Source organism: Persicobacter psychrovividus, assembly GCF_036492425.1.
Taxonomy (GTDB): Bacteria; Bacteroidota; Bacteroidia; order Cytophagales; family Cyclobacteriaceae; genus Persicobacter; species Persicobacter psychrovividus.
The window spans coordinates 57672-288357 of the sequence record NZ_AP025293.1 but is presented as its reverse complement, the minus strand read 5'-3'; the positions used below and the strand labels follow the sequence as shown (position 1 = coordinate 288357).

The window sequence follows — 230686 nt, the reverse complement described above, 5'->3', positions numbered from 1 at the left end:
AGCAAAGGTATATTCTTGATGCAGATACGGGCAATGAAATGGATGATCTTTATGCGATTATCCGTGTTTTAGTCGAACCCGATTTTGAGCTGGTCGGGCTTACCTCGGCACAATTCAATAATGTGCAGATCTTTCAGGATAAGGTATGGAATGAAAACCCCGTAACGGAATTCAACAGTGTGAAAATCTCGCAGCAGTTGAATGAACAGCTGCTGAAATCGATGGGCATGCTGAACCTTCCGCACCCTGAGGGGACTAATCGGGCACTCGACGGCTATGGTTATGCCTGGGGGTTTAAGGAGCAATCGCCGCTGCCGACCAGTGCGGCATCAGATTTTATTATTGCTGAAGCGCTGAAACATAGTCCAGAAAATCGACTGAATATTATGGTGATCGGTGCTTCGACCAATATTTCCACGGCCATTGCACAACGGCCCGAGATTGCCAAAAACCTGCGTATTTATTTGCTCGGCACACATTACAATCCGAAAACCAAAGTCTGGAATAAGGCTGAGTTCAATATTCGCAACGACCTCAATGCTTTTGATTTGCTGATGAACAACCAGGACATCGACCTGTATGTCATGGGGACGGGGGTAATCCGTTCTTTTGTCTACAACAAGCAGCAGACACAGCAGCGCCTGAAAAAATATGACAATGAAATGGCCGAGATCCTGATAAATATCTGGGATGATATCAATGCCGCTGACCATCGGGTGATGTGGGATCTGGGTTTGGTGGCCGCAGTGATCCGCCCTGAACTGGTAGAGGTGGAAACCGTGGCCGCTCCGCCAGAAAATAAGCGCACTTCGGTCAAGGTGTACGCCGCATATAAGCAGGAAGAAATGCAGAAAGATTTCTGGCAGGCACTGGACCTTTACTACGGCAAAAAATAAGGGCTTTTTAAAGAAACTTACGATGAAAAGATTGCTATTTTTATTATTCCCATTTTTTGTAACCAGCCTGTATGGCCAAAGTTCACGGTACATTCTTGATGCAGATACGGGCAACGAAATGGATGATTATTATGCTATTGTACGCGCACTTGTTGAGCCTGATTTTGATGTGATCGGCCTGAATTCCGCACAATACGATGCGGTGAAAATTTTTCAGGACAGTGTATGGAATGGTGAACCCGTGAAGGAGTTCAGTAGTGTGAAGGTCTCCCAGCAACTGAACGAAACAATTTTGGCGACATTGGACCGTTCCGAGCTGCCGCACCCTCTGGGTTCGTCAACGATTTTTGGTTATGCCTGGGGATACTACAAAGGGGCGCGTATTCCGCAGAGTGCGGCATCAGATTTTATTATTGCTGAAGCAAGGAAACACAGTCCGGAAAATCGGCTGAACGTAATTACCATCGGCGCTTCCACGAATGTGGCCGCAGCCATTGCCAAAGCACCGGAAATCGCCGACCGGCTTTGTGTTTATTTACTTGGTACCCAGTATAATCCCGAAACGAAAATATGGAATAAGTCGGAATTCAACATTCGCAACGATCTCAATGCCTTTGATTTTATTATGAACAATCAGGAGCTTGAAGTGTATGTGATGAGCATTAAGGTGATTCGTCAACTTGTATTGCAGCGCAAAGAAAGTCAGCAGCGATTACGGGCGTATCATCACCCAACCACCGATTTGCTGGCTGATGTATGGGATCATATTCATGCCGGCAAGGACCGCATCATGTGGGATTTGGGGCTGGTGGAAGCTATCATCCACCCCGAATTTGCCAAAATAGAAACGCATCCGGCGCCTCCGGAAAATAAGCGAAAAACGGTAAAAGTTTACACTCACTGCAATGTGCAGGCGATGGAGGATGATTTCTGGAACAGTCTTGATGCTTATTTCAAAAATCATTAAAATAGCGAAAACCTGAATGGAATAATGATGAAGAAAGATTTACTGATTATCGGATCTACCAATATCGATTTGGTTGTTTATAGTGATACTTTTCCCAAAAAAGGGGAAACATTAACCGGGACTCATTTCCAGCAATTTTTTGGAGGGAAAGGGGCCAATCAGGCGGTTGCGGCAGCTAAAATGGGCAGTCAGGTAACTTTTGTTTCGTGTGTGGGCAACGATATCCACGGGGAAAGCGCGTTACAGCATTTGCAGGAAAATCATATCGACACACGGTTTGTTGCGGTGGACAAACAGGTACCCACAGGGGTTGCAATGATCAATATTGGCGATGGAGGAGACAACAAAATTATTGTTGTACCTGGCGCCAATGGCGTACTGAAGCCTGCGCATCTTGGGGCTGTTGTAGAAAAAATGGCTGATTATGAATATATCGTCATGCAGCTGGAGGTGCCGATGGAAACCATTGCTTTTATGGCGGATGTCGCGGGGCGGTATCAGAAGAAACTGATCTTGAACCCTGCGCCAGCACAACCATTATCGGATCAGGTTTTGGCCAATTGCTATATGCTGACACCAAATGAAACGGAGGCGGAAGCCATTTGTGGACTGCCGGTTACCGATGCGCAATCAGCTGGAAAGGCCGCTCAGCAAATTCGTGCAAAGGGTGTTGAGGTGGTGATCATCACGCTTGGCGAAAATGGCGTTTTCGTTTCTTGCGAAAGCTTTGAGGGAATGGTGCCGTGTCCGAAGGTAACTGCCGTGGATACGACGGCGGCAGGAGATACTTTCACCGGGGCGCTCACCGCTTTTCTGAATGAGGGAATCGCCCTGGAAAATGCAGTAGTATTGGCCAATAAAGCGGCGTCAATTGCGGTAACCCGAGCGGGCGCACAGGCTTCAATACCCCTTCGTTCAGAGGTGGTCTGATAGGGAAAGGACGTGAAAATGGTGGGTGATCGACAGGGGGATCTGTGGATCAGCCACCACTTTTTATAGTATTTGGAACAACTCTTTATTTTTTAGCTTTTCGGGCTTTTTTCTTTTCTTTGGCAATCTCATACATGATTTCTGCCGGCGCACGCTGCTGATCCAGCAGTTTTTTCATCCGTGCGAGATAAGGGGTAATGTGTTCATAGAAATCAAAATACCCATTACACAGATAGGCGATGGATTCTCCGGCATCAGTTTTTGCAAAGCGATTTTTTGGGCATTCCCCATAACACATCTTCAGGTGCTGACAATTCAGGCAGTCTTCTGCAAGGCTGTCAAATTTATCAGTACCAAACTTTATCTGTGCAGGGCTGCTCACCATTTTATCAATCTTTTCCTCCTTGATGTTCCCCAGTTTAAATTCCGGGTAAACATAATGGTCGCAGGCAAAAAGGTCGCCATTGTGCTCCATGGCCAGTGCTGTTCCGCAATATTTACTGAAAATACACAAAGCCGGCGCATAGCCCATATAGGAACTCAGCGAAACATCAAACTGCTGAACAAAATAGCGGCCAATGTCTTGTTGTACCCACTCATCGAAAATAGCGATCAGGAATTTTCCATAATCTTCAGGCTTAATGGACTCTGGCGTTACAGCCGTTTCTCCTTTATACAAAGGACTGACCAGGGTGTCGTTGTTGGTGGCCTCTACTTCCTGAATCGGGATAAACTGCATATACCTGCTCCCAATGGCTTTCAAAAAGCGATACACCTGCAAGGGGTGTTGCCCATTCAGGCTGTTTACAACCGTTAGGGTGTTGAACTCGACCTTGTACCGATTGAAAAGCTGGATCGCACGCATAGCGCCGTCAAAAGAACTTTTGCCTCCTTTGGTAGGGCGCAAAGGATCGTGCAATTCTTTTGGGCCATCGATAGACAGTCCGACAAGCCAATCGTGATCATGAAGAAATTTCGCCCAGGCCTCATCAATGTACATCCCGTTGGTTTGGATGTTGTTTTTTATCGCTTGATGCTTGGCGTGCTTTTTCTGCAAAGCAATAATTCTTTCAAAATAGGGCAGGCCTGCCAGGGTAGGCTCACCACCATGCCAGGTGAAGACGATTTCCGGTAATTCGTCGGGCTGTGCCTCAATATAGGACTTAATGAATTGCTCCAATAAATCTTCAGGCATCATGAAAGCTTTCAGCTTCCCTTCTTTATCTTGGTATATGTTTTCCTTTTCTAAATAATAACAATATTTGCAATCTAAATTACAAATTGGCCCAACGGGTTTGGGCATAATCGAGAAAGCAAATTTACGTTTACTTTGTGCCTCGGCGGAAAAAAAATCTATGGTGGACATCTCGCGTGCTACTTTATTTGATATAGGCACAAAAATCACGCCTTTTTCAAACATTACCGATCTATGCTGTCATTAATATTTATGATTTTAAGCAACTGTAAAAGGGCTTTTTTTGGTGCGGGGTATTTATGGTGGGAATAGGGAACTTTTACAAAGGGTTATTGCACATTTGAAGACTGACGATAAGAATGGGCTGTTCATGGGCTTACAGGAAATGTTACCGCCACTTTCAAAGAAGGGAAGTGGCGAATTTTAGGCTGATGAATTATAATTTCGAAGGTTTTGAAATCCGGCAAAGTAGGCTGTATATTAGAGGGAGTGCATTCGGCAGGAAGAATTTTCGATATTTTCTGTGAATGTATAATGCCAAAGCCCTTACGGTTGCCGTAGGCTTATTTTTCATGGGCATAAGCGCGTTAATTTTTTACGGGTCGTCTTTTGACCCCATAATTTCATCATCATGAATTTCAACCAATATCTACCTTTACTTTTGGTCTTGTTGGGGGCGTGCAATAAAGCCCCTTCAAATCAAGAAGCCCCAAAGGCACCCAACATCTTATTCATCATGTCGGATGATCATGCCTATCAGGCGATCAGTGCGTATGAAGATCACCTTATTGCCACGCCTAATATCGACAGAATAGCAAAGGAGGGGATGCGTTTTGATAATGCCTGTGTTACCAATTCCATTTGTGCACCTTCAAGGGCTGTGATCTTAACGGGAAAACACTCACATATCAATGGGAAAACCGATAACCATTTCCCTTTCGACAAAAGCAATGTCACCTTTCCGCAGATTTTTCAGCAAAATGGCTATCAGACGGCCATGTTTGGGAAATTGCACTTTGGCAATAATCCGGAAGGCTTTGACGAGTTTAAAATTTTACCCGGGCAAGGGGTATATTACAACCCGACTTTCATTACCAAGCATGAAGGTACCAAAGATTACCCGGGTTATGTTACTGACATTACCACAGACATGACCCTCGACTGGCTCGAAAAAGAACGTGATCCGGAGCGGCCATTCCTATTGATGTACCTCCACAAGGCCCCTCATCGGGAGTGGTTGCCTGCTGAAAGGCACCTGAAAGCTTATGCCAATAAAACGTTTCCGGAGCCAGCGACACTCTTTGATGATTATGAAGGGCGAGGGACGGCAGCCCATACAGCAGAAATGAATATTCTCAAGCACATGAACTGGGCTGGAGATTCAAAACTGTATCCGGAAACGATGGATAAACTTGGGATTCCCGATGCTTCTGGCTGGGATAAGGACGGGTTTACTTATCAGTATGAGCGCATGACCAAGGAACAGCAGGCGAATTGGGATGCCGTATATCAGCCGATGAATGAAGACTTTATTCAGCGCTTCCCGAACATGACGGAGAAAGAAAAAATGCAGTGGCGTTATCAGCGATATATGCAGGATTATCTGGGGACGATCGCTTCGGTGGATGAAAATGTTGGACGAGTGCTGGATTACCTCGATGCAAATGGCCTGACGGAAAACACATTGGTGGTTTATACCTCCGACCAAGGGTTTTACCTCGGGGAGCATGGCTGGTTCGATAAGCGTTTTGTCTACAATGAATCATTCCGCACGCCCTTGCTGATGCGTTGGCCAAAAGTGATTAAAGAGGGATCGGTGAATCAGGAGATGGTTCAAAATCTTGATTTTGCGCAAACCTTCCTTGATGCTGCCCACATTCAGGCCCCTTCAGATATGCAGGGAGAAAGCCTGATGCCTTTGTTGGCGGGCAAGAATGATCAGTGGGATCGCGAAGCGGTATATTATCACTATTATGAATACCCGTCGATTCACATGGTGAAGCGCCATTATGCCGTGATCACCAAAGCCTATAAGTTGATCCACTTCTATTATGATGTCGATGAATGGGAACTGTATGATCGCGAAAAAGATCCGCAGGAACTAAAAAATGTAATTGATGACCCTGCATACGCCACGATCGTTGCCGATTTGAAAGTACAACTTGAGGAATTGCGGGTAAAATACAAAGATAATGATGAACTCAATCAACAAAATATTGATCGATATTTAAAGGTCGTTCAGCAGGAAGCAAAGTAAATTTATTTTTGCGAGAGATTTTACTCGGTGGTTGCGTTAGGTGTTCTGTGAATGCTTATTTGTAGCGTATTTTAAGGGTGACTGTTGGTTTTTGGCAGTCACCTTTTTTATGGTGAATGTTTTAGGAGGATCTTCTGAATGTTAGATTATATTGGATCATATTAAATTTTATTTAAATGCCCTTAGTTGATTTTAATTTATATCAGATTAAGGTTAACTTTGGCGATGAACTAAATATGGAATTTTTTATTTTTTTGAATGATTTGGATCCGACACCTCCTCTTGCTCTTTTCGTTTTTTATCAGTTGTTATGGCCATGCACAGGTGCTACAAAATGATACCGAAATAACGATTCGTTCCAATGGCGAAAAGAAGGTCGAAAGGACCATTAAAATTTATATTGGTAACCCTAAAATGGCTAATATGACTAATGTGCGTATTCAGCATTCCGTGGATCACCCCGTAATATTGGATTATGCTTTTGTGTATAATGCCAATGGGGAGTTGGTCAAGAAAGTCAGTAAGAAGAACCTCATCACCAAGTCGGTAAACTCTTCATCAAGCTTTTATCAGGATGATCTCGAAACGTCATTTTCCTTGTTTTGGAATGCGTATCCTTATACCATAAAATACAAATATAAACAGAAGTTTAATCAATATATTAACATCGCCTATTGGGACCCCGCACTATACTATGGCGTAAAAACGATGAAGGGTTCCTTGACGGTTCATATGCCTGAAGATTTTGGGTATCAATGCGAGGTGACGGATTCTGTAAAATCGACCAACGAGGTGGTTGAAGGCCTTCGAACACTGAGGTGGGAAGTAACCGATCGGCTATTGCCCATGCCTGAACTTTTTGGTGTTGATCCAGGTGCACAGCAGGCGACTGTCCACCTTACCCCCGACCAATTTATTTACGGTGGCGAGGCAGGAAGCCATCAAAGTTGGGGCGATTTTGGGGATTGGATTACTCGTCTAAATCATTATCCAGCGCCCTTCGATCGCAGGGAAGCGCATAAGGTGCGTTCGATGATCGACAGTTGTAGTTCTGCCCGAGATAAAATTCGCGTTTTGTACCACTATCTGCAGCAATCTACTGTTTATGTCAATGTTTCGATTAAGGAAGGAGGGCTGAAAAGTTATCCCGCAAATTATGTGGTGAAAAATAAATATGGGGACTGCAAGGCATTAACCACTTATATGAAAGCAATGCTGGCTCAGGTGGGTATTCCTTCTTATTACGCCCTGGTTGCCGCTGGAGCGCAGCAGCCTGAAATTTCTACGGAATTCCCCAGTCAGCAATTTAATCATGTGATTTTGTGCGTACCGATGCAGAAGGACACCCTCTGGCTTGAAAATACCTCCACGACCTCACCATTTAATTATCTCGGAACTTTCACACAAGGCCGTTACAGTTTATTGGTTGATGGGCAGAACAGTAAACTCGTCAAGACTCCCGCGATTAAGGGGGAGGATGCCCGAAATGAGGTGCAGGAAACCTTTTCTCTTGATGAACAGGGGGAGTGGCAGGTTGCTGCGGAAATCATCCTGCGGGGAGGTGCATTTGAGACGGTCAATCATTACTTTAAGAGAGGTAAAGTACCACAGTTGGAGACTTATGTAAAAAAGAGGCTCAATCTCAAAATCAAAAAATTTGCACGTTGTGAAGTGGCCGACAGCCCACAGGATGCCCACTTTATGAAAGTGCTTTGTACTGCGAAAGTACCGATGCCTATAACTTCAATTGGGGAATCGAAATATCTGCGTCCGCCAAAGCTATTATTGCCTGCCTTTGAAGTGCCCTCGAAAAGAGATCGCCCCGTGCTGTTAAATATGCCTATCGAGGAACAGAGGACATCCGTTTATCAACTTCCTGAAGGGGAAGAATTAACCGCAGCATTACCAGAAGATTTTATCAAAGAATCAAAATATGGGCATTTCCACAGGAAGTATCATGTTACAGCTCGTCAGTTGGTGGTCGAATCTTCTTTAGCAATTTATCGAGGGAAGATCAGCTTAACAGATTACCCTGATTTTTATGCTTTTATCAAGTCAATTAACAAATACCAACAATCCACTTATCTTAATCTGTTATGAGGAATTATCTGTTATTAATATTTTACTTTTTTGTACAGACTTGTTACGGACAGTCTGAGCCTGAACTGACCGTTCGCCCTTTTGGGGAGATTAAGATGGCTGAATTGGAAATGACGCAATATGATGCTGATCCTGAAGCCAAAGGGTTAATTTTATTTGATGAAGGAACGGCTCGATTTGTTGATGGAAAGCTTGGCTATGAAATTGAATTCACACGCCATAAGGTGGTGAAAGTGTTTGATAAACATGATCTTAAATGTACAGAAGTGGAGATTCCCCTTTATCTTTCTGAAAAGGGGTATAAGGAAAAGGTGGTTGAGCTGCAAGCGGTAACCTATAATCTGATAGAAGGGAAAATAGTGCCTCAAAATTTGGTTGGAAAGCAGGTTTATATGGAAAAAGTCAACGACCGATGGATCAATCAAAAGTTTGTTTTTCCTAATGTTCAAAATGGGGCGATCATTGAGTATGAATATACCGTTCGGTCGCCATTTATGTTCAACCTTCCAAATTGGAATTTTCAATCGGAATTGCCGACCCTTTACTCGAGTTATTGCGTGCGGTTAATTCCTGCCTACGAGTATGTTTACTGGGGGCAAGGGATGAAAAAATTTGATATTGTAAAAACGGAAACAGGCAAGAAGACAAGGGTTCATGGTAGCTACTCCAAACACTATGGCATGGCGATGGGCTCTGGTTATGAATTCACGGATAACATTCAAACCTTCGTGAAGGTGAATGTGCCTGCCATGGCGGAAGATATTCCTTATTTAACTTCGAGGAATGATCAGATCATGCGGGTCAATTTTCAGCTAAGCAGAGTAAACTATGCCAGTGGCCAGCATCAAGAGATCATTACCACCTGGCCAAACATGAAAAAGGAGTTGCTTCAGGAGGACAGGTTCGGTAAAATATTGAATAAATGGAAGCGTCCATGTAAGCAAATCCTGGAAAATGAGCTGCCCCTTAGCGCGGAAAACCCTGAAAAAAAGGCGCAGAAAATTATTGAGTATGTTAAAAATAATTACCGATGGAATCATCAGTTCGGTAAATTTGCTACCCAAAGCCCGAAAGAGTTACTGCAAAGCAAGACAGGAAATTCAGCGGATTTAAACCTGTTTCTGATCTCCTTGCTGAGGTCTGCCAAGGTCGAGGCGACCCCTGTTTTGATCAGTACACGACAGCATGGGGCGATCAATCGGGATTACCCTTTTCTGCATATGTTCAATAATGTGGTGGTGTTGGTCAAGACGGACCGACTGATCATTACCGATGCTACCGACAGGTCTGTTGCTTATCATCATTTACCCGTGGAATGCATTAATGCGCAGGGTTTGCTGGTGGACGATCAGGCGGAAGACCAATGGCTTCAGTTGAACCTCGCTGCGGATTATCAGGAGCGAACAATTGTGGACATTAAACATGATGCCGAGGCCGATTCCTGGAAAGGTGTTATGACCAAGTTATATTTTGAATATGCCGGGGCAATGGCAAGAAAAGAAATAGGGGCTGATGAGGCAGCAGGTAGCGCGTATTTCGAGGATGATTTTGAGCAGATTGAGCTGGTGAAAACTCGAGGCATAAAAAAGACAAATAAGCCGTTTACAGTCTATATTAAAGGGGAGGTAGAAGCGCAGCAGATCAATGAAATGGTGCTTTTTGATCCCTTCCTGAATCAGCCGATACGCGAGCAGCTGCTCAAGCAAGAAAAAAGGGACTTCCCCGTGGATTTTATCTATCAGATGAAAGCTTCTTTTACGTCAACAATTCACCTTCCTGAAGGGTATCGATTTGTTGTCGATACAAAAGATTTAAACATCGATACGCCTTTGTTGGTGGCTAATTTAAGTTTTGATTACACCACCAATAAGGTGGTGGTGCAGGGAGATTATGCATTCAAAAAAGATCAGTACAGCGTGGAGGAGTACGCAACGCTTAAAGCCCTGATTGATGATGTGTTGAAGGGTTTCAGTCAGAAAGTAGTTTTGGAACGCATCAAAATTTAAGGGGTTCATGCTGCTACAATCCTCCAAATTGTCGTTGCGAAATTTGAGATTAAATACGTCCTTATTCCTGAGCGCATAAAATAGCCCCCTTACCATGATCGGCAAGGGGGCTACTTATTTATAGGCGATGGATTAAAAGCTGTTCCTGTTAAGGATGAACTTAATGCTGTTGTTCAAAAACGGGATAATCCGTATAGCCTTCTTCACCACCACCATAGAAAGTCGCATGGGCATTGGCTGCCCCTTCATTCAGTGGGTAGTCATGCTTGAATCGATTGACCAAATCAGGATTGAAAATAAACGGCTGACCAAATGCGACCATATCGGCATAACCTTTTTCCAGTAAATCAGCAGCCTTTGCTTTGGTGAGTTTTCCTGCCACCATAATAGGGTTCGGGTACAGCGCCCGAACCGACAGACGATAATTTTCATCCACTTCTTCATGTACAGAAATGTTCTCCGACAGGTGGACATAAGCCAGGTTCAGCGGTGCAAGGGCTTTCAGCAATTCCAAGCTTAGGGTGCGCATTTCAGGGTCGAACACACCTGATCCTTCGGCAACAAAGGGCGACAGGCGAATGGCCGTTTTGTTCCCACCGATGGCATTTGCGACCGCCTGTGTGGTTTCTGCCACAAAGCGCATTCGGTTTTCGATCGATCCACCATACTGGTCGGTTCTTTCATTGGAAGAAATTCTCATGAACTGATCCATCAGGTAGCCGTGGGCGCCATGAAGCTCCACCCCGTCGAAGCCTGCGGCTATGGCATTTTTCGCTGCCTGAACGAAATCTGCTGTCGTTTGCTGTACCTCTGCGGTTGTTAATGCGCGTGGATTTTCCGTTTCGATCATCCCAAAACCACCTTCAGCTAACGGTCCGTAAACCTTGTCTTCAATTTTCAGGGCTGAAGCCGACACGGGTTGCAGGCCTGTTATTGCGCTATGCGAACGTCTGCCAACATGCCATAACTGCACAAAAATTTTCCCTCCTTTTTCATGGACGCGTTGCGTAACTTTCTTCCATCCCTCGATTTGCGCAGGGGTGTAGATACCAGGCGTCATGGAATAGCCGCGCGCCACTTCCGAGATGGGCGCACCTTCCGTAATAATTAATCCTGCTTCCGCCCGTTGCCCATAATATTTGGCCATGATATCATTCGGCACATCGCCTTCGTCAGTTCTTGAGCGGGTCATTGGCGCCATGGCCATTCGGTTGCTCACTTTGAAATCGCCAAAAGTGAAAGCATCAAAAAGCGTGGCTTTTTTTCCTGCCACCGCTTCATAGGTGGGGTAGTCGGTCAGGCCTTCGGCTGTTCCTCCAAAGAAAAGTTGTGGGCGTTGTGCATTCAACGGCAGGTTGTTTTCAAGGCGGTAAGGCAGGTCGGGATTGGCGATAAATGGGCGACCGAAGCCAACCATATCAGCATAGCCTGCCTCAAGTACCGCATTGGCTTTTTCAGTGGTGTATTTTCCTGAATAGATAATGAGGTTGTTGAAATTTTCGCGTAAGGCGGCTTTAAAGTCCGTAGGCATGAGGGGCGCATCTTCCCAGTCTGCTTCAGCAATATGGACATAGGTTACATCCATGGCATTCAATAATTTCACGGCCTCAAGGTAGGTGGTTTCAGGATGGTCATCCACGGTCCCGTTCAGGGTGGTGAGCGGAGCCAGACGCACGCCGACTTTCGTGGCACCAATGGCCTGAATTACCTCAGCAACCACCTCGCGCAAGAAACGAAGTCTGTTTTCAAGGCATCCACCATATTCATCGGTTCTGTTATTGGCCTGCGAATCAATAAACTGATTAATCAAATATCCGTTGGCAGCATGCAATTCTATACCATCGAAGCCCGCAGCCATTGCGTTTTTTGCTGCCTGTCCAAACTCCTTGACAATCGCCTTGATTTCAGGAATGCTCAATGCACGAGGCATGGAGTGTTGAATCATTTCTCCCGCTCCTTTTTCGGGTCCTGAATGGTCGGGGTCCACAAAAACTTTTACGCCTTCGGCCAGCAAGGCACTCGAGGATACTGGCGCCTGTCCGTTGGGCTGAAGATCGACATGTGAAATTCTGCCTACATGCCATAACTGTGCGAACATCAGGCCGCCATTTTGGTGTACCCGATCCGTGACTTTTTTCCATCCCTCGATTTGCGCTTCATTATATATGCCAGGTGTCCATGCATAGCCCTGACCTTGGGGGCTGATTTGTGTTCCTTCAGAAATGATCAAACCTGCAGAGGCGCGCTGACCATAATACTCGGCCATTAATTCGTTGGCCACATCTCCTTTCGATGCCCTTGAGCGAGTCATCGGTGGCATGACCATATGGTTTTTGAAGTTAAAACCTCTTTTGTTCAGTGCTTGAAACAATTTTCCTGTATTTGATTTTTGATCTTTCATGTCTTTCATTTTTAAGGTCAGTAGCGGTGCTATGGATTACAGTGTAAAAATAATGCCACAACCGCTATTATGAAAATAATATAAATCATACCTTAGTATCATAATTATAATAGTAAGTAGCGGTATGGTAAATTTTGAGTGGTATCGGACCTTTAAATCGATTTATGAAAAGGGCAGTCTGACTGCCGCAGCGGAACATTTGTTCATTTCTCAGCCAGGAGTGAGCCTGCATTTAAGTTCCCTTGAAGGGCATGTGGGGCACCCTTTGTTCAGTCGTGGAGGCCGAAAACTCAAGCCTACCGAGCATGGGGTACAGCTTTATCAGGCGATTGTTGAACCTTTGGGGTTGCTTGAGGCGGTGGAACGCAAATATCAGAAAAGTAATCAGCAGGACACTCCCTCCCTGACGTTGGGCATGTGTTTCGAGACTTTTCAACTGATGCTTGAGCGAAATTTACACCGCCTATCTTTTAATGTGATTCTGGAGTTTGGCGCATATCCTGCCTTGCTTCAGAAGTTGGATCAGGGAGTGGTGGATGTGGTGGTGAGCCCTCAGCCCTCGGAGTCTAAGGAGGTGGTTCAGGAAATTTTCGGCGAGGAAAAATTGGTGCTTATTGGCAGCAAGGGGGTTGATACGGAGGTGTTTTTTCAGCAATTTGAGCACTTGCCACGGGAAGATTTTGCCGATTACCTGAAAACGTTCAAATGGTATGCGCCCACGGGGACGAATGAACATTTTAAGCGGTTTTGGAAAACTAATTTCCGAAAGTCACCAGACTTCCGAGCGAATTATATTGTGCCTAATTTTAATTCCATTATTCGTTGCCTAAAAGAGGGGGACGGCCTGGCAGTGGCCCCAGATTTTTTGTGTCAGCAGGCATTTCAAAATCAGGATTTGAAATTATTATGGGCAGGGGACGAGCCGATCGTGAATCGGCTGCGATTTATTCATCGCAAGAAAACCAACTATCAAAAGCAGATTGATCAGATTAAAAAAGTGATTCAGCAGGAGTGGCAATTGAACGGCCAATCATGATGAGGCCGCACCGCTTGGGGAGCCCAGGCGGATAGTCAGGGCTTGTGTTCGAGAAACTGCCGCAATGCCGCTGCTTTAAATTTTCTGCCAATGGGTAAATGCTGGTCAGCAATCACCACTTCAGATTTAGTGTGGGACGCCATATTATTTTTATTGATGAGAAAAGAGCGGTGGATACGGACAAACTCTTTGGGCAGCCGTGCTGCAATGGCGGAGATTCTTTCCCGAGACTGGAAGGTGCTTTCAGCGGTGGCGATTTTCACATAATCATCCTGACTTTCGATGTACAAAATTTGGTGATAAGGCAGTTGAATGTTTTGTCTGTTGGCACGAATATTCAGCAATCCTTTTTCCTTCTTCTTGATCTCGGCTTTCAATTGCGCCATTTCTTGCGTATTTTTTTTGTACTGAATAAACAGGTCGATGAAGCTGCTGATAAAAACAATCAGGTAGAGGTTCAGGCTCAGAATAAAAATTGAACGCGCCTGAAGTCCCATGTTTTGAATGTCGTAATTGGCTAAAATGACAAAGGAAATCAGGGCGATCAGCATTTCAAAATATAATGAAACGATGATCATGTATATGAAATATAACCCAAAGCGAAAATATTGCGCTTGCAGTAAATAGCGCGGCAGGAGATAATGGTTGAAAAAGTAAGAAGTAGCCACCACCACAGGCAAAAGCATGGCGGAAAAATAAAAGGAAAGCTCAAAACTTGCCCATTGGTTTCCGAAAAACAGGGTCAGGAAGGTTAAAATACATGACCAGTAAAGGATTGATCTCAATAGTTGATTTTTCATGGATAGGGAACAAATAGGGGTTTTTGGGCCTTCAGGTGGGTTTTGTCGGTAAACGACCAATTCCCATCGGGATATGACCTTGCGTAAATGCGCTTGCTTTTCGTCCTTTGAATCAACAATGTTTTACTAAAAAATCAAAAAGTTATGATGGATTTATTTTACATGGGAGGCCCTTTGTTTATGGGGATTCTCAGTTTGATTCTTCTCGTGGTAGTGGGCTTGATGCTGGCGTTCGGCGGCTCGATGTTAAAAGGAAAACTGCTTCCTGATGCACAAATTAACCTTGTGAAGTCGGTAGGGCTTTTTGCACTTATCGTAGGCTTATTGGGGCAGCTGATTGGCCTGTTCAGTGCTTTTCAGGCCATTGAGCTTGGGGCGGTGAATGTATCTCCCGCTTTACTCGCAGGCGGATTCAAGGTATCGATGATCACGACCATTTACGGGGTGCTGATCTATGTGTTTTCCTTTATTGGCTGGTTTGGGCTGAACTGGTATTCGACGCGAAAGCTGGCGTGATGAACGGCTCTGCAATACGGCTTAATTCAGGGGGGCTAAATTTCGCCTGACTTTCTATGCCCTTCATATTGCACTGCTTTACAACACTTCATGCCGATTTTTAGCTAATGGAATGGTCAGTGCACGGCATCAACCGATGAGGGTGATTTCAGTGTAAAACGTCATCAGTAGATAAAATATGTGCCGATCATTTCAGGTTCCACCACCCCAAAAGTGCTATTGGAATCAGCAAAAAAAAACGCCCCTCTTCAATACTGAAAAGGGGCGTTGTCGTTTTGCAGATTGCCCATTCAGGCAATGGGTTTACTGTACGGCTTTGCCGTTGTATTCCCCTGTAAGTGTTTTCAGGAATGCTTCTACCTGATCAATTTCTTCTGCATTTAATGCACCTTTTGACTGGTAGGTGTTCATCATTTCGATGGCTTCCTTGAGCGTTTTCGCAGAAGCATCGTGGAAGTACGGAGCAGTTTGCGCCACGTTTCTCAGGGTTGGCACTTTAAAGTAATGCGTATCTTTTTCATCTTTGGTAAAGTTGGCATATCCGTGATCAACCTTATTAACATTTCCGCGGTCGGTAAAGTAATCGCCCGTCAGTCCAACATATTCAAAAGAGCGTCCGCCCAATGCTTCACCTGCATGGCAAGTGGCACAGCCTGCCTTTTTGAAGGCCTGATAACCTTTAATGGCCTGCTCAGAGATGGCCGCCGTGTTGCCTTTCAAGTATTGATCGAAAGGTGCGTTAGGCGTAATCAAGGTTTTTTCAAAGGTTGCAATTGCATCTGTAATCGTTTCCTGAGAAATCCCTGAAGGATAAATTTCTTCCATCTGTTGCTTAAATTCAGCGTCGGCATTAAGTTTTTCGACAATCTGATCGAAGCTCGTGTTTCCCATTTCTTTATCTGCGAGGGGAGGTCCTGCAGCTTGGGCCTGTAGATCGTGTGCGCGACCATCCCAAAATTGGGCAAGGTTGTAAGCGGCATTAAATACGGTAGGCGCGTTAATCGGTCCTTTTTGTCCTTTGATTCCCACAGAAACAGGCAGGCGGTCTACGCCACCTCGGTTAAGGTCGTGGCAAGAGGCGCAGGATACCGTATTGTCGGCAGACAGGCGCGTGTCATGATATAGGGCTTTTCCTAAGGCTACCTTTTCGTCATTCACCGCTGGGAAATTTGAAATAGGGCGTACAGGTTCATTTTTGAAAGTCTCGCTGGCGGTATTTTGTCCGTAATCTTTGGCTCTTGCTTCGGCTACCCAGTCGAGGATGGTGGCTTTTTCTGTTTCGTCGATGGCACTGCCGAGGTGGATCATTCGGTATTGAATCACTGGCATACTGCCTTCAGTAATGGCTTTCTCAATTTTGTTCAACACCGCAACAGATACGGGTGCTCCTTTTTCCATTTGCTGAATGGTATGGTCAAGGTTGAGGTGTCGGCCACCACTGATAATGTCTTTTTTAATGACCTGTCCTACACCAGGCACAGCGGCATATAGTGGTAAAGCGGCAGATCTGGAATGGCAGCTCATACAGTCATTGTCTTTAAGGACAGCCAGGGCTTTTTCCGTTTTGCTGTTTCCTGCAGCATTTTGGTGGAAGGTGTGGTCTTCTGATAAGTTTAATATCGTGATTGCAGCTATGGTGATGGCCACAAAACCTAATATGTACTTCTTCATAAAAATGTAATCGATGAGAGTGTTTATTATTTTTTATAAAGATATGATAAAATTTCTGCGTATGCGTAGCTGTTCATATATATAAATTATATGTATTATAATATTAATTTATATGCCATCACTTTGCTGATTTTTGTCATAAAATAATATGATTTTAACACCATTGAACCTCTTAATCATTTGAGTGGTGATTTGGTAAAAATTATTACGCTGAATTATATTGATTGAGGTTAAACATATAATATTAAAAATCACATAATTAATTATTAAATTTTTTTGTGTTTTTATGTATTTAAATGAATATTGCTTCAAAGAAACTTACCTGCTTCGTTACGGCTCTCGCAATTAGCGTACGACGATTAAATATTTATAATGAACAATAGGGTATGGATTAGACCCCAAGAGTTGGTCTTGGGAACAGTGATTGGCGTTTTTACACTGTCAATTTTGGTGATTGTGGGCTGGTTTTTCAGTATTCCCGAACTCCTTCAGTTGCATCCCGCTTTTGTGCCGATGCAATTCAATACGGCGCTTTGCTTTCTGCTTTGCTCCATCTGCCTCAACAATGGAAACCATTTTAACAGACAGGAAAATGTTATTCCAGTGATCATTCTCGGAATTACATCCCTGACGCTGCTTCAGTATATTTTTGGTATTGATCTCTATATTGATGAGTTCTTTATGGAAGCCAATATTGTGACCAATACCTCCTCTCCAGGGCGTATGGCGCCCAATACGGGTTGTTGCTTTATGCTCTTCGCCCTCACTTTCTTATTGCCAGAAGGCAGTATTCGTCAGCTTGAAATAAAGGGGGTATTGTCTTCCTTTATCTTTTGCCTTGGGCTGATTGCCTGTGGTGGTTATGTGCTGCAATTACCGAGTGCTTATGGCTGGATGAACATGACCCAGATGGCTTTGCATACTGCGGTGGGTTTCATGTTGCTGGGCTTTGGCATGACGGTTTATTTCATTGAAAAAGAGCGTAAACTGAAAAAAGCACTCAGTAATCCTAATAAATTATGGATGGTGGGCTATGCCTTCAGTATGCTGATTTTGATATTTCTGATTGATATGAATATCCCTTTGGGGGTAGCTGGAGGTATTCCATATGTGATACTGATTCTATTGGCCTGGTTTACCGCCAAGCCTAAATATGCGATCGTTCTCGGGCTGCTTTCCATAGTGCTTACGCTGATCGGATTTTTCTATTCTGCATCAAGTGGCCTGCCGCATTGGATGGCCATTACTAATCGAGTATATTCTATTTTGGCGATTCTGGTTGTTTCGGTCCTAATGTATATTATCAAACGAAAGGAACTGAAATTACTTGCGCTGAATGCGCAACTTGATGCCCGAATTTTGCAGCAGGAGGAGAAAGGAAAATTGCGTGATGAAAAGATCGATCAGTACAGTTTAATTGTGGCCAACGACCTGTTTTTTTCTTTTCATTCCATGAAGCAAAAAATGGGTGATTTTAAGGATGGCCATAAGAATTTACTTGGAGACGATGGGCGCCATAAAATAGAGGTGATTCAGCGTTCTATTCATAAATTGGAAGAAGTGATTTTCCGACTGAAATCCCTCTTCGCGACCAAAGTGGATCGAATAAAGAAGGTGAGCGTTCAGCAAATTATGGAGTCGGTAACAGCACAGCTTGCGCCTACGATTCAGGAAAATAAAGCCAATGTGCTTTTCCGAGAACTACCTGTGGTGGAAGGAAACGAAGGGGAACTTCGGTTGGTTTTCTATGAACTGATGAAAAACAGTTTAGAAGCGCATGTCGAAGATTTCCCACTCAATATTTGGGTGTCGTATTTGAAGGTAGATGATTTTTATCATTTTGAATTTCGGGATGATGGCATCGGTACCAGCGACGGCGGTGGACTTGGTGCGCCGATAGATGCCTATGGTAATCGGTCTGGTGATGCCGGCAGAATGGGCATTGGCCTGAAGATGTGTCAGCGAATTATGGAATCACACGGCGGGGAACTCTGGTTTGAAAGTGCGATTGGAGAAGGTACACGGGTGATATTTAAATTGCCTATCAAGCAGCATCCAGCTTCGGATTTAAAGGAAATCATTCCTTCTGTAAGTCCTGTGTTGTCTTAATGGCATGGCCGATAAATCCACATGATTTTTTTGTCTACAAGTCAAGAAGAGAAAAGAAATTTTTAAGGGACACTCAAAGTCTATCTATTTGGATAGACCGCTTAATGGTCTTTTAAAGTGGGCAGGAGCCATAGCGACATGCTCAACCCAATATCACAAATCGCTCTAAACTGTGGACGAACCATTGTCCAGTATTTGAAGGCTGCATCACTATACTAATTTTCACTTCATTAGTAGCCAAAAGCATTTCAGTATAGGCATAATGGTGTATCATGCCTATACTGAAAGGGCTAATTTATCTTACCTGACCATCCCCTCGGACCATCCACTTGTAGGTGGTCAGTGCCAGCAAGCCCATTGGGCCACGAGCGTGGAGTTTTTGGGTAGAAATCCCGATTTCTGCACCGAGCCCAAACTCTGCACCATCGGTAAAGGCGGTGGAAACATTGGCGTAAACCGCAGCGGCATCCACGAGTTTCAAAAAGTGTTCTATCTGTTCCTGATCTTCGGCGACAATGGCTTCACTGTGTTTGGAGCTGTATTTCTGAATATGAGCAAGCGCTTCCGTAGGGTCAGCCACCGTTTTGATCGCCATTTTGTAATCGAGGAATTCTGTTCCGAAAGTATCCTCCTGTGCCTGCTTTAGCAGTTCGGCAGGGTAATGCCCTTCGAGCTGTTCAAATGCTGGGGCATCTGCATAAATGCTTACACCTTCATCGGCCAGACCTGCAACCAGGGCAGGGAGGTCAGAAAGGCGACTTTGATCCATGAGCAAGCAATCCAGGGCGTTGCAAACACTCACTCTTCTTGTTTTGGCATTTTTTATGATCGCCTGCCCCTTTTGCAGTGTTCCTGAAGCAGCGAAGTAAGTATGACAAATTCCTGCACCCGTTTCAATCACGGGGATGTTGGCATTTTCGCGCACAAAATTGATCAGGTTCTGTGAGCCTCTCGGGATAATCAGGTCTACATAATCTCGTGCATTGAGGAGCGCCTTTGTGGCCTCGCGGTCGGTCGGCAACAACTGAATACAGTTCGGATTAATCTGAAATTCGGCCAATACTTCCTGAATAATTTTCACCCCAATGGTATTGGAATCTATGGCATCCGAGCCGCCTTTAAGGATACAGGCGTTCGAGGATTTAAAGCAAAGTGCAAAAACATCATAGGTAACATTCGGGCGTGCTTCATAAATCACCCCGATCAGGCCAAAAGGAACCCTCGTTTGCTGAATAACCATCCCTGCGGCATGTCGATTTTCAAGCATCACTTCACCAACGGGCGAGGGCAGTGCCGCCACTGAACGCATGTCGCTGGCAATTCCGCGGAGTCGGTCTTCGTTCAGCAACAAACGATCGTATTTGGGGTCGTCCTTGGCCATGCGCGCCAGGTCCTTCTGGTTTTCGGTCAGGATATTTGGAATGTGCGCCTCAATGCGGTCGGCAATGGCAAGCAGGATCTGGTTGATTTTCTCCTCGCTGAGCAGGGGTAAAATCTTGGAAGCCTGATGCGTCAGTTCAAACTGATGGTCAAGTTGATTTAGGGTGGTTTGCATAGGGTTTAGCTATTGGTTTCTAAATGTAGATAATCATAATGGATGAAGGGTTTTTTCTGAGGGCTCCCCAACATAGGCTTCAGTTTTTCACTTTCATATTGTGCCTTGCCGAGCCCAATCAGGTCTCCATCTTCCGTGAATATTTCCACCAGGTCGGCCTTCTGAAAGGCCCCTTCAATGGCGGTAATGCCCACGCAAAGCAGGCTGTTGGCCTGATGCTCATTCAGCAGGGCATCACGGGCACCCTGATTGATGATCACGCGACCTTTGACAAAACTCTTCGAATGCGCCAGCCACTTTTTGATGCTTTTGGATTTCTTCTCGCTCGGCACAAAGTGCGTCGAAATGGTGTCTTCCTTTCCGTTAATTAAATCAGTAATAATATCCTGCCTTGTGCCATTGGCAATAAACACGTCGATGCCCTGATCGGCTGTTTTTTTGGCAGTGGAAATTTTCGATTGCATTCCTCCGCGTCCGAGGGAAGAGCCTTCTGACTGTACGAAAGGGCTCAGGTCCTGTTCGTCCACTTCAGGAATTACGCGACTTTCGGCATCCTCAGGGTGTCCATCGAAAATCCCATCGATATTGGAAAGCAGCAGCAGGCTGTCGCAGTCGAGCATGGTGGCCATCAGTCCGGCAAGTTCATCATTATCGGTAAACATCAATTCTGTGATGGCAATGGTATCATTCTCATTCACAATCGGCAGGATGCCCTGTTCCAGCATGGCATTCATACTCGATTTCATGTTCAGGTAATGCTGTCGGTCGGCAAAACTTTCCTTGGTGGTCAGGACCTGCGCACACTGCACATCGTAGGTGCCGAAATAATCATAATAGCGGTTCATCAGTCGTACCTGACCAATCGCCGAACAGATCTGTTTATAAATTACGATATCCGTTTTTTTGACGGGTTTGAACTCGCCACGCCCTGCCGCTACGGCTCCTGAACTGATCAACACCACCTCGTGCCCCTGTTGCATCAGGGTGGTCATCTGATCTACGAGATGCGCCATTTGCGCTAAATTGAGCTTTCCATCCTTTCTGCTGATGACATTGCTGCCGATTTTAATTGCAATTCTTTTGCCTTTACTGCCCATGCTTGTTTGCGGTGATTTTTTTAATAAACTAAGCATTGAATTCCGAAATTCGTAATGGTTTGGCTGTTTTTTTTCATTCACTTTTCGTCATTGTTGTTTGTTCCGCTTGCGGGTACGATCAAACCTAAGTTGCGGCTATGGGGTTATTCAGATAATCAAGACAGGTTAATACGATGTTAGATTATCCTGATGATATTAAAATTCAGTGGTAAAGGACTGCGAAAATGCTTTTTTATGGTAGTTGGACTGTTATTTGTGGCATTTTACTGATTAGAAAATTACAATTATTTCGATATTCAGATGATTGAAAAAAGGACAGGTAAAACCTTTTTAAAGGTGGTAGGTATTGGGCTCATCGTGGTGGCCGTTTTGCTTTTGGGGCTCGTTTTGGCTTTGCCCATGGCCGTTCAGCCATTGGCGCAAAAGGGGCTTGAACAATTCAATCGGGACCTACAAGGTAAAATTGAGGTGCAGCAGGTGCAAATGGCCAGTTTGTCGTCCTTCCCTTTGGTGAAAGTTCAGATGAACAACCTTTCGGTGCATGAGCTGGATACGCTTGGCGAACCGAAAACCGATGCAGTGATTCGGCTCGGGCAGGTGCGGGCGTCGGTCAATGTGTGGAAGTTGCTCAGTAATGAATTGCTGATCGACAGCCTGTCTTTAAAAAATGGGGTGGTGGACTATCGGATAGCGGAAGACTCTACCATCAATCTGAATAAAATATTTATGGCATCTGCGGACAGCCTGCCCGCCGATAGCAGCAGCTTTGATATGCAGGTGAAAGTGAATGCCGTAGCCGTGGACAGTGTTTCACTGACTTATAATAACGATGTTAGCTGGGAATATATGGGGGCAAGTATTGACCGCCTGCGGGGGAATGCCCAATATAGCCTGTCGGAATCTTCGGCAGATTTTCAGCTCGATGGCAGCCTTGACAGTTTGCAGAATATCGCCATTGCCCTGTCGCGTCAGCCAATAAGTATGGCCGTGGATGCGGCCTATGATTCTTCGGGTTTGGTGTCGGTCAATCATGCCAACCTGAAGGTGAAATCCGCCAAGCTTGATGCTCAGGGTATTTACGAGATGGGAAATAAAGGGCTGACCAATTTTCATTGTCAGTTCGATGATGAAGGAGCGAGTGTACTTTATACCATTTTCGATGGGATGTTGCATGGCGAAAATGATTATAACCCTGAGGCGCACGTTCGTTTTTCCGTGAACCTTAAAGGGGAAAAAGGGGCCGTTACCCCTGCGGTCAATGCAACGGTTGATGTGGATTCTGTCAGTTTTAAAAATAAGGATGTAAACCTGAAAATGATTGCCATTCAGATGAAGGGGGAGACGCTCGCTGGCGAAGATTTTATGCATGGAAAGCTGGATATCGACCGCCTGTTTATTCAGTCTGAATCCGCTTATTTCAATACCAAAGGGCTGATCGAAAATATTGAGCACCCGAAAATGACGGCGCACTGGGATGGGAAAGTCGATTTGAGCGTTTTTGCCCCTGCCTTCATTATGGTCAAGATGGGCGATGTAAAAGGGGATATTGTGACCAATGGCGATTGTTCAGTTACGATTGCTGACAAGATGAATATGACGGGACATGCCAATATGGGCATTAAAAATCTGCACTTCTTTTTCGAGCCCTTGAACAAAACCCTTGACAAAGCCAATTTGGAGGTGGCAGTCAGCCCAGAACTTGCACAGATCAAGGAGTTCAGCGTGAAAATGGGAAAATCCAGTATGGTGGGACATGCGAGTATTAAGGATCCGCTGAAAATGGCGCGCCATGAATCTGATTCTGTGGATGTAAAAGTGCAGTTTTCTTCTCCCTATTTTGCGCTCGCAGACTTTCTTCCTTACGATTCGGCAAAGCAAAATCTTGTGGATAAATGGAAATTGGAAAATTTGATGATCGACATGAATATGGCCACCACCTTTAAAGGATTCAAAAACCCGATGTTGCCGATTGGTCGAATAGTGCTGAATGACCTGACGCTGCATCCGCATGGGTTAAAAGAGATACAGAAAGTTCGGGGTGAACTGGTGGTGTCGAAAGAGGATATTCACCTTGATCACCTGAAAGGGCTGATTGGTCGGTCCGATTTTCATCTTAATGGGGTGGTGGACAATTATGCGAGCCTTGCCCGTGCCGATGAAAATGATTCCCTCCATGTCGCCTTTAATTTTACGTCGGGAAAGGTGCGGGTGAAGGATATTCTGAAATATGAAAAAACCTATTTTGTGCCGCGCACCTACCGTAAGGAGAAACTTTTGAACTTTATTGCACAGGGCAGGGTAACGGTGCCGAACCGCACCTTGCTGGCCAATGCTGGGATGCCGTCGGTGGTGCTGCATATGGATACACTTGCAGGAAAAACCACCCTGTTGCCCATGGCCATTTCCGACGTTAAGTTCAGCATGGTTTCAGACAGTATTGGGCTGGTGGTTGATCAGCTTCAGGGGAAAATCGGGCGAAGTGATTTTTATGGTAAAGCGGCAGTCAAGTGGCCAAAGGCGGAAGGCTACCTTCCTGAAGGAATGGCCGCTATTGGCGCAAAATACCTTGATTTCAACGAATTGGCACGTGTGGAATTACCGGAGGAGGATACCACCGATGTGGCTGGTGCGGAGGGGGATTCTGAAAGTACTTCCCTGAGCTCGATGCACTTTCCAAACTTCACTTTTGATGTCAATATCGACACCCTGCATTTTATGCGGGCGAATTATATTCATATCAATGGGAAGCTGAAATCTTCTGCAAATAAAAGCATCAACCTGAGCGATCTACATGTCGATTTTGCCGATGGCCGAGCGAAACTCAATGGTGGGCTTGATTTTTCTGACAGCACCGCCTACACCATGGATGGACATATTGAACTGAAGGATGTGGCCTTGAACAAGATTGATTTTCAGATGGCCTATGAGGAAGATACCATCGATATGCGGAAGAATTTTGCGGGTAACCTGAATGCCAGTATTGAAAGTACATTGAAAATGGCACCAGACTTTAGTCTTAATATTCCCAAGTCGAAAGCGGTGATTCAGGCGGACATCACCAAGGGGTCGATTATTGATTTTGGCCCTTTGGCTGCGATGGCCAAATTTTTCAGCAATAAAGATTTGAACCATATTCGGTTTGCGGAGATGCAAAACACCTTCCGCCTCGAAGACAACACCTTCTTTATTCCTCGTATGAACATCGCCTCGACGATCGGGCAGATTTACTTTTCTGGGGCGCAAAACCTCGATGGCCAACTCGATTATGGGGTAGAGGTGCCCTTCAAACTAATTCGTGGAGTAGGCTGGAATATGCTTGTGAAACGGAAAAAGAAAGCGGGGAAGGAAGATGAAATCATGACCGACACAGGGGGTAAATATGTTCATGTTTCAGTATCAGGAAATATGGACGACTATAATATCAAGCTGGGAAAAAAACACAAACAATAGTCCCCGAAGCAAGACGGAAGAGATAAAAAAAAGGGCTGTCGCACCATTTCAGTGCTACAGCCCTTTATTGTGATTTTATATTTTCACCAACAGATGATATCCTATATTGATGTTTCCAGTTTGGGTTAAAGCGTGCCTTTGCCGGAAGCCGTCAAAAAAAATAAGGGGTGATATTTGCGGGTTTGAAGCGTTGTTAAGCCAATGGAGGATTGTCCATCGCTACACCATATTCAGGGTCTTCCATCACATTGATGTCCACAATATAGTCGGCCTTTTTGAGCATCGCGCGGCAGTCTGCTGAAAGGTGACGCAAGTGCAATTCCTTGCCAAGACGCGCATATTTTTCAGCAATTTTACTCACGGCCTCAATGCCGCTATGGTCGGTAACTCTCGATTCCATAAAATCAATAATCACCACCTGAGGGTCACTTACAGGCTCAAATTTTTCATTGAAAGCTTTCACAGAACCAAAAAATAACGGCCCGAAGATTTCATAGTGCTTCACTCCTTTATCGTCCACATATTTGCGGGCACGAATGCGTACAGCGCTCTCCCAGGCAAATACGAGTGCCGACACAATGATCCCTGCAGCCACTGCAATGGCCAAATCAAAGGCGACCGTCAGGCCAGAAACCAAGATCAAGACAAAGGCATCGGTTTTTGGGATTTTATTGATAATCCGGAAACTTGACCACGCAAAGGTGCCAATCACGACCATGAACATCACGCCAGTCAGGGCTGCAATGGGAATCATCTCGATTAGGCTTGAGCCAAAAAGAATGAAAGTCAGCAAAAATAATGCGGCAGAAATCCCCGAAATTCTTGAACGTCCTCCAGAGTTTACATTAATCATCGACTGCCCGATCATCGCACAGCCACCCATGCCGCCAAAAAAGCCAGTAACAATATTGGCTGCACCCTGCGCCATACACTCTCGGTTCGAGTTTCCGTGTGTTTCCGTTACCTCATCCACCAATTGAAGGGTCATCAGCGACTCAATCAATCCGATAGAAGCCAAAATCATGGCATAAGGGAAAATCACTTTGATCGTTTCCAGATTGATCGGTACCATTGGAATATGGAAAGAAGGCAATCCGCCAGAAACAGATGCCAGGTCGCCCACCGTTTTTGTTGGCAGACTGAAACCAATAGCCACCAAAGAAACGATTAATATGGCCGCCAAGGGTGCTGGAATAGCTTTGGTGATTTTTGGCGTAATGTAAATAATAGCCATTGTCGCCAATACAAGCCCCACCATTAATAAAAGTGAAGTGCCTTCCATCCAGCTTGCAGCCTGCCCATCCGTAGTGATGGTTTTAAACTGCGGAAGCTGGGCCAGGAAAATGACGATCGCAAGGCCATTCACAAAACCAAGCATTACGGGATGCGGAATCATTCTTACGAATTTGCCCAGGCGTAAAAGCCCCGCTGAGACTTGTAGGATCCCCATCAATACGACGGTGGCAAACAGGTATTCGATGCCGTGCGTGGCCACAAGACTGACCATCACCACTGCCAATGCACCCGTTGCACCAGAAATCATGCCTGGGCGCCCACCTATTGCTGAGGTAATTAGCCCGACGATAAATGCGGCGTAAAGGCCCACCAGTGGGTCAACGCCAGCCACAAAAGCAAAGGCCACTGCCTCAGGGACTAAAGCCAATGCTACGGTCAGTCCAGAGAGGACTTCATTCTTGTAGTTGATTTTCTGCTGGCCCGTATTATTTCGGACCAATTGTTCTTGAGAGATCTGCAATGTAGGTTTTTTTTCTATGGTGTGTAAAATAATTGAAGTTGCGAATATACTTCAATGTCAGGTAGCGCCCTACAATGTTGATGTTAATTTAAATTTAAATTTAACAAAAATTTAATCATTCCCGGATCAGCTTGGCGCTCTCAATGGCATCAAGTGAAGTGGCAACCTCATAGTACAAATGGAAAGCGTTGTCGATCCGGTCGGCATCAGTAATATCCGCCATTTTTTGATATTGTCTGCCCGCACCTGGAGGCCATGCGGCAGTTTCTGCGAGAAGCGCAACATGTCCGTTGCTGAATCCCATTTTCGTTATATTGAAGCCATTTGTTTTTCCGCTGTTGAGTCGTGCCGTCAGAAATGTCCCTTTGATAATCTTCCCCGAAGAAGGGTGGATACGGGCCAGGACAACCACCCGAGGGCCGCCGCCATTTCCATAACTGCTGGCGTACACTTGCTTGAAGGCATCGGTTTCCACGTGGTTTTTGGTCAGGTAACCTTCATCGTAACTTCCACCATCAACGGTGAATATGGCCCACAGCTGTTCATTACTGTCGATACTGATCATAAGCCCTTTGCTGTCTACCGGTGACTGATCGTAATAATGCTTCCATAATTGCTGACCGCTGGGGTCTTTTTTGATGATATAGCTGTCCTGATTATTAGCGGAAACCTGGTCGAATCCGATCTGGTAAATGTTGCCCTGTGGGTCCGTGATTTCGGTTTGTTGACCAAGTTCAGCGTCAACAGGAATACAATTGGCAATATCCTTACATGGTAAAGGTTCATTGCTTTCTTGACTTACAGCGCAGCCAAAAAGCAACATGATCACGCCAAAATGATAGGTTAAGTGCTTAAAATACATCGGTTAATGGGGTTTATGTTGAATAAAAAGGGACCGGGTTAGGCCTGTTTTTTTGCCATTGATCCCTGAAAAATTGACTTTATATGGTGATTTCCAATATGGTAAAGGTAACCATTTTTGGGGGTGAATAAACAAATGGGGCTTTAAATGGTATGTAATGTTAGGATTGAAGCGCTTCAAGGGTAAATCAATAATTGGAATCTTCAAAAATTAATTACTTACCCGTCAGTTTCGTCCTTTTCATAATTGAAACCAAATCAAACCCTTATGAGAAATTTGTACCTGTTATTAGCGTTGTGCCTCGGATTGTCGTTTACGGCACAAGCACAGGATTCGCCGGAGGATGAAAAATCTTCCCTTGAAATGAAACTACAAATCAGGCCTCGTGCTGAATATCGGGATGGTGTTCTTGGCCTATTGCCTAAAGACGCTGACCCCGCCTTTTTTATCAATAACAGAGCACGGCTTAGCATTTACTTTACCGATAAAAGTGGCCGACTGAAATTAGGGCTTTCTGGGCAGAATGTTGGCGTTTATGGTGCAACACCACAGATTGAGTCGCAGGGAACGGTCATGTTCAATGAAGCATGGGCGGAGATTAAAGCTTCAGAGGTGGTGTCATTTAGAATTGGTCGCCAGATGGTGTCCTATGATGATCAGCGAATTTTAGGGGGATTGGATTGGCAGGTTTCTGGAAGGTGGCATGACCTTTTGCTCACCAAATTCGACCTTAACACTTTCAAAGCGCATATTGGTCTGGCGTACTCCCAGAATTCTGAAAAGAAATTTGATCCTGTATTTCTTCCCGGTGGGCAGCCTTATAAAACCATGCAATATTTATGGTTTGAAAATGCATTTACAGAAAACTTGAAATTGTCTGTGCTGGCGATCAATTTAGGTTACCAGAAACTCGATGCCAACAATGCTGCGGACGGCATTAATTATGAGCAGACTTTGGGTGCCAATATCGATTATAAAATTGGTGCTTTTAGTATTTATGGTACTTACTATCATCAGTTGGGAGATAATGGTGCTTCCCGTGAAGTAGATGCTTTTCTTGCAGCCTTGAAAATTGGATTTAAACCAGAAGGAAGTGCCTTTAATTTTGCTGTTGGAGCCGATTTGGTTTCAGGTAATGATGCGGTAGTCGATAATAACGGATCAGTAACTTTTGATGGTAACGGCAAAAATAATGCCTTTGATCCGCTGTATGGTACACACCATAAATTCTACGGTTTGATGGATTATTTCTACGTGGGAAATCATTTGGGGAATGTGGGTCTGTTTGATAAGTATTTGCAGGTCAATTGGAAAGCCAACAGTCGTTTGGGCTTCGGGCTCGGTGGGCACGTGTTCCATGCTGCTGCTGATATTAAAGATGGTAACGGTGGAGACCTGAACAAATACCTCGGAACAGAAGTGGATTTGACCTTTAAGTATGCTGTAATGAAATACGTTACTTTGATGGGTGGCTACTCGCAAATGATTGCCGACGATTCCATGGAATATTTATATCCTCAAGGAGATTCTTCAGATGTTCAAAATTGGGGTTGGCTAAGTATCAACATCAATCCGGTGATTTTCAAAGGAAAATTTTAGTAAGATATTTATAAATTTATGATCAGTTGAAAAACATTAGTATCTTCGAAATTCATTACTTAGCTAATTTATATTTATTACTCACAGGATGGTGATTATCTGCATAAATTTGGTTAAATTCTGATGAATCCAATACATTAAACTATAAGAAAATAATTATGGATCCGAACAATAATGATGATTTTGAGAAGGACGAAGATATCCATCGATTAGACCGGCGCTCGTTTATAAAGCTTGCTGGTGGAATCGTGGCTGTAACCGCCCTTACCGGAACAGGATGGGCGGTTACTGAGCTGATGGTCAATGAAGGTCCTGTGAAATCATGGCATAAATCTGTTTGTCGTTACTGCGGTACAGGTTGTGGTGTGATGCTGGGGATGGATGAAAATAAAAAACTCGCGCGCGTCCGTGGTGACGAAGAAGCACATAATAAAGGCGTGATTTGTATTAAAGGGTCATTGCTGGCAGAATTGATGGAGAAAAAAGACCATCGATTGAAGCAGCCTATGATTCGTAAGAATGGCAAGCTTGAACCGGCAAGTTGGGACGAAGCCATGACGCTCGTTGCGGACAAGTTCAAAACATCGATTAAAGACCATGGACCAAACAGCGTTGCCTATTATGGTTCAGGGCAGTTGTTCATCGAGGAATCTTATACCGCCAATAAATTGTTTAAAGGTGGAATTGGGACCAATAACGTAGATGGAAACCCACGACTTTGTATGGCGTCGGCAGCGGTGGGCTATACCCAGGTTTTCGGTAAGGATGAGCCTGCAGGTTGTTTCGATGATATCGACCATGCGGACACGTTTTTTATCATCGGTTCCAATACCTATGAGTGTCACCCGCCCATTTGGGAGCGTATCATGCGTCGTAAAGATTCTGGCAAAGATGTGAAAATTATTGTGGTGGATCCGCGGCGTACAAAAACCGCAGACCATGCTGATTTTTACCTGCCGGTAGTTCCGGGTACCGACCTGCTATTGCTCAACGCAATGTTACATGTTATTGTAAAGGAAGGTTGGCAAAGTGAGGAATATGTGCAGCAGCATATTAATTTCAAGAAAGGTTCTGATACGGTAAGTTTCGAGGAATTCAAGACTTTCCTTGAAGATTATTCTCCTGAAAAAGTGGAGGAAGAGTTGGGGGTTTCTGCGCCTCAAATTCGTGAGGTGGCTTACTACTTCGCAAAAGCAAAATCTTCCATGTCATTATGGACCATGGGCTTGAACCAGCGTGTTCAGGGCGTGTTCCTTAACAATACCATGAATTCCCTGCACCTGGTAACAGGGCAAATTAATAAAAAAGGCGCCACACCACTTTCCATGACAGGCCAGTGTAACGCCTGTGGAGGTGTTCGTGATACCGGTTCTTTGTCACACATTTTGCCTCATGGCCGATTAATCAAAAAGCCTGAGCATCGTGCGGAAATGGAGAAATTGTGGGGTGTACCTGCCGGGCGTATTCAGCCAAAGCCAGGTTATAATGCGCTCTCTTTGTTTCAGGCAATGAATGATGAGAAGGTGAAGGCCGTTCTGGTGATGTGTACCAATCCTGCTCAATCGATGCCAAACATCGACCATTACAAACCGGGAATGGAAAAAACCTTTATGGTGGTTGCTGATGCTTTCGATTCTGAAACCATCAAATATGCTGATGTGGTGTTACCTGCCGCATTGTATATCGAGAAAGAAGGGGTGTACGGGCAAACCGAACGCCGTTATCAATTGATTGAAAAGTTGGTGGAGCCTTATGCGGAATCTCGCTCTGATCTTGATATTTTGGTAGACTTTGCTGAACGCATTGGATATGGTGATTTTATTTCCTCAAAAACTTCTGCTGAAGTTTGGGAAGAGTACCGTCATCTTTCTTCGCATTCCAAATATAACTTTGAAGGCATTACCCGTGATCGTCTGAAGGAAGAACGCGGGCTGCAGTGGCCTTGCCCTGATGAAAAGCACCCTGGAACTGCCCGTCGTTATATTCCTGGTGATCCTTTTGTGCCGCAAGGTAAGGAGGTATTCTTCTACGGACATAAAGATGGTAAAGCGAACGTGTTTTTACGCCCTTACATCCGTGGAAACGAACAGGTGAATGATGAGTTCCCTATCTATCTAACGACAGGCCGTGTAATTTCGCAGTGGCATACGGGCTCAATGACCACCACTGTGAAGGAACTAAACACACAGTCGGGTCCGGGCCGTTTCAAATTGCATCCGCAAGATGCCTCACATTATAATGTGAAAACGGGGGATACCATCCGGGTAACTTCTTCACGTGGGACAATGACCGGCAAACTGGAAATTTCTGAGCTGGAAACGCCAGGTGTGGTTTTCGCCGCCTTTTATGATAAGTCTTTCATTATTAACCAGGTGGTTTCTGATGATCATGATCCTTATTCCAAGCAGCCTGATTATAAAGTCACCCGAGTGAAAATTGAAAAAGTAGCCGCTAATAAAGCTTAATTCGTTATGGAAGGAGTATTGAAAATTATAGCCGTCCTCGTATTAATTGCCGAGGTGATCTTATTTTACCGATTGCGGAAAAATAGACGACGTATGACGCAAACAGTTAGGATAACTGTTCTTTTTGCGATTATTTTAATTCCTTTGGCGTCCATTGTCTTTGCCAATTACCACGTTTTTGTGGGAATGAAAGAAACAAAGTCCTGTGTGGGTTGCCACGTAATGGCACCTATGGGGAACGACCTGATGGATCCGAACTCAAGCACTTTGGCAGCACGCCACTTTCAGAAAGGGTATATTCAGAAGGAAGCCTGTTATTCTTGTCATGAGGATTATGGCTTTACAGGAACTTTGAAAGGTAAAATGGATGGATATCGCCACCTGATGAAGTATGTGACAGGGACTTACCACGAACCGATTAAATACCGTGGGGAGTTCAACTATCAGAACTGTTTGAACTGTCATGAAGGAACGAAGAAATTCCACGCCGTACAGGAGCACGTTCCGGTATTGGAAAATTTAGCGACCAGAAAAACCATCAGCTGTTTGAATTGTCATGGTCGTGCGCACCCTGAAGCTGTTCGCAGAACGCCAGGGCACCCAGATTATGAAAAGTTAGACACTTCACCCGAACAAGTGGAGCGTATTCGCGAAAAACTAAAAGAATATTAAGATGAGAAGAGTATTCATTGAAAGTCTGTTTACCATCTTCGGGATGTTGATTACCATCCCTTATATGTTTCACCCGACGCCCGTTTTGATGTTCTTGTTCGTCTTTGTTGCAACACCATGTTTTTTGGTAGCGATTGCCATGGCGACCTACGAAATCCTTAAAGATCTTCGTAACAAGGATCTGATTTAGATACAAATATCGAATGTTATTAGAAAGCACCTGTTTTGCAGGTGCTTTTTTTATGTCCATATTTTTCATGGAGACCCATAAAACCGACTGGGGTAGGTGGGCAATATTTATGCGATGTCGTGATAGTGTATTTCCATGTGAGCCGTTGATGGGTCATTCACTTGCGCTGAACTTCAAATAGACGGTGTTGCCTGTGCGGTTTTTTCACCAGCACGTAGACCATTTCACCTTAATATTTTGGGTATGTAGGCATGGGCTGTCGAATATTTTTGTACCTATCGGTAGGGACGTTGCATGCAACGTCCCTACACACCATAAATCTCATTTTTGTGTGGAATAATTTCATATTTTCGACAGGCTAATGTAGGCACAGACTGCAAAGGCGATAACAGAAGGGAGGGAGTGGCGTTTTTGGGTGCGTAAATAATATTTTATAGGCGCGAAAAATAACCGGTTGATTGAAAATAGTATTTAGGGCGTTAACGGGTTGAATTACAGTCGCTTTAGTTTTTTGTTGGTCAAGGATAGTTTTTAGTTTAATTAATTAAGTTACGTTATTATTCTGTAAAAGCTATTTTATTTTTATTTAAAGTGTATAATTTTTTTAATAGAAAATTGTTTTTGTTGATATTATGTATCAACGATCCATTCTTGTTAATATTAGCGGCGGGAATTGTTTAAAGTAAAATAATTGAATAACAAACGAATAATATTATGCTTTATTTCACGTGAATTAGCATCTTATTTTGTTTATGTACCTACCTATTTTTAGTTATCTTTATTTTAATGTTATTCAAATAGTGCAATTTTTGGACTTGGGGTATTTTCTGATGATAGAATAATTTAGCGATACGCATCATTGATTTTTTGGGGTTAATTACCCAATTTAATGACGTATATCATTGATTTGTCAGCCTTTTAACTCCAAATGTCTTGAATTCAGAATTGTTCTATTCATAAACCTGCAGAAAAATTTTTCTTCATTTTTTTATATAAGTAGTGTTTCAGTGACGATGGCGCCTACATTGATCGCTATAGTTTGTGCAAACCTATTTTTTTAATTCACCTATCGGTGACCTAAATTTTTCATTATGACCAAATACTATCAGAAAAAGTATCTTACGATGCTTGTGCTACTACTCTCGATGATGGCCCATTCCGCATGGGCGCAAACGATCAAAGGAGAGATAACTGACACGAATAAAAACCCCTTAATTGGTGCCAGTGTGGTTGAAAAAGGAACGACCAATGGATCGATTACCGATTTCAATGGCCAATTTAATTTAAACCTGTCTGACGGTGCCAATTCAGTATTGGTGATTTCCTTCGTGGGTTATATAGATCAAGAGATTAAAGTGGGGAACCAATCGAACTTCAATGTGATCCTGCAAGAGGATATTGCCGAATTGGAGGAATTGGTGGTGATTGGTTACGGAACCCAAAAGAAGAAAAATATTTCCGGTGCTATTGCTGCCGTGGACGCCAAAGCATTGGAAGGTCGTCCGGTAGCGGATTTCGCCAATGCATTGCAAGGCCAGATTGCCGGTCTGCAAGTGGTTGGAGAGTCTGGGCAGCCAGGGGAGGAAACGACGATTCGTGTTCGTGGTACAGGTACGATCAATGGAGGTAGTAATCCTTTAATTGTGATTGACAATGTGATCATGACCAATGGACAGGGGATTTCTTCCATTAACCCGGCTGACATTGAGTCGGTGAACGTGCTTAAAGATGCTTCGGCAGCAGCCATTTATGGGGCGAGAGCAGCCAATGGGGTGATCATCGTTACGACCAAAAGAGGAAAAGCATCTGATGCGCCGACGGTAGGGTTTAACTTTTTTGCAGGGGTGCAGAGCGCTTCTAAAAAGTTGGACATGCTGAACTCGGAGCAATACCGTGATGTCATGAATGCCGCCCGAGATAATGCCGGCATGCCTCGTATTCCTAATTTGGACAAGCCTTTACAGCATGATACCGATTGGCAGGATGCGGTGCTACGACCTGCAGCGATCAATAATTATGAGGTAACTTTCAGCGGAGGAAATGCAAAGACCCGCTATTTTGGTTCGGTGAACCACTATGATGAAGGTGGTATTATCATGAACTCCGGTTTCAAAAGAACATCGGCGCGTCTGAATACCGATACGCAGTTGGGTCGTTTGAAAATCGGGACTTCGATGTTTTACTCGCAAAACAACCGGGACAATCAGTTTGCCACTGGTACGGGCGATGCGGGTGATCTCGGCGCATTACGTTGGGCTTTGGCAAGTTCTCCCAATGTAGAGATTTATAACCCTAACAACTTGGGAGGATTCAACGGTCATCAAATCGCTGATGGTGATCGTGAGATCCTGAATCCAGTTGCAGCTCAGACTTTGGTAGAAGATATCAAGCAAATCAATCGCTTTTTAGCCAATGCGTTTGCGGAGATTGAGATCATCGAAGGGTTGACTTATCGCCTGAATGCCGGTGCGGACATCTCCAATACACACGACAGAATGTGGGCGCCAGAGTTTGATCAAGGGAATGGAGTTATGCCTCCGGGCTTGCCTTTCGGTGCGCAATTGGACGAGCAAAGATCCAATTATCAGGCTTTGCTTTTGGAGAATACCCTGAATTTCAAACGGAAAATTGGCAAGCATGATTTTGGTCTTTTGGCAGGTCATTCGGTACAGAATACAGCCAGTGCCTTCCAGTCAATTTCTGTCATTGGCGGAAACTTGTCACCAGAATATCCAGTGATCGACGGTTCGCCAAACATCAACGGTATTCCAAAAGGTAATATTTTCGAGACCCGCACCATTTCTTATTTGGGTCGTGCGATCTATGATTATGATTCGAAATACTTGGCAACAGTGAACTTCCGCCGCGATGGATCTTCGATGTTTACTAAGGGCAATATGTTCGATAATTTCTTTTCTGCTTCAGCGGGTTGGAATATCTCGAATGAAGATTTCTTCAATGTGCAAGAAATTAATGAGTTGAAATTGCGTGGATCTTGGGGATTCTTGGGCAACGACCAGATCGATGCCAATGCCACCCGATCAGTGGTGAATAACAACCCCCGTTATGTGTTCAACGGCGGTGAATTAGCGCAAGGAGTAGCGCCAAGTCCACAGATTGGTAACCCGAATTTGGTTTGGGAAAAGCAAGAGCAAATGAACGTTGGGGTGGACTTGTTGGCTTTTAATAATAAGTTGAGCTTTACGGCGGATTATTTTGTGAAAACCTCCAGAGATTTGCTGTTGAGTTACTCTCTGCCTGAAGCGACAGGCTTCGGTAATATGTTCCTGAATGCGGCAGCAGTTCAGAACCGAGGATGGGAATTTGCGACCAACTACAACACCAAAGTAGGGGCGGTGAACCTGAATATTGGCGGTAACATTACTTTCCTTAAAAATGAAGTATTGGAGTTGATTGATGGCCTGGAGGCGATTGAGCGTGACCGTTCTTCCCACTTTACCTTCCGTAACAGAATCGAGCCAGGACAAAGCCTTTTCGCTATTTATGGTTTCAAGCATGATGGTATTTATCAGTCACAAGATGAGATTGATGCCGGCCCAACGCCAATGGAAGGTCAGCCAACCAAGCCGGGAGATGTGCGTTATGTGGATGTCAATGGTGACGGAAAAATTACCGATGAGGACCGTACCTTCATTGGTGATGGTAATCAGGATATTATGTATGGATTTAATTTCGGTGGAAATTATAAGAATTTAGATTTCGGCCTACAATTTCAGGGGGTTTATGGCAATGAGGTTTTCAATGAGTCCTCTTATGAGTACAGCGGATATGTGCGATCTTTCAACATGACCACCGACGTTTTGGATGCCTGGACACCAACCAACCCAAGCAATACACGTCATCGTCATATTCCTGCGACGGAAGCCAATAACAAGGTTGCTTCTTCTTATTGGGTTGAGGATGCCTCGTATATAAGATTAAAAAATGTACAAATAGGTTATACATTTAATGATCATCAGTTGGATAAAATCAGCTGGTTGAAAGGGTTACGTGTTTATGTTTCAGCGCAGAACTTATTCACTATTTCGGACTACTCGGGTTATGATCCCGCCGTTGTTTTCGGTGCGGTATCGAGTCAATTATTGTACCCAACCCCACGTAGTTTTGTTGGTGGTGTAAATATCAAGTTCTAATTTTTTGATCCTATTGTTATGAAAATTTTTAAGCAAAAATATCTCTTATTGCTCCTTTTGGCAGGGGTACTGATCTCTCCGGGTTGTGGTGAAGATTATTTATCAAAATCAAAAGTCCATACCAGTCTCGATACGGACGCTTTCTATCAAACAGAAATGCACGCTGAGCAAGCCGTTACCGCCATGTATTCTCCTTTGCACTGGTGGGGACAGTTCAAGCGCTTCCGCTACCTGTTGGGTTTTATGAGTGGTGATCTGGAAATTACCTCGGGAGGATTCCACTTTACTGAATTTGGTGATTTCGGCTACAATGCCTCTACGGCCAGTTACATTCGCCATGCCTGGCAGTCCTCTTTCGTCGGGATTCAGCGGGCCAACACTGTGCTGGAAAAAGTGCCGGGGATTTATTTTTATCCTGAGCATAAAGAGGTTCAGGAGCGTTATTTGGCTGAAGCACATTTCATGCGTGCCTTTTATTATTTTCAGTTGGTAAGATTCTACGGAGGGGTGCCGATCTATGACCGTACCTTTACAGGTTCTCTGGAGGACGAACTCTTCCAACCGAAAAGAAATACTGCTGACGAAGTGTATGAGTTCATCTATGCCGATTTGGAGAAAGCCATGGAAATCTTGCCGGTAAGTTATGAAGGCAAAGATATCGGTCGCCCAACCAAAGGAGCCGCTGCCGGTTACCTGGCCAAAGCTTATATGTTCCAGGGCGAATACAGCAAAGCACATGCGATTTTGAAAGACATGGTTGGTGGCAAGTATGGACAATATGAATTGGTGGAAGACTATTCAGACAACTTCACCCGTTATAATGAGAACAATTCCGAGGCTGTTTTTGAGGTTCAGTTCATGTCTGGTTTTGGTTCTCCATGGCCTGATATGGATGCCCCAAATGCTTCCAAAGCGTTGTGGTTAGCAACAGCAATTGACCCGGGGCAGTTTGCCAATGGTTTGCCATCACCGGAGTTGAATGACTTCTTTGACGCACACCCAGATGAAAGTGGTGTCCGCAGAATGTACACCATTGCTCGCCCGGGAGATGTTTGGGGTGATTGGAACCCCATTGCTGAGAACCCGGTGGCGGCTGGGCAATGGACCAACAGAACAGAGGAAGGCACTTGGAAAGGTGGTTTCTGTGGGGTGCGTAAGTATGCTGAAGGAACAGATAAACAAAATTTTGTTGATTCTGGGATTAATTTCCGTGCATTGCGTTATGCAGATATTCTATTGCTTTATGCAGAAGCGGAAAATGAGTTAAGTGGACCTACACAAGTGGCTATTGATGCGATCAATCAGTTGCGCACAAGAGCGCAGGCAGATCTATTGGATGGGACTTTTACGCAAGAAGAGTTCTTCGAGAAAATCGTTATCGAAAGACGATTGGAGCTGTCGCTGGAGTATCACCGTTTCTTTGATCTGACGCGATGGAGTAAGCATAAAACCAACTTGCCTGCAATGGCGGATATCAACAAGGTATTGGAAAGTACGAATTATCGACCGGGCAAAGAACTTTTCCCTATTCCTTTGAATGATATTTTGAGAAATCCTAACCTGGAGCAGAATCCTGGCTATTAGTCCATTTATTAAATTTAATAGGCACTTGCCCGTGAGGGAAAGTGCACAAACGTGATCGCCAGAAGCCTGCGATTCACACTATTATTGAAAGTATTGAAAAACCACTGAATTTATTTTCAGTGGTTTTTTTCGTGAAATCTGTCATTGCACTTCCTTTTCCTTTTGAGTGTTCACCTTTGTTTCAGCTTCTATATCAACTACCAAACGAAAGGAACTTTGAAGACGATTACACTAATTACCCATGACGGACATTTTCATGCCGACGAAATTTTTGCTACCGCCATTGGCCTGCTGTATGCCGAAGCGTTTCAGTATCAGACAAAGATTGTCAGGACACGCGATGCTGACCGTATTTCAGCAGTGAAAAATAAATCAAATGCAGTATGGACGATAGATGTCGGGGGAACCTTTGACCCCGACACCAATGATTTCGACCACCATCAGGACAAGGATTTGGCCTGCAGCTGCGTGATGTTGTGGCAATACAAAGGGGGGAGCTTGCTGAAAGCCAAAGCCTATGGTGCTGAAAAGTGCCATGCGATTTATAATGGGGTGTTTAAAAAATTGAGTGGGATTGATTATTTCGACCGAGGAATTGCCGATGCCCATGATAAATGGTACAAATCTGAATTTTCCCAAAATGGCGTGATGCACCTTAATCAGCTGATCAGGGAGATGAACCACCATTCAACGGATAGTGAAAAGGAGCAGAATAGCCGTTTTGAGGTGTTGGTGCTGTTGGCTAAAGAAATGCTCAAAAACTGGATGGAAACGGCTGCTTTGCGTTGGGACATGGCAAACGATCCACAGGCATTTGTTTTACAGGAAGGAGATGCCTGGATGTCGCTAAAGCAACCCATGCCCAACTGGCGGTCGTTGTTTCCCAAAAAGGAGATGATCTGTTTCCGCACGGGGAATCAGTTCTGTGTGCAGTATCGGCCAGCCGTTAGGCAGAAATTACAGCAACTGAAAGTCAATGCCCAGCATATCCCTGATAGAGGGTTGCTCTATTGTACTTCTGAAGCTGAACTGAAGCAGGTGATCAACTGCTTTCAAGGGAAGAAGGAAACAGCCTGATAATAACAAGCCCTCTTTGTTGCACGGCATTTTAAGTATTCACCGATGATTGGCATTAAAAGACTTTGTAGATATTTACGCGCAAAATAACGAACGCACCTCAGGCATTTGTTTCGAATTGGCTTTGGTTGGTAACTGATTGGTTGCAAGGTGTTTTTGGGTGCTGAATGGTTGATAAATAAAACAAATTCCCCAAAAAAATAGCCCATTTGACCGTTTATCAAAAAGGTGAAATAAAATTGTTTAAGATTCAACCAAATTACTATCTTCAGGTAGATATCAAAAATTACTACCATGCGTCTCCTGTTATTTTCCCTATTTACGATGGCTCTTCTGGTCGGGAGTTTTTTTCTTGACAATCAAAAAAGTTTACGTCAGCATTTGGCAGATCAGCAGTTTATTACCTTGAATAATTTAGCTCTCGAGGTGGAAATGCTGGTAGATTATGAGGCCGATGAGGAGGCAAATACATGGGCACAAATTCAGCTCTGGTGGTCGGTAGGGGTAAGTGCAGAGCTTCACCAAAAGGCAACCTCCTTGTTTCCTTCGGTGCAGTATTTTGTTTTTAGCTACCACAACACTTTGAAAGAACACCCATTTCCTGTAAATATTCCCGATGTTAATCCACGGATTGAAGACTATCAAATTCCAAGCATAATGAAGTCGCCATCATGTGTGCCTGCACCGCCTTGTTTGGAGGAGCAAAGCGGTAGGGCTACAAACTGTTAAGCGCGGTTGATGCATTTTTCTAAGCATGATTTCATAAAAAAACCCGCAATGGAATCGTATCCTTGCGGGCTCTTTATTTGTCAGCAGATTGAGTCTTCAAATGTCGGCAAACAGGTGAATCACTGAATTTTAGGTACTTGTTTTAGGTTACTGCTAATTTTCATCGGAATGGTGCCACCGCGATTTGACTTGTCGCCTACTTACTGTTTTTCTTTAGAATTCGGTGCACCTCATTGATGACCAAAGGACAACCGGGCTTGATGATGCCATGATTGTACCCTTGCAGTTCAAGTAAGTGGACATCCGTTGCGCCATTAACTTTCATCATGCGATACATATAAGCATTTTCCTCCTGGCGGCCAAGAAGTTCTAAATGTCTGTCTCCGGTAATTAGCAATAATGGCGAAGCATCTTTTCGGCAGTGGTAAAGCGGTGCCATATCATCGATAATTGGCGTTTTACCATCAATGCCCCTTTCTTTGCGAATGGTAAAATGCGTGATGGTATGACCGCTCAAAGGGATCATTCCCGCAATATCATTGGCATCAATATTATATTTGGCCAGGTATTTTTTGTCCAGCCCCACCATCATGTCCAGGTAACCGCCAGCACTGTGGCCAGAAAGAAAAATTTTTGATGGATCGCCATTGTATTCCTTGATATGTTTGAATACCCACGCTACCGAAGCGGCTGCATCTTCCACATATACTGGGCTTTTTACCTTGGGATGAAAACGATATTGAACAGATACCACTGCTACTCCCTGATTCTTGAGTCCTGCGGGAATATCATTGTCGCCTCCACTAAGTCCTCCACCATGAAACCAAACGACCGTGGCAAAATCTTTTTTGTCTTCAGGATAATAGATTTTCAAACGACATTGAGATTTCATGTAGTCGTCTGAACGCATTTCCTTTTTGCTGTAATAAGGAATTTTCTCAAGTAGCTTATAATGGGCTTTTTGAGCAAAAATGGGGGAGGTGAAAAATAAAAACAGGATGGTGGTCAAGACGGCCTGTTGTTGAAGCTTTTTCATTGTCAAAAGATGTAGTTTTAGAAAAAAATTAATCATGTGTTCACGGCTTAAAATTCGTGATTGTATCTAAGCTTTAAACGCCCTCCTAAGGTCGGTGAATCTTTTCGGCAAATCAATACAAAATAGAAGGTTTAATTTATGGGGAATCTCTCTATCTAAAATTGGCGATGAAGCATTTTCGAAGTCCGAATTGCAAAATACCACTGATAACCCCCTGTGTCATGTACCTGCCAAGCCAATTGTAAATAGACTTGTCAATAAACAGCATAAATAATTCTCAGTGCATTTTCAGTGCATCAAGGCTGTTCATTTTTGCATCATAGTTAATGAAAACAATCATTTAATCATTAGAGGTGCAAATCAATGACAGCCGTTTTTTTTGAGAATATAGCGCAGCAGATGCTCCAAATAAAAAAGGAGTTCAAGCAGTACAGGTTAATCATTTCAATAGCAACAAATGCATACTTATGAAAGAGGAAGTGTTGTTGCAGAATGTAAAGGCTGATCATCATACCTATGAGACTTACCTTAACGATGAAAGGTGGAAGCGAAAGCGCTTGGAAATCATCAACCGTGATCAGGGGAAATGCCTTTGCTGTGGGTCGAAGGAACATTTAGTGGTTCATCACCGGCAATATTGGTGGTCAAAAACCCTTGATCGGCACGTAGATCCATGGTGTTATCCCAAGTCTAACCTGATTACGCTCTGTCAGGAATGTCATAAAAATGGACATGCGAAATTTAAAGTTGTAACTAAATATATAGATTGAAAATGAGTTTATTATCTCGAATATTCGGACAAAAGAAGACACCAGTTAAAACCCTTTTTATAGATGAAAATGATCCGGAGGAAAAAGTAACCATCAAGATGGTTGATGAAGATGAAGCGGACAACGATGATTTCAGAAATATTTCAGATGTTTACTCCTATTTAAGACAAGATTGGCAGCAAAGGGGATTTGAGGATGCTATTAAAAATCCAGAATTGTCCAATCTTGCTTTGATGAAGAATGTGATTGTCGATGATTTCAATCTACGCATTCAAGAGTTGAGACTAAAATATGAGATGGAGTTGCGCGAGTTGGAACACCGTATAGATTTCAATCGGAAAAATTTGTTGGATCAGATTGCCGAAGATCTTGAGGTCAAAAAGAAAAAGCACAACATGTCCATTGATGAGTTGCAGCAGATTAAAGCATCAATTTCTGAGGAAGGATCAATATTTAGAAATTCATTGAAAAAATACGAAGCTGGCTTTATCCAAAAAATTAGAGAGAATGAGAAAGAAAGATAGATTTTTACAGTTCAGTTGTTTCCTATGTTCAATTAACTACGAGGTGATCAATAGTTGTTCGGAACTTAGTAAATCCAAAATCAAGAAAATTGGCTCAGCATTGATGTTGGTATCCATACTTTGGTTTTTTATTGGGTTCTCTTTTTATCAGACCTATATCAACGAGTCCTCTTTGATTGGTCCCATTGTTTCAGGAGCCTTGATGGTGCTGATGGTCACTTGGATTGAGCGACAGCTGGTCTTGAAGGTGGTGGATAATAAATGGGTTAAAATGCCCAGGATTATCATGGCCTTGTGTATGGCCTTGGTCGGTGCAGTCTTGATTGACCAGAAATTATTTCAAGAGGATATCGAGTTGGAGCGCGAAACCTATATCACCAAGCGGGCAGATGAAGTGTATGATAGCAGGTCCTTAATTATTAAGTCTGAAGTGCAAGAATTAGACTCGCTTTTGGGTAAATACAGGGCTGATTTGGATGTTGTCAATCGTAAGTTTGAGAAGAATCCAAATACGAAGAACTATAAATATGTAAATGTTCCACATACGGTTAAAGTGGCAGGGCCCAACAATACCGAGCGCGATTCCATCTACTATGAAAGAAGGCTTTCAGAGTCGAACACAACCATTAATCAAGGTTTGTACAATAGCATTGAGAACCTGAAGAAAATCATTGGAGAGAAAGAAGAAGCTAAAACAAAAAAATTGGCAGAACTAACTTCTATGCGAGACGATATTCGTCAAAAATTAATGGAGCGTAAAGGTCTTTTGGATGAACTGAATATCATGGTTAAAGTGCTTTCTGATTCCGTAGTAGCAATGATCTTTTGGTTGATTTGGTTTGTGTTGGTCTTGATGATCGAATTATTGGTGCTCTTTGCCACCAGTGGACAAACGGATTATGACAGTAAGCTACAAGCACAAAAGGAGCAAATGATCCGCAATTTGCGTGAAGAGGTCGTTACAGATGACCTAATTTATACTAAACAACAACATCAAGACTAAATGATCCAAATCCCCAACATCCTATTTCCTCTATTACTTCTATTCGCTTGCAGTTCTGCTGAAAAAGCCGATCAGTAAACATCAGCACCGACGCCCGAAATTCGATCGGAGGAAGCCTTGCGTTTTTGCCGACAAAAAGGCTTCAACACCGACTTCGCAATTTTAGTCGATATGTCTGTTCATTCGGGTAAGTACCGTTTGTTTGTTTATGATTTTAATAATGATCGCATTGAGCGTTCCGCGCTGGTGTCGCATGGTTGCGGCGAAAGCTGGTGGGGGGCCGATCAGAGCAAGACCAATCCTGTATTTTCCAATATCCCTGAGAGCCATAAATCCTCTTTGGGCAAATACAAAATCGGTAAGCGGGGATGGAGCAACTGGGGCATTCATGTCAATTACCGTATGCATGGTTTGGAGAAGACCAACAGCAATGCCAACCGAAGAGATATCGTTTTGCACTCTTGGGAACAGGTTTTGGATCAAGAACCTTATCCCGACGGCACAGCTGAAGGCTGGGGCTGCCCGGCGGTAAGCAATGAGGTATTTAGATAAGAAATTGAAAAATAGCCGACGACCTGTTTTATTTTGGATTTATCAGAGCAGGCCGCCAGTGGTTGCGGTGGAGGAGTAGTTTATTCTATATTTGGCGAATACGTTTTGTAGGGGGCTGTTTCACAACCATAATCCGATAATACACCACGAAATTTTATTTGGCCACTGTATGGGCTGACCTATGTGTCTGCCCTAGTCATCATAAATTTTGGATGGTTTGGATACACACGTAGGTGCATCCGTACAGCTCACGAAATAATATTTTGCACTAAATTCAAAGAAGTGAGTTGTGCGACAGCCCCGTACCGGTAGGTACAAAATTATCATAATAAGGAGGAAGTATCCTCTAATACAAAGAAGCCTTGAGTTTGATCCTCAAGGCTTTTTTTTTTGAATTTACAACCGGGAGTTATGGCTAATCTGTTCCAAATAATACCACACACTGATGCGTGCCTTTCATTCCCTCTTCTATATTTACTTTTTAAATTTTGGTTATCCAATAGTTGATTTCCCATAATTTAACTTCAGTCTAAATTAATTTTTCAGGTATATACCCTCAATCAAAGGCAGTAGAAGGGGGAAATGTGTTCTTTAATTTTTCATCAATCCATAGCGTTGATTAAAATCGCCCCGCCAGCTGACAATTATCAGTGACGGGGATCATTTTTTTGATTACATTAAATCATAGGAACTCAAGAAACCTACTATCATAAGATGACTTTTAAAAAAATTGCTTGACGCAGGTATATATGTTTCGGTAGTGGAGGAACAGTCAAGCCTTTAATTTTTATCTGCCCGACGGGGCGCTTTATATAGTAATGCAAGTGGGCACCGCAGGCGGTGTCGATGATTGGGCAGTCTGCCGATCATTTGGTTAGTGAAATTTTATTGGAGGTGAGGGATCGCAATTGTCGTAGAGACACTGCATGCAGTGTCTGTCTTATATGCCGTCAGGCATAAAAACATTTAACGATCCGAGCTTAAACCTGAATTTGAAAAGTGAATTTTTCATCAATGGGATTGCTATGTCTTTTTTTATAGCCCAATCTCTTGTAGGGACGTTGCATGCAACGTCCGTACCGACAGGCACAAGTCCCTCCTTAGCAGAACTTATTTCATCCCTAAAAAGAATATCCGTGCATTTGCGAACACAGGTGCGATGCGATATGGGTGATGAATTTTTATAGATAGATAATATTTTTTCAATAAAGCAACCATATCTGTATGAAGTCGAAAAAAGCCGAATTCAAGTACCCTGGGGTACGTGTGGCTATGGACGGGAATACCGCCGCCATCATGTGTGAAAGAGAGTCTTCGGACGCCGCAGGTGCATATCCAATCACCCCCTCCACCCAAATGGGAGAGTACTGGGCAGAAGAAGCAGCCAAAGGACATCTCAACATCTCTGATAAACCGCTTATTTTCATTGAGCCTGAGGGCGAACATGCCGCTGCCGCAGTAACGGCGGGGCTTTCAATGACCGGACAACGTGCGGCGAACTTTTCCTCTGGACAGGGGATCGCCTATATGCATGAGTCACTTTATGCGGCGGTGGGTAAACGACTGACTTACGTACTCAATATTGGTGCACGTGCGATGACCAAATCTACGCTCAACGTTCACGCCGGACACGATGATTACCATGCCATTGATGATACCGGTTTCTTTCAGCTTTTTGCAAAAAAAGCACAGCACGTAGCTGACCTGAACATTATCTCTCACCGCATTGCCGAGTTGGCGCTCACCCCTGGCGTTATCGCTCAGGATGGTTTCTTGACCACTCACCTGATCGAGTCGCTTAACTTGCCGGAGCGCGAATTGATCAAAGAATACCTCGGCTGTCCGGACGACATCATCAATACCCCAACCCCTGCACAGGAAATTATCTACGGGCCAACACGCCGACGCATCCCCGAAGTTTGGGATGTGGACAATCCACTGATGGCAGGTATCGTTCAGAATCAAGATTCTTATATGCAGTCCGTGGCGGCACAACGTCCGTTCTTCTTTGACCATATTCAAGAGCTGACCGATCAGGCGTTTTCTGAATTTTATGAACTCACCGGTCGTTGCTATTCCCGCGTGATGACCTATAAAGCATCCGATGCGGATTACCTGATCATTGGTCAGGGCAGTGTGGTGTCGAGTGCTGAGGCAGTAGTGGATTATATCCGCGAGACGCGCGGTATCAAAGTGGGTGTGGTGGACTTGGTGATGTTCCGTCCGTTCCCTGCTGATTTGATTGGTGATATTATAAAAGGTAAAAAAGGCGTTGTGGTACTGGAGCGTTTGGATCAGCCATTGGCAGAAGATGCGCCGATCATGCGAGAGCTTCGTGCGGTTGCTTCCAAATGTCTGGAGAATGGAGCGCATAAACATGATAAGCCTTATCCGAAGTTGGCTTCTTATCATGCGAAAGAAATGCCTGCTTTGTACAGCGGATCTTTCGGAATGGGTAGCCGTGATTTGCAGCCTGAGGGTATCATCGGAGCGATTGAAAACATGTTGCCCGATGGTCCGAAGAAAAAGCAATTCTATTTGTCGATTGACTTTATTCGTGAAAATGCTTTCACTCCAAAACAAAGAGCACATCAAGAAACAATCGAGGAGGCTTATCCCAATATCAAACAATTGTCCGTACGTGGATCGGAGAATCCGAATCTGATGCCAAAGGGTGCGGTAACGGTTCGTTTCCACTCTGTTGGTGGATGGGGAGCGATCACTACTGGTAAGAATTTGGCCATGACCCTCTTTGAATTGCTGGGTTATGACATCAAAGCCAATCCAAAATACGGATCGGAGAAAAAAGGTCAGCCAACAACTTACTACCTCGCTGCTTCACCGGAGCCGATCCGTATCAATTGTGAATATTATTTTGTGGATGTGGTCTTGTCGCCGGATCCAAATGTATTCAAACACACCAATGCCCTTGCCGGTCTGAAAAAAGGCGGTAGCTTCATTATCCAAAGTGATAAAGATACACCGGAAGAAGTATGGGCGGATATTCCGAAGCATTATCAAAAACTGATCATCGATCAGGAAATCCGAATTTTCTATATCGACGGATTTAAAATTGCCCGTGAAGAGGCAACCGATCCCGAATTGCAATTGAGAATGCAAGGGATTGCCTTCCAAGGAGCGTTCTTCTCGGCTTCTCCTTTGATGGAAAAAGCAGGATTGTCGGACGAAAAGTTGCTCAAGGCCATCGAAGATCAGTTGCAACATAAATTTGGGGCAAAAGGTCAGCGCGTGGTAGAGGATAACATGCGGGTGGTGAAACGTGGTTTCACCGAAGTGCATGAAATCACCAATAAAGAGATCACCACCATTGATCCGATGATGGAGGATGTACAGGCGCAAACCATCCCAACGATTCTGAAGCAAAAACCACAGAGCGAAAGCAAGCTGTCGGATATTCACCGCTTCTGGGAGCAAACGGGTAATTTCTACCTCCGTGGAATGGGTAACGACAACCTGACCGATCCATTCATTGGTTTGAGTGTGATGCCGGCCACCACGGCACTTTTCCGTGACATGACCGGTATCCGTTTTGAGCATCCGGAGTGGGTGGCTGATAACTGTACCGCTTGTGGGAAATGTTACACCGCCTGTCCTGATACCGCACTGCCTGGCTTGGTATCATCGGTCGGTGATGTGTTGAATACCGTGGTTAAGCAGGTAACAAAACGATTTGGAAAACCTGTACATTTGCAAAAAGCCGTGCGCTCTATGGAGAAAGAGATGCGGGAGGCGATGCTCAATAAACATGAAGAGGAAACGGTCAATGAATTGTTGCATCGCAAGGTGGATGAAATGATTGGCGCCAATGCGGATAACCAAGATTTGATTTCCGAGCTGCACAATTTCAAATCCGTTTTGGGTGGATTCAAATTTGCCCTGACACGCCCGTATTTCCACTTAAAAGAAAAGAAAAAACCAAACAGCGGTGGATTGTTCAGCATCACGCTTAATCCACAAACCTGTAAAGGCTGTATGGAATGCGTTGAAGTTTGTGAAGATGACGCCTTGCGCCCAATCACCCAAACAGAAGATGGAGTAGCCGCTTTGCGCAAAGACTGGCAATTGTGGGAGGCGCTTCCGAATACACCGGAAGAGTACAGCCGCATTGACAACCTCGAAGAAAAAATCGGAGCACTCGAAACACTCCTATTAAATAAAGAAGCTTATATGAATCTGGCTTCGGGTGATGGTGCCTGTCTGGGTTGTTCGGAAAAATCAATCGTACATCTGTTCACCGCAACGGTGCAGTCATTGATGATCCCTCGTGTGAAAAAGCATGTGGATTATTTGACCGAACTGATCGGTAAGCTGGAGCAACACATTCAATTGAAGCTGGTCAAAACCGTGGACTTGAGTGATTCGGAAGTGATGTCCAAAATCATGGATCGCATGAAAGACAGCGATCTGACCATGGGCGAGATCACCCGACAAATTGAACTCGAAAATGGTGGTGAGCCAATCGATCAGGAATGGCTGAGAAGTACTACGCAACTCGTTCAAAAACTCAAAAACCTTAAGTGGAAGTATACTTCGGGAACGACCGGCAATGGTCGCGCGAATATGGGAATGAGCAATGCGACGGGCTGTACCTCGGTTTGGGGATCGACCTATCCATTCAACCCTTATCCATTCCCGTGGGCGAATCACCTGTTCCAAGATTCTACTTCGATGGCCATGGGTATTTTCGAAGGGCATATGGCCAAGATGGCCGATGGCTTCCGCACCATCCGCAAAGCCGAGCTGGAACTCGAAGGCAAATATCGTCCCGACGAGCATGATGCTTTCTTTACCTATTTCAACTGGCAACAATTCACCGAGGAAGAGTGGCATTTGTGTCCTCCGGTTGTTGCTTTGGGTGGTGATGGCTCGATGTATGACATCGGATTCCAAAACCTTTCCCGCATGATGGCATCGGGTAAGCCGATCAAAGTAATTGTCGTTGATACGCAGGTGTATTCGAATACTGGCGGACAGGCTTGTACCTCTGGCTTTATTGGTCAGGTATCAGATATGGCGCAATACGGTAAAGTGGGTAAAGGTAAAGCCGAGCCTCGTAAAGAAATCGGGCTGATCGCTATGGCACACCGCAACACTTATGTGATGCAATCGACCATGTCGAATACCTCCCACATGATCGAAGGATTCATCGACGGACTGATGACCAAGCGTCCTGCTTTGTTCAACCTGTACAGTACTTGTCAGCCCGAGCATGGCGTAGCTGATGACTTGGGTGTACATCAGGCGAAGTTGGCGGTAGAGTCACGTACCTATCCGATCTTCAAATACAATCCTGATTTGGGCACCACACCGAAAGAGAATTTCGACCTGTCGGGCAACCCTGATATGTTCCAAGACTGGCCAAGCTATACCCTCAAATACAAAGAGAATGAGGTGGAGAAAAGCATGGAGCTGTCGATGACCTTTGCTGATTTTGCATTGACTGAAGCACGTTTCCGTAAGCATTTCCGCAAAGCACCACGCGACACCTGGAACGATACGATGGTTCCTTTGGTGGACTTCCTTGCGATGGATGCTGACGACCGAGAAGGAAAATTTCCATTCATCTGGGCAGTAGATCGCAAGTCGCACCTGACAAGAGTTTTGGTGGCCGAGCCGATTGTTCAGTCCTGTGAAGAGCGCCGTGATTTCTGGTTGATGTTGAAAGACATTGCCGGTGTTGCGCCGGAAGCTGAAGACATGACCGATAAGATCCGTGCGGAAGTTGTAGGAAATATCGCTCAAGGTTTGATGAAATTGGCTGGTGGCGAAGGCTTACAGATTGCTGATTTGGTAAACGGAACAACCGAAGCATCAACGGAGGAAAACGTTTCTGCCGAGGGCGAATATGTAGCGCCTTATATCGAAACCGAAGATTGCAGCAGTTGCGATGAATGCATCAAGATTAATGGCAAAATGTTCTGCTATAATGAGGAGAAAAAAGCCTTCATCAAAGATGCCAATGCCGGAAGTTATCAGGACTTAGTCAAAGCGGCGGAGAAATGTACCGCAGGGGTCTTGCATCCGGGCTTGCCGAAAGATCTGACTGGCAAGGAAATGAAGAAATGGGTAGAAAGAGGGGAGAGGTTTAACTAATGATTAGTGATTAATTATTAATGATTTATGTACGGACGTTGCATGCAACGTCCCTACCTTTTTTTTAATCAACCACAAACCCAATCCCCAATCAAAGATCGATAGGAGTTCTATGTTTAATTTTTCAAAAAATACATTTAAACACGGCGTTCATCCTCCCGAGCACAAGGACGACACCTGCACGATGAAAATCAAGCAGTTTCCCTTTGCTCCGGTGATGATCATCCCGATGGCGCAGCACCTTGGTGCTCCTTCGCAGGTGGTGGTCAAGGAAGGGCAGGAGGTCAGTCGTGGGCAATTGATTGCCAAGGCCAACGGCTATATGTCCGTGCCGATCCATGCGCCCGTCAGTGGCGTGATCAAAAAGATCGGGCTCGTGCATACACTTTCAGGCAATCGTTGTGAAGGCATTTATTTGGAGGCATTTCCTTTTTCGGGACAGGAGGTTCCGGCAGGGCATGGCGTGGACTGGCGCACGAGCAATCAAGATGAAATTTTGGCGGGTGTTCAGCAGGCAGGTATTGTCGGGCTTGGCGGTGCGGCTTTTCCTACGCATGTTAAATTAAAAGTACCTGATGGAAAAAAATGTGAAGTACTGATGCTTAACGGCATTGAGTGCGAGCCTTATCTAACTACCGATCACCGGGTGATGTTAGAGCAGTCGAGCGATATTTTTATGGGTATCCGTTATCTGTTGCGTTCTACTCAAGCCGAGCGGGTGATCATTGGTATCGAAGCCAACAAACTCGATGCGGCCGAACATTTACAAAATAATATTCCCGAAGGATTACCGGTGGAGGTAAAAGTGGTGCCGGTCAAATATCCGCAGGGCGCAGAAAAGATGCTGATCAAATCGGTGCTGGATCGTGAAGTTCCTTCCGGAGGATTACCGATAGATGTAGGCGTGGTAGTGGTCAATATTGCTACCTGCGCCGAGATCGGCCGACTGTTGCCTTATGGTCATGGCATTCAGGAAAGGGTGGTTACGATCACCGGTCCTGGTGTCAAGAAGAAAGGCAATTATCTGATTCCGATCGGGACGCCTTTGCGTTTTGCCTTGGAAGAAGTGGGCGTTGCCGATAATATTTCTGAAGTGTATATGGGTGGTCCGATGATGGGCATGTCGGTATCGAACTTGGATATCAGCATCACCAAAGGCACTTCGGGCATCGTGGTTTTTACCGAAGGGGAAACCAAAAAGCAAGGCAAGCCGATGGCTTGTATCAAGTGTGGTGCCTGCGTGCAAGCTTGCCCAATGAGCCTTAACCCTTCACGCATGGGCATTTTGGCCAAGCATGAAGCCTATCAAGAGATGCTCGATCAGGAGCACATTATGGATTGTTTTGAATGCGGATCATGCGCCTATGTATGTCCGTCCAATATTCCGTTGGTTCAATATTTCAGACAGTCAAAGTCAAGCATTCGAAAACAAAAATTGAAAGCCAATGCTCACTAAAACGTTACGTATCACAACTTCTCCCCACCTGAAAAAGGGGATGGACACGCCGACGATCATGCGACATGTGGTTTATGCCCTATTGCCCGTGGCGATCTTTTCGGTTTTTGTTTTTGGTTCATGCGCCTTCTGGGTGCTGGCAACAACGGTGCTTTCCTGTCTGATTACTGAATTTTTAATCAATCAGATAGCCGGCAACCACAACAGCCTGACCGACAGTTCGGCGATCATCACCGGATTGCTCTTGGGCTTGACCCTTCCGCCGATCTTTCCCTTGTGGATGGCCGCAGTCGGGGGCTTTATTGCCATTGCTTTGGGAAAAATGGCTTTCGGTGGTTTGGGCAATAACGTGTTCAATCCGGCATTGGTAGCAAGAGCCGTTTTGCAGGCTGCCTTTCCGGTGGCGATCACCACCTGGTATCCTGCCATGCAGGCGGATCGCTTCCAAAGCCTGCCGTCATCCTTGTTCACTACGCCATTTTTTCAGCCTGTATTTGACGGTGTCTCAGGCGCAACGCCTTTGTCTGCCTTCAAATTCGATCAGGTGGTCGCCTCCGCCAATGACCTTGCCTTTGGTTTTGTCAGTGGTTCACTGGGTGAAACATCCGCCTTTTTGATTTTGGTCGGCGGAATTTATCTGTGGTATCGGGGCATCATCAATTGGCGCGTTCCGGTGGGCATTATCGCAACAGTATTTTTACTCAGTGGCGCACTTTATTTGATAGATGCAACAACGTTTGCGCCCCCACAATTCATGGTATTGAGTGGCGGCTTGATGTTGGGTGCGGTGTTCATGGCAACGGATATGGTCGGCTCGCCGATGACCAACAAAGGCATGTGGATCTATGCAGTATTCATTGGTTTGATGGTGGTGGTGATTCGCTCTTGGGGTGGTTTGCCCGAAGGGGTGATGTATGCGATTCTATTGGCCAATGCGATTTCTCCGCATATCGACCGGATGGTCAAGGATCGGGTTTATGGGACGTGATTAAGTGATTCATCAATTATTATTTGTCGTGTTAGTATGTTGGATTTAAGACCTTGATTATCATGATTAAAAAGGATTTTAGGATTTATTTTCGGCTATACAAATTATAAAAATCATGGTAATCCTTTAAATCAAGTAAATCATGGTCAAAAAAGTATCGACACTATATGTTTGACAAGACAGTAGAAGGTCAAGCCTATGTGCCTGACCGGAACGGAATAAATTTTTTGAAGTAATGACAGAGACAATAAATAAAACCAAGCAGCAGGAAGAAGCCGTGCCGGTCGATAACAGCAACAAGATGCTCGTTACGATGGTCAGTATCGGTATTGCCTGCGCCTTGCTGATTGTGCTGACCTTCGAAGGGACTGCCCCGCGCATTGCCAAGCTCAAAGCCGAGGCATTGCAGGGGGCGATCTTTAAGGTGATTCCGAATATCTCTCAGGTGCAGCTGTTTGAAGTGCTTGCCGATGGCGGCTTTCGGGCAGCGACCGAGCAAGAAAAAGGTAAAGACTATATTTTTGCCGGTTATAATGCGGACAATGAACTCAAGGGAGTGGCGATCATGGCGCATGGTCAGGGCTATGCGGATTTGATCCATATTTTGTATGGATATGATTTGGATAAGCAGCAGATCGTTGGACTGTATGTTTTGGAAAGCAAGGAAACTCCTGGCCTGGGAGACAAGATCGAGAAAGATCCTGCTTTTGTCGCCAATTTCGAGGCCTTGGATGCGCAGCTGAATGAAGCTAAAACAGCTTTGCAGCATCCTATCACAACCGTCAAGCATGGGGAAAAACAAAATCCTTATGAGATTGATGGTATCACTGGAGCGACGATTTCTTCCCGAACCATAGGCGAGATTCTGCAAAAGAGCAGCAGCCATTACCTGCCGATGATTCAGCAGCACCGCGAGCAGTTATCAAAGATGTTAAACCAAAACCCTTGAGCCGATGCCTATACCCGTAGAAATAGAAGCGCCTCAGAAAGTTCAGCCACCAAAGCAGAAAAAAGCTGCCGGATCAACGGATGAATTTATCAAGGGGCTATGGAAAGAAAACCCTGTCTTTGTACAGGTGCTCGGCATGTGTCCGGTGCTGGCCGTCACCAACACCGCCGGCAATGCGCTGGCGATGGGACTGGCAACGGCGTTTGTGCTGTTGATGTCCAATATTTTGATTTCGCTTTTGCGGAATTTCATTCCCAAACAGGTGCGGATCTCTTCCTATATTTTGATCATCGCCACCTTCGTAACCGTCACCGATTACGCCATTCAGGCGATCAGCGTCGAACTGCACAAAAGCTTGGGCGCTTTCATCTCCTTGATCGTAGTGAATTGCCTGATCTTGAGTAGGGCAGAGGCTTTCGCTTCCAAAAATGGCGTCGGCAAATCCATTATGGATGCCCTCGGCATGGGCGTCGGCTTCACCTTTGCCTTGTTGTGTTTGGGTGTGGTGCGTGAGCTCTTGGGCGACGGAGGAATTTTCGGCTACACGCTGATGCCCGAGCAGTTTCAGCCATGGATCATTATGATCCTGCCTGCGGGAGGATTTTTCACCCTCGCTTTGTGGCTGTTTTTTTTCAATGTTTTAAAACGTAAACCCAAAGGATCATGAGTGAGTCTGTTTGGAGAATATTCATCAATGCCTGCCTGATCAACAATTTTGTGCTGGCCTACTTTTTAGGGATCTGCCCATTCTTGGGTGTGTCCGGAAAGTATGAAACCGCCTCAAAGATGGGACTGGCCGTCACCTTTGTGATGCTGATCAGTGCCGTCTGTGGTTTTGGAATTCATGCCCTGTTGGTTTGGCTCAATGCCCCTTACCTGCAACTGATCAGCTTTATTGTCGTGATCGCCTCGACGGTTCAGTTAGTGGAAATGTTCATCAAAAAAATGAGTCCGGCACTCTTTCAGGCACTTGGGATCTTTTTGCCATTGATCACCACCAACTGCGCCATTCTCGGTTTGGTTTTGTTCCAAACCGCCAAAGGATACACCTTCGTGCAAAGTATTTTCTATGCCCTTGGTGCTGGAGTTGGATTTACCATCGCCCTGATTTTGATGGCCGGCGTTCGGGAGCAAACCGCCTTTGCTAATAGCCCGAAAGTAGTCCGTGGAACGGTCTTGACCTTGTTCATTGCGGGAATTTTATCGCTGTCCTTTATGGGATTTTCAGGGATGTAGATTAACCATCGGTCGTAGCGTCCTTTTCTATCGCGAGACTCTGTCTCGTGATAGTTCTGAAATATAAATAAAAAAAAATGATAAAATCTTTCATCATCACCGCCTTGATCATCTGCACCATGATGTGCGTTTGGTTTTGGGTACAAAGTTACTGGAACAAAGTCTTTTTGAGTAAAGAAGAAATAGGCAATGATGCCCTTTCAAGTCGGGGTAAATGCTCCGGCTGTCAGTGTAAGGGAGACTGTGAAAAGCCTAAAAACAGATAATTTTCTCTATCGCAAGACACTGTCTCGGGATAGCTGTTGACCATCAATGCTTAATTTTTTTTATGCCACTTATATTCTTCGGGTTGAAACCCAAAGCTATTACAAAATGTACCTCCGGCACATCAGTCCTGAAAGGACTTTTTGTAATAGACATGGAATTTATTCCATGGTTAAATAGACGAGTAAATTTGTTTACCTACCACGAGAGGGACTCTCGCGACAGGGTGATCAAAATTAATTGATTCGGGCAGACACATAGGTCTGCCCCTACAGCATCTAAACATAATCTGTGGACAAAAAACACCACCAATTTTGACTAAAAATATAAAACTAAAACACTAAATGATATGAAAACAATCGACAACATCGCCACGCTCCAACGCTACGAAACCATCGTTTTGCGTTCGGACAGACTCACCCCCGTAGGAACGGACGAGATCCGCGAGATCATCCTTGAGGTGCAAGATCCCGACTTCATTTGTGAAATCAACAACAGCTTCGGCGTTCTGGTGCCGGGCGACTCCCGCTTCGGTCATCACCTGCACCATCGTTTGTACAGTGTGGCGGACCTGCCCACTTCCAAAGATGAAAAAACTCGCATCACCCTTTTGGTAAAACGATGCGCTTATATTGATGACTTCAGTGGAGAGGAATATGCCGGTGTGGCTTCGAATTTCCTTTGCGATCGCATAGCAGGGGATCATGTAACCATCACTGGACCGTATCAGCTTGCATTCAATGTGCCAAAGGACCCTGAGGCTAATATGTTGTTGATTGGTATGGGAACTGGCATTGCGCCTTTCCGTGCTTTCATCAAGCATATTTATCAATCCGATATCGAGTGGAAAGGAAAAGTGCGGTTGTTCTACGGAGCTAAAAGCGGGTTGGAAATGTTGTATATGAATGATGAAAATAATGACCTGACCAACTATTACGACAACGAAACCTTCAAAGCATTTCAGGCGATCAGTCCACGGCCACAATGGTCGGATGATATTGCCCTTGATGTTACACTTGAAGATCAGAAAGAAGAAATCAAGCAGATGTTGGCAATGAACAACACCCACGTTTATGTGGCGGGATTGGAAAAAGTTCGCGAGAACCTTGATAAAGCATTCGCCAACATTTTGGGAAGTGAAGAAGCATGGAAAAGTCGAAAAGCCGAATTGATTGCCGGTGGCAAATGGGCCGAGGTTTTGTATTAATATATTGGTGGTAGGTGCAGGGCATGCCCTGCACAATAAGATATGGCATGCCCTGCACAATAAGATATGGCATGCCCTGCACAATAAAATGTGGCATGTCATGCACGTTTACACACGGGATGCCCACACCTGCGACCCAATAAATCGAACAACATCAAAATAATTTTTTTATGTCAATATTAATCGCATTGGCCTCTCTTGGAGGACTGACCTTATTGCTGGTGATCATGTTGATTGCCGCCAACAAAAAACTGTATGTTTACGAAGACCCCCGCATCGAGCAGGTGGGAGAGTTGTTGCCGCAGGCAAATTGTGGCGCTTGTGGACTCGCAGGCTGTGGGCAGTTTGCCGAATCGCTGGTCAATGGGAAAGTACAGCCTGCCCTTTGCTCAGTAAATACGCCCGAAAACCTTGAAGCCATTGCCTCTTTATTAGGTGTGGGGTTGGGGGAAGCCAACCGAAAAGTCGCAAGACTTGCCTGCGCCGGAGGGAGCAATGTAGCGGTGGATCGGGCGCACTACGAAGGCATCGAAAGCTGTCAGGGAATGAACCTGATCGGTGGAGGGCCCAAAGCCTGTTCCTGGGGATGCCTCGGTCAAGGCGACTGCGCCGTCTCCTGCAATTTCGATGCGATTGAGATGAATGCCAACGGCCTGCCCGTTGTCAATGAAAATAAATGTACCGGTTGTGGCGACTGTGTTTCAGCTTGCCCCAAAGCATTGTTTGAAATAGTGCCACAGTCCGAATCCTTATGGGTTGCCTGTAAAAGCCTTGAAAAAGGTGATCAGGTTTTGGCGCACTGCGAGGTTGGCTGTAGTGCCTGTGGTAAATGTGAAATGGACGCTCCGGCTGGGCTGATTACGATGGAGCATCATCTGCCAGTGATTCATCATCAGGCAGCCAAAGCCGATAAGTCTGTTATCGATCGTTGTTCAACAGGCGCCATCCTTTGGTTTGATCCGCAAGTAGGGCCACTTCGTGGCGACGAAAGCCGCAAGATTATCCGCAAAGGTGCCAAGCCTGTGCAGGCAACCTAAAAACACTCAATTTTTGAGTTAATGTAGCACAGTATGGTTGTCTGGCTCGCAAGAGACATTCGGCTGTTATTCCTTGTTTTGAGACCGAAGATGTTCGACTTCGGTCTTTTTTTTGTTTAGGGAGATGATGCTGATTTGAGCGTGTTTTTTGAGACACTGTTTACAATGTCTATTACAAAACTAAGTTCACAATAATTCAATTTTAATAAAAGTGTTTAGGTTCAATTCCTTAATTTTCAATTATTTTCAACTTTTACAAGTGAGGTAAAGGTTAATTAAATGCAAAGTATTTTTAAATTGTTTGAGGTATGATTATCTTATTCCAAAGTATTTTTTTAAGGCATTTACCTACCTGTCAAAAACATTGAATATATCCTCAATGGAATTCAATCATCTTAAAATACGATAATTGAAGAATTGTACCTAATTAGAACAAATGAAGATTATAATTTCAATCCTATTGGTCATATTTACTGCCCAACTCTCATCAGGGCTAGCCTGTCGAATATTTTCAAAAAACATGTACACGAGTTAAGCAGCCATTTGAACGCTCATCATTGCTTTTGCCACGGCTTCCTTATCTTTGATTTCTGCCACTTTTACGGTGTCAAATCCTGAAACAAGTTCGGCAATTTCATTTTCTTTCACAAAAAATAAGGGAATGGTCAGCAAGTGGTTGGTGCACATTTTCTGTGGGTGGCTGCTCATTTTTGATTTGTACTTTCCGAATACGCTTTCGATGATAGCACTGCAACAAAAAGGGATGTCTTCACCAATCGTTTTATAGGTTTTATGAAAATAATGAGTGATTTTTTCTCTGAATATAGTTGGCCGATCCCCTTCGAGTTCTTCCATTTTTTGAGTTAATTTCAAAATAGTTTTGTGACTTATCCCTTCCGTTCTGCCAACCGACAATATTTCTTTGATCACTGGGGTCAAAGATATCAAATCCTTGATGAAAGGTGTATGATCACTGATTTGGAGGAGGCTCAAAGCCGCACCTTTGCTTTCTTCGGCGACATTTTTCAGCTCAGGACCGACCTTTCTAAACCACTTTTCATATTGCCCAAGCTGATGAAACCTACAATGATGCCTTACTTTTGGAGGGGCCAAATGTGCATATTCCCCACACGCTAAATCTTTTCTGAGTTCACCAACCCATTTGATGAAATTCTTGTAATCATCTGTATCGTTATATAGATTTTTCAGTGTCCTTGATACTTCATGGGTGATATCCGAAACATGATCAAGCCCCAGCAAGGCTGTAGCCTTAAGTAAATTAGAACCTTTATCGCTTAGGACATATTGAATTTTCAGCTTCTGAACGAGTGGTTGAAGTTCCTTATAAATTACATCTGCCGACCAACCTTTTTTCGCACCAAGATAAACCAAGTGACAGTCCTCAAAACGTAATGTACGCTGCTGGTCAGAAACCGACACAGGAACGGCAAGTACCAAAAACAATTTCTTCCCGTTGAATGAAATGCTTTCATCACAAATCAAAACACATGGCCGCTCAGGTGAAAATGGTTCGATGGCCTGCATTCCTGCTTTTTTTAACCAATTATCAATCGTCGAATGGTCAGGGCATTTACTATCTATGTGCATTTGTTGAATGAAAATACGCAATACCGTCTCACTATCACGAAGGCTCATGCTGGTTTCAGTATGTAAAATTAAAGCCAAAGTAATAATGGCCGAACAGTAGCTGTGGTGCTTGATTTTTTTCCCACCAAACTCCGACTTGTTTTTAGACTTTTCCTCTTTGTACTTCTTTTCCCAAAAAGAAGCCCGAGCCTTATATCTTTTAATTTTGATACTGTCGTTTCGCCTTTTTCGTTTGGCTCTTTCTGTTGACTTTTTCTTTTTTAGAGATTGTTTGTTATTTTTAAAACTCAAAGCGATTCTGGTAAGGTTGAATGACGGTTTGGACACTCAAATTTAACCTTTTTTCTGGAATCGCTTTTTTTGTGAATTTTCGACAGGCTACATCAGGGCAAGTCGCAATTATAAAGGACCCCGATGGTTGGACAAATGTCAGAAAGTCGCCTGATGGTAAATCAGAAATACTACATAGGGTTTATGAAAACCAAGTGTTTTGGTATGATTTTGAAAAGGCTGATGAAGAAAAAGACTGGATTTCAATTTATTTTCCGAAAGATGATTATACTATCGGAAAAGGTGTTCCAATTGTTGGATTCATTCATAGGTCACGTTTTCTTCCACTTGAAAACATTCCAGAATATTCAGGTAAAAACTTTAGCTTTGAATATAAATTAAGCGATTTTGATTCAACTAACAGAGTCATTGACAGAAAAGATGGTAAATGGATTACTGCTATTGATGGAAGATATGTTTGGGGAACCGATGGTGAGGTTCCAAAAACCCAAGTTGACGATATCAAAGTGACCATTGATGGACACGAAGTAAAGATTCCCAATGTGTATTTTTCTGATATTTATGAATGTAGGAATAAGTTTACAGTCTACAAAAATGATAAGACTTATTTTGTTTATCAATGGAATAGTGACGGAGCGGGTGCATATGAAGTCGTTTGGGTTTTTGATGAAAATGGATTGAAGCAGCGACTTGTTGGGGTAATGTATTAAAATTTGTACAGTATTACTTTATCTCCTCATCGATGTATTTATTTTTTCCCTAAATTTTTAGCAAATGTTTAGTTGGTTTAAAAAGAAAAAACAACCTAAAAATAAATTAGAAAGTGAAATTAGCCATTCTGATGACTTTCAATCAGATGAGGAGTATTTTTTGGGAGAATTTAAGTCAAGTACCAATGCAATCGAACTACCCATTGATTCAGTTGAATTCTTTCCGAAAATTGAGGTCTTTTGTCAAGACGGCATGGCCGATGATGATGACATATTCTCGATCTGTTCATTTCCAAGATCAGGTGTAAAAGGAGAAGCGCAAGAAAAGGCACATTTTATTAGCTCATTCCGTGAATATGGAGATTATCCCTCAGATAAGTGGTATAATGAATATTGTACTGATTATTTGATTGGGTTCAAGGTTAAAGAGAATAAGATCGAAATTTTATGTGATTCACAACTGTTTGGTGTTTCAGAATCCTACGAAAGATTTAAAGATGAATACCGAGCTATTTGTATAAAGGTCAAAGCTGATTTTACTACTGATAAGCTTAAGGATGAAAATGGGACTATCGAAATGAGAAATACCATTCGACAATTGGGAAGCCTACCAAAATGGGCCCAATCGGATGAAACACCACAAATTGAAAATATTCAGTTTGTAGCTCAACTTGACCCGTATAAATTGGGGTTAGATGAACCTTACCTATTTCTTTTTTATGATGAAAAAGAAAAAGTATATTATCAGGTTGAACAATATACATAAACAACAACCATGACAGCGAAGACTAATCAACCCCTCCTCGAAACCCAAAGAACCCTATTGCGCCCTCTAACGGTGGAGGATGCTAATGATTTCTTTAGTCTAAATTTGGACCCCGTCGTTTTGCAATACACGGGAGATAAACCTTTTGCGGATGTACAATCTGCACATGATTTTTTGAGCCGTTACGATCAGTACGAAAAGTATGGGGTTGGGCGGCTTGCAGTAATCGATAAAGCTTCTCTGCAATTTATGGGTTGGTGTGGTTTAAAGTATTGCCCCGAAAAATGCGAATATGATATTGGCTTCAGGTTCTATCAGAAGTATTGGAACAATGGCTTTGCTACCGAAACCGCCAAACGGTGCCTTGCCTATGGCTTCGAGGAATTAGGGATTGAAAAGGTTGTGGGGCGGGCGATGAAACAAAATGTAGCCTCCATCAAAGTGCTTGAAAAATTGGGGATGTCTTTTCAGAAAGTAATTGACCTTGATGGTGAGGAAGGCGTTGTTTATGAAATTTATAGGGAACGCAACTCCCAGATTGCTAAAGGGTAACGACATCTTCTCGTGCTTGCGTCAACTCATTGAATTACTTCGGAATTTTATTCAATGACTTTCTCTTCTCTTGATCATTAAAAAAATCCTGATTATTTCATTTCTTTTGTAAGATGTTAAATCTTTTATTACTTTAAACTTATATATAAATATTAGAGAAATTAATCAACCTACCTATGAGATTTTTATTCCTATTTTGGATGGGGCTTTTCTGTTCCTTCCATGCCCATTCACAGGAACACCCTGTTCTTCCCAAGCACCATGTTGAGGATTTTAGGCAATTCCAAACCAGTACAGAAAATGCCCGAAGAATGAGCGCCGACTTAGTGGTTTCCGATGATGACCTTGGAGACTATGAGTTTGTTGAGAAAACACTTTCAAGTAATCCCGAACATTTACAGTTAATTGGCCTTGAGGCTATGGGAGAGAAGGTTTATGCCTTGTTCAGTTATACTTCAGCATTTGGTTTTGGTGATCAACAACTCGCGGCGGTCGATGGGCAATTGGGCTATGCTTTGGCGGCATTTGATCTTGAAGGTAATTGTACATCATTAAAAAGTCTTTTTACCAATGATTTAGCTCTGCACCAAATACGCAAGGCATTTTATCTTGAAAAATGGGAGGATGACCAACTGGTAATAGGGGTAAATTTGGATGAGTCTCCTTTAGATTTTTTTGTGAATGATCATGATGAGGCGGTAACAGGAAATTTATTCCTTTTTCTTTCGGATCAACTGGAGGTAATTGACCATAAATTAATAAATTATCCACTTCCAAAATCGATCAGGATATTAAAATCAAATGGGGGAGACTTTTTTTATCATGATTTTGCTTCCTTTTTCAAAGAGACCAATGTTTCTGGTGTTTTATCCATAGAGGCGTTATTCAGTTTCAGTTATATATTTGATGTGGAGTTTATCGATGGTAAAATTGCCATTTTGACGGATAATGTCATCCAGTCTGGCTCTCTTGAAATGGATGACGGGTATGGTTTTCCGATTATTCATTTAATAGAGGAGGACCTTTCTGATGCCACCAGTATCAGGATGGAAGATTTTCCAGTAAGAGATGCAAGTTTAAGAACGGATTTGGTTGTGTCCGATGGGCTACTAACAGTATTCGCCAGTGCCGAGGATGTTAACACTTTGGTTGGGGTGGTCGATTTTGATCATGCCACAATAGTTGAAGAAGCGGGGCTTGACCAAAAGGTATTCTTAGGGGCTGGTATTTATGAAAACGAACTGTGGTTCAAATTAGACGATGCGGTTTACAAATATTCCAATGGTATTGAGTTGGTAGAAAGTAATGTCACTGAAGGTCCTTTATCCTTTTATGATCAAGTTATCTTGGATTTTCCTCAAAATAATTTTACCCACCTCAAGGTCGATCGAATCTGGCCAAAAACTAAAACGACTATTATTGATAAACATTTCGATGGGGGATATCTTTATATCCTCGACCATGCAGCTTTTGCGAATGGGGAACGTTTGATTCTTGCGGAAGGAATAGGGCAAGCGGATTTTTTAGGACAATCATTTTCGATGCCGGCCCAATTATCAAGCCTTATTATTCATTTGGATAAAGAAGGGAACTATCTGTCCCATCAACAATTTGATGACTTTGAATTCTCGATCAATGTGTTTGGTGAATTCTTTGTACAAACGCCAGATAGAGAACACGTTTATTTGTCGAAGAAAACGGATGATTTTGTGATTTATGAAGTATTTCCTGATGAATTAGAGAAGGTATTTAATGCACCCAAAGAAAATAAAGTTGCTTTCATGGTATCCAACAAGGGTAAGGTTGCTTTTGATCATGATCGAGACCGATCGGATAATACGGTAAGCATTAGTGTTCATGAAAATTTCTCTGACGAGGCTCCCTTGGAGTTCAACTATGTTACAGGAGGTGGTCAATTTGGAGGTTATAATAGCTGTCTTATTTTTGATAATGAGGAGCAATTGTATTTGACCTATGAGTTGAATGCTGATGACCCAATTTCTTTAAGCGATAAAAATGGTGAAATCACTCAAATATCAGGGAAAACTTCATATAAAGCTCCCGTGCTTATCAAGTATGATGAAGACTTAAATTATTTATGGCATAAGTATTATGGCCAAGATGAGGATGAAAGAAGTGGAGGCTGGATTTCTTCTTTGGCGGTAGATCGTTTAGGGGATTTGTATGTAGATATGTGGACGTATGGAGCAACTCAATTCGAGGATGGCTTGCAACCTGTTATGGGCGTTTATGGAAAAGCCATTTTGAAGTATAAGCAAGATGGGGAGTTGGTCTGGCGTCATTCCATTATGGAATCTCATTTTGCATTTAACTATTATGGGCTTCAGGTGGATGACAGTTTAAATGTATTTACAAGTTACTCAGCTCAATTAGCAAATAAATCAGTTTTTGAAGACGACTATACGATCGGATCAAAAGGGGATTGGGGTTTTTCAAGTGGTAAAATCTTTTCCTTTGTAGGTTTTGACAAAGAGGGGGGGCGTATTTTTACCAAATCAATTGAAACCCAAAATGACGCCTATCCCTTAGTGCATTTAGGGGAAAACGGGCTACTGGAATTGTTCGGCAATACAAGAGGATTTTCCTTTGACAGAGAGGAGATAAATTATACCCAGACCAATGCGATTAATCGCTATGTCTATCAGCATTCTAAATATAAAGCGCCTGAACGCCCATTGTTTTCAGAAACAGAGCAGAGGCATGGAGTGTATCCTAACCCAGTCAACGAAGGTTATTTCATGATTCATTCAGAGGGTAAAGCAGGAACCTATCGATTGGTTGATGCGCTTGGTAGAACATTATCAAAAGGTGTTTTGGATACAACGCAAGATACAAAAGTATCCGTCAATGGGGTAGCAGCAGGTTTATACTCCGTCGTGCTTTCAGATGGCACATCCTATCAGCTAATCGTTCAGTAGACCTTATTTTCTTTTAAATTTTTTAACCACAGTCTTTCGGCTGTGGTTTTTTTATTTGCCATAAATTTCAGATGTGATTTTGTGTCATCCTGAGGGATTATCAAGGATAATATTTTAGGATATTTTTACGGTCGCTTTATTTTTTGTAGAGATGTAATCCTGTACGTCTAACCCAATGCTGATTTCCTTTAGGGTTATTTAAATAGTCACGTGAGACATAATATATTATGCCTTTACAAGCATTTCAAATTCAGACCCAAGTTTCCTCAAAGCGCCTCACTTAATGACTTTGTGGCCCCACCTATGGGTATCCAGACTACTCAAAAATTTCATTAATTCGGGCATATTCAGGACAGCTCATAATAGCACTCAGGTTAAAACTCGTAGAGGTCATTGCAGAATTTGGCGATAAAAAAGCCCACTACTTTTGCAGTGGGCTTTTCAGTATTTTAGCACAGGAGCAGTTTACTTTTTCAGGTCAAAACGATCAAGCTCCATCACTTTCGTCCATGCTTTTACAAAATCGCGACTGAATTTCTCTTTGGCATCTGCAGAGGCGTATACTTCAGTAACAGCCCTCAATTCACTGTTGGAACCGAAAATCAGGTCGAATCTTGTGGCAGTCCATCGTTTTTCCCCTGTTGTTCTGCCTTTGCCTTCAAACTGTTCGGCGGTGTCGTTGGTGGCAGTCCATTTGGTGTTGATGTCCAGCAGGTTAATAAAGAAGTCGTTGGTCAGCTGTTCTGGTCTTTTGGTCAGTACCCCATGCGTAGAGCCATCGTAATTGGTGTTCAGCACCCGCATGCCCCCCAGCAGCACCGTCATTTCCGAAGGAGTTAAACTCAAAAGTTGTGCTTTATCAATGAGCATCTCTTCGGTCATCATCGGGATTTTCTCTGCGCGGTAATTCCTGAACCCGTCAGCGAGTGGTCGTAACGACTCAAAAGAAGCCACATCGGTTTGTTCCTCCTTGGCGTCTCCGCGCCCAGCATGAAATGGTACAGAAAGGTCAGTGCCCGCATCTTTGGCAGCTTTTTCTATGGCAGTGTTTCCCGCAAGTACGATCAGATCAGCCATAGAGAGCTCCTTCTTATCGGATTGTTGCTGGTTGAAGTCCGCTTGTATCTGACTCAATTTGTCCAGAACTTTTTTCAGTTGTGCAGGCTGATTCACCTCCCATTGGTTTTGAGGAGCAAAGCGTATTCTTGCACCATTGGCTCCACCCCGGCGATCAGACTGTCGGAAAGAGGAGGCGGACGCCCAGGCGGTGGAAACCATTTCACCGATGCTGAGCCCACTGTTGAGCAGTTGTTCTTTCAGCAGGTCAATATCTTGCTGATCGATCTGCGGACCTGCAGGTGTAGGGATGGGATCCTGCCAGATGAAATCCTCCTGTGGCGCTTCCTGTCCCACATAACAGGTTTTTGGCCCCATATCCCTGTGGGTAAGTTTGAACCAGGCTTGGGCAAATGCTTTGGAGAGCTCGTCAGGGTGCTGATGAAATCTTCTCGATATTTTTTCATAGGCAGGATCCTGACGTAAAGCCAGATCGGCGGTGGTCATCATTGGGGCGTGTCGCTTGTTGTGATCATGGGCGTCGGGCACCAAATTTTGCGCTTCGTCCCCTTCCGCTTCCCATTGCCATGCGCCGGCAGGACTCTTAACCAGCTTCCATTCGTAATTGAACAGGGTGTCGAAGTAGCTGTTATCCCACTTTGTAGGCGTGGGGGTCCATGCGCCTTCAATGCCGCTGGTGGTAGCGTGTATGCCAACGCCAGATTCAAAGGTGCTGCGCCAGCCGAGCCCTTGCTCTTCAATCTTGGCTCCTTCAGGCTCCCGGTCAAGCAGGTCGGCATCGCCAGCGCCGTGGGCCTTCCCGAAGGTGTGGCCGCCAGCCACCAAAGCCACGGTTTCTTCATCATTCATCGCCATTCGGGCAAATGTTTCGCGGATATCCTTAGCGGATTTCAGTGGGTCAGGCTCTCCGTTGGGTCCTTCAGGATTAACATAAATAAGGCCCATTTGTACTGCCGCAAGTGGGTTGGCCAGCTCCCGATCCCCGGTGTAGCGTTCATCATCAAGCCATTCTTTTTCATACCCCCAGTTGATATCATCTTCAGGTTGCCAAATATCCTCTCGACCACCACTGAAGCCATAAGTCTTGAAGCCCATAGACTCCAGGGCGCAATTTCCCGCAAGAATCAGCAGGTCGCCCCACGAAAGCGACTGCCCATATTTTTGCTTGATGGGCCACAGCAGCATCCGTGCTTTGTCGAGGTTGCCATTATCTGGCCAGCTGTTGATCGGGGCGAAGCGTTGATTTCCCGTAGCGGCACCGCCTCGGCCATCCTGAATGCGGTAAGTTCCTGCACTGTGCCAGGCCATTCGAATAAAAAATGGGCCATAATGGCCATAATCTGCGGGCCACCAATCCTGGGAGTCGGTCATCAGGTCGAAGAGGTCCTGCTTCAGTGCCTGATAATCCAATTTCGCAAAAGCCTCCGCATAATTGAAATCCTTGTCAATGGGGCTGAAGTCTGAGGCATGCAGGCGCAGGATGTCGATATTCAGCCTGTTGGGCCACCAGTCTTTGTTGGAAGTGCCGAGGGAAGATTTCTTGGGGAGCCCATCGTGATTGAAAGGGCATTTGCCTTCATTTGATTGATCCATATTTGTATGTTTTTGAGTAAAATACCAATGGGTACGGACTGATCGCATGTAGTTCCCATTGACAGTTAATCGGAAAAAATGATGCGCTCAATTTTTTGGTGGCGCAGCGTGGTTTTTTATGCTGAACTTCAGCAAGCCAACCTTTATTTATAACTTGTTATTTGGCCGTCATGTTATTATCACCGATGGATTTAATCCCCTCAAGATGATTGATTTTATTGATCAGTCATCAATTTGGCACAGGAAGAAAAGGCATTGTGCTAATGGTGATGTAGGTAAGAGAAAGATCGCCTTTCAGGTTTGTCAGTAGCGGTGGAACTCCTAATTATTACCCGATTTGATATTGTCCACAGATCATACAGATTTCCACAGATATTTTTGTTTCGTCAAGCGGATATCGCAAATCCAAAATCACTTTCTATTCTTTCGAATGAAGGTGCCTTTTTTGCGGGTTGTAGCGCGGAGTAGCCCTTGCTTTTTAATTTAAAAAATTCCTTTACGCTCATCAATCTTTGGACAATAAAAAATCAGGGAGTTTTCGTGGCCTCCACCATCCTTAAGCATTCTCAAAATTGACCTGCTCCTGCAAGGGACTTTTATAACAGACCACCTGTTTATTCCATGGCAAAAGGCAAAGTGTTCACAGGTATTTTAGGATTTTCAGCAGAAGATGAAACGGGCTCAAGGCTATTATATCAGCATTGAATTCGAAAAAAACAAGGCAAAAAGGATTTGTAAATCAGGAGATAATGTATATAACTTACTGATTAAAAAAGCATTACGATTGCATGAGCTCAATATTGGTATGGGGCGATGCCGCCAGGGTGCCTTCCGACTTTGAATTGGTTAAAAAGTAGGGGGGGACCCGATATTTTTCGGAACATTAGTTAAGATTTTTTTAGCTCAGGGAGCACAAATAATTTTAATGATCTAATTCGATGAACAGAATTTTTAACCGACTCAATCTATTTTTTGCGATAGTCTTTTTTGGAATACTGCCTTCGGCAGGACTTTTCGGACAGTCGCTGACCATCACTGGGGTGGTCACCTCCAAAACCGATGGGGAACCCCTACCTGGGGCGATGATCCTGGAGAAAGGAACCAACAATGGGGTAGTGAGCAGTTTCGATGGCCGTTATCAGCTTGAGGTCAGCAGTAGCGAGGCTTCGCTTGAATTCTCTTTCATGGGTTTTCTTGCGGAAACCGTGAAAGTGGACTCGCAGCGGTCGATTAATGTGGGGTTGAAGGAGGATGTGCAATCGCTTGAAGAAGTGGTTGTGGTAGGTTACGGAACCGCCTGTAAAAAGCTGGCAACGGGAAATTACAATACGATCAAACCTCAAAACCTTGGGGATAAAATCAATACCAGTTTTCAGGAAGGATTGCAGGGAATGGCCGCAGGGGTGAATGTTACTGGATCGAGTGGTGCAGTAGGGGGCGCTGTTAATATCCGTGTGCGGGGAACGGGCTCGCTCAGTAGTAGTTCCAATCCGTTATATGTGATCGACGGGCTGCCGTTTACTTCCTACCCTACTGATGGTACGGGAAATTTTGGTACGGCCTACAACCCGATGACCAATATTAACCCAGATGATATTGAGAGCCTGACAGTGCTAAAAGATGCCGAAGCTACAGCCATTTATGGTTCCCGTGGGGCAAATGGGGTAATTTTGATAAAAACCAAATCAGGGAAAAAAGGCAAAGCGAGCTGGACGCTGAACTATTCCGAGGGGGTGAAGCGGCCGACACACCGCATGCAGCACCTCAATGCCACAGACTGGATTAATTATACTGAAGAAGCATGGGAGAACTCCAACGTGCCAGCCAATAAGCGGGTGTTGCCTTATACCGACCCGAATAGTTGGTACACTGAAGCGGAAGCACGAAATACCGATATCGATAAATATGACATGGTGCTGCGACAGGCACGTATGAGAACAGCTTCTTTGGCGGTTTCTGGAGGTACGGATGGTTTTGTTTACCGCCTCAATGGTAGTTATGACATGAATGAGGGAATTCTTCAGCAAAATGACAACGACCGCCTGGCGTTCAGTGCCAATGTGGGAATGAAAATCAGTGAGCGAATGAAGTTCAACCTCAATACCAAGATTTCCAACGTTAAAAACACCCAATACCCTACGAACAGCTACTTTCTGAATATCCGGGGCCACGGGAATGCTTTTACCAGTTACAGCAACCCGACGGGCTTTAATTTTATCAGGAATGGCTTGCCACAACTGCCCACACACAATCCCGACGGCACATTCTTCAAGCCGACGGCCTTGTTCAATGTAGCGACCACCCTCGACGAGGAGTATTTTTACCATAAGTCGAATAACTTTACGGCCATTAATTCCGGGCAATTGATCTTTGATATTAACTCCAATTTCAGGGCAGAAGCCAACCTCAGCCTTAACTACACCGGGTATGAGCGCGAGGTTTGGTTTTCGCCACTGATTACCACCAAAGCGCAGGTTGGCCGAACGCAGGATAATTATGGCTATGCCGATGCCATTAAGCAGGCGCGCTTCTATACCAACATGAATGCCTTTGTGGAATACAATAAAGAGCTGGGCAAGCATGAATTTGCCACTACCGTCGGGACGGAATCCTACCTTGAAAATCAGCGATTCCTGAGTAATAAAGGGGTGGGCTTTCCGCAGACCAACTCCCTGAAGAATGTCGGCAGTGCCAATGAAATTGTGGAGTGGCGCGAGCGTGCTCAGGGAGCGGTATTTTATTCTGGGTTTGCACGGTTTAAGTATGGTTACGACAACCGCTATTTGTTCGGAATGAGCGTCCGTACCGATGGATCGAGCCGTTTCGGTGCACAAAACCGATGGGGGACATTCCCTTCTGCGTCGGTGGGCTGGAACATTTCCGAAGAGGCTTTTATGGCCAACAATAAGGTGGTCAATTACCTGAAGCTGCGCTCTTCTTATGGAATTTCCGGTAATGCTGAAATTGAACAAAATGCCGCTTTCTACAGCTGGCAGTTCATCAATTATTCTTATGCCGGATCGCAAGGCCTGTCGCCATTAAGGCTGAAAGGTTCTACCGATAATATCGGCTGGGAAAAAGCCTATGCCTTTGATCTTGGAATGGATTTCGAACTGTTCGAAGGCGTGCTGAAAGGGGATATCGCCTATTACAGCCGGACCAATTCCGACCTGTTGGCGAACCTGAGTTTGCCACCAACCGCCGGTGGAGGAAACTACATTACCAATAGCGGAAAACTTAGAAATTCTGGGCTGGAATTTTCACTCAATGCGCTGGTATTGCAAAATACCGACTGGAGCTGGAATGTCGGGCTGAATGGTGCCTTCCTGAAAAATGAGGTGGTGGAGCTGAGTGTTGATCCTAACATTCTGGCGCAGGAGGGAGGCGTTGCCCTGCCGAGCATCGGTGGAAGCGTGGCTTCTTACCGCATGGTAAAATGGCTGGGGGTGGATCCTGAAACGGGCAATGAACTTTTTGAGGACCCTGCCACTGGCGCACCTTTCCAATTCGAGGACCCTGCCCGCCCTTCGAAAAAAGAAATGGAAGGACTCGTGCAGGATATCGACGGAAAAACAGGCTTGCCGACTTTCACGGGGGCCTTTAATAACAGTGTCAGCTATAAAGGACTGAGCCTGTCTTTTAACTTCTATATCAATTATGGCAATTGGCTGTTTGATGAAGAAATTATGCGCACTTCCTATATGGCCACCGGCAACCGGGTAACCAATGTGCCGCAGTTTGTTTATGATCAGCGATGGCAACAGCCCGGCGATCAGACTGATGTGCCTCGGGTTATTTACGACCACCCTTTTGCCGTAGGAACGCCGGACCTCGGAAGCCGATCCACCAGGTTTCTCTACGACGGTTCGTTTATCAGGCTGCAAAATGTGACCCTCGGCTATACTTTGCCGAAAGCACTTACCAGCCGCATAAAAATGAAGGAAATCAGGGTGTTTGCCAGTGGTTCCAACCTATGGACCATCACCAAATACCCGGGCTGGGATCCGGAGTCGGTGAACTCTAAAGCCAACTTCAGCTATATGGCAGGAAATATCGCCCCGGGGGTTATTCGTGGCAATCCGCCACAGGCGATGTCGCTCAAACTCGGGGTAAATCTTAAGTTCTAATTTTTTGACGATCATGAAAATTTTTAATATATCCATTCTTTTTTGCCTGCTGCTGACGGTCAGTAGCTGCGTGAAGTTCGATGAGTTTTACTCCTCAGAGGATTTTCCTGGGGATGAAATTGGCAGCAGCACTTATAACCTTGAACTGGTACTTTCGGAGGGTTACCGGTTCTGGTCGCAGGCCGTGGTGAAAGAACACCTTGCCGATGCCAATGTGATCTGTGATATTACCGAAGCGAACCTCGAAGGGGATTTCGTGGGGGCTTATCGTGCGAAATATGATTATTCACGCCTTGATTTCAAGAATGATAACATGTGGGAAGATGCCTACAAGTCCATTAATCAGGCCAACCATATTCTGGCCATTACAGATGCCGACAACCAAATTGATAATATCTTTGAAAGCCAGCGTGCCCGAATGCGTGGTGAGGCGGCATTTTTAAGGGCCTACAATCATTTTCTGTTGTTGCGCTATTATGCCAAGCAATATACCGCTTCGACAGCCAACACCGATGCCGGAATTATTCTGCGGACAACGCCCGCCGAGGATTTTTCCACGGGTGGCCGAAGCTCCGTTGCGGAAGGTTATGCGCTGGTCCTCGAGGATTTGGAGCTTGCAATAGCCTCTTTGCCTGAAAATTTCTCCAGCAATGACCACGGCACTTTTCCTGCCTATCAGTTTCGGGCCAATAAATTTGACGCCGTTTCGCTCAAAGCACGCGTGCTTCTGCAAATGAACGACATCGATGAGGCCCTTGAGGTAGTTTCTTCCCTGATCGGAAAGCCCAATACCGCTCCGGAATTTCCGGCATGGGCGCCGGCGGGCTTGAAAATGGCCACCGGCGACGGGGTGCTTGACCTGTTCCGCTCCGAAAGCCTGGCAGCAGGCAGTGAATTACGGACGTATGTCGCGAATTATGCGATTTCTGAGCCTTTCACCCTCATGGAAAGAATCAAACTGATGGCCAACGGTGTGCAATCGTCCATTTACCTGAAGGATTCTTTTTCGGAAATGTACCTCGATGATAAAGGGGATTTCCTGAACAGCGATACCCTGCGCCTTCGCAATTTTATTAAAGAAGTGGTGGTGGAAAATGAGGCAGGCGTAGCGACCGATACGACCTTCATTTATCAGAAATTTTCCCTGACCACCGGCATCAACACCAACTGGCCAACCATCAGGCTTGCGGAACTGTTGCTGATGCGCGCAGAGCTGTTGGCGGTCCGTGGGGGGAGCTCCGCAGCACTAAAAGACCTCAACCTTTTGCGGTCATTAAGAGGGGCGCAAACTGTTGCGGGTGCGCCAAATCCAGCAGAGGTATTGGAGTTGGTGATCCGTGAACGCATGTTGGAGCTGGTGGGTGAAGGAGAACGTTTTTTCCATTGGAAACGAATGGGCGCCTACAATGCTACCGTGTCTGATATTTACCCTGAGAGTGTATATGCACCGTTTTCAAGAACTGATCAGGCTGATATCCGCTGGGATAGCCCTCAAACGCTTTTCCGCCTGCCGGTCAATGAAATCAACCGTAATCCTGACCTTTCTGAGGCAGATCAAAACCCTTAACAACAGGGTGCCTGGCGAGTGGTGGTCAATCCAAAAGGGAACGCCCCGCCAGCCACCTTCGGCTTTTGAGCGGCCATTTTACTGCACAACCAATAACGAAATAAACCGATACTTTTTAATTTTTTTTACTATGACAAATAATACACTTAAACCAAAAGGCCTGTGCCTATGGATGTTGGCTTTCCTTTGGGTGGCCACTTTTGCAAACTTGCCACAGGCTAAAGCGCAAACGATCACAGAGATGACCCCGGCGCTATTGCCTGGGGCAACAGGTAACCTGATGGGTGCCGACCTGGACCAGTTGACCGGTCTGAAGCTGAACGATGTTGCGCTCACCATTACCGCACAATCGGCTACGGAAGTTACCTTCGAGGTGCCCGAAACTTTCACCCCTGGCGGCGGAAAGCTGATGGTGCAGTTTAACGATGGCGATTATTCAGAAATTGATGAAGGTAATAAAGGGAAGCTCTATGTGGTCGACCGTGTTTCTCCTGCGGAGGTGCTGGTTTTTTATGAGCCATTCGTCCACCCAATTTTAGGAAATACACCTAACGGTGAGCCGATTGACGGAAACTTTATCTTTGCCAATAATGGCACCCTGACAGCCACGGGAAGTGGTGCGGTACAGGTAGGTTTTACCCCTGCCGCGCAAGTGGGGGAGTATGGCGGTTTCTCTGGGCAACAATGTGTGCAGTTTAATATGCAGGGGGGCGAATCTGGCGAGTTTGTGCTTTCGGGCATTAATACTGAAGGGCTGGAAAATATCCGTCTGACTTACTCTTTAACAGGCCACAGTGGTGGCGCCCAGATTGGGGCAGCTGGCTTTACGGTTTCTTACAAAGATGGAGATGGTGATTGGGTAAATATTGGTGGGATTGCTGGAGTTGCGGCTGTTTTCAAAAAAGTGAAACAGTGGAGAAATGCAAACCCACTGCCTGCAACGGATAACCTGAGTATTAAATTTGAGTTTACTGCGCGTGCGTCAGGGCGCCCAGCTTTATTGGATGATATCAATATTACGGGTTACCCGGAAGGTTCTGCGAACATTTCGCATTTTGAGCCGGAAGCGCAGGTGGTCGGAAAGCAGGTAACTGTTTACGGTTCCCGCCTCGATAATGTCACTGGGGTGAAAATTGGTGAGGTAGATGTTACAGAATATTCAGTAGCGGAAAATAATAAGTTTATCACCCTTACGGTACCTAAAGGGGCGGAGTTAATCAATGAGGGCGTGAAGAATCAGGAAGGTCTTGGCCGTATCGAGGTTATCCGTTCACAGGGCGGAAATGTGTATGCTGCCACACCGCTGAAAGCGATGAGCGCAGATCCTGGCGTGCTTGGTTTGTCGCCAGTGGTGGCGCCTGCCTTGTCTTATATTTACATTTATGGTAGCAACCTGCACAATGCCACAGCGGTGAAATTCAATGGTGTGGAGGCTACGAATTTTATGGAGGTAAAAGAAGATACTTTGGAGGTGCTGGTACCTGAAGGCGTAACTGACGGCCCAATTTCCATCGCGACAGCCAATACGGATTCTGTAGCGGTATCAGATTTGACTTTCATGGTGGATGAGGACTTTCCATTGTTCGGCCTCGAATTGAGTGCGGAAGAAGGTAATGAACTTGAGGAAACCGAAATTGATGTTTACCTGCAAGCCAATGCGGCAGCAGAATCAGCAACTTCTGTAGACATTGAAGTGAGCGGGGAAAATATTAATGATGCGGACTATTCGCTGAGCAAATCAATGCTGACACTCGCAGGGGGTGAAACAATGTCGGAGATGGCAATGCTGAAAATTCTGAATGATGATGATGATTACGAGGAGGAAGAAACGCTGATCATGACACTGACGAACCGTGATGGTGAAGGGGCTGTTTATGGACAAGGGCGCACTGCCGAGGTTCGTATTGTTCTTAAAACACCTCTTGATGCCCTTGAAGGAATCGCGAAAGATTTGTTGATTTATCAGCAGGCAGACCAGTTGGTGATCAACAGCGAGACCACTGATTTTACCAATGCTGCTGTGGCGTTGTACAATTCAGCAGGTCGATTGGTTCGCTTCAAGCAGGTGGTGTCTTCAGCCTCAACGGTTCGCCTTTCGACAGCCAATTGCACCACAGGCGTTTATTTTGTGCGTATTGCTGACCGAAATGGGGTAAGTGCGAAAAAAGTCATTATTGTAAAATAAATTGCTGACAATCATTTAGGGCGTGTTTAAAACAAGCCAATCCTGTGGCCAATGCAGGTTCGTTAGGGGGCTATCTTTTAAACACGCACTTTGTTACTGAATTTGTGAGGGCTGCCTTGCAATTTGATAGATTCCCCCTTTTTGTGCTGTTAAATCAATAGGGTTATTTGAGACACTGTTCAATGGTAAAGGTGAGTTTCGGCTCACCTTTTACTGTTTATAGGCAAAAAAAGCGCATTTTTTATCCGATGTTTATCTGTATTTTTAGGCTATCGATAAATATTTTGTATTTTAGGTTAACTTTTTCAATAGACATAATCAATCCTATTATCAACTAAATGACGACTATATTTTTTATCTGGTCTTCGGTTCAGAGTTTAATCACCGGCCTTTTGGTGCTCTTCATCAAGAAGTCGAAACTCAACTGGACACTTGCCGCCACTTTTTTTGTTTCAGCCATTAATATTTATCATCAATATTTATTTCGGTTTACGGAAGCCAAATTCACCATGTCGCGCTTTATCGCTTTGCCCGACCTTTTTGACTTTGCCCTGCCCGCACTGATTTTCCTGTATGTCAAGTCTTACCTCGGTAAAAACAGCCCCAAAGACAAAGATTACCTGTATTTTGCCCCTGCGGCGATTTTCCTGGCATCGGCAGTCGCCTATGTCCTTTCCTTTGAGCATTTTACTTTCAATAATTATATCCGATCGACCTTTCACAGCGTCGTGTTAATTGCGCTGGTATTCTGGAAAGGCTATATTTTTACCCAACTTTCCTATTTAATCAAGGAGGTGAAGCAAGCCATTCCCGAGAAGCAACAGCAGCAGCTGGACTGGCCAAAAATTTTACACTATTTTGTAGGCGTGATCCTCTATACAGCAATTGTGCAGGCTATTTTCTTGCTGGTCATTATGGAACACTGGTCCTATGAGGTGATCAATGATATTCGTGTAATTTTCAACCTGAATTATATAATTTTTAATTCAAGTCTCATCATTGTTTCTCTATTTTTTGTGATTAAATATCCGAAAATACTGGCAGGGAAATTATCGATAAAACAGGCGAGCAACCCACTTTCTGTAGCCATGAGTTCTTCCCTGCAACGGAAAATTGACAAACTGTTCAATGTTGATAAAATTCATACCAATACGGAGCTCAATGAAGTGAAACTGGCCGAAGAGCTGGGCATTCAAAAGTATATGCTTTCCAAATATTTGAACGACCAGGTGGGGGTTACTTTTAATGAATTGCTGAATCAAAAAAGGGTCGAGGAAGCACAGCGCATCTTCAAGGAATCCATTGATGAGGAAGTGAAGAATTTTGGAGTCGCCATTGATAGCGGATTTAAAACAGAGTCGGTCTTTTATGTCAATTTCAAAAAAATTACAGGCATGACACCCAATCAGTATAAAAAGCAGCTGCGTGATGAACGAGAAGGCGTGAAAGCCTAAACGTAATTCACCGGGAGGAATGTTGATGTCATTAAGTTGGTAAGAACTCAGTGTTATATATCATATTTTCAAATACAAAGTTAATAAATTTGAAAAAACAATTCTTACTACTAATGATTCTTGGGGTATTATTCTCTTATTTTCGATAGGCTGCTTTAAACAGCTAACTTTATCAACTGAAGTCCACCACAGTTCATACTATTGGCGTTATGCACAGCCGATTTATTAATACAGGAATTTGTTGAAGCCAATTGGTGGTACTTTCAAAGTATTTTTAACTAAATGAATTATGAGTAAAGGATTATTTAATTATATTTTTGGAAATAAAGAGAACCTAAATATCTCTTTAAATCTCAATCAAATACTAAAAATTCTCATTGATGCTAATGAAATTTCAAACGCAATCAAAGGATTGGAGTGGATTGTAGACTCAAAAGAGTCCAAGAAAACATTTGAGGATCTGACCTGTTATGCAAATATCATTGATAAGCAACTATATTCTTTGAAAGATTCTATAGATGGCTATCATCCTTCATCATTTCCAATAGGTATTACTCAAAATGATTTAAGTTCACATTTAATAGCAACCGCTGTTTCCTTACAGTCGACCTGTTCAGAAATACGAGACAAAGTGATGTCCGATAAGTTTACTTTCAACAAAGGAGGGAATAAAACCAAAAACATCCTGGTACTTAAAAATAATGGTAGCTACTTAGAAACGATGGCTTACAATGGTGAGCTGAAAAAGCTCAATGAGCATCCGATGAAAGTTGAGATGGAACTTTTGAATCTTCAAGATTATCCCTTTTTTAAGGCAGCGGAGTACGATAGTTCGATGTGGGATATTTATGAGCATTGCCCTCAAATAAAGGTTCTTACTTTATTTGGCGCTGAGCTTCAGGAGGACGAAGTGACAAAGCTGAACTTTGACAAAATGGATTATTTAAAAGTTTTAGATTTGGGTGAAAACGGTCTGAGGAGTATCCCGGCGAGCCTATATAAACTTAATCAGTTAGAATACTTAAGCTTAAGAGATAATGAAGTGCCGATTGAAGAGTTAGAAAAATTACAAAGTTCTCTTAGTAGTACTCATGTAGATTTTTGATGAGAACTGAAAATGCCGAGAGCTGATAGAATTTTTGCTATTCTAAATGAGTATAACACCATTGCCTAACCCATAGTAGAACATTAAAGTATGAATGCAATCCTGAATAAAATCTTATTGTCAAAAGAAATACCTGTTAATTTGTCATATGACGAATTAAATGAGGTTATTTTAAAAATTGATCAAAAATTGTTTAGAATACACGAGCTTCAATCAGGAGAATATAAGTTTCTTTCAAACTTTTCTTTGGGGACAGCCATTGTAAAAGGAAATCCAGGAATGATTGAAGGAATTAAAATATTCGGCGAAATACAGAAAAAAACAAATTCAACTTCAATTTTAGTGGTTACTTCTAAACTGCGAATTGAATTAGTATTTATTTGTATTTTTTGGATAGGGATGATTTTGTTTCAGATTTTTGGTAATGATAAAATGTCATTATTGATAAATATGCTAATGTTTCCAGTCATACTGATTTGGTTCTGGTTTGTATATAGAATACAAGAAAAGTCTTTATTGAAGAAAGTAGAAAATAAAATCAAAAATGCATTACGACAAGGTGTGTAGAAGTCGTGTTTTTAATGGGGTGATGATATATTTTTGATAGGCTAAATGTAATTCACTAAAAGGATTCTTGATGTCATTAAGTTATGTGCAATTACGAAGTATGAAAGTCACTGATAAAGAAGATCGATTTTAGTTTTTCCTCGAGGATGGAATAAACTTTTACATTGATGTGAACTGTAATGTATCAGCATTCGGATTCTCAATGCTAATAAAGTTGAATAAGGAAGAATCTGAGAGCTATAGAAAATCAGGACATGATTTTTTTAAAGACCTAGCTCGTGATATTCAATATTATTCTCAATCCAAATATAAAGACCGGCATACCTGTGGTGAAATCGGAAAAATTGCACATGATGCATAATAGTTTTAATAAAAAAACAGAACCTAAAATTCATTAATGGGAAAGGAAATATTTAATGAGATTAAAGAAGGAATTGAGCTTCAAAACGGAACCCGTATCCATTGGGGCACTCTGCTTACCGACTTAATCCCAAAATCAGAATCTCATAATATAACAGAAGATTATCTGACTATGAGTTTTGGAGTAGTTGAAATTGCTAAAGCATTAAAAATAGAACTTACTGCTACCTACTCACCGTTTGAAAACAAGACCCTTGATTATCTCAAAGGAAGTGTCAAAGATGAAAAAGAAGCATTAGACTTGACATCTAAGCTAAAAGAATATTTAGGAAATCCTGATAGCGATGAAATAGGTGAGTGGGGTATTTGGATTCATTGGGAGAATGAAAAACATAGAATAGGAATCAGAACACGAGACCATCACGGAGGTAGTTGGTTCGAATATTATATAGAATTAAAAAGCACCTTACACGGTATATAGCAAATAAGGCGATCGGTGGTTTACGAAAGTTCAGAACTATTTACAAACACCGCCAAATCGTTGATGTGGTTTTTACAATGAATAATTTAAAAACAAAATACAACGACTTGGCTCAGTGCAAATTGGAAAGCTTATCGCTTTCTACTGCCCTTTTTGCCATATATTAAACGTTAGCATTCTTGAAGAGAGTGAGTTAAGCAAGATTTAAATGAATCAAATCGAAAAACCAATACATAGAAGTTCTATACGAAGAAAAATAGGACGAGAGTATTATATATTAAAAAGGGAAATTGAATGGATTTTTGGAGATAAAATATATTCAAAAACAAAAAGTGACTTTAAATATAAAAATATCGTCTTTTCTCATAAGTCAGTAATTTTACGAAAACTTAAGGATGTTGATATGTATTTGCAAGATAATAAACGTAAAAATTTAGAGCTTGCTATAAATCATATTAATAAAATAATAATCAAGCCAGGTGAGACATTTTCAATATGGAGGCTAGTAGGGCGTCCGACTAAAGCAAAAGGCTACCAAGATGGGCTTGTTCTTATTCAAGGAGGAATTGGGAAAGATGTTGGAGGAGGATTGTGCCAATTAGGGAATCTGTTGTTTTGGATTTTTGCTCATTCTCCATTAGTAATAAAAGAACGATATAGACACGGATTTGATGTTTTCCCTGACGTAAATAGAAAAGTTCCATTTGGTGCAGGAGCAACCTTGTCTTATAATCATATTGATTTACAAGTCAAAAATGAAACTGAGAATGTTTTTCAAATAAATCTTTGGCTTGATGATAAATATTTAAATGGGGAATTATTGAGTAAGGAAAAGATTAAAAGTAAATATCGGATAGAGGAACGAAATCATTCAATGAAACAACAATTTTGGGGAGGATATTCTCGACATAACCAGATTTTTCAAATAGAAGATAATGAAGATGGAGAAAAAGAAAAACTTTTGGTTGAAAACCATGCAATAATGATGTATAATCCTTTCATCGAGAGCAAGAAGTTATAGCGAAATGCTAACAAATTATAAACGTTATGCGGGGCGAAGTGATTAATTTAGTTGAAAGTGAAATATACAACGATAGTGATAACTTGAAAGGAAAGTGGGTTGATACATGCCACTAATCATATATAAACACGCTGGTCCCAATTGCTGATAAATACACTTTGAAATAGAAACCCCTCATCGTATTTGACATCGATGGAACATTAACTGATAGTGTAAATCAACAGCAGCAAGCCTTTTCTGAAACTTTGTTTGAAATCAGAGTTAGTGATATGTTTTCCAAAATCAGCGCAATGCCACCTTTAAATCCTTGACTAAATTGGATCGGGATTGTGCCAACTGTGCTTTTTCTTTGGCGTTTGATCCACAAAAAAATAGGCCATAGCAATTGCTATGGCCTATTTTTAAACGGTCAACTTATTTTTAGGAGGTATCAGTTGAGTAAGGGATTCATTTTTTTGCCATAATATGGGTAGGTATCGAAAAGATGTTCGCCTTTATGGAGGGTCGGATCTTTTGTTTTTTCCCGCCAGTGGAGGAGTTGTTTGGCCATTGCTTTCACCGTCTTTTTGTAGGCGGGCAGATCTGCCAGATTATTGACCTGGTCGGGATCGTCGGAAATATGGTAAAGCTCATATTTTGGACGTTTGCCCACGGCCCATTGGTAAATTTTGCGACTCGGTTCCATGTTCAGGAGCAGGTCTTTGGTGGGGCTGGCATCAATATCTCCGAAGCAGTTGCCATCCGTTAGGGGGTCGCCTGCGGGATAGCGGTCAGGGAACAGGTTTTCGATCAGCAAAAACGAGTGATTTCTGATGGCCCGCATTGGGTAGGCCAGGTTATGGTTCCGCACATAGGCGTGTCTTTCACGTTCAAGATAAATTTCCTCCCTCCGCTCAAAAGCCGTATTTTTTATCAGTGGCAAAAGGCTCTTCCCCTGGTAGCTCGCTGGAATATCAAGCCCTGCAAGTTCAAGAAAGGTTGGGGCAAGATCAATCAGGTTAATAAAGCTATGCTCTGTTTTTCCTGCTGAGTGGAGGTCGCTCCCCATCGCCATGGCCAAGGGGACTTTCGTGCCACTATCGTAGCAATTGGCTTTACTCCGCGGAAAGGGCATGCCGTTGTCGCTGGTGATGACAATCAGGGTGTTGTCGAGTAATTTCTTGCGCTGCAGCACTTCAAGGATACTGCCGATATCGTAATCAAACCGCTGGACTTCATAATAATAATCTGCCAGGTCACTTTTTACAATATCATCGTCAGGCAAAAAAGCGGGGACAGTAATATCGGAAATGTTCATGCCAGCACGTTTGCCCATACCTTCGGTATAAGGCCGATGCGGATCACGGCTCCCGTACCAGAAACAAAAGGGCTGATTTTCGGGGAGATTTTCAAAGAAAGGTTTGAAATGATCTACCCGATGCCCAGCAGGATTATGGGTATATCCCCCCTGGGTATGGTCGCCAGGAGCCCATCCTTTTTCTTGATAGGCGACGGCATAACCGGCCTGTTCAAGCAGGGCAGTGTAGGTCACGAATGATTTGTTCAGGCTGCCCCACAAATTGGCGCCTTCTTCCAGCCCGTGAACGTAGCGGCCAGTGAGGATTCCCGCTCGGGAGGGCGTGCAGGAAGGTGCCGCCACATAGGCTTCGCTGAAGAGTACTCCTGAGGAAGCTACCCGGTCGAAATTTGGGGTTTTTACAGTTAGGTCGCCATAAATTCCCGCATGTGGAAACGACCAGTCATCTGCGAGGATCAGCAGGATGTTCGGCCGTTTGTTTTGTGGCTGTGCCTGTCCAAAATGGGGGAACAGCCACAGTGCAAGGGAAGCGAGCAACAGCCGCTGCAAGCTCCCTATTTTTGTGGAATGATTCATAGGTTTAATTCTTGGCAATAGAACGGTTAGCTGGGGATACAATGGCCGTGAATCCGCCTCCTTTCTTCATGGTGATGGAAAGGGACGCTTCCTGGTTCATCGATCGGTTAGAAACGTGGCATTTTTCTGGCGACGAATCATAGTCGGTATCCTCGGCATCGGCAAAAATATCGAGGTTCATCTTTTCTATGCCCAGTTCGGCAAGGGAAAGTTCCACGGTACGCTCCTGCTGGCTGTTGATTCCTCCGATAAACCATTGGTCACCATGTTTTCGTGCCATCACAATATATTCCCCAAATTTAGCATCCAGCACTTTAACGTCCTCCCAAACCGTAGGAACTTTTTTCAAAAATTCAAAGGCAGGGTTTCCTTCATAGTTCTCAGGCAGGTCGGCCAACATTTGCCACGGGCTGAAAAGCACCACGTACAAGGCCAGCTGATGGGACAGGGTGCTGTGAACACGTCGGTTTCTGCCATCATCCTTAGGGTGCCAGGGCGTCAGGTTTGGACGGTGCTTGTCGAGTTTGATATCAAAAATTCCCGGCGTATAATCCATAGGGCCTGAAAGCATACGCGTGTAAGCGACATCTACGGCATGGCCTACCGGCAAACCTTCCGACCAGGCTTCCATCTCCATTCCGCGTACCGCTTCAGCAGTAATATAGTTCGGATAGGTCCGTTCGGTACCCGAGGGCATAACGGGCTCATGAATATTGATCATGATTTGGTGCTTTTCCGCTTCCTCGAGCACTTTTACGTGGTGTTGTGAAAGTCGCTGGCCATGTCGCCATTCTGTCATGGGGCCTGAATAGCCCGTTTTTATCGAACGGATGCCGAGGTCCTCACACTGTTGCATGGCTACGGCCATTTCCCGCTCATAGCGTTCATACATTCCAGCGGTTTCGTGGTGCATCATCAGTTCCACCCCACGATCCTGGGCATATTTCGCCACCGCCTTCAGGTCATAATCACTTGCTTGCTGAACAAAACTGTAGGCTTCAGCAAAGCCGTCTTTGCCATAGTGGTCCCAGCCCGTGTTCCAGCCTTCCACCAAAACGCCTTCAATGCCATTGTCAGCGGCAAAATCGATCAGTGCTTTGGTGCGCTCAGTAGTGGCGGCATGTCGGTCGCCCTCATACCAGGTCAGGTAGCCAATATGCATCTCCCACCAGATCCCCAAGTAGCGCATGGGCTTAATCCAGTCGGTATTTTTTATTCTTGAAGGCTCATTCAGGTTCAGTACCAGATGGGAGTCGAACAATTGCTGTTCATCTTCGGCAATCAAGATCACCCGCCAGGGAGAAGAGAAAGGCAGCTGGTCCACTTTCACTTCACTGCCGTCCGCCCATGGCACAAGGTAGCCCTCGAGCAGTTCGTCGCCTGTTTTGCGGAGTTTCATGTCTGGGTAATTCAGGATACCCGCCTGCAGGATCGATACCAGTGGCCCATTTTGTGATTTCATGGTCACGGGAATATGGGCAGAATCCATCTCGTTGATCGAGGTATGGTGGTATGTTTTCTGATATTGTTTATTATGTGCCTGCGTCCATAGCGTGGGCATATTTTCGGCAAAGTGAAAAGTCGCTTTCTCCGTGAGGTTGAAAGGCGTTTTTTCCTGCCATTGCTGAATGGTGTATTGGTAGGCAGCGCCGTCGTTGTAGACTTTAAAGGTAACGGCAACCTCGGACTGGTTGCTTAGCGTGTAGGTCAGTTTTACGGCATTGAAATGGTCCGTAACCAACGATTTACGACCCAATACGGGTTTCCATTCTTGGTTTTTGCTGAAATTTTCAACCTTCTTAAGCTTCCATTGCAAGTGTTGAGCCTCATTGATGTCGAAGGCCGAAGAATCCATCAGCAGGCTATTCTTCTTGTAAATTTTGTAAAATGGCTTCCCCTCTTTGTTAAGGTTGACCGATAGCTGTATGCTATTGTCTGGCGAGGCAAGATCCACGGCGGCATCATTTGGCGCATGAACAATACTGCAACCGCCAATGCTTAAGATTGCAAAAATAAGCAACAGGTATTTGCTGGTGTATTTCATAGTTGAAAAAAGTGAATTGATAAAGTTTTTGAGTCAGCATGGATGGCCTTCAACTATAGGAGTGCTTTGCAGGCAGTTGAACAGTTCTTCATACTGATAGAAGCCACTTTAGCTTGGTGCGCTTCATTTACAATAGCGATGTTAAGAAAATAAGCCACGAAAGCACGACGGATGGTGGCATTTCGACTTCTTATAGGTTAATCAGAAGGTTTAGGGGTTTGGTTTTTTAGTTAAGTGTCTGAAATTTAGTGGTTTTGTGGGTTGGGCGGAAAAGGAGCATGACGGTACTTTTGTTGGTTACTGAGCAAGTTTCCCCCTCTTTGAATTGTTCATATTTTCTTTGATTCGACAAAAATTGACAAAAATAAAGGGCTTTCCATCGACTTTTTATTTTTTGGGATGATCCCACAGAAGGGGCTTGCGCTTATGGATTCGCAAATTCAGTGGGAGAAATCCAGGAAGAGAAGCATTCTAAACGGTGTGGGCATTAGTTTGAGTTAGCGATGCGCCGGCCTGCCTTCACTCTTCACCATTTGGTGATTGCGAAGGTTTGGAGGCTGCACTATTTTCAATTCAAAGATTTTTTAATATGCGAAAATTGAACCCATTAATTTTGCTTGTGCTCTTACTTTGCCTTTGTACACAAGCGTTTTCTCAGGCTTGGCAAAGCATGAACCCTGGCGGTGGAGGGCAGATTCAGGACCTCTATTTTGACCCTGAACACGAGGGCTGGATTTGGTTCAGCAGTGATATGGAAGGGACGTATCTTTCGAAAGATTACGGCGAAAGTTGGCAGTTCAACGGGCGGGAGCTGGCCCATGGAATGGCCTTTACGGTCTGTAAGGAACATGCCTCAGCGCAAGCCCGTCGGCGCCTGTACCAGGGGGGGCTTTTGGGGGCACATTATACCGACGACGATGGTGCGCATTGGCGCCTGATCAACGAAACCAAGGGAGTGGCCATTGCTTCCATTGCCATATCCGCAGATAACCAAACCGTTTTGCTTGGGCCGGGTTGGCAAAATAAAGACCCACAGAAAGGGCAATATGCGATCATCGATCCTGTTCAACCCCTGACGGGCCCACGGACGGTTTTTATCTCCCATGATGCGGGGGCTTCCTGGCAGGAGGTGAGCTATGAGTCCACTGATGGTTACCATCAAATTTATGCCATGAACATCAACCCCGTTTCGGGGGATATTTATATCGCTGCTGCCGCAGGACTTTACATTTCCCGTGACCAGGGGCATAGCTTTAGTAGGATCAGTAACCCCGCCGGCACCTCAGCAGAAGCCAACGGAGGGATTGCCGCTACCAGCAGGGAAGAGGGGGCCTGTCATGGTGTAGCCATTTCGCCCGATGGTCAGCAGCTTTATGCCATCTACCGATTGGATGCCAACCATACCGCATTGCTGACTGTGGCCACGGAGGAAGCCAATGATCCCAGTGCGTGGCGTAGCCTGATGGATGACAACATTTCGACACAGGCGGAATGGTATGATGTGAAGGTTGATCCACGCTCGTCCGCAACAAATGTAAAATTACTCATCGGCACTGGCCGCACAAGTGCCGACGACCGCAAGGGATTATGGGAAGCAACGGTCGCCTATGCGTCGGGAGAATACCAGTCGCATCAATGGCAACTGATTGCCGACAGGTCGGGGTTTGATATGGAAGTGGGCTGGCAGGCGATACCTTTCGTCTCCCGCGCTTTTGACTATTCGCCACTAAGCTGGAGCGAACGGAAAATTGTAACCATGGGCGGGATGAACGTCTTTCTCGGCCATCCTGATGCCGCTGGCTGGCCAACTTCCGCAGAAAGCTGGACGAACATTTATTGTGACCCTTCGGAAGATAATTTTGGGCATCATACCACCTGGAGCCATAAGGGTTTTGCAAGTCCGTTCACCAACGACGTCTGGGCTTATAAAAACTATGTCATTCAGGGTGGTGCCGACCACGGGGTGTTGGAAAGTTGGGATTATGGTAAAAGCTGGACCGATGAAACGGGGCCCGAAGGCAGTACCAATTCACAGGCGGTAGCCGTTGTGCCCACCTCACCAGCCATTATTTTGGCAGACAGCCGTGGGGGCTATGGCGCTGCGGCACCTGATAAAGGGAAGTTGTATGCGAAAGTGATAGAAAATGATGCGCAGCAGAGCGAGAGATGGTTTCAGATTGGTGGTGGAGGAGAGCAGTTCAAGGGGATGCTGCCACGGCAGTTCCGCGCCATCGCTGTGGATCCACAGCATCCCGAGCGGGTGTATGTAGGTGCAAGGACAGTTTATGATATTGGCGGGATATGGACCACCGAGCAATTTACTGAACTGGTTTTTGGCGATGGACAATGGACCAACATTGCCAACAGTGAACTGAATCAGCTTACGGTTGCGGATGTATGGGTCGATCCCAACGATTCACAGGTAATCTGGGTGCTCGCAGGCGGGAAAGTTTTCCGTGGGCAGGAGCAGGAACCCATGGTGTGGTCATGGCGTGTTGTGGACCTTGAGGCAAGAGATTTTTATGTCTGGGATAGAAATGGCCAAACGGCCCTCGTGGCGGCGGCGACCATCAATGGAGTCAATGCGATCTATTGGTTTGAAGCGGCAGCGGGAAAAAGCTGGGAGCAACTCAGTGATTGGCGCAATACAGGACTGACGATCGAACAAACCCTGGCTATTGATCCTCAGGAATGGGTGCAGGGGCTTGGCACGCATAAGCTGGCCTTTAATGGTCTGGCGGCCCATGGCGATCATATTGTTGTGGGGACCGAACTGTTAAGACACAAAAAAGGCGTGGGCATCTTCCGTGCCACCATCTCTGGTACCGATGTTTCCTGGGAGAACTGGGCCACCGATCCCACAGGGCAGCGGATGATCTACCCACGGGCAAGACAGGCACGTGTTCAGCTTGATGAGTCCGGGACCCCATATTATTATATGGCCACCACCGGTACCGGCCCATGGAAGCGTTTACTGACCGCTACTGAGCAGCAAAATCCAATACAAACCGGCAGCACTTCGATCACCGATATTTGCCTGACGGAAAACAGCGTAGTAAACGTGGCACTGCCTTTTACCTATGAGGCTTCCATATTCTCTTCGGAAACGGTTTTTTCGGTAGAAATCTCTGACCCTCATGGGTTATTCGGTAATCCGACGGTTGTCGGGACAATAACAAGTGATGGCAGCGGGCAGCAGGAAGCCGCAGTGAGCCTGCCAACCGATCTGCTTTCAGGAACCAACTATCGTCTCCGTGTGGTGGATTTGGAACAGCAAATTTTTGGAACAGAAAATGCCAATGGCGGATTGACGATCATTAAAAATTCCGCAGAGGTTAAGGAAGTATCCGCAGAAATCACTGAAGGGGAAGTCCTCTTGCAATGGCAATTGCCCCAAGGATGTTTCGAGGAAGTTTGGGTAGTGGTGGCCGAAGAACAGCCGGTGGGCGCGAGCTCGGAACTTACAGGGACCGGCGAGGGATTTACGGCAAGCCCGGTTTTTGGGGAAGGAACGACCCTGCTGAACGGTTTTCTGGCTTATAAGGGATTGGGCACTTCGGTAAAGGTGGAAAACCTCAGCCCCCTGAAAACCTACCACTTTCGGATATTCACCCGCAATGGTTCTTTTTATGCGGAAGGAATTGAAACCAGCAGCCTGTTTATCTTTCCGCCACAGGTGCAGCATTTTGTGCCGGCAACTGCGGCGGTGGGTGAGGTGGTGCGTGTGGAGGGGAAGTATTTTACCGACCTCACGGGCGTGAGCGTGAATGGTAAATCAGTGGAGTATCGCCTGCTGAACGATCAACAGCTGGAATTGATCATCATGCCTGCGCATACCTCGGGCCCTGTACAGGTAAGTGGGGCGCACGGCAGTACCCTTTCCGAGGCATTGCTTTACATAAACCCCAAGCCACAGTATCCCCTTATTTTTTCGGTGGAACAAATGGATGGTGCAGATGCCTTTGCGGAACAGTCCATTACCGTCCATGCGCAACAAGGTGGTTTTGTCAATGATTTTTTATTTGACGGTACAGCCTCAGTCATTAATAATGCCATCTCGGAGGGCTACGAAGGCGCCTCAGGAGCCAATAATGTGATGTTTGATGCCCCTGAGGAAACCTTTGTTATCAATAATATTCCTGTCGCTGATTTTCTGAATGTCAGCTTGCAGATGGGGCTTCGGAAAAATAATATTACAGACAATGGCGAGGGGATGCTGGTGGAATTTAAAACCGGGGCGGATGACTGGCAGCCGCTGTTTACGCCTATGGTTACCGGACAGGGAACCGCCGACTGGCATGTGGTGGATGCCTACGGTGAAATTCCCGAAGCGGAAAACTTGCAGATTCGCTTTCAGAAAAAAAATGAAACCAACTGGCGGCTGGATGATCTTCAGTTTCGGGGGCTGCCGAAAAACACCGGCGTGATCGACCTGCGGTCTTTCAGCCCTCAACAGGGGGCCAACCTCGATACCGTCCTGCTGCGTGGGCGTGGTTTCAGCAATGTGCATTCGGTGGCTTTTGGTGAGCGTTATGCTGAATTTATTAAAATTTCAGATACCGATTTGCAGGTAATTGTTCCTGAATATCTGACTCAAAATGCCTACATCCGTTTACTTTCTGTGCAGGAAACGGTGTCGGAATACCCCTTTTTGCTTCAGCAGCGAAAGCCCGTGATTTACAAAGAATCGCTGGAGGGGGGATATTCAGCAAAAGTGAATGTGCCCTTGCAGGAATTTGTGCAGGGTGGTGGCTTGGTGAACGACTGGCTGGCAGTTTCTGGGGAGGCGGTGGTCAGGAATAATTCTCAGCCAAGTGAAGGCTATCGGGGTGTAAGTGGCAATTATTGTTTGCTGATGGATCAGATGGGGCATTATTTTCAGGTGGATGGTATCGATAGCCGTGGCTTCACCGACATGAAACTCCGCTTTGGTTTACGGAAAAATTTTGCGGTGGAAGATGGCAGTGGCTTACGGGTGGAGGTAAAATCTGCCGACGGGCCGTGGCAGGCATTACAGATGCCCCTGCCGACGGATAAATCATCGAATGAAGGCTGGCTGGTCGCTTATACTTATGGCGACATTCCAGCGACGGATCAGCTTGCTATCCGCATGACCAAAACCAATGATACCAATTGGCGGATTGATGATCTTCAGCTGCTGGGCATCAGTGGCGGTCAGGCGCCTGTGGTTAATGCTGTAAGTCATCAGCAAATCTTTGCAGGCGATACCGTAACTGTTTCGGGGAATCACCTCACCACAGCTTCGGTCTATTTTGGCGCTGTTCCCGCACCGGTACTCTTCAATAATAGTGAAACCGTTTCGGTGCTTGTGCCTGCGGGCGTGGAAACTGCCGAGGGGGTGCTGATTGCCAACGACGGACAAGTGAACCTTGGCCTTTTCGAAGTGCCACAGCAAGGGTTTGTACGGGAAACCTTTGATGGCAATTGTTCAGGAAACAGCAATATTTCGGATTATGCCTGTTTTCAAAATGCGCTGAATTTTTCAGGAAGTGGACAAATCAACTATAATTTTCGGCAGGAAAGTGATTATGAAGGCGCTTCAGCAGGCTATAATGCGTATCTGCGTGCGAGTGGGGAAGATTTTGTGATGCAAGGGGTGGACCTGTCGAACACCATCGATCCGCTGTTGCAGTTTGCGGTGCGTAAAACGGATACGGAAGAAACGGGCACCCAACTTAAAGTTGAATTCAAAAGCGAGGGGGCCGAATGGCAGGCATTGCCTTACACCCTCCCGTCTGGCAAGGGGTGGTTCCTGACCGACAGTATCGCTGGGCTTCCTTCAGAATTAATTGACCTGAGGTTTACCGCCCTTTCCGCTCATAAATGGCGCATTGATGATATCAATATTATTGGTGAGCAGCGGGTGTCCGATCAAGCGCAGATGACCGCCTTTCTGCTCCCTTCCCTCGGGCTGTCGTTGGAGATTGATCAGGAATCGGGCTTAATTAGCGGGGAAGTGGCACACGACACCGATTTAAGTTCACTGACGGCAGAAATCAAAATGACCGCAGGTGCATATGCGAGCCCAAATCCACTTTTGCCACAAAATTTCGATCAGGAGGTGGTTTATGCCATTGTGGCTCCTTCGGGAAACACCAAAGAATACCGGGTGCTCCTCAGCAGACTCCCCGCTCCCGAACCCGAACCCGAGCCGGAGATCCTTCAGAACTTCCGCGCCGTGGAAACTTTTGACCATCCCGAAGCACTGGATTCCCTTGCGGGAAATATCGATCATCCCTATTTTGTGAATGAAGATATTCATTTTAATGGAACGGTATCGGTCGTCAAGCAATCGAGCTGGGAGAGTGATTACCTGCATGCAAGTGGAGGCTATGCAGTGAAATTTTCTTCCGCAGGAGATTATCTTGAGCTGGGCAATATCAATATTTCAGAAATGGAAGACCCCATTTTATACTTTGGCATTTATAAAAACACCATCACGGAGGATGGGTCAAATTTCGGGGTGGAAATCAGTGATGATCAGGGCGAGAGCTGGTTGTCGTATGCGGTAGATTTACCCGTGGGCAGTGGCAGCAGCAAGTGGTATTATTATCATCTGGAAGATACCCTGCCTGCCCGGGATCAACTGTTGCTTCGCTTTACGGCAAAAAACAGCAATAAGTGGCGACTTGATGACCTGATGATCAGTGAGGGGCTTGATGAAAATCACCGAAGTTTAAAGGCCGATGAAAGCCTTTCGCTGGCCCGTATTTTTCCCAATCCTGCCAAGGGTAGGGTAACGGTGAAATCCAATTTTGCCATCACGCACCTTTCGGTGATGGACATGGCCGGAAGAACGGCATTAGACCTTCAGCAAGGGGGAGAAAAACAGGTTAAGGTGAATTTGAAAACGCTCTTGCCGGGAATGTATTTGCTGAAAATTGTTACCGATCAGCAGACTTTCTATCAGCGTTTGCTGGTCCAATAGCCTTCTCATTTTTGCAGAAAGCGACAGGCTGCCGTCCTTTTTGTATCCTAATAATTTGGCCACTTCATCGGTATGGAGTGGCCTTTTCTTTGCTGAGATTACCATTTGCAATAAAATTTCAGCATTCAGCGGAAAGGCCAAAAGCGATGCAATACATTTACCTGAACATCCGTTAGGATAAAAATGGAATTAGCAAAAAATCATATCCATCGGCCATTTTTGTATTTATCTGCGGGCCTGTTAATACTTATCAGCTACACTTCCCTGACAAGTATGCACATCCCTGCCGAAGATAATATCACCCTTTACCTGATGGTTTCGGATGCCGTCCTGACGATCCCCACCACTTTACTGACCATCCTCTTTTGGGTGATTACAGCTTATAAATTCAAAAAACCGAAATTATTGTGGGGCATACCGCTGATGCTGTTCTTCTATGTATCGGCCACTTATCTGAATGAACTTTTCCTCAAAGAGCAAATCGCTTCCCCGCGCCCAAATATGGTCTGGATGATGGAACACCATTATCTCAATATGGAAGAATTCTACGAGCAACATCCCACCAAAATTCTTCGACGTCAGGCTTTGGAGCCGGTGGTTAATCAAATAGATTCCAATATTGTCCCCTTGGCGCTGAAGTCACACTGGATTCATGAAACCGGCTATTCCTTTCCTTCGGGCCACAGCGAACATGCCTGGATCCTTTGCAGCTCGCTCATTTTCCTTTTGTCTTATTTTTATAAAAGGGTCATGCTGTTCAATCTGCTGTTGGTGGCCCTGGCGGTCGCTGTGAGCCTTTCGCGGGTACTCCTTTATGTGCACCGACCCATTGATGTTATCGTTGGCGCGTTGATGGGCGTTGTGCTCGGCTATGTGCTATTCCTGATCTTACAGGCCATCTTCCCCCATGAGCACCGAAAGGTCTGAAAGTGAATGATAAACACACCTATTTAACATAATGCTATTTGTTGAAGCTGATATCGTGTTAATGTGGAGGTAGAAAGAAAGGGGAGATAAATTGTGCTCAAGGGTCAAAATGGTGCCTATGATTTATCACTTCGGAAAAGGCCAACGCTTTCCTGTTCATTTGCTGAAGCGCCGAAGAGCAGCGGTATGGATGGCGCAAAATTCAAAATCAATTTTAATAACCCGAACTTGCAGTAGGATGGTAAGTTTGTAAACACGGGTTTAAGTGTGGAGGATTTTAGACTTGTCCATTTCTTACAAAAAGGGGGGTATATCGTTCTGAGCGCCATTTTGTATGATTTTGACAACCATTTGTAATGCATATCAAACTGTATTGGGGAGGGAATGTGCTAATTGGGGGTATCATTTTTATATTTCAATAGCGCATTAGATGAGAAGACTTTTTTTACTTTTTGGAACATTGCTTTTTGTTTGTCCTCTGATTCAGGCATGCAATAAGGTAGTCGAGAACGGGCCTTCAAGACCCAAAGATCAGTCAAAATATTATAAGGCTGAAGATTTTATTATGGGGGTTGATTTATCCTATGTTGATCAGATTTTAGACCATGGCGGTCAATATTTGGCGGGCGGGAAAACGGTCGATCCTTATGAGATATTTAAAGAAAAAGGCGCCAATATGGTTCGCCTTCGTTTGTGGCACAATCCGGATTGGGTGCAGGAGATCAATGGTGCAGACTCCAAATTGTACAGTGGATTCGAGCAGGTGAAAAGCGACATCGAAAAAGCCAAAGCCCACCAGTATGAGGTGAATTTGGATTTGCATTATTCTGATAACTGGGCAGATCCAGAAAAGCAGGACCCACCAAAAGCATGGCAAAATATCACGGATTTGAAGGTGTTGGTAGATTCGGTTTACAATTACACCTATACTGTGTTGGACCAGCTCGGACAAGAAGATTTACTTCCTGAAATGGTGCAGGTGGGCAATGAGATTAACTGCGGAATGCTATCCACCAACGTGCCAGCAGGTTTCCCTGCGATGAAAATCTGTGATCAGGAAAACTGGGAAAATGCAGGAAAGGTAATCAATGCGGGTTTGCAGGCCGTGAGCGATATTGAGGCGAAATACAAGGTATCGATTGAAACGATGCTTCATGTAGCAGATCCAAAAAACCTGGACTGGTGGTTTGGCAACATGATGACCAAAGGAAAAGTAACAGATTTTGATTTGATCGGGCTGAGTTATTATCCTTTATGGCATAACAGTATTCCTTTTGAAAACATGGGGCAAACCCTTGCCGACCTGAAAACCAAATATAAAAAGCAGGTGGTTATTGCCGAGGTAGGTTACCCTTTTACCACTGAAACCAATGATGATTACCATAACCTTTTTGGCAGTCAGGAACCGGTGAAGAACTATCCATTTACCGTTAATGGCCAGCACCAGTTTATGCAGGATTTAACAAAACAAATGCGCGAACACCAGCTTCGTGGGGTGATGTACTGGGAGCCGGCATGGATTACTTCCGAGATGAAAGACCAGTGGGGGCAGGGCTCTGCCTATGAAAACTGTGCATTTTTTGGCTACGATGGCCAGCTATTGCCGACAGTAAATTATATGCATTTTAATTACGACAAATAACAAGGGAGCAATGAGGGGGATTTTTTACGTCTTGCTGATGGCGCTGTGTGCATGTACCACAGCACGGACATCAGAGGGGTTTCAACCAGATATTTTATTCAATGATGGCTGGCAGTTTCAGCGGCTGCCCGATGGGGAGTCCGCTCTTTCGGCCATCAACGAGCAGGCTTGGGAGCAGGTGAGTCTTCCGCATACGGCCAAGCAAGAACCGATGGTAATTACGGGTAAGCAGTGGCAGGGCAATGCGGTATATCACAAAACTTTCCACTTGCCAAAGGTCAGTACAAAGGAGATCATCAACCTTCATTTCGAAGGGGCGATGCAAACGGCAGATGTTTACCTGAATGGTCAGCACCTGGCACAGCACAAAGGCGGGTATTTACCTTTCGATGTGGTGCTGAACCCTGCCTTGAAATATGGGGCCGCCAATGAGCTGATGGTCATGGTGAACAATGAGGATGATGCTTCTATTGCTCCGGGAAAGCCGATTGCAGATCTTGATTTCAATATTTTCAGTGGAATCTACAGGAATGTTTGGCTGCAAATAAAAAAGCCGGTACACATCACCTCGCCACTGCACAGCGGAGTGGCCAAAGGGGGATTGTTTGTTACTTTTCCTGAAGTTACAGCACAACAGGCCACGGTCAGCACACAGGTAGAACTGGAAAATTCGGCCAATGAAAGTGCTGAAGTTTCCCTTGAAACGGTGCTGAGCCATGAGGGCAAAGTGGTGAGCAGAAACAGTAAAAAATTACAGATCAAGGCAGGGGACAAACCGACATCGGTATTGAAAATGCAGGTGGAAAAACCTATGCTGTGGTCGCCGGATGCACCGAATTTATATCAGCTTACGGTATTGGTGCGCAACGCCAAAGGGCAGGTGCTCGATCGTCAGGAAACCAAGGTGGGTATCAGAACTTTCGAGATTAACAAAGATGGCGTTCTGCTGAATGGGAAATTGGTGCGTTTGCGCGGAACCAACCGCCACCAGTCGTACCCTTATATTGGTTATGCGATTTCCGACAATGCCAACTATCGTGACGCCTATAAAATTAAGGCGGCAGGTTTTAACTTTGTCAGACTCTCACATTATCCACAAACCACTTCATTCCTTAAAGCCTGTGATGAACTCGGGCTGATCGTGATGGATTGTATTCCTGGATGGCAATTTTTTGGGGATGCTGAGTTCGAAAAAAATACCATTAACGATGTTCGCCAAATGGTGCGCCGTGACCGCAATCACCCTTCGGTAATGATTTGGGAGGCCTCTTTGAATGAATCGGGCATGACAGAGGCGTTTATGAAAAAAGCCCATCAGGCTGTTCATCAGGAATTCCCTGGGGATCATGTTTATACTTCTGGCTGGCTCGAAGGTATTTATGATATTTACTGCCCGGCACGTCAGCACGCCAAAGCACCAGATTACTGGAAGAAATACGACGGTTCGTCGCCAATACTTATTGCCGAATATGGTGACTGGGAGTATTATGCACAAAATGCGGGCTTCAATCAAAAGGCCTATTCGGACCTGACTGCCGAGGAAAGAACCTCAAGACAGCTCCGCAGTGATGGGCAGACGAGATTGCAGCAGCAGGCGATGAATTTTCAGGAAGCCCACAACGATAACCTTTATGGTCGTGCGGTTGGGGATGCCAACTGGCTGATGTTCGATTACAACAGAGGCTATGCTCCTGACCTGGAATCGAGTGGTATTATGGATATCTGCCGATTGCCTAAACTGGCGTTCTATTTTTATCAGAGTCAGCATAATATCCTCAAAAATCGCGATCAGCAACTGTACGGACCGATGATCAAAATTGGGACTTACCTGACGGACCCTACTGAACGACAAATCAAAATATACAGCAACTGCGAAGTGGTGGAGCTTTTTGAAGGGAGCCACAGTCTTGGCAAGCAATACCCTACCAAAAATGCCGTGGCCAACCAGCTCGAACATGCGCCTTTTATTTTCACTGTCAGTCAGTACCCTTCCACTTTGCGTGCCGTCGGGATGGTTGATGGGAAAGTGGTTTGTGAAGATGTGGTGAATAGGCCAACCGTTGCAAGCAAGTTAAAATTAGAGGTAGATCAGCAGGGAAAAGCTTTGGAGGCTGGCGTAAACGATGTCGTTTTTGTTCATGCCTACCTGACCGACGCCCGTGGAACAACCAATGTCCACAGCTCAAAAACCATTCAGTTTAAAGTCAGTGGTGATGCGCAAATTATTGGCGACAATCCAGTAAAAGCGGAGGCCGGAATAGCTTCTGTACTTTTAAGAGCGGGATCGAAAGGTGGAATCATTAAAATTACGGCTGAGTGCAAAGGCTTGGCACCAACAACGATTGAAGTAACTCCTAAATAATTTTTTTATTTTTAATACGTAGAACATGTCAAATTTTTATGACCTACTTAGGTATGCCTTTACCTTGGTATTAATGCTGTGCTTTTCTCTCAGTATTCAGGCACAGAGTCTGATTAAAGGCGTCGTAACTTCTGGGGCAGATGGCGAAACGCTGCCAGGGGTGAATGTGCTCATTAAAGGAACGAGTACGGGAACGGTTACCTCTATTGATGGAAGCTTTGCTTTACAAGCGGCTCCGGAAGATATTCTTGATGTGAGTTTTGTGGGTTTTAAGTCTCAGCAAATCAAGGTGGGGGCGCAAACCAACATTAAAGTGGTACTGAAAAATGATGTTACGGCCCTGAAGGAAGTCGTCGTGATTGGATACGGTACCGCAAAAAAATCTGACCTTACGGGTGCGGTAACGGCCATTAATGCCTCAGATTTTAATCAGGGGGCCATTGCCTCTCCGCAGGAATTGCTGAACGGTAAAGTTTCGGGGGTACGCATTACCACGGATGGTGGAGCCCCAGGTGCTGGCGCTTCTATCCGGATTCGTGGGGGATCGTCCTTGTCGGCTTCAAACTCCCCGTTGATCATTGTGGATGGTTTGCCGCTCGATTCCAAAGGGGTATCCGGTATGCCTAACGGCCTGAGCTCGATCAACCCCAACGACATTGAAACCTTTACAGTGCTTAAAGATGCCTCGGCAACCGCAATTTATGGGTCAAGAGCCTCGAATGGTGTGATTATTATCACGACAAAAAAAGGGGGGAATGATTTTCAGTTGAGCTATACGGGCAATGTTTCGGTGGCGACACCCGCTTCAAGAATTACTAACCTGAACAGCTTTGAGTATGAAAACCTGATCAATGAACGCTTTGGAGCCGACAGCGCCCCGGGCAGATTGATGGGCTATAATAATGCGCTTTATGATACCGATTGGCAGGATATGATCTTCAGAAATGCCATTTCTACGGAGCATAATATCTCCGTAGGAGGTAAAGTAATGAAGGTGTTGCCTTACCGTGCTTCGGTGGGTTATAACGATAATCAGGGTATTTTGAAAGGCTCGGGAATGCAGCGAACCACCGCAAGCCTGAACCTGTCGCCAAAATTCTTCGACGATCATCTTTCGGTGAATGTGAACAGTAAGTTTATGCACATGAAAAATGAGTTTGCCGACCAGAGTGCGATTGGTTCTGCAGTGGCTTTCGACCCTACCAAACCGGTTTTTATGGACAACCAGAAATACGGTGGCTATTACACCTGGCTCGATCAGTCGGGGAGTAAGATTATGCAGGCACCGGCCAATCCGCTGGCAATCCTTAATCAGCAAACCATTGGCTCGAATGTTAATCGTTTTATCGGAAATATTCAGCTTGATTATAAGTTTCATGCCATTCCGAACCTGAAGGCCAACCTTAACCTCGGTCTTGATCAGTCAGTAGGAAATGGCGAAGCCAACACCCATGCGGGTTCAGGGATTAACAATGAAATTTATGACCGCCAGGGGAAATTCTATAACTACCGTCAGGACAAGAAAAATGAGCTACTGGATTTTTACCTGCAATACAACAAAGATTTGCCGGCACTGAAATCGCGTTTCGATGTGATGACAGGGTATTCGTGGCAACACTTCTGGTATAGCGAGTCGAATCATACCTCTTTTGGCGATGGCAATGAAAATGGCAAGACAGACATTGAGGTAAGATCAGAAAACTATCTGGTATCATTCTTCGGCAGGGCCAATTACAGTTTCATGGAGCGCCTGAATTTAACGGCCACTTTGCGCTATGACGGTTCTTCCCGCTTCAGTGAAAATAACCGATGGGGTGTTTTCCCTTCATTTGCCGGTGCATACAATTTCAAAAAAGAGGCCTTCCTGAAAAACAGCGAGGTGGTTTCTACGCTGAAATTACGTGTGGGGTGGGGACTTACCGGCCAGCAGGATGTTGGCAATGACTACCCTTCGCAGGGTATTTATAAATTCAGTAATGAGCCGGCTTCTTTTGTCTATTATCGACAAGACGGCAGTATGGTGCATGTGCCTACTGTACGTCCAGAAGCTTATGACGAAACCCTGAAATGGGAAAGTACCGCCACCACCAACATTGGTATCGACTTTGGTTTTAAGGATGACAGAATTAATGGTAGTCTGGAACTGTATGAACGCAAAACCAACGATCTGCTGAATACCATTCCGGTTCCGGCAGGTTCAAATTTCCGAAATCATGTACTGACCAACGTAGGCTCACTTTCCAATAAAGGGATTGAACTTACCCTTAATGGCAAGGTAGTACAGACTTCTGCTTTCAACTGGAATTTGGCTTTTAATGCTTCAAGGAACTGGTCGAAAATTACCAAACTGACCGCAGTGGATAATCCTGATTACCGTGGGGTATTGACGGGGAGCATTGGTGGCGGAACGGGAAACAACGTTCAGATCCACGCCGTAAATCATTCGGCCTTCTCTTACTTCTTGTATCAGCAAGTTTACGACCACGAAGGCAAGCCTGTTGAGGGGCAGTATGTGGACAGGAATGGCGACGGGATTGTCAATGATGATGACCGTTATATTATGGATAAAAATGCGATTCCTGACTGGACGCTCGGCCTTTCGAGTAATATGACCTACAAAAACTGGGATATGTCCATGTCTTTCAGAGCCAATATCGGAGTGTACAATTACAATGCTTCCGCTTCTGGATCCGGAACCTTCAATGAGATTATCACTGGTGGTGATTATATCAACAACGTGCACTCGGACGTGCTCAACACGCATTTCTCGAAATACAATCAGCTTTCAGATTATTACGTGCAACGTGCAGACTTCCTGCGCCTTGACAACATTATGCTGGGCTACAATTTCAAGAACATCACCAAAAGCCACATGAGCGCAAGGGTGTATGCTTCCGTAAACAACCTGTTTGTCCTGACCCCATACAAAGGCATGGACCCTGAAGTTTTCAACGGGATTGATTCGGACTTTTATCCAAGACCACGCACATTTCTGATGGGCGTAAACCTCACTTTTTAATTGATGGAGATGAAAAATTATTTTGCTAAGTGCCTGATCTTTTGTTGCCTGATGAGCATGGCGGGCTGTATCAACGACCTGAACGTAACCCCAATTGACCCCAATAAGCACACCGCAGAGAAGGTCTACAAATCTGAGGAAGATTTGATGTCGGGGCTGGGGAAACTTTATAACGGATTGTCGCATACTGGGCAGTATGGCCCCGCTGGGGATCAGGACCTTGACGATGTGGATGAAGGGACCTCGAACTACTGGCGGACCTATTGGAATATTCAGGAATTGAGTACGGATGAAGCCATTAACGGCTGGAATGACAACGGCCTCGATGAGCTGAACTATGGACTGGTGAATGCCTCCAACCTGATTACCCGAGCGATGTACTATCGACTGGTTTATGAGGTGGTCCTGACCAACGAGTTCATCCGCAAAGCGGAAGAGGTGCGCAAGCCCTCATGGAAAAACGTTCCACAGATGATCGCCGAGGCGCGTTTCCTTCGGGCATTGTCTTATTATAATTGCCTGGAATTATTCGGAAATGGGGTGCCGTTTGTTACGGAGGCGGACCCTATCGGTTCATTTCTGCCCAAGCCTGCCGGCAAACAGTTTGGTCACGAGTTGTTTGATTATATCGAAAAAGAGTTGCGAGCGATTAGCGGTTTGGACGATAGCGATGCACAGCTTGCCGATGCCCGTCAGGGGTATATTGGCCGTGCTGACAAGGGAGCAGCCCTGGCGTTGCTGGCTAAATTATACCTGAATCATAAATCCTTCTTCTCTGAAGATGGGCAGGTGGAAAATGCTGATTATTACCAAAAAGGAGCGCAGGTGATTGATTTGCTCACCACTGCCGGTTATGGCGTGGTCGCGAAAGCGGATTTGCCTGCCAATGCTAAATTCTCCGCTTATCAGTCTTTGTTTTTAGCAGACAACCAAAATCAGCAGAAAGAAATCATGTTTCAGCTCAGCTACGATGGTCGCTACATGCAATCGTGGGGTGGGGCGACATTCCTTACCTGTGGCGCGATTTTGAATAATATGAATGCGGCGTATTTTGGCGTGAATGAAGGATGGAACGGTACACGCGGATTATGGAATTTGTACCATAATTTTCATCAGAAAACAGACCTTAGAGCGCAGGCAGACAGCATCTTCTATACACAGGGACGACAAATTGATGGCCCGATAGACCTGAAAGATGCCAACACCGGATTTGGCGTGGGTAAATTCAGAAATGTAAACATCGATGGGACACTGGCCACCAACGATGGCAAAAACGTGATGGTGGATGTCAATATTCCTGTCTTCAGATATGCTGACGTCATTTTAATGGCTGCGGAGTTTGACCTTCGACTGGGGAAATCGGTTTCCGCGAATCACCTTGCCCTGATCAACGAATTGCAAAAACGTGCCGGAAATCGCGAGATCAGCAGCAGTTCAGCCATTGACCTGGACTGGATTCTTCAGGAACGTGGCCGTGAATTGTACTGGGAGGGCTGTCGCCGTACAGACCTGATCAGGTTCAACAAATACACCTCTGGCACCGCACCTTATGTATGGGCCTATAAAGGCGGGCAGGTAAATGGGCGCGCGCTGCCAATGCAGGCACGTTGGTTGCCTATTCCGGCATCGGACATTTCGGCCAATCCGAATATTATTCAAAATAAAGGCTATTAAGCTATTTGATGCGGGCGTGTCGTGTCCAAAAGGCATGCCCCATTTTTTCTTCTAAAACGATCTTTATATGAAAACATTTTTTAACATTCTATGCGTTTTCTTTGTCCTTGCGACCGCCTCGTGCCAACAAGAGGACAACCTGCAGCAACTCGCTGAAAATCCGTCGCCTGCCATTCTGAAAAATGAATTTCAGCAAGCATACACCCTTAATAAATCCGAGGCTGAAACGCCTTTTGAAACCCTCAGCTGGTCGAAAGCGGATTATGGGGTGCCTACGGAAGTGAGCTATACGGTGGAAGTAGCGACGAATGATCGCTTTGAAAATCCTCAGCCCTTACTCACGGTAAGTGGGGAAACTTCGGTAGTCGTTACCGTCGGTACACTGAATACTGTCGCCTTGGCATCGGGAATTTCGATGGACGGCGGTCAGCTTTTCTTTCAGCTGAAAAGCGAAATGCTTGATGATACAGGCATGCCTCAGGAATCTTCTTTGCAACTTGACCCCAACATCCACCAATGCTTTGTGAAGCCATATGCATCACAGAAAAAAGTGATTTATAAAGTGGGTGACAGCAATGGATGGGATGATTATTCGCTGACATTGAGTGAAGAAGAGCCGGGTATTTTTGAAGGGGAATTTGATCTTCAGCAAGGCAAGAAGTTCAAATTATTGCCTGAAAAAGGGGACTGGGACAACGAGATTAGCACGGAAAACACGACAATCACAAGCCCGGATCTGCTGGTGGATAATGAATCCAATTTTGATCTTGCCGGTGAAAATGGCCGCTACAAAATGGTGTATAACCAAAAAGAACAAAGCATTGGCATTACCTTAATTTCGGCGACGGACCCTACGATCACTAAATTATTCAAAGTAGGGGATAAGCTTGGGGAAGATGATCGGTCTGAAGTTTTGCTTCCGGCTACCGATCAGGTGTTTCAAGGCGAATTCACGATGAAGCAAGGGGAGCAATTTAGCTTTGAAGCAGATTTGGAAGGCACCGACATTATTGATGCCACCAAACTGACCATCCTTGCCAACAGTCCTTTGGTACAATCGGCCAATAATCATTTCGAATACACGGGGGCTGAGGGCGCTATCTATAAATTTACCGTAGATTTGAAGGCCAATACCATTCAGCTGGAGGAAAAAGAAGTGGTAGTGTCCAAAGTGCTGTATCTGGTCGGCGACCGAAACAGCTGGACACCTGACCCGAATGGCGCCATTGCTGAAACCGAAGATGGTCTGTTTGAATTTTCTGTGGATTTTTCCGCATGGGAAAAATTCAAATTTCTGAAAGTGCTGGATAACTGGGATGATCTCGTGGATGCCAACAGCTTCACGATCGTCGGTACCGATCTTTTAAAGGATTATCAGGACAATGGGAATTTCACTTATGCTTCTGATGATGCCTCCACGCAAACGGTTATTATTAATACCACTGAAAAAACCATCACGCTGAAGCAATAATTGCAGCGCAGAAAACCGAAGGGCAAACCGATAGCCCTTCGATGCCACGGCCTTTTGCCATAAGGTAATGAACGCAAAAAATATTGATCAAGAAGCACGATTTCACTTACCGTCAGCAAGGAATGGCTTGCTGAACGGAAGATCATGAGGTCTAAATTGATGAATATGAATACCAAAAACCTGCCTTATATAGGGGCGGGTTTTTGTATGATATAAAACAGTGGGAATACCACTTTATTAGGCTAATTTTGCCCTCCCTCGGAACGGATATATTATGAGAAAATTACTGATTATTTTGACCTGTATTTTGTCCTGTATTTTGAATACGGCCGCACCAATTGCTGCTCAGCAACGGATGCGGGTCAATATCAGTCAGCTTAATGTAAGTGCTTTTCCCTCAGCCATTACCAATTCTATTGTGCAGGATGAGCAGGGCTTTATCTGGGTGGGTACCGATCAGGGGCTGTGCCAATTTGATGGTTACTCGGTGCGCACCTTCAGCAAAAGCCAATACCCACAACTGGCGAGCAACCGCATCAGTGCCCTCAACTACGACCGCAGCCGCAATATCCTGTGGATTGGAACCTGGCGCGGCCTTTCTTACCTCGACCTGAAGCAGGAAAAAATTTGCAGGGTTGAAGCCTCCAAACAAGCGGCGGTGCGAAGCCTGATGCTGGATCAGCAAGGCCAACTGTGGGTCGGTAGCAATACAGGACTCGCCACCTATCAGTTTCAAAAGGGGAAACTTCTTCGAAACAACCTGACCCAAAACCTGCCACATCATACCGTGCGATGTGTGGCTAACATCGATCAGAATAGCGTCTGGGTTGGTACATATAACGGCCTTTCTATTTATCATAATGCTTTGTGGGAAAAAGTAGAATTCCCGAAGGAAATCCTGAAAAATGCTACGACTATCGGCAATGACCTTATTTTGAGCATTTTGCCGATTATTTACAAAAAACAACAAGCCGTAGCGGTCGGTACACAGACGGGCCTCCGTATTCTCGATGAAGCGGGGCATGAGCTGGCCTACTACAATCAGAAAAATTCGGCATTAAGCAATGAGGTGATAAAATCCATGCTTCCGCTGGAGAACAAGCTTTTGCTGGGCACAGATTTTGGGCTGAATATATTAGACCTGAACAGCGGTCAGGTGCAATCCTTTTATCATGATCCTGAGCAATTACACAGCCTGCCAAGCAATATTATCCGTGCCCTTTTTCAGGACAAATATGGGATGATCTGGCTAATGACTGACGACGGCATCGGCTTGCTTCAACAACAGGATCCGGCCATTCGGTTTCATCCGGTATTTTATTCCGACCACGGGATTAAAAGTGGTAACCACATCAAAAGCATGGCCCTGATGAGTGGTAAATTGTGGATGGCCACAGAACACGGGCTCATCAGTGAAACCCTTGCCACCCACGAGCACCAATACCTCACGGCGGAGAAGGACAGCAGGGCACGGCTGAATCTCGATCAGGTTAATGTGGTCAGGAAGTCGCCAGCTGATCAACTGTGGATCGGCACCTCTGCCGGCATCAATATCTGGGATCCTGCCACAGAACATATGCAATCCATTCGGGCAGGAAAGGAAAATGGCTTGCAGTCCAATTACATTGCCGACCTGATGATCACGGCACAGGAACAGCTCGTCAGTGCGTGGGAGGGAGGGGTGTTTTCCGCTCAAAAGGGGCAGAGGCACCTTTTTAAAAAGATCGGAGATTATTCCGGCGCGCAGTTCATAGCAACGCCATCATCAAAATTGATTTTTCATGATCATGCCTATTACCAATATATTGATGGGCAGATTCAGCCGCTTGAATGGCTGAACAAATTACTGGCCGATGTTCCGGTAACCTTTGCCGGAATTGCCCATAAAAATTGCCTTTATATTGGCAGCGAAGGGAAGGTTTACCAGTTTGACCTCCACCAAAAGCGCCTGTTGAAAATTATTCATTACCCTTTGCCACAGCCCATGCCGATCATCAATTTGGCGATAGACCGGCAGGGGGGACTCTGGGGGACCACCGCCCATGTTTTTTTCAAAGTGGAAGCCGACCATTGTGTGATTTTTCCTTTGGTGCAGGTGTATTCGGCGGTACATCTTCATGCCAATTGTGCGTTTATCAGCCCCGATAATATGATGTATATCGGTGGGAAAAATGGTTACCTTTCCATTGATATCGACCAACTGAATTATCCCAACAAAATTCCGCAGCTGAAAATTAGTAGGCTGAAAATTAATGGTAAAATGGACCATGCCCGAACCACGGAAATTAATGATCACCGGAACATCACCCTACACCACGACGCGTCTTCCGTTAAAATTGAGCTGAGTAACTTTATGTTTACCAATCCGGCTAATCAGACTTTTACTTATCAGCTTGCGCCTCTTGACCAGCGGGCACATATTCTCAAGGATGGAGATAATGCCATTGCATATAGCCACCTGCCGGCGGGGAAATACCAGCTGAGCATCAATAGCTATAATCAATATGGGATTACCAACACCAAACCGATGGTCATTCAGCTGAGTATTTTGCCTCCATGGTGGAAGTCCGTACCTGCATTGGCGGGATATTTCCTCCTTTTTCTGTTGTTGGCAGGAACAGGAATTTACATCTATCTGCGGGAAGAAAGGCTGAAAAATGCCATGAAAATTGCGCAGCTAAATCAGCAACATATCCGGCAGGACCTTGAAAACCGGCAGACCTTTATGGTCAATATTTCCCATGAACTTAAAACTCCTTTGAGCCTCATCGGCCCTCCTTTGCGCAGTATTGTGCATGAATTGCCCCTGAATGATCAACAGCGGGAGTTGTTCAATATCAGTTTTAAAAACATTGACCGGCTGCAAAGTTTAAGCTCGCAAATTTTGGAGTATCAGATGGTTGAAAGTGGCGTTGCGCAATTAACACCCGTTCCCGTAGAGCTGGTGGCTTTTTTACAGACCCTCTTGCAGGCCTTCACCCATTTGGCCGATCGTAAGCAAATTCAGCTGAAACTCGACACAAACCTGCCGACCTTCTTTTGTGCCCTCGACACCCAAAAGCTCGAAACCATCCTGCTGAACTTATTGGGGAACGCAATGAAATTCACCCCACAGGGGGGAGCGGTTGTTCTGGGGTTTTCTGCCCAGCCTGCGGACCAACAAATTACCCTGACCGTTACGGATAATGGCATCGGGATTGGGGAAGCACAGAAGGCAAAAATTTTCGACCTCTTTTACCAGACCGAGAAGGGGAAAAGTGTTGCGGAAGGTACCGGTATAGGCCTGGCGATGGTTCGGCAGTTCGTCCAATTGATGCAGGGCAGCGTGACCGTTACCTCTGAACAGGGGCAAGGGAGTTGTTTTAGTCTCCGTCTGCCCGTGGAGCTGAGCAAGCAGACGCACACTCGCACCGACAAGCCCGCAGGCACTTCGGTAATGCCAAATACTGAAAAACCAATGGGACAAAAATTATTGCTGGTCGATGATAATGAGGACATTCTTTCGTTTTTGTCCCTTTCCCTGAAGGCGGACTATGAACTGCATTTTGCATACGATGGGCTGTCGGCGGTGGAGCAGGCCAAAACAATTCTGCCCGACCTTATTCTGATGGATGTAATGATGCCAATTATGGACGGCTTTGAAGCATGCGAAAAAATACGGAACATCGCCGAATTACAGGCGGTTCCTATTGTGTTTCTCACGGCTAAGGGAGCCCCGGAGGACCAACTGAAAAGTGTGCTTGTGGGTGGCGACAGCTTTATTGCCAAACCCTTTGATTTACAGTTCCTGAAAGAGAAAATCAAGCGGATTTTACGGAAAGATCAGGCCGTGCGTGATTTTATGCAATCGCAATCCCAATCGCCCATACCAACCGTAGACCCTGCAGATAATCAGGATTATGAATTCATGCATACGGTTTTACATTTTATTGAGGAACACCTCAGCGAGGAAACCTTAAATGTACAGTTGGTCGCCGATAAAATGAACATCAGCAGTACGCACCTCTACCGCAAGGTGAAGGACATTGACGGAAGAACACCCAAGGAACTGATTACTGTTTATCGTATGGAAAAGGCAGGCGCGATGATTCGCAATAATGAAGGCAATATCACCGACATTATGTATGCGGTGGGTTTTTCTTCCCGATCCACTTTCTCAAAAAGCTTTAAAGCCTACTTCGGCCTTGCGCCATCAAAATACAAACAAGGGGAGTAAGGGCGCTCAACCGGCGCTACTGAATCGATAACCATAAAGCCAGTGCAAAACCGGCAATCAGCAGGCCGATCATCCTGCCCAAAGTTACCGAATAGCCACGGATCGTCAGTTGATGCTGCCGGTCCATTTGGCGGATCATCGGATACATCCGCCAAAAGAAAGTAGTGATGGTGATGATCAATGCTGCCATGCTGAGCAGTTTTAGTTCCGAATCACCGGCAATGAGAATCACGAGCAACAGCACCACAAAAATTAATTTTGTGCCCGCCACCCAATTGATCAGGTAACGAATAAGCCGGTGCAGTTCCGGATGTTGTTTCGATGCCTCATAGGCCTTGAATACCCCCAAAGCATTGCCTTTGGTAGAACCTGGGAAAAAATACAACAGGATAATATTGAGGGTTTCAAAAATTAAAAATACCCCAAGTGTGATGGTCAAAACAGTCATTGTCAAAAGGTGGTGGTTAACAACCCCAATATAGATTACTTAAAGATGATCTCATAGGCAGGCCAGCTGTTTTTAATGGTTTCAAGGTGCTGCGAGTTCATGAATCACACCTCAAAATTTACTTGATTTTCTGTGGTTCACAGCAGGCAGAAATTCAAACAGGTTTTGCGGGGAGTGTAAATCGGTTATCGCGCTATGAAGTTGGCTGGGCGGTAAAACAAATCAGCCTTTTGCGGTGTGCAAAAGGCTGATGCTTATTTTTCTCCCTTTTCAGGGAAGGAAATACTATTTAATATATTACCGACTGAATGCCGTGCGCAGGGATGCTAAGATCAATGGCCTGGTTTTCAATATACAAATGATAATCGATATCCATGTCGGATTGGTTCATTACCACGGTAACCATTTGATCATCCTTGTTCAGGAAGGACGTACTCAGCAGGTGGCTTCTGCTGGAAACGGTACTGATTCGTTTGGCACCTGGTCGGATAAATTTAGAAAAATGACCGATATAGTAATAGGAAGGGGTGAAGATCAGGCTTCCTTTTTTGGTGTCTGCGTGAACGGGGGCAAAGCAGAAGTTACCTACATGGTTTGGCCCGCCATTTTCATCCAAAAGAATATTCCAGTCGGTCCATCCCGCAGTTCCACGGTTGAAATCATTGATCATCGATTTTCCATAGCGTTCAGCATTGCCCCAGAACTGGTATTTTTGAGGGTCAAAAGCTTCGTTACAGCCTTCCGTAAAGAGCAATTTCTTATCAGGAAATGATTCCGACAGGTTGGTAAGGTTGCCCCACATCGGTTCTCCACCTGCCCAGTTTTCATACCAGTGGAAACCTGTTCCCCAGGCATATTTCGCTGCTTCGGGATCTTCAAAGATGGTATTGGCCCGTTGGTTGATCAGGTCCCGGTTATGGTCCCAAACCACGATATTTTTATCTCCAAGTCCTTCATTTTCAAGGACCGGCCCGAGGTGATTTTTCAGGAAGTCTCTTTCTTGTTCAGCGGTATAAATACAAGACTCCCATCGCTGTACGGCCATCGGTTCATTCTGAATGGTAATTCCCCAAAGTGGGATGCCTTCCGCTTCGTAGGCTTTGATAAATTTGGCATAATATTTTGCCCAGCTATCGTAATATTCCGGCAACAGGTGCCCGCCTTGCAGCATGTTTTTATTGTCTTTCATGAAAGCAGGAGGTGACCACGGGCTCGCGTAGATCATCAGTGGTTCTTTGGCGGTGGCCATTGCCCGCTTGATGGTCGGCAATCGTAATTGCTTGTCTTTTTCAATGCTGAAAGTTTTCAGTTCTTTGTCCCCCTCCTGAATATAGGTATAGCTGTTGGAGCTGAAATCACAACTGTGGATTGTGGTTCGCAAGAGGGAATACCGGATACCATCTTCAGAATAATAGGCGTTGAGTAACTCCTGCTGCTTGTCTTCAGGGAGTTTGGCCAGTACTTCTGCAGAGGCATCGGTAATTGCGCCACCAATACCGATAAACTCCTGAAATTGCTTTTGGGGGTTTACAAAGATATTGACACTCGCCTCGAGCGGTTGCGGCTCGGTATTGAAGGTCTGTTCGCCTTCAAAAGCCAATCGCTGATCGGACTTTTGAGCGGTGGTATAAACTTTGGCCGTTTTGCCTGCCACCTTGAATTTGATGGCAGCATTAAGGGTCGATTTATTTTCTTTGGGCTGGCAGCCAATCACTGCTGAACACAGCAACAGGGCAGCCCATAATTTAGGATATTTCATGTTAAATCGTTTAAGTTGAATGAGCATTTTGTCTGGATCATTTAAAAGACATAAGTGGCTACTGCACCGGGCAGCAGGCTGGTAACATAGGATTCGCCACCTACTGCTACATTAAAGTGTGTCTCTTCCTGGCTGTTGTTCATCACTAATAGGATCACGCTTCCATCTTCATTTTCGAAAGCCACATTGGGCAGCTTATTCGAGGTGTTGGAGTTGATGCGGTAAGCCCCGGGACGCACAAATTTTGATAAATGTGCAATAATATAGTAGGCGGGATTTCTGCTGACCTGATCGCCATTGATGGTCAGTGCACCAAGGCACTGATCGCAACCGCCTTCAGTGTGGGGTTCCAGGTTGGCATCGGCGGCCAGGTTCCATTCCAAGATCACCTCACACCAGTTTCTGCTTGCCCCGATGGTCACATTTTGGGTGTGCCATTGCAAATCTGCCGCAAAATCGCCCGGAGCACCCACCCATTGTTCTGTAAAATAGAGGGACTTTTGAGGAAAGGAAGCATGCAAACCTTCCAGCGCATTGATGTCGCCGGCGTACAAGTGGAATGCACTTCCTGCAACATATTTATTGGCCTCAGTATCTTTAAGAATATCCATTGGATAATCCACACGGTCGGCATTATGGTCATAGACAATCAGTTTGGTTTTCAGTCCGGCGCGTTCAAAGGCAGGGCCGAGGCTTTGCTTAACAAAGGCTGCCTGATCTTCCGCCTCCATATACATACTTGGATTATTTCCAGGATGCAACGGTTCGTTTTGAATCGTGATGGCGTCAATGTCAATACCATTTTTTGCCATTTCTTCCACATATCTTTGCAGGTACAGTGCATAGGCATCGTAAAAAACGGGCAGCAGGCTACCGCCTTTGGAGGCTTTGTTGGTTTTCATCCATATCGGCGCCGACCACGGAGAGCTGAGAAACTTGATCTCTGGGTTGATCTCCAGAATTTCTTTAAGCACTGGAATCAGGTATCGCTGGTCTTCCTTGAGGCTGAAATGACTCATGGATTCATCGGTTTGCCCTTCGGGGAGGTCATTGTAGGAGAATACTTTCTCGTCCAAATCCGATGCGGCAATACTCAGGCGCAGGTAACTAACACCGATGGCATTTTCTTCCTGTGGATCGAAAAGTTCCGTTAAAAGGGCTTTTCTTTTTCCTGCCGACATTTTCATCAGGTGCATCGCACTCCCCCCGGTCATGGTATAGCCGAAGCCTTGCATTTGCTGATAGCGCTCCTCTGCATGAATGTTGATGGTCTGAAAATTATTGTCTTTGGCAATATCAATCCCTGTTTCCTGTGGGCTGAACTGATTGGTTTGGTCAGGGGTGCTGAGGTAAAATTTTACCGACAAGGTTTCTGGTGGCGGCGGCAATATTATTGGCTCATCCTTCTGGCAGCCAAAATTGCCATAGCTTAAACAGCTGAACAATAAAAAACTTAAAAACAAATTCATCTTTCTCCTCTTCATATCATTAAAAATTGGGGTAGTGCAGGGATATTTTCAGTGGCCGCCAGTATTGGGTTTTGTCAAGATTTAAAAAACTATCACGAGAGAACCCCTCGCGATAGTTCTGATCTTGCATGGTCGTGCCAGCGAAAATACTTTACACCTTATTGTTCTGTGAAGGCGTATTGACCTGTTTGGTAATCTTCAGCCACTACAATACTTACTTCGTAACTGCCATCTTTGGTAATGTTCAGGAAGTTGTTACCCCCATTCACCGCTGTACCAGAAAGCTCGCCTTCCTTCCCATCCTGAGCACCAAACTGAATGGCCCATGGGGAGTTGATTTTAGAATCGAAATTGGCACTCAGGTCAGTTGTTACCCTAAAAGTGAAAGGGTGGGAGTAGGTCATCACGGCTTCAATACGGTCGTCCCATCCGCTGTTGGCATCATCCCAGTGGAACAGTTTGAGGTTGTAATAGGACCAATTGAATTTGGATACCGAGAAATCCAGCTCGAGCATATATGCCTGATCTCTTGCGACAGTCATGTTGGCTTCATCAGGAATCAGCGTGATGCCCTTATTCACCCAGTCCGCCTCAGGCGTTTGCGTTTCGCCGATCATTTCCAGGATAGAATAGCCGTCGCCACTGCCATCTTCGGCAGCATTGATGGTATAATTCACCCCTGTTTGCATTGCAATATATTGTGGTGCGGTGAAGGTGTTTTCGTCTTTGGTAAATTCAAATACTTTCACACCATCCGCAAAGAAATACAAATTGTCTGGTGCAGGCATTGGGTCTCCGCCGTTAGGGTCACGTTCATAAGTATAGGTGAATCCGTCCCCCGAAAGATCTACCGTAAATATAAACGCGCCCTTGGCATCGAATGGAATATCCATAAATTCAAGACCCTGGCCCTCTGCGTCATTTTCCATGACCAGCTCATTCGCTGTACCGACCACCTGCTTTATCAGGTAATCCCAGTCGCCATTCAGACGGAACACAAAACCTGCTTTCTGTAAGATGTTTATTTTGCCTTTGAAAACGCCATTTCCTTCATAGGCGATTGGTTCGTCTCCGCCCCATCCGCCTTCGATCGCATCACCAACCACCGAGAGGTGCTCGACTTTCATCAAATCGTAAGTCATGCTTTCAAGGTCTACTTTTATGCGGTACACACCGCTTTCTGCCACTGTAATGCCGTTGCCCCCTTTTTCAAGCGTGCCATCAGCACCACCGAATGCTACGGCAGGCGCGGAATTTCTATTGTAAAAGAAGAAGGCTTCATCGGCATTGAGTTGGTGATAAACCTCAAATTGATAACCAGGATTTCCGTCTGCTTCAAGCAGTCTTTTCAGGCTTGCCGCATTGGCCAATTGTTCTCCAACTTCTGTTGCTGTACCACCGATAAATAATTCGGTAGGCAGTTCTTCACTCACGAATCGCGTAAAGGTGATGGCCTTGCTGTCCATGCTGTTTTTGGACAGGGAAGAAGCCACGGCATACCAGGCAATTTTGGCTTCAGCTGCTACCGGAAATCCTGCAAGAGCGAGGGCATCGTCAATTTCCTTATGGGTTAATTTCAGGGAAAGGTCCGTGCCGGCATTGCCAGATTTTACGGCCAAAATTGGGTGGGACAAATCGCTACTTCCTGCGGTGTCGAGCACTACGCTGTAAGTGATGCCGTAGCCAGCGGTATTGCTTGCGGGTTCCCAGCTGAAATTGATCGCCGTGTTTGGGGTCTCCTCATTGAGGACAATTTTACTGTCGGCTTTTGGGCTTGTAGCCACAGGCTTGCTGAGGTCCCAGTTACCTACCGGATCCATGGTTTCTGTCGTACATGACAGCATCATGGTCATGGCGAGGAAATAAATATATATGATATGATTTCTCATGATTGATAATCTTGGGTTGTGAAAAGGGCAGGGCGGTTCTTTGGTTCAGGCGGGAGGCTTGAACCAGAGAAAAGATGAATATAAATCATGCCCTGCCTGAAAATTATTAAAGCGGATTTTGCTCCAAAGCGGCATTTCTGTCCAATTCATTTTGCGGAATTGGCAGTAATACTTTGGCTTCGGTCATGTTGTAAGCAGTAGGCTTTCCTGTGCGAAGATCAATCTCCACCAAATTATTCATGGTAGAAACCAATTTCCCGAATCTCTGCAAATCGTACCAACGCTGACCTTCATGCGCAAATTCCAGTCTTCTTTCCAGCAAGATTGCCGCATTCATATTTTCCTTGCTTGACATATCATCAGCGGTAAGTTCGGGCAGGTTTACCCTCGCACGGACTTGGTTGACCTCCGCAGCGGCAGCACTGATGTTGCCCAGCGCATTGAAGGCTTCGGCTTTCAGCAGGATCACGTCCGCGTAGCGTAAAATATACTGACGGTCAGCACTTGCCCAGCCACTGGCATTTTTTCTGCGGTAAGCAAAGGGAATGCTGCTGTTTGGGGTGTTGAACCAGTATTCATCCGACCAGCTGACTTCCTCGAAAAGTACCGTGTTGTTCTTGCGGATATCATCTCCCTGGGCATCATAGGCATTGATCAAATCATGGGATGGGGTTACAAACTTACGCCAGTCGTCGCCAGAGATTGATTTCGGCAGGTTCATTTGTGGCTCCCAGTTTCCGTCGGTTCCTTCAATAAACTGCACCTCCATAATGGACTCCTCATTGTTGAAATGCCCACCATCAAACAGGTGGTTAAAGTCGATGAGCTTATAGGCTGCTGCGCTGTTTTCTACCGTTTCGATGTACTTCAGCACCTTGTTGTAATCGCGGTTAGGGCTTTGTGCTTCGGCCTTTGCCGCAAGAGCTGCCGCCGCCCCTTTTGTCGCACGTGCTTTATCAATCATGGCACTTTCATAACGCTCAGGGAGCATGTCAATGGCCATTTGTAAATCTGTCGCAATCTGAGCATAAACGTCTTCGGCAGCGGCACGTGGCAGGTTGGTCTTTTCCGGATCAGCGGATTTCGTCATCTCCAAAACCAAAGGTACGCCACCGTATAACCTCACCAAATTAAAGTAGTGATAAGCACGGAGAAAGTAGGCTTCGCCCAAAATCTGATTTTTACGCTCCTCGGATAATTTTGGATCCTCCACCTTTGGGGCATATTCCAAAACCACATTGGCTTTCAGAATGGCATTGTAGATTTCACTCCAGGCTTTGTTTACCCGCCCGTTGGTTGGGGAGGTCGTGAGCAGGTCGTATTCGAATACTTCAGGGTTATCGCCTCCGGCATAGAAATTATCCGACCGAACATCACCCAAAAGGATGTTGTCCCATACGTAGTAATCGGTGGTCTGAAACGACTCGTAAGCACCGTTGAGTGCCGCCTCAATTTGCGGAGCGGAATTGTACCCGTTCTCTACGGTATCTTCGGAGATTGGAGTGAGCTCCAGGAAATCGTTACAAGAGGATGCTGAAAAAGCGATCAACAATCCTAAAAGATATGATTTAATAGGTTTTAAGTTCATCATCAGGAAGTTTAAAAAGTTACATTAAGACCAATGATCAGGCTTCGCGATTGTGGGAAAGTTCCGTAATCGATGCCCTGAACGGTATTGCTTCCGCCAAAGGCGTTCACCTCAGGGTCAAAGCCTGAGTAGTTTGTCCAGGTGAACAAGTTCTCTCCGGTAACATAGACTCTCAGTCCTGAGATACTTGCAGGGTCGAGCCATGATGCTGGGAAGTTGTAGCCTAAAGTCAGGGCTTTAATTCTCAGGTAAGAGGCGTCCTCCACAAAGCGGTCGGAAATTCTTGAATTGTCACGATTTCCCCATGATGCTTTCGGGATGTCTGTAATGTCGCCTTCTTTTCTCCATCGTCTTAATACCGCTGAGGTCTGGTTTTTAGGGTCCGTCATGCCTTCCGTATCAAATCGGGTAGCGTTGAGCATATCGCGTCCCTGCGCCCCTTCAATGAACATCATCAAACTCCAGCCCTTGTAGCTAACCGTGTTGGTCATCCCGTAGATGAAATTAGGGTTGGCATCACCAATAATCTCCCGGTCTTCGGGGGTAGGGGTGAAGGTCGTTTCACCTTCTTTGGTGAGGTAATAGGCGTTTCCTGTTTTTGGATCTACGCCCGCATAGCGATAGCCATAAATGCTACCAAGCGGCAAACCTTCCTGTACAAGAATTGCGGCACCACGACCGGCAATTTGTCCTTCGTACATGTCATCGACCAGGGAGATGACTTCATTTCTGTTGAAAGAGATATTGAAATCAGTATTCCAGCTTACAGCTTTGTCGATGTTCAGTGTACCGATGTTAAACTCAATACCCCTGTTTTGCAGTTGCCCAACATTGCGCCATGCGCTGTTGAAACCGGTACTGGTAGGCAGAGGACTTTGTAGCAACAGGTCGCGGGTATCTTTTTGGTAAGCATCTGCTGTAACTCTCAGGCGACCATTGTAAAGGGCCAGGTCAAGTCCAACATTTATCTGCTCAGATTCTTCCCATTTCAGGGATCGATTTTCCAGCGATGAAGGGTAGGTGCCCGGCTGTGAGCTTCCGCCAATAGGATAGCCATTGTTGGAAGAACCGATCAGTCCGCGAGATGCATAAGGGCTACCAATTTGGTCATTTCCTACAATACCCCAACCTGCACGAAGTTTTAGGTCAGAGATCACCTGTACATCTTTAAGGAAGGCCTCTTCGGAAATTCGCCAGCCTGCCGAGGCAGAAGGGAAATACCCCCAACGCTGGTCTTGACCGAAAATGCTTGATGCATCAGCTCTAAAGTTGACCGTTAGCAGGTAGCGGTCGGCAAAGCTGTAGTTTACCCGGCTCATCAAAGAGACATTGGATTTTTCAGATTTGCGGGCATCGGCAGCAGTAATGACAGCACCTGCGTTTGGCGTCTGGATGTTTCCTCCCGAGAATTTACGTCGTTCGATATGGGTGCTTTCCCAGTTCCATTTCTGAATGACTGAACCGGCAAGGAAGTCGAGCTGATGTTTCTTGATGGAAGTGTTGTACTTCAGGATATTTTCAAAAGTGAAGTAACCATTATTGTTTGTTGAGTTAATCCCCTGACCTTCGAGTGCACGGCCATAGCTGGTGCTGAAAGGATCCAGGAAGTAATCGTAAACATCATTATTATTGTCGATACCAAAATTCGTACGGAAGCTCAGCCCTTTTACCAACTGCAATTCGGCATACACATTGGCCAGCATGCGCTGATTACTGTAACCACGAACTGGGGCGTCGGTATGTGCCAAAGGGTTTTCCCAGTTCTGAAGGGGGTTACTGGTATAAGTGCCATCGGGATTTTTCACACCGATGATGGGCGGCGTAGAAAGGCTCCCCAGAATGACCCCTCCCTGATTAACATCGAGGTTGTCCTTGACATCCACATCTGAATAGCTCGTATAGGCCATTCTTGTACCGACCTTCAGCCATGAGGTAACTTCCTGATCGAGGTTGATCTTGAAGTTGGCCCGTTGCATTTCCGAGGTGCGTACCACACCGGTCTGATCGAGGTAACCGCCAGAAAAGTAATAGTTGGTTTTATTGCTTTTTCCTGAAACCGATACCTGATAGTTTTGGCTGTAACCCTTTTGAAAAACTTTGTTTTGCCAGTCGGTATTTTCCTGATATTTATCCCATTCGGTATTCTGCCCCATCTCCGTCATCAGGTCGCGGTATTGCTCACCGTTAAGCACTTTCTGCATTTTCCACACTTCCGCCACACCGGCGTAGGTGTCAAATGTAACTTGCGGACGGTCGGTATTTCCTCTTTTTGTAGTGATTAAAACCACCCCGTTGGAGCCTTGCGAGCCATAAATTGCTGCTGAAGAAGCATCTTTCAGTACCGTAACATTTTCGATATCTGCCGGATTCAGCGCGCGGGTGTCCTGTGTGGGTACACCATCTACTACATACAATGGCTCACTGCCAGCGTTAATCGAGTTCGTCCCACGAATACGAATACGGAAACCTTCAGAAGGCTTTCCCGAGCTGGACAACACCTGAACACCGGGTGCTTTTCCCTGAATAAGGGCACCAATTTGGGTATTGGCACGGGCCTTCATATCCTCGGCGCCAACCATGGCAACCGCGCCCGTCACATCTTTTTTCGCCTGTGTGCCATAACCTATAACCACCACCTCGTTGAGTCCGATGACGCTGGTTTCCATTTTCACTTTTAATGAAAGCTGACCCGTGTAAGCTGCTGTTTTTGTCTTCATCCCGATGGATGAAAAACGAAGACTGTCCCCCACTTCAAGCACTACAGGGAAGGTGAACTTCCCGTTCATGTCAGTGATGGTCCCTTCCGTATCGCCAATTTTCTGGATTGTAACGCCGGGTAATGCTTCCCCATTATTGTCGGTAACTTCTCCGTTTAATTTCGATTGAGCCCTAAGTAAAGAAGGCGCAAATAAAAGCGTAAGAAATAAATACGCCGCTATGCACCGCAAAAAATTTGGTGCTTTTATGGTAATCATCTCCATAAGATATAATAGGTTTAGTAAAGCTTCAATACAAAGTGTGTGCACAGTCACGCCGCATTGAAATTAAAAAATGAAGCAGGTCGAAGCGCGCTATGCTTCTTCTGCATTCGTCATGATCGAAGGTAAAAGACTTTTACAGGCCAAATGGAGATGATGAACAAAAAAGTGGATAAATATAAAGCGTGTTAAATGTTAAGTGATTGAAAATAAATAGGTTAATGAAGTGTTGCTCCGGTGTAAAAGTGGATGTCTTTCATCAAAAAACAGCCACTTCTTTTTCCTTTTCGAGCGTGTTCGATGATTTTTTCGTGCCGATTTTCATAATTTCATCCTCAAAATTTTCTTTGGGCACCATGGTTTTCTTCTTGACCTTTGCGCGGTAGTTGTAAATCGTGTGAACGGAGTAGCGTAACAGCTTGGCGATTTTTCCGCTGTCCTGAATACCGAGGCGGATCAGGGCGAAAATGCGCAGCTCACTGTTGAGCTGCTCGCCTTGCTTTGGTTCAAACTGATTTTCCGGAAGCATCAGTGCATTAAACTCGGTCACAAAATTGGGGTAAATCTTCAGGAAGGTGCGGTCAAAATTCTCATAAAAAGCTTTGATCTCTTCCTCAAGAAAATCCGGGTCGGAAAGCTCCCTCACAAGCTGGGCTCCTTTTTTATTGCTGACCAGTTTTTTGGCGTACTTGCGCTGTTCATCGAGCTTATCAATGTAGTCGGAGCAAATTTTGAAAAAGTTGCCAATATACTGCTCTTTGATATGATCAGACTCTGAAAGCGCTTCAAAAAGTTGGTTCAGGTGTTCGTTACTTGCCGCCAAATCGTGGTTAAGCTGTTGCAGTCGAGCATTGGACCGCTCCAGTTTTTTCTTTGTCAGCCGAACTTTCCGAACCTGATAATAGAGCAACATCAAAGCCGCACAGATGAGGGCGATCAAAAATATGGTGAGGTATAACATCTGGCGCAAGTGCTGCTTTTGCCGTTCAGTTTCGAGCTGATAGGCGGCAGAAATCAAAGGCTCAATATTGGAGACCTCCACCTGACGAAGCTTGGAATTAAAATATTCGGCATCTTTCAGGGAGCATTTAATCAGCTGATAGGCGAGTTCCACGCGGCCTTCATTGAAATACAGGCCCGCCAGTGTAGCCATGGCGGCATTGTCCTTTACTGCTCCTTTAAGGTCTGAAATTGCCGACGCTATCAGGAAACACTTTTGCTTTTCAGTATTCTGTTCCAGTTCATAACTCTGCGATCGCGTAAAAGCCGCCTTGGAATAGGCCCGACTGCCAGAATCAAACATTTTTAAAATCTGTGTATTGATCCTGCGGCAGTCCATGAGTTGGCGCGCATCGAGGTATTGTCCTTCCTGCACCACAAGGTAATCGTAGGAGGAAAGGCTCGCAAGTTGTTTCACACTGTCGCCATACTGCAAATGCAGGGCTTCATAACGCTTTTTCTCTTCGGGCAGGTAGCCATAGAACCACAGGTCACCATAAATTTTATGGCAAACTTTCAGATATTGAAGCCTGATCTCGGGATTGTCGGTTTGGCTATGGGTTCTTTTTACCACATTAAGGGCCTCCTGCGGACGGCCAGAAACGGCCAAAAGCATGGCCAAATCGAGCTGTGCTTCTAAAATGCTGTTAGGATCTTTGATCTGTCTGGCCATGCGGTTGGCTTGCTGAACATAAACCATGGCCGAATCAAAAACAAACGCTTCATAGGCCAAACCGATTTCTCGGTACAGCCAATATTGCTTCATGGGATGGTTGGTCCGCTCAAGACGCTGCTTGAGCAGGCCGATTTCACTGAGCTTCTGCAGCTCATATTTGGGCTGCTGATCCATGACTTCCAAAAGCTTGGGGAGCAGCTCTTCAGAGGATTGTGCCTGAACGGGAGAAAACATCAATACAGGACACAGGAGTAAAAAAAATAATTGTAGTTGCTTATTCATAGGCGAAAAAATGAATTTGTATTTAAAAATAGTCTATTTTGATTAATCTCAAAGGATATAATAAAAAAAGGCCATAAATCGCTGGATGCAAATTTATGACCTTTACATAAAAATTAAACGATGTCGCAGGATTTATATTGCAATTAGTTTTAAGGTGATCACGCCTCCTTTGTGGTGAATTTGAAGGTAGTACATTCCTGCTGCCAAAGGCGAGCGCAAGAAGATTTCCCGTTCTCCAGTAAGTAAGCATCCCTGGGTAACCTCCCGGCCGTGCTGGTCAAACAAAATATATTGGTTAAGCCCATGCGATAAATTGGTCAGTGTAATTTTTTGACCACGTATAGGGTTTGGGCTAATCACCACAGGCTTACTTTCAGCGAGGCCTGTTCTTAGGTTCTCCTCAACAGGCACGAGAGTAAATAATACCTGATCTGAAATGGTTGCTGGGCCAAGAATGATGTTCGCGCCATTCTCATTGGCTTGCGGACCGATAAATCGGCCACTCTTGACGGCCAACAAAGTTACGAAATCACCTTCGGTCTGAATATCCCACTGCTGATTTTCATTATAGGAATCTGCCCATTGCTGAAGTTGATTCCCATATCCAATGCCCCCGTCTCGTACATCCAAAGCCTTTCCGCTGTGGTGGGCAATGATTTTGTAATGGCCGTCTGCCTGTTTACTGACTTCCCACTGCTGGTTAGAATTTTGGCTATATTCCCATTGCTGAATACCAGCACCATCATGAAGAGACCTATCGCTAACATCAATTGCCTTGCCACTTTGTTTGCTGATAAAGGCATACAAACCATCTGGAATAGTGCCCGCAACGGGTGCCTGCAGGGTGCTTGCCTGAATTTGGGGAGCCCAAGCGGAGTTCAGGCCATTGCGTTCAGTCCTTATTCTGAGTTCATAGGTGGTGGAGTGGGGGAGGCCGTTAATTTTGTGCGTGCTCAAACTCCCGCCAAGGTCAACACTTTGCCAACTGCCGCCCAATTCCCGATACTGAAGCAGGAAAGCATCTGCAGGGGTATGATCCCATACAAGGGAAAGGGAAGAAGAGGTTTGGCTCACTACCTGAAAATTTGAAGGGCTAATGGGGGCAGGAATTGTAACCTCAGAGGTGTGGAACTGAAACCAATTGAGATTTCCTATACTGCTGCCACCTCGGAAAGTAAGGTAGAGGTCCTGCACTCCTTCAACCACCACGGAAGCTTCTACGGTTTGCCAGCTTTGCCAACCGCCCGTAGGCTTGAGCTCCACACTGCCAACTACTGGCCCATGGTCGCTGCCTGTTCTAAAATCCACCCATTTTCCATCCTCACTATTATTGGCATACCTTAAAGCAACTGAGGCAGCCCCATTGGCAAAATCCATTTTTTTATAATACAGAAAATCTCCCTCATCAAGGTATCCAACATTTTGGCCGCCGCCGACATCGGAGCAGGCTTCCAGTTGGGTCCCTTGCTGGTGGTCATACTGTTCAGCCTCATTTTGCACAAAAGCATCCCTGATGATTTCCTCCTGATCCGTATCGCCGTCCCATTTGAAGGTGGCCACAGAATTGCCTTCGAGAATGTAACTGAAGTGTTTGTTGCCCCAAACGACCCGAATTGTTTTTGCCTGACTATGCCCATTATGCACCAGCAGTGCCTTGGTGCCATCAGGGTTTATCGCCCCAACGTTACTCAGTTGGCTGTCTTGTGATGACGAGTGAATGATTCTTGCTCCAGCATTCACCATCGTGGATATTTGGTGGATGATATAATAAGAAACATTTCGTTGGTATTGACCATCCTGGACCGTAACTGCACCGAGGCATTCTGTGCAACCTCCAGGGGTCCGGGGACCGTGATCAGCAAAAGATGCCAAATTCCATTCGATAACCGTTTTGGCATAATTTCGCAGCGAACCAACGACAATATTCTGGGTATGCCATTTTAAATCTGCGGAAAAATCCCCTGCAACATCCGTATATTGCTCGGTAAAATACACATTCTTATTGGTGGCATTGTGCACCGTCGACATGGCCGAGATATCCCCGCCATAAAGGTGAAAAGCCGCACCATCGACATAGCTGCTGCCATTAAGCACTGATATAGGGTAACTGGTGTTATCGCAATTATGATCAAAAGCAATAATCTTGGTATCGAGTTGATGAGCTGCCAGTTTTGGTCCCAAGTGGTGATCAATAAAATCAAGCTGTTGCTGTGCATTCATCAGCATGCTGGGCTCGTTCCACGGGTTTTCAGGCTCATTTTGTGGCGTAATAGCCCAAACTTCTAAACCTTCCTGCTTCATCAACTGAAGGTACTTGACGAAATAATTTGCATAGGCGGCATAGTAATTTGATGCCAGTGAACCACCAATCCAGGCGCGATTGGTTTTCATCCAGGTGGGTGCGGTCCATGGGGTTGCTAACAGCTTTACAGAGGGCTGAATCTGCTTTATTTTTTTAAGAACAGGAAGCAGATACTGAGCATCAGGACCTTGAAAACTGAAGTGCTCCATATTGACATCACCATCCACTTCATTGTAAGAATAGGTAGAGTTGCTTAAATCAGAGGCGCCAATACTGATTCTGACCACCGTGTTGTTGCCCTGCTCAGGGCCGAAAAATTCCTCAAGTAAAGTCAATTGTTTATTCTCAGGAAGGCTCATGATCGCCTCTGCACTTCCCTGGGTAAGCGCAAAGCCAAAACCATCAATCACCTGCTCCTGCTGCTGATCATTAACAGTAATGAGCGCATTTCCACTTCCTTGTCCATCTTGAAAAGCAAGACTGAAATCAGCAAGTTCATGACTTCGGTTACCCGTGGTAAGGATACCCTGAACATTTTGAGCGAAACTGCGATGAGTGAGACAGCCAAGGAATGACAGCGTGCAAAGCAGGTATAAGTAGAGATTTGTTAAAAAGTGTTTCATGAAAATTATTTTGGGTGAAAAAAATGTTTACTGAAGATAGATGGATCCCTTTAAGGTATCAATGAGAGGTTGATACCGCTAAATAAATGGTGAACACTAAAGGCGGATTTTAAGGCGTGTTGAGCGATTTTCCACAAAAAAAAGTGGATCAAAAGTGGATTTGAAGTTTAGCCTATCAGCAGTCTGTTGGCCAAAATAAAGGGACGAGCTGATTCCCGCTCAAGTCATGCTCCGAGGTAGCCTGTCGAAAATACGGCATCACCCCAATCAAAAACATAATTTCTACCGCCGTAGGGAAGTTGCATGCAACGCCGTACTGACTAAGCACAAGTTTACATCATCGGCATGTGCCACGATGGCTGATTTAAGAACGCCATAACGGAAATCGCGGGTGGATGCAATATTAATGGAGAAGCACTTTTCATTGAGTGATAAAAAGCTATATTGCAATTGCTATTATTTTTCCGAAATACATTTAAATTTTTTCACTTTACAATTTTTATCTTTCCTATGGCAACAACCTATAATATATCGGCAGATCAGGTTTCGAACTTTGTACAACGAACCGGCAAGTTTCCAAAAATACTGATAGTAGTGCTTGTTTCAGTGCTCTTGCTGGTTAATGGACAAATGTACCTGATGCTTTCTGAATCAACGCCACCCTTGCTTTTAGCCTGTACGTTGAGCACCACCTCATTGCTGTCGATAGGCGTAGTGTGGGGCATCCACTTGAAGAAACGTGCAACCTTGAGCCGTGTGGCAGCTGGTTTTTATGTAAAAATGACGGAGGATAAAATCATGACAGATTTTAGGGTTGAGGATGGTGAAGGTGGTTTCTATGCGGTAAATAATCGCAGTGCGCCCTTCGTTTCAAAAATTATCCCTTTGGATCGAATCAGTAAAGCCTCCATGAAGGATGGTAACCTCGTGTTGTCTGTAGACGGGGATTTAACCAGCAAAATGGTTATTCCGCAGGAAGTAACCGGCTTTGAGGAACTTGAAAGAATCCTAAAAAATGCAGCATTGCAAACGGCCTGATCTTGTAGGCGGGCAGTAAATCAAACTGAAAATAAGATGAACAGAATATTCTTGACTTTGGCGGTAATTTTCACCTGTCAGTTAGCGAATGGGCAATCAAAAAATTTTATTGATCAGCCTTATTTAGAAACAACAGCAAAGGTGGATTCACTGGTTAAGCCTGACATCATATATTTAGATATATTATTAGATGAAAAGGATAGTAAAAACAGAACTTCTGTAGAGGTACTTGAAAATTCAATGGCGGCAAAGTTATCGGATTTAGGCATTGACTTAGAGACGCAATTAACGCTATCTGATTTGGCAAGTAATTTCAAAAAGCATTTTTTAAAGCAAAAGGATGTTTTAAAAAGTAAAGCCTATAAGCTTAAAGTTTTTGATGCTCAAACGGCTGGGAAAGTCATCGTCGAACTTGAAAATATTGGCATCTCAAATGTATCACTCGACAAAACAGAATTTTCTAAAATTGAAGCCTTAAAACTGGCCTTAAAATCAAAGGCAGTGCGTAAGGCTAAGCTTCAAGCAGAATACCTGGTAGCACCATTAAATCAAAAAATTGGTGGGGCTTTATTCATCACTGATAAATACGACTTAGATTATCAACGCACTTTGAACGAGGTTGTAGTAGGGGGTATAGTTCAAAGGGTAGACCCCAAAAAGCACCGAAACCCGTAGCGATTGAATTTAAACCCATGAGAGTGGTAACAGAAGTAACCGTTAAATTTAGAATTGATTAAAAATACGCTTTACTATTTCCGTAATCACAAAAAATTAACCCCTGCATTTTGAGGGGTTAATTTTTTTGTTCAGTGGGTAGAGATGGAAAAAACTTCCTGTCTTTGCCAATTCAATATTCTTAACTAAAATTAAGGCTGAAAGCGTGTTTTAATCTTACTGCATATTCAGTTGATTTTGAATTTTCATCATTGATAGTGATGCCATCAATCAACATACCCCTGCATCTGGGCTGTCGAATATTTCCGTCCCTACGGCGGTAGAAATCCTGTTTTTTATTAGCGTGATGGCATATTTCCGACAGGCTTCATCTCTGCTACCATATGCCAAATTTTCGTTGTGAGTTTTAAGCGTGATTTGCATCCTGATAGAAATAATAGGCGTTGCCATTTTTCAATATTTCGCATGCTGAATTTACTGAATGAGGGCTGCTAACGGTCGTATTGCCCATTTTTTGTCATCTGTTGTTCAATAGTTGAACAGCTTGCGCTAAGCAACACTTCGCCTTCCCTGATCAATTGAAACTGTTCCTGATCAGTCATTCGCATTTCTACCTCCTGGCGGTCAGGGGCGGTGGTTTCTACCAGAAAATGTACAGGGGAAAGGGTCAGTAAATGATAATTCTGTATTTGAAGATTCAACTTTTCTTCGATCAAATATTGCAGGTATGTTTTTAAAGGGAAAATCATTTGGTATCCTATTTTTGTTTCGATACAAATGTATTCTACCTAAGGGAAGTGTAATTGCACTGAGCCTTATCAAACCCATAAAACCACCACCTTCAAAAAAAAGTGGCTGAGGATCAAGAAACCCGCAGCCACTTTTTTTAATTGATGTTGGTTATCCCTCCACGGTATCAGATTGTTGTTGGCTGATCAGTGAAATAGGCTCCCGTTTTTCAAGGTAAATCATCAGGTTTTCTGGGAAAACCGTGAAAGCAAAACGTTCGGTTACCGCCTCGGCAGGCACGGCCAAACCAATCTCAAAATTTTTGAGAATTGCCACGAGCGCCATGCCAATTTCATAAATGGCGAGCTGTTTGCCAGGGCAGAATCTCGCCCCAGCGCCAAAAGTTTTGATCACCGAAGGGTCGTGCGTGCTGTGGTACGGACAGGTGCCGAGCCAGCGTACAGGACGAAATGCCTTCGCATCTGTAAAGTAAGTATCCGAAGTGTTGGCGACCTTGTTTTGCATCATTACGGTCATTCCTTTTGGGATGGTCAAGCCCTCGACCGTTACTTCCTCAAGCGCTTCCATATACAGGTTCGGAGTCACAGGCATCACCCGCAAAGACTCCTGAATCACGGCATTCAGGTAGGGCATCTGATCGATTTGCTCCATGCTCACGGGCTGAGTTTCTTTGCCAAGGGTTTGGTCTATTTCATGAACGAGCTTCTGGAGATCATCGGGAGATTTCAGTAACTCAAAAATCGTCCATGAAATGGTGTTTGAGGTCGTGTCTTCGCCAGCCAGAAGCATGGTAAATACATTCCCGAAAACCTCTTCTTCAGTCATTTCAGCCTTGACCATCTGTTGGGCAATGAGGTTTTCCAGAAAATTTTGAGGATGCTCACAACGTTCTGGCTCATGCTCCATCAGGTGCTTTGTTTTACGGATCAGGCCATCGATATAAATTTTGAGTTCTTTTACAGCCTTATCAAGCTGTCGGTCTTTGCCCTGCTTGTAAATTTTCCAGAAGGGTAACGGACTGGTAATACGCTCATTGATCATCGGGAAGATGTGTTGCAAATATTGCTGAATCACATCATCGGTATCTTCGAGGGTATTGCTGTCGTGGCCAAAAGCAATAATGGTGGTGATGTCAATGGTAAAACGCATCATCTCTTTTTGCAGATCGATGGGTTTCTGAGGGTCCTGCTTTGCCCATCGGTCCATGAGTCTTTGGGTGATTTTTTCCAACACAGGAAAATAACTTTTCACCGATTTCATGTTCAGTGCCTGCACCGTCAGCCGCCTTTGCTTCCGCCACGGTTCGCCCTCAGCGGTGAATACCCCCGTAAGCCCCATTTCACCTACCACCTGGTCAATTTTATGGAATCTTCTGAAAAACCGAGGCCTGAGCTTCAGGATTTCGGCATTCATTTTTTCATTTGTACTGACGATAAACCACTGGTTGACGAGCCTTATCTTAAAGCATTCGCCACTTTCAGCAGCCCATTGCTCAAGAATGAGGTGTTTGTTTTCATCCTGAAATTCGGACATATTGCCCGTGAGCCAGTTGGATTTGGGCTGAGGAAGGTCCTTCCAAAAAATGGGGCTTGACATACTGTTATTATTTTAGGTTGGTGTTTAGTTGTTTGAATTTAGTCAAAATAAAAGCAAGTTCTATATAATTTTATTTTTTAGCCGCCAGCGGTACTTTCAGGGGGGGAAGGAAAAAATATCAAAAATTATTTCACAGAATCAAAAAAAATGCCCTACTTACCATAGTACTACATAGTGGTTGGGTAATGGAATATATCGAAGTAGCAGAAAATAGCGATCTGCCTAAGTATGCGCAGATCAAAAACAGTATAAAGCACGCCATTTATAAAGGGGAGCTGCAGCAGGGGGCAAAATTGCCTTCGCTGAATGCCATAAAAAAGGCACATGGAGTATCTCAGGATACTATTTTGTTGGCTTACCGCCAGCTGATGAACGAGGGGCTGGTGGTGTCCACTTATGGAAAAGGCTACTTTGTAGCGCAGGACCACCGCCTTGGTCGAAAGATTTGTTTGATCTTCGACAAGCTGACACTCTATAAGGAGGAATTGTATGAATCGATCGTTACGCAGTTTGAAAGTCAGGATCAGGTGGATATCTTTTTTCATCACAACCAGCCATTGGCATTTCAGTCTTTACTTGAAAAAATACATGGACAGTACACTGATTACCTGATTATTCCTTTCGATGATCCAGCTTTTGAATCGAGTATCGAACGACTCCCCCAAAAACGGGTGTTTCTGCTCGATCGCTTGCCCGGCAATTTGCAGCATCAGTATGGGGGGGTATTTCAGGACTTTCAGCAAGACACTTTCAATGCCTTGAACAGTATTGCCGATCCTATAAAAAAATACCAGCGGCTGGTTTTATTACTACCGCATCGTCAGTTGCAAATGGCGCAGATTATGGAGGGCGCACAAGCTTTTGCTCAGCAGGCCGACCTTAAATTTAAGGTGGTCAATTCAGCCGCAAAATACAAATTACAGGCAGGGGATCTGGTGATTGCCATTTATGACAAAGACCTGGCCGCTGTTATGCAACAAATTCATTCCGAGGGCTTTACCCTGGCTCAGCAGGTAGGTGTGATCTCCTATAATGATACGCCACTGAAAGCCGTGATAGGTCAGGGAATTACCTGCATATCCACGGACTTCGCCGCTATGGGCCAAAAGGTCAGCCAGTTGGTGAAGGAACAAAATCAAATACAACTCAAGAATATAGCTCAACTAATCATAAGAAAATCTGTATAATTATGGCACTTTTTAATCCGAAAGTATTTTTAACCTTGACCGAAGGAAAGTTAGAGGGGACGGAAATCAAGCAATCCTATAAGTATCTCAATGCGCTTGCGGGGGTATTTAAAAATGAAACGGCACGTGCCGAGATGGATCAGGATGCCCTGATTTACGAAGTGCAGGCTTACATGCCTGTTGAGGAGGGGAAATCGGGCGGCCTGTTTTTCGGCAACTCTACCATTTACCCTGGGAAGGTGGATCAGGAGTATTTTATGACCCGTGGGCACTTCCACAGTAATTTCGATACCGCCGAATATTATTGGGGAGTTAAAGGGGAAGGATACCTGATTTTGATGGATGAAAATCGTAAAATCTGGGCCGAGAAGATGACCCCAGGTTCTGTTCATTATATCCCTGGAAAGGTGGCTCACCGAGTGGCGAATACAGGAAGCGAGCCATTGGTTTTTAACGCCTGCTGGCCCTCTGATGCGGGGCACGATTATGAGTCTATTGCCGAACATGGCTTTTCTGCCCGACTGCTTGAGGTGGACGGCGAGCCAAAACTGGTAGAAGAATGAGCGCGGTAATTGCCGCTGATTTGGGCGGCACCTTTGTGAAATTGTCCCTGGTAATCGGGGATCAGGTGAAGGAGGAAACCACTTTCCCTTCCAATTCAAAAGGGGACTTTACCGAGTTGATGTCGGCTGTAGCCACGGCGTGCCAGCAGCTATTATCAGCTAACCAATTGACCTTTTCCGATATTTTGGGAATAGGTTTTTCCATTCCTGGCATTGTGGATGTGGTGCAGGAGCGGGTCTTGTCAATCAATGAAAAACATGCCGGGGCGGTGGATTTTGATTTCCGAAGCTGGGCAGTGGCATTGGGGGTGAACCATATTGTGATGGAAAATGACGCCCGGGCAGCGCTTATTGGTGAGTGGCAATTTGGTGCTGCAAAAGGCTTTTCAGAAGTCAATATGATAACCCTCGGCACGGGGATCGGCGGGGCAGCGATGATCAACAATCAACTACTCTACGGAAAGCACTATCAGGCAGGTTGCCTCGGTGGGCATTTCGTCGTGGACCATCAGGGGGACCGTTGTTCCTGTGGGAATGTGGGATGTGTTGAGGCTGTTGCTTCGAGCTGGAAGTTGCCAGACATTATTAAGGGTCACCGATTATTTGAACAATCGACCCTTCAGCAGGCCGAGCAACTGGATTTCTACCACCTCTTTGAGGCCTACCGCACAAAAGAAGTGGTCGCCATTGATTTGGTAGAACAATGCCTTTCGGCATGGAGTGCTGGGGTAATCACGATGATCCATGCTTACGACCCTGAAGTGGTGGTGATTGGCGGAGGAGTGATGAAAAGTCAGGACATCATCCTGCCCTATATTCAAAAACAGGTGGACCAGAGAGCCTGGACGCCCTGTGCAAAAGTATCAGTACGTGCAGCCGCCCTTGAAAATCTTGCCGGCTGCCTTGGAATCAATTATTTACTAAAAGAAAAGATAAAAAATGTCGAGCCAACAGTTTAACCTTCAACCTGCCATCAAGCTGAAAAATCCATATGATGTGGCGATAGGATGGACGGCGATTTTTGAACAGCTCAAAGCTGCCAATGCCAAAACGGTAGTCATCGAATGCTACAATGGGGTGTCGATGGACAGCCTGAAATCGGCCATCACCGAGCACCTTCAGCCTGCATTGCTGATTGATGCCAAAAGTGGGATGAAATCCGAGGAAGACATTAAAGCGATGGTTCAGCCTGATGTAACTGACGACAGGATTTTCGGGTACCTGAGCCGATTGAAGATTGATGCCTATTTTGATGGTGAAAAGGTAGAAGCCTTACAGCAAAAAATTGAAGCTGCCGAAGGTTTGGTTGTGGTATATGGTAGTGGGGCGAGCGTCATTTGTGAATCGCCTGCTTTGCTGGTTTATGCGGATATGGCCCGCTGGGAAATTCAGCAAAGAATGCGCAGAAATGAGGTGGATAGCCTGGGACTGAGTAACCGCAATACGCCCGATTGGATGTTGCTTTACAAGCAGGGATTTTTTGTAGACTGGCGTGTGTTGGATCGACTGAAAAAAACGCTCTTCGATAAAATTGATTTTCTGCTGGATACCAATAAGGAGGATCAGCCGAAACTGATCGCACATCAGGCGATTTTGGAGGCTTATGATCAGTCGGTAAAACAGCCGTTCAGCGTGGTGCCATTTTTCGATCCAGGGCCATGGGGTGGACAATGGATGAAAGAGGTCTGCGGACTTGATCCAGCACAGAAAAATTACGCCTGGTGTTTCAATGGGGTTCCCGAAGAAAACAGCTTGCTTGTGCAGGCAGGTGAGGAACTGATTGAGGTGCCGTCTATCAATGTGGTTTTCAGACACCCTGAAGCCCTTTTGGGATTGCCTGTTTATGGTCGATTTGGTGACGAATTCCCTATCCGTTTTGATTTCCTTGACACCATGGGCGGGGGAAATCTCAGTTTGCAGGTACACCCACTTACGCAGTACATTCAGCAAGAGTTTGGCATGCATTATACGCAGGACGAAAGCTATTATATTATGGATGCCAAGCCTGATGCCGAGGTTTACCTTGGCCTGAAAGAAGGCGTGGACCCTGAAGAATTTTTGGGAGATCTTAACCACGCGCAAGCGACCGGGGAGGCTTTCGATGACACCAAGCATGTTCAACGATTCCCCGCCAACAAACATGATCATTTCCTGATTCCTGCAGGTACGGTGCATTGTCAGGGGGCAGATTCTATGGTTTTGGAAATCAGTGCGACGCCTTATATTTTCACTTTTAAACTCTATGACTGGGGTCGTGTTGGAATGGACGGAAGACCGCGCCCAATCAATATAGAGCATGGAAAGCAGGTTATTCAGTGGAATAGAACGACAGAATGGACCAAAAATAATCTCGTTAATCAGGTAACCGTTGTGGGTGAAGGCGACGGCTGGGTAGAAGAGCGCACTGGTTTGCATGAGGCCGAGTTTATTGAAACCCGTCGCCACTGGTTCACAAAAACCACCACGCATGATACCCAAAATTCCGTGAACGTGATTTCTTTGGTGGAAGGGGCTCAGGTGGTCATTGAATCACCTACCAACGCCTTTGAACCATTTCTGCTGAATTTTGCTGAAGTGGTGATATTACCTGCGGCACTCGGACAATATACCGTTCGCCCAACAGAAAAAAGTCAGGGGAAAACCTGTGGAACCATGAAAGCATTTGTAAGAACACAACCATGAAAACAGCAGTAAGCACTTTTGATAACGGGCTGGATATTCAGCCGGCAGATATGGTGACAGGCTTCACCTATGGAGATGGTTATTTCGGACCAACTGTTGAACACCGAAAGCTTGATGCGATACGCCCAAGTTTACGTCAGCCAGACTGTGAGGGCCCAGAAATTGTCTATTCTATTGCAATGGATGTGGGTAAAAACCACCATTTGCCATTGCTCAAAGAGATGCACCTGCTCTATGGTGCGGTGACTTATGCGGCTGGTCAGTTAGGGGAGGAGCCGATCCGAAGTCAGGGGCATATCCATAAAAAGTCGGCCTATGCCAATGGCTGGTCTACGCCTGAGGTTTATGAAATCTGGCAGGGAGAAGCCGTCATTTATATGCAGGAAACGGCCAAAGATCAACCTGGTCGTTGCTTTGCTGTACATGCCAAAGCTGGAGAAGTGGTGATCGTGCCTCCATCATGGGCACATGCGACCATTTCCGCAGACCCCAGTACGCCTTTGACATTCGGTGCCTGGTGCGACCGCGATTATGGTTTTGATTATGAGGACGTCAGGGCGCATCACGGCTTGAGCTATTTCCCTTTGGTCGATGCGGAAAACAAGGGACTGAAATGGGTGGCGAACCCTCATTATGAACCGAGTAATCTGATCATCAAAAAATCGCCGAGAAATTATACGGAATTTGGAATCGATCCTTCAAAATCCATTTATCAGCAGTTTGAAGAACAGCCTGACCGCTTTGAGTTTGTGCCCCGCCCAGACTTATATGCCGAAAAATGGGTGAATTTCGAACCTTGATTTTTAAACTATTCGACAGGCGATGGGCGTACAGATCGTACGCCCATTGGCTTGTCAAAAAAAATCTTCTGAGCACGAGGGAGTATAGCCCTATGGCGGAATCTGGCGAAACTATTGCATGACGGGCCTCTCGGCTTCCATTGCTATGCGTGTTTTTGGCAGACTCTCGGGGTAATTTTCCTGAATAAAAGTAATCATCTGTTCCCGAACCATTACCCGTAGGTCCCAGGCGGTAGGGGAGTTTTTGGCACTGACCAAAATGCGCACCTCGATATGTGTCGCTTTGGTATCCGTCACCTGAATAACCTTCACTTCACCGTCCCACAGTTCATTGCCTTCCAATATTTGGTCAAGGGCTGAACGGAGCGCATCAATCGGGATGGTATAGTCGGTATATAAAAAGACCGTCCCCAGAATATCCGCCGAAGAGCGCGTCCAGTTTTGAAAAGGTTTTTCAAGGAAATAGGTAGAGGGCAGAACGAGGCGGCGTTTATCCCAGATACGAACCACCACGTAGGTAAGGTTAATTTCTTCAATCCATCCCCATTCATTTTCCACCACCACGGCATCATCAATTCGGAAGGGCTGCGTGATGGCGATCTGTATACCCGCAATGAGTGCACCAACGACTTTTTGCGCCGATAAACCGACAATAATTCCTGCAATCCCTGCGGAGGCGAAGATGCCCACACCAACTTTTCTGATGCTTTCAAACGACAGTAAAATCAGTCCGATACCCAACAGGATGATGATAAAGACCATCACTTTCTCAAGGATATTGATCTGCGTGTGCAGCTTCCGTGAGCGGAGGTTGTCTTCATCAGAAAGGTCGTATTGCTTGAGGAGAAATTTCTTCAATACATTGATGAACTCTATTAACAGCCAGGCAAAGCTTGCGATGAAAAGATTATTGCGCTGTGCGATAATGATCGACTGACTGATCACCTCCTCAGAGAACACCAAGGATGCAAGGGGCTTGATCAGCAGAATGACTGTAGTGAGGAGAATACTTAGGCTTAGTTTATAATATTTTTGCATAAATAGTCGAAGGAAGGAATTTCTCAAACTGAAATCCCTTCAGGTAAGGTTGATGAAGATTCAATTTATCAACTCAAGAGGGAACAGCCAAATACCGTCACCCTTAATTACCGAAGTGTCAGTGTGATGACGGAAAGCAATGAAATTATATCCTTGGGCCTATTTAACATAAGCTTAATTATGAACTTTTTGAAATGAGCTAAAATATGTCTACACAGTTGTATAACTTGTTAAATTTTAGTTAATTATGAAAACAACAAAACGAAAGTTCCTCATAAATCAATTACCATGCAAGTCGGCCTTAGCCACAGGGACTTTACCAACAACAAAAAAAATACAATTAGCACTTGTCGCCAAAAACCAGAATGTTCTGCGATGAGATGAATGCAAATAACGGTAAAAATCAGGCGATTGGTGGCCAAAAACTATCTTTATAGATTTCAGCTTTGGCGACACCTACCAAGGAGGATACTCTGATCATTTTCCCGTTTATATGATTGTCGAGTTCAATAATGCGGTGAAATCGATGTAAAGCCAAACTTTTTTATAAAGGGTGCTGAAGACGATCAGCACCCTTTTTTTAGCTGATATGGGATTTGAAAGGCGCTTAACGGGTCTTTGATGGTCATGTAATACAAGGGTGTCTAATAAAAATTATAGAAGTTTCTTTATTTTTAATTGATCTAAATAAGAATAGTGATTATGTTTGTGATAACAAAGCCGCTAAAGGCTTACAATCCAAACAAAAACGAAAAGATTCATGTGCCAACATCGATCCCTCTATAAAAGCGACGGTCTACACATTGGTCAGTGTCGCCAGTGCAATAAGATCAGCATTCAATATCTCAATCTGATGTTTAACTTCAGCAAATCGGCTTATTTCCAATTTACGGAGGAATTATCTGCCCTGAATTTTAAGGATCATGCCTACCGGTTGCAGGATCAGCAAGCGCGCATTGTGTTGCGAACTGCGGATCAAAATTTCTCCTATCATTTGACTGAAACGGAGCTTCACGATCTTCAGCAGGCTTGTCAGCAAGCCAAACTGTTAGTGGAGGCACAGACTCTTATCGCTTCTGCTTAACCTTTTTTGTATTACTATTTATAATAAGTCTAATTAAAAATAACAATGAAATCAATCTATTTCGCACTGACCATGCTCATGCTATGGTCTTGCCAGACGAACCCCAAGAAATCTACTGTTGAAGCATCGGTATCCTCCTCAAAAATCGGTGTACTGCTGGTTAATCATGGTTCCGTATCCAAAAATTGGCGCTCAATGCTGCTTGATGTGGAAAAAAGTGTTACTGCTGATATTAAAACTGATGGCAGAGTTTCCGATGTCCGGACGGCATTTATGGAATATACCGAACCTTCGATCGCTACGCAGCTGAAAGCGTTTGATGCAGAGGGATACGATGAAGTCGTGATCGTCCCTATCTTCCTGACCATCAGCTCACATACCAATTCCGATATCCCGAATATTTGTGGCCTGGCCAACAATCCGGATGTTCAGAAGGAATTGGCGGCGGAAAAAATTGAGGTTTACCGTGCCAAGGCCAAAGTTACGGTGGCGCCTTTGCTTGATTACCCTTCTGTATTAAAGAAAAATATTGCTCGCCGGGTGGCTGCCCTTTCGGATCAGTCAGGCGATGAAGGTGTTGCATTGATTGCCTATGGTGATGCCAGTTTTAATCAACAGTGGGAGGAACTTGTAGAGGATATTGGGAAATATTTGAAAGTTCAAACCGGCATCGGTTCTATCAGTTACGGTTGGTGTGGGCATTTGGTACGTTACTCCTCTGAACCAACAAAAAAGGCGATTGAGAAAGTGCTTGAACTGGAAGAAAAGGCGATTGTCATTCCCGTGTTGGTGGCAAATGATGAATATTTTCAGGGAGAAATTATCCAAAATGGCGTCAATGCCATCGAACAGCACGAAGACCGGGTAGCCTATAAGCAGGATGCTATTCTTCCTGATGCCAACATCAACAAATGGGTAGTGAACATTACCAAAGAGATGGTCGATAAAATCAGTCCAGCAATTTAATTTATCTCATTTAACGCTTTTTAGAATGTCGGCTTGGTTAAGACTATTTCCGCTTAAAAAAGGCTTGAAAATTGATTACCTCAAGGCAGCATTAACCTTCGTTGTGCTGACCTGGGGAATCTATTTCAGCCTGAATGCACCGCTCAACCCTACCCCGGTCGTATTGAACAATACCGCTGCGACGACAACATTTTTCAACCCTAAATTTGTGGGCCAACAACGGGAGGCTGCAAAATTCGGGTTGATTTCTCAGCAGGAAAGCAAAGTCCGTTTTGCTTACGGAATAGTCAGCAGCAGGCAAAAAGAAGCTTCCTCTCATGGGTTGATCGCTCAAAAAGAGGCAGATACCAACTTATTGAATAACCATGAATGGGCCGCACAAATGCGGGAGCGGCTGGAAAAAAAATGGGGGCAGGATCGTCAGGTGACCATCAAGCTGCATGAAGATTTCTGCTATGCTGAACTTTATAAAGGGCAACACCTCGAAGCACTCTATACAGAAAATATGCTGCATAATAATGTGCAAGGCTATGCGGGGCCAATCTTTCTGGGCATGTATATTGCGCCAGGAGGCGAAATTCAGGGCATAGACTATATTGAATCCATTGAAACGGAAAGTTATTTGCGGAAAATTTTCCAGACCTCATATCTCGAGCAATATCAGGATTTATCCTATGGCGATGCGCATGAAATTGATGCCGTATCCGGGGCAACTATTACCACCAAGGCCATGGCCGATGCGACCACCGCTTTGCTGCATCAGGCGGCGCCTATGTGGCGTGCGTATTTAAGTGAATCGACGAGTGATTTTAATATTAAAGCCCTATTGGGTTATCGGTGGATTTTCCAGGCCGTATTGATTGGCCTGCTGTTCATGATCCATTTTCAAAAGTGGTACAAATTCACAAAAAAAGGCCGTTTGATATATGGCTGTATCACACTGCTCTTTCTTGGTTTTATCAATAACCAGTCGTTTACCTATATCAGTATATTACAGCCCTTTATCGGAACGAAGCTGTCCATGTTTATGGTCATTTATACCTCTATGGTGGTGCTGAGTGCCATTTGGGGAAAGAATACCTATTGTAAATATGTTTGCCCTTTTGGTGCCGCACAAATGATTGCCTTGCGGTTTTCCCCTTTTAAATCCAAGAAAATCATGATCAGCAACCGACAGCTCGCAGCCATTCGTTACGCACTGACACTCGCCATTTTAACGGGAATAATTTACGGTTTCCGTGGTTGGTCCAATTTTGAACTTTTCCCAGATCTGTTCGGATATCAGCTGCAAAATTACTGGTTTTTTGTTGCAGCCCTGGTGATTGCAATTTCCATGCGTTACCCCATGATCTGGTGTAGAATGACCTGCCCTACGGGCTGTATTCTTGATACCGTCAGTGACTTATCGGAGCGCAAATGGGCGAAGAAAAGTAGCCGCGGAAAACTACCCAAAAGGACACTTGTACAACAGCCGGCATTCAAAAAAGCCATGGCCATCGGCGTTTTGCTTTTCAGTCATTTGGCGGTTGATGCCCAAGTTTTTAAAATATCGGTCGCCGACAACGAAAACGCCACCCCTATTGCTGGTGCAAGCATTCTGATAAAAAATACGGAAAGCGGACAGCAACAACTCCTGACCACCAATAGAAATGGCGAAGCAAGGTTTAATTATCAGGAAGGGCTGACGGCCACGGTTCACCATCTTTGCTATATTGATCAGCAGGTGAAGCTAAAAAAGGCCAACCTCCGCTGTCAGCTTGCTCCTGATGTCAGGTCGTTGCAGCAGGTGGTGGTTACCGCACAAGGCACCCCCAAACCTGTGGATCAATCGGTTTACAAAGTCAAGCTTATTGCTTCTCCTGAAATTACAAAAATGGGTGCTGCACAACTGCCCGATCTTCTTCACTTTCAGTCCGGCATTAATCTTTCTGAGGACCCCATGCTGGGCACCAAAATCATGATGCAGGGGCTTGGTGGAGAGCACGTCAATGTAATGATTGACGGCATACCGCTGATTGGCCGACAGGATGGGAACATCGATTTATCGCAAATCAATCTATCAGAAATTGAACAAATTGAGATTATCGAGGGGCCGATGTCGGTGATATATGGTTCCAATGCTCTGGCGGGCACGATCAATATTATCAGTAAAAAACATGAACGGAACAAGCTTGACATTGGGGTCCGGTCTTATGCGGAATCTGTCGGACAATTTCAGAATTCCCTTGACCTGAATTATAAATCGGGGAATCACCTGATGGGCATCGCGACGAGCTACAATTATTTCAATGGTTACAATTCGACTTCTGAAGGTCAGCGCCGGAGCCATGACTGGCGGCCAAAGACACAGTTTCAGTATTCCCCCTATTATCAATTTAAAAATCATAAAATAGATTTTAAAATTGGGCTAAGAAATTTTGATGAAACCATTTCTGCTTTGGGTGATTTCCCAGCATTTGGAAGTACCGTTTACGATATTCAGTTTCTGACAAAAAGGTATAATTTATATCAGAAACTGAAGCTGAACATCGGTGAAAAGGCCTCCCTTACTGGACTGACCTCTTATCAGATTTTTGACCGAAATACACAACACCTCACCAAGGACCTGATCAATAATGATGAGGTCGTTACGGGTGAAACTTCTGACCATTTTAATACTTTGTTGAGTCGTTGGATTTTTGTACAAAACTGGGATAGGATTCAGCTACAAATTGGTGGCGAATACAAACAGGATGAAGGCTCAGGGGATAAAGTGCCAGAAAATGACGGCCTTACTGAAGTGGCGCTCTTCTCTTCCGCAGAAATAAAGCTGACCGATCAGCATACGCTTCAGCCAGGTTTGCGATATATGCATAATTCAAAATTTGATGCCCCCGTGATTTATAACCTTCATTACAGATGGCAGGGCGCTCAACACTGGAGTGGTCGGCTTTCGATGGCCACCGCCTTCAGATCGCCTTCTCTAAAAGAGCTCTATATGACCTTTGTAGATAGCAATCATCAGATTTATGGCAATGAAAATTTGTTGGCAGAAGAAGGCTTCAATGTTTCCGCAGGCCTTTCGAAGCAAGTCATCGCTGGTGATTTACAATTTCGACTTGAAATGAATTCCTACTATAATCACCTGAAGAACGGTATAGAATTGATGGTGATTCCTAACGATGACCAACAGGGACAGGCGGATTATGTCTATGGAAATGTTCAGGAAAAAAAGACCTATGGCGGGCATTTCAGCACCAAAGTCAACTGGCAGGGTCAATGGCAGTTAAGTGCCGAGGCGCAGGTGGCCAATATTGGATATTACATGCCTGCTACGGCGAAAATGGAATTCAGTCCCAATTATAATTTTACCCTGAGCACGGAATACCTCTGGGAAAAGACGGGCATAAATACCCGACTTGATTTTAGATATTATGGGCAGTTTGTACAACTGATTCCCGCCACAGAGGAGGAGGATAGTTACACGCAATCTGTAAGGGATCCTTATAAAATCATGAACCTGACGTTCTCAAAACCCCTATGGAATAATGCCATGAATCTGAGTGGTGGTGTGAAGAATATTTTCAATGTTAATCAGATCAATACTTCGGGCAACAGTGGGGCGCACAGTTCAGGTCCAACAATGCCTGTTGCCTGGGGACGAAGTTACTTTATAAGCATAAGTTATACCTTTAAATCAAATAAAAATGACAACTAAATTTAACCTTTTCAGCCTATTGGCCATTCAATTTGCCTTTGTTTTATGTTCATGCAATACAGAGGCGGAGTTTGATCCGAGAATTCCGACCACCGTTCGTGTAGCAGATATTGGGGTAACCAGCGGAGACGATGGGGAGGTGAGTTACGAGAACCAATTGTATTTTGATCTCGATCAGCCTGCCGTTGACCCGACCAAATTGAATCAGGTTGCAGATGATAATTATGTCCATTTCAGTATAGAAAAAGACGTTACCGTTTCTGATGCCATGCCCGGATGGGACATCGTGCTGACGAACTATCATGTTCAGGATGTTGAAATGGGGCCAGGGAGTATTTATGTGGTCAATGCCACTGGTGCCTTGATCAATACCACTTCGATGACCAAAGCAGTAAAAATAACGAAGGAAGATGCTCAGGAGGATTTCGTTCCTTTTGCTGACATGACCCTGGAGCAAGCAGAAGCTTTATCGCTTCAGGAAAATGTGGATGCCATTGGTTACGACTGGAAATCAGTCAATACTGATACGGGATTGTACACCATGGTAGCAGACACTTACTATGTGATAAAAACTGAACAAGGGAAATTCTATAAACTCGCTTTTACTTCCTTTTATGGAGAGAAAGGGACCGATATTAAAGGTACCACGGTGTTTACCTATGAAGAATTAGACTAATAAAAAAGCCCTCCCTTTTTTAGCGATCGCGCATACTGGGGAGGGCTTTTTGTGAATTTATGTAATGACTAATAACACATTTCTCGGTACCAATAATACTGATCCATCTTTAATGATTTGGCACTGTCTTTCATCTGTTGATATGTTTTCGAAAGTAAAAAATGATCAATAGGCCGATCAATCGGGTAAGGATTTTCAAAGGAAGAGAGCATTGTTGTAAGTTCCGCTTTCATTGCTTTGATCTCCTCTTGATGTTCTGGGTCCTGAATCCTATTTTTTGATTCCTGATTATCTTCATCAATTAAATAGAACTGTTCGCTATCGAAATAATGCCCATACCGAACAACCTCCGGCGTATCTTGTAAGCTTCCTTTGTAATCGAATGCTTCGGTAACTTCATTATTTTTCATTTTTTGAAGCAAATCCTCCGGATACCTAAAAGTGATGTATTTTTTATTGCCCTTTAACAAGCCCCGGGCATAGCCCATTTCCAAATACACACTGCGCTCAATATTCGCTGATTTTTTGGTCAGTTGTGGCCATATACTTTTCCCATCGATGTTTTCTGGAGGCGTCGCTCCCACTGCGTCAAGCAATGTTGGCATCACATCCACCATAGAAAACACCTGTGAACTTTGGCTATCTGCGGCCAATACCCCTGGATATTTTATGATGAAAGGAATATGAACACCCCCCTGATAGACGGTTCCCTTTCCATCATATCGATTATGATCTGTAGTAAAAATCACAATTGTATTGTCGGCTTGCCCACTGTCCTCAAGCTTTTGCAGCACCGCCCCAACCATCGCATCTGTCCAGCGGGTACCAACAGTTCTAAAATTTAGCTCCATCCCTTTGGATTTGATCTGATTAGCAATTTCTTCCCGAGAGGTCATTAATCCGTCCAAGCCCTCTACCACTCCCGCGGAAGTCAGCCGGACATCTGAATTTAGAGATGCAACATGACATGGGCCGTGGTGCGTGGTAATATTTACCATGAGCATAAAAGGGTCTTCTGAGGCAGTTTGCTGATCAAGGAATTTATTAGCGCCCTGTGCCAGCCATTCCAAATTATGCACCCTCAGGGCTTCTACGGGATGATAATCATTGTTTACGGGAATAATGGATGCGGCATAATCGAAGCCAACAGATCGGACCCGGGCTTCGACATCTTCTTGCATTTTTTTCAAGACCTTATCTACCGCTGCGTCAAATGGATTGTCCGAAGCCTTGAGGCCATAATTCTCCATTTCAAAACCCAAATGCCATTTACCGACCAGCCCTGTCTGATAACCTTCTTGCTGAAAATATTTACCTATGGATTGATCCCCCACTTCTGCTTCAAGCGGTGTATTCCACACAATATTGTAGGGTTTGGTTATGGGGAAATCCTCTCGAAAACTTGGCGACTGGCATCGGCCGGCATATTTCCCGGTGTGCAGGGTATACCTTGATGGGGCGCAGACGGAAGAATTGGCGTAAAATTGCTGAGCAGTAACCCCTTCTTTTGCCAACTGATCAATTTTTGGGGAAAGTAAAGGCCCACCCCCAAAACCCCAATAGGAGAAATCATTGTCATCAGTGAAAAAGATGAGAATGTTCGGTTTTTTCGTCTTTTCTACTTGCTCCTGCCGGATGGTTTTACAACCTATAATCAGTGGAAGAAAGCCGCATAATATTGCAAAACGTTCTATATGACAGTACATATACATTATGTTAAATTGAATACTGTTAAACAAAAAGCCCCGACCACGAACGAATGGCCGGTAGCTTCAGGTAAAAAATTATTGCGCAACGGCATTTTTCTTATCGGAATAATATTTCTGTAACACGTAAAACGCCTCTTTTTTGAAGCCTCCTTCCGCAATGATTCCCTTTCTATTCCACATATCCTGAATATGCGCCAAAGGCCTCCGCGGAGATTTAAAGTCGGCCAAAATCCAAGGGGTAAAACCAGCAAGGTTAGGGATGTTCTCTATTCCTTCCAAGGTTTTTTTGTAAAGGTGTGCTTGATAATCTTCGGACCAAATAGTCTTGTGATCAGCTCTAAAACCGTATTTGGCACCTGCCCCCCACTCACTGATAATGACCGGCTTGTCATATTTTATTTCCCATTTAAGGTTAGGGAAATCATCAATGTCTCCACCATACCAGCCATGGTATTGTAAATACCAAACCAATTTAAAAACACTCTGGAATGATGACGCTGGGATGTTTTTGAATAAACGACTGGATACCAATGCCTGGAATTACAGCATCAGCCCAACGAATTTTTATGCGCTAAACGGCAAAGTCGCCACTCAAGCGCAAGCTGAAAGAATGATTCAGGAGCACTTTTATAACCCTCAAGAATTTTGGGGCGATTATATTATGCCCTCAATAGCACGTAACGACCCTGGGTATACAGGTCGGGATTACTGGAAGGGCGCCATTTGGGCTCCTATGAACTTCCTCGTGTATTTAGGCTTCAGAAACTACGACCTCCCAAAGGCGAGAAAGGATTTGGCAAGAAAATCAAGTGATTTACTGCTCAAAAATTGGGAATCAAAAGGACAAGTCCTTGAAAACTACCATGCCGAGACGGGCGAATATCCCGGATATAGAAGTGAGTATTTTTACCACTGGGGAGCACTGTTGGGCATGATTAACATGATTGAATACGGTTTCATGCCGCCAACCGAACAGCAATTACAGCTTATTCAATAGACATCGCTTAATGCCTTTATGCGCACGAAACCATTAGCCAACATCATGATCGATCGATGGCTAATGGTTTTTTTGCTTATGAACTAAGGCTGTCGAATATTTTTGTACCGCATGATAACTTATCCACCCTCGCCATGACCGCCGTGAGGATTGAACGGTTTCTGCTGATGCCGCCTTAATACGCCTGACTGCGATGCAACAGCCCCACACTGAAATCTTCCGACAAAGCGGAACTCGCAGGGGCATAGCGCAAGGCGGAAAAATCCCGCAGGGCGCTGAAGCCTCCCATATGTGCGTGTGTCCAGGCGGGGAGAATGAATAGGATGAGGAGTAGTGGTTTTTTCATGTTGGGTGGTTGGTACTATTCAGAAGGTTGATTTATAATCCCTGATAGTAGCTTTCAAACTACAATCAGGGATATTTGAGAAATGTATATGTTCAATAAGAATTGGTTTTAAAACTTCAAGCCCCAATCTCTTACTTCTCCTTCATAAAGCCATTTTGGGATATAATCTGATTCCACATTTACTTTCAAACCTGAATCATGTGCAATGCTACAAGCAGCTAATAAAGGCCATGAAACAGCACCATCATTTTCTGGGTAGTCGAAAAATGCACCTTCTCGATCACTGTCATAAAATTCTTTGTGTAGTTCTAAAGCTTCAAATAACTGTTCATTGAAGGCTTCTGAATTACCCGAAAATAAGGCTTGATAGACCAATAAAGTAGGTGCATAAATCATCAATATTTCACCCAAATCTTGTCCTGTATATTCCTCTTTAGCATTCATACAAGCTTGCCATGCCTTTTGAAAAGCTTCTGAAGATTTTACTTCTGGCAAAAAGATGGACTGGATGAATTCAATAAAAGTGAAATCTGCCTCACTGGTATGCATTTGCGCAGAGTTCAACAACCGTTCCCTTGTAGTGGTTTTCAGCAGGTTAATACCCGTATCACAACGACAGGTAATGTATAAATGCATGTATTGTAACCATACTGTATAGCCCATGTAGTCACTCGTCTCAATACCCTCATGTTCTATCACCTCATCATCAAATTGAACCTTAACCTTTTGATTAGGATGATAAGCTTTGTTAAAGAAAGAGCAAGATAATTTTAAGATCATGCTAATTCCTTCCTTTTCCTTTTGTCTGTCAATTTTATTTAAAGGAATTTGATAATATGATTTTAACCCCCCAAGGAGATAAACAGGCAATAATTTATTCCCTATTTCTTCGTCAGGAATATAAGATTCTATTTGACGTTTTTTTGCCTCAATATCCTTAAAAAATGATCGAACGAAGAACTGTTCTGATCTCATTTCTGGATAGAACAATTTATGTCTTTTAATTTTCATTATTTATTTAAATTAAATTTTTGTAATTCAGTATTTTTTAAGTTGCCATTTACATCAAATTTTTGATGTACTTTAAAATATTCAACCCCGGATGAGTTAGACTCTAACGACCTTTTTAAGTCTTTAATCGTTTCAGAGTACCTCCCCCACCTTTTTTTCCAAAGTACTTAACAAATCATCAAAATACTCCTTCGACCCTTGCTGGAAACCGTTCCGACTACCCAAAGAATAACCTCCTTTGGCTTCCACAATGATAAATTCGGTCAAACTGGTCTTTTCCATCTTAAAGGTATCTTTTCGCCTTATCTACAAATTCATATTCAAGCTTTAAGCTTTATTTACTTCCAGCAAACCCTGTATTACACATCGGGCTATCTTCAGGAAGCATGTTGTCCTCAACCTTAAAAGTGAATCGTAATTTTCTTGGGGCATCAGTGGTATAATGCACTCTGACTTGACCACATCCATAGCTCATGACCTCCTTTTTGTTGAGGTTTTGACCGTAGGTTGTGACAATATTTGATGAGGCTTCTCGCACATGATTTTTGATTGATGGATATATAAAACTATCACTTTTTGTTGGGAATGCAAGCGTGTGGTGGTTTAGCTTGGCTTGTAACACAGCCCAAAGAATGTAGGCTTGTGGGAGGCTCAAACAGTCTTTGTTAGTGCTGCAAAGCTTAAATTATCTCGTTGAAAATGGGCCATCACCCCAATCAACAACATGATTTCTACCGCCGTAGGGACGTTGCATGCAACGTCCGAAAATATAGGCACAAAAAAATTCGACAGGCTAATTCTAACCTATCGAAAATGAACATTAACACCCGCCAAAATCCATGATTTTTACAACCACAGGTTGGATGTAGCAACATACAGCCCTATTCTTACGGATTTGGTGACGTTTTAATTTTGCGATTCCAATCCTTAACCTGCTGCAAGAGCTGAGCTGCCTCACTCATTATAAAAACAGATCCAAAATAATTAATGAACTCGTAATAGGATTCAGGAAGTGAAATTCCTTTGGATGCCATTAAAGATTGAAAATTACGCACCTCATGGTCGGTATGCATGTATTTTACCGATAGTTCAAATTGCTTAAAGTGCTCAATAATTTTTTTCATATTTATAATTATTTTTACTTAAAATTGACACACCAGATGAATGTGGTATGCCCCATGTAAATCCCTTCTACTCGTGGTACACCAAAAGCACTGAATCCCCCATAATATCCAAAGGCTGTTCATTCATAAAAACAAACCTGCAACTGCCTGCAGGCTGTTCTCTTGCGCATCCACCCACCCCATGACCGCCCTGAGGATTGAACGGTTCCTGCTGATGCCGCCTTCATACGCCTGACTGCGATGCAACAGCCCCACACTGAAATCTTCCGACAAAGCGGAGCTCGCTGGGGCATAGCGCAAGGCGGAAAAATTCCGCAGGGCGCTGAAGCCTCCCATCTGGGCGTGTGCCCAGGCGGGGAGAATGAATAGGATGAGGAGTAGTGGTTTTTTCATGTTGGGTGGGTTGGTGGTATTCAGAAGGTTGATTTACAACCCCTGATAGTAGCTTTCAAACTACAATCAGGGATATTTGAAAAATGTATATGTTCAATAAGAATTGGATTTAAAACTTCAAGCCCCAATCTCTTACTTCTCCTTCATAAAGCCATTTTGGGATATAATCTGATTCCACATTTACTTTCAAACCTGAATCATGCGCAATGCTACAAGCAGCTAATAAAGGCCATGAAACAGCACCATCATTTTCTGGGTAGTCGAAAAATGCGCCTTCTCTATCACTGTCATAGAATTCTTTATGTAGTTCTAAAGCTTCAAATAATTGCTCATTGAAGGCTTCTGAATTACCCGAAAATAAGGCTTGATAGACCAATAAAGTAGGTGCATAAATCATCAATATTTCACCCAAATCTTGTCCCGTATATTCCTCTTTGGCATTCATACAAGCCTGCCATGCCTTTTGAAAAGCTTCTGAAGATTTTACTTCTGGCAAAAAGATGGACTGAATGAATTCAATAAAAGTGAAATCCGCCTCACTGGTGTGCATTATTGTTGAGTTCAACAAACGTTCCCTTGTTGTGTTTTTTAACAGGTTAATGCCCGTATCACAACGGCAGGTAATGTACAAGTGCATATATTTCATCCATACCTCAAAGTCCATATTATCGGTAGTATCAACCCCCTCATGTTCTATCACCTCATTATCAAATTGAACTTTTACCTTTTGATTGGGGTGATAGGCTTTGTTGAAGAAGGAACATGATAGTTTTAATGCTATAGCTATTCCTTCTTTTTCTTTTTCTCTATTTATTTTATTTAAAGGAATTCTATAGTAAGATTTTAGCTTTCTTAAAATACCCTTAAAATAAAACAAGTCGGCATCCCCTGATTTATATTTATCTATTAATTCCTTTTCTAATTCAATGCTCTTTAAATATGAATTAGAAAAATATTCTTCAGTCCTAACTTTTTCAAAAATTAATTTATGACGGTTAACTTTCATTACTTATCGAATTTAAATTTTTGTATTTCCGTATTTTTCAAATTACCCATTGTATCAAACTTTTGATGTACCTTGTAATATTCAATATTAGTTGAATTTTTTCTCAAGGATTCCCGAATTGTCTCTTCTAACTCTGGATTCGCCCCTTTCTCTTCCAAAGTACTCAATAAATCCTCAAAATATCTTTTTGAACCTTGTTGGTGCCCCTTCCGACTACCCAAAGAAGAATTTCCTCCTTTGGCTTCCACGATGATAAATTTACCTTCTTTGGTGCGATAAATTCGGTCAAACTGGTCTTTTCCATCTTAAAGGTATCTTTTCGCCTTATCTACAAATTCATATTCAAGCTTTAAGCTTTATTTACTTCCAGCAAACCCTGTATTACACATCTGGCTATGTTTGAGAAGCATGTTGTCCTCAACCTCAAAAGTGAATCGTAATTTTCTTGGGGCATCAGCGGTATAATGCACCCTGACTTGACCACACCCATAGCTCATGATCTCCTTTTTGTTGAGGTTTTGACCGTAGGTCGTGACAATATTTGATGAGGCTTCTCGCACATGATTTTTGATTGATGGATATATAAAACTATCACTTTTTGTTGGGAATGCAAGCGTGTGGTGGTTTAGCTTGGCTTGTAACAAAGCCCAAAGAATGTAGGCTTGTGGGAGGCTCAAACAGTCTTTGTTAGTGCTGCAAAGCTTAAATTATCTCGTTGAAAATAGGCCATCACCCCAATCAACAACATGATTTCTACCGCCGTAGGGAAAATTTTCGATAGTCCTGTTTGGATATACACCGGTGCATCCACATTGTCATTAAGTTAAGGTTGCCTTGCTTGGTGGTTTGTATTAATTTAAGTTAAGTTAAGAGCTACTAAAGTAAAGACAATCCCGAAGGGATGAAATAACTTAGCCCGGGGTGCTAAGCCCAGGAAAATGGTTGACCCTTTGAAATACAAAAAGGGACCCCATAAGGAGTCCCTTTCAAAAAATATAAACAAAGTGTAGTGTTTTGGGCCTGCAATATTAGGAATACCTCTAAGCACATGTTCAAAAACTTACCATCCTACTTCAGATTTAAAGTGTTAAACATGCTCTTCAATAGCCCCATAATTCCACGGATTCTCTTAGCAGGAGTTCCGGCTTAAGAATCCCTTCTTCCGCAGGGCTTGCAAGGCCTATTATTCAGGCGATTATTTTGCAAGCTCAGGATTCAAATCCACCTGAGCTGTTGGGTAAGGCAAAAATTCTGACTGCCCTTTTACAAACCCTTTCAGCACCTCTTTGGCCTTATCCGTCCGCACGAGATCATCAAATCGATTCCCCCACTCTACAGAAAGCTCTGCCCTTCTTTCATTCAGAATATCATCCAAAGTAGGATTGGCAATTGCCTGCAAACCTGCCCGATGACGCACCTGATTCAAAGGGGTTGCGGCATCACCGCCAAGGCTCAGCTTGGCCTCGGCATTCATCAGCAATACATCAGCATATCGGAACAAGCGAATATTATTGTCTGTGCCATACTGCGTTCTGCCAGGAGTGGTCTGATTTGCGGGATTATACGCCTTACCATTATAATTGGCCGTATCGCCATTATATGGGGCGTAAGAAGGATTGAATAATGGAATCACGTCTCCTTCAGGGGTTGTTTTTCCAGATTCCAGCACATCAACCTGATAGCGCATTTTTTCACCGCGGTCTTTCATGAATTTGATAAATCCAGGCTCCAGCGTACCAAAACCCCAGCCGGTGATTGGCGCAAAACCTCCACGTGGTCCCTGCGATTGAAACCACGATCCCCCGTAGATATTATCTCCGGAAGCATTTCCAAAATCGGTATATTGAAATTCGTACAACGATTCCGGAGAAAGTTTACCATCCCGCTGAAAGAGCTTCGAATACTCTGCCCCTGCCACCAGTTTAAAGCCACCATTCGCTATAATGTCGTCGGTCATTTGCTTCACCGTGGCCATATCTTTTGTTTGTAAGGCCACTTTAGCAATAAGCATCTCGGCGGCATATTTCGTTACGGCTCCAGGATGTTCGGGCTGTTGTGCCGGCAATGCCGGAAGCACATCTTTCAGCATGTCAATCACACTGCTGCGAATTTCCTGCTGAGACGATTTCGGGATTACCACCGCCATCTGGTTGTCTTCAGGAATAATCGGTGCATCTCCCCACAGATTGGCAATAAAATAATAGGCCAGTGCACGGTGAAAAACAATTTCCCCGCGGTATTGGGCATAAAGTGCCTGATCCTTATCGGTCTTTAGGTATGGCTTGAAATTATCCAACAGCTTCTGATTATCAAAAGTATTGTAAACCACCCCATACAGGGCCATCCAGGCATTGTTCAGTGCCCAGAAGTTCTGAATGGCACTATAATTAAAGTGCTCCAATTCCAGGTAATCGTGCTGGTCGGCATCTGATCCTCCCCCCTTGGTCACTTCATCGCCACGGATATTAAATATTGGGGCGATCTCCCACTGGGTAAATTTTGAACGCGCCACCGCATACACGCCTGAAACGGGTGCATACATCTGTGAAAGGTCCTGGTAATTAATCGCCTCCGTAGGATTTGTATTCTCCTGGGTAATATCCAAAAAGTTGTTACATGACGGAAGCACGACCATGCCCATCATGGCTGCTGCCACTAAATATTTAAATTTCATCGGTTTAAAAAATTAAGGTTCTTAGAATGTTACATTAGCGCCCAAAGAGAATACCGAAGAAATCGGATACACTCCATTGTCAATCCCTCCCGAAACCTCAGGCGTAAATCCGTTGGAATGGAAAGCGGTGAATGGGCGGTCAGCATTCAAGTACAGCTGTGCAGAAGAAATCTGAACTTTGCTCAGCAGCGATTTTGGCAAATTGTAGGCCAGTCGAACATTTTGAACTCGGAAGTAAGCGCCATCTTCGATATAAAATGTAGAGAACTTCTGTGTATTCCAGGGCTTGAACAAGCCTGCTGCCGACGGATAAGCGTTGGTGCTTCCTTCGCCAGTCCATAGCCCTTCAGCCATTGCAGCATCCATGTTGTTACGAGGGTGTTTGTTGATATCCGCACGACGACGGTTGAACAAATCTACGCCCTGAACACCTTGGAAAGTAGCCCCCAGCGTCCATGCTTTATAAGTCAGGCTGAGGTTAATACCATAGGTGTAATCCGGCTGGTAGTTACCGATAATCTGGCGATCGTGTGCGTCAATCTGACCATCCCCGTTCAAATCCTGGTATTTGAAATCCCCAGGCTGTAAACCATTGGCTTTTGCTACGGGATCCCCTTCAATCTCTGCCTGATTCTGGTAAACCCCCATCATTTTATAGCCATAGAAGGAGAACAATGGGCTGCCCACTTCCGACAGCTGAGGGTACTCCGCTGCACCGGTATAATAATTTGGCTGATCGCCGAGGGAAATCACCTCATTATGCAATTTGGAAAGGTTCGCACCAACGGTATAGCTGAAATCATCTCCAATTTTATCATTCCAGTTGATATTCAGTTCCACGCCTGAGTTGCGAACAGTGCCGGAGTTTCTGAGCAAGGAACCTTTGCCGTTGGGCAATTTGTTATGGAAGGCCAATTCCTTAGTGTCCCGCTGGAAATAATCGGCTTCAAAGTTCAAGCGGTAGTCCAGTAATTTGGCATCGATACCGATGTTGGTTTCCTCCACTTTTTCCCATTTAAGATCCGTGAAGTTGGTCTGGTTCACCATACCCGGAACCATGTTGGTGCCCCCAAAAACACCTGAGTCGTTCAGTCCGCCATGCGCGACTTTGGCAAAACCGTCGTTGGCCGGCACGTTGTCGTTTCCAAGCTGCCCCCAAGAAGCGCGAAGTTTAAGGAAATCCACGCCATGATTTTTCAGTCCTTCCATAAAGTGCTCATCAGAGATTACCCAGCCCAAACCAATAGATGGGTAGTAACCCCAAGTTTCCTGATATTTGGAGGAACCATCAGCACGCATAGTCGCCGAAACCAGGTAGCGATCTTTCAGGGCATAAGATACCCGTGAGAAAGCAGACAGTCCGCGGAATCGACTACCGGCATCATCAGCAGAGGTAGAGGTTTTATCTCCTGAATTAATATAGTCAGGGTTTTTCAGGTCAGAAGCTGTTGCCCAGGAACGGCGATAGTTGTTTTGACGAACCGAGAAGCCCGCCATAACGGTCAGGTCGTTGTCACCAAAGTGCATTCCCCAGGTTGCGGTGTTATCCCAAATATAGTTGGCGTTCCACTGGTTGTATTTATAGAGTTGGTTTTGCTCCTGTTTGGCTTTCCCGTTAACGAATGCCGGCGTAAATTTACGTCCGCGGCCATAGCGGAAATCCATATTGATTGCAGAATGGAGCGTGATGTCTTTGCCCTGAACAGGTTTCAGGTCTGCAAAGAAAGAGGGCATAAAACGATAAGCCTCATTTTTATCGTCGCCATTATAGCTGGCAATCAGCATAGGGTTGGAGTAATAAGTTTCATAACCATCCACCCCGGCTCCGAAGAAGTGTGGAGAGGCAAATTTGGTTGGGTGAGATTGTGCATCGGTCAGTTTTTCATCCATTACAGGATAGATTGGCGCATTGATGAACGCCTGAAACCATGCAGAATTATCGTCGTGCTGATTGTTTTCTTTGGTGAACATTAAGTTCGAGCCCAACTTCAACCCTTTGGTCAGTTGGTAGGTCATCTTGTTCCGGAACGATAATCGGTTATAATTTCCGGTAGCATTCATTATCCCATCCTGATCAAAATAGCTCACTCCAAAAGAGTAAGTCGATTTTTCAGTCCCGCCAGAAAGGGTCAGGTTATGACTTTGAATAGGCGCGGAATCTTTCAGCAATTCGCCGTACCAGTCGGTATCCACGGCAGGAAGGTTACCATTTTTTCCGTAATAATCCATTGATTTTGTTATGAGCCCCGAAAAATCTGCATTGCCCGAAGCACGCATTAATTCCGAATACTGCGCACTGTTGGCCATTTTCAGTCTTTGTGTAACGGTCTGTACACCGTAATACCCATCGTAAACCACTTTAAGCTTGGTATTTTTCACACCGCCTTTAGTGGTAATCAGTACCACCCCATTGGCGGCCTTCACCCCGTAAATTGCTGCTGCCGAAGCATCTTTCAAAATCGACATCGATTCGATATCATTGGGATTCAAAAAGTTGATGTCCGAGAAAAACATCCCATCCACCACATATAGCGGATCGGAATTGCCGATCGAACCCACGCCACGAATATGTACCGAAGCACCTGCTCCCGGCGCACCGGAATTTACCACGGTAACCCCAGGGATTTTCCCCTGAATACTCGCCATCGGTGAAGTACTGTGGACTTTGGTCAGTTCGTCAGATTTCAGGGTAACGATCGGAGAAGTCAAATCTTTAGACTTCGCCTGCCCATAACCTACCACCACTACTTCTTCGAGGTTATTTACTGCCGATTCGAGCTGTATATCGAAGTTGGACCGGTGACCCACCACCGCTTCCTGAGCCTTCATGCCTATGAAAGAAAAAACAACCGTATTGTCGGCCGATAAACCGTCAAGGGTAAATTTCCCATCCATATCCGTCGAAACCCCGTGGGTGGTTCCTTTTACCAACACACTTGCGCCCGGCAAGCCACTTCCATCAATATCCCGGACAATCCCCGAGATGGATAAATTCCCCTGAGCAAATGTCAGGTGACCTATCATGATGAACAAAATCAAAAATAGATGTTTACGCATAAAAGTAGATTTAAAAAAAATTATCAGGATGCAACCGCCCCGCGCCATAAGGCGAAAGCGCTGTTGCTGTTTAGTTCATCTATCAAAAAAACAAAGGTGTCCGCCACGACCATAGCCCGCCCGGCACCTCCCTGGTGTATCGTCCTAAAAAAAACAACGGATTGAAAACCTCCACAAAACACACGAACATTTGATGTAATTCCATCAATTTTTCGGCCTCATGCCTGCTTTTCAATAGCCGTCAACGAACTCACCAATTGACCACACAAATATCCTGTTTTGCTACCGATCTCGTACAGAAAGGCCTACATCAAAAGCACTGCGACGGGTTACATTTTTAGCAAACCCCTTATTTTCAATAAATTATATTTTGTATTTTTAACTGAAAACAGCCAAGACCCAAGGCGTGAAGTGGCGAAAACCCATCAATACTGAAACCACCTTGCTTAATTTTTTTAACAATTATGCAGAATCGAGCCCTACATTTGGTCGAAAATTTAAAATTGAGGGATTTTTAGGCATGATTTTTTCGAAATACAAAAGTGTATTTTGACAATGGATGCTTCAGTTGAAACAATTATTTTGCACCATACAGCCGGTAATGATGTTTCTCTGCCTGGTTTAGACCTAAAAAACGATATGATTGCTTATATATATTGCCTTTTTTGCCTATTAATGCCTAACCCCTATCATCAGTTGGCGGGTAATGAGCAATTCCCTGCTCATTTTTCGATTCCCATTACGCCACAACTGACCAACTACAATAAGGCGCAATATGGGGCCGACAATAAAAACTGGGACATCAGCATTGGTGAAAATGGTGCCGTATATTTTGCCAATTCGGCGGGCTTGCTCCGCTACGACGGCGAAAACTGGCAATCCTACCCCACGCCCAATATGTTGCATGCCGTCCATTACCAGAACGACACCATTTATGTGGGCGGAAACCAGTTTATGGGCTACTTTCTGGCCGACCACCTTGAGGATGGATTTCATTTAATTCGAACCATACAGGAAAGCATCTGGAAGATTTTCGAGGCGGGGCAGCAGGTGGTTTTTCAGGCCTTCAACCGTTTCTACTTTCTGAATCATTCAGGAGCATTGGGCTATGAGCGTCTGCCTGGGAATATCACCTTCTCCTACCCTATTAACAATGACATCTACTATCAGATTGTATATAATGACCTTTTTGAGCTCAAAACCAACGGACTCAAACAACGCATCAAAATTCCCGACCTGCATCACTATCGGGTAAAATCAATTATTAAACAGACAGACCACACCCTTTTGATCGGCACCCTGCGGGCAGGCTTGTTTATCTATGATGGCGAAAACCTCAAGCCGCTAAACAATGGGCTGAACAGTTTACTGAAACGGGCGGGCATCAATAAAATAAAGCGGATCGACGACCAGCTGTACGCCTTCGGGACCATGAACGCCGGCTTAATTGTCGCAGAACTGAATGGCAATATCCGCTATCACCTGTCCACCAAAACGGGGCTTCAGAACAACCGAATCCATAGCATTGAATATCAGCAGGGAAAACTTTGGCTCGGCCTTGATGATGGCATTTCGCTGATCAATTTACAGTCGCCCTCCACGTTCATCAATGACCTGATGGAGCATTTTGGGGCCATCAATGACATCTGTCAGCAGGGGCAAGATTACTATATTGCCACCAACCAGGGGATTTACCACGGCCAAAAAATCTTTACCGACGATTTCCCCCGATTCACACTATTGAAAGGCTCCGACGGCTTGGTGTGGAACATCAGTGAGGTGGACAGCCTGCTGTGGTGTGGGCATAATGATGGCACCTATGTGATCGAAAACCAACGACTGAAAAAAATTGCCAAAACCGCTGGCGGCTTTGAGTTTCAGCGCAGTCAAATCATGCCCGATATTATTTATGAAAGCAGTTACTACGGCATAGCGATCTTCCGCAAAATGGCGGGACAATGGCAATATTGGGCAACAGTTGATGAACAACTGCAAGAGCGGACGAAAAACATTGTTGAACAAGCCGACGGCAGCCTGCTGGTGACCACCTTCAGCGACCGCATTGTTCAATTGTGGCTGGATCACACCTATAAGAAAGTCGTTAAGGCCATTGACTTTAAGGCGACCTATCAGCTTGGGGCAACAAAGAATGTCCGTGCAGTGGCTCTGAATGGCCAAACGATCATTACCAGCCAACAGCAGTCCGTGACGTTTGCCAACGGGAAGATTTCTGCCACCGCTCCACCCCTTAATGATCTACAGTACATTTCGCAGCCCGTACAGCAATATAGCATGGTGAGTATTAAAGATCAGCTTTACCTCTATCATGCGGGCCGAAAGGAGTTGCGCCTCTTACCACAACATTATAATCAGCTTGCCCAGCCACTGGTTTATAAATTTGCCCATGTCAGCACGCTCGCAGATTCCCTTTTTGCACTGCCGACAGATCATGGCATGGCGTTTTGGAACCTGAACAAACCACAAATGGACAGCGCTCATCGCCCCATCAGTTTTACATCGGTAACCGTGCACGACCACCGAAAAGGAACCGCCAAGCGCATAAAGCAACAACACCCTACCCTTGCACACCAGGACAACAGCATTGAGTTCTCCTTTACCGCATACCGCTATGGCGAGGCCACCGATTACGAATACCAGCTGAAAGGCTACAATAATCAGTGGCAGACCAATGGACTGAGCAACCACCTTGAATTTCAGAACCTACCCCATGGCGATTACACCCTGATGGTTCGGATTCGGGGAGAAAAACAGGCCGCTGCCTACCATTTTACCATTGAGTCGCCCTGGTATCTGAGCACCGCAGCTTACCTGGCGTATGTGCTCTTGCTGATTGGCCTGCTGTTCCTTGGCTACAAATATCACCGTGGACGCCTGCGCCTGCAACGCAAAAATATGCTCCGACGTGAACGTCAGACCATGCACAAAACCCGCCGCCTGCACGAAAAAAAGATGCAGCAGCTCAAAGAAGAACAGCTACAAAAAGAGATTAACAATAAAAATGGCGAACTGTCAAAGCTGTTAATTCAGGACGGGAAAAAGAAAGAAATTATTGCCAACCTGCAACAACAGATACAGCAGCTGCGGGAACATAAAAAACCGCTGAGAATTCGGGACATTGAGCGTTTGGATGGCATCATTCAAGAACAGTTTGACGAAAAGAAAGACTGGCTTGTTTTTGAGTCCGCCTTCTCCCAAACCCACCAGGACTTTTTCAAAAGATTACAGGAAAAGCATGAAAAACTCACCACCGAAGACCTCAAACTATGCGCCTATCTGAAAGTCAACCTATCGACCAAAGAACTGGCACCAATCTTTAACATCACCCCAAAAAGCGTCGAACTGCGACGGTATCGCCTCAAGAAAAAGCTTGGGCTCAACAAAGAAATTAATCTCAAGGATTATATTAAAAGTATTTAGGGGCAAAAACCCAAAGCCCAACGAACAAGCATGAAAATAGTTCAAGGCCTATTCTTGGTAACCACCGCTCATCCTCCGACAGGATTGGTGACTGAGTTTATCGAAGTGCAGGAACCAAGCAATGGCCTAAGAAATAACGGAATAATAATTTACATTTCAACGGCTTATTGATCTCAACGCTATCGGGAGCGTCCCTCTCGTGATAGATCCAACCAATCTGAATTGGTTGGGTTGTAGGCGCATATTTAAAATTAAACTTTTCTTTATAACCACAGCTGAAGCAGTGGCCTGCCAAAGTGAAACCCGCTAAAGCAGGTTGAGCCTGCATTTCAATGTGATGTTGGTAGATAGCCTAATGCTGTAAAGACGTAATTCATGATGTCTCACGCCTTATTGATCTTAACGCTATCGGGAGCGTCCCTCTTGTGATAAATCCAACCAATCTGAATTGGTCTGGTTGTAGGCGCATATTTAAAATTAAACTTTTCTTTATAACCACAGCTGAAGCAGTGGCCTAACAACGTAAAACCCGCTAAAGCAGGTTGGTCGTGTATTTCAATTGGAGGTTGTTGGGGAGCGTGATGCTGTACAGGCGTGATTCATGATGACTCACGGCTTATTGATCTTAACGCTATCGGGAGCGTCCCTCTCGTGATAGATCCAACCAATCTGAATTGGTTGGGTTGTAGGCTCCTGCCCTCGACCAACCTATCCTGTGTTACCACAGCTGAAGCAGTGGCCTAACAACGTAAAACCCGCTAAAGCAGGTTGAACCTGCATTTCAATGTGATGTTGGTAGATAGCCTAATGCTGTAAAGACGTAATTCATGCTGTCTCACGTTTTATTGATCTTATTGCTATCACGAGAGTCCCTCTCGTGATGGATCCAACCAATCTGAATTGGTTGGGTTGTAGGCGCATATTTAAAATTAAACTTTTCTTTATAACCACAGCTGAAGCAGTGGCCTACCAAAGTGAAACCCGCTAAAGCAGGTTGGTTCTGCATTTCAATTGGAGGTTGGCGCTTAGCGTGCTCCTGTAAAGGCATAATTCATGCTGTCTCACGTTTTATTGATCTTATTGCTATCGCGAGAGTCCCTCTCGTGATAGATCCAACCAATCTGAATTGGTTTGGTTGTAGGCTCCTGTCCTCGACCAACCTATCCTTTGTTACCACAGCTGAAGCAGTGGCCTAACAAAGTTAAACCCGCTAAAGCAGGTTGGTCTTTTATTTCAATTGGAGGTTGTTGGGGAGCCTGATGCTGTACAGGCGTGATTCATGATGACTCACGGCTTATTGATCTTAACGCTATCGGGAGCGTCCCTCTCGTGATAGATCCAACCAATCTGAATTGGTTGGGTTGTAGGCTCCTGCCCTCGACCAACCTATCCTGTGTTACCACAGCTGAAGCAGTGGCCTAACAAAGTAAAACCCGCTAAAGCAGGTTGGTCTTGTATTTCAATTGGAGGTTGTTGGGGAGCGTGATGCTGTAAAGACATAATTCATAATGTCTCACGGCTTGGTGGTTATCCGTACGGGTGTTGCATGTAACATCCCTACATATTGAAGGCGGTATATTTCACAAGAATAATAATCTATATGAGTGGGTTTTGTGGTTATTTTGGGTAAATTTAAGGATAAGGCAAGACAGAGGCACTCGGTGCTTGGTTCTTCCTATTTTTTAACAGAATACAAAGTCACAACCTCAATTTTCCCTATACATGATAGAATCAATAAGGATTTCTTCATCAAGAACAAACTTATTTAAGATAGTTTTTCTTCCTTTATCAATTGGAATACTCTACTTCTCATCAAATATTTTGTCCTCAATAAGTTTTCGTTACTGGGATTCAATCTCGATTATCTTACTTGTTTTACTTCCAATAGCTTTATTTTATCTACTAATAAGTTTGAGTTTGACCACAGTAAAAATAGTTAATAGAGAAGTACATCTGACCAATCTATTTCCCAAAGATAAAAGAATTATAAATATAACTGATATAAAGTCATATTTGTCGAAAGAGATAAGTCTTGGATTTTTGGATCCTTTGTCATTAAATAAATTTTTTATTTTAACCTATGTAAATTCAAAAGGAGGATATAGTAAAGTTGTTGTTTTGGCTCCTTCAAGGTTCTCTGGTAATTCGGATATTCCAAAACAGATTTACACCTTGCAACAGGCTCCTAATCAAGTTCCAAATAATTGGTAAACATGATTATCTTAATAAAAATTATTTTTTAAGACATAAACCTATTGATATATTGGGGATATACATAATGGGTTCATAAGGTAGTTATACACAATTTAACAAATGAAAAAAGCATCAATTTTACTTATATTTTTTATTTTAATTGTTTCGTGTAAACAAAACAAAAAAGAGAAGGGACAAATAGTTTCTGAAAAAATTGAGTTTACAGAAATAGTTAAAGAAGACTACGAACTTTATAAGCCAAATAAAGAAATAAAAGGCGTTTTAATTTTATTTGGTGGTTATCCCGAAAGTGCTGATGATATAAAAAGGGAATTTCAAATTCTTGACATTGCGAGGGAAAACAGTATCGCTGTTTTGTTGTCAAATTTTAATCAAAAACTGTGGCTTAAGGAAAATGAAAAACATCAACTCGCTAAAAAATTACAGGATATAGTTGTTGAAAATGAACTACCAACCGAAAATATTTTTGTAGGTGGATTTTCGAGTGGTGGAGTTGTCAGTCTTTTAATAAGTGATTTTATTATTGGGATGAAGCAATTCTATATTGACCCAAAGGGAGTGTTTATAGTTGATTCACCAATAGATTTGATTGCATTATACAAATCATCAGAAAAAAATATAGAACGAAATTTTTCAAAACCTTCAATTCAAGAAAGCACTTGGCTTTTAGAAAATTTGGGTAAAAATTTTGGTAACCCAAAAGACAATATTGAAAAATATGAGAAAAATGCTGTGTTCACATATCGCACGAATAACATCTCAAACCTAAAAAAATTAAAGAGGACAAAAATCAGACTTTATACAGAACCTGACACTCTGTGGTGGAAAGAAAATCGAATGGCTGATTACGAACAAATGAACGCTTTTTACATCAAAAAATTATCTGAAAGTCTGGCCCAAAAAGGATTTGAAGGTGTTGAATATATTCCGACAACTGATAAAGGATTCAGAGCAAATGGTGAAATATAATTTCCCCCAATCTTCAGACAGCCATCTCTGCTATTTAAATTATTTTCCCTTGAACTCAAAACATCTGAGCGAGTTATCAAGTGCTTCAGTGAATCTTGTCAAGGGTGCTCCTGTGTTGCGCCTGCGGCAGGAGCATTTACCCGCCCTTGACTGATTCTAAGGAAGCGCTTACTTTTGCTTCTGATGTTGTTGAGTGCGGCTTGGATTGGTAAAGATCGCAGGGCCTTTTCTCATCGATTGAGCTATGCCTTCTTTCGTTATTGTAAAAGTTCATATATTCGATAAGTCCTATCTGCAGCTTTAATCCATCGCGATACTCATTCAAATAAATATCTTCATATTTGACCGTTCGCCAAAATCGTTCAATGTAAATATTGTCGGTTGCTCGACCTTTTCCATCCATGCTAATAGTTACTCCTTGGCCTAAGAGATAGCCCGTAAAGAGATCACTCGTAAATTGACTCCCTTGGTCTGTATTGACAATTTCAGGAGCGCCATGGTTGTTAATACATTCTTGAATTGTATTGCGGCACCACTCTGCTGACATGGTGTTTGAGAGTGACCAGCCTACAATATATCGAGAGTGGACATCAATCACAGCCATCAGATACATGAACCCTTTTGCAATAGGAACATAGCTGATATCCGTCTCCCAAACTTGATTTGAATGGGTTATTTCAAGGTTTCTAAGTAAATAGGGGTATATTTTATTTTCAGGTGAAGGTTTTGAAGTGTGCGGACCAGGAAGAAGAGAACGAAGCCCCATGACTTTGTACAGACGTTCAATTCGCTTCTTATTGATCGGATAACCGCAATCATTAATCAAAAACGAAGTCATAGAAGGTACCCCTCGAAAAGGATGCTCAAGGTATTCTTTGTCAATTACACGCATCAATTCAAGATTCAATTCACTTTCCCCTTTTGGCTTGTAATACCAGCCCGAACGAGAAATTTGGAGAAGCTCACATTGACGTCTAATGCTTAAATCAGCATGTTCCTCATCGACCATCACCTGTCTTTCGGTAACGCTCTTTACTTCGATGAGGCCTTTTTTAAAAAATCATTCTCAACTTGAAGTTGTCCTATTTTAGAGTATAATTTATTTAACGCTCCTTCATGATCAGATTCCTGCTTGATAGCCTTACTCCCTTTTTCAAAAACACTCGATGCATTCTCCAAAAAAAGTTGTTTCCATTGGCCAATCTGTGCAGGACTGATTTCATATTTCTGACAAAGTTCCGCTGTGCTTTGTTGTTCTTTGATCGCTTCAAGTGCTACCTTGGCTTTAAACTTGGGGCTAAATTTTCTTCTGCTTTTCATTGATTTACAAGTTAGTATATTATTTTAACTTGCTGTCTGAATTGTTGGGGTAATTATAAAAGACATCCTCATAGTTGGTCGATAGTAGATAAAAAAGATTTGGTAAGCTGGATATTAAAAAAATAAAACTGTGTACAACATTGGCTATAAGTAATTGCTTGTTCTCGCCTACTACTGAAAATCCTCGCGGATTTTCAGTTTGGAGAGTACTTGCAAAAGTTAAGTGCTAAACTAGTGCTGCAACCCTTAAATACCACACGGTTTAAAATCCGCCAAAACACCATTCAATTGGCTTCTTCCATCTTTCATTGTAATACTCAATGTAGTTGGTGATTTTTCTTTCCAAATTAGCAACCGAGTTAAATTGCCCATTGCGAATTACATGCTTCTGTAAGCGGCCAAACCAATTCTCTATTTGGTTCAACCAAGAGCAATGTTTTGGAGTATATTGAAATCTGATTTTATGGTCTTTATCCTCTAAAAATTCCATCCTAGACTTCATCGTCTTTAATATTCCACACCGGCCTTTCTTACCTAAATCACTGTCATAATTTATTTTATCAGCAATGAGCTTGACTAATGACTCTGATTTATGTGTATTAAGTTGGTCTGCAACAAAAACGATTTTTTTGTTAGGGTATTTATCGATGATCGACTCTATAAATTTACAAAAATCCTCCTCATTCCGAGTCTGTCCAAGTTGATATTTGGTGACCTCGCCGTCCATTATATTCATGCCTGCGATTAAACAGGTCGTTCCGTTCCGCTTGTATTCTGGGTCTACTCGCTTAACTTGACCGCTTTTCGCCGTGGTTATTTTTATGTTTTGTTTAGCTTGAATACCCGTCTTTTCATCCACAGAAATAGTCACAACGTCGTCTGATTGCTCCAAATAAACACTGCAAACATCAGAAACACGGTCATTATGCTCCTGTTGGTCACCTATTTTTGGATGTATCCAATATTCAGTTTTATGAGGACTTAATTCGTTTTTTTAAAAGTCGACCAACATGACTTGATGAGATTTCGATTCCCATTTTCTTCGCTTGCTCACTCAAAGACTCATGAGACCATTCAGTGATTGGAACATCATAATCTTGAGGGTCTTCACAACTCAATGTTTGCACTCGAATTTTTTCTTCGACAGTTAAACGAGGTTTCCTTCCGCTTCTTTTAGAATCAGTTAATCGTTCATGAATAAGTCGGATAAATTCAGCGTCTCCTATTTTATTTTGGGTTTCATCTAACTCATTGATTGCCTCCCATTTGTTAAGCCATCTTTTCACTGTGTTGGGATCTGCTTTTTCAGTTTTACAAATCTCTTTAAAGCTTAACCCTTGATGAAAAAGGTAAACAAATGAGGCTCGGCGACGAATATTTGAAGGCGTCTTCCCACTACCAATAATTTTAAATAGTAGTGTCTTTTCTCGCTCCGTCAGATCAATGACAATAGATGTTTTTCTTCCCATATAGTGATTCAAGAAAAAATCATGCTAAATTTAGGGGCTGTTGCACTAGCCTGTCGAATATTTTCAAAAAACATGTACACGAGTTAAGCAGCCATTTGAACGCTCATCATTGCTTTTGCCACGGCTTCCTTATCTTTGATTTCTGCCACTTTTACGGTGTCAAATCCTGAAACAAGTTCGGCAATTTCATTTTCTTTCACAAAAAATAAGGGAATGGTCAGCAAGTGGTTGGTGCACATTTTCTGTGGGTGGCTGCTCATTTTTGATTTGTACTTTCCGAATACGCTTTCGATGATAGCACTGCAACAAAAAGGGATGTCTTCACCAATCGTTTTATAGGTTTTATGAAAATAATGAGTGATTTTTTCTCTGAATATAGTTGGCCGATCCCCTTCGAGTTCTTCCATTTTTTGAGTTAATTTCAAAATAGTTTTGTGACTTATCCCTTCCGTTCTGCCAACCGATAATATTTCTTTGATCACTGGGGTCAAAGATATCAAATCCTTGATGAAAGGTGTATGATCACTGATTTGGAGGAGGCTCAAAGCCGCACCTTTGCTTTCTTCGGCGACATTTTTCAGCTCAGGACCGACCTTTCTAAACCACTTTTCATATTGCCCAAGCTGATGAAACCTACAATGATGCCTTACTTTTGGAGGGGCCAAATGTGCATATTCCCCACACGCTAAATCTTTTCTGAGTTCACCAACCCATTTGATGAAATTCTTGTAATCATCTGTATCGTTATATAGATTTTTCAGTGTCCTTGATACTTCATGGGTGATATCCGAAACATGATCAAGCCCCAGCAAGGCTGTAGCCTTAAGTAAATTAGAACCTTTATCGCTTAGGACATATTGAATTTTCAGCTTCTGAACGAGTGGTTGAAGTTCCTTATAAATTACATCTGCCGACCAACCTTTTTTCGCACCAAGATAAACCAAGTGACAGTCCTCAAAACGTAATGTACGCTGCTGGTCAGAAACCGACACAGGAACGGCAAGTACCAAAAACAATTTCTTCCCGTTGAATGAAATGCTTTCATCACAAATCAAAACACATGGCCGCTCAGGTGAAAATGGTTCGATGGCCTGCATTCCTGCTTTTTTTAACCAATTATCAATCGTCGAATGGTCAGGGCATTTACTATCTATGTGCATTTGTTGAATGAAAATACGCAATACCGTCTCACTATCACGAAGGCTCATGCTGGTTTCAGTATGTAAAATTAAAGCCAAAGTAATAATGGCCGAACAGTAGCTGTGGTGCTTGATTTTTTTCCCCCCAAACTCCGACTTGTTTTTAGACTTTTCCTCTTTGTACTTCTTTTCCCAAAAGGAAGCCCGAGCCTTATACCTTTTAATTTTGATACTGTCGTTTCGCCTTTTTCGTTTAGCTCTTTCTGTTGACTTTTTCTTTTTTAGAGATTGTTTGTTATTTTTAAAACTCAAAGCGATTCTGGTAAGGTTGAATGACGGTTTGGACACTCAAATTTAACCTTTTTTCTGGAATCGCTTTTTTTGTGAATTTTCGACAGGCTAGTGCAACAGCCCCTAAATTTAGCATGATTTTTTCTTGAATCACTATATGGGAAGAAAAACATCTATTGTCATTGATCTGACGGAGCGAGAAAAGACACTACTATTTAAAATTATTGGTAGTGGGAAGACGCCTTCAAATATTCGTCGCCGAGCCTCATTTGTTTACCTTTTTCATCAAGGGTTAAGCTTTAAAGAGATTTGTAAAACTGAAAAAGCAGATCCCAACACAGTGAAAAGATGGCTTAACAAATGGGAGGCAATCAATGAGTTAGATGAAACCCAAAATAAAATAGGAGACGCTGAATTTATCCGACTTATTCATGAACGATTAACTGATTCTAAAAGAAGCGGAAGGAAACCTCGTTTAACTGTCGAAGAAAAAATTCGAGTGCAAACATTGAGTTGTGAAGACCCTCAAGATTATGATGTTCCAATCACTGAATGGTCTCATGAGTCTTTGAGTGAGCAAGCGAAGAAAATGGGAATCGAAATCTCATCAAGTCATGTTGGTCGACTTTTAAAAAAACGAATTAAGTCCTCATAAAACTGAATATTGGATACATCCAAAAATAGGTGACCAACAGGAGCATAATGACCGTGTTTCTGATGTTTGCAGTGTTTATTTGGAGCAATCAGACGACGTTGTGACTATTTCTGTGGATGAAAAGACGGGTATTCAAGCTAAACAAAACATAAAAATAACCACGGCGAAAAGCGGTCAAGTTAAGCGAGTAGACCCAGAATACAAGCGGAACGGAACGACCTGTTTAATCGCAGGCATGAATATAATGGACGGCGAGGTCACCAAATATCAACTTGGACAGACTCGGAATGAGGAGGATTTTTGTAAATTTATAGAGTCGATCATCGATAAATACCCTAACAAAAAAATCGTTTTTGTTGCAGACCAACTTAATACACATAAATCAGAGTCATTAGTCAAGCTCATTGCTGATAAAATAAATTATGACAGTGATTTAGGTAAGAAAGGCCGGTGTGGAATATTAAAGACGATGAAGTCTAGGATGGAATTTTTAGAGGATAAAGACCATAAAATCAGATTTCAATATACTCCAAAACATTGCTCTTGGTTGAACCAAATAGAGAATTGGTTTGGCCGCTTACAGAAGCATGTAATTCGCAATGGGCAATTTAACTCGGTTGCTAATTTGGAAAGAAAAATCACCAACTACATTGAGTATTACAATGAAAGATGGAAGAAGCCAATTGAATGGTGTTTTGGCGGATTTTAAACCGTGTGGTATTTAAGGGTTGCAGCACTAGTGCTAAACCACGCAACTACTCATAGCCTATACCGTCTAAAAAAACCTCCAACGCCTACGGCATTGGAGGTTCTCCATCTCCTCAATTAAAATCCTAAAACAACCCCTCCAACAAATCATCTTCCACCAAATTAGGAACAGTCACCTTCAGTGTGCACTCCATCTCTCTTTTGATGGAGAGGATCGCTTCTTTGTTGCGTGCCCATCAATGAGCGCCGAGAGTTGCCGATAATCAACAAGCCGCGAGGCCAAATGGATTACGCCTTCATCAGCTGGAAAAAAATCCTGACCAGTCACAAGAAAATTTTGCCAGCGACCTGCTGCACGTGAGCAATCGCAATTCATCTTCAAAAGCCTTCGCAAAAAATTTCTGAGTGAAAGCCCACAGATCCACGTAAGAAATAGGCAAAAAAAATACCGTTCGAAAGGAACAGTAATTGCAATTTTTTTCTGAAAGTATTTTTGGAGAGAAGATGATACTTCGAACGGCTTAGGTGATGGATTTCTTTGTAGCTTGGACACACTAAGCCACCTGTCGCTCGGCGGGGGCGACAATCTTTCGCTGATCGTCCAACAGCTCATCGATTTCTTGGTGGAGCTTTTTGATTCTTTGCTCGATCTCATTGAGGTCCCGCTCCACTCCTTGATAGTGCTCTTCAAGTTCCTCGGCAGATTCCTTGAATGATTGCATGATGGCGGTTTCCTTATCCCAAAGATTCAAAATCCATTTGGCCATGAAGCCATACCACAATGGCCCTTTGAATTTCATGGTACGGCGCATGTATCGAAAGCACAGGTTATAGTTCGTAATGCGGGAAGGACGCCTTCGATAACGCAAATAATTGTCAAAATAATCCGATAACCATTGGGTTATCCGCCTCACGAATTTGTCCATGTGAAAAGTTCGCAGCCGAATTTTATTACAGAAAATAGCGCTCTTTCTTCCTACAAAAATCTTCCGACACATGTATTTACGGTGGGCATAGTATGGATCATAAGTCCCAAAAAATTTATTCCTACTCAGCTCCCTACTGATCGTAGAAGGATGACGCCCCATACGCAAGGCGATGTCCTTATTACTCATGCCTCCATGGTAACACCTGCTTAGTTCCTGTCTTTCTTTGTAGGTTAAATACATTCCTATTTCTTTTATTACATATAAGAGTTCTTGACGGGTAGGTTCTCAACTTTTTTTACGGGAGACCATATAAGCATGTAAGTCTCAGTGCTTAATAAATATAAGTCTGAGGTGAGTTATATTTCAAACCTAACTTCGTAAGCCTATGCCTACAGAGGTAACCTACAATGTCGCTGACATTTTCAACCCGACAAACTATCCCTATTTTGCGGATACTATTGAGCGGGCTCAGTACAAAATCAATAAGCTGGATCAGATGACCGACAGCTTAGAAGCAAAAGAACTTAGCAGTTCTGTGAAAGATCGTAAAGATGCCGAAAGCCGTGAAGGCCTAATGGACAAACGCGATACGATGTCTGCCGAACTAACCGTCCTTCAGCAAAAGTTGGCGGACACCGACGCAGCAGATGTTGATCGCCGTGTGCCATTACAGGACCAGATCACCGACATCGAGCGAGCCATCGAGAAAGCAAATTTCGATCTACGTGTTGGAGAGTTTTCTGAAAATGGAATCCGCTCACAATTGGATCGCAAGAACCAGGAGCAATTGGTAACGGCATTGAAAGAATCAATCGTCGGCTATTGCGAATGGATTGCCGCCGGCAACTTGGGGGCTGGAAGTGTAACCTATGATGGGAACACTTATACGGCTTCCTAATCCCAACACACAACCTATGAAAAAAGGAATGGCTTTTCTGTTCCTTTTTTTGTGAGGTGTGATTTTCTATCACTGGTCTTGGTCTCCAAACTAAGACCAATCACCTCTGGTTGTAGCGTCTCGCTACGATCCAATCCAATGATTATATAGGGGCTGTCGCACAACCATAAATTGATATCTACCCGAAAAATTTTATTCTGTTGGGTACGGGCGAACCCACGTGTTCGCCCGAAATTACCTTATAAAATGGCCATTTCGGTCAGACACACAGGTCTGACCCTACCGAAACGAAATATTATTTGGTGATATAATTTACAATTCAAGTTGTGCAACAGCCCCCCCTATCTATACAAAAACCCGCTAAAGCAGGTTGACCTTTCATTTCAATGAGATGTTGGTGGTTAGAGTGATGCTTTACAGGCATAGTTCATTGTGTCTCACATTCCAATTTTCTCCTACCAAGCACCGACATTCAAACATGCAAAGTTTTTCTCTACCCACACCACGCCAACCCATTCCAATGGGTTTTACGCTGTTAGCCCATTGCTTTAGCGGTAGGGTAGGTGATGATTTTTTAAAGTAATCACAAATAAAAATATACACTAATGGCTTTTGTGATTATTTTTATTAATTTTAAAATGATTAAGCGAGGTGAAAGCACTTAAAGCTTGGTTCTTGTTATTTTTTTAATATAACATAAGCGACAGCTTATAGATTTGACTGATTGATTCTCATTTACGGATATAGGTTGAAGTGGGGTATAGTTTCAGTAATTGGGTGGATATACGTAATTATAGACATGGAAACAACTTGTTTTTTTTAATTGTACTTTTCCAATTAAGAACCCCTATGAGGTAAAATCAAGGGCTATTCAATTTTTTGAATGGACAGAAAGTTCCTTCGTGGTCCATAATCATAAAAATGGCTCGCTCAAGTAAGTGCTCGATTGAAATAAAATAGCTTCAAAAACCCGCATTACTCATAACCGAGGCCGTTACTTGTAAGGCGAATTAACAGAAGTTATATAGCATTATTAATGCAAGTAGTATTGAAAGAAACTTTTGAAAAAATAGATAAATATGATAAACTGGCTATATCGTATACTACTCACTTTCAACTCCACATCCCTATTGCTAGTGATATTTTGGATAAAAGATGAGTACATTATTTGTTGGGATAAATTACTCCCAAATCTAGATGTTAGTGTTGTTCCAGATTGGGTCTCATACATATTATACTTCCTCCTCCCAATTGTTACGACACAAATTAGTTTAGGTCTTTCACGTTTTTTAGACACAGATAGTGTTGAAAATATAGAAGAAGTAGAGCAAGCTAATAATGCTTTTTTACCAAGTTATTTGGGATACTTTTTTGTGGCTCTTAGTGTAGGAAGTTACAATACTTTAGGGTATATATTTTCAATACTTTTTGTATTTACTTTCTTTTCACAGACTCTTTACTTTAATCCTTTATTTTTACTATTCAAGTACCACTTCTATTACCTTACTACGAATAACCGAGTCAAAATATTTGTAATCACACGCAAAACATTGAAGTCACCTTCAACTATAACCTTAGGAAATCTAAAACGGATAAATAACTTCACATTCATAGACAACGAAAAAAAATTATGAACTATCTACTAGCTGAAATAAAAAGCCGGAAAAAGGAAAATAAAACTTTTAAAGTATTTGGTGAAAGTAATGAAATATATCCTTTACCAACTGATTTAAATAATCCTAAAACTTACGATAGTGATTATAAACTAGAAGATGATGAGTGGTTTCATATACCGAACTTCAAATCAAGTGACTATAGCATAACCCTTCTCAATAGCCCCTTTGATTCAGTCAATTACACTTCAATTAATCAATCAAAATTAAAAAAGATTAAATACCTAATTGCTCATCAAAGTTATGATGGTGGAAAATCGTATTTCTTCTTTCAAAAGATAAACACCTCACACTTACTTAATAAAAGTTGGATAAAGATATCAGACACACCCAAACTAGACAAAACACCAATCCTAGTGATAAATGATATGGCAGATGCCATTTATTCGGTCGAAGATGATATACTTTATTTCAAGAAATTAAATTCATTATCAACTATATTCATTGGTATCTCTGAGCTGTACCGTGTTGCTACAGAAACGGAAACATCAACATTTTTAGCGAATGACTTTATTAATTTAGCTAATAACTTTAGCTCTACAAAAGTAGGTACACCTAATCGTAAACGCATTGCTTTAGCTGTTGATACATTGTCAAAATTTGATAACAGTCAAAAAGGACAAATATTTTCTTATATAAAAGACTATTGCGATGATGACTTGCCTTATGATGATGCAACAAAAAAGTTTTCAGTCAAGGATGAAGAAGGTTTAAAACATTTACTTTGGGGTATTGAACAACGTTATTATACTACCAAAGTTGGCTTTGAAAAGCGTGTGGCTAATTCAGTATCTCCTTTATAATGAATCAATAAAGTACCGCAGGTAAGGTCCGTAAATCATACTTTTTTTCCGCAGGCGCAACACAAAAAAGTACGTTTCATAGCACAACCGTTAAGTAAAAAAACCTCCAACGCCCACGGCATTGGAGGTTTCCCTTCTATTCTAAAAAAACTCCCCTAAAACAACCCCTCCAAAAGATCATCCTCCACCAAATTCGGAACCGTCACCTTCAGGTTCGGTGTGCGCTCCATCTCGCGTTTGATGGCGAAGATGGCCTCTTTGTTGCGTGCCCATGAGCGGCGGGAGATGCCGTTGTTTACGTCGTAGAGCAACATGTTTTTCAGGCGGTTGGATGCTTCTTCGGTGCCGTCGAGTACCATGCCGAAGCCGCCGTTCATCACTTCGCCCCAGCCTACGCCGCCGCCATTGTGGATCGATACCCAGGTGGCGCCACGGAAGCTGTCGCCAATGACGTTGTGGATCGCCATGTCGGCAGTGAATTTGGAGCCGTCGTAGATGTTGGAGGTCTCACGGTATGGGGAGTCGGTTCCCGATACGTCGTGGTGATCTCTACCCAAGACTACTGGTCCTGACAATTCGCCCGAGGCAATGGCATCATTGAAGGCGTCGGCGATTTTTGCGCGTCCTTCGGCATCGGCATAAAGGATACGTGCCTGCGATCCTACAACCAATTGGTTTTTCTCTGCTTCTTCAATCCAGGTGATGTTGTCCTGCATCTGCTGCTGGATTTCGGCTGGTGCTACGGCTTTGATTTCTTTCATCACACGAACGGCAATCTGGTCGGTGATGCGCAAATCTTCTGGCTTGCCCGATGCACATACCCAACGGAATGGCCCGAAACCATAATCGAAACACATCGGTCCCAAGATGTCCTGTACATAGGATGGGTAACGGAAGTCGATGCCATTGTCCGCCATGATGTCGGCGCCTGCACGGGAGGATTCCAACAGGAAGGCGTTACCATAGTCAAAGAAATAAGTGCCTTTGGCGGTGTGGCGGTTCACGGCGGCAGCATGACGGCGCAATGATGCCTGAACCGCTTCTTTGAATGCCTCTGGTTCTTCGGCAATCATGCGGTTCGACTCCTCATAAGAGTAGCCTACGGGATAGTAACCACCCGACCAAGGATTGTGCAATGAGGTCTGATCCGAGCCCAAATGCACGAAAATATTTTCTTCGTCGAAGCGCTCCCACACATCCACGATGTTGCCTTTGTAAGCAATCGAAACCACTTCTTCATTCGCCTGTGCTTCTGCTACTCGCTTCACCAAAGCTTCCAAGTCGCCAACGATCTCATCGACCCAACCTTGCTCATGGCGCTTGTTAGCAGCGGCTTCATTGACCTCCGCACAAACGGTGATACAGCCTGCGATATTTCCCGCTTTAGGCTGCGCACCTGACATTCCACCCAAACCGGCGGTCAGGAAGATTTTCCCTTTAGGGGACTCCCCTGCCTGCAATTTCTTGCGGAAGCCATTCATCACCGTGATCGTCGTTCCGTGTACAATCCCCTGCGGACCGATGTACATATAAGAACCGGCGGTCATCTGTCCGTATTGCGTTACACCCAAAGCGTTGTATTTTTCCCAGTCGTCTGGCTTGGAGTAGTTCGGGATCATCAAGCCGTTGGTAACCACCACTCTTGGCGCTTCTTTGGTCGAAGGGAACAAGCCCATCGGATGACCAGAGTACATGTGCAACGTCTGCTCATCTGTCATGGTCGCCAAATATTTCATCGCCAAAAGGTACTGCGCCCAGTTTTGGAAGACTGCGCCATTACCTCCGTAGGTGATCAACTCCTGTGGGTGTTGCGCCACGGCAGGATCCAGGTTGTTTTGAATCATCAACATGATGGCCGCCGCCTGCGATGACTGCGCTGGATATTCTTCCACCGGACGGGCGTACATCTTGTACTCGGGCATGAAGCGGTACATGTAGATGCGTCCGAAGTCGTTCAACTCCTGTGCAAATTCTGGTGCGAGGGTCGCATGCCATTCAGCAGGAAAATAACGCAGGGCATTGCGGATGGCTAATTTTTTCTCATCGGCACTGAGGATTTCCTTGCGCTTTGGGGCATGGTTTGCCGTGGTGTCGAATGGTTTTGCTTGTGGCAATTCGGAAGGAATGCCTTGTAATATTGCTTCTTTGAAAGTCATTTTTTTATTTTTTGTCGGTAGGGTCAGGCCTGCGTGCCTGACCTAAATGCATTATAAAAAATACGTTTATATCGGGTTGGGCGAGATTCAGGTCAAGCACGCAGGCTTGACCCTACCACGATTCGTTATATCTTTTCCCCACTGATATAAACCACATCAGGCTTGATCTTTCCCTGATGATAGAAAATCTCATGAACGCTGCCCACATCATAAACCAAGAAATCGGCTTTCATGTCTTTGGTCAATCGTCCACGGTCATTAAGATTCAATGCGGCCGCGGCCCTGAAAGTCAGTGCTGCCAATAGCTCGGTATTGCTCAATTTTTCGAAAGTACCCAACACGCAGGCTTGCATCATCAAATCGCCCATCGGTGCAGAACCTGGGTTCCAGTCTGAAGCGATATTCAATGCGCCACCGGCATCCAAGATTTTTCTCGCAGGGGTGAAATCACAGCCCAAGCCCATCGATGCACCTGGCAGGGCAGTCGCTACGACATTAGAGTTCGCCAATAGCGCCACTTCTTTTTCGCCACTTGCTTCGAGGTGATCGGCACTCAGGGCGTCGAAGTCCACGGCAACGGCTGAACCTGATGCGCTGAACTGGTCGGCATGCACGGTGATGTCAAAACCCATTTCCTTGGCCTTTTCGAAATAGGGCTTCACTACTTTGGCAGAGAACGCTTCTTCTTCGATGAATGCATCGATGCGGTTGGCCAAGTTTTCAGCCTTCAATACAGGGAATAATTTTTCGCTTATTTCCTGAAGGTAGGCATCGAAATCGCCCTCGAAATCTTTGGGTTTGATGTGAGCCGCCAAACAGGTTGGGATCAAATCGGCAGCAACGGCTTGATTGGCATCTTTGATCGCTCGCAACATTTTCAGTTCTTCTTCCACCGACAAACCATAGCCCGACTTCACCTCGATGGTCGTAACGCCTTCTTCCTGATGGCGCAAAACACGCATGATGGTGTTGGCGGTCAAATCTTTTTCGCTTGCCTTTCGGGTTTGGGTTACCGTGTCCCAAATGCCACCGCCGGCTTTGGCGATTTCCAGATAGCTTTTGCCTGCATTGCGCATGGCATAATCTCTGGCGCGTGAACCGGCAAAACAGATGTGCGTGTGGCTATCTACAAAGCCTGGAATGACGACTGGCAAGGCTTCTTCAGCATTCGGCGTCCAATCGATGCCCAAAGTTTTGGCTTCAGCCTGAATGTCTTCGACCGTTCCGACGGCATAGATGGTGTCGCCCTTGAGGATCATGGCGGCATTTTCGATCACAGGCATTTGCTCGTGGGATAATGTGCCTTTGATCGGCAGGTCGGCCATGGTGACCAATTGATGGATCGGCCCGATGATTTTATAGGTGTTGTTCATTTGGTTTCATTTTTTGGTGGTATAACCCACAGATTATTAAATCTATCGCGAGAGTCCCTCTCGTGATAGATTTGTGTTAATTGGCTATCACGAGACAGAGTCTCGCGATAGGGGATTGTATTTTGTCCACAGATTAATGGGATGAATGGGATTTGATTTTGCCTCAACCGACCCACGCTTGAACTAATGAGCCGCGATTAAAAAGACTTCAACAAAAACTCTGTGGTAATCTGTGTAATCTGTGGACAAATCAAACTTATCAATAGTCCAAGCGGGACGCTTGAACTAATTAATCATCTGTGTAATCTGTGGGTGAAATAATCCAACAATTAATATTGCTCAAACAATTCGTTGAATCGGCTCGAGAATTTCACACCACTTTCCTGTGCTTTTTCCTCCGCCAAATCCAAAATTTTGTGGGTTTTGATGATCTCAATTCCCTTTTCAATATCATCGGCAAACACACGGTCCACCTCTGCGAAAGACACATGCTTACGCACCTCCTGATGCAAAGCATCCAAGATAACGCCTGACTTCAATGGTCGGCGGAACTCAAATGCCTGTGCGGCGGTCAATAGTTCAATCGCTAAAATTTTCTCTACATTGCCGATCACGCGCAACGCTTTGCGTCCGGCGATGGAGCCCATCGATACGTGGTCTTCCTGCCCCAAAGAGGTTGGGATGCTGTCGGCTGATGCAGGGAAACAGCTTGTTTTATTTTCTGAAGCCAATGCCGCCGAGGTGTATTGAAGGATCATATAACCCGAGTTGATGCCCGTGTCTTTCATCAACAATTTTGGTACGCCCGGGGAATTGCCTTCCAAAGCCAAATAGATGCGTCGGTCGGAGATGTTTCCAATTTCCGAAGCTGCCAAACAAGCGTAATCCAATGCCAAAGCCAATGGTTGACCGTGGAAGCTACCGCCAGAGATGGTCAGTTCTTCGTCGATCACGATTGGGTTGTCGGTAACGGAGTTCAATTCCACTTCCACCAATTCTTTCAAATGCAACCAGGCGTTACGGGATGAACCGTGAACCTGCGGCATGCATCGCAAAGAGTATGGATCCTGCACACGGTCGCAATCGATATGGTCTTCCATGATTTCAGAACCTTCCAACAAGGACTTGATGCGTGCGGCCACGTGGATGTTTCCTTTGTATGGGCGCAACTCGTGCAATTCAGAATAGAATGGTTTTACCGATCCCTGCAATCCTTCGACCATCATTGCACCGATGATATCCGCTTGCGACAAACAAGCATGCAACTTCTCAACCACTTTAATGGCATGAGAAAGGATGAATTGTGTACCGTTGATCAAGGCCAAACCTTCTTTTGGTCCCAATGCTACGGGCTCCAAATTTTCCTTTTCGAAAAGCTCTGCCGTGGTGATGCGCTCTCCTTTATAATCAACTTTTCCCAAGCCCAACAATGGCAGGAAAGCATGCGACAAAGGACACAAATCGCCCGAAGCACCAACCGAGCCCTGCTCAGGAACAACAGGAATTGCATCGTTTTCGATATGCCAAAGGATACGATCCAAAGTTTTTTCATTGATGCCCGAATGCCCTTTAGACAAAGACTGCATCTTGGTTACCAACATCAATTTTGCCAGTTCCGTCTCGATCGGCTCACCGACGCCCACACTGTGGCTCTGCAAAATATTCGACTGAAGCACCTTGGTTTCTTCCTTCGAGATACTCGTCGTACACAAAGGACCGAAGCCCGTGTTGATGCCATAAACCGCATCGCCCTTCTCCACAATTGCCTCAACCACCTTTCGGTTGGCAATTACTTTCTCTCTCTGCTCGGCCGTCAGCGTTGCTTTTCTTTCTCCTCTTGCAATCTGCAGGGCAATGCCTGCGGTCAAATAATCCTGTCCAAAACGGAATGTCATCGTTGATCTATTTTTTGGTTCTTTTAAATCTATTTCCTTAATCTATCGCGAGAGTCTCTCTCGTGATTGGCAAATACCAGGTTAGTTCAAGCGTCTCGCTTGGACTAATACCTAATAAACTGATCCAAGCGGGACGCTTGAACCAAAAGCGGTGCTTATTTATGATAGGGGATTAAAAGTCATCAATCCACCCAATCCACAGCAATTTATTGATTACATTTGATTATTAGTAATACCATTTTTGTCAATAATCAATAACTATGAGTTATCAGTTCGAGCTTCGTCACCTCAGATATTTTCAGGCAGTCGCGGAAGAATTACATTTCCGAAAGGCGGCAGAAAAACTATTCATCTCACAGCCAGGACTTAGCCGACAGATCAAACAGTTGGAGGATGCCGTGGGCGTGCAGTTGTTGAGCCGAGACAAAAAAGAGGTAAGACTTACTGCCGCAGGAGAATTCTTCAAGTCCGAAGTTGATTTTATTTTAAACCACCTTGATTTTACCGTCGAGCAGGTGCAATTGGTCGATCAGGGCAGCGTGGGTGAAGTACGGATCGGCTTTCTGGGTTCAGCCATGCAAAACGTGGTGCCTGATATGTTGCTGAAAATGAATCAGCATTACCCGAAGATCAAGACCACCCTCGAAGAAATGTCCAACTACGAGCAGGTGCAGGGCATCATGAAAGACGAGCTCGACATTGGCTTTGTGCGCCTCGCAAGAGTGCCCGAAGGGCTGGAGATCATGCCCGTATTCACCGATAGTTTTTCATTGGTACTACCTGCCGATCACCCGATCACCGAAGAGAATTTTGAGAATGTTGCTCAACTTAAAGACGCACAGTTCATCCTCTTCACCGCCGACTACTCCAACCTTTATTATGATACCATCATGAGCATCTGCGAAGATCAGGACTTCAGTCCGCAGGTGAGTCATAAGACCGTTCATGCCCAGACGATCTTCAAGCTGGTCGAAAACAATATGGGCGTCTCGATCGTGCCGACCAGTTTGCAACACGGCTATCAGTTGGGTGTCAAGTTCATTGAACTGAAGCACATCCCCCAACAGGCGGTGCTGTCGGCCATATGGAGAAAAAACAACCGCAACCCACTGCTTGCCAAAGTTTGCGATCTACTGTAACCACCCTTTTCAATCATTTGAAAAATCCGATAACCATTTAGGGTTCAAAAGGTAGTACTGCTATACTTTCCCACTGAAGGGAAAAAGCGGTATTCGACATCGGGGCAATTGTGGCCGTGGTGTCGGCATTTATCACCTAAACCAGAACACTATGAAAGGACGGATTTTATTTGTAGTAACAAGCCATGACAAACTGGGGAGTAAGGGCGATTCTACAGGATTTTATTTGAGTGAAGTATCGCATCCGTGGAAAATCCTGCACGATGCAGGCTATGAAATTGATTTTGTCAGTCCGCAAGGTGGGCGTGCACCCGTGGATGGTTTTGATTTGGAAGACCCGATCAATCAATGTTTTTGGGAAAACAAGACTTATCGCGCCAAGGTAGAACAGACCATGAAACCGTCTGAGGTTGATCCGAAGCGCTATTTGGCGATTCACTACGCTGGCGGACATGGCACCATGTGGGACTTCCCAGAGAATGATGCCTTGGCGGCAATTGCTGCTCAAATTTACGAACAGGGAGGCTTTGTTGCCGCCGTATGCCATGGTCCTGCAGGACTGGTAAACATTAAACTGGGAAATGGAGAATACCTTGTTGCCAATAAGGTGATCAGCACTTTTACCGATGAAGAAGAGGAAGCGGCGGGGCTAACGGATGTGGTTCCATTTTTACTGGAAAGCAAGCTGAAGGAACGCGGTGCCATTATCCATAAAGCCGACCTCTGGAAGGCAAAGGTTTCTTCTGATACCCGATTGATCACTGGGCAGAATCCTGCATCAGCTCAATTGGTAGGCGAAAATTTATTACTTGAGCTGGAAATGTAAGCACGTGTTTTAAAAAGTAGGCTGTCGAATTTCTGTGTGCCTCGCGGTACGCACGTTGCGGACAACATCCTTGCGAGTGTGGTATCCTTATTTTTGATGAGCAACTGCTTATAATTTCGACAGCCTTGTGCTACAACCCTAAATTACAGCAGGTTAATTTATCCACAGATTTTTTCATTTCATCCATCGGATATTGCCCGCCGAAAAAACAAAATCACTTTCTATTCCTTTTGATGGAGGGTGCATCTTTGAAAAATCAGAAAAGTACCATTATAGTGATGGTACTTTTTTTTATCTGCAAGGATGCCCAACACAGCATAGGTTATCAAGATCAAGCCAAAAAAAATAACGCCTCCACGATGAAAGCCCTTTCGTTGCTATATTTAACATTTTGTCTCGCTGCACTCCCTTCGGTTGAGAAAAGAATAGCGGAATTTTGATGTGAAAAATTTTGGTAAACTATAAAACAACCGATCAAAAAATAGCATTTCAAGATCAACCTCCCCTACCAAAAAACGGTGTTACAATAATTAGTTTCTTGATGCGTCATGTTATAAAAATATTGGAAAAAGCTATTTACTCAACATATTCAATGGTTTTTTGATTATTTTAAAGAATTTTATGTTACATTTATCGCTACTATATATTTTTTTAAACATCAACACCTATTTATGATTCAGATTTTAAAACTAAAACGAGCGATGGTACTCACGCTCCTGTTGTGCTTTTTTGCCAGCCTGAGCTTTGCCCAAAGATTGGTCAAAGGAAAAGTATCTACTGCTGCAGATGGCACTGAACTTCCTGGCGTAACGGTACTCATTAAAGGGACTACCACAGGGGTTTCTACAGACCTCAATGGCGACTTCCAAATATCTATTGAAGACGATGCCGCAATGCTCGTTTTCCGCTTTGTTGGCTACCTCACCAAAGAAGTGCCCGTATCAAGTAAATCCTATTTCAACATCTCTCTTGAAGCGGATAACCGCCAGCTTGAGGAGGTCGTGGTGGTGGGTTCCCGCTTTAACCCTCGGTCGGTAATCAGCTCTCCTGTGCCTATTGATAATATCGCCATTGATGAGCTCGCTGATGCAGGACATATTGAAATTGACCAGATGATCACCTACAAAGTGCCATCGTTCAACTCCACACAACAAACGGTTTCTGATGCCACGGCACATATGAACCCTGCCGACCTCAGGGGTCTTGGGCCATCCCGCACCCTTGTACTCATAAATGGGAAGCGGAAAAATGCATCCTCCCTGGTCTACATTAACGACACCCCAGGAAAAGGGGAAGTAGGGGTCGATTTAAAATCCATTCCCACTTCAGCCATCGAAAGAATTGAGGTATTACGTGATGGTGCTGCCGCCACTTATGGTTCCGATGCGATTGCAGGGGTGATCAACATCATTCTCAAAAGGAATGTTAATGAAGGATCCGTAACGATGAATTCTGGTGTAACGACTGAAGGCGATGGTTTTCAGTACGGAGTAGATGCCAATTATGGCTTTGGGATAGGCGAAAGAGGATTCATGAATGTCTCTGTGGGATATGCTGACCAACGCCATACCAACAGGGCGGGAAGTCCTGGGAAAGATGAACTTTTCGATGTGGGTGCCGACAACCCGTGGATTCAGGCGAACCCATCGCTTGGAATGGTGGTCGGTCAGCCAGATATGATTAAAGGCGATGCCTACTTTAACATGATGATCCCCTTTGCTGGTGGTGGCGAAGTATATGCCAACGGTGGGGTTACCAACCGTCGGGGGAAATCTTTTGCACTTTACCGTACCCCCTACTGGATTGCGGATTCCCCACATGGTCCTGAGGGATTTTTGCCCACCTTTGAAAACGACATCAACGACAACAACCTGACCGTTGGGGTGCGTGGAAAAAAAGGCGACTGGAATATTGATATGAGCTCCACTTTTGGAAGCAACTCGATGGATTACACTATCGGTGACACCTATAATACTGATCTTGGCGAAGCCTCCCCGACCTCTTTCTATGCTGGCGGATACGATTTCAGCCAACTGGTGAACAACCTTGACATTTCACGCGATTTCGGCATGTTGCGCCTCGGCCTTGGTGGTGAGTTCCGCATGGAAAACTTCGGCGTACGTGCTGGGGAAGAAGCTTCGTATTTTGGGTCTGGCGCCCAGTCATTCCCTGGATTGCAGCCGTCGAATGAGCTTAACAAAAAACGCTACAATGTAGGTTTATATGTCGATGGCGAGCTTGACCTCACCAAAGCGTGGCTTTTGGGCGCTACAGCGCGGGTAGAAAATTACTCTGACTTTGGCAGTAACCTGTCCTGGAAATTGAACACCCGCTATGCCTTGCTCGATGGCAAGCTGAACATCCGTGGCGCAATAAGCACGGGCTTCCGTGCCCCTTCCTTACATCAGATTTACCTGAGTAATATTCAGACTTTGGTTTCTGGTGGAACGATCAGTAATCAGGGAACTTTTAACAACCAGAGCCCTGCGGTCCGTGCCATTGGCGTGCCCGAGCTGAAGGAAGAATTGTCTTTCAACTACAGCTTTGGAATGAGCAGCCGCTTGACGGATCAGCTAACCCTTACCGCAGATTATTACAATATCAGCGTAGACAATCGGGTAGTATTTTCTGGGGAGGTCAATGGTGGTGATGACCCAAATTCAAAAATCAATCAGATCCTTGCTGCTTACGATATCACGAGTATGAAATTTTTCACCAATGCGGTGAATACCCAGACCCAGGGGGTGGATATCATTGCCTCGTATAACAATCTTGCCATTGGCAGGGGAAATCTGAACCTGAATTTGGCAGCAAATTTCAATGAAACTAAAATTGTTGGCGAGTTGGGTACACCTCAGGCACTGAAAGATGCTGGAAATGATGACTGGTTCAACCGCAAGGAACAGGGCCGCCTGACCTCGGCGCGTCCACAGTCCAAGATTGTGGTTGGTACGAGTTACAAAATCGGTATCTGGGGCTTTACACTCAACAATACCCGCTTCGGGAAAGTCAGCTGGCAACATGCCACGGACCCAGAGAAAGACCAAACTTTCTCTGCAAAATGGGTTACTGACCTGAACATCAGCGCACAGATTTCCGACAATTTCAGCATGGCCGTAGGTGCCAACAACCTGTTCAATGTGTACCCTGATGAAATTGATACCAAAGGAGATCCTGTAACGGACCTTGGTGGCCGATTCAAATACCCATGGGAAGTAAACCAGTTTGGATTTATGGGTACCTATGTGTACACCAAACTGAATATCCGCCTATAATTAAAGTCATATCTGACGCAATAAAAAAGCCCGAACCCATGGTATCTGCCATAGTGTTCGGGCTTTTCAATTTGCTGATTTCAACAACTCAGCGGTGCCTATTCCACACCTTTATATTTTAAGTCTTTTTCAATTGCCTTGATCATCATCCCTGCAATATCTCTTTCCGAGGCTCCTTCAATCCCTTCCAAACCTGGGCTCGAATTGACTTCCAATAGCAATGGGCTGCTCTGCCCACGGATGATGTCCACACCTGCCACCTTCAAATTCATGGTTTTGGCCGCTTTAAGCGCTATTCTCCGCTCTTCAGCCGTAATTTTGGTGAGCGATGCCGTTCCACCCATATGAATATTGGCGCGGAACTCCCCAGGGGCGGCGGTACGCATAATGCTTTCCACCACTTTACCGTCGATCACAAAACAGCGGATATCCTTTCCATTGGCTTCCTTGACAAACTCCTGCACAAGGATATTGGCTTTCAGGCTTTTGAAAGCATTAATAAGGCTTTCTGCGGCCTTGGTTGTTTCCGCCAATACCACGCCTTTTCCCTGTGTTCCTTCCAACAATTTCACGATCAAAGGTGCCCCTCCTACCATCTGAATTAAATCAGAGGTATTCAATGGGGAATTGGCAAAGCCTGTTGTGGGAATGGGCAAGCCTGCATTGATCAGCAACTGTAAAGAATGCAGCTTATCCCTTGACTGGGTAATGGCCGCCGCCGTATTGAGCGTATAAACCCCCATCGCTTCGAAATGGCGCGTCAGGGCACAACCATAAAAGGTCATGCTCGGGCGAATTCGCGGAATAATGGCATCGAAATCATTCAGTACCCGACCGTCACGATAATGCATTTCTGGATTTTCGCCATCGAGCTTGATGTAGCAATCCTTCAGGTTCAGGAACTCCATTTCATGGCCCCGCTCCTCTCCTGCTTCAATAATCCTGCGATTACTATAAAGGTCAGGATTACTGGCCAGCAGTCCGATTTTTAACCCTGAAGGGCTTTTGATGTGGGTCTGGTAATGCTGAAAAAGGATATCTGATGACGGCTCTCCCAACTGAAAAGACGCTTCAGGATCCACGAGCATTTTTCCGCTCATGGCCTGACGGCCCAACAGCATTCTGTAACCCATAGAATCTCGGTTGGTCAGGGTGAGGTCAATCTCCCAGGTATCCTCGGCAATCGAGAGAATTGAACGCACCACATAACGGGACTCCATATGCCCCGAAGAACTTTTAACTTTTCGTTTTCCCACCAATGGAGCTTCGCAATGGATGGTCGTTTTGCCATCGTTTTGCAGCGGGTGAACTTCAAATTTCACCCAGGGGGCTCCTTCCTTTTTGAAAGGAGTAATATTAACCGCATGAATCGAAGAAGTCTTTGCGCCAGAATCTACTCGTGCCTTAATCGCAGGAACATTCAGTTGAGGCAAAGCACACCACTCTTCGCTTCCAACAATAATTTTGTTTGTGTTCATCAGGGGTCTTTCAAGTGAAAAGCAATGCTTTTCTATATTATGATCAAAAATTGATAAGTGCATCGCATAATGCGTGCTTATAATTAATGAAAGTAGAGAAAGGATAGTTTAAATCCTATCGGAATAGCTGCATAAATCACTAATTATTTATTGCAGTTAGCTGAATAACCATACTTGCGACCATAGCCCCCACGACCCAAATGTAAAATGGCTAAAATGCCCGAATTATTACCCCCCACGGAACGCTTTTCTGACGGCCCCTCCATCGTCTTTCTTTCCGTAAAATGCAGGATTGCTCATTTTTTAGGAATAAAATTAAGGACATAAAAGTGTAATAAATTTAATAAAACTGAAAAAATTATTCAACAAAATAACCCTTTTAAGACTTATACTTAAGAGTTGTTGAGTGTTTACGCCAAAAATATTAAAACTTTTGAGGCATTAAGTATCGGAAAGCAGAGAGGCTAATCAACCTCAGAAACAGATACTTATGCCAAATGCTTACGCTCCACACTTCACCCTCCTATTAACATTAAGCCAGGGAGGTCGAATACTCAGGAACAGAGCCCTATTAAAATGCCACAAAAACGACGGAAAAATCGGATAAATATTTACACCCTTGCTGCTTTTAACAATCGTGCTTTCACCTCATTGGAGGCTGCCATCATTAACCTCATTGCCCTTCAGGTGAAACCTCATCTGTACCGCTATGAGGTTAGCAGAAAAAAGCTTGATCAGTTTACGGCCAAAAAAAATACCTGGCAGGAAATCAGCCTCGCAGGATATCAGCTTTGCCGTAAGCTCGCCTTACCTATTGAAGAACTTCAGGGCTTGAGGTACCGCCCGCTGTTCCATAATTTTGAAATCGGTTCCTATGCTGTGATTATCGACATTAATCCTGAGGTGTATCCCCTGTTCTTAAATACCCATCGGTACCTGATCAATATCTCCAACAGAAAATTTTAAACCTCAATCGTGGCGTACTGCGCTTGTATCATTTAGGATCTCATGCTTAAATATGGCCACTTTTTGATGCTTTACTGATCGGGTAGTCGCACAACTCATTTCTATGAAATAGCACAAAATATTATTTCGTGAGCTGAACGGGTGCAACTGTGTGAGTATCCAAAACAGACAAGATTCATGATGATTCGAGCAGACACAAAGGTCAGTCCACTGATGTCATTAAGTTAAGCGCCTTACCCCGTAAAGACGTTATTTTTAACGTCTAACACAAAGCTGATTTCCCTTAGATTTATTCAAATGGTTACGTGAGACATAATGAATTATGCCTTTACATGCATTTCAAATTTACACCTGAGTTACCCCAAAATCCTTAACTTAATGCCATTGGGTCAGTCCACGATGTCATTAAGTACCCAAATAAAATTTCATGAAGTAACAAAAGCTTAGTCCTGAGTCTGGGCTACGGGTGCTTTTTCTTTTAACTGCCGCGATAACCTGAAATGGACCGTGGTGCCTTTGCCTTCTTCGGAAGTCATGAAAATTTCACCGTCATGGGCTTTGACAATTTTTCGGCAGTTGGCGAGCCCAAGTCCTGAGCCAGGATATTGCGAAATGCCGTGTATCTTGCTGAAAACGCCAAAGACTTCTTCCAGTTTATCTTCAGGAACACCGATGCCATTATCGCTGATCTGGAAATGAAAAAACTGCTGTTCCACCCGCGCCTTGATCTCCACTTTGGGCTGATGATTCGCAGGAACAAATTTCAAAGAATTGGAAATGATATTTTGAAATAACAACCGAATGTTGGTTTCCTCTCCAATAATAGTCGGAAGGTTATCAAAGCGCACCTCCCCTTTGGAGCTTTCAATTTGAGCCGCAAGGTCATGAACAATGCCTCGGCAGGTTTCCATCAAATCGATAGACGTAAAACCTACGCGCCGATCACTTCGGGCGAAGCTCAACAAGTCCTCGATAAGCCGCTTCATCCGCAAGCCAGAATTATTCACATGAATCATCAATTGCGTCAGTGTAGCCTCTTTTTCAATGGGTTCCTTGAGTTTCGCCCCCAAAAGACCAATGAGCCCAAGCACAGTTTCAAGGGGCTGTTTCAGGTCGTGTGCCACGGTATAGGCAAAACTGGTCAGGAAAGCATTCTCAGACTGCAATACCCTTTTGTTTTCTTCAGAAGCTTCCTGTTCAAGCTTTTGGGCTGTAATATCCCGACGGATAAACATAAACTTCTGCATGCCCGTTTCGGACTGAAGATAAGGTACCACAGTGGTGTGCACCCAAAAATGATCGCCACCCTTTGCCTGGCATTTCATGTCGCCATTCCATGATTTCCCTGCATGTAGATCGGCCCACATTTCCATGAACTGCTTTTCATCTCTTTCAGGAATATCCACAATTTGGTGATTCTCCCCCAGCAGCTCCGATTCCGAATACCTGGTAATGTCCATGAAATTTCTGTTCACATAAGTGATTTCCTTGTCGGCATTCACGGTAGAGATAATCGAAACATCATCGACGGCAGATTTGAAGCGTTTCAGTTCCTTGTTTTTCTGTATCAGGTTTTTTCGGTGAACGGCTAATTTTTGTTCATTCTGCTGAAATTTTGACAGTAAATTAACAATGTAGGCAACACTCAGCGAACAGAATACACACAGAAACAACGTCAGCCCAAACTGTAAATTCAGTTGCCCCTGCGTGGCGAGATATTGAATAACATAGGCGGCCAGCAAGGGAATCACCAGCAGCAGCATAACCATCTGCCGAAACATTTGACTTGCCGCCGTTTTACCAAAAAGCAGTTGGTAAAGCACGCTTTTCTTTTCGTGGAAATCCAAAATAACCCCAAAGCAAAGCAACAGAAATGAGGTGTAAACCGACATCGAGCGGAAGAAATAAGGAATATAGTTGTTGGGAATTTCGAGCAGATGTCTGAAAAAACAGATCATGCCCACCAGGGTAACGAGGTAACGCAAGACACTGCGCAATGGGGAAAATCGCCCGTAAATTAATGGGGAACATGCCAAGAGCATAAAACTAACCGCCGTGGCAGGCGACATTCGACCGATCGAATCCTGGGAATAATGGTCCTCAGAAACAAGTTGATCGATTCCAAAATTGATATAAAGCAGATACTCCAATAAGGTGAGTGAGGCCGTAATCAGCACCAATATGCAGCTGTATTTGATGGCCAGGATTTTCCGTTCTGCCAAGAATATTCCCACGCCAGTAATAAAAAACAGCAGTGCCGTATTAAATTTCATGGTCGCCACCTTTTCCCCAAAATGGACAAAAGAGACAAAATCAAACCGCCAGCTACACATGACCAACAAGCACAACAATGACAGTGCCATACTGCTATAAAATACAATTTGGGCTTTCATAGGTTAATTTTGTTACTTCCTCTTGCTACTCTTACTAAAAGTTCAAGAAATTATCGATAAAAACCTATTAAAGTGTAGGCAAAAAAATAACGGGAGGCAAAAATTGCCCCCCGCTCTAAACCACTACCATAAAAAAAATGTCCTTATCGTTCACACGAACCTTTCGGCGGTTGCCATAATAAATTCATGGCGACAAAACATCCTTTTTTGATCAGGGTTTTAAAATATTATTTCTGAGAGATCGCCACAGCAACTGCTACAGTAGCACCTACCATTGGGTTGTTACCCATACCGATCAATCCCATCATTTCTACGTGAGCAGGAACAGAAGAAGAACCAGCGAACTGAGCATCAGCGTGCATACGACCCATTGTGTCTGTCATACCATAAGAAGCAGGACCCGCGCCCATGTTGTCTGGGTGCAAAGTACGACCTGTACCACCACCTGAAGCAACAGAGAAGTAAGACTCACCAGCTTCCAAACGCTCGCGCTTGTAAGTACCCGCTACTGGGTGTTGGAAACGAGTTGGGTTAGTAGAGTTACCAGTGATAGAAACTCCTACGTTTTCTTTGTGCATGATCGCAACACCTTCGCGTACATCATCAGCACCGAAAGACAATACTTGTGCACGTTCACCGTCAGAGTAAGCTTTGCGCATTACCTCTTCTACTTTACCAGTAGTGTAGTCAAATTTAGTTTGAACGTAAGTAAAACCGTTGATACGAGCGATGATTTTCGCTGCATCTTTACCCAAACCGTTCAAGATTACTTTCAATGGCGTGTTACGTACACGGTTCGCAGATTTTACGATACCGATAGCACCTTCAGCAGCTGCGAAAGACTCGTGACCCGCCAAGAAAGCGAAACAAGTGTTTTCTTCTTTCAACAACATCGCACCCAAGTTACCGTGACCCAAACCTACTTTACGTTGGTCAGCAACAGAACCAGGAATACAGAAAGACTGGATACCTTCACCCAAAGCTTCAGCGATTGCTGGCGCATCTTTCAAACCTCTTTTAATAGCGATGGCAGCACCTACAGTGTAAGCCCAACCTGCATTTTCGAAGGCGATTGGCTGAATTTCTTTTACCAAAGAAATTACATCAACACCATAGTTATCACAGATTGATTTAGCTTCTTCCAAAGATTCAATCCCGTTAGCTTTTAATACTGAATTGATCTGATCAATTCGACGATCGTAACTTTCAAATAATGGCATAATGAATTAGTCTTTACGTGGGTCAATAAATTTAACTGCGTCTTTGAAACGGCCATAAGTACCTGAAGCGTTTTTCAATGCTTCGTCAGCTGTTTGGCCAGCTTTGATGAAGTCCATCATACGACCCAAGTTTACGAATGAATAACCGATGATTTCATCGTCAGCATCCAAACCTAACTGAGTTACATAACCTTCAGCAACTTCCAAGTATCTTGGTCCTTTAACTGTTGTTCCGTAAACTGTACCAGTTACACCACGCAAGCCTTTACCCAAATCCTCTAAACATGCACCTACTGGCAAACCACCTTCTGAGAAAGCTGTTTGTGTACGTCCATAAACAATTTGCAAGAACAACTCACGCATCGCTGTATTGATCGCATCACATACCAAGTCAGTATTCAATGCTTCCAAAATAGTTTTTCCAGTGATGATTTCAGAAGCCATTGCTGCTGAGTGCGTCATACCTGTACAACCAATTGTTTCAATCAACGCTTCCTGAATGATACCTTCTTTAACATTCAAGCTCAATTTACATGCGCCCTGCTGAGGAGCACACCAACCCACACCGTGAGTCAAACCTGAAATATCTGATACATCTGTAGCTTTAACCCATTTTCCTTCAACTGGAATTGGAGCCGCGCCATGATTTGCATCTCTAGCGATACAATACATTCCTTGGATTTCGTGAGAAGTTTCCATAATTAATGTTTTATTTGAAAACGATATTTTATATCTATTTTTTTAAAAATAAATATTAAACATATCGAAGAATTTTTTCCTTCTATGCTTCAGCAAAAGTAGGTGCTAAATACTAAAGGTGCAAACCAAAATATCTAACAATGATATAAATTTTTATCAAGCCTGCTATCACTGAAATGGATAGATTAAATAACAATCTTTAAAAACCGAGCATCAAATTAGATCATTTGATTCGCCTGGTGATGAACAACACTGTTTGTCGTTCTCTATTATATAATGGCAAATAACTTGCCACACGCGCCAAAAGGCCCTTTATTTCTAATTATTTCGCTACTAAAGAATCAATCTAAATAACCGACTTACAAAATCAATATATATAAATTGAAAAATAAAATTACAAGGGTGGAGAAATGAGCGACTCCAACCCTTGCAACTCAAAACTAACGATAACTAAACTTTTATATATCTATTTATTGGATAATGGGAACGCTTTTTTCTCCTTTCGAAGTTGTCCCAATGTCCCTTGTTCTTTAGGTATTCTGCCGATCAGCTTCGGTGCCGAAACACGCTGAGAGGTATAAATCCCAGTATGACCACTAAAATAATATGCAACAAAACACACTACTGCAAAATATAATAAATATTGAGATCCAAATAATTCAACACCCATAATGGTACAGGCCATTGGTGTGTTGGTCGCTGCTGAAAACACCCCAATAAATCCTAATGCGGCAAACAAAGCCACGGGCGCATTCAAAACTCCAGCAAGGGTATTTCCTAAAGTCGCTCCGACGAAAAACAATGGGGTAACTTCACCACCTTTGAATCCTGAGCCCAATGTTACGGCAGTCATCACTAATTTCATCAGCCAAGAATAAGCTTTTGCGCCACCAGCATGAAAAGCCGAAGAAATACAAACGCCCCCAGGCAAATAAGAACTTGTACCAATACCGATGTAATCGTAAGTTCCTGAAATTTTTACTACGGCAATCACGAAGATCGCTCCTACCACAGGCACGAGGTATTGATTTTTCAAAACCTTCGTCAATACTTCTTTTACTTTATGGGTCAGTTCACCAAATAAGAAACCAGCAAAACCGAAGGCAATCCCTGCCAAAGCAATTTTCCCTATCAGTAAAGCAATATGATCATAGTGTAAATCTTCATTGAACTGAACATTCACCTCTTTGGCAATATTAACCAGTCTTAAATGTTCATGAGATATTCCCCAGGCAATCGTTACAAAGTTACCTACTACTGAGGCGATCAATGCAGGAATTACTGCATGGTATTTGATTTTTCCGATAGCCAATACTTCGAGGGCGAAAATTGCACCTGTTATAGGCGTACCGAAAACAGAGCCGAAACCTGCGGCAACCCCTGAAATCAATATCAGCTTAGTGTCTTTTTCATCGAGTTTGTACCATTTGCCAAATTGTTGTGCAATGGCTCCCCCAATTTGAACAGCCGTTCCTTCACGACCCGCAGAACCACCAAAAAGGTGCGTGATTACGGTAGAGAACAATACGAACGGCGCCATACGTGTTGGCACCCCACCACCGGGCTCATGAATTTCATCGATAATTAAATTATTACCTCCCGCACTGTTCTTGCCATATTTTTTATAAGACCAAACGATCAAAATACCCGCAAGTGGCAATAAATAGATGATCCACGAATGATGCGCATAAGTACTCATTCTGTAACCTGTAGCCTCTTCCAACAACCACAGGAAGAAGGCGTTCAATGATCCCACGATCACCGCAATAGGCACGATGAGCAAAAACCATTTAACCAATAACTTGATTTGATAACCAATATGCTTTATCAGATCGATGTACATAATTTTATTTTTAGAATTGATAGTGACATGATGAATCGACAAGAGCCGCAGGGCCTTGCTGATAATCTTGTGGGAAGAATATTATTGAGGGGGTGGTTTGCGCTTCAAACGCGGATGGCTGAGATCCAGAAAAAATATATGGTAATAATGTATGCATATGACGTTCCCTACTTTTATTAAGTTAAAGTAGGAGTCATCAGCTTATCTCAGCATTTATGGCTAACTCCATAGCCCAATTTAAGAAAATAGCATTTTTCAGCTACTACTCTCTTCTATCCAAAAATGTGCCAAATACTCCAATTCATCCCACCCAATTGAAATTATTTAAGCTTAAACATCATCTCCGAAAAGTATAGTATTGCCTCGCTGAAATTTGAGCAGAATTTTGATCCCCTGTTTCAGGGCTTTGCGTGCAGGTTCCCTACCGATGCCCTTTTTAAATATTGAGTAAAAATTTGCCTACAGTTAATCAGATGGGTGAGATCAGGTTGAGCATAAGGCTAAAAGCCTCGTCCACTATATCGCCCCATTGAGTTGGCAATGTAAAAAGGTGTGAATATCAGACCTGCCACCACCGCTCCAACCCTCAACTATCGGATTGTACTTTATCAGTGGATGACCTTTCCCTCTAATCGTCCTTATTGGTTTATGACAGGCAAGAACCATTCATCCAGAAAAAAACTGACGATTCCCTAAAGAACATCTGCCAATCTATGAACGACAAAATAAGGCAAAATTGGTGGGTCGTATCACTCCCATTCCCACACTTTCTCTACTCAACCATTGCACCAATTGCATTATGTTAAATTAACTCCGCGCAAAATCCACGGCACGGACAAAGATTCGCAGGTCGCAAAAGTGCGCCGCATTTTCTATTATCCACTGATTAGTTCGTTTGAGCTTGCCAAAAGCGACTGATCCACAGCAAAGAAGGCATATAGAATGTTCACTTTGAATAAAGGCTGTCGCTACAATTGCCGAAGATAGCCGTCGTTTAGGAAGGCTTCATTTTCTGATTTTTATAGGCATTCCAAAAGGGCTTGATAAAGTGCTGCGCTTTAACCGCACTCATAACGCGCAGGTTCTCAAGGGAGGAGGTTGAACCATCGAGAAAAGAGAGCATCAGGTGGGTAGGCAATTTGCTGAAAAGATCCGCAAAAATCTGCGCCCCATTATACTCCTTTTGCGCCAAAAGCACCCGTAAAATGGTTTCATCAAACATTTGATGTACAGCACTCACAGGCTCGTTGACCTCCAGCGATTTTCCTTTTTTGATAGACTTAATCAGTTGCCCGACCACAAACTGGGTATTTCTGAAAGTGTAACCTGTTGAACCACGGGTGTCACCACCCACAACCCCCAAGTTCACAACCTTTCCTTCGTTTCTTTTAAAGGGAAAGGAGGTCATTGGAATAATACCAAACTCCTCTTCCACCACATCGAAAGTTCTTATTTTCAGGGTCTTGGAAATGTATTCTTTCAGCCCTTCCCTATACACCTCTTCGGCTAATACTTTTGGTGAAAAAAAGGTGTACTCCACAAAAATACGGTTGGGCGCCACAGGAAGTACATAAAAAAAGGTGGTGCCTTCAGTTTGCGGACACCTGAAATCCATCAGGTACATTTCATGTTTTTCGAACTGATGCAGCGTGGGCGTTTCAATCATCAGTCCCTTGAAATGCTGCAACAGGGTCGGGTGCTCGCCAAAAGATGACAAATCAGGACTGATACTGTTAAATACCACGGGTGCTTCATAATCTTGCTCGCCTGCGGTAACACGCCCAATTTTGGAATCAATATGCGACACCGACGCAACGACTGTGGTAATATTGGAAAACTGACTGATCACGGCCTGCGCATAGGCGTAGAAGTCAGCACTTCGTATCATTTGATAAACATACCTGCGCGGACGCAAAGGAATGTGCGTGCCCTCCTGTGTAAAGAAGTGCATTTTCGACCACGCCTTCGACACTAAAAAGTCAAAAGGCAGAGCTTCATCAGACCAAAAACACCACGTACGATCGTTACCCCGATCGGCCAGTGGCTTAGGATCAATGAGCAGCACGGCTTTATGATCAAAGATTCCTTCCTCCAAACCACGCACCAGTAAGCTCAGATTAGCCATCCCTAATCCGCAGAAAATGTAATCAAAATTGTTTGCCGTATTCATACCAAAAGATAGAGATAGAAAATGAAAACACAAAAAAGGCTGCCCAATAAGCAGCCTTTAAATCTCGGGAACACCCGATATGGTCTATTTTATGGAAGAATGAAGTTATCGTTTATGCCTTCAAAAATCCTTATCCTGCACAAGCAGAACATTCCGCATTCATGGTATTGGCCAAGCCCTGCGCCACCGACTGCGAACGCTGATAATACAGTGTTTTTACCTGTTGGCGCCAAGCTTGAATAATCAAACCGTTGACCTCTTTTGGACTCGCCGACGGCGGAATATTCAGGTTTACTGACTGCGACTGATCAATAAATTGCTGACGGTCTGCCGCTTGCTGAACAATGCCATACTGATTGATCTCCTTGAACGTTTTGAAAACCTCTTTCTCATCTTCGGTCAGGAAGTCCAAATGCTGCACAGAACCTTGCATCAGCACCTGTCTTCGCCACCTTTTTTGGCTGATTTTCGCTACATCCTAAAAATCAATCGATTACAATAAAAATAGGTCAAAAGTGGGTGTCCCGTTTCTAAATTTTGCCTAATTTAAGGCATGTTTGTGCGTGAAAAACTCAATAAAAGTGGTAGCATCAGTGTCCAAGTCATCTATAAATCCTCAAAAAAGTACAAAGTTGTTAAGACTTTTGGCTCATCGGCTGACCCAAACGAGATTTTAGCACTTAAAAATGAAGCAAATCGATGGATTCATGGTCAGACTGGTCAGGTTGTCATTAATTTCGATAATCAAAGAACCGAAACTCAACAGGTCCTTGACAAAATAGATCAAGTCAAATCAGTTGGCATTGATCTTCTGCTAAATTCCATTTATGACGAAATAGGCTTTAATCTTGTCGGTGATCTCTTATTTCGAAGATTGGTATTTTCTCGCATCGAATACCCTGTAAGCAAGCTTGCGACGACAGAGCATTGGTCGTTAAATCATGGAATGAATGTGTCTGTCAATACTGTTTACAGGCTAATGGATAAAGTTCATTCTGAGTATAAAGAGATATTACAACATCTTAGCTTCGAACACTCAAAACAAGTTTTAGAAGGCGAGGTGAATATTGCATTTTATGATGTAACCACTCTTTATTTTGAAACAGATCATCAAGATGATTTAAGAAAAACAGGCTTTTCAAAAGAGGGGAAACATCAAAATCCGCAAATTGTACTGGGCTTATTGGTTAGTAGAGGAGGCTATCCACTTGCTTACGAAATATTTGAAGGTAATAAGTTTGAAGGGCATACCATGTTGCCTATCGTGGATGAGTTCTGCAACAAATATAATATTACCAAGTTGGTAGTTGTTGCTGATTCAGGGCTCATGTCTAATAAAAATGTAAAAGAACTACTTAATAAAGGCTATGGATTTATTCTCGGAGCAAGAATTAAGAACATGAACAAAGAAGTCAAAGACCAAATATTAAACTTGACTTTGGGTAATGGAGAGTCTGCTGAAATAGCTCAACCTGATGGATTAAGGCTGATTATTACATATTCTGACAAAAGAGCCAAAAAGGATGGTAAAAACAGACAAAAAGGGCTTGATAAACTCAAGAAGAATATTGCATCAGGTAAGCTTACAAAGTCCAATATCAATAACAGAGGCTATAACAAATATTTAAAACTTGATGGCGAGGTAAAGGTGCAGTTAGATGAAGAGAAGTTCAAGGAAGATGGTAAATGGGATGGCCTAAAAGGCTATTTAACGAACGTAGAGGGTAATTCTGATGAAATCATTGCCAATTATGGAGAACTATGGAAAATTGAAAAAGCTTTTCGTATCTCGAAGACAGACTTAAAAATTAGACCTATATTCCATCGGATTCAAAAAAGAATTGAGAGTCATATCTGCATTTCCTTTGTTGCATATAAGGTACATAAAGAGTTGGAGAGACAGCTCAATATTAAAGAGGCAGGGCTAAGTCCTGAACAGGCAATCAAAATTGCTCGAAGCATTTATGAAATTCAAGTTCCACTGTCAGATGGCAGCAAAATAAACAAAGTACTTTTGTTGCAACCAGAGCAGGTAAAATTAGCGGAATTATTCAATTTTTGACTTGGGTGTCCCGATGGCGAAAACAGGAAAAAGGCTGCCCAATAAGCAGCCTTTAAATCTCGGGAACACCCGATATGGTCTATTTTATGGAAGAATGAAGTTATCGTTTATGCCTTCAAAAATCCTTATCCTGCACAAGCAGAACATTCCGCATTCATGGTATTGGCCAAGCCCTGCGCCACCGACTGCGAACGCTGATAATACAGTGTTTTTACCTGTTGGCGCCAAGCTTGAATAATCAAACCGTTGACCTCTTTTGGACTCGCCGACGGCGGAATATTCAGGTTTACTGACTGCGACTGATCAATAAATTGCTGACGGTCTGCCGCTTGCTGAACAATGCCATACTGATTGATCTCCTTGAACGTTTTGAAAACCTCTTTCTCATCTTCGGTCAGGAAGTCCAAATGCTGCACAGAACCTTGCATCAGCATAATTGATTTCCACACCTCTGCTGTGTTCTCCCCTTTACGGTCGAGCAAAGCCACCAAATATTTGTTCTTTCGGGTGAAGTTTCCATGCGACAAACCTACCGTAAAATAATTACTGTTTACAGGCTCAATACCTGGTGATACCTGCCCCAAAATACTCGCCGAAGAGGTGGTCGGTGCAATGGTGTTCAGCGTGGTGTTTCTTCTGCCATAACCTTTCAGTAATTCGGGCTCGCCCATTACCTCTGCCAATACAGTTGAGCCGCGCATAGATTCCGCCTGAATTTCCTTCCAGATATTCTTATTCAAAATGGTGGAAGTCAGGCAGTCGAAAGGTAGATCACGTGACTGCAAATAAGAATGCCAGCCCATTACGCCAAGTCCGAGCGCACGGTGACGCATAGCAAATTTTCGTGCTTTGGTCAAAAACGACTGCTCCTCCGACTTGTCGATAAACTCCTGCATCACGGCATCGAGGAAATAAATCATCATTGGAATATAGCCCTTCCCTTCAATTTCGTCCCAGCGTTCCAAATTAATCGACGCCAGACAACATACAAAGGACTCATCCAGACCATTCGGCAAAGCAATTTCAGTACACAGGTTGGAATTGTGAATACGCATCCCTTTGTCTTTGTAAACATCTACCGTATTGTTGTTTACCGTGTCCGAAAACATAATGTAGGGCAAGCCTTTCTCCTGACGTGATTTGATGATTTTTGCCATCACCCGACGCTTATCCATATCTCCACCGATCATTTCCTCCATCCACTGATCAGAGATCGTTACCCCATAAAACAGGTTCTGAATATCATTCCCAATAGATTTAATCTCCAAAAACTCCTCAATGTCGGCATGTTCAACATTCATATAGGCCGCAAAAGCACCTCGACGAACATTCCCCTGCGAAACCACATTTACCATGGTATCAAACATTTTCATGAAAGACACCGGCCCGTTGGAGGTTCCATTACCCGTGATTTTTGCACCCCGAGGACGCAAATCCCCAAAATAGCCGGAGGTTCCACCACCAAGCTTCGACATCATCGCCGCTTCCGAATGACAATCCACTATGGAGGAAACACTGTCGCCCACATAACTACCGAAACAGGAAATCGGCAAGCCGCGAACGGTTCCCATATTTGCCCATATCGGCGAAGCCAAAGAAAGGTAACCGTAAGAAATCAGGTCGTAAAATTGCTCTTCCACGCCTTCCAGCGCTGTTCCTTTGTAATATTTCCCTGCGGCATTGGCCACACGGCGAACGGCATCATCCACATTTTCGCCTTCAAGCAAGTACCCTCGCTCCAGCATTACCTGCGATTCTTCAGTCAGCCAATCGTATCGTTCTCTTTGGGTGTTAATAGGTGTAATCATTGGTAAAATCGGTAATTGTCGTTAATGTCTTTAAATAGGTCGGTTAAAATAAATCGTCGGCAGTAATGGACTGGTTATGCTTCGAATAATCAACAGGTCGCTTGGCAAAGAAATCGTCCTGCGTATTGGCAAATACTTCCTCTTCAAACCACAGCATCCGCTTGACGGCTTCAGGGTCAGGTTTGGAAAAATCATGGATGCCAATATCTTCCAGGCTTTTCGCCGTACGTGCAATCATGAACTGTTTCAAATCATATTTGGAGATATGCTCCAGTTCTCCATGTTCAAAGATCATGTCCAGAATCTGATCCTCAACCTTCAGGGAATCCGCAGCAATTTGTTTTAAGTCCGAAAGAAACTCCTCATCAATCAGTTCAGGGTATTCTTTGGCCACCTGATTAAAGAGCCAAATGCCTGCATTGGCATGAATTTGCTCATCCTTGGACGTCCAGGCGATGATATTTGAAGTGTTTTTCAGCTGCCCCTTGAATTTCGTAAAAGACAAAATGATGGCAAACTGACTGAAAAGACTGACGTTCTCTACCAACAGGGCGAAAACAGCAAGGGATTTCAAAAAGTCCTTGCGGCTGTGGTCACTCTTCAGCTGTATATTTTGGGTCAGCACCTCAAGGCGCCCCTGAATTTCTTTACGCGCCACAAATGCTTCAAACTCATCGTCGGCAATACCCAAAACCTCCAACAGGCGGGAATATGCCTCAGAATGTCGCCACTCACATTCCGCAAAAGTAGCACCGAGCCCGTTAAATTCCGGCTTGGGCAGGTGGCGGAATAAGTTCCCCCAATATTGCTTCACCGACACTTCTACCTGAGCGATGGATTTCAACGCATTCTTCACTGCAAATTGCTCCTTTTCAGAGAAGTTCACTTTAAAGTCTTGAATATCAGCCGAAAAATCTACTTCTGAATGCACCCAGAAGGTCTGATTGATGGCATCAATAAAAGGTAAAACTTCAGGATACTCAAGTGGTTTGTAAGCAATGCGTCGATCAAAGATCCCCATGGTTTATTTGGTGTTTTTATGTTGTTCAAAATTGTTAAACAAACATAATAAGAATGATTATTGAAGGAAAATCTCAAAAATCACCCCTTAAAAAAAGTAAAATTCAAAATTTCGGTCGCCCACAACCGATGCAATTCTCACCTTAAATATTCCTTAAAAACTAATATTTATCACCTTAAAATAGTCCATTTATTAGCTTGGCCCTTTTCAGCGATCCTCAATTTCAAAGCCCTATCTGATTGAAAACCAAATTTTTTTTACCTGCAATCCACCACTTTGAGCTCAATAACACCTACTCTCATTATTAACACTTAATCATTAAAATATCATATTTAATAAAATTATCATCCACCCCTATGCGCGAATAATTCACCCCCAAAAACTTTTTATTTCTACTTATCGTTTTTATTTTTGTCGCACACGACATAAATAATCCTATACCAATATTTTCATCATCATGAATCCACAATTTTATAATTTCGAGGCCAATACCCTGACAGGGAAAAAAATATCCATGGAAGATTTTAAAGGCAAAACCGTTCTGGTGGTTAATACTGCGAGTAAATGCGGACTTACGCCTCAGTATGAAGGACTCGAAGCCTTGTACAAAAAATATAAAGACCAGGATTTCGTTATTTTAGGCTTCCCCTGTAACCAATTCGGCAATCAGGAGCCAGGAACGGCCTCAGACATTCAGGAAGGATGCCTGATCAATTATGGGGTTTCCTTTCCAATGTTTGAGAAAATAGAGGTCAATGGTGATAATGCCCATCCGCTGTACAAATATTTAAAGGATAAGAAATCTGGCTGGTTTGGGTCAAGAATCAAATGGAACTTCACGAAGTTTCTCATCAGCGATCAAGGACATGTGCTGAAGCGCTACTCGCCAACAACCAAACCACAGAAAATTGAAAAAGACCTGAAAAATTGCTTGTCTTAAAAGCCGAATTCTTTTCACCTTTGCCCCGTAAAAAATCATTGAGGCTATGAACGATAAATATGACCCGTTAAAACTCGACAATCAACTTTGCTTCCCCTTGTATGCCACCTCAAGGCTGATTGTCAGGGCTTACCAGCCATTTTTGAATAAGCTGAACCTGACGTATCCACAATATCTGGTCTTGATGGTTTTATGGGAAGAGGATGCGCAACCTGTCAATGACATTGCCAAAAAACTGATTCTGAACACCAACACCATCACCCCTTTATTGAAGCGCATGGAAACACTGGGTCTTATCAGCAGGACAAAATCAAGTGAAGACGAGCGTAAAGTGATTGTGTTACTCTCCGAAAAAGGCAAAGCAATGAAAGAGGATGCCCTGAAAATCCCTGAGGAACTGAAGGCTTCCCTAAAGGTGGAGGAGATTCCACAGGCGGAAATGATCGCCCTAAAACAGACCCTTCAGGCATTCATTGCACAGCTGCAATAAAATATCCCGAAGGAAGGAATTTCCGTTCGTTTGACTGTTTAACTATAATTTTCGATATATTTTTCATAGATTAAGGAAGAAACTACACCACAGCAAATCCTCCAACCTATGAAAAATATTTTTTTTCTATTCTTATTTGGCCTCATTGCCCATGCCGCGCACGCCAATGGCGAGCACGAAAAAAAGGAATCCATGCCACAGCACTGGTCAAGGGGCATTTACCATCAGACGCAGGGGAAGGCACCGTATGTCAGGAGTCAGTCCATTGGCGAATTAAGCTTCGTTACCGTCGCCACGCCATTCGACAGCCGCAGAAGTCCTTCCTTTAAGATGAAATATTTTTTTGTGGATGAAAACCAAAAACGCACAGAAATTCATTTTGGCCTTTTCGGTTTGTCGAAACAATCGAAACAGACCATCGCTCAAAGCCTCAAGCAGCTCGACACGAATGCTCGGATTAATAAACGCCAATTAATCTCCATGCTCCAAGCGCATAACGAGCAATAAACGATTCCTGAAATCCGTTGAAAAGTATCATTAAACCTGTCGGTCTGCCTGATATATTCACGTTGCCAACAATTAAAAGAACATGCCAGCTAAACTGATAATTATATTGACGATATTTTCAACTTCGATTTTTGCACAAGTTGATTGTAGGAAATATCCTGACAAATACATTCCGACTGATTTGGATGACGCATTGAATTATCTTGATTGTAAATGGAGTGATTCTGATAAAGAGGAATTTAAAAGCAAGCCTGAAAATGACGCAGTAGTTGAGTTGCATTTTGGGACAGGAATGGGAATTAGGAACAGTTGGGGATTATGGAAAGGAGATTCTGGTATTTCAAAATATTTTCGTGATTTAGGGATAAATCACCCTGATGATATGTCGAGCATTATTTTGACGTCTTTTCATAGGTATTTAAATAAACAGGATGTTAAAATTGACGAACAGGTTAAGTATTATATCGCATATTGGAAAAAAACAAAGCAAGCTGAATTTGAAAGAAAAAGAAATGATTTTAACGAGTTCAGCATTAATGACACAGTTGATTTCTTATACAACTTTGATTTCATCTCGAAAGAACAAGAAGATAAATACATGGATGATTCTTGTTTCGCAAGAGGTATAGTCCTTAAAAAAGACACGGTTGATTTAAAACTCCAAATTCAGCTTTTTGAAAGTTGTGACGAGGATGGGATTATCCTTTCAATAAGTGACGAATATATCAAAAAAGAAACGGAATGGGTTCTGAAAGAAAAGGACAAGAAGGAAATTATGAGAAAAGGAGAAATTAAGTGGACAAATTATGATAATTGGGAAACGATTGAATAAGTAACTGTTGGCAACAATGCATCATAAGTAATGCGGGGAACGTAGCATTTATGAGGGTTTGTGCTGTATTTGAGCCCGCCAAATCTACGATTTGACGAGCTAATTAAAATTTGAAAGTTAACTGTGAAATCGTAGTTTTGGCTACTTAGCTATTTGAGACAGTTGTGGGTTAAATTCCGCACTACTCATATGCGAGCCGATTTTCAGCGGATTTATTGGACACAAAAAAACCATGCCTTATGAAAAAAGCATGGTTAATTTAGCGTTTATACTTGTAGCGTTATGTAATTCTATTTTTGAGCGATAATTTTCACCACAGGAACACCCATCATGTCTTGTTCCAAGGTTAGTTTACCATCTTTAATGCTCCCGTGGGTTCCGCCGATTTTCAAACCCGCCAATGGGTTACCCGCATTAGGATCAACATTATAAGCTGATTGCAACCACGATTGCTTTTTCTCAGGCATTTTATTATCCGAAGAGAAAGTATACACTCCAGCGTTAAAGGACACTTTCAAATGATTGAAAGTCATCACATCCGCCGCTTTCATATGTGGGTCAACCACAATATTAATATGATTGTCATCCTCACGGCTCACAATCAATGTTGCGCCTTTAGGTACAACGCCCTTTTTCAGGCTCTGATGCTGTGCCTGAGCACCTTCAGCAAATATTCCATCCAAACCTTTAGCCATTGACTCATAAGTTTGAGGCTTATAGGTACCGCTAATATCACTTGTTAAGTTGGCAACAGGATCGTTATCTTTTGAACAAGCTGTAAAAACGGTCGACAAAAACAGGAAGGCAACAATTAATTTTAGGGTAGTTTTCATAAGTAGTAGTTTTGTTTTCATAGCTAATCCAAATAAAGTGCCAAAAACAACCTACCAATAATTATTGAAATCTGAAGGCGGAAATTATAAATATCACTTCATCAGATATTACATTATTGATCCCTGAAAGCATTCTTTTGCCCTTAAATATCCTCGTTTGTCTATCATAAAATGGGCAAATAATCTTTAATTTGTAGGGCATAAAGAACTCCATTATGAAAATTTTACATACTTCGGATTGGCATTTAGGTAAAAAACTCCATCAGTTTGACCTCCTTGAAGACCAACGCTATTTTTTGCAATGGCTCACCGATTACATAAATGAACAACAAATTAATCTCCTGCTGATTGCTGGAGATATTTTCGATACCGCCCACCCACCAATGGGTGCTCAGGAACTTTATAATAATTTTCTTGCCCAGCTGTTCAAGGCCAATTATCCTGAAAAGATCATCATTACCGATGGTAATCACGATGGCAGAGCCAATATGCGCGTGCCGAAAAGCATTCTTAAAGCCCTCAATATTGATGTGGCCTGCCAACTCGAAGAGGAGCTTGACGAGCATATTATAACATTTCAGTCTGGCGACGAAACAGTTTTAGTGGGTGCCATTCCTTTTTTAAGGGATCAGGACCTACGAAAAAGTGTCAGCGATCCTACCATTGAACCTGAGGTCGCCATCAGGTCGGGAATTGAAACCATTTATGCAAACCTTGCTGAGAAAATGACTGCCCGACTGGCGGAGGCGCCAAAAATCGCCATGGGACACCTGTACACTCAGGGGGTGAAACTTGAAATTCCAGAAACGGAGGAAGGCGACCAAAAAGTTCCGGACAGCGAGCGCCCGATCCAAATGGGGCATCAGGCATCGGTGAACAGCAGTATTTTCCCTGCCACTTTCGATTATGTCGCACTGGGCCATATTCATCTGCCACAGCAAATCAGTGGTCCAACGGAAATTCACTACTCGGGTGCGCCCTACCCTTTGAGTTTTGCAGAACGCAATTATAAATCGCAATGCAACCTCATCACGATCAAGGGGCAGAAAATTCAGGCGATTGACAAAATCCGAATTCCCGTCTATCGAAAATTCATCACCCTCAAAGGCACCTTGGCAGAGATCAAACTTAAGGCGGATCAGTTCGAAACATTCACTGCCCCCTCTTTAATAGAGGTAAAATTGGTGGAAAAGGATTACGATCCACTGTTACGTTCCCGATTCGATGAATGGCGCGAGGAATTTCATCAGTCACAAAAACACGCCATCATTGTTAAAAGCAGTATTGTTTTTACCCACGACAGCCGAGATGCGCAACAGCTCTTCCAAAAGCACCAAATCAATCAGCAGGAATTTACGGCGGAGAAAGTTTTTCAGGCACGCCTTGAACTGGCCGTTGATTTAGACGAACTCACTAAAAAGGAAGTGCTCGAAGCCTTTTTCACTCTTGCTGAAAACACCACCAAAAACGACTAAGCCATGAAAATCAATAAAATTGTTATTCATAATCTCAACTCCCTGAAGGGAAAGCATACCATCGATTTTGAAGGTGAAGAGCTGAAGCAAGTCGATTTGTTGGCCATTGTGGGAGATACAGGTGCAGGAAAAACCACCATTCTCGACGCCGTTTTATTGGCGTTGTTCAATAAAACCCCACGCTACAATAAAAGCCTCAGTGCCAAAGAACTTGAGCAAAGTGGCGGAATTGTTACCCGAGGTGAATCTGAAGCTGGGGTAAGTATTGATTTTGAAATCAAGAAGAACGGCAGCATCGCCTATTATCGGGCAAAATGGTCGGCAAGAAAAGGAAAAAAAGGAGAAGCCAAGCATAAGATTCAGGCCTACCATATGGAGTTTTCTGCGCTCGGCAATTTACATAGTGAAGAGGGGGAAATCCTCGCCAAAGGGGCAGAAAGCAAAGTCCGACCATTGATCGAAGAAATCGTGGGGCTGAATTATGATCAGTTTATTAAAGGAGTGATGCTCTCGCAGGGCGCTTTTGCCAAATTCCTGCGTGCCAATAAAAAGGACAGAAATGCGTTGCTGGAAAAAATCACCCGATCATTCGATTTTAGGGAAATTTCCAAGGCTTCGTATTTAAAGAATAAAACGCTGCAAGACGCCATCCTTCAACTGAAACAAGAAAAGGAGGCTCAAAAATGTCTGAGTGCGGAAGAAATCATTTTGATAAATGAAGAAATTGAGCGTCTTCAACCTCAATCAGTGGCTTTGGAAGAAGAAATTAAGGTGCTGAAAGAGCAGCTGAACAATTTCAAGGCACTGAAGCAGAAACAGGCTGAAAAGCTACAAACCGACACCGCAATTCAGGAACTGACACAGGAATGTACTGCATTTGCGGAGGAGGAACAGAAACTTCAAAATTACGAGGCTTGTCTGCCCTACTTGGCAGATTTTGAAGCCCTGAAAAACAAAGAAGATCAACTGCAGGAAGAATTAAAAAGCCTCCACGATTTATCGGGTGCTGTGGAAGGTTTATTGATGCTGAAGGAGCAATTGAAAAAGGAAGTTGAAAAAAGAAAGCAAGCGCATGCTGAATTCAATAAGGCTTTCGAGGAGAAATTGGTACTTATCCAACAAACCGAAGTACTTGATCAGCAGATAAAAGCACACCAAAGTACCCTTGCCCACCTTGAGCCAAACCATCAATCGGCGGTCAAAAAACAGCAGGCAATCCAACAAAAAATTGTGTCCCTGCAGGAGAAATCCGAAAAGTTGCAGGAACAACGCGAACAAAAGCAAGCTTGGCTCGAGCAGTTTCAACAGCTCGAACATTTGCGTAACGACCTGCCATTTCTCGAAAATATCAAGGCACAGATGGCTGATCAGCAACAGGCGATTGAAAGCAAGCTGAACACGATCAACAGCGACAAACTGGTGGGCAAAATTAAGGATGCCCTTGCGAAACAACAACTTGCGGACATGATTCCTGAGTGGATTTCAACAACTGAAAAAAGCTGTACTGAACTTCAGGAGCAATTGGCCTATAAATGGGATGAGGACACCTTTAAGGCACAAATCTCATTGCTGGAACAAGCTGAAAGATTATTTAAAGACCAGCAACAGGTTGAGCAAGAACAACAGCTTTGTCAGCAAAATATTAAATTGGTACTGGCGGAGAAAGTGAAAACCAAGGCCGAGCATCAGCAATTGACGGTGCAATTGAAGGTACATGAAAACGAATTTGACATTGCAAAAAAGGAGTATGAAAATACCAAATTGATGCATGATCAGGGCGTGGCGTACCTACGGTCAAAACTTCTACCGCAGGAGCAGTGCCCTGTTTGCGGCGCAACGGATCACCCACTTGCTGACCAACCTACCGATCAGTCATTGATCAGCAGGGCGGAAAAAAATGTTCAACTAACAGAAAAGCAAAAAGTATCGACTGAAAAGCAATTAATGGATTCGGAAGGCCGCCTCAAGCAAGCGATTTTCAAAATTGAAGAATATGAAAAATCCCTGAAGAGCATCGGTGAGAAATCGCAGCAGATCGCTGATGAAATCACAAAAATTAAGGCTTCCAATTTAACGGGCACACCGCTACAGTCAGAAAATATTCCATCGACCATAGCGACAGTTCATACTGCAAAGCAACAGGCTGATATGCTGAAACGGTACGAGCTCATGATCAGTGAATTGTCAGAAATAAAAATCTATACGGACAGAATCACGGAAGCTGAAGGAAAAATAGCACAGCGTATTGCCCCTTATCAACAACTCATTCCCGATGCCGACCTCTCCGCTTTAACACAGCATGCACAGCTTTTTGAAACCAATAAAGAGGCGCTAAACAACCTTTCTGAAGCTTGCTCCATTCATCGTAATGACCTTCAGAATGCCAAAGAGCAACTTGAATTGAACACTGCCGAGCTGACAAAATCTCAGGTGGAAATTGAGCAGTTAAATACTGTCCTTAAAGACCTGCAACAACAGCGACAAACCATTTTTGGCGATCAGGAAACGGAAAATGAAAAGCAGCAGTGGGCAGCAAAACAGCAAGCCAGCACTACCGCCTTACAAAATGAGGAACAAAAACTCGCCCTCAACAAGCAGGAAATTGAGCAGAAGCAACAGCTGACCATCGCGAGCAGGGAAAAGCAACAACGCCTCAAATCGAGCATCAATGCGCTGAAGGAAGCATTTGAACAGGCATTGGCAAAGCTGAAAATGTCGGAACGGTCGGCCTTTGAAACCGTCCTGAAGTATAAAGCACAAGCCGAGGGATGGAAGGCCAAAAGAGAAGCCCTGCATCAGGAAAACACCAGGCTAAAGGAACGTTTACAGGGTACTGAAAAGAATATTCGTGAGTTGCAAAGCAAGATTGGTGACCAAAGTATTGCGCCTGAAAAAATGGACGACCTCCTGCAAACAAAGGCCGAGGAACACCACCATTTTACCCAGGAAATGGCAAACCTGAAAGCCAAGCTCAATCACAACGACTCGATATTATCCTATTCAAAGTCACTCGATCAGAAAATCAAAAAACAAGCAGAAAATGCCAAGGTTTGGTATATTCTCAACGAACTGATTGGCAGTGCTGAAGGAGATAAGTTTAATAATTACGCCCAGTCGCTGATGTTGGGAATACTGCTTGAATACGCCAACAAATACCTGAATATGCTGAATAAACGATATCAGTTTGTTGGTATTCCTGAGCATAGCAACGAAGATGATCTCTATATCAGAGATATTGAAATGGGCAATGAGATCAGGGCGATAAAAACCCTCTCTGGCGGCGAAACTTTTCTTTTGGCGCTTTCTATGGCTTTGGGCTTGTCTGATATGGCGAGTCAAAAAGTGAAAATTGAAAGCCTATTTATAGATGAGGGATTCGGTACGCTCGATAAAGCCACCCTTGAGGAGGTCCTCGCCACGCTTGAAAACCTTCAGGACAAAACTGGAAAGAAGATCATCATCATTTCCCACGTACCTGAGCTACAGGAACGAATAAGCACCCAAATCCGTTTGGAAAAAACAGGTGCAGGATATTCTAAACTGACCATCCAACACTAAAAATTTACGCTGGCATTCGTGCCAGCGTTCCCTTTTCACCTCAAGCTGATCAACCTAAAATATGGCCTATTTACAAGACCCCAGAGTGTTTTTTGCCACCGAACGAACTTTGCTGGCATGGGTACGCACCGAAGTCGCCTTGCTCGGATTTACCTTTCTGATCAAAAAATTCACCATGGAAGCCATCACTGGCGTCATTTCCATGGCTTCCTTACACTGGATCGTCGGCTTCCTGTGCTTCGGCACTTGCCTTTTCTCCCTGCTGTCGGTCCTCCACATTTATTACTCCCTTAATAAATTAGGGCCTACCGAGCTGCCGACCAAATTTTCAAAAACCTTCATGATGTTTGTATGCATCACCAGTCTCATAATGAACATCGTGATCAGCCTGATCATTATCACGATGAAACCGCTTTAACCTGTCATTTTATTGGTTCATAGGTTGATGAACATAAACGGACTTTCTGGCAATCCCTGAGTGCATAATGACTGTAAACCACCAAACCAAACAGGCAAAACTTGATCGGCTCTTGGAAGCAGCTAAGCCATATATCAGTGGTGACAAAGGCCTGAAGTACGCTCCATTGACGCCTATTTGCCAATCGACTAAATTAACCGAACAAACCGAAGGCCAATAATAATGCGTCGGTTTGCGAAAAAAGCATTAACTTGCAGTCATGAATGAACGCAGAACTATCCGAGAAAATGAAATGACCCTTGTTCGTCATTTACTGAAATTGGCAGGTTTAGATCCTGACAGTATCAACATCCCAACCGAGGTAGAAGAATATGAAGGCGGAAAAATGGGCAGTATAAATTTTACTGACTTTAATAAAGCACCTTACTTGAATGACCTTGTTCAGGTGATTTATACTGACAGTGACCAAACGCCCGTGGTTATTACGCTGACGCAAAACAGTGAACACGAAATTTTGGATATGGATTTCTGGAAGAAAGATTTTTCTAAATTGATCACTTATCCAACCCCTGAAAAAGTTGCCGTTAAAGACCCTAACGCCTTAATTTAGGGTAAAAAAATGGGGAGAACCCCTTCTCCCCTCAAAATCTAAAAAGAATTATACCTGATGGCTTAACCCTTTCTTAACCGTCTACAATTTAAGGGTTTATAATCATTCAAAATAATTTATATATTAATCTAACATCATCTCTTTATCAAATTTGTTTTATAACATTAATTGAAATTTCAATTATTTAAATTTGATAATTACCGAGGAAAATATTACACAAAATACTTTTCCTTTTTGAGGATTATCTTAAATAATCCACATGAATTTTAGAAAGCTATTTGTCTAAAATATACATATAGCTAAAATTTTAATTTCTTTATTGATAAAATGCTATGGCAGATCACGCATTCGATTTCTCTCCCTACCTGAAAAATTTAGGTATCAAAAGCCCAAATAAAATGCAGGAGGCTTGCTTGGCAAATTACCCTGTAAAGAAAAATTTACAGCTTTGGTCACCAACAGGTAGTGGAAAAACATTAGGCTTTCTTCTTCCGATCCTCGCAGAACTTGATCCTGAGGTAGAAGGTGTACAGGCCCTGATCATCTCACCTTCCAGAGAATTGGCCTTACAGATTGAGTCCGTTTTCAAGAAAATGAGGACCAACTATAAAATCAACAGTGTCTATGGTGGGCATCCGATGAGGACTGAAATTAACAACTTTAGGCACATGCCAAGTATCATTGTCGGAACACCGGGCCGATTACTTGACCATTTCGATAAAGAAAACATTGATGGCAGCACGATCAAGCACCTGATCCTTGATGAGTTCGACAAAAGTTTGGAAATGGGCTTTTTGCGCGACATGGCTGACATCTTTTTCCACTTGCCCAATGTGACACATAAATTTCTGATCTCTGCTACGGCTGACATCGAAGTGCCTGAATTCATCAATATGCCTGATGCCCATTTGCTTGACTTTTCAGAAGAGCATACCAAAAGTGAGCTACAATTAAAGAGCCTCACAACGGCAGATGAGGATAAATATATCGGTCTGCGCGCCTTATTGGGTGAAATTGGCGGAGAATCGACCATCATCTTTTGTAACCACAAGGATGCGGTACGCAGAATTCATGAACAACTGACTCTCGACAAAATTGATTGTATCCCCTATCACGGAGATTTAGACCAACAAGAAAGAGAGCGCGCCATCATCAAATTCAGAAATGGCAGTGCACATTTTTTGATTACCACTGATTTGGCAGGCCGTGGTCTGGATATCGATCAGGTGGCCCATGTGATTCATTACCAGTTACCACGACAGGTGGCTACGTTCACGCATAGAAATGGCCGAACCGCACGGATGGATAAAAATGGTACTGCTTATGTGATGCTTTCCGATAAAAAAGGGGACATTGATTATCTGCCCACCAATATGGAAGCGATCTCCTTTGATCTTGAAGCCGAAGAACAACGAAGCATTCCAGCGCCCCTATGGACGACCTTATTTATCAGCAGAGGAAAAAAAGACAAAGTCAACAAAATAGACATCGTTGGATTGCTCTGCCAGAAAGGAGGGCTTGAAAAACAGCAAATCGGTAAGATTGATGTCCTTGACTTCTGCGCTTTTGTGGCTGTTTCCGCTGATGTTGCACAAAGAGTAAGTAAGCAACTCCGTGAGGAGAAAATCAAAAAAAGGTCGGTAAGAATTGGTATTGCCAGATAATAAATCTTTTAAAGGGCTGTTCTATGAAAAAACAGCCCTTTTTTCTTTAATATTCCAAACAAGATCATGTAAGATAAGATGTAAGAAATTCATCAGGTGTGCAAAATTCAAAATTTAACTATTTGTATTATTTTTTTAACTTTAACCATCCTTTACTTTTTATTTTGATTATTCTTGCTGAGGTCATCCAAAATCCCCTCCATTCGTAATTTTTCCATAGATTCATCCAGAATTCGTCCACTTCAAAAAGGATGAAAAATGTCCTCTCCTCCTTATTTTTCTTACACCAAAATCATTTTTCCATCCTAACATGCCACTGATAATCGACAATCATTTGGGCGCAGGGACGTTATTCTCCATAGAAACTATTTATAGCATATGGAAACCAATAAACCTGTTTTACTTGTAGTTGATGACGACAACATGATTATCAAAATCATCAATCATTCGCTTTCGAAACACTATGAAATCGTCTCATTTACAGATATGCGGAAAGCCATGCAGGCACTTGCGAACGGACTAACGCCTGACCTGTTTATAATTGACCTACAAATAAAAAATGATACTGGGATTGAGCTGATAAAATTCATCAAGTCTTTTGACGCCTATTTCCCAGAACAAATTCTCTGCCTATCGGCAGACAATGATCAGAGTAGCATCAGTGCGGTCTTTAATGCTGGCGCATTTGATTATCTGAAAAAACCATTCAATCCAAGAGAATTGAAATTGAGACTTGACCGGATGCGTCACCGTCATCAACTTATTACGATGTGTGCCTTGCCTGTTGAAGCAACACCATACACGACGGTTTCAAACATCAGTCAAACCGCTTAAATATTTCTCCCATATATTAATCTACTTTAGGAATGCTTCGGCATTCCTTTTTTATTATACACAAAAAAAAGGGGCACAATGTGCTCCTTAAAAGGTTTATAAGATCATGGCCCTGAAAGAATGGGTTTATGCCTTCAGTCAATTATGCCGTTTCAAAAATTATCGCTAAACAGATTCGAAAACTGCTTACTACTTTAATTGCATAGCAGAAATAGAATCCATCAGTGACCAAGCCATTTCAGCCATTTTCGTGTTTTTGCCCTGATACAGTCTTAACATTTTCATCTGCTTGATTAAAAGCATCTCTAAATCCGTATCACCAAGATCCTCACTTTTTAACCAGCGCATATCCCAGACGGGGAAACGACGCTTTAACAATCGTTCCTGAAAAACCGTCGACAGAATTTCATGCCGTCCATCTGCTTTAATGCTTTCAAATAACGACATCACATCGTCTTCCTCTCCTTCGATATATTGCAAAAACAAGCCATCATTATAATATAAATAACCACTAATCTGCCGTTTTTGGTTCGCAATAGAGGACAGGTTGCAAAGCTCAATTAAGCCCGTTCCTTCAAAGGGGCTGGTGCTTTTACTTGTGTAAATTAGACTAACCATGATTTTTAAATTTTATATTATTTAGTGAAACGAAGGTGAATGATGAACCACCTTTGAATGTAAGGTTTAAGTATTTTTTGCTGACAAATCGTATTTTTTATCACATATCATCGTCATTCAATGGCTATTCTACGGCAATAAATCATCATTGATATTCATCAAAAGTACGCTCCTTATATTTTGTCATGCCACTGCCCTACAAAGGCGCACAAACCGTTTATCAAAAGAAACAACTGCATCATGACGAATAAATCGCTTATTTTCAGCCCTGTATATCAGGATATTCTGAACGCCATTGACGCTGTGGATCCTGTGGCATACGGATCGGACCGAAATTTTTTGGATGGCTCCGTGAGCCGACTTTCCCCCTATATTTCTCGGGGTGTGATTTCCACTAAAATGGTCATGGAGCGCATACAGGAACGTGATCTTCCCAGGGAAAAAATAGAAAAATTCATCCAGGAGCTCGCCTGGCGTGATTACTGGCAGCAATTATGGATCGCCCATGGAGAGGCCATTAATCAAGACCTCAAAAAGCCGCAGCAACCCGTAAATCATTATGGCATTCCTGAGGCTATCGCAGGTCACCGAACTTCCATAAAAGCAATTGACGATTGCATTGAGGCCTTTTATGAAACAGGCTACCTGCATAATCATGTCAGAATGTATATTGCAGGTATCAGTTGCAACCTCGGCTTTGCCCATTGGCTCCATCCTGCACAATGGATGTACTATCATTTGCTGGATGGCGACTGGGCGAGCAATGCCCTAAGCTGGCAATGGGTGGCGGGAAGCAACAGCCATAAAAAATATGTCGCAAATCAATCCAATATCAATAAGTACTGTTATAGCGACCAAAAAGGCACCTTCCTGGATGTCCCTTATTCCGCCTTTGATCAATGGGAAATTCCTCAAGAATTGGAAAAGTCCGTGAAATTGGATCTTCGCAGCCCACTGCCCACCACTGAAGCAATCAATATCGACCCCAAACAAAACACCCTGATTTATAACTATTATAATATGGACCCCAAGTGGCACGAGGGAGCACCTGCCAACCGTATTTTATTACTTGAGCCTGCCATTTTTGAAAAATACCCCGTTGGTCAAAATGCCATTAATTTCCTGCTTTCCCTGCGGACAAATATTCCTGAATTGCAGGTTTTCGTTGGGTCTTTTGCTGATTTGAAAGCACAGGCAGGCACAAGCGCTATAATATACAAGGAACATCCGCTGAATACTCATTATACAGGAACCGAGGAAGCACGAGACTGGATGTTTCCCGTGGAGGGTGCATACCATTCATTTTTTGCGTTTTGGAAGAAGTGCAAAAAAACTGCGGTGTACCATGAAGCCTAAAATTAACCTTGTCTGGATAAAACGTGATTTACGCACGCAAAATCATGAGCCGCTGCATTTGGCTGAAATGCAGGATATCCCCTACCTGATCATTTACAACTTTTCGCCCTCAATGGTGCAAATGCCCGACTTTGATGATCGACATGGCCGTTTTATTTTGGAGTCGATTGAAGAGATGAATACGGTTTTCGCCCCTTTCAAGCGAAAGATTATCGTGGCCTATGCTGAAATGCTGGACTTGCTGAAGGCACTTGCTCCACACTACCAACTGAAAACCGTTTTCAGCTATCAGGAAACTGGTCGTCAGTTAAGTTGGGATCTGGATAAAGCGGTCAATTCCTATTGCCAGGAGCACAAAATCCATTGGCAGGAATCTCAACGCGACGGCATTGTTCGTGGACTCCGAAACCGTACAAACTGGGATCGGCTATGGACAAAAACCATGGAAGCGCCTCTCCTAAAGAATGATTTCAAGCTGAATGAATTCAAAATGACACCTAACATTTTCGACAGCTTCCAGCTCCCTGACTCAATGCGTAAAAAATGGACTTCTTCCTCCCACAGCATGCAGCAAGGCGGAGAGGCCAATGGATGGAAATATTTGACCTCCTTTGTGGAAGATCGTGCCAAAAATTACCGAAAACACATCTCCAAGCCTGCGGAGAGTAGGCGATCATGCGCGCGCGTGTCGCCCTATTTGGCATGGGGGAATTTATCCGTGGCACAGGTGTACCAGTTTGTGAAATATCATGGTAATAATCTGTGGTACAAAGCCAGCTTTTCGGCTTTCCTGACCAGGCTTCGCTGGCACTGTCATTTTATTCAGAAGTTTGAAATGGAAATCAATTATGAACACCGCTGCATTAATAAAGGCTTTGAGCTCTTGCAATGGGAGCGCAAGAACGACCTCATAAAAGCATGGGAAGATGGACTGACGGGCATTCCGATGGTGGACGCCTGCATTCGCTGTGTTAAAGCTACTGGCTGGATCAATTTCAGAATGCGTGCCATGCTCGTTTCATTCTTTTGCCATCGGTTAGGTCAGGACTGGCGCTGGGGGGTGGATTTTCTTGCCCGACAGTTCCTTGATTATGAGGTCGGCATTCATTTTACCCAATTTCAGATGCAGGCAGGCACCACAGGAATTAACACCATTCGTATTTACAACCCTGTAAAACAAGGGCAGGATCACGACCCCGAGGGAGCATTCATCAAAAAATGGGTGCCAGAATTGAGAGCCCTCAGTCCGGCACAAATTCATGCTCCCTGGGAAGCCACACCGATCGGTCTGTCGTCAGTAGATTTTAAATTAGGGACTGATTACCCACTGCCGGCTATTGACCTGGTAGAAAGTGCCAAACGAAATCGTCAGAAATTATGGCAACACCGAAAGCACCCTTTGGTAAAAGAAGAAGCACAGCGGCTACTGCAAAAGCATGTACGTCCTAAAAAATAATCCTGAGGCAATACGTTCTCGCCCCATAAGGAACAGATGATGCTGTATTGACCACAAATTATCGTTCAATATTTAGTTTAGAGCACTGCACTATACTGTAATACTCCTTGGGTCAGTACCCAATGTCATTGGGTTAGACTTAATATTTAACGCCTAACACAATGCTGACTTCCCTTAGATTGTTCAAATGGTTACGTGAGCCATAATGAATTGTACCTTTACATTCATTTCAAATTTACACCTGAGTAACCCCAAAACTCTTCGCTTAATGACATCGGTTCAGTACCTATACGGCAACGTCATGATATTTAAATTTCATAAAATTTCAGGGGGAAGTCGGCTATAAATTTAAAATTAGTCAAGTAATTTAGGCATTTTAGGGGATGTAATCGCAAATGTAACCCATCGAATGAGCCAACTGTAATCTTTGGCCGATACTTTTGAGCAAAGATCAAGCCCTGCACATCGGCAGGTAACTGATCATTAATTGTCATCATTTTTATCGCCATAATATTCATGTGTAGACCCATTTTTCTAATTATCGCATGCTGTTTTGCGTTCTTCTCTTGTCAGAAGCACCAACAAACAGCGTCCAACAATCCGCAAGCTTCAACGAAGGCAACGATTGATTTGGCCAACCCTTTGGTGGGTACCGATTCCGACTTTGAGCTCTCCAACGGAAATACCTATCCCGCAATTGCAACACCTTGGGGGATGAATTTCTGGTCGCCACAGACTGGTGAAAATGGAAATGGTTGGATGTATGCCTACCGTGCAAAAAAGATTCAGGGCATCAAGCAAACCCATCAACCTTCCCCTTGGATCAACGACTACGGCGCATTCTCATTAATGCCTGTGGTGGGTAAAATGGCTTACAAGCAAAAAGAGCGTGCCAGCTATTTCTCTCATAAAGCAGAGATTGCCAAGCCGTATTATTACAGTGTTTATCTGGCAGATTATGATGTTACGGCTGAAGTAGCCCCAACGACAAGAACGGCACAAATGCGTTTTACCTTTCCTGAGAGCAAGTCTTCTTGGGTGGTCATCGATGCCTTCGATATGGGTTCTGGTGTTAAAATCAAGGACAATAAAATCTACGGTTACGCCAAAAATAACCACGGTGGTGTACCAGACAATTTCAAAAATTACTTCGTTATCTCTTTCAATAAACCTATTGCAGAAGTAAAAACATGGGATGATAAGGGATTGCACAATACTGACCACCTTGAAGGCAAGCATGTCGGTATGATGGTTCGCTTTGAGACTTCCAAAAAAGAGGAAATCATTGCCCAGATCGGCGCTTCTTTTATCTCTCACGAACAAGCAGAAATCAACCTGAAGAGAGAGGTTGGTGCAGATACTTTTGAACAAACAAAAGCCAAAGCCAAAGCAGCATGGCAAACAGAATTTGACCGTATTGCCATTACGGGAGGTACCGAAAAAGAGCAAGCGACATTCTATTCTTGCCTTTACAGAACGATGCTGTTCCCTCGAAAATTCTATGAATATAACCAACAGAACGAGGTAGTTCACTATTCTCCATATAACGGTAAAGTACTACCTGGCTACATGTTTACTGATAACGGATTTTGGGATACTTTCCGTGCCGTTTTCCCTTTCTTCACGCTGATGCATCAGGACTTGGACAGCAAAATTATGCAAGGCTTGGTGAATACTTACAAGGAAAGTGGCTGGCTTCCTGAATGGGCATCGCCAGGACACCGCGATTGTATGATCGGTTCAAACTCGGCATCATTAATTACCGACGCCTATATGAAGGGTATCCGTGGGTTTGATGCTGACGTTCTTTACGAGGCGATGGTGAAAAACTCCAATCAAGCGGGCCCATTGCATTCCGTGGGGCGTTTGGGTGCTGATTATTACAATAAACTGGGCTATGTTCCTTACGATGTCGGCATTAATGAAAACACTGCAAGAACACTCGAATATGCCTATGCAGACTATTGTATTGCTGAATTTGGTAAAAAATTAGGGAAATCAGCTGATGAGGTTTCAGTGTTCCAGAAACGTTCGCAGAACTACAAAAATGTCTTTGACTCTTCAACAGGCTGGATGCGAGGTAAAAATGAAAATGGAGAATTTCAGTCGCCATTCAATCCACTTAAATGGGGAGATGCATTTACTGAAGGAAACAGTTTACATTACACCTGGTCTGTATTTCAGGATATTCAGGGCTTGGTTGATCTGATGGGAGGAAAAAATCAGTTTGTCAATAAACTTGACGAGGTGTTTACTATGGCGCCAAAGTTTGACAACTCCTATTATGGATTCACTATTCACGAAATCCGTGAAATGCAAGTTGCCAACATGGGGAATTATGCACATGGTAATCAGCCTATTCAGCATATGATTTACCTTTATAATTATGCTGGACAACCCTGGAAAGCACAGGCACACGTTCGCGATGTCATGAATCGCATGTACACCCCTTATCCAGATGGCTATTGTGGTGATGAGGACAACGGACAGACTTCTGCCTGGTATGTATTTTCTGCAATGGGTTTCTATCCTGTAACCCCAGGAAGCAATCAGTATGTAATTGGGTCACCATTGTTTGATCAAATTGACCTGAAGCTGGAAAATGGTAACACCTTCACTATCAAGGCTGACAACAATACAAATGATCATGTATATATTGAATCAGCAAGTTTGAATGGCAACCCGTGGCCAAATAACTTCTTGAAGCATGAAGATATTATGAAAGGTGGCGTGCTGGACTTCACGATGAGCAAAACACCGAATAAAAACCGAGGAACACAACCAACCAACGTTCCATTCTCTATGCATTTAGAGGATGGAAGCTGGAATACTGAAGCGCTGTAAAATAGCGAAGCATTATTTCTTTGAAGCACGGTCATTAGGCCGTGCTTTTTTTATTTCTCTATTTTCAATTTTAAGAACGGCTCCACACGTCCCCAATTTTAGAGAATCCCATTGGAAGTAAAAAGCCAAAAGGAATGGCGACCAACATTAATAATAACTGTTCTGAAAGTGATTTGTCGGCATTTTCACTGCGTTGCCCTGTTGAAATAAAGCTCAGGTTTGGGCGGAGGGATGTGGTAGAATACCCACGTGCAGCAAGTGATGAAGTGGAAAATCCGAACATTGAACCTGCGGGATCAAAATGAATGGGCGATCTCAGGGACACATACAAAGGGGGTGTTTCCACTGATTGCAGGATGCGGTTAGGCTCAAATTCTGATGCCATATTCAATGAATGAGTAGATTTAGGCTCGGCGTAGGCTGAATGAGTTCCTACTGCAAAAACCAAAAATAAACTGTAAAAAAACTTCATAAAAGATCTGATGTTGTTTGGGATTTAAAAGTAATAATTTTTAAATGAAATTTTTATGATAATCACAGAAAAACCATCATTATTCAAAATAATGTAGGCATATACCTTACATTAACTTTGATAAATCCTCAAAAAAAATTATTAACAAATACATAAAAAAACCGTCAGCAGAAATTAAATTTTTAATTCCACTGACGGTAATATTGATCAGATATTTATATTTTTCAACTACTGATAGTACAATCTAAGTGTTTGGTTTTCATTCATTACCTGCTGAACTTGTCGCAACTTCCCCTGGGCATCGGTATATTGAATCGCCACAGTAGCACCTTCAGCCACAAATCCTGTCAGATAATCATTCATGTCCTTTTGAGCATCAGCAGTCTTTCCTTCAAATATCAGTTCTTTACCTGCATATACTTTCACGGGAACAGCCACACGATCGTCTCCCATCGAACACCCCTGGCGTTTGAACATCACCAGCTGCAATTGCACTTTTCCCGCTTCCTCCACCTGTTGGTGCTTTTGGGCCTGCTGATATAAATGGATATATCTTTCGGTAACATTTTCTGCATGCACATAATGAATTTTCTCATCCCATACCAAAGGGAAGTAGGCTTGCGCCGGTTTAAATGAAGATGCATAAATCCAGTGCGCCTTACTTGTCGGGTCCGCTTGCCCGGCATCTGCAAGAAACCACCCCTGGTCAAGCCCTTCACTCGGGTAATACTCTGTAAAATACCATTGCCCATCCACCATCACCTCGTTCCAGTTATGGTTCCCTTCTTTGGTGGTCCAGTTAGGTGTACCTGCAATTCTTGACGGAATACCCACAGCGCGGAAGGCATCTGTCAGCAAAACAGACAAGCCCGTGCAAGATGCCAGCCCACAATCCATAGACTCATAAGGACTCTGATCTGGCTTTGGACGTGCGGTCGAGTATTTCACTTTAACCTCCTCCATAATGGCGTGATTGATGATTTTTATGGCTTCGCGGATATCTTCTGTATTGGAAACCAAAGGGGCGAATCGTTCATAAAAATCTTCCCGCCAGTCGTCGCGGCGTTCGTTCAGGCTTGCATAAGGCAACACTTCATTGAAAAAAACACTGTCAGGCAACTGCTTGCACCAACTGAAGGTACCCTTCGCTTTGTATGCCCACTGTAAATTCTTCAGCAAATATTTCCCTGACAATTGTGTTAAATCACGATCAGGCATATAAGCGATCAGAAAGCGTAAGCCGTCACGTTGCTCCTCGGCAACGGATGCTAATGCGCCTTCAAGCTCCGAACGGTTTTCCCCGGCGGTCGTCAAGGCCTTTTGAATCCGAAGATCAAGGCCATCGGGGGCTGAGGTCTCTTTTGTGGTCTGACATGCCGCCAGTCCAATAAAAATCACCCCCAATATAGCAAACAGATGTGCAAAATATCTCATGGTAAAAAATACTAATGATACAAAATCGGTAAATCGCCGAACGGCTGAAGGTGACGGCTCGCTATGGTCACCATATAGGCTGATGTTTTTCAAGCCCTTGAAATCAAAACCATGTCATTTCTTACATGATTTCGTGTTTTTTCTTCTATTGTGCTAACTCACCAACCAAATAGGCAGAGATCAACCAATGGTTATGTTCCTGCTCGGTGGTGGGTTGTGAATTGGGCAATGCGATTTTTAACTGATGTTTTCCCTGGGCTAAATCTCCAAGCTTAATCTCTACAGGATCAACCACACTTCCCGGGCACCAGTTCGAGCGGGAGAAATCTGAAGAAGCCACACGCTCCTGAATATCTCCATTAACATATTCCATTTTTTTCCAGTCCAGCCATTGAGCGCTATCGACCGCTTCCATCCACACACCAGAGCCAGGATTGAACCTTCGGAAGGAAGCACAATCGTCGCGCCACGGGGTAAAATCAAGCATCAGCTGACCATCCACAAAAATTTGATTCGGATTCTTCACAAATTCATCTCCGCCAGAATGTCCCCCATGACCTGTAATCAAGTATTTGATCTGCGCATCCTGCAAATTCGCAGGAACTTCAAAATCAAAAGTAAGCGGCTGTCGGCTCAAATAATCAAATGCCTGTTGCGGCCCCGTATAAGCAATGGTATTCAGCAAAGGGATGGCTACGGTCTGCGGACGGACATCATTGGCCAAATGTGCTTCCTTAATACTGATATCTGCGGAAACCTTATAGCCTTGCTTCGTCCAGGTGTCAATCCAAATACCGATATAAACTTCTTTGCCCATCACTGCTGGCAAACGGTCCGTAATATCCTGATCCCAATCCACCTGATCTTCCCACTTGGCAATATATGCTGGCTTTCGGTTTTTGGTAGCCTGTACAGTATCCTGAGAATAATAGCCTACCCCAAAAGGCGTCATAAAGCGCATTAATTCCTGTGCTGGCGTGTAGCCTTTGGCAGGCAGAACACCTACAAAATCCTCTTTTATGGCAGCAGAGGCAGGAAACTTCCGCAGGCCTTTTTTAATTTCAATCAGGTTGATGTCCTGATCAGCAGGAAACATAAATACAGAACCCGATTTATCCCATCGGTCACCATTGGACTGCAAAGTCAGGTGTAGGTTGGCACTGACGCGCCGCTCGTAAAGCGGAATCTGAACTTTCGTCAGGACAATTCGGCCATTATCAAGTTCAATCTGATGGCCCGTTTCCTGAATGTCCCCAATCTCTGGATCGAACTGAACAATCTGTCGGTCAAAGAGCTGAAGTTCCGTATTGCCTACCGCTGGGTATTCTTTAGGGCCACAAGAGATTAACAGACAGAAAACTGCCCCAATAATATAGGATGATTTATGAAAAATAGTCATTTTAAAAAAGGCTTATTGATTGAACTGATCCATGATGGCACGAACGGCCGCCACTTTTTTCCCGTCGGCACCATACCGAGTATATTCAGGTATGCCTCCCTCCTTGCCCATCGAAATCTGAGGGTTCTGATAGGTCATCGGGCTGTCCCAGGCATGCATTGCCGAAAGGTGTAATTCCTCAATGCCCGCCATCAGTAAATCGTGGGCATTATCCGCACTTACCCCGCTGCCCGCCATGATGCTGAGTCTGCCATCGGCCTGTTGTACCAATTGCTGCAACACGGCCATACCCTCGGGCGCAGTATTGTAGCCACCAGAGGTCAGTACCCGGCTGAAGCCCATTTCAATTAATGCTTCAAGCGCCTTCGGAAGGTCATTGCTCATATCAAAAGCTCGGTGGATGGTCATGTCCATTCCCTCGGCCGCATGTGCCAATCGCTGACAGGTGGCCACATCAAGCGCACCATTGGGCAAAAGTGCGCCAAAAACAACCCCATCGGCGCCCACGCTTTTAGCCATTTCAATATCGGTAAGCATCACTTCCACTTCTTGCGGAGTATAGACGAAATCTCCTCCTCGCGGTCGGATGATCACATTTACCCCTATGGTTAAGTGTTTTTTTACCTGCTGAATTAAACCCATACTCGGGGTAATTCCACCTTCAAACTGCCCCATGCAAAGCTCCACACGGTCAGCACCATTGGCCTGTGCCGTTAGGGCTGATTCAAGGCTGTACACACAAATTTCTAACTGCTTCATCGAAAAAATAATATTGATCAATCTCCCATGTATTCCTCATCCAATATCAATCCTGTGGGTTAAATTAGAGTTACACCCCTGATTACCTGGACTCATACACTTTAATTTTCAGTTCAATAAGCGAAAAAAGGCAGGCCTTCCGACCTGCCCTTTTTGGATTTTATAACATTAGCGTGTGTTTAAAAATTCTCCGTGGTGGCGAAAAAAATTAAACCCGCCTAAACAAATTAGTGCTTTCCGTTAAACGAGAACCATTGTTTTACACCGATGAAGTCAATAGAACTTTCGTTGGCGTCGGAACGCTGACGGTTCATGGCTTCAGAAACCTTCGCCGCATTCACCGTCAATTCTCTGTCTGGATAAGGGAAACGTGATGGACGAACGCCATTGGTTACGCCACCGCGGTGGAATTCCTGCTCCTGATAACTGTTTGGCGTATAGTTGCCCGTCAGGATTGGATTGTCAGTATAAACTGGCAACGATACATCTCTGTCACTGCCCACGAACTGGTCTTTCACTACTGAAGGGTAATGCGTACGGTTCCACATCGCATAAGCCTTGTAACCGTTACCCAACTGAGACAACCAGTGTTGGTAGATAATGATGTCCAGCTGATCCTGGAACAAGTCACCATACAGACCTGCGCCATTGAATTCAGCCACTACTTTATCAATGTATGCCGTTACTGAAGTCTGATAATCATAATCGCTTCCGGTGCTCGCTTTGTAAGTATTGATCAAGCTATTCACCACAGATTGACCAGGGTAGAATGTAGGATATTTGTCAAAAGCAGCCTGAAGTGCCAATTTCAACTCATCGGCAGCACTTGCGCCTACCCAGCCACGTTGTGCCGCTTCGGCAATCATGAAGTGAACCTCATCCGCAGACATGATCATCGTTGGAGACAATGAACCCAAGATCGTTTCTGGGTTAATTCCTGCCAACAACATGAACTTGCCGTCTTCATTCAATAGACGACCGTAGTTTGTTTCCAACTCGCCAGTTTTATCATTTTTCTGAACCCAAAGTCCAGCTACCTGAATTTCCTTAGCGATGTCACCATTTTCTTCCTTAATATCCTGAACAAATGTTCCCTGACGTCCCTCATTCACATCACCAGGACGCAAACCACGCAAAGAAACAGGTTTGAAAGGCTCTCCAGAATTTTCTGCCATTTGGAATGGATCAAAGTCTGGCATGTTGGTAAATGCTTTCGAGGAGCCTGAGGACATATCCAAAGGAGTGGTTACCCAAAACAAACGAGGATCCTGAAGTTCCTGCATAGATTTCAGCGTTACCGAAGACATGAATGCATGGGCAAAACCACCCACACGGCCTTCATTCGCTACCCCAGAACCATTAATATGCTGCCCCCAAGGGCCACCTAATTCTGAATGCTCCAAAACCGCTGATTCACTCAAAGCACTGATATATCCCGCTTTGTTCTCATAAGCCTCTTTGAATACTTCTTTCCCTTTGGCCTCATCTGCTGATGACATGGTCAAACCGATGCGCATCAATAATGAGTTGGCCAAACGTCCCCAAGAAGCCTGATCGCCTTCAAAATAAAGGTCATAATTCAATAAATCTGTAGCTTTTGATGCCAAGATCGCATCACGATCCGCTTTAATCTCCTCGACCATCGAGTTCAACACCTCTTTTTGTGTGTCGTAGCTTGGGAAGAAATTACGGTCATGGAAACCCTGCCCTGCTTCATGGAAAGGAATATCCCCATAAAGCAAAGTCGCTCTCAACAAAGCAATGTTTTTTACCACATTCAACTGCGCCAACTGCGCATCTTTGGAACCGTCGGTGTTTTCTGCTTCGAGTTTGGTGCGTGCATCCACGATGTTTTTCATCACATCGCGGTAAATCACCTCCCAAGTGGCATTGGTATACCCGTCAGAACGAGAGAAACCAGCTCCGGCAGTATAACGACAACCGGCAACACCAGACAATACTTGCGACATGATCAGGTTTCCGCGGAAGCCTTCGTGACCATGTGAGTACATTTTCGCTTGCGCATAAGCAAACTGATGTTTAACGTCCAAATTGTTGGCTGTCCAAGGGTTTTGGTTCATGTCCTCGAACCCTTGTGTACAAGAAGAAAGCGAGGCAGCGATAACCGCTGCACTCATGATATATTTTTTAATTCCCATTTTGATCAATCTTAAAAGTTAGCATTTAATTTGAAACCTAAAGTGCGAGGAATAGCCAAGTTAGAGCTTTCAATACCCTGACCGTTACCTGACGTAAAGGATGCTTCTGGATCAATATTTTCTACATTATTCCAAAGGTAAGCGAGGTTTGTTCCAATCACTGATACCGACAAATTCTTGAATGGTGTTTTGTCCAATACTGAATTTGGCAAACGGTAAGAGATCGATACCTCACGTAATTTGATGAATGATGCATCGTAAATGTGCATTGAAGAAACGCCTGCCAAAGAACCATAATAGTTCTGTGGATTCACCCCTTCTGTAAATGGAACAGAGTTCCCGTCAGCATCAAGCTGAACAAGTCCACCAGGGTTCCAAGATCCACCGTTATTGAATTCATCACGGCCAATCAAAGTCGCCTCATGACGTCCCGAGCTGTACATTGAAGCGTTGGTGTTAGAGTAAATAGAACCTCCAAACTTACCATCAATCAATGCAGAGAAAGAGAAGTTTTTGTAAGTGATGGTGTTTCTCCAACCGGCCATCCAAGGCTGAACACCATTTCCAATAGCCTGAGTTTCATCTTGCAACTGTACACGACCATTATCATCCACTACATAGTTGCCGTCTGCGTCCGTCTGTGCTACTTTACCCATAATCACACCATAAGCCTGACCAGGGATTGCCTGTACTGATACCGAACCAGTGGTTGGCAATAACAAGAACTGATTTACTTCTGGAGAAAGCGAAACCACTTCGTTATTATTATAAGAACCGTTCAGGGTAGTTTCCCAAGTGAAGTTGTTGGTTTTGATTGCCGTAGCAGAAACCATCAATTCAAAACCTGAGTTGGTAATTTCACCCGCATTGATCCATGCACTTGAATAACCTGAAGCATCTGAAATGTCCACATTCAAAATCTGATCTACCGCTGATTGCTTATAGTATGCACCATCAATAGTTACACGGTTGTTGAACAATCTCAAGTCAAATCCTAATTCATAAGAAGTAGAAATGGCAGGCTTCAATTGTGAGTTAGGCACTTCATGACCTTTGATTCCTCCCATGTTGAAACCGTTCTGTCCTTTTGGATGAGGCCATGAGTCCAACTCATATTGCAAAGCCAAATTGTAAGGGTCAGTATCTGAACCTACCTGCGCCCAAGATGCTCTCAATTTACCGAATGACAACCAGTCAGGAGTTGTCCAGTCCATATCAGAGAATACCCAAGAACCAGAGATCGAAGGATAGAAGAACGAATTGTTGTTCATTGGCAAGGTAGATGACCAGTCGTTACGAGCGGTTACATCCAGGAACAAATAGCCTTTATAACCCAAAGAAGCCGTTCCGAATACTGAAGAAATTGCTCTTTCATAAGTATTGAACATCAAGAAAGGGTTAGAACCTGCGCCAGGATTCTGAACGATATCCGAAGAAAATTCCGAAGAACCAACATCAGTATATTTTCTCAATTGGTGCATATAAGAGGTACCCAAGTTAGAGGTAACATCGAAGTCCCCAAATTTCTTGTGGAAAGTCAGCATCGCATCGAAGTTATCTTCATTTTCCAAAGAAGTACGCTCAAAAGCACGTCCTTTTTCATAGAATGGCGTTCCGATTGGCTCGATCACATTCTGGCGATATGATTTATTATCACGACCTGCACGTGCCAATACCGACAAAGACTCGGAGATTTTATAATTAGCACTTACCATCCCGATCAATCGGTTCGACTCATCCTCATTACGTACTTCATTAACGTACCAGTAAGGGTTTGACTCGCGCTCGTTGTAACCGACAGGCAGACCATTTTCATTTTTGTAGTTGCGCATCCACTCTGTAGAAGTAGTGGTTGGAATGCCCAACATCATGCCCATATAGTTATTAACAGAATTACCCAATGACATTCTGTTCAAAGCACTTTCGTTAACATAAGTAACACGTGAATCCAAGGTCAGTCTGTCGTTGATCAACTTGGTGGTTCCACGCAAGTTAAAAGAGTGACGCTTGTAAGTAGAATTCTCTACCATACCTGTGTTGTCGAAATTACCATAAGAGAAACGAACAGTAGAGTTTTCGTTACCAGCCGTAAGAGCGATGTTATTGTTTAATGAAACACCGTTACGGAAAAAATTCTGATAATTATTCTGTGCTGCTACTGTACGCTCTTTACCATCAAAGTAACCTGAGCTGCGTTGCCCTGTGATGCGCTCACCCCACATAGAAGTGGTCGCTTTAGCTGTACCTGCATTCGTTACCGGGTTACCGTCAGTTCCCTGTCCGAATTGTGTTTGCTGGTCTGGCGTGATTCCCAACATATCTACCGTAACGGCTGAATTGAAATCAATGCCCCAGCCTTTGTTGGTCGATCCTTTTTTAGTGGTGATCAAAACCACACCGTTAATGGCACGAGAACCGTAAAGTGCTGTTGCTGCAGGACCTTTCAATACCGACATGCTTTCGATATCGTCAGGGTTAACTCCCGACAAACCGTTACCTGAATCGGTACCACCGTTGTCTTTGTCATCTGCAGACTGCAACTGGTTGTTGGACATCGGCACACCGTCAATAACATATAATGGTTGGTTAGATCCACCCAATACTGCACTACCACGGATAATCACACTGGCAGAAGAACCTGCACCACCAGAAACTGGCGAGATCTGAACCCCGGCAACTTTACCCTGAAGGTTGTTCATTACCGATGGATTGGCAGCTGTTACTCCCATATCTTCGGCTTTCAATTCCGAAACAGCATAACCCAAAGAACGCTCTTCACGCTCAATACCCAAGGCCGTAACCACAACATCATTTAATTGTGTGACTTCAGGAGAAAGATTGACATCGATTATTGATCGGTTGCCGATCTTTTCAACATGAGCTTTGTAACCGATAAATGAGAATTGTAATTCTGCATTTCTGTCTGTAAGCTCCAAAGTGTAGGCACCATCGAAGTCAGTAACTGCTCCTTTTGATGATCCTACGATCGTAATGTTTACCCCAGGTAATGCAGAATTATCTGCTGCATCTTTAACTGTACCTTTTACTGTGAAACCTTGTGCCATTGAAGCAAATGGGCTCAACAATAAAAGACTCCAAAATAGTAGTCTTATCTGGACCATAATGTGACGTTTTGTAAATAAAAAAATTAAGATCTGTGTTCGTAGGAAGCCAATTGAGTTGTAGGTAAAAAGATCAAGTGAAATGCTCCGTTCCGAATACGTTTGCAAGAATTAAATAATCCTAAAACTTCACAAATTTTCGAGCGTAAATTTTATGAATTTTTTAATTTTTAACCCATATATAATCTATATTGTTAATAATGTAATCCATTTTCATTCTTAATTTTTAAACTTTCATCTTTTTTGCAATTTTCGAGGCTTTGGGAATTTCAACTACTGAGTCGGTCACCTCCTGCCGCCTTCAACTTCCTAAAAGCACAAAAAAAACCTGAAAATCAGGCAAAACTTTGCGAAAAACTCAGTATGTAACCCTTTTGTATCAAACTCCTCACCACATTTTGTACCTAAGTGCTCCTACATTTGAAAAACAGGGACATGAATTACCGGCACGTAAAATTGTCGAACATCAACCACCCTGAAAGCAAGCCAATTGAATTTTCATGCAACGGTTTGTTTATATGTAATTTTTGAAATCAATTTCAGCATAATAAAATGATGAAGAAAACTTTTTATATAGCGCTATTGGCTTTGTGCAGCTGCATACAGCAACCCAAACAAACACCGAAAACAGCATCATTGACACAATATGTCGATCCAATGATTGGCACCTCTGGCAATGGGCACACCCACCCTTCCGCCATGGTTCCCTTCGGAATGGTTTCCCTCGGGCCTTCCAATTTTAACAATGGCTGGGATTGGTGCTCGGGCTATAATTATGCCGACAGCTCAATTGTCGGATTTGCCCACACCCACCTGAGCGGCACGGGCATTGGCGATATGGGAGATATCCTCATTATGGCAAATACTGGAGAGGTAAAGGTGGTGAAAGGATCCGTTGAAAATCCAGACACCGGCTACCGCTCAAGATTCACCCACGACCGTGAAGAAGCCAAAGCGGGTTATTATGCAGTAGATTTGCTCGATTATCATATTAAGGCTGAAATGACGGCTTCGGAGCGGGTAGGATTTCATAAATATACCTTTCAGCAACACGACAATGCCCACCTGATTATGGATCTTCGGGAAGGTATCGGCTGGGATTTGGCCAAAGATTGTGAAATAAAAGTCATCGACGATCATACAATTGTAGGCAAAAGAAACTCCACCGGATGGTCAAGCGACCAACAACTGTATTTCTATGCCCAAACCAACCAGCCAATTACGGACTTTCAGCTATATAAAGACACCAAGCCGGTTGATGGTCAGGATTTACAATCCAACTTTGTAAAAGGCGTATTTTTCTTCGATACTGAAAAAAATCCTACGGTAGAGTTAAAAGTTGCCCTTTCGCCGGTAAGCATTGCACAGGCAGAAAAAAATATGGAAGCGGAAATTCCTGCATGGAACTTTAAGCAGGTTGTTGCGCAAGCCAACCAAAAATGGCAAAAGGAATTGGAGAAAATTGAGGTGAGCACCCTTGACGATAAAAGCCTTCGTACTTTTTATACAGCGGTTTACCACAGCCTCTCTGCCCCTAACCTTTATAATGACCACGACAAAACCTATCGCGGGACTGACCGCAAAGTGCATCAGGCAGATTTTAATAACTACTCTACCTTTTCACTTTGGGACACCTACCGCGCCAATCACCCACTATTCACCATCACACAAACAGATAAAGTTGCGGATATGGTGAACAGCTTTTTAGCGCAGTACAAAGAAAGTGGCCTCTTGCCTGTTTGGTCGTTGGCTGGAAATGAAACCAACACGATGGTTGGTTACCATGCCGTCCCTGTAATTGCCGATGCTTACCTTAAAGGTATTCGAGGATTTGATGCAGAACTGGCCCTTGAAGCGATGAAAACCACTGCCAATGCCGACCGTGAAGGTATTCCCTACCTCACAAAAATCCAGTACATCCCGGCAGACAAGGTGGGGGAATCTGTTGCCAAAGCCCTTGAATATGCTATAGACGACTGGGGAATTGCACAAATGGCCAAAGCTTTAGGGCATCAGGAAGATTTTGACTATTACAGCAAGCGCGCCAAGCTGTATACAGAATATTTTGATAAAGAAACTGGTTTTTTCCGAGGCAAAAAAACCGACGGCTCATGGACTACGCCTTTCAACCCTATTGCCTCAAGTCACCGAGACGATGATTATTGTGAAGGAAATGCATGGCAATATTTGTGGCTTGTACCACAGGATGTTGAAGGGCTGATCGACCTTTTGGGTGGAGATGAAGCTTTTGTCAATAAACTGAACACCTTATTTACAATGAGCAGCGATTTGGGCGAAAATGCTTCTCCTGACATCTCAGGCCTTATCGGTCAGTATGCTCAGGGCAATGAGCCAAGCCACCACACAGCGTATTTGTTTAATTATGCCGGCCAGGCCTGGAAAACACAGGAGCGCATTCGCGAAATTTGCAGTACCATGTTCAACGACGGCCCTGCAGGTTTGCCAGGTAATGAGGACTGTGGCCAGATGTCGGCCTGGTATATTTTCTCTTCCATGGGGATGTACCCCGTGAACCCGATGAACGGCATGTATGTATTTGGCAGCCCTTCAGTTAATTCGGCAACTATTCAACTGCAAAATGGCAAGAGTTTCTCGATAGCCACGGAAAATCAGTCCGCAAAAAACATTTATATTCAGTCGGTAAGTCTGAACGGGCAGGATTATTCAAAGTCATATATTCTGCATAAAGACATTATGAAAGGCGGAAAACTGACCTTCACCATGGGCGACAAACCAAACAAACAATTTGGTACGCCGAAAGCAGATCGTCCATCATCGAAATTCCATGAAGAGTTGAGTTAGTGCCCGTGGAACAAACACTGCGCTTATTTTTCTTAAAAAAGTTATTATTTTTATCATTCAGAAACCTATATCAACAACAATCAATATTTTAGCTTGAATTGTGGTTTTTATTAACATTCTATACAATCATGAATAGGTCTTCCAGTCGATTTTTCAAACCGCTCATCGTGTCTGCTATTGCGATGCTAAGTGCCTGTAATGCACCTCAGCAAACCACCACCAAGCACGATTCATCGGTCTCCCAATTTGTAGATCCCTTTATTGGAACGGGTGGCTACGGACACACCTTCCCTGGTGCTACCGTACCTCATGGTATGGTGCAGCTCAGCCCCGACAATGGTACCTCTGGCTGGGACAGAATCGCTGGTTACTTCTACGAGGACACCACGATCGCCTCCTTCAGCCATACCCATTTCAGCGGTACGGGTGTCGGCGATTTGTATGATATTGCCTTCATGCCTTTTACCCATCCGGCAAAATCTACCCCAAAGGAAAACCTCGGGGTATATTCTGTGTTTTCCCATGATCAGGAAACTTCTAAACCAGGCTATTATGAAGTCTTACTGAAGGATTACAATATCAAGGTGGAATTAACCGCTACCAACCGTGTGGGGCTGCAAAAATATACTTTCCCAGAGGCTGATCACGCCGAGGTGAAGCTGGATTTGAACAGGGCCATGAACTGGGATAAAACAACCGATGCTTCCATTGAATTGGTGGATGAGCAGACACTCGTCGGCTATCGCCATTCAGAAGGCTGGGCACCGGATCAGCGGGTATATTTTTACACCCGCCTTTCCAAGCCATTCAAGGCGGTAAAGTTTGAAGACCGCACATTCAAAATCAACGGGAAGGAAGTGAACCGAAAGGTCATTGCCCATATGGAATTTGAAACTGCGGCCAACGAAGTAGTCATGGTCAAAACCGCTCTTTCGAGCGTAAGTGTTGACAATGCCAAGGAGAACATGGAAGCGGAATTAGCAGGATTTGATTTCGAAGCGACCCGTCAAAAGGCGGCTCAGGAGTGGGAGCAGGCACTGAACCCCATTCAAGTGAAAACAAAAAATGAGGCCGCGAGAACGTCCTTCTACACGGCATTATATCAAACAATGATGGCCCCAACCACCTTCAGCGATCATAACGGTCAGTACAAAGGTGTGGATGGTCAAACGAAAGTTGCGGATGGTCACACCAGATTCGACACCTTTTCTTTGTGGGACACCTTCCGGGCGCTCCACCCGCTATATACCATTACAGAGCCTGCCAAAGTGAAAGATATGGTGGCTTCAATGCTGGATCATTACAATGAAAGCGGCTTACTGCCTGTATGGTCTTTTGCAGGAAACGAAACCAATTGTATGATTGGCTACCATGCCGTACCGGTAATTGTGGATGCTTACTTTAAGGGTTTGCTGAAAGATGTGGATGCTGAACTGGCCTACGCTGCAATGAAAAACTCTGCCATGCAGGATGCCCACGGACTGAAAAGCTATAAAAAGCTGGGCTATGTGGCGCAGGATGAGCAAGAATCTTCGGTATCTTACACTTTAGAGTATGCCTATGATGATTGGTGTATTGCCCGCATGGCAAAGGCTTTGGGAAAAACTGCCGACTACGACTATTTCACCCAGCGTTCACAGAACTTTATCAACAACTATGATAAAACGAGCGGCTTTATGCGCGCAAAAAACAGCGATGGTCAATGGGTGAAAGATTTCGATCCGATGTCGTACACCAACCACATGTTTATGGAAGGTAATGCTTGGCAGTATTCATGGTTTGTTCCGCAGGATGTTTCCGGACTGATTCAATTGATGGGTGGCGACAAAGCGTTTACCGACAAACTCGATGAACTTTTCAACAAGGAACACCCTATGCCTAAAGGCGGATGGCCAGAGTGGATTTCTGGACTGAAAGGTATTTATGTGCACGGTAATGAGCCAAGTCACCATGTTGCGTACCTGTACAACTATGCCGGCGAACCTTGGAAGGCACAGAAAACCATTCATGAAATTTGCCGCGATTTACAAAAACCAACGCCAGATGGCATTTGTGGTAATGAAGACTGCGGACAGATGTCGGCATGGTATGTTTTCTCAGCCATGGGCTTTTACCCTGTAAATCCGGCAAGCGGGATTTATGCGATTGGCACGCCATTGTTTGATGAAGTAAGCATTCAGCTGGAGCACGGGAAATCGTTCGTCGTTAAGGCCAACAACCTCTCAGATGAAAACTTCTATATTCAGTCAGCGACCATCAATGGGAAACCACTGAACCGCGCTTACCTGACGCATAAGGAAATTAGCGGTGGTGCGAAAATCGTTTTTGAAATGGGGAACACCCCCAATAAAAAATGGGCTTCGGCAGTCAGCCAGCGACCAAACGGAAAAGTTGATGCATAAAAGATAGATCTTCATATTAAACAGGAGGTGGGTTTTCCATCTCCTTTTTTTTAACCCTGAAGTGTTCAAGAATATGTATAATATTAATTGCTAAGTTTATTTAAATAAATAAATTTGTAAAAGAACAAACAAACGTATTTTTAGTGTTGAAAAAACATACACAAAATATCATTTTTTATATATTACTCCTTCTTAGCCCTGCTTTTGCAGTGGCTCAAAGCAGTAATTCAAACGGTTTAAGATTTATCAGCCACGAGGCCGAAAACAATAACCGAACAGGGATTTCCTTTGGACATGACCACGCCTTCAGTGCTGAAAAAAACATGTCGTTATCCTTTGACCTGAAACTCCGACCCGCCCCCTTTTTTGGCAATGTGGTAAGAATCATTTTCAATGATAAAAACACCATTGACCTCTCTTACAGCCCCCCAAGCAGTGCTGAAGGAGAAGAGGAACTGATACTCGTGGGTGCCAAAAAGCTGATCACGACCTTTCCCCTAACACATCAGGAGGAACAAATCATTCAGTGGCAACCCATTAAACTGATGGTGGACAGCCACAATAAACTGTCCATTTCCTACCTCGGAAAGACCCGCCGTATCGACATCCCACAGGCTGTATGGTCGCAAAAAAACAATAAAGTAGAAATTTATTTCGGAAAACATCGCGATGGCAAATTTGTCACCACCGATGTTGCCGATATGTCGGTCAGAAATATTGAACTGCTCGTCGATAATAAAACAAAGCATTTTTGGCCGCTGAACGAAATTCAGGGCAACCTTGCTCATGCCACCAAAGGAAAAATTGAAGGGCATGTTTCCCACCCATCCTGGGAGGCAAATCACCATTTTAAATGGCAAAAGGTTGCCAGCCTGGCGTCCTGCTTTAAACCAGGCATCACGTTTGAGCCGGCAAGCCATACCATTCATATTATTAATAAGGATTTCGGCTACCAATTTAATATTGCCAAATCGTCGCTCGATAGCACCACCTTTAACACAGGGCTTTCTATCGATCCGCTATATATCAACAGTTATTGGAACCCGATCACTAAAAAGACCATTTCTTACGATTTCAGACAGGGAGAACTGAGCCATTACGACGGGGAAAAAAATCAGTGGGAAACGACGAAAGTGTGTCAGAATGAAATGCGCTACTGGCATCACAACTTACTCTACGACAGCCTGAGGGATGAGTACATTACATTTGGGGGCTATGGCTTTTTCAAATATAAAAACCACTTTCTGAAATATGACCGCCAAGAAAAAACGTGGAATAAAATCCGCTTTAAAGGCGACACCATTCCACCGCGCTACCTCTCTTCTTCGGTGTATATGGGAGATAACAAATACCTTCTTTTTGGAGGTATGGGTAACCACGATGGCCGTCAGGCATTAGGTACGGTAACCTATTTGGACCTGTATCAAGTGGACCTGACCAACTACACGGTTAAAAGACTGTGGCAAAAATCTGAAAATGAAAATACCCCGATCGTCCCTGCAAAAGGCCTTGTGCTGGATGCTGACCGGAAGCATTTTTATGCCCTGACCTTCGACCCCTACGATCAAAATACCAAGCTTGAACTGAAAAAATTTGCTATTAAAGATGGCAGTTTCACTACCGTCAGTAATGCCATACCTTTCAAATTCAAGGATATCCGATCTGATGTAAAACTCTTTTTTGATTACAGCCTCAGTCAGTTTGTTGCCGTAACAAGGTCCACCATTGAAGGTGCAACTGGTGATGTGGGAATATTCACCCTTAATGGCCCTCCAATGGAGGCTTCCGCTTTTAACAAAGCAGTGGAATCGCATCAAAATCGCCACCCTGAAAATTCGGCTACCGCTTCAGCAGAATGGATCTGGAAACTGTTTTACACTTTCTTGGGGGCTGGTGTGGCACTGATATTGGCATTTTTTGGCTACAAATTCTATAAACCTAAAAGCACCAAAAAGCCTGTATCCCCTGCACCTGCGGCTTCTGCACCGCAAGAAGAAACAAGAGCGCCATCCGTTATGCCGGCCAATGAGACAGTCACGGTAACAAACGAACCTGCTTCAGCAAATGTAACCGTACCCCAAAAGGTGGAGTACCCACGAAAAAACGCCATCTTCCTTTTCGGTGGTTTAGAGGTATTTAACCAGGAGGGATTGGATATTTCACATAAAATCACGCCTAAGCTAAAGCAAATTTTATTGCTGATCATCTGTTATCCGTACAATCACGGGCGAGGGATTTCCTCCTCAGAAATGACCGAATTAATTTGGCCTACGGCGACAAAAAGCAGTGGAAAAAACAATCGGTCGATTTCTATTCGCCGCCTTCGACTCATTCTCGATGAAATTGATGGGGTAGAAATCATTCATGAGCAACAGGAATGGAAGTTACAACTTTCGGGGGACGCCTATTGCGACCTATCCGAACTCTTGTTCCTTAAATCGCAATTGGCCAGCGATACTTCCAAGGAAACACAACAGCAAATTATGTCGCTGATTCGACGTGGGGCGCTTCCTACGGCACTTCAGGCTGAATGGCTTGACGATATTAACAATTTTATTGTCAGCGATACCATTAAATTGCTGACTGATTTTGCGGCAGAAATGTCCGCACCAAAAGCAAAAATCCAACTGGCAGACACCATTCTGCATTTGGATGACCTTGACGAACAGGGCCTTGAAATTAAAATCCTTGCGCTGCTTCAGCTGAACAAAATCGGGCAAGCGCAATCGGAGTTGAACAGGTTCAAAAAACGTTACCACAACTTCTTTGGAGAAGAATATAAAAAGCAAGTTGAAAACTTTAACTTGAAATAATATTATAGCATTCACTGTCAACCACTTTTTAGCAATTGTTATTTTTTATGAATAGAAGAAAATTTATTCGCAATGCAGGCCTGGGATTAGGAGCATTGACGATGGCACCTAATATGGCGTTTGCCGCAAAGGATGTATCGCCATTTACCAGTCACCGACCTGAGAAATCAAAAAGACATTTTACCAGTAAGGCCATTGATAAAGCCGTTGCTGCTTTTAAAAATGACTGTTCCGATCCTGAATTAGCGTGGATGTTCGAAAACTGTTTTCCAAACACCCTCGACACCACCGTTGATCATTCCATAATTGATGGCAAGCCAGATACTTTCATCATTACGGGTGATATCAATGCCATGTGGCTCAGGGATTCTACGGCACAGGTTTGGCCATATCTCCCTTTTTGTCAGGAAGACAAAAAACTAAAAACCATGATCCATGGCCTGATCAACAGACAGACCAAATGCATCCTGATTGATCCGTACGCCAACGCCTTTAACAAAGATGACAAAACCGTCAGCCACTGGGCATCGGACATGACCGACATGAAGCCTGAATTGCATGAGCGTAAATGGGAGATCGACTCCCTCTGTTATGCTATGCGCCTTGCGCATGGTTATTGGAAAACGACGGGTGACACCACTCCTTTCGATGCCAACTGGGAGCAAAGTATCAAGGCGATTGTTCAGACTTTTAAGGAACAACAACGCAAAGATGGAAACGGACCCTATAGTTTTATGCGTAAAACAAACAAGCAGGAAGATACCCTGCCGCTTTGGGGCGCTGGGGCACCGACAAAACCTGTTGGATTGATTTGCTCAATGTTCCGACCTTCTGACGATGCCACGGTATTTCCGTTCCTGATTCCTTCCAATTATTTTGCTGTTGAAGAGTTGCGCCATGTTGCTGAAATGCTCAAGGCCATGAACATGGATCAGCAATTGGCAAAAGCCTGTATGGATTTGGCCAACGAAGTGGATCAGGCACTTAAAGTATATGCGCGCGCGGAGGTTAAGGGCATCGGAACCGTGATTCCTTTTGAAGTGGATGGTTTTGTGAATCAGTTGCTCGAAGATGACGGCAACATTCCAAGCTGCCTTTCCCTACCTTATTTAGGCGCTATTGAAAAGACCGACCCTTTGTATTTAAATACCCGAAAGTTCCTTTTGAGCGATATGAACCCCTATTTTGCCAAAGGTAAAGCAGGAGAAGGAATCACAGGCCCTCATGTGGGGAAAGATAATATCTGGCCGATGGCCATCGTCATGCGGGCGATGACTTCTACCAGCGACGAAGAGATCAAGTTCTGTATTGATATGCTGAAGAAAACCCATGCAGGAACAGGCTTTATGCATGAAAGTTTCGACAAAGATGACCCGACCAAATTCTCACGAAGCTGGTTTGCCTGGGCCAATACCCTCTTTGGCGAACTCATTTGGGACCTGTATCAGCAGAAACCACATTTGGTATCCTGCTAATTAAAAAAAGCCAGCATTTAACGATGCTGGCTTTTTTATTGGTTGATCGGTGAGAAATGATCAATCCACTTTTCAGTATTTAAGAACGGCGTAAAGGTCCAACTTTTAACCTGAGCGGGCAAAACGGCACGATGCCGTTTATGGCCCATAAGTATCGCCGCTGGAATTGCACCCTGAAAGGCCGCGCAAGACATCTTTGCCTTATCGTAATGCTGACAATGGGCACAATCTGAATTTGGCAACGCCCTTCCCTCTTTAAACGAACTACTTAACTTCATAAACTTCTGTTTGATTATCCATACGAAAGAACTAAAACAGGGGTTATTAGGCTGTCGGTTAGATTTTACGATATAATCATAATATTATATTGATAAAAAATAAAATCACAATCACCGAAATAAACACACCACACCAAAAAATAACTTATCAGAATTATACAAACTACACTCCCTCAAACCAATCGTTAAGGCTCCACCATTATTTTTCAGGAAATAGGCCACAAAAAAAGCCTGCTGAAAACTGAACGGTCAAATCATTCCCGCTATCATGCTTATGATATATAAATTCGAATTTCAGTGGTGATAAGGAATAAAATAATCACGATAATGGGAACCAAGCGAGGAGAACAACATTTTAATTGATAAATATAATAGCTTCGCTCGCTTAAAATCAAGCAATCATCCTAATCGCA

At 44.0% G+C, this 230686-nt stretch carries 157 protein-coding genes, 1 pseudogene and 1 riboswitch (1 of these 159 running past the window's edge); of the genes and pseudogenes, 93 read left to right on the top strand and 65 right to left on the bottom strand.

The genetic code is table 11. From position 1 onward, the window contains the following. The 3 genes in view from AABK40_RS14865 to rbsK are tightly spaced (at most 24 nt apart) and all read left to right on the top strand, a layout consistent with a single transcriptional unit that may run on beyond the window. Window positions 1-896: the 3' portion of a nucleoside hydrolase gene (locus tag AABK40_RS14865; RefSeq protein WP_338398468.1), read on the top strand. It extends 61 nt beyond the left edge of the window; the window shows 896 of its 957 coding nt (coding positions 62-957); its start codon lies off the left edge, out of view; it ends in the stop codon at window positions 894-896. Window positions 897-918: 22 nt separating this feature from the next. Next, window positions 919-1863: a nucleoside hydrolase gene (locus AABK40_RS14860; RefSeq protein WP_338398467.1), complete on the top strand. Its 945-nt coding sequence runs from the start codon at window positions 919-921 to the stop codon at window positions 1861-1863. A 24-nt stretch (window positions 1864-1887) separates the two neighbouring features. Further along, window positions 1888-2793: a ribokinase gene (gene rbsK, locus AABK40_RS14855; RefSeq protein WP_338398466.1), complete on the top strand. Its 906-nt coding sequence runs from the start codon at window positions 1888-1890 to the stop codon at window positions 2791-2793. 85 nt (window positions 2794-2878) lie between these two features. Here the strand turns inward: rbsK and AABK40_RS14850 are convergent, their stop codons facing one another. Beyond that, the gene (locus AABK40_RS14850; protein WP_338398465.1) at window positions 2879-4159 is read right to left on the bottom strand and encodes an anaerobic sulfatase maturase; all 1281 of its coding nucleotides are present in this window, start codon (window positions 4157-4159) and stop codon (window positions 2879-2881) included. 460 nt (window positions 4160-4619) lie between these two features. On the opposite strand from AABK40_RS14850, the gene AABK40_RS14845 reads away from it, so the two are divergent. From AABK40_RS14845 to AABK40_RS14835, 3 genes are all read left to right on the top strand, one after another. Then, a complete protein-coding gene (locus AABK40_RS14845) occupies window positions 4620-6245 on the top strand; it encodes a sulfatase family protein (RefSeq protein ID WP_338398464.1) in 1626 nt (541 codons plus the stop codon). A 258-nt stretch (window positions 6246-6503) separates the two neighbouring features. Then, window positions 6504-8345, top strand: coding sequence for a DUF3857 domain-containing protein (locus AABK40_RS14840; protein WP_338398463.1), 1842 nt, complete (start codon window positions 6504-6506; stop codon window positions 8343-8345). After that, on the top strand, window positions 8342-10351 hold the full coding sequence (locus AABK40_RS14835) for a transglutaminase domain-containing protein (protein WP_338398462.1): 2010 nt from the start codon (window positions 8342-8344) through the stop codon (window positions 10349-10351). The genes AABK40_RS14840 and AABK40_RS14835 overlap by 4 nt, the downstream gene beginning before the upstream one ends. A 160-nt stretch (window positions 10352-10511) precedes the next feature. On the opposite strand, the gene AABK40_RS14830 is transcribed toward AABK40_RS14835, so the two are convergent. Together AABK40_RS14830 and AABK40_RS14825 are read right to left on the bottom strand one after the other, a co-directional pair. Next, window positions 10512-11552, bottom strand: a complete 1041-nt coding sequence (locus AABK40_RS14830; RefSeq protein WP_421953321.1) for an alkene reductase — start codon at window positions 11550-11552, stop codon at window positions 10512-10514. A 72-nt stretch (window positions 11553-11624) separates the two neighbouring features. Then, window positions 11625-12677 (bottom strand): annotated as a pseudogene (locus tag AABK40_RS14825) (alkene reductase); the annotation flags it as partial. 199 nt (window positions 12678-12876) lie between these two features. Between AABK40_RS14825 and AABK40_RS14820 the strand changes: the two are divergent. Continuing rightward, a complete protein-coding gene (locus AABK40_RS14820; RefSeq protein ID WP_338398461.1) occupies window positions 12877-13788 on the top strand; it encodes a LysR family transcriptional regulator in 912 nt (303 codons plus the stop codon). 35 nt (window positions 13789-13823) lie between these two features. Here AABK40_RS14820 and AABK40_RS14815 read toward each other — a convergent pair whose 3' ends face one another. Continuing rightward, window positions 13824-14588, bottom strand: a complete 765-nt coding sequence (locus tag AABK40_RS14815; protein WP_338398460.1) for a LytR/AlgR family response regulator transcription factor — start codon at window positions 14586-14588, stop codon at window positions 13824-13826. 144 nt (window positions 14589-14732) lie between these two features. On the opposite strand from AABK40_RS14815, the gene AABK40_RS14810 reads away from it, so the two are divergent. After that, the gene (locus AABK40_RS14810; RefSeq protein ID WP_338398459.1) at window positions 14733-15104 is read left to right on the top strand and encodes a MotA/TolQ/ExbB proton channel family protein; all 372 of its coding nucleotides are present in this window, start codon (window positions 14733-14735) and stop codon (window positions 15102-15104) included. A 303-nt stretch (window positions 15105-15407) separates the two neighbouring features. On the opposite strand, the gene AABK40_RS14805 is transcribed toward AABK40_RS14810, so the two are convergent. Next, entirely contained in the window at window positions 15408-16775 is a 1368-nt protein-coding gene (locus AABK40_RS14805) for a cytochrome c peroxidase (protein WP_338398458.1), read from the bottom strand. Window positions 16776-17147: 372 nt separating this feature from the next. Between AABK40_RS14805 and AABK40_RS14800 the strand changes: the two genes are divergently transcribed. Continuing rightward, window positions 17148-18884, top strand: coding sequence for a sensor histidine kinase (locus AABK40_RS14800; protein ID WP_338398457.1), 1737 nt, complete (start codon window positions 17148-17150; stop codon window positions 18882-18884). Window positions 18885-19179: 295 nt separating this feature from the next. Here the strand turns inward: AABK40_RS14800 and AABK40_RS14795 are convergent, their stop codons facing one another. Together AABK40_RS14795 and proB are read right to left on the bottom strand one after the other, a co-directional pair. Next, on the bottom strand, window positions 19180-20439 hold the full coding sequence (locus AABK40_RS14795) for a glutamate-5-semialdehyde dehydrogenase (protein ID WP_338398456.1): 1260 nt from the start codon (window positions 20437-20439) through the stop codon (window positions 19180-19182). A 5-nt stretch (window positions 20440-20444) separates the two neighbouring features. After that, on the bottom strand, window positions 20445-21536 hold the full coding sequence (proB, locus tag AABK40_RS14790; RefSeq protein WP_338398598.1) for a glutamate 5-kinase: 1092 nt from the start codon (window positions 21534-21536) through the stop codon (window positions 20445-20447). Window positions 21537-21836: 300 nt separating this feature from the next. Here proB and AABK40_RS14785 point away from each other — a divergent pair, with 300 nt between their 5' ends. Then, window positions 21837-24986: an AsmA-like C-terminal region-containing protein gene (locus AABK40_RS14785; RefSeq protein ID WP_338398455.1), complete on the top strand. Its 3150-nt coding sequence runs from the start codon at window positions 21837-21839 to the stop codon at window positions 24984-24986. A gap of 193 nt (window positions 24987-25179) precedes the next feature. On the opposite strand, the gene AABK40_RS14780 is transcribed toward AABK40_RS14785, so the two are convergent. Together AABK40_RS14780 and AABK40_RS14775 are read right to left on the bottom strand one after the other, a co-directional pair. Continuing rightward, window positions 25180-26742, bottom strand: coding sequence for a SulP family inorganic anion transporter (locus AABK40_RS14780; protein ID WP_421953318.1), 1563 nt, complete (start codon window positions 26740-26742; stop codon window positions 25180-25182). 115 nt (window positions 26743-26857) lie between these two features. After that, complete coding sequence (locus AABK40_RS14775) at window positions 26858-27604, bottom strand: hypothetical protein (protein WP_338398454.1); 747 nt, start codon at window positions 27602-27604, stop codon at window positions 26858-26860. A 267-nt stretch (window positions 27605-27871) separates the two neighbouring features. Between AABK40_RS14775 and AABK40_RS14770 the strand changes: the two genes are divergently transcribed. The 8 genes from AABK40_RS14770 (at window position 27872) to AABK40_RS14735 (ending at window position 40074) form a co-directional block, all read left to right on the top strand. After that, window positions 27872-29203 carry an alginate export family protein gene (locus tag AABK40_RS14770; RefSeq protein WP_338398453.1) on the top strand — a complete coding sequence of 444 codons (1332 nt, stop codon included), beginning with the start codon at window positions 27872-27874 and terminating at the stop codon, window positions 29201-29203. A 158-nt stretch (window positions 29204-29361) separates the two neighbouring features. Next, complete coding sequence (locus AABK40_RS14765; protein ID WP_338398452.1) at window positions 29362-31668, top strand: molybdopterin oxidoreductase family protein; 2307 nt, start codon at window positions 29362-29364, stop codon at window positions 31666-31668. Window positions 31669-31761: 93 nt separating this feature from the next. After that, the gene (locus AABK40_RS14760) at window positions 31762-32340 is read left to right on the top strand and encodes a hypothetical protein (protein ID WP_332921030.1); all 579 of its coding nucleotides are present in this window, start codon (window positions 31762-31764) and stop codon (window positions 32338-32340) included. Window position 32341: 1 nt separating this feature from the next. After that, complete coding sequence (locus AABK40_RS14755; RefSeq protein WP_332921031.1) at window positions 32342-32530, top strand: hypothetical protein; 189 nt, start codon at window positions 32342-32344, stop codon at window positions 32528-32530. 1091 nt (window positions 32531-33621) lie between these two features. Next, window positions 33622-36684: a SusC/RagA family TonB-linked outer membrane protein gene (locus tag AABK40_RS14750; protein ID WP_338398451.1), complete on the top strand. Its 3063-nt coding sequence runs from the start codon at window positions 33622-33624 to the stop codon at window positions 36682-36684. 18 nt (window positions 36685-36702) lie between these two features. Further along, window positions 36703-38268 carry a RagB/SusD family nutrient uptake outer membrane protein gene (locus AABK40_RS14745; RefSeq protein WP_338398450.1) on the top strand — a complete coding sequence of 522 codons (1566 nt, stop codon included), beginning with the start codon at window positions 36703-36705 and terminating at the stop codon, window positions 38266-38268. 216 nt (window positions 38269-38484) lie between these two features. After that, window positions 38485-39345, top strand: coding sequence for an MYG1 family protein (locus AABK40_RS14740; RefSeq protein ID WP_338398449.1), 861 nt, complete (start codon window positions 38485-38487; stop codon window positions 39343-39345). 294 nt (window positions 39346-39639) lie between these two features. Further along, window positions 39640-40074, top strand: coding sequence for a hypothetical protein (locus tag AABK40_RS14735; protein ID WP_332921035.1), 435 nt, complete (start codon window positions 39640-39642; stop codon window positions 40072-40074). A 196-nt stretch (window positions 40075-40270) separates the two neighbouring features. Here AABK40_RS14735 and AABK40_RS14730 read toward each other — a convergent pair whose 3' ends face one another. Next, the gene (locus AABK40_RS14730) at window positions 40271-41110 is read right to left on the bottom strand and encodes an alpha/beta hydrolase (protein ID WP_332921036.1); all 840 of its coding nucleotides are present in this window, start codon (window positions 41108-41110) and stop codon (window positions 40271-40273) included. A gap of 467 nt (window positions 41111-41577) precedes the next feature. Between AABK40_RS14730 and AABK40_RS14725 the strand changes: the two genes are divergently transcribed. From AABK40_RS14725 to AABK40_RS14670, 12 genes are all read left to right on the top strand, one after another. Then, the gene (locus tag AABK40_RS14725; RefSeq protein ID WP_338398447.1) at window positions 41578-41880 is read left to right on the top strand and encodes a hypothetical protein; all 303 of its coding nucleotides are present in this window, start codon (window positions 41578-41580) and stop codon (window positions 41878-41880) included. A gap of 2 nt (window positions 41881-41882) precedes the next feature. Continuing rightward, on the top strand, window positions 41883-42404 hold the full coding sequence (locus AABK40_RS14720) for a hypothetical protein (RefSeq protein ID WP_338398446.1): 522 nt from the start codon (window positions 41883-41885) through the stop codon (window positions 42402-42404). After that, window positions 42388-43407, top strand: coding sequence for a DUF4407 domain-containing protein (locus AABK40_RS14715; protein WP_338398445.1), 1020 nt, complete (start codon window positions 42388-42390; stop codon window positions 43405-43407). Before AABK40_RS14720 ends, AABK40_RS14715 begins: the two co-directional genes overlap by 17 nt. A 171-nt stretch (window positions 43408-43578) precedes the next feature. Then, window positions 43579-43959, top strand: a complete 381-nt coding sequence (locus tag AABK40_RS14710; RefSeq protein ID WP_421953317.1) for a murein L,D-transpeptidase catalytic domain-containing protein — start codon at window positions 43579-43581, stop codon at window positions 43957-43959. 1224 nt (window positions 43960-45183) lie between these two features. Then, the gene (locus AABK40_RS14705) at window positions 45184-50073 is read left to right on the top strand and encodes a 2-oxoacid:acceptor oxidoreductase family protein (RefSeq protein WP_338398443.1); all 4890 of its coding nucleotides are present in this window, start codon (window positions 45184-45186) and stop codon (window positions 50071-50073) included. Between the two features lie 112 nt (window positions 50074-50185). Beyond that, on the top strand, window positions 50186-51529 hold the full coding sequence (gene rsxC, locus AABK40_RS14700) for an electron transport complex subunit RsxC (protein WP_338398442.1): 1344 nt from the start codon (window positions 50186-50188) through the stop codon (window positions 51527-51529). Next, the gene (locus AABK40_RS14695; protein ID WP_338398441.1) at window positions 51519-52517 is read left to right on the top strand and encodes an RnfABCDGE type electron transport complex subunit D; all 999 of its coding nucleotides are present in this window, start codon (window positions 51519-51521) and stop codon (window positions 52515-52517) included. Before rsxC ends, AABK40_RS14695 begins: the two co-directional genes overlap by 11 nt. Before the next feature lie 235 nt (window positions 52518-52752). Beyond that, entirely contained in the window at window positions 52753-53466 is a 714-nt protein-coding gene (locus AABK40_RS14690; protein ID WP_338398440.1) for an RnfABCDGE type electron transport complex subunit G, read from the top strand. A gap of 4 nt (window positions 53467-53470) precedes the next feature. After that, the gene (locus tag AABK40_RS14685; RefSeq protein ID WP_332921045.1) at window positions 53471-54133 is read left to right on the top strand and encodes an electron transport complex subunit E; all 663 of its coding nucleotides are present in this window, start codon (window positions 53471-53473) and stop codon (window positions 54131-54133) included. Next, window positions 54127-54702, top strand: a complete 576-nt coding sequence (locus tag AABK40_RS14680) for an electron transport complex protein RnfA (protein ID WP_338398596.1) — start codon at window positions 54127-54129, stop codon at window positions 54700-54702. Before AABK40_RS14685 ends, AABK40_RS14680 begins: the two co-directional genes overlap by 7 nt. A 613-nt stretch (window positions 54703-55315) precedes the next feature. Continuing rightward, a complete protein-coding gene (locus AABK40_RS14675; protein ID WP_332921047.1) occupies window positions 55316-56173 on the top strand; it encodes a ferredoxin reductase domain-containing protein in 858 nt (285 codons plus the stop codon). A gap of 170 nt (window positions 56174-56343) precedes the next feature. Next, window positions 56344-57210: an RnfABCDGE type electron transport complex subunit B gene (locus AABK40_RS14670; RefSeq protein ID WP_338398439.1), complete on the top strand. Its 867-nt coding sequence runs from the start codon at window positions 56344-56346 to the stop codon at window positions 57208-57210. Window positions 57211-57741: 531 nt separating this feature from the next. Here the strand turns inward: AABK40_RS14670 and AABK40_RS14665 are convergent. Next, window positions 57742-59109 (bottom strand): hypothetical protein, encoded by a 1368-nt coding sequence (locus AABK40_RS14665; RefSeq protein WP_338396605.1) that lies wholly within the window; start codon window positions 59107-59109, stop codon window positions 57742-57744. Window positions 59110-59129: 20 nt separating this feature from the next. On the opposite strand from AABK40_RS14665, the gene AABK40_RS14660 reads away from it, so the two are divergent. The 4 genes from AABK40_RS14660 (at window position 59130) to AABK40_RS14645 (ending at window position 64076) form a co-directional block, all read left to right on the top strand. Further along, window positions 59130-59819, top strand: a complete 690-nt coding sequence (locus AABK40_RS14660; protein WP_338398438.1) for a hypothetical protein — start codon at window positions 59130-59132, stop codon at window positions 59817-59819. 64 nt (window positions 59820-59883) lie between these two features. Continuing rightward, window positions 59884-60585, top strand: coding sequence for a hypothetical protein (locus tag AABK40_RS14655; RefSeq protein WP_338398437.1), 702 nt, complete (start codon window positions 59884-59886; stop codon window positions 60583-60585). 9 nt (window positions 60586-60594) lie between these two features. After that, the gene (locus AABK40_RS14650) at window positions 60595-61137 is read left to right on the top strand and encodes a GNAT family N-acetyltransferase (protein WP_338398436.1); all 543 of its coding nucleotides are present in this window, start codon (window positions 60595-60597) and stop codon (window positions 61135-61137) included. Between the two features lie 176 nt (window positions 61138-61313). Beyond that, complete coding sequence (locus tag AABK40_RS14645; RefSeq protein WP_338398435.1) at window positions 61314-64076, top strand: T9SS type A sorting domain-containing protein; 2763 nt, start codon at window positions 61314-61316, stop codon at window positions 64074-64076. A gap of 465 nt (window positions 64077-64541) precedes the next feature. Here AABK40_RS14645 and katG read toward each other — a convergent pair whose 3' ends face one another. After that, window positions 64542-66746, bottom strand: coding sequence for a catalase/peroxidase HPI (gene katG / locus AABK40_RS14640; protein ID WP_338398434.1), 2205 nt, complete (start codon window positions 66744-66746; stop codon window positions 64542-64544). 938 nt (window positions 66747-67684) lie between these two features. On the opposite strand from katG, the gene AABK40_RS14635 reads away from it, so the two are divergent. From AABK40_RS14635 to AABK40_RS14595, 9 genes are all read left to right on the top strand, one after another. Continuing rightward, complete coding sequence (locus AABK40_RS14635) at window positions 67685-70873, top strand: SusC/RagA family TonB-linked outer membrane protein (RefSeq protein WP_338398433.1); 3189 nt, start codon at window positions 67685-67687, stop codon at window positions 70871-70873. A 13-nt stretch (window positions 70874-70886) separates the two neighbouring features. Beyond that, window positions 70887-72440, top strand: a complete 1554-nt coding sequence (locus AABK40_RS14630; RefSeq protein ID WP_338398432.1) for a RagB/SusD family nutrient uptake outer membrane protein — start codon at window positions 70887-70889, stop codon at window positions 72438-72440. 130 nt (window positions 72441-72570) lie between these two features. After that, window positions 72571-74625: a T9SS type A sorting domain-containing protein gene (locus AABK40_RS14625; RefSeq protein ID WP_338398431.1), complete on the top strand. Its 2055-nt coding sequence runs from the start codon at window positions 72571-72573 to the stop codon at window positions 74623-74625. Window positions 74626-74963: 338 nt separating this feature from the next. After that, entirely contained in the window at window positions 74964-76079 is a 1116-nt protein-coding gene (locus AABK40_RS14620; RefSeq protein WP_332921222.1) for a helix-turn-helix domain-containing protein, read from the top strand. 289 nt (window positions 76080-76368) lie between these two features. After that, on the top strand, window positions 76369-77184 hold the full coding sequence (locus tag AABK40_RS14615; RefSeq protein ID WP_338398430.1) for a hypothetical protein: 816 nt from the start codon (window positions 76369-76371) through the stop codon (window positions 77182-77184). A 90-nt stretch (window positions 77185-77274) separates the two neighbouring features. Continuing rightward, window positions 77275-77751: a hypothetical protein gene (locus AABK40_RS14610; RefSeq protein ID WP_338398429.1), complete on the top strand. Its 477-nt coding sequence runs from the start codon at window positions 77275-77277 to the stop codon at window positions 77749-77751. A 214-nt stretch (window positions 77752-77965) separates the two neighbouring features. Further along, window positions 77966-78112, top strand: coding sequence for a hypothetical protein (locus AABK40_RS14605; protein ID WP_338398428.1), 147 nt, complete (start codon window positions 77966-77968; stop codon window positions 78110-78112). 36 nt (window positions 78113-78148) lie between these two features. Next, window positions 78149-78592, top strand: coding sequence for a hypothetical protein (locus AABK40_RS14600; RefSeq protein WP_338398427.1), 444 nt, complete (start codon window positions 78149-78151; stop codon window positions 78590-78592). A gap of 208 nt (window positions 78593-78800) precedes the next feature. Continuing rightward, complete coding sequence (locus tag AABK40_RS14595; protein ID WP_338398426.1) at window positions 78801-79613, top strand: VanW family protein; 813 nt, start codon at window positions 78801-78803, stop codon at window positions 79611-79613. A gap of 430 nt (window positions 79614-80043) precedes the next feature. Here the strand turns inward: AABK40_RS14595 and AABK40_RS14590 are convergent, their stop codons facing one another. Then, the gene (locus AABK40_RS14590) at window positions 80044-81486 is read right to left on the bottom strand and encodes a sulfatase family protein (protein WP_338398425.1); all 1443 of its coding nucleotides are present in this window, start codon (window positions 81484-81486) and stop codon (window positions 80044-80046) included. A gap of 4 nt (window positions 81487-81490) precedes the next feature. Then, window positions 81491-83530 (bottom strand): glycoside hydrolase family 97 protein, encoded by a 2040-nt coding sequence (locus AABK40_RS14585; RefSeq protein WP_338398424.1) that lies wholly within the window; start codon window positions 83528-83530, stop codon window positions 81491-81493. 589 nt (window positions 83531-84119) lie between these two features. On the opposite strand from AABK40_RS14585, the gene AABK40_RS14580 reads away from it, so the two are divergent. The 8 genes from AABK40_RS14580 to AABK40_RS14545 all read left to right on the top strand — a co-directional run bounded on the left by AABK40_RS14580 (window position 84120) and on the right by AABK40_RS14545 (window position 105790). After that, window positions 84120-90479, top strand: a complete 6360-nt coding sequence (locus AABK40_RS14580; protein ID WP_338398423.1) for an IPT/TIG domain-containing protein — start codon at window positions 84120-84122, stop codon at window positions 90477-90479. A 183-nt stretch (window positions 90480-90662) separates the two neighbouring features. Further along, window positions 90663-91406: a phosphatase PAP2 family protein gene (locus AABK40_RS14575; protein ID WP_338398422.1), complete on the top strand. Its 744-nt coding sequence runs from the start codon at window positions 90663-90665 to the stop codon at window positions 91404-91406. Window positions 91407-91836: 430 nt separating this feature from the next. Beyond that, a complete protein-coding gene (locus AABK40_RS14570; RefSeq protein ID WP_338398421.1) occupies window positions 91837-93048 on the top strand; it encodes a glycoside hydrolase family 53 protein in 1212 nt (403 codons plus the stop codon). Window positions 93049-93058: 10 nt separating this feature from the next. Beyond that, complete coding sequence (locus AABK40_RS14565) at window positions 93059-95410, top strand: glycoside hydrolase family 2 protein (RefSeq protein ID WP_338398420.1); 2352 nt, start codon at window positions 93059-93061, stop codon at window positions 95408-95410. A gap of 25 nt (window positions 95411-95435) precedes the next feature. Next, window positions 95436-98429 carry a SusC/RagA family TonB-linked outer membrane protein gene (locus AABK40_RS14560; protein WP_338398419.1) on the top strand — a complete coding sequence of 998 codons (2994 nt, stop codon included), beginning with the start codon at window positions 95436-95438 and terminating at the stop codon, window positions 98427-98429. A gap of 9 nt (window positions 98430-98438) precedes the next feature. Then, window positions 98439-100103 (top strand): RagB/SusD family nutrient uptake outer membrane protein, encoded by a 1665-nt coding sequence (locus AABK40_RS14555; protein WP_338398418.1) that lies wholly within the window; start codon window positions 98439-98441, stop codon window positions 100101-100103. Window positions 100104-100170: 67 nt separating this feature from the next. Next, entirely contained in the window at window positions 100171-101574 is a 1404-nt protein-coding gene (locus tag AABK40_RS14550; protein WP_338398417.1) for a SusE domain-containing protein, read from the top strand. 274 nt (window positions 101575-101848) lie between these two features. Next, window positions 101849-105790, top strand: coding sequence for a hybrid sensor histidine kinase/response regulator transcription factor (locus AABK40_RS14545; protein ID WP_338398416.1), 3942 nt, complete (start codon window positions 101849-101851; stop codon window positions 105788-105790). A gap of 16 nt (window positions 105791-105806) precedes the next feature. Here AABK40_RS14545 and AABK40_RS14540 read toward each other — a convergent pair whose 3' ends face one another. The 8 genes from AABK40_RS14540 to AABK40_RS14505 all read right to left on the bottom strand — a co-directional run bounded on the left by AABK40_RS14540 (window position 105807) and on the right by AABK40_RS14505 (window position 120803). Beyond that, window positions 105807-106238 (bottom strand): hypothetical protein, encoded by a 432-nt coding sequence (locus tag AABK40_RS14540; protein WP_338398415.1) that lies wholly within the window; start codon window positions 106236-106238, stop codon window positions 105807-105809. A 289-nt stretch (window positions 106239-106527) separates the two neighbouring features. Then, complete coding sequence (locus tag AABK40_RS14535) at window positions 106528-107997, bottom strand: glycoside hydrolase family 30 protein (RefSeq protein WP_338398414.1); 1470 nt, start codon at window positions 107995-107997, stop codon at window positions 106528-106530. A gap of 41 nt (window positions 107998-108038) precedes the next feature. Next, the gene (locus tag AABK40_RS14530) at window positions 108039-109481 is read right to left on the bottom strand and encodes a glycoside hydrolase family 30 protein (protein WP_338398413.1); all 1443 of its coding nucleotides are present in this window, start codon (window positions 109479-109481) and stop codon (window positions 108039-108041) included. A gap of 143 nt (window positions 109482-109624) precedes the next feature. Further along, window positions 109625-111355 carry a SusE domain-containing protein gene (locus tag AABK40_RS14525; protein WP_338398412.1) on the bottom strand — a complete coding sequence of 577 codons (1731 nt, stop codon included), beginning with the start codon at window positions 111353-111355 and terminating at the stop codon, window positions 109625-109627. A gap of 106 nt (window positions 111356-111461) precedes the next feature. Then, window positions 111462-112946 (bottom strand): RagB/SusD family nutrient uptake outer membrane protein, encoded by a 1485-nt coding sequence (locus AABK40_RS14520; protein WP_338398411.1) that lies wholly within the window; start codon window positions 112944-112946, stop codon window positions 111462-111464. Between the two features lie 8 nt (window positions 112947-112954). Beyond that, entirely contained in the window at window positions 112955-115924 is a 2970-nt protein-coding gene (locus tag AABK40_RS14515) for a SusC/RagA family TonB-linked outer membrane protein (protein ID WP_338398410.1), read from the bottom strand. 256 nt (window positions 115925-116180) lie between these two features. Further along, a complete protein-coding gene (locus AABK40_RS14510; RefSeq protein ID WP_338398409.1) occupies window positions 116181-117878 on the bottom strand; it encodes a DUF6377 domain-containing protein in 1698 nt (565 codons plus the stop codon). A gap of 132 nt (window positions 117879-118010) precedes the next feature. Continuing rightward, on the bottom strand, window positions 118011-120803 hold the full coding sequence (locus AABK40_RS14505) for a carbohydrate-binding protein (RefSeq protein ID WP_338398408.1): 2793 nt from the start codon (window positions 120801-120803) through the stop codon (window positions 118011-118013). Window positions 120804-121313: 510 nt separating this feature from the next. Here AABK40_RS14505 and AABK40_RS14500 point away from each other — a divergent pair. Both AABK40_RS14500 and AABK40_RS14495 read left to right on the top strand, forming a co-directional pair. Further along, entirely contained in the window at window positions 121314-121841 is a 528-nt protein-coding gene (locus tag AABK40_RS14500; RefSeq protein ID WP_338398407.1) for a hypothetical protein, read from the top strand. A 36-nt stretch (window positions 121842-121877) separates the two neighbouring features. Continuing rightward, entirely contained in the window at window positions 121878-122516 is a 639-nt protein-coding gene (locus tag AABK40_RS14495) for an SIMPL domain-containing protein (RefSeq protein ID WP_338398406.1), read from the top strand. 491 nt (window positions 122517-123007) lie between these two features. On the opposite strand, the gene AABK40_RS14490 is transcribed toward AABK40_RS14495, so the two are convergent. Together AABK40_RS14490 and AABK40_RS14485 are read right to left on the bottom strand one after the other, a co-directional pair. Further along, window positions 123008-123265: a hypothetical protein gene (locus AABK40_RS14490; protein WP_332921246.1), complete on the bottom strand. Its 258-nt coding sequence runs from the start codon at window positions 123263-123265 to the stop codon at window positions 123008-123010. A gap of 151 nt (window positions 123266-123416) precedes the next feature. Next, a complete protein-coding gene (locus tag AABK40_RS14485; protein ID WP_332921247.1) occupies window positions 123417-124862 on the bottom strand; it encodes a cytochrome P450 in 1446 nt (481 codons plus the stop codon). Window positions 124863-125047: 185 nt separating this feature from the next. Between AABK40_RS14485 and AABK40_RS14480 the strand changes: the two genes are divergently transcribed. Genes AABK40_RS14480 through AABK40_RS14460 form a run of 5 tightly spaced genes read left to right on the top strand, consistent with a single transcriptional unit; the run spans window position 125048 to window position 130094 of the window. Then, entirely contained in the window at window positions 125048-126049 is a 1002-nt protein-coding gene (locus AABK40_RS14480; protein WP_338398405.1) for a GntR family transcriptional regulator, read from the top strand. 2 nt (window positions 126050-126051) lie between these two features. Further along, a complete protein-coding gene (locus AABK40_RS14475; RefSeq protein ID WP_338398404.1) occupies window positions 126052-126612 on the top strand; it encodes a glucose-6-phosphate isomerase family protein in 561 nt (186 codons plus the stop codon). Next, window positions 126609-127571, top strand: coding sequence for an ROK family protein (locus AABK40_RS14470; RefSeq protein ID WP_338398403.1), 963 nt, complete (start codon window positions 126609-126611; stop codon window positions 127569-127571). Before AABK40_RS14475 ends, AABK40_RS14470 begins: the two co-directional genes overlap by 4 nt. Then, window positions 127552-129294 (top strand): class I mannose-6-phosphate isomerase, encoded by a 1743-nt coding sequence (locus AABK40_RS14465; protein WP_338398402.1) that lies wholly within the window; start codon window positions 127552-127554, stop codon window positions 129292-129294. Before AABK40_RS14470 ends, AABK40_RS14465 begins: the two co-directional genes overlap by 20 nt. Continuing rightward, window positions 129291-130094, top strand: coding sequence for a glucose-6-phosphate isomerase family protein (locus AABK40_RS14460; RefSeq protein ID WP_338398401.1), 804 nt, complete (start codon window positions 129291-129293; stop codon window positions 130092-130094). Before AABK40_RS14465 ends, AABK40_RS14460 begins: the two co-directional genes overlap by 4 nt. A 111-nt stretch (window positions 130095-130205) precedes the next feature. Here the strand turns inward: AABK40_RS14460 and AABK40_RS14455 are convergent, their stop codons facing one another. Then, window positions 130206-131132, bottom strand: coding sequence for a mechanosensitive ion channel family protein (locus AABK40_RS14455; RefSeq protein WP_338398400.1), 927 nt, complete (start codon window positions 131130-131132; stop codon window positions 130206-130208). 760 nt (window positions 131133-131892) lie between these two features. On the opposite strand from AABK40_RS14455, the gene AABK40_RS14450 reads away from it, so the two are divergent. Genes AABK40_RS14450 through AABK40_RS14435 form a run of 4 tightly spaced genes read left to right on the top strand, consistent with a single transcriptional unit; the run spans window position 131893 to window position 137555 of the window. Further along, window positions 131893-132216 carry a DUF6686 family protein gene (locus AABK40_RS14450; RefSeq protein ID WP_338398399.1) on the top strand — a complete coding sequence of 108 codons (324 nt, stop codon included), beginning with the start codon at window positions 131893-131895 and terminating at the stop codon, window positions 132214-132216. A 45-nt stretch (window positions 132217-132261) separates the two neighbouring features. Next, window positions 132262-133182 (top strand): sirohydrochlorin chelatase, encoded by a 921-nt coding sequence (locus AABK40_RS14445; RefSeq protein WP_338398398.1) that lies wholly within the window; start codon window positions 132262-132264, stop codon window positions 133180-133182. Window positions 133183-133207: 25 nt separating this feature from the next. Next, entirely contained in the window at window positions 133208-136879 is a 3672-nt protein-coding gene (locus tag AABK40_RS14440; protein WP_338398397.1) for a TonB-dependent receptor domain-containing protein, read from the top strand. Next, the gene (locus AABK40_RS14435; RefSeq protein ID WP_338398396.1) at window positions 136869-137555 is read left to right on the top strand and encodes an HmuY family protein; all 687 of its coding nucleotides are present in this window, start codon (window positions 136869-136871) and stop codon (window positions 137553-137555) included. The genes AABK40_RS14440 and AABK40_RS14435 overlap by 11 nt, the downstream gene beginning before the upstream one ends. Before the next feature lie 68 nt (window positions 137556-137623). Here AABK40_RS14435 and AABK40_RS14430 read toward each other — a convergent pair whose 3' ends face one another. After that, entirely contained in the window at window positions 137624-139261 is a 1638-nt protein-coding gene (locus AABK40_RS14430; RefSeq protein WP_338398395.1) for a sulfatase family protein, read from the bottom strand. Window positions 139262-139339: 78 nt separating this feature from the next. Further along, window positions 139340-139735: a hypothetical protein gene (locus AABK40_RS14425; RefSeq protein ID WP_338398394.1), complete on the bottom strand. Its 396-nt coding sequence runs from the start codon at window positions 139733-139735 to the stop codon at window positions 139340-139342. Here AABK40_RS14425 and AABK40_RS14420 point away from each other — a divergent pair. Continuing rightward, the gene (locus AABK40_RS14420; protein WP_421953316.1) at window positions 139641-140261 is read left to right on the top strand and encodes an MGH1-like glycoside hydrolase domain-containing protein; all 621 of its coding nucleotides are present in this window, start codon (window positions 139641-139643) and stop codon (window positions 140259-140261) included. The two genes, AABK40_RS14425 and AABK40_RS14420, sit on opposite strands and share 95 nt — an antisense overlap. Before the next feature lie 175 nt (window positions 140262-140436). On the opposite strand, the gene AABK40_RS14415 is transcribed toward AABK40_RS14420, so the two are convergent. From AABK40_RS14415 to AABK40_RS14365, 11 genes are all read right to left on the bottom strand, one after another. Then, window positions 140437-140607: a hypothetical protein gene (locus AABK40_RS14415; RefSeq protein ID WP_338398392.1), complete on the bottom strand. Its 171-nt coding sequence runs from the start codon at window positions 140605-140607 to the stop codon at window positions 140437-140439. A gap of 108 nt (window positions 140608-140715) precedes the next feature. Beyond that, complete coding sequence (locus AABK40_RS14410; RefSeq protein ID WP_338398391.1) at window positions 140716-141618, bottom strand: immunity 49 family protein; 903 nt, start codon at window positions 141616-141618, stop codon at window positions 140716-140718. Between the two features lie 132 nt (window positions 141619-141750). Beyond that, complete coding sequence (locus tag AABK40_RS14405) at window positions 141751-141900, bottom strand: hypothetical protein (protein ID WP_338398390.1); 150 nt, start codon at window positions 141898-141900, stop codon at window positions 141751-141753. 52 nt (window positions 141901-141952) lie between these two features. Then, window positions 141953-142273, bottom strand: coding sequence for a hypothetical protein (locus tag AABK40_RS14400; protein WP_338398389.1), 321 nt, complete (start codon window positions 142271-142273; stop codon window positions 141953-141955). 232 nt (window positions 142274-142505) lie between these two features. Continuing rightward, window positions 142506-142742, bottom strand: coding sequence for a hypothetical protein (locus AABK40_RS14395; protein WP_338398388.1), 237 nt, complete (start codon window positions 142740-142742; stop codon window positions 142506-142508). A 123-nt stretch (window positions 142743-142865) separates the two neighbouring features. Beyond that, window positions 142866-143135 (bottom strand): hypothetical protein, encoded by a 270-nt coding sequence (locus AABK40_RS14390; protein WP_338398387.1) that lies wholly within the window; start codon window positions 143133-143135, stop codon window positions 142866-142868. Window positions 143136-143244: 109 nt separating this feature from the next. Beyond that, window positions 143245-144141: an immunity 49 family protein gene (locus tag AABK40_RS14385; protein WP_338398386.1), complete on the bottom strand. Its 897-nt coding sequence runs from the start codon at window positions 144139-144141 to the stop codon at window positions 143245-143247. Then, window positions 144141-144389, bottom strand: coding sequence for a hypothetical protein (locus tag AABK40_RS14380; protein WP_338398385.1), 249 nt, complete (start codon window positions 144387-144389; stop codon window positions 144141-144143). The genes AABK40_RS14385 and AABK40_RS14380 overlap by 1 nt, the downstream gene beginning before the upstream one ends. A 108-nt stretch (window positions 144390-144497) precedes the next feature. Then, window positions 144498-144818 (bottom strand): hypothetical protein, encoded by a 321-nt coding sequence (locus tag AABK40_RS14375; protein ID WP_338398384.1) that lies wholly within the window; start codon window positions 144816-144818, stop codon window positions 144498-144500. 518 nt (window positions 144819-145336) lie between these two features. Then, window positions 145337-146815, bottom strand: a complete 1479-nt coding sequence (locus tag AABK40_RS14370) for a RagB/SusD family nutrient uptake outer membrane protein (protein ID WP_332922865.1) — start codon at window positions 146813-146815, stop codon at window positions 145337-145339. Window positions 146816-146836: 21 nt separating this feature from the next. Beyond that, complete coding sequence (locus AABK40_RS14365; protein WP_338398383.1) at window positions 146837-149872, bottom strand: SusC/RagA family TonB-linked outer membrane protein; 3036 nt, start codon at window positions 149870-149872, stop codon at window positions 146837-146839. A gap of 675 nt (window positions 149873-150547) precedes the next feature. On the opposite strand from AABK40_RS14365, the gene AABK40_RS14360 reads away from it, so the two are divergent. From AABK40_RS14360 to AABK40_RS14350, 3 genes are all read left to right on the top strand, one after another. Further along, on the top strand, window positions 150548-153310 hold the full coding sequence (locus AABK40_RS14360) for a triple tyrosine motif-containing protein (RefSeq protein ID WP_338398382.1): 2763 nt from the start codon (window positions 150548-150550) through the stop codon (window positions 153308-153310). Between the two features lie 1917 nt (window positions 153311-155227). Next, window positions 155228-155521: a hypothetical protein gene (locus AABK40_RS14355; RefSeq protein WP_338398381.1), complete on the top strand. Its 294-nt coding sequence runs from the start codon at window positions 155228-155230 to the stop codon at window positions 155519-155521. 102 nt (window positions 155522-155623) lie between these two features. Continuing rightward, window positions 155624-156493: an alpha/beta hydrolase gene (locus tag AABK40_RS14350; RefSeq protein WP_338398380.1), complete on the top strand. Its 870-nt coding sequence runs from the start codon at window positions 155624-155626 to the stop codon at window positions 156491-156493. Between the two features lie 136 nt (window positions 156494-156629). On the opposite strand, the gene AABK40_RS14345 is transcribed toward AABK40_RS14350, so the two are convergent. The 5 genes from AABK40_RS14345 to AABK40_RS14325 all read right to left on the bottom strand — a co-directional run bounded on the left by AABK40_RS14345 (window position 156630) and on the right by AABK40_RS14325 (window position 160733). Beyond that, window positions 156630-157502, bottom strand: a complete 873-nt coding sequence (locus tag AABK40_RS14345; RefSeq protein WP_421953315.1) for an IS3 family transposase — start codon at window positions 157500-157502, stop codon at window positions 156630-156632. A 23-nt stretch (window positions 157503-157525) separates the two neighbouring features. After that, a complete protein-coding gene (locus AABK40_RS14340; protein ID WP_338396827.1) occupies window positions 157526-157813 on the bottom strand; it encodes a transposase in 288 nt (95 codons plus the stop codon). Window positions 157814-158075: 262 nt separating this feature from the next. Beyond that, window positions 158076-158705: a transposase gene (locus AABK40_RS14335; RefSeq protein ID WP_338398378.1), complete on the bottom strand. Its 630-nt coding sequence runs from the start codon at window positions 158703-158705 to the stop codon at window positions 158076-158078. A gap of 79 nt (window positions 158706-158784) precedes the next feature. Continuing rightward, window positions 158785-159282: a helix-turn-helix domain-containing protein gene (locus tag AABK40_RS14330; protein ID WP_338398379.1), complete on the bottom strand. Its 498-nt coding sequence runs from the start codon at window positions 159280-159282 to the stop codon at window positions 158785-158787. A gap of 83 nt (window positions 159283-159365) precedes the next feature. Continuing rightward, on the bottom strand, window positions 159366-160733 hold the full coding sequence (locus AABK40_RS14325; protein WP_338396605.1) for a hypothetical protein: 1368 nt from the start codon (window positions 160731-160733) through the stop codon (window positions 159366-159368). Between the two features lie 136 nt (window positions 160734-160869). Between AABK40_RS14325 and AABK40_RS14320 the strand changes: the two genes are divergently transcribed. Further along, window positions 160870-161367 carry a helix-turn-helix domain-containing protein gene (locus tag AABK40_RS14320; RefSeq protein ID WP_338398379.1) on the top strand — a complete coding sequence of 166 codons (498 nt, stop codon included), beginning with the start codon at window positions 160870-160872 and terminating at the stop codon, window positions 161365-161367. 79 nt (window positions 161368-161446) lie between these two features. Further along, window positions 161447-162076, top strand: coding sequence for a transposase (locus AABK40_RS14315; RefSeq protein ID WP_338398378.1), 630 nt, complete (start codon window positions 161447-161449; stop codon window positions 162074-162076). A gap of 553 nt (window positions 162077-162629) precedes the next feature. Here the strand turns inward: AABK40_RS14315 and AABK40_RS14310 are convergent. After that, window positions 162630-163244, bottom strand: a complete 615-nt coding sequence (locus AABK40_RS14310) for a helix-turn-helix domain-containing protein (protein WP_338398377.1) — start codon at window positions 163242-163244, stop codon at window positions 162630-162632. 145 nt (window positions 163245-163389) lie between these two features. On the opposite strand from AABK40_RS14310, the gene AABK40_RS14305 reads away from it, so the two are divergent. Beyond that, window positions 163390-163902, top strand: coding sequence for a hypothetical protein (locus tag AABK40_RS14305; RefSeq protein ID WP_338398376.1), 513 nt, complete (start codon window positions 163390-163392; stop codon window positions 163900-163902). A 1630-nt stretch (window positions 163903-165532) separates the two neighbouring features. After that, complete coding sequence (locus AABK40_RS14300; protein ID WP_338398375.1) at window positions 165533-166378, top strand: hypothetical protein; 846 nt, start codon at window positions 165533-165535, stop codon at window positions 166376-166378. Window positions 166379-166533: 155 nt separating this feature from the next. On the opposite strand, the gene AABK40_RS14295 is transcribed toward AABK40_RS14300, so the two are convergent. The 3 genes from AABK40_RS14295 to hutH form a co-directional block, all read right to left on the bottom strand. After that, a complete protein-coding gene (locus AABK40_RS14295) occupies window positions 166534-168534 on the bottom strand; it encodes a urocanate hydratase (protein WP_338398374.1) in 2001 nt (666 codons plus the stop codon). 125 nt (window positions 168535-168659) lie between these two features. After that, window positions 168660-169907: an imidazolonepropionase gene (gene hutI, locus AABK40_RS14290; protein ID WP_338398373.1), complete on the bottom strand. Its 1248-nt coding sequence runs from the start codon at window positions 169905-169907 to the stop codon at window positions 168660-168662. Window positions 169908-170236: 329 nt separating this feature from the next. Next, window positions 170237-171802 carry a histidine ammonia-lyase gene (gene hutH, locus AABK40_RS14285; RefSeq protein WP_338398372.1) on the bottom strand — a complete coding sequence of 522 codons (1566 nt, stop codon included), beginning with the start codon at window positions 171800-171802 and terminating at the stop codon, window positions 170237-170239. Between the two features lie 260 nt (window positions 171803-172062). On the opposite strand from hutH, the gene AABK40_RS14280 reads away from it, so the two are divergent. The 3 genes from AABK40_RS14280 to AABK40_RS14270 all read left to right on the top strand — a co-directional run bounded on the left by AABK40_RS14280 (window position 172063) and on the right by AABK40_RS14270 (window position 177042). Continuing rightward, a complete protein-coding gene (locus AABK40_RS14280) occupies window positions 172063-172941 on the top strand; it encodes a LysR family transcriptional regulator (protein WP_338398371.1) in 879 nt (292 codons plus the stop codon). A 151-nt stretch (window positions 172942-173092) separates the two neighbouring features. Beyond that, a complete protein-coding gene (locus AABK40_RS14275; RefSeq protein ID WP_332921540.1) occupies window positions 173093-173767 on the top strand; it encodes a type 1 glutamine amidotransferase domain-containing protein in 675 nt (224 codons plus the stop codon). Window positions 173768-174438: 671 nt separating this feature from the next. Next, window positions 174439-177042 (top strand): TonB-dependent receptor, encoded by a 2604-nt coding sequence (locus AABK40_RS14270; protein WP_332921539.1) that lies wholly within the window; start codon window positions 174439-174441, stop codon window positions 177040-177042. Window positions 177043-177140: 98 nt separating this feature from the next. Here the strand turns inward: AABK40_RS14270 and rimK are convergent, their stop codons facing one another. Next, the gene (gene rimK, locus AABK40_RS14265) at window positions 177141-178520 is read right to left on the bottom strand and encodes a 30S ribosomal protein S6--L-glutamate ligase (RefSeq protein WP_338398370.1); all 1380 of its coding nucleotides are present in this window, start codon (window positions 178518-178520) and stop codon (window positions 177141-177143) included. A 576-nt stretch (window positions 178521-179096) separates the two neighbouring features. Here rimK and AABK40_RS14260 point away from each other — a divergent pair. Further along, window positions 179097-179486: a hypothetical protein gene (locus tag AABK40_RS14260; protein ID WP_338398369.1), complete on the top strand. Its 390-nt coding sequence runs from the start codon at window positions 179097-179099 to the stop codon at window positions 179484-179486. A gap of 443 nt (window positions 179487-179929) precedes the next feature. Here the strand turns inward: AABK40_RS14260 and AABK40_RS14255 are convergent, their stop codons facing one another. The 6 genes from AABK40_RS14255 to AABK40_RS14230 form a co-directional block, all read right to left on the bottom strand. Then, window positions 179930-181879 (bottom strand): PAS domain-containing sensor histidine kinase, encoded by a 1950-nt coding sequence (locus AABK40_RS14255; RefSeq protein ID WP_338398368.1) that lies wholly within the window; start codon window positions 181877-181879, stop codon window positions 179930-179932. Between the two features lie 227 nt (window positions 181880-182106). Continuing rightward, on the bottom strand, window positions 182107-183099 hold the full coding sequence (locus AABK40_RS14250; RefSeq protein ID WP_338398367.1) for a GGGtGRT protein: 993 nt from the start codon (window positions 183097-183099) through the stop codon (window positions 182107-182109). A gap of 6 nt (window positions 183100-183105) precedes the next feature. Next, window positions 183106-183798 (bottom strand): iron-sulfur cluster assembly scaffold protein, encoded by a 693-nt coding sequence (locus AABK40_RS14245; RefSeq protein ID WP_332921534.1) that lies wholly within the window; start codon window positions 183796-183798, stop codon window positions 183106-183108. A gap of 466 nt (window positions 183799-184264) precedes the next feature. Then, entirely contained in the window at window positions 184265-185641 is a 1377-nt protein-coding gene (locus AABK40_RS14240) for a voltage-gated chloride channel family protein (protein WP_332921533.1), read from the bottom strand. Window positions 185642-185821: 180 nt separating this feature from the next. Beyond that, a riboswitch (Fluoride riboswitch) is annotated at window positions 185822-185883 on the bottom strand. Window positions 185884-186635: 752 nt separating this feature from the next. Beyond that, window positions 186636-187811, bottom strand: coding sequence for a lycopene cyclase family protein (locus AABK40_RS14235; protein ID WP_338398366.1), 1176 nt, complete (start codon window positions 187809-187811; stop codon window positions 186636-186638). A 130-nt stretch (window positions 187812-187941) separates the two neighbouring features. Beyond that, window positions 187942-188244 carry a hypothetical protein gene (locus tag AABK40_RS14230; protein WP_421953314.1) on the bottom strand — a complete coding sequence of 101 codons (303 nt, stop codon included), beginning with the start codon at window positions 188242-188244 and terminating at the stop codon, window positions 187942-187944. 120 nt (window positions 188245-188364) lie between these two features. On the opposite strand from AABK40_RS14230, the gene AABK40_RS14225 reads away from it, so the two are divergent. Further along, the gene (locus AABK40_RS14225; RefSeq protein WP_338397304.1) at window positions 188365-189873 is read left to right on the top strand and encodes an IS1634 family transposase; all 1509 of its coding nucleotides are present in this window, start codon (window positions 188365-188367) and stop codon (window positions 189871-189873) included. Between the two features lie 125 nt (window positions 189874-189998). Here AABK40_RS14225 and AABK40_RS14220 read toward each other — a convergent pair whose 3' ends face one another. Then, entirely contained in the window at window positions 189999-191681 is a 1683-nt protein-coding gene (locus AABK40_RS14220) for a ribonucleoside-diphosphate reductase subunit alpha (RefSeq protein WP_338398365.1), read from the bottom strand. Between the two features lie 43 nt (window positions 191682-191724). After that, window positions 191725-192702, bottom strand: a complete 978-nt coding sequence (locus tag AABK40_RS14215; RefSeq protein WP_332921530.1) for a ribonucleotide-diphosphate reductase subunit beta — start codon at window positions 192700-192702, stop codon at window positions 191725-191727. Between the two features lie 457 nt (window positions 192703-193159). On the opposite strand from AABK40_RS14215, the gene AABK40_RS14210 reads away from it, so the two are divergent. From AABK40_RS14210 to AABK40_RS14195, 4 genes are all read left to right on the top strand, one after another. Further along, window positions 193160-193642 carry a glutathione peroxidase gene (locus AABK40_RS14210; RefSeq protein ID WP_332921529.1) on the top strand — a complete coding sequence of 161 codons (483 nt, stop codon included), beginning with the start codon at window positions 193160-193162 and terminating at the stop codon, window positions 193640-193642. A gap of 46 nt (window positions 193643-193688) precedes the next feature. Further along, complete coding sequence (locus AABK40_RS14205) at window positions 193689-194132, top strand: MarR family winged helix-turn-helix transcriptional regulator (protein WP_338398364.1); 444 nt, start codon at window positions 193689-193691, stop codon at window positions 194130-194132. Between the two features lie 108 nt (window positions 194133-194240). Then, window positions 194241-194639 (top strand): hypothetical protein, encoded by a 399-nt coding sequence (locus tag AABK40_RS14200; protein WP_332921527.1) that lies wholly within the window; start codon window positions 194241-194243, stop codon window positions 194637-194639. Window positions 194640-194721: 82 nt separating this feature from the next. Then, a complete protein-coding gene (locus tag AABK40_RS14195) occupies window positions 194722-195471 on the top strand; it encodes a DUF6794 domain-containing protein (RefSeq protein ID WP_338398363.1) in 750 nt (249 codons plus the stop codon). Window positions 195472-195761: 290 nt separating this feature from the next. Here the strand turns inward: AABK40_RS14195 and AABK40_RS14190 are convergent, their stop codons facing one another. Then, a complete protein-coding gene (locus AABK40_RS14190) occupies window positions 195762-196304 on the bottom strand; it encodes a hypothetical protein (protein WP_338398362.1) in 543 nt (180 codons plus the stop codon). A gap of 215 nt (window positions 196305-196519) precedes the next feature. On the opposite strand from AABK40_RS14190, the gene AABK40_RS14185 reads away from it, so the two are divergent. The 7 genes from AABK40_RS14185 to AABK40_RS14155 all read left to right on the top strand — a co-directional run bounded on the left by AABK40_RS14185 (window position 196520) and on the right by AABK40_RS14155 (window position 204863). Further along, on the top strand, window positions 196520-197779 hold the full coding sequence (locus tag AABK40_RS14185) for a metallophosphoesterase family protein (RefSeq protein WP_338398361.1): 1260 nt from the start codon (window positions 196520-196522) through the stop codon (window positions 197777-197779). Between the two features lie 3 nt (window positions 197780-197782). Beyond that, on the top strand, window positions 197783-201337 hold the full coding sequence (locus AABK40_RS14180; protein WP_338398360.1) for an AAA family ATPase: 3555 nt from the start codon (window positions 197783-197785) through the stop codon (window positions 201335-201337). Between the two features lie 61 nt (window positions 201338-201398). Then, the gene (locus AABK40_RS14175; RefSeq protein ID WP_332921523.1) at window positions 201399-201755 is read left to right on the top strand and encodes a YidH family protein; all 357 of its coding nucleotides are present in this window, start codon (window positions 201399-201401) and stop codon (window positions 201753-201755) included. 67 nt (window positions 201756-201822) lie between these two features. Beyond that, window positions 201823-201975, top strand: a complete 153-nt coding sequence (locus AABK40_RS14170) for a hypothetical protein (protein WP_338398359.1) — start codon at window positions 201823-201825, stop codon at window positions 201973-201975. Window positions 201976-202014: 39 nt separating this feature from the next. Continuing rightward, entirely contained in the window at window positions 202015-202365 is a 351-nt protein-coding gene (locus tag AABK40_RS14165) for a DUF6984 family protein (protein ID WP_338398358.1), read from the top strand. Between the two features lie 332 nt (window positions 202366-202697). Next, a complete protein-coding gene (locus tag AABK40_RS14160; RefSeq protein ID WP_338398357.1) occupies window positions 202698-204029 on the top strand; it encodes a DEAD/DEAH box helicase in 1332 nt (443 codons plus the stop codon). A 378-nt stretch (window positions 204030-204407) separates the two neighbouring features. Then, window positions 204408-204863, top strand: a complete 456-nt coding sequence (locus AABK40_RS14155; protein WP_332921520.1) for a response regulator transcription factor — start codon at window positions 204408-204410, stop codon at window positions 204861-204863. 189 nt (window positions 204864-205052) lie between these two features. On the opposite strand, the gene AABK40_RS14150 is transcribed toward AABK40_RS14155, so the two are convergent. Then, complete coding sequence (locus tag AABK40_RS14150; RefSeq protein ID WP_338398356.1) at window positions 205053-205481, bottom strand: BLUF domain-containing protein; 429 nt, start codon at window positions 205479-205481, stop codon at window positions 205053-205055. Window positions 205482-205721: 240 nt separating this feature from the next. Here AABK40_RS14150 and AABK40_RS14145 point away from each other — a divergent pair, with 240 nt between their 5' ends. The 3 genes from AABK40_RS14145 (at window position 205722) to AABK40_RS14135 (ending at window position 211137) form a co-directional block, all read left to right on the top strand. Continuing rightward, window positions 205722-206837, top strand: coding sequence for an FAD-binding domain-containing protein (locus AABK40_RS14145; RefSeq protein ID WP_338398355.1), 1116 nt, complete (start codon window positions 205722-205724; stop codon window positions 206835-206837). Continuing rightward, window positions 206827-208293 carry a cryptochrome/deoxyribodipyrimidine photo-lyase family protein gene (locus AABK40_RS14140; RefSeq protein ID WP_338398354.1) on the top strand — a complete coding sequence of 489 codons (1467 nt, stop codon included), beginning with the start codon at window positions 206827-206829 and terminating at the stop codon, window positions 208291-208293. The genes AABK40_RS14145 and AABK40_RS14140 overlap by 11 nt, the downstream gene beginning before the upstream one ends. A 516-nt stretch (window positions 208294-208809) precedes the next feature. Beyond that, window positions 208810-211137 carry a GH92 family glycosyl hydrolase gene (locus AABK40_RS14135; RefSeq protein ID WP_338398353.1) on the top strand — a complete coding sequence of 776 codons (2328 nt, stop codon included), beginning with the start codon at window positions 208810-208812 and terminating at the stop codon, window positions 211135-211137. Window positions 211138-211207: 70 nt separating this feature from the next. Here AABK40_RS14135 and AABK40_RS14130 read toward each other — a convergent pair whose 3' ends face one another. The 6 genes from AABK40_RS14130 to AABK40_RS14105 all read right to left on the bottom strand — a co-directional run bounded on the left by AABK40_RS14130 (window position 211208) and on the right by AABK40_RS14105 (window position 220482). Next, window positions 211208-211609, bottom strand: coding sequence for a hypothetical protein (locus tag AABK40_RS14130; protein WP_338398352.1), 402 nt, complete (start codon window positions 211607-211609; stop codon window positions 211208-211210). A 228-nt stretch (window positions 211610-211837) separates the two neighbouring features. Further along, window positions 211838-213043 carry a transglutaminase-like domain-containing protein gene (locus tag AABK40_RS14125; protein WP_338398350.1) on the bottom strand — a complete coding sequence of 402 codons (1206 nt, stop codon included), beginning with the start codon at window positions 213041-213043 and terminating at the stop codon, window positions 211838-211840. A gap of 145 nt (window positions 213044-213188) precedes the next feature. Next, on the bottom strand, window positions 213189-214442 hold the full coding sequence (locus AABK40_RS14120; RefSeq protein ID WP_338398349.1) for a PNGase F N-terminal domain-containing protein: 1254 nt from the start codon (window positions 214440-214442) through the stop codon (window positions 213189-213191). A gap of 12 nt (window positions 214443-214454) precedes the next feature. Next, a complete protein-coding gene (locus AABK40_RS14115; RefSeq protein ID WP_338398348.1) occupies window positions 214455-215201 on the bottom strand; it encodes a copper homeostasis protein CutC in 747 nt (248 codons plus the stop codon). A 227-nt stretch (window positions 215202-215428) separates the two neighbouring features. Next, window positions 215429-217360, bottom strand: coding sequence for a SusD/RagB family nutrient-binding outer membrane lipoprotein (locus AABK40_RS14110; RefSeq protein ID WP_338398347.1), 1932 nt, complete (start codon window positions 217358-217360; stop codon window positions 215429-215431). Window positions 217361-217371: 11 nt separating this feature from the next. Next, the gene (locus AABK40_RS14105; protein ID WP_338398346.1) at window positions 217372-220482 is read right to left on the bottom strand and encodes a SusC/RagA family TonB-linked outer membrane protein; all 3111 of its coding nucleotides are present in this window, start codon (window positions 220480-220482) and stop codon (window positions 217372-217374) included. Between the two features lie 552 nt (window positions 220483-221034). On the opposite strand from AABK40_RS14105, the gene AABK40_RS14100 reads away from it, so the two are divergent. From AABK40_RS14100 to AABK40_RS14085, 4 genes are all read left to right on the top strand, one after another. Beyond that, window positions 221035-223305: a GH92 family glycosyl hydrolase gene (locus AABK40_RS14100; RefSeq protein WP_338398345.1), complete on the top strand. Its 2271-nt coding sequence runs from the start codon at window positions 221035-221037 to the stop codon at window positions 223303-223305. Window positions 223306-223433: 128 nt separating this feature from the next. After that, on the top strand, window positions 223434-225707 hold the full coding sequence (locus AABK40_RS14095) for a GH92 family glycosyl hydrolase (RefSeq protein WP_338398344.1): 2274 nt from the start codon (window positions 223434-223436) through the stop codon (window positions 225705-225707). A 146-nt stretch (window positions 225708-225853) separates the two neighbouring features. Continuing rightward, the gene (locus AABK40_RS14090; protein WP_338398343.1) at window positions 225854-228520 is read left to right on the top strand and encodes a hypothetical protein; all 2667 of its coding nucleotides are present in this window, start codon (window positions 225854-225856) and stop codon (window positions 228518-228520) included. Window positions 228521-228567: 47 nt separating this feature from the next. Then, window positions 228568-229995, top strand: coding sequence for a glycoside hydrolase family 125 protein (locus AABK40_RS14085; protein ID WP_338398342.1), 1428 nt, complete (start codon window positions 228568-228570; stop codon window positions 229993-229995). Window positions 229996-230030: 35 nt separating this feature from the next. Here the strand turns inward: AABK40_RS14085 and AABK40_RS14080 are convergent, their stop codons facing one another. Then, window positions 230031-230273: a hypothetical protein gene (locus tag AABK40_RS14080; protein WP_332921505.1), complete on the bottom strand. Its 243-nt coding sequence runs from the start codon at window positions 230271-230273 to the stop codon at window positions 230031-230033. Window positions 230274-230686: the final 413 nt, after the last annotated feature.

Coding starts and splice junctions, on each gene's coding strand:
- AABK40_RS14860 (WP_338398467.1), top strand. CDS start 919: ATGAAAAGATTGCTATTTTTATTATTCCCATTTTTTGTAACCAGCCTG.
- rbsK (WP_338398466.1), top strand. CDS start 1,888: ATGATGAAGAAAGATTTACTGATTATCGGATCTACCAATATCGATTTG.
- AABK40_RS14850 (WP_338398465.1), bottom strand. CDS start 4,159: ATGTCCACCATAGATTTTTTTTCCGCCGAGGCACAAAGTAAACGTAAA.
- AABK40_RS14845 (WP_338398464.1), top strand. CDS start 4,620: ATGAATTTCAACCAATATCTACCTTTACTTTTGGTCTTGTTGGGGGCG.
- AABK40_RS14840 (WP_338398463.1), top strand. CDS start 6,504: ATGATTTGGATCCGACACCTCCTCTTGCTCTTTTCGTTTTTTATCAGT.
- AABK40_RS14835 (WP_338398462.1), top strand. CDS start 8,342: ATGAGGAATTATCTGTTATTAATATTTTACTTTTTTGTACAGACTTGT.
- AABK40_RS14830 (WP_421953321.1), bottom strand. CDS start 11,552: ATGGCGCCAATGACCCGCTCAAGAACTGACGAAGGCGATGTGCCGAAT.
- AABK40_RS14820 (WP_338398461.1), top strand. CDS start 12,877: ATGGTAAATTTTGAGTGGTATCGGACCTTTAAATCGATTTATGAAAAG.
- AABK40_RS14815 (WP_338398460.1), bottom strand. CDS start 14,588: ATGAAAAATCAACTATTGAGATCAATCCTTTACTGGTCATGTATTTTA.
- AABK40_RS14810 (WP_338398459.1), top strand. CDS start 14,733: ATGATGGATTTATTTTACATGGGAGGCCCTTTGTTTATGGGGATTCTC.
- AABK40_RS14805 (WP_338398458.1), bottom strand. CDS start 16,775: ATGAAGAAGTACATATTAGGTTTTGTGGCCATCACCATAGCTGCAATC.
- AABK40_RS14800 (WP_338398457.1), top strand. CDS start 17,148: ATGAACAATAGGGTATGGATTAGACCCCAAGAGTTGGTCTTGGGAACA.
- AABK40_RS14795 (WP_338398456.1), bottom strand. CDS start 20,439: ATGCAAACCACCCTAAATCAACTTGACCATCAGTTTGAACTGACGCAT.
- proB (WP_338398598.1), bottom strand. CDS start 21,536: ATGGGCAGTAAAGGCAAAAGAATTGCAATTAAAATCGGCAGCAATGTC.
- AABK40_RS14785 (WP_338398455.1), top strand. CDS start 21,837: ATGATTGAAAAAAGGACAGGTAAAACCTTTTTAAAGGTGGTAGGTATT.
- AABK40_RS14775 (WP_338398454.1), bottom strand. CDS start 27,604: ATGTATTTTAAGCACTTAACCTATCATTTTGGCGTGATCATGTTGCTT.
- AABK40_RS14770 (WP_338398453.1), top strand. CDS start 27,872: ATGAGAAATTTGTACCTGTTATTAGCGTTGTGCCTCGGATTGTCGTTT.
- AABK40_RS14765 (WP_338398452.1), top strand. CDS start 29,362: ATGGATCCGAACAATAATGATGATTTTGAGAAGGACGAAGATATCCAT.
- AABK40_RS14760 (WP_332921030.1), top strand. CDS start 31,762: ATGACGCAAACAGTTAGGATAACTGTTCTTTTTGCGATTATTTTAATT.
- AABK40_RS14755 (WP_332921031.1), top strand. CDS start 32,342: ATGAGAAGAGTATTCATTGAAAGTCTGTTTACCATCTTCGGGATGTTG.
- AABK40_RS14750 (WP_338398451.1), top strand. CDS start 33,622: ATGACCAAATACTATCAGAAAAAGTATCTTACGATGCTTGTGCTACTA.
- AABK40_RS14745 (WP_338398450.1), top strand. CDS start 36,703: ATGAAAATTTTTAAGCAAAAATATCTCTTATTGCTCCTTTTGGCAGGG.
- AABK40_RS14735 (WP_332921035.1), top strand. CDS start 39,640: ATGCGTCTCCTGTTATTTTCCCTATTTACGATGGCTCTTCTGGTCGGG.
- AABK40_RS14730 (WP_332921036.1), bottom strand. CDS start 41,110: ATGAAAAAGCTTCAACAACAGGCCGTCTTGACCACCATCCTGTTTTTA.
- AABK40_RS14725 (WP_338398447.1), top strand. CDS start 41,578: ATGAAAGAGGAAGTGTTGTTGCAGAATGTAAAGGCTGATCATCATACC.
- AABK40_RS14720 (WP_338398446.1), top strand. CDS start 41,883: ATGAGTTTATTATCTCGAATATTCGGACAAAAGAAGACACCAGTTAAA.
- AABK40_RS14715 (WP_338398445.1), top strand. CDS start 42,388: ATGAGAAAGAAAGATAGATTTTTACAGTTCAGTTGTTTCCTATGTTCA.
- AABK40_RS14710 (WP_421953317.1), top strand. CDS start 43,579: ATGTCTGTTCATTCGGGTAAGTACCGTTTGTTTGTTTATGATTTTAAT.
- AABK40_RS14705 (WP_338398443.1), top strand. CDS start 45,184: ATGAAGTCGAAAAAAGCCGAATTCAAGTACCCTGGGGTACGTGTGGCT.
- rsxC (WP_338398442.1), top strand. CDS start 50,186: ATGTTTAATTTTTCAAAAAATACATTTAAACACGGCGTTCATCCTCCC.
- AABK40_RS14695 (WP_338398441.1), top strand. CDS start 51,519: ATGCTCACTAAAACGTTACGTATCACAACTTCTCCCCACCTGAAAAAG.
- AABK40_RS14690 (WP_338398440.1), top strand. CDS start 52,753: ATGACAGAGACAATAAATAAAACCAAGCAGCAGGAAGAAGCCGTGCCG.
- AABK40_RS14685 (WP_332921045.1), top strand. CDS start 53,471: ATGCCTATACCCGTAGAAATAGAAGCGCCTCAGAAAGTTCAGCCACCA.
- AABK40_RS14675 (WP_332921047.1), top strand. CDS start 55,316: ATGAAAACAATCGACAACATCGCCACGCTCCAACGCTACGAAACCATC.
- AABK40_RS14670 (WP_338398439.1), top strand. CDS start 56,344: ATGTCAATATTAATCGCATTGGCCTCTCTTGGAGGACTGACCTTATTG.
- AABK40_RS14660 (WP_338398438.1), top strand. CDS start 59,130: ATGACGGTTTGGACACTCAAATTTAACCTTTTTTCTGGAATCGCTTTT.
- AABK40_RS14655 (WP_338398437.1), top strand. CDS start 59,884: ATGTTTAGTTGGTTTAAAAAGAAAAAACAACCTAAAAATAAATTAGAA.
- AABK40_RS14650 (WP_338398436.1), top strand. CDS start 60,595: ATGACAGCGAAGACTAATCAACCCCTCCTCGAAACCCAAAGAACCCTA.
- AABK40_RS14645 (WP_338398435.1), top strand. CDS start 61,314: ATGAGATTTTTATTCCTATTTTGGATGGGGCTTTTCTGTTCCTTCCAT.
- katG (WP_338398434.1), bottom strand. CDS start 66,746: ATGGATCAATCAAATGAAGGCAAATGCCCTTTCAATCACGATGGGCTC.
- AABK40_RS14635 (WP_338398433.1), top strand. CDS start 67,685: ATGAACAGAATTTTTAACCGACTCAATCTATTTTTTGCGATAGTCTTT.
- AABK40_RS14630 (WP_338398432.1), top strand. CDS start 70,887: ATGAAAATTTTTAATATATCCATTCTTTTTTGCCTGCTGCTGACGGTC.
- AABK40_RS14625 (WP_338398431.1), top strand. CDS start 72,571: ATGACAAATAATACACTTAAACCAAAAGGCCTGTGCCTATGGATGTTG.
- AABK40_RS14620 (WP_332921222.1), top strand. CDS start 74,964: ATGACGACTATATTTTTTATCTGGTCTTCGGTTCAGAGTTTAATCACC.
- AABK40_RS14615 (WP_338398430.1), top strand. CDS start 76,369: ATGAGTAAAGGATTATTTAATTATATTTTTGGAAATAAAGAGAACCTA.
- AABK40_RS14610 (WP_338398429.1), top strand. CDS start 77,275: ATGAATGCAATCCTGAATAAAATCTTATTGTCAAAAGAAATACCTGTT.
- AABK40_RS14600 (WP_338398427.1), top strand. CDS start 78,149: ATGGGAAAGGAAATATTTAATGAGATTAAAGAAGGAATTGAGCTTCAA.
- AABK40_RS14595 (WP_338398426.1), top strand. CDS start 78,801: ATGAATCAAATCGAAAAACCAATACATAGAAGTTCTATACGAAGAAAA.
- AABK40_RS14590 (WP_338398425.1), bottom strand. CDS start 81,486: ATGAATCATTCCACAAAAATAGGGAGCTTGCAGCGGCTGTTGCTCGCT.
- AABK40_RS14585 (WP_338398424.1), bottom strand. CDS start 83,530: ATGAAATACACCAGCAAATACCTGTTGCTTATTTTTGCAATCTTAAGC.
- AABK40_RS14580 (WP_338398423.1), top strand. CDS start 84,120: ATGCGAAAATTGAACCCATTAATTTTGCTTGTGCTCTTACTTTGCCTT.
- AABK40_RS14575 (WP_338398422.1), top strand. CDS start 90,663: ATGGAATTAGCAAAAAATCATATCCATCGGCCATTTTTGTATTTATCT.
- AABK40_RS14570 (WP_338398421.1), top strand. CDS start 91,837: ATGAGAAGACTTTTTTTACTTTTTGGAACATTGCTTTTTGTTTGTCCT.
- AABK40_RS14565 (WP_338398420.1), top strand. CDS start 93,059: ATGAGGGGGATTTTTTACGTCTTGCTGATGGCGCTGTGTGCATGTACC.
- AABK40_RS14560 (WP_338398419.1), top strand. CDS start 95,436: ATGTCAAATTTTTATGACCTACTTAGGTATGCCTTTACCTTGGTATTA.
- AABK40_RS14555 (WP_338398418.1), top strand. CDS start 98,439: ATGAAAAATTATTTTGCTAAGTGCCTGATCTTTTGTTGCCTGATGAGC.
- AABK40_RS14550 (WP_338398417.1), top strand. CDS start 100,171: ATGAAAACATTTTTTAACATTCTATGCGTTTTCTTTGTCCTTGCGACC.
- AABK40_RS14545 (WP_338398416.1), top strand. CDS start 101,849: ATGAGAAAATTACTGATTATTTTGACCTGTATTTTGTCCTGTATTTTG.
- AABK40_RS14540 (WP_338398415.1), bottom strand. CDS start 106,238: ATGACTGTTTTGACCATCACACTTGGGGTATTTTTAATTTTTGAAACC.
- AABK40_RS14535 (WP_338398414.1), bottom strand. CDS start 107,997: ATGAAATATCCTAAATTATGGGCTGCCCTGTTGCTGTGTTCAGCAGTG.
- AABK40_RS14530 (WP_338398413.1), bottom strand. CDS start 109,481: ATGAAGAGGAGAAAGATGAATTTGTTTTTAAGTTTTTTATTGTTCAGC.
- AABK40_RS14525 (WP_338398412.1), bottom strand. CDS start 111,355: ATGAGAAATCATATCATATATATTTATTTCCTCGCCATGACCATGATG.
- AABK40_RS14520 (WP_338398411.1), bottom strand. CDS start 112,946: ATGATGAACTTAAAACCTATTAAATCATATCTTTTAGGATTGTTGATC.
- AABK40_RS14515 (WP_338398410.1), bottom strand. CDS start 115,924: ATGGAGATGATTACCATAAAAGCACCAAATTTTTTGCGGTGCATAGCG.
- AABK40_RS14510 (WP_338398409.1), bottom strand. CDS start 117,878: ATGAATAAGCAACTACAATTATTTTTTTTACTCCTGTGTCCTGTATTG.
- AABK40_RS14505 (WP_338398408.1), bottom strand. CDS start 120,803: ATGAAACACTTTTTAACAAATCTCTACTTATACCTGCTTTGCACGCTG.
- AABK40_RS14500 (WP_338398407.1), top strand. CDS start 121,314: ATGGCAACAACCTATAATATATCGGCAGATCAGGTTTCGAACTTTGTA.
- AABK40_RS14495 (WP_338398406.1), top strand. CDS start 121,878: ATGAACAGAATATTCTTGACTTTGGCGGTAATTTTCACCTGTCAGTTA.
- AABK40_RS14490 (WP_332921246.1), bottom strand. CDS start 123,265: ATGATTTTCCCTTTAAAAACATACCTGCAATATTTGATCGAAGAAAAG.
- AABK40_RS14485 (WP_332921247.1), bottom strand. CDS start 124,862: ATGTCAAGCCCCATTTTTTGGAAGGACCTTCCTCAGCCCAAATCCAAC.
- AABK40_RS14480 (WP_338398405.1), top strand. CDS start 125,048: ATGGAATATATCGAAGTAGCAGAAAATAGCGATCTGCCTAAGTATGCG.
- AABK40_RS14475 (WP_338398404.1), top strand. CDS start 126,052: ATGGCACTTTTTAATCCGAAAGTATTTTTAACCTTGACCGAAGGAAAG.
- AABK40_RS14470 (WP_338398403.1), top strand. CDS start 126,609: ATGAGCGCGGTAATTGCCGCTGATTTGGGCGGCACCTTTGTGAAATTG.
- AABK40_RS14465 (WP_338398402.1), top strand. CDS start 127,552: ATGTCGAGCCAACAGTTTAACCTTCAACCTGCCATCAAGCTGAAAAAT.
- AABK40_RS14460 (WP_338398401.1), top strand. CDS start 129,291: ATGAAAACAGCAGTAAGCACTTTTGATAACGGGCTGGATATTCAGCCG.
- AABK40_RS14455 (WP_338398400.1), bottom strand. CDS start 131,132: ATGCAAAAATATTATAAACTAAGCCTAAGTATTCTCCTCACTACAGTC.
- AABK40_RS14450 (WP_338398399.1), top strand. CDS start 131,893: ATGTGCCAACATCGATCCCTCTATAAAAGCGACGGTCTACACATTGGT.
- AABK40_RS14445 (WP_338398398.1), top strand. CDS start 132,262: ATGAAATCAATCTATTTCGCACTGACCATGCTCATGCTATGGTCTTGC.
- AABK40_RS14440 (WP_338398397.1), top strand. CDS start 133,208: ATGTCGGCTTGGTTAAGACTATTTCCGCTTAAAAAAGGCTTGAAAATT.
- AABK40_RS14435 (WP_338398396.1), top strand. CDS start 136,869: ATGACAACTAAATTTAACCTTTTCAGCCTATTGGCCATTCAATTTGCC.
- AABK40_RS14430 (WP_338398395.1), bottom strand. CDS start 139,261: ATGTACTGTCATATAGAACGTTTTGCAATATTATGCGGCTTTCTTCCA.
- AABK40_RS14420 (WP_421953316.1), top strand. CDS start 139,641: ATGACCGGCTTGTCATATTTTATTTCCCATTTAAGGTTAGGGAAATCA.
- AABK40_RS14415 (WP_338398392.1), bottom strand. CDS start 140,607: ATGAAAAAACCACTACTCCTCATCCTATTCATTCTCCCCGCCTGGACA.
- AABK40_RS14410 (WP_338398391.1), bottom strand. CDS start 141,618: ATGAAAATTAAAAGACATAAATTGTTCTATCCAGAAATGAGATCAGAA.
- AABK40_RS14405 (WP_338398390.1), bottom strand. CDS start 141,900: ATGGAAAAGACCAGTTTGACCGAATTTATCATTGTGGAAGCCAAAGGA.
- AABK40_RS14395 (WP_338398388.1), bottom strand. CDS start 142,742: ATGAAAAAAATTATTGAGCACTTTAAGCAATTTGAACTATCGGTAAAA.
- AABK40_RS14390 (WP_338398387.1), bottom strand. CDS start 143,135: ATGAAAAAACCACTACTCCTCATCCTATTCATTCTCCCCGCCTGGGCA.
- AABK40_RS14385 (WP_338398386.1), bottom strand. CDS start 144,141: ATGAAAGTTAACCGTCATAAATTAATTTTTGAAAAAGTTAGGACTGAA.
- AABK40_RS14370 (WP_332922865.1), bottom strand. CDS start 146,815: ATGAAATTTAAATATTTAGTGGCAGCAGCCATGATGGGCATGGTCGTG.
- AABK40_RS14365 (WP_338398383.1), bottom strand. CDS start 149,872: ATGCGTAAACATCTATTTTTGATTTTGTTCATCATGATAGGTCACCTG.
- AABK40_RS14360 (WP_338398382.1), top strand. CDS start 150,548: ATGCCTAACCCCTATCATCAGTTGGCGGGTAATGAGCAATTCCCTGCT.
- AABK40_RS14350 (WP_338398380.1), top strand. CDS start 155,624: ATGAAAAAAGCATCAATTTTACTTATATTTTTTATTTTAATTGTTTCG.
- AABK40_RS14345 (WP_421953315.1), bottom strand. CDS start 157,502: ATGGTCGATGAGGAACATGCTGATTTAAGCATTAGACGTCAATGTGAG.
- AABK40_RS14340 (WP_338396827.1), bottom strand. CDS start 157,813: ATGAAAAGCAGAAGAAAATTTAGCCCCAAGTTTAAAGCCAAGGTAGCA.
- AABK40_RS14330 (WP_338398379.1), bottom strand. CDS start 159,282: ATGGGAAGAAAAACATCTATTGTCATTGATCTGACGGAGCGAGAAAAG.
- AABK40_RS14320 (WP_338398379.1), top strand. CDS start 160,870: ATGGGAAGAAAAACATCTATTGTCATTGATCTGACGGAGCGAGAAAAG.
- AABK40_RS14310 (WP_338398377.1), bottom strand. CDS start 163,244: ATGTATTTAACCTACAAAGAAAGACAGGAACTAAGCAGGTGTTACCAT.
- AABK40_RS14305 (WP_338398376.1), top strand. CDS start 163,390: ATGCCTACAGAGGTAACCTACAATGTCGCTGACATTTTCAACCCGACA.
- AABK40_RS14300 (WP_338398375.1), top strand. CDS start 165,533: ATGAACTATCTACTAGCTGAAATAAAAAGCCGGAAAAAGGAAAATAAA.
- AABK40_RS14295 (WP_338398374.1), bottom strand. CDS start 168,534: ATGACTTTCAAAGAAGCAATATTACAAGGCATTCCTTCCGAATTGCCA.
- hutI (WP_338398373.1), bottom strand. CDS start 169,907: ATGAACAACACCTATAAAATCATCGGGCCGATCCATCAATTGGTCACC.
- hutH (WP_338398372.1), bottom strand. CDS start 171,802: ATGACATTCCGTTTTGGACAGGATTATTTGACCGCAGGCATTGCCCTG.
- AABK40_RS14280 (WP_338398371.1), top strand. CDS start 172,063: ATGAGTTATCAGTTCGAGCTTCGTCACCTCAGATATTTTCAGGCAGTC.
- AABK40_RS14275 (WP_332921540.1), top strand. CDS start 173,093: ATGAAAGGACGGATTTTATTTGTAGTAACAAGCCATGACAAACTGGGG.
- AABK40_RS14270 (WP_332921539.1), top strand. CDS start 174,439: ATGATTCAGATTTTAAAACTAAAACGAGCGATGGTACTCACGCTCCTG.
- rimK (WP_338398370.1), bottom strand. CDS start 178,520: ATGAACACAAACAAAATTATTGTTGGAAGCGAAGAGTGGTGTGCTTTG.
- AABK40_RS14260 (WP_338398369.1), top strand. CDS start 179,097: ATGCCACAAAAACGACGGAAAAATCGGATAAATATTTACACCCTTGCT.
- AABK40_RS14255 (WP_338398368.1), bottom strand. CDS start 181,879: ATGAAAGCCCAAATTGTATTTTATAGCAGTATGGCACTGTCATTGTTG.
- AABK40_RS14250 (WP_338398367.1), bottom strand. CDS start 183,099: ATGCCATTATTTGAAAGTTACGATCGTCGAATTGATCAGATCAATTCA.
- AABK40_RS14245 (WP_332921534.1), bottom strand. CDS start 183,798: ATGGAAACTTCTCACGAAATCCAAGGAATGTATTGTATCGCTAGAGAT.
- AABK40_RS14240 (WP_332921533.1), bottom strand. CDS start 185,641: ATGTACATCGATCTGATAAAGCATATTGGTTATCAAATCAAGTTATTG.
- AABK40_RS14235 (WP_338398366.1), bottom strand. CDS start 187,811: ATGAATACGGCAAACAATTTTGATTACATTTTCTGCGGATTAGGGATG.
- AABK40_RS14230 (WP_421953314.1), bottom strand. CDS start 188,244: ATGCAAGGTTCTGTGCAGCATTTGGACTTCCTGACCGAAGATGAGAAA.
- AABK40_RS14225 (WP_338397304.1), top strand. CDS start 188,365: ATGTTTGTGCGTGAAAAACTCAATAAAAGTGGTAGCATCAGTGTCCAA.
- AABK40_RS14220 (WP_338398365.1), bottom strand. CDS start 191,681: ATGATTACACCTATTAACACCCAAAGAGAACGATACGATTGGCTGACT.
- AABK40_RS14215 (WP_332921530.1), bottom strand. CDS start 192,702: ATGGGGATCTTTGATCGACGCATTGCTTACAAACCACTTGAGTATCCT.
- AABK40_RS14210 (WP_332921529.1), top strand. CDS start 193,160: ATGAATCCACAATTTTATAATTTCGAGGCCAATACCCTGACAGGGAAA.
- AABK40_RS14205 (WP_338398364.1), top strand. CDS start 193,689: ATGAACGATAAATATGACCCGTTAAAACTCGACAATCAACTTTGCTTC.
- AABK40_RS14200 (WP_332921527.1), top strand. CDS start 194,241: ATGAAAAATATTTTTTTTCTATTCTTATTTGGCCTCATTGCCCATGCC.
- AABK40_RS14195 (WP_338398363.1), top strand. CDS start 194,722: ATGCCAGCTAAACTGATAATTATATTGACGATATTTTCAACTTCGATT.
- AABK40_RS14190 (WP_338398362.1), bottom strand. CDS start 196,304: ATGAAAACTACCCTAAAATTAATTGTTGCCTTCCTGTTTTTGTCGACC.
- AABK40_RS14185 (WP_338398361.1), top strand. CDS start 196,520: ATGAAAATTTTACATACTTCGGATTGGCATTTAGGTAAAAAACTCCAT.
- AABK40_RS14180 (WP_338398360.1), top strand. CDS start 197,783: ATGAAAATCAATAAAATTGTTATTCATAATCTCAACTCCCTGAAGGGA.
- AABK40_RS14175 (WP_332921523.1), top strand. CDS start 201,399: ATGGCCTATTTACAAGACCCCAGAGTGTTTTTTGCCACCGAACGAACT.
- AABK40_RS14170 (WP_338398359.1), top strand. CDS start 201,823: ATGACTGTAAACCACCAAACCAAACAGGCAAAACTTGATCGGCTCTTG.
- AABK40_RS14165 (WP_338398358.1), top strand. CDS start 202,015: ATGAATGAACGCAGAACTATCCGAGAAAATGAAATGACCCTTGTTCGT.
- AABK40_RS14160 (WP_338398357.1), top strand. CDS start 202,698: ATGGCAGATCACGCATTCGATTTCTCTCCCTACCTGAAAAATTTAGGT.
- AABK40_RS14155 (WP_332921520.1), top strand. CDS start 204,408: ATGGAAACCAATAAACCTGTTTTACTTGTAGTTGATGACGACAACATG.
- AABK40_RS14150 (WP_338398356.1), bottom strand. CDS start 205,481: ATGGTTAGTCTAATTTACACAAGTAAAAGCACCAGCCCCTTTGAAGGA.
- AABK40_RS14145 (WP_338398355.1), top strand. CDS start 205,722: ATGACGAATAAATCGCTTATTTTCAGCCCTGTATATCAGGATATTCTG.
- AABK40_RS14140 (WP_338398354.1), top strand. CDS start 206,827: ATGAAGCCTAAAATTAACCTTGTCTGGATAAAACGTGATTTACGCACG.
- AABK40_RS14135 (WP_338398353.1), top strand. CDS start 208,810: ATGTGTAGACCCATTTTTCTAATTATCGCATGCTGTTTTGCGTTCTTC.
- AABK40_RS14130 (WP_338398352.1), bottom strand. CDS start 211,609: ATGAAGTTTTTTTACAGTTTATTTTTGGTTTTTGCAGTAGGAACTCAT.
- AABK40_RS14125 (WP_338398350.1), bottom strand. CDS start 213,043: ATGAGATATTTTGCACATCTGTTTGCTATATTGGGGGTGATTTTTATT.
- AABK40_RS14120 (WP_338398349.1), bottom strand. CDS start 214,442: ATGACTATTTTTCATAAATCATCCTATATTATTGGGGCAGTTTTCTGT.
- AABK40_RS14115 (WP_338398348.1), bottom strand. CDS start 215,201: ATGAAGCAGTTAGAAATTTGTGTGTACAGCCTTGAATCAGCCCTAACG.
- AABK40_RS14110 (WP_338398347.1), bottom strand. CDS start 217,360: ATGGGAATTAAAAAATATATCATGAGTGCAGCGGTTATCGCTGCCTCG.
- AABK40_RS14105 (WP_338398346.1), bottom strand. CDS start 220,482: ATGGTCCAGATAAGACTACTATTTTGGAGTCTTTTATTGTTGAGCCCA.
- AABK40_RS14100 (WP_338398345.1), top strand. CDS start 221,035: ATGATGAAGAAAACTTTTTATATAGCGCTATTGGCTTTGTGCAGCTGC.
- AABK40_RS14095 (WP_338398344.1), top strand. CDS start 223,434: ATGAATAGGTCTTCCAGTCGATTTTTCAAACCGCTCATCGTGTCTGCT.
- AABK40_RS14085 (WP_338398342.1), top strand. CDS start 228,568: ATGAATAGAAGAAAATTTATTCGCAATGCAGGCCTGGGATTAGGAGCA.
- AABK40_RS14080 (WP_332921505.1), bottom strand. CDS start 230,273: ATGAAGTTAAGTAGTTCGTTTAAAGAGGGAAGGGCGTTGCCAAATTCA.